At 68.1% G+C, this 225,289-nt stretch carries 209 protein-coding genes, 16 tRNA genes, 1 other RNA gene and 2 pseudogenes (2 of these 228 cut by a window edge); 68 read left to right on the forward strand and 160 right to left on the reverse strand.

Annotated elements, in window-relative coordinates; all coding sequences use genetic code 11:
- The 11 genes from HEP73_RS16275 to prpB all read right to left on the reverse strand — a co-directional run.
- On the reverse strand, positions 1–2,626 hold the 5' portion of the coding sequence (locus tag HEP73_RS16275; RefSeq protein WP_185820774.1) for a TonB-dependent receptor. It extends 251 nt beyond the left edge of the window; 2,626 of the gene's 2,877 nt are visible here — the first part of the coding sequence; its start codon is at positions 2,624–2,626; its stop codon lies beyond the left edge, outside the window.
- Positions 2,627–3,162: 536 nt separating this feature from the next.
- Positions 3,163–8,100: an alpha-2-macroglobulin family protein gene (locus tag HEP73_RS16280; protein WP_255423536.1), complete on the reverse strand. Its 4,938-nt coding sequence runs from the start codon at positions 8,098–8,100 to the stop codon at positions 3,163–3,165.
- Between the two features lie 508 nt (positions 8,101–8,608).
- Entirely contained in the window at positions 8,609–9,643 is a 1,035-nt protein-coding gene (locus HEP73_RS16285; RefSeq protein ID WP_185820775.1) for a nucleoside hydrolase, read from the reverse strand.
- A 75-nt stretch (positions 9,644–9,718) separates the two neighbouring features.
- The gene (locus tag HEP73_RS16290; RefSeq protein WP_185820776.1) at positions 9,719–11,938 is read right to left on the reverse strand and encodes a TonB-dependent receptor; all 2,220 of its coding nucleotides are present in this window, start codon (positions 11,936–11,938) and stop codon (positions 9,719–9,721) included.
- Between the two features lie 346 nt (positions 11,939–12,284).
- Positions 12,285–13,478: a 2-methylaconitate cis-trans isomerase PrpF gene (gene prpF / locus HEP73_RS16295; RefSeq protein WP_185820777.1), complete on the reverse strand. Its 1,194-nt coding sequence runs from the start codon at positions 13,476–13,478 to the stop codon at positions 12,285–12,287.
- A 37-nt stretch (positions 13,479–13,515) separates the two neighbouring features.
- The gene (locus tag HEP73_RS16300) at positions 13,516–13,977 is read right to left on the reverse strand and encodes an SRPBCC family protein (protein WP_185820778.1); all 462 of its coding nucleotides are present in this window, start codon (positions 13,975–13,977) and stop codon (positions 13,516–13,518) included.
- 127 nt (positions 13,978–14,104) lie between these two features.
- Positions 14,105–14,359, reverse strand: a complete 255-nt coding sequence (locus HEP73_RS16305; protein ID WP_185820779.1) for a ribbon-helix-helix domain-containing protein — start codon at positions 14,357–14,359, stop codon at positions 14,105–14,107.
- Positions 14,360–14,448: 89 nt separating this feature from the next.
- Complete coding sequence (gene acnD / locus HEP73_RS16310; RefSeq protein WP_185820780.1) at positions 14,449–17,061, reverse strand: Fe/S-dependent 2-methylisocitrate dehydratase AcnD; 2,613 nt, start codon at positions 17,059–17,061, stop codon at positions 14,449–14,451.
- A 279-nt stretch (positions 17,062–17,340) separates the two neighbouring features.
- Complete coding sequence (gene prpC / locus HEP73_RS16315) at positions 17,341–18,507, reverse strand: bifunctional 2-methylcitrate synthase/citrate synthase (protein WP_185813631.1); 1,167 nt, start codon at positions 18,505–18,507, stop codon at positions 17,341–17,343.
- Between the two features lie 42 nt (positions 18,508–18,549).
- Complete coding sequence (locus tag HEP73_RS16320) at positions 18,550–19,152, reverse strand: DUF1003 domain-containing protein (RefSeq protein ID WP_185820781.1); 603 nt, start codon at positions 19,150–19,152, stop codon at positions 18,550–18,552.
- 31 nt (positions 19,153–19,183) lie between these two features.
- Entirely contained in the window at positions 19,184–20,071 is an 888-nt protein-coding gene (gene prpB, locus HEP73_RS16325; RefSeq protein WP_185820782.1) for a methylisocitrate lyase, read from the reverse strand.
- 119 nt (positions 20,072–20,190) lie between these two features.
- On the opposite strand from prpB, the gene HEP73_RS16330 reads away from it, so the two are divergent.
- The 7 genes and pseudogenes from HEP73_RS16330 (at position 20,191) to HEP73_RS16360 (ending at position 28,247) form a co-directional block, all read left to right on the forward strand.
- A complete protein-coding gene (locus tag HEP73_RS16330; RefSeq protein ID WP_185820783.1) occupies positions 20,191–21,426 on the forward strand; it encodes a citrate synthase family protein in 1,236 nt (411 codons plus the stop codon).
- Positions 21,427–21,600: 174 nt separating this feature from the next.
- Positions 21,601–21,827: pseudogene (locus tag HEP73_RS16335) on the forward strand (type II toxin-antitoxin system RelE/ParE family toxin).
- Positions 21,824–22,180, forward strand: a complete 357-nt coding sequence (locus tag HEP73_RS16340) for a helix-turn-helix domain-containing protein (protein WP_185820784.1) — start codon at positions 21,824–21,826, stop codon at positions 22,178–22,180. Before HEP73_RS16335 ends, HEP73_RS16340 begins: the two are co-directional and overlap by 4 nt.
- Before the next feature lie 179 nt (positions 22,181–22,359).
- Positions 22,360–22,968, forward strand: coding sequence for a transcriptional repressor LexA (lexA, locus tag HEP73_RS16345; protein WP_185820785.1), 609 nt, complete (start codon positions 22,360–22,362; stop codon positions 22,966–22,968).
- Positions 22,968–23,603 (forward strand): translesion DNA synthesis-associated protein ImuA, encoded by a 636-nt coding sequence (imuA, locus tag HEP73_RS16350; protein ID WP_185820786.1) that lies wholly within the window; start codon positions 22,968–22,970, stop codon positions 23,601–23,603. The genes lexA and imuA overlap by 1 nt, the downstream gene beginning before the upstream one ends.
- A gap of 10 nt (positions 23,604–23,613) precedes the next feature.
- Positions 23,614–25,056, forward strand: coding sequence for a Y-family DNA polymerase (locus tag HEP73_RS16355; protein ID WP_185820787.1), 1,443 nt, complete (start codon positions 23,614–23,616; stop codon positions 25,054–25,056).
- Positions 25,053–28,247: an error-prone DNA polymerase gene (locus tag HEP73_RS16360; protein ID WP_185820788.1), complete on the forward strand. Its 3,195-nt coding sequence runs from the start codon at positions 25,053–25,055 to the stop codon at positions 28,245–28,247. Before HEP73_RS16355 ends, HEP73_RS16360 begins: the two co-directional genes overlap by 4 nt.
- 41 nt (positions 28,248–28,288) lie before the next feature.
- Here the strand turns inward: HEP73_RS16360 and HEP73_RS16365 are convergent, their stop codons facing one another.
- The 4 genes from HEP73_RS16365 to HEP73_RS16380 all read right to left on the reverse strand — a co-directional run bounded on the left by HEP73_RS16365 (position 28,289) and on the right by HEP73_RS16380 (position 30,656).
- Positions 28,289–28,585 (reverse strand): hypothetical protein, encoded by a 297-nt coding sequence (locus tag HEP73_RS16365; RefSeq protein WP_185820789.1) that lies wholly within the window; start codon positions 28,583–28,585, stop codon positions 28,289–28,291.
- A 776-nt stretch (positions 28,586–29,361) separates the two neighbouring features.
- Positions 29,362–29,973, reverse strand: a complete 612-nt coding sequence (locus HEP73_RS16370) for an SH3 domain-containing protein (RefSeq protein ID WP_255423537.1) — start codon at positions 29,971–29,973, stop codon at positions 29,362–29,364.
- Between the two features lie 9 nt (positions 29,974–29,982).
- Positions 29,983–30,174 carry a hypothetical protein gene (locus HEP73_RS16375; RefSeq protein WP_185820790.1) on the reverse strand — a complete coding sequence of 64 codons (192 nt, stop codon included), beginning with the start codon at positions 30,172–30,174 and terminating at the stop codon, positions 29,983–29,985.
- A 38-nt stretch (positions 30,175–30,212) separates the two neighbouring features.
- Positions 30,213–30,656 (reverse strand): nuclear transport factor 2 family protein, encoded by a 444-nt coding sequence (locus HEP73_RS16380; protein ID WP_185820791.1) that lies wholly within the window; start codon positions 30,654–30,656, stop codon positions 30,213–30,215.
- Positions 30,657–30,779: 123 nt separating this feature from the next.
- On the opposite strand from HEP73_RS16380, the gene HEP73_RS16385 reads away from it, so the two are divergent.
- The gene (locus HEP73_RS16385; protein ID WP_185820792.1) at positions 30,780–31,502 is read left to right on the forward strand and encodes an ArsR/SmtB family transcription factor; all 723 of its coding nucleotides are present in this window, start codon (positions 30,780–30,782) and stop codon (positions 31,500–31,502) included.
- 5 nt (positions 31,503–31,507) lie between these two features.
- Here HEP73_RS16385 and HEP73_RS16390 read toward each other — a convergent pair whose 3' ends face one another.
- Positions 31,508–32,263: a DNA-formamidopyrimidine glycosylase family protein gene (locus tag HEP73_RS16390; RefSeq protein ID WP_185820793.1), complete on the reverse strand. Its 756-nt coding sequence runs from the start codon at positions 32,261–32,263 to the stop codon at positions 31,508–31,510.
- A 153-nt stretch (positions 32,264–32,416) separates the two neighbouring features.
- On the opposite strand from HEP73_RS16390, the gene HEP73_RS16395 reads away from it, so the two are divergent.
- A complete protein-coding gene (locus HEP73_RS16395) occupies positions 32,417–32,668 on the forward strand; it encodes a type II toxin-antitoxin system Phd/YefM family antitoxin (protein WP_003468816.1) in 252 nt (83 codons plus the stop codon).
- Positions 32,665–32,922 (forward strand): Txe/YoeB family addiction module toxin, encoded by a 258-nt coding sequence (locus tag HEP73_RS16400; protein WP_046978179.1) that lies wholly within the window; start codon positions 32,665–32,667, stop codon positions 32,920–32,922. The genes HEP73_RS16395 and HEP73_RS16400 overlap by 4 nt, the downstream gene beginning before the upstream one ends.
- A 133-nt stretch (positions 32,923–33,055) precedes the next feature.
- On the opposite strand, the gene HEP73_RS16405 is transcribed toward HEP73_RS16400, so the two are convergent.
- From HEP73_RS16405 to HEP73_RS16465, 13 genes are all read right to left on the reverse strand, one after another.
- Positions 33,056–33,130: transfer RNA gene (locus HEP73_RS16405), tRNA-Val, on the reverse strand.
- A gap of 76 nt (positions 33,131–33,206) precedes the next feature.
- Positions 33,207–33,560 (reverse strand): PilZ domain-containing protein, encoded by a 354-nt coding sequence (locus HEP73_RS16410; RefSeq protein ID WP_003468813.1) that lies wholly within the window; start codon positions 33,558–33,560, stop codon positions 33,207–33,209.
- A complete protein-coding gene (locus tag HEP73_RS16415) occupies positions 33,557–34,534 on the reverse strand; it encodes a DNA polymerase III subunit delta' (RefSeq protein ID WP_185820794.1) in 978 nt (325 codons plus the stop codon). The genes HEP73_RS16410 and HEP73_RS16415 overlap by 4 nt, the downstream gene beginning before the upstream one ends.
- Positions 34,531–35,199, reverse strand: coding sequence for a dTMP kinase (tmk, locus tag HEP73_RS16420; protein WP_003479795.1), 669 nt, complete (start codon positions 35,197–35,199; stop codon positions 34,531–34,533). The genes HEP73_RS16415 and tmk overlap by 4 nt, the downstream gene beginning before the upstream one ends.
- The gene (gene mltG, locus HEP73_RS16425; protein WP_185820795.1) at positions 35,196–36,254 is read right to left on the reverse strand and encodes an endolytic transglycosylase MltG; all 1,059 of its coding nucleotides are present in this window, start codon (positions 36,252–36,254) and stop codon (positions 35,196–35,198) included. The genes tmk and mltG overlap by 4 nt, the downstream gene beginning before the upstream one ends.
- Before the next feature lie 75 nt (positions 36,255–36,329).
- Positions 36,330–37,679, reverse strand: coding sequence for an aminodeoxychorismate synthase component I (locus tag HEP73_RS16430; RefSeq protein ID WP_185820796.1), 1,350 nt, complete (start codon positions 37,677–37,679; stop codon positions 36,330–36,332).
- A gap of 401 nt (positions 37,680–38,080) precedes the next feature.
- Positions 38,081–39,316, reverse strand: coding sequence for a beta-ketoacyl-ACP synthase II (gene fabF / locus HEP73_RS16435; protein WP_185820797.1), 1,236 nt, complete (start codon positions 39,314–39,316; stop codon positions 38,081–38,083).
- 129 nt (positions 39,317–39,445) lie between these two features.
- Positions 39,446–39,685 carry an acyl carrier protein gene (gene acpP, locus HEP73_RS16440; protein ID WP_003468806.1) on the reverse strand — a complete coding sequence of 80 codons (240 nt, stop codon included), beginning with the start codon at positions 39,683–39,685 and terminating at the stop codon, positions 39,446–39,448.
- A gap of 154 nt (positions 39,686–39,839) precedes the next feature.
- Entirely contained in the window at positions 39,840–40,583 is a 744-nt protein-coding gene (gene fabG, locus HEP73_RS16445) for a 3-oxoacyl-ACP reductase FabG (RefSeq protein WP_185820798.1), read from the reverse strand.
- An 88-nt stretch (positions 40,584–40,671) separates the two neighbouring features.
- Positions 40,672–41,616 (reverse strand): ACP S-malonyltransferase, encoded by a 945-nt coding sequence (gene fabD / locus HEP73_RS16450; protein ID WP_185820799.1) that lies wholly within the window; start codon positions 41,614–41,616, stop codon positions 40,672–40,674.
- Positions 41,617–42,022: 406 nt separating this feature from the next.
- Entirely contained in the window at positions 42,023–43,006 is a 984-nt protein-coding gene (locus HEP73_RS16455; protein ID WP_185820800.1) for a beta-ketoacyl-ACP synthase III, read from the reverse strand.
- A gap of 96 nt (positions 43,007–43,102) precedes the next feature.
- Positions 43,103–43,297: a 50S ribosomal protein L32 gene (gene rpmF / locus HEP73_RS16460; RefSeq protein WP_003468798.1), complete on the reverse strand. Its 195-nt coding sequence runs from the start codon at positions 43,295–43,297 to the stop codon at positions 43,103–43,105.
- A 104-nt stretch (positions 43,298–43,401) separates the two neighbouring features.
- A complete protein-coding gene (locus HEP73_RS16465) occupies positions 43,402–43,911 on the reverse strand; it encodes a YceD family protein (protein ID WP_185816664.1) in 510 nt (169 codons plus the stop codon).
- Between the two features lie 159 nt (positions 43,912–44,070).
- On the opposite strand from HEP73_RS16465, the gene HEP73_RS16470 reads away from it, so the two are divergent.
- A complete protein-coding gene (locus HEP73_RS16470; RefSeq protein WP_185820801.1) occupies positions 44,071–44,643 on the forward strand; it encodes a Maf family nucleotide pyrophosphatase in 573 nt (190 codons plus the stop codon).
- 16 nt (positions 44,644–44,659) lie between these two features.
- On the opposite strand, the gene HEP73_RS16475 is transcribed toward HEP73_RS16470, so the two are convergent.
- Genes HEP73_RS16475 through HEP73_RS16485 form a run of 3 tightly spaced genes read right to left on the reverse strand, consistent with a single transcriptional unit; the run spans position 44,660 to position 49,399 of the window.
- A complete protein-coding gene (locus HEP73_RS16475; protein ID WP_185820802.1) occupies positions 44,660–46,510 on the reverse strand; it encodes a glycosyltransferase 87 family protein in 1,851 nt (616 codons plus the stop codon).
- Positions 46,507–47,502 (reverse strand): glycosyltransferase family 2 protein, encoded by a 996-nt coding sequence (locus tag HEP73_RS16480; RefSeq protein ID WP_185820803.1) that lies wholly within the window; start codon positions 47,500–47,502, stop codon positions 46,507–46,509. The genes HEP73_RS16475 and HEP73_RS16480 overlap by 4 nt, the downstream gene beginning before the upstream one ends.
- A 49-nt stretch (positions 47,503–47,551) precedes the next feature.
- Complete coding sequence (locus HEP73_RS16485; protein WP_185820804.1) at positions 47,552–49,399, reverse strand: ArnT family glycosyltransferase; 1,848 nt, start codon at positions 49,397–49,399, stop codon at positions 47,552–47,554.
- Positions 49,400–49,435: 36 nt separating this feature from the next.
- On the opposite strand from HEP73_RS16485, the gene HEP73_RS16490 reads away from it, so the two are divergent.
- From HEP73_RS16490 to HEP73_RS16505, 4 genes are read left to right on the forward strand one after another with little or no spacing between them, the layout of a single operon-like run.
- Positions 49,436–50,389: an AAA family ATPase gene (locus HEP73_RS16490; protein ID WP_185820805.1), complete on the forward strand. Its 954-nt coding sequence runs from the start codon at positions 49,436–49,438 to the stop codon at positions 50,387–50,389.
- 5 nt (positions 50,390–50,394) lie between these two features.
- Complete coding sequence (locus tag HEP73_RS16495) at positions 50,395–51,351, forward strand: DUF58 domain-containing protein (protein ID WP_185820806.1); 957 nt, start codon at positions 50,395–50,397, stop codon at positions 51,349–51,351.
- The gene (locus tag HEP73_RS16500; protein ID WP_185820807.1) at positions 51,344–53,293 is read left to right on the forward strand and encodes a transglutaminase family protein; all 1,950 of its coding nucleotides are present in this window, start codon (positions 51,344–51,346) and stop codon (positions 53,291–53,293) included. Before HEP73_RS16495 ends, HEP73_RS16500 begins: the two co-directional genes overlap by 8 nt.
- On the forward strand, positions 53,290–53,817 hold the full coding sequence (locus HEP73_RS16505) for a Slp family lipoprotein (protein WP_179570652.1): 528 nt from the start codon (positions 53,290–53,292) through the stop codon (positions 53,815–53,817). The genes HEP73_RS16500 and HEP73_RS16505 overlap by 4 nt, the downstream gene beginning before the upstream one ends.
- A gap of 108 nt (positions 53,818–53,925) precedes the next feature.
- Here HEP73_RS16505 and HEP73_RS16510 read toward each other — a convergent pair whose 3' ends face one another.
- The 4 genes from HEP73_RS16510 to dnaX form a co-directional block, all read right to left on the reverse strand.
- Positions 53,926–54,273 carry a histidine triad nucleotide-binding protein gene (locus HEP73_RS16510; protein ID WP_185813661.1) on the reverse strand — a complete coding sequence of 116 codons (348 nt, stop codon included), beginning with the start codon at positions 54,271–54,273 and terminating at the stop codon, positions 53,926–53,928.
- A gap of 76 nt (positions 54,274–54,349) precedes the next feature.
- On the reverse strand, positions 54,350–54,961 hold the full coding sequence (gene recR / locus HEP73_RS16515) for a recombination mediator RecR (protein ID WP_185813662.1): 612 nt from the start codon (positions 54,959–54,961) through the stop codon (positions 54,350–54,352).
- 97 nt (positions 54,962–55,058) lie between these two features.
- A complete protein-coding gene (locus tag HEP73_RS16520) occupies positions 55,059–55,379 on the reverse strand; it encodes a YbaB/EbfC family nucleoid-associated protein (RefSeq protein WP_185813663.1) in 321 nt (106 codons plus the stop codon).
- Between the two features lie 6 nt (positions 55,380–55,385).
- Positions 55,386–57,254, reverse strand: a complete 1,869-nt coding sequence (dnaX, locus tag HEP73_RS16525) for a DNA polymerase III subunit gamma/tau (protein WP_185820808.1) — start codon at positions 57,252–57,254, stop codon at positions 55,386–55,388.
- A 239-nt stretch (positions 57,255–57,493) separates the two neighbouring features.
- Between dnaX and HEP73_RS16530 the strand changes: the two genes are divergently transcribed.
- Both HEP73_RS16530 and ffs read left to right on the forward strand, forming a co-directional pair.
- A tRNA-Ser gene (locus HEP73_RS16530) sits at positions 57,494–57,586 on the forward strand.
- A gap of 258 nt (positions 57,587–57,844) precedes the next feature.
- Positions 57,845–57,941, forward strand: an RNA gene (gene ffs, locus HEP73_RS16535) — signal recognition particle sRNA small type.
- A 568-nt stretch (positions 57,942–58,509) separates the two neighbouring features.
- Here the strand turns inward: ffs and HEP73_RS16540 are convergent.
- The 7 genes from HEP73_RS16540 to HEP73_RS16570 are packed head-to-tail and all read right to left on the reverse strand — an operon-like array spanning position 58,510 to position 62,655.
- Entirely contained in the window at positions 58,510–58,938 is a 429-nt protein-coding gene (locus HEP73_RS16540; protein WP_185820809.1) for a molybdenum cofactor biosynthesis protein MoaE, read from the reverse strand.
- Between the two features lie 3 nt (positions 58,939–58,941).
- Positions 58,942–59,187, reverse strand: a complete 246-nt coding sequence (locus HEP73_RS16545) for a MoaD/ThiS family protein (protein WP_185820810.1) — start codon at positions 59,185–59,187, stop codon at positions 58,942–58,944.
- Positions 59,184–59,699: a cyclic pyranopterin monophosphate synthase MoaC gene (gene moaC, locus HEP73_RS16550; RefSeq protein ID WP_185820811.1), complete on the reverse strand. Its 516-nt coding sequence runs from the start codon at positions 59,697–59,699 to the stop codon at positions 59,184–59,186. The genes HEP73_RS16545 and moaC overlap by 4 nt, the downstream gene beginning before the upstream one ends.
- Positions 59,700–59,730: 31 nt before the next feature.
- Positions 59,731–60,108: a nuclear transport factor 2 family protein gene (locus tag HEP73_RS16555; protein ID WP_185820812.1), complete on the reverse strand. Its 378-nt coding sequence runs from the start codon at positions 60,106–60,108 to the stop codon at positions 59,731–59,733.
- A 5-nt stretch (positions 60,109–60,113) separates the two neighbouring features.
- Positions 60,114–61,154: a GTP 3',8-cyclase MoaA gene (gene moaA / locus HEP73_RS16560; protein WP_185820813.1), complete on the reverse strand. Its 1,041-nt coding sequence runs from the start codon at positions 61,152–61,154 to the stop codon at positions 60,114–60,116.
- Positions 61,151–61,906: an MBL fold metallo-hydrolase gene (locus HEP73_RS16565; RefSeq protein WP_185820814.1), complete on the reverse strand. Its 756-nt coding sequence runs from the start codon at positions 61,904–61,906 to the stop codon at positions 61,151–61,153. The genes moaA and HEP73_RS16565 overlap by 4 nt, the downstream gene beginning before the upstream one ends.
- A complete protein-coding gene (locus HEP73_RS16570; RefSeq protein WP_185813670.1) occupies positions 61,906–62,655 on the reverse strand; it encodes a 3-deoxy-D-manno-octulosonic acid kinase in 750 nt (249 codons plus the stop codon). Before HEP73_RS16570 ends, HEP73_RS16565 begins: the two co-directional genes overlap by 1 nt.
- Positions 62,656–62,675: 20 nt before the next feature.
- On the opposite strand from HEP73_RS16570, the gene HEP73_RS16575 reads away from it, so the two are divergent.
- Both HEP73_RS16575 and HEP73_RS16580 read left to right on the forward strand, forming a co-directional pair.
- The gene (locus HEP73_RS16575) at positions 62,676–63,725 is read left to right on the forward strand and encodes a glycosyltransferase family 9 protein (protein ID WP_185820815.1); all 1,050 of its coding nucleotides are present in this window, start codon (positions 62,676–62,678) and stop codon (positions 63,723–63,725) included.
- 198 nt (positions 63,726–63,923) lie between these two features.
- Positions 63,924–64,181, forward strand: a complete 258-nt coding sequence (locus tag HEP73_RS16580) for a DUF2798 domain-containing protein (protein WP_185820816.1) — start codon at positions 63,924–63,926, stop codon at positions 64,179–64,181.
- Between the two features lie 63 nt (positions 64,182–64,244).
- On the opposite strand, the gene HEP73_RS16585 is transcribed toward HEP73_RS16580, so the two are convergent.
- Together HEP73_RS16585 and HEP73_RS16590 are read right to left on the reverse strand one after the other, a co-directional pair.
- Positions 64,245–64,649, reverse strand: coding sequence for a DUF6165 family protein (locus HEP73_RS16585; RefSeq protein WP_179570641.1), 405 nt, complete (start codon positions 64,647–64,649; stop codon positions 64,245–64,247).
- A gap of 141 nt (positions 64,650–64,790) precedes the next feature.
- Positions 64,791–64,881 (reverse strand) — tRNA-Ser (locus tag HEP73_RS16590).
- Positions 64,882–65,086: 205 nt separating this feature from the next.
- Here HEP73_RS16590 and HEP73_RS16595 point away from each other — a divergent pair.
- A complete protein-coding gene (locus tag HEP73_RS16595; protein ID WP_145701570.1) occupies positions 65,087–65,791 on the forward strand; it encodes a PP2C family protein-serine/threonine phosphatase in 705 nt (234 codons plus the stop codon).
- Between the two features lie 282 nt (positions 65,792–66,073).
- On the opposite strand, the gene dnaQ is transcribed toward HEP73_RS16595, so the two are convergent.
- From dnaQ to HEP73_RS16610, 3 genes are read right to left on the reverse strand one after another with little or no spacing between them, the layout of a single operon-like run.
- Complete coding sequence (gene dnaQ / locus HEP73_RS16600; protein WP_185820817.1) at positions 66,074–66,811, reverse strand: DNA polymerase III subunit epsilon; 738 nt, start codon at positions 66,809–66,811, stop codon at positions 66,074–66,076.
- Positions 66,812–66,843: 32 nt separating this feature from the next.
- Positions 66,844–67,302, reverse strand: a complete 459-nt coding sequence (gene rnhA / locus HEP73_RS16605) for a ribonuclease HI (protein WP_185820818.1) — start codon at positions 67,300–67,302, stop codon at positions 66,844–66,846.
- A gap of 13 nt (positions 67,303–67,315) precedes the next feature.
- On the reverse strand, positions 67,316–67,975 hold the full coding sequence (locus HEP73_RS16610; protein ID WP_185820819.1) for a class I SAM-dependent methyltransferase: 660 nt from the start codon (positions 67,973–67,975) through the stop codon (positions 67,316–67,318).
- A 12-nt stretch (positions 67,976–67,987) separates the two neighbouring features.
- Here HEP73_RS16610 and gloB point away from each other — a divergent pair, with 12 nt between their 5' ends.
- Both gloB and HEP73_RS16620 read left to right on the forward strand, forming a co-directional pair.
- Complete coding sequence (gene gloB / locus HEP73_RS16615; protein ID WP_185820820.1) at positions 67,988–68,755, forward strand: hydroxyacylglutathione hydrolase; 768 nt, start codon at positions 67,988–67,990, stop codon at positions 68,753–68,755.
- On the forward strand, positions 68,752–69,981 hold the full coding sequence (locus HEP73_RS16620; RefSeq protein ID WP_185820821.1) for a lytic transglycosylase domain-containing protein: 1,230 nt from the start codon (positions 68,752–68,754) through the stop codon (positions 69,979–69,981). The genes gloB and HEP73_RS16620 overlap by 4 nt, the downstream gene beginning before the upstream one ends.
- 780 nt (positions 69,982–70,761) lie before the next feature.
- Here HEP73_RS16620 and HEP73_RS16625 read toward each other — a convergent pair.
- The 11 genes from HEP73_RS16625 to HEP73_RS16675 all read right to left on the reverse strand — a co-directional run bounded on the left by HEP73_RS16625 (position 70,762) and on the right by HEP73_RS16675 (position 81,098).
- Positions 70,762–72,753, reverse strand: coding sequence for a peptidylprolyl isomerase (locus tag HEP73_RS16625; RefSeq protein ID WP_185820822.1), 1,992 nt, complete (start codon positions 72,751–72,753; stop codon positions 70,762–70,764).
- A gap of 179 nt (positions 72,754–72,932) precedes the next feature.
- Positions 72,933–73,009 (reverse strand) — tRNA-Asp (locus HEP73_RS16630).
- Between the two features lie 116 nt (positions 73,010–73,125).
- Positions 73,126–73,202: transfer RNA gene (locus HEP73_RS16635), tRNA-Asp, on the reverse strand.
- 27 nt (positions 73,203–73,229) lie between these two features.
- Positions 73,230–73,304: transfer RNA gene (locus tag HEP73_RS16640), tRNA-Val, on the reverse strand.
- A gap of 11 nt (positions 73,305–73,315) precedes the next feature.
- Entirely contained in the window at positions 73,316–73,588 is a 273-nt protein-coding gene (locus tag HEP73_RS16645) for an HU family DNA-binding protein (RefSeq protein ID WP_009607753.1), read from the reverse strand.
- A 228-nt stretch (positions 73,589–73,816) separates the two neighbouring features.
- A complete protein-coding gene (lon, locus tag HEP73_RS16650) occupies positions 73,817–76,291 on the reverse strand; it encodes an endopeptidase La (RefSeq protein WP_185820823.1) in 2,475 nt (824 codons plus the stop codon).
- Between the two features lie 176 nt (positions 76,292–76,467).
- A complete protein-coding gene (gene clpX, locus HEP73_RS16655; RefSeq protein WP_003468538.1) occupies positions 76,468–77,754 on the reverse strand; it encodes an ATP-dependent Clp protease ATP-binding subunit ClpX in 1,287 nt (428 codons plus the stop codon).
- Between the two features lie 128 nt (positions 77,755–77,882).
- Positions 77,883–78,509, reverse strand: a complete 627-nt coding sequence (gene clpP / locus HEP73_RS16660; protein ID WP_185813680.1) for an ATP-dependent Clp endopeptidase proteolytic subunit ClpP — start codon at positions 78,507–78,509, stop codon at positions 77,883–77,885.
- Between the two features lie 136 nt (positions 78,510–78,645).
- Positions 78,646–79,941: a trigger factor gene (tig, locus tag HEP73_RS16665; protein WP_185820824.1), complete on the reverse strand. Its 1,296-nt coding sequence runs from the start codon at positions 79,939–79,941 to the stop codon at positions 78,646–78,648.
- Positions 79,942–80,142: 201 nt separating this feature from the next.
- Positions 80,143–80,227: transfer RNA gene (locus tag HEP73_RS16670), tRNA-Leu, on the reverse strand.
- Between the two features lie 265 nt (positions 80,228–80,492).
- Positions 80,493–81,098: a winged helix-turn-helix domain-containing protein gene (locus HEP73_RS16675; RefSeq protein WP_185820825.1), complete on the reverse strand. Its 606-nt coding sequence runs from the start codon at positions 81,096–81,098 to the stop codon at positions 80,493–80,495.
- A 47-nt stretch (positions 81,099–81,145) separates the two neighbouring features.
- Here HEP73_RS16675 and HEP73_RS16680 point away from each other — a divergent pair, with 47 nt between their 5' ends.
- A complete protein-coding gene (locus tag HEP73_RS16680) occupies positions 81,146–82,510 on the forward strand; it encodes a S41 family peptidase (RefSeq protein WP_221899353.1) in 1,365 nt (454 codons plus the stop codon).
- A 99-nt stretch (positions 82,511–82,609) separates the two neighbouring features.
- On the opposite strand, the gene HEP73_RS16685 is transcribed toward HEP73_RS16680, so the two are convergent.
- The 4 genes from HEP73_RS16685 to HEP73_RS16700 form a co-directional block, all read right to left on the reverse strand.
- Positions 82,610–82,685, reverse strand: a tRNA-Lys gene (locus HEP73_RS16685).
- A gap of 76 nt (positions 82,686–82,761) precedes the next feature.
- A tRNA-His gene (locus tag HEP73_RS16690) sits at positions 82,762–82,838 on the reverse strand.
- Between the two features lie 36 nt (positions 82,839–82,874).
- Positions 82,875–82,951 (reverse strand) — tRNA-Arg (locus HEP73_RS16695).
- Between the two features lie 45 nt (positions 82,952–82,996).
- Positions 82,997–83,073: transfer RNA gene (locus tag HEP73_RS16700), tRNA-Pro, on the reverse strand.
- A 153-nt stretch (positions 83,074–83,226) separates the two neighbouring features.
- On the opposite strand from HEP73_RS16700, the gene HEP73_RS16705 reads away from it, so the two are divergent.
- The gene (locus HEP73_RS16705) at positions 83,227–84,003 is read left to right on the forward strand and encodes a Bax inhibitor-1/YccA family protein (RefSeq protein WP_185820827.1); all 777 of its coding nucleotides are present in this window, start codon (positions 83,227–83,229) and stop codon (positions 84,001–84,003) included.
- Positions 84,004–84,147: 144 nt separating this feature from the next.
- Here the strand turns inward: HEP73_RS16705 and HEP73_RS16710 are convergent, their stop codons facing one another.
- From HEP73_RS16710 to grxC, 3 genes are all read right to left on the reverse strand, one after another.
- Entirely contained in the window at positions 84,148–85,155 is a 1,008-nt protein-coding gene (locus HEP73_RS16710; RefSeq protein ID WP_003468529.1) for an isocitrate dehydrogenase, read from the reverse strand.
- A gap of 175 nt (positions 85,156–85,330) precedes the next feature.
- Positions 85,331–85,744 carry a carboxymuconolactone decarboxylase family protein gene (locus HEP73_RS16715; RefSeq protein ID WP_185820828.1) on the reverse strand — a complete coding sequence of 138 codons (414 nt, stop codon included), beginning with the start codon at positions 85,742–85,744 and terminating at the stop codon, positions 85,331–85,333.
- Entirely contained in the window at positions 85,741–86,052 is a 312-nt protein-coding gene (grxC, locus tag HEP73_RS16720) for a glutaredoxin 3 (protein WP_179570627.1), read from the reverse strand. Before grxC ends, HEP73_RS16715 begins: the two co-directional genes overlap by 4 nt.
- A 155-nt stretch (positions 86,053–86,207) precedes the next feature.
- On the opposite strand from grxC, the gene HEP73_RS16725 reads away from it, so the two are divergent.
- The 8 genes from HEP73_RS16725 to lpxH all read left to right on the forward strand — a co-directional run bounded on the left by HEP73_RS16725 (position 86,208) and on the right by lpxH (position 96,362).
- Positions 86,208–87,851 carry a M48 family metalloprotease gene (locus HEP73_RS16725; RefSeq protein WP_185813687.1) on the forward strand — a complete coding sequence of 548 codons (1,644 nt, stop codon included), beginning with the start codon at positions 86,208–86,210 and terminating at the stop codon, positions 87,849–87,851.
- An 82-nt stretch (positions 87,852–87,933) separates the two neighbouring features.
- On the forward strand, positions 87,934–88,623 hold the full coding sequence (phoB, locus tag HEP73_RS16730) for a phosphate regulon transcriptional regulator PhoB (protein WP_003468516.1): 690 nt from the start codon (positions 87,934–87,936) through the stop codon (positions 88,621–88,623).
- A 67-nt stretch (positions 88,624–88,690) separates the two neighbouring features.
- On the forward strand, positions 88,691–90,016 hold the full coding sequence (gene phoR / locus HEP73_RS16735; protein WP_185813688.1) for a phosphate regulon sensor histidine kinase PhoR: 1,326 nt from the start codon (positions 88,691–88,693) through the stop codon (positions 90,014–90,016).
- A gap of 11 nt (positions 90,017–90,027) precedes the next feature.
- Complete coding sequence (gene ppk1 / locus HEP73_RS16740) at positions 90,028–92,124, forward strand: polyphosphate kinase 1 (RefSeq protein ID WP_185820829.1); 2,097 nt, start codon at positions 90,028–90,030, stop codon at positions 92,122–92,124.
- Between the two features lie 59 nt (positions 92,125–92,183).
- Complete coding sequence (ppx, locus tag HEP73_RS16745) at positions 92,184–93,707, forward strand: exopolyphosphatase (protein ID WP_185820830.1); 1,524 nt, start codon at positions 92,184–92,186, stop codon at positions 93,705–93,707.
- 153 nt (positions 93,708–93,860) lie between these two features.
- Positions 93,861–94,991, forward strand: coding sequence for a glycosyltransferase family 4 protein (locus HEP73_RS16750; RefSeq protein WP_185820831.1), 1,131 nt, complete (start codon positions 93,861–93,863; stop codon positions 94,989–94,991).
- A complete protein-coding gene (locus HEP73_RS16755; RefSeq protein ID WP_185820832.1) occupies positions 94,975–95,502 on the forward strand; it encodes a phosphatase PAP2 family protein in 528 nt (175 codons plus the stop codon). The genes HEP73_RS16750 and HEP73_RS16755 overlap by 17 nt, the downstream gene beginning before the upstream one ends.
- Before the next feature lie 122 nt (positions 95,503–95,624).
- The gene (lpxH, locus tag HEP73_RS16760; RefSeq protein ID WP_185820833.1) at positions 95,625–96,362 is read left to right on the forward strand and encodes a UDP-2,3-diacylglucosamine diphosphatase; all 738 of its coding nucleotides are present in this window, start codon (positions 95,625–95,627) and stop codon (positions 96,360–96,362) included.
- 40 nt (positions 96,363–96,402) lie between these two features.
- Here lpxH and HEP73_RS16765 read toward each other — a convergent pair whose 3' ends face one another.
- The 9 genes from HEP73_RS16765 to HEP73_RS16805 all read right to left on the reverse strand — a co-directional run bounded on the left by HEP73_RS16765 (position 96,403) and on the right by HEP73_RS16805 (position 107,569).
- Entirely contained in the window at positions 96,403–96,918 is a 516-nt protein-coding gene (locus tag HEP73_RS16765) for a hypothetical protein (protein ID WP_255423538.1), read from the reverse strand.
- Between the two features lie 174 nt (positions 96,919–97,092).
- On the reverse strand, positions 97,093–98,337 hold the full coding sequence (locus HEP73_RS16770; RefSeq protein WP_185820835.1) for a zinc-dependent metalloprotease: 1,245 nt from the start codon (positions 98,335–98,337) through the stop codon (positions 97,093–97,095).
- Positions 98,338–98,644: 307 nt separating this feature from the next.
- Complete coding sequence (locus HEP73_RS16775; RefSeq protein WP_185820836.1) at positions 98,645–99,466, reverse strand: ferritin-like domain-containing protein; 822 nt, start codon at positions 99,464–99,466, stop codon at positions 98,645–98,647.
- Between the two features lie 22 nt (positions 99,467–99,488).
- Positions 99,489–100,955 carry an amidophosphoribosyltransferase gene (gene purF / locus HEP73_RS16780; RefSeq protein WP_179570616.1) on the reverse strand — a complete coding sequence of 489 codons (1,467 nt, stop codon included), beginning with the start codon at positions 100,953–100,955 and terminating at the stop codon, positions 99,489–99,491.
- Positions 100,956–100,983: 28 nt separating this feature from the next.
- Positions 100,984–101,766 (reverse strand): CvpA family protein, encoded by a 783-nt coding sequence (locus HEP73_RS16785; protein ID WP_185820837.1) that lies wholly within the window; start codon positions 101,764–101,766, stop codon positions 100,984–100,986.
- A 94-nt stretch (positions 101,767–101,860) separates the two neighbouring features.
- Positions 101,861–102,895 carry an SPOR domain-containing protein gene (locus HEP73_RS16790; RefSeq protein WP_185820838.1) on the reverse strand — a complete coding sequence of 345 codons (1,035 nt, stop codon included), beginning with the start codon at positions 102,893–102,895 and terminating at the stop codon, positions 101,861–101,863.
- 69 nt (positions 102,896–102,964) lie between these two features.
- Positions 102,965–104,224 (reverse strand): bifunctional tetrahydrofolate synthase/dihydrofolate synthase, encoded by a 1,260-nt coding sequence (gene folC / locus HEP73_RS16795; protein ID WP_185820839.1) that lies wholly within the window; start codon positions 104,222–104,224, stop codon positions 102,965–102,967.
- A gap of 365 nt (positions 104,225–104,589) precedes the next feature.
- Positions 104,590–105,234 (reverse strand): histidine phosphatase family protein, encoded by a 645-nt coding sequence (locus HEP73_RS16800; protein WP_185820840.1) that lies wholly within the window; start codon positions 105,232–105,234, stop codon positions 104,590–104,592.
- A 181-nt stretch (positions 105,235–105,415) separates the two neighbouring features.
- Positions 105,416–107,569, reverse strand: coding sequence for a S46 family peptidase (locus HEP73_RS16805; protein WP_185820841.1), 2,154 nt, complete (start codon positions 107,567–107,569; stop codon positions 105,416–105,418).
- A gap of 162 nt (positions 107,570–107,731) precedes the next feature.
- On the opposite strand from HEP73_RS16805, the gene tdh reads away from it, so the two are divergent.
- A complete protein-coding gene (gene tdh, locus HEP73_RS16810; RefSeq protein ID WP_179570610.1) occupies positions 107,732–108,763 on the forward strand; it encodes an L-threonine 3-dehydrogenase in 1,032 nt (343 codons plus the stop codon).
- A gap of 119 nt (positions 108,764–108,882) precedes the next feature.
- On the opposite strand, the gene HEP73_RS16815 is transcribed toward tdh, so the two are convergent.
- From HEP73_RS16815 to HEP73_RS16835, 5 genes are all read right to left on the reverse strand, one after another.
- A complete protein-coding gene (locus HEP73_RS16815; protein ID WP_185820842.1) occupies positions 108,883–109,590 on the reverse strand; it encodes a TorF family putative porin in 708 nt (235 codons plus the stop codon).
- Between the two features lie 331 nt (positions 109,591–109,921).
- Positions 109,922–110,968: a sulfate/molybdate ABC transporter ATP-binding protein gene (locus HEP73_RS16820; RefSeq protein WP_185820843.1), complete on the reverse strand. Its 1,047-nt coding sequence runs from the start codon at positions 110,966–110,968 to the stop codon at positions 109,922–109,924.
- A 7-nt stretch (positions 110,969–110,975) separates the two neighbouring features.
- A complete protein-coding gene (gene cysW, locus HEP73_RS16825; RefSeq protein WP_255423539.1) occupies positions 110,976–111,938 on the reverse strand; it encodes a sulfate ABC transporter permease subunit CysW in 963 nt (320 codons plus the stop codon).
- A gap of 1 nt (position 111,939) precedes the next feature.
- A complete protein-coding gene (cysT, locus tag HEP73_RS16830; protein ID WP_185820844.1) occupies positions 111,940–112,800 on the reverse strand; it encodes a sulfate ABC transporter permease subunit CysT in 861 nt (286 codons plus the stop codon).
- 4 nt (positions 112,801–112,804) lie between these two features.
- Positions 112,805–113,827 (reverse strand): sulfate ABC transporter substrate-binding protein, encoded by a 1,023-nt coding sequence (locus tag HEP73_RS16835; protein ID WP_255423540.1) that lies wholly within the window; start codon positions 113,825–113,827, stop codon positions 112,805–112,807.
- Positions 113,828–114,025: 198 nt separating this feature from the next.
- Here HEP73_RS16835 and kbl point away from each other — a divergent pair, with 198 nt between their 5' ends.
- Positions 114,026–115,228, forward strand: coding sequence for a glycine C-acetyltransferase (kbl, locus tag HEP73_RS16840; RefSeq protein WP_185820845.1), 1,203 nt, complete (start codon positions 114,026–114,028; stop codon positions 115,226–115,228).
- Between the two features lie 2 nt (positions 115,229–115,230).
- On the forward strand, positions 115,231–115,623 hold the full coding sequence (locus HEP73_RS16845; RefSeq protein WP_185820846.1) for an HNH endonuclease: 393 nt from the start codon (positions 115,231–115,233) through the stop codon (positions 115,621–115,623).
- Here HEP73_RS16845 and HEP73_RS16850 read toward each other — a convergent pair.
- The 5 genes from HEP73_RS16850 to HEP73_RS16870 form a co-directional block, all read right to left on the reverse strand.
- Positions 115,574–116,365 carry a pseudouridine synthase gene (locus HEP73_RS16850; RefSeq protein ID WP_185823465.1) on the reverse strand — a complete coding sequence of 264 codons (792 nt, stop codon included), beginning with the start codon at positions 116,363–116,365 and terminating at the stop codon, positions 115,574–115,576. The two genes, HEP73_RS16845 and HEP73_RS16850, sit on opposite strands and share 50 nt — an antisense overlap.
- 91 nt (positions 116,366–116,456) lie before the next feature.
- Complete coding sequence (locus tag HEP73_RS16855; RefSeq protein WP_185813706.1) at positions 116,457–116,963, reverse strand: hypothetical protein; 507 nt, start codon at positions 116,961–116,963, stop codon at positions 116,457–116,459.
- A 160-nt stretch (positions 116,964–117,123) separates the two neighbouring features.
- On the reverse strand, positions 117,124–118,095 hold the full coding sequence (locus tag HEP73_RS16860; RefSeq protein ID WP_185820548.1) for an IS110 family transposase: 972 nt from the start codon (positions 118,093–118,095) through the stop codon (positions 117,124–117,126).
- Between the two features lie 392 nt (positions 118,096–118,487).
- Positions 118,488–119,582 (reverse strand): OmpA family protein, encoded by a 1,095-nt coding sequence (locus HEP73_RS16865; protein WP_185813707.1) that lies wholly within the window; start codon positions 119,580–119,582, stop codon positions 118,488–118,490.
- 274 nt (positions 119,583–119,856) lie between these two features.
- Positions 119,857–120,768 (reverse strand): LysR family transcriptional regulator, encoded by a 912-nt coding sequence (locus HEP73_RS16870; protein WP_185813708.1) that lies wholly within the window; start codon positions 120,766–120,768, stop codon positions 119,857–119,859.
- 96 nt (positions 120,769–120,864) lie between these two features.
- Between HEP73_RS16870 and HEP73_RS16875 the strand changes: the two genes are divergently transcribed.
- The 5 genes and pseudogenes from HEP73_RS16875 to HEP73_RS16895 all read left to right on the forward strand — a co-directional run bounded on the left by HEP73_RS16875 (position 120,865) and on the right by HEP73_RS16895 (position 128,343).
- Positions 120,865–122,103, forward strand: a complete 1,239-nt coding sequence (locus HEP73_RS16875) for an MFS transporter (RefSeq protein ID WP_185820847.1) — start codon at positions 120,865–120,867, stop codon at positions 122,101–122,103.
- On the forward strand, positions 122,100–123,374 hold the full coding sequence (locus HEP73_RS16880; RefSeq protein ID WP_185820848.1) for an SGNH/GDSL hydrolase family protein: 1,275 nt from the start codon (positions 122,100–122,102) through the stop codon (positions 123,372–123,374). The genes HEP73_RS16875 and HEP73_RS16880 overlap by 4 nt, the downstream gene beginning before the upstream one ends.
- A gap of 40 nt (positions 123,375–123,414) precedes the next feature.
- The gene (locus HEP73_RS16885; protein WP_185813711.1) at positions 123,415–124,449 is read left to right on the forward strand and encodes an aldo/keto reductase; all 1,035 of its coding nucleotides are present in this window, start codon (positions 123,415–123,417) and stop codon (positions 124,447–124,449) included.
- Positions 124,450–124,519: 70 nt separating this feature from the next.
- Positions 124,520–125,544 (forward strand): annotated as a pseudogene (locus HEP73_RS16890) (zinc-binding alcohol dehydrogenase family protein).
- An 801-nt stretch (positions 125,545–126,345) separates the two neighbouring features.
- The gene (locus HEP73_RS16895; protein ID WP_185823466.1) at positions 126,346–128,343 is read left to right on the forward strand and encodes an NADPH-dependent 2,4-dienoyl-CoA reductase; all 1,998 of its coding nucleotides are present in this window, start codon (positions 126,346–126,348) and stop codon (positions 128,341–128,343) included.
- A gap of 6 nt (positions 128,344–128,349) precedes the next feature.
- Here HEP73_RS16895 and HEP73_RS16900 read toward each other — a convergent pair whose 3' ends face one another.
- Positions 128,350–128,754 carry a Rap1a/Tai family immunity protein gene (locus tag HEP73_RS16900; RefSeq protein ID WP_185820849.1) on the reverse strand — a complete coding sequence of 135 codons (405 nt, stop codon included), beginning with the start codon at positions 128,752–128,754 and terminating at the stop codon, positions 128,350–128,352.
- Between the two features lie 101 nt (positions 128,755–128,855).
- On the opposite strand from HEP73_RS16900, the gene HEP73_RS16905 reads away from it, so the two are divergent.
- A complete protein-coding gene (locus HEP73_RS16905; RefSeq protein ID WP_185820850.1) occupies positions 128,856–130,175 on the forward strand; it encodes an MFS transporter in 1,320 nt (439 codons plus the stop codon).
- Here the strand turns inward: HEP73_RS16905 and HEP73_RS16910 are convergent.
- Positions 130,144–131,265: an ROK family transcriptional regulator gene (locus tag HEP73_RS16910; protein WP_185820851.1), complete on the reverse strand. Its 1,122-nt coding sequence runs from the start codon at positions 131,263–131,265 to the stop codon at positions 130,144–130,146. The genes HEP73_RS16905 and HEP73_RS16910 overlap by 32 nt on opposite strands.
- 109 nt (positions 131,266–131,374) lie before the next feature.
- Here HEP73_RS16910 and HEP73_RS16915 point away from each other — a divergent pair, with 109 nt between their 5' ends.
- The 6 genes from HEP73_RS16915 (at position 131,375) to HEP73_RS16940 (ending at position 139,174) form a co-directional block, all read left to right on the forward strand.
- A complete protein-coding gene (locus tag HEP73_RS16915) occupies positions 131,375–133,873 on the forward strand; it encodes a TonB-dependent receptor (protein ID WP_185820852.1) in 2,499 nt (832 codons plus the stop codon).
- 2 nt (positions 133,874–133,875) lie between these two features.
- On the forward strand, positions 133,876–134,790 hold the full coding sequence (locus tag HEP73_RS16920) for a glycerophosphodiester phosphodiesterase family protein (RefSeq protein WP_185820853.1): 915 nt from the start codon (positions 133,876–133,878) through the stop codon (positions 134,788–134,790).
- A gap of 215 nt (positions 134,791–135,005) precedes the next feature.
- The gene (locus HEP73_RS16925) at positions 135,006–136,154 is read left to right on the forward strand and encodes a glycerophosphodiester phosphodiesterase family protein (RefSeq protein ID WP_185820854.1); all 1,149 of its coding nucleotides are present in this window, start codon (positions 135,006–135,008) and stop codon (positions 136,152–136,154) included.
- 240 nt (positions 136,155–136,394) lie between these two features.
- Entirely contained in the window at positions 136,395–137,729 is a 1,335-nt protein-coding gene (locus HEP73_RS16930) for a hypothetical protein (protein WP_255423541.1), read from the forward strand.
- Between the two features lie 297 nt (positions 137,730–138,026).
- On the forward strand, positions 138,027–138,488 hold the full coding sequence (locus tag HEP73_RS16935) for a cell wall hydrolase (RefSeq protein ID WP_145701667.1): 462 nt from the start codon (positions 138,027–138,029) through the stop codon (positions 138,486–138,488).
- Between the two features lie 77 nt (positions 138,489–138,565).
- Positions 138,566–139,174 carry a glutathione binding-like protein gene (locus tag HEP73_RS16940; protein WP_185820856.1) on the forward strand — a complete coding sequence of 203 codons (609 nt, stop codon included), beginning with the start codon at positions 138,566–138,568 and terminating at the stop codon, positions 139,172–139,174.
- Positions 139,175–139,347: 173 nt separating this feature from the next.
- Here the strand turns inward: HEP73_RS16940 and HEP73_RS16945 are convergent, their stop codons facing one another.
- The 7 genes from HEP73_RS16945 to HEP73_RS16975 form a co-directional block, all read right to left on the reverse strand.
- Positions 139,348–139,902: a hypothetical protein gene (locus tag HEP73_RS16945; RefSeq protein WP_185820857.1), complete on the reverse strand. Its 555-nt coding sequence runs from the start codon at positions 139,900–139,902 to the stop codon at positions 139,348–139,350.
- A gap of 67 nt (positions 139,903–139,969) precedes the next feature.
- Complete coding sequence (gene prpE / locus HEP73_RS16950) at positions 139,970–141,847, reverse strand: propionate--CoA ligase (RefSeq protein ID WP_185820858.1); 1,878 nt, start codon at positions 141,845–141,847, stop codon at positions 139,970–139,972.
- 419 nt (positions 141,848–142,266) lie between these two features.
- On the reverse strand, positions 142,267–144,777 hold the full coding sequence (locus HEP73_RS16955; RefSeq protein ID WP_185820859.1) for a S9 family peptidase: 2,511 nt from the start codon (positions 144,775–144,777) through the stop codon (positions 142,267–142,269).
- Positions 144,778–144,862: 85 nt separating this feature from the next.
- A complete protein-coding gene (locus tag HEP73_RS16960) occupies positions 144,863–145,597 on the reverse strand; it encodes a DUF4189 domain-containing protein (protein WP_185820860.1) in 735 nt (244 codons plus the stop codon).
- Between the two features lie 160 nt (positions 145,598–145,757).
- Positions 145,758–146,744: a malate dehydrogenase gene (locus HEP73_RS16965; RefSeq protein WP_009607498.1), complete on the reverse strand. Its 987-nt coding sequence runs from the start codon at positions 146,742–146,744 to the stop codon at positions 145,758–145,760.
- A 34-nt stretch (positions 146,745–146,778) separates the two neighbouring features.
- The gene (locus tag HEP73_RS16970; protein ID WP_255423542.1) at positions 146,779–147,153 is read right to left on the reverse strand and encodes a glutaredoxin family protein; all 375 of its coding nucleotides are present in this window, start codon (positions 147,151–147,153) and stop codon (positions 146,779–146,781) included.
- A 90-nt stretch (positions 147,154–147,243) separates the two neighbouring features.
- On the reverse strand, positions 147,244–147,738 hold the full coding sequence (locus HEP73_RS16975) for a peptidylprolyl isomerase (protein ID WP_185813728.1): 495 nt from the start codon (positions 147,736–147,738) through the stop codon (positions 147,244–147,246).
- A gap of 189 nt (positions 147,739–147,927) precedes the next feature.
- Here HEP73_RS16975 and typA point away from each other — a divergent pair, with 189 nt between their 5' ends.
- From typA to HEP73_RS17000, 5 genes are all read left to right on the forward strand, one after another.
- Entirely contained in the window at positions 147,928–149,757 is a 1,830-nt protein-coding gene (gene typA, locus HEP73_RS16980) for a translational GTPase TypA (protein WP_003470617.1), read from the forward strand.
- A gap of 13 nt (positions 149,758–149,770) precedes the next feature.
- Positions 149,771–150,253 (forward strand): DUF2127 domain-containing protein, encoded by a 483-nt coding sequence (locus HEP73_RS16985; RefSeq protein ID WP_185813729.1) that lies wholly within the window; start codon positions 149,771–149,773, stop codon positions 150,251–150,253.
- 87 nt (positions 150,254–150,340) lie between these two features.
- Complete coding sequence (locus HEP73_RS16990) at positions 150,341–151,957, forward strand: amidase (protein WP_185820862.1); 1,617 nt, start codon at positions 150,341–150,343, stop codon at positions 151,955–151,957.
- A 51-nt stretch (positions 151,958–152,008) separates the two neighbouring features.
- A complete protein-coding gene (locus HEP73_RS16995) occupies positions 152,009–152,389 on the forward strand; it encodes a hypothetical protein (protein WP_185820863.1) in 381 nt (126 codons plus the stop codon).
- The gene (locus tag HEP73_RS17000; protein WP_221899354.1) at positions 152,386–153,135 is read left to right on the forward strand and encodes a type 1 glutamine amidotransferase; all 750 of its coding nucleotides are present in this window, start codon (positions 152,386–152,388) and stop codon (positions 153,133–153,135) included. The genes HEP73_RS16995 and HEP73_RS17000 overlap by 4 nt, the downstream gene beginning before the upstream one ends.
- A gap of 318 nt (positions 153,136–153,453) precedes the next feature.
- Here HEP73_RS17000 and HEP73_RS17005 read toward each other — a convergent pair whose 3' ends face one another.
- Together HEP73_RS17005 and HEP73_RS17010 are read right to left on the reverse strand one after the other, a co-directional pair.
- Complete coding sequence (locus HEP73_RS17005) at positions 153,454–154,623, reverse strand: mechanosensitive ion channel family protein (protein ID WP_185823468.1); 1,170 nt, start codon at positions 154,621–154,623, stop codon at positions 153,454–153,456.
- 510 nt (positions 154,624–155,133) lie between these two features.
- A complete protein-coding gene (locus HEP73_RS17010) occupies positions 155,134–156,531 on the reverse strand; it encodes a class II 3-deoxy-7-phosphoheptulonate synthase (protein ID WP_185820864.1) in 1,398 nt (465 codons plus the stop codon).
- 225 nt (positions 156,532–156,756) lie between these two features.
- Between HEP73_RS17010 and HEP73_RS17015 the strand changes: the two genes are divergently transcribed.
- Positions 156,757–158,892: a TonB-dependent receptor gene (locus tag HEP73_RS17015; protein WP_185820865.1), complete on the forward strand. Its 2,136-nt coding sequence runs from the start codon at positions 156,757–156,759 to the stop codon at positions 158,890–158,892.
- 253 nt (positions 158,893–159,145) lie between these two features.
- Here HEP73_RS17015 and HEP73_RS17020 read toward each other — a convergent pair whose 3' ends face one another.
- From HEP73_RS17020 to HEP73_RS17280, 53 genes are all read right to left on the reverse strand, one after another.
- Positions 159,146–159,658, reverse strand: coding sequence for a disulfide bond formation protein B (locus HEP73_RS17020; protein ID WP_179570577.1), 513 nt, complete (start codon positions 159,656–159,658; stop codon positions 159,146–159,148).
- Between the two features lie 179 nt (positions 159,659–159,837).
- Complete coding sequence (gene rplQ / locus HEP73_RS17025) at positions 159,838–160,224, reverse strand: 50S ribosomal protein L17 (protein ID WP_003470628.1); 387 nt, start codon at positions 160,222–160,224, stop codon at positions 159,838–159,840.
- A gap of 299 nt (positions 160,225–160,523) precedes the next feature.
- A complete protein-coding gene (locus HEP73_RS17030; protein WP_003470629.1) occupies positions 160,524–161,522 on the reverse strand; it encodes a DNA-directed RNA polymerase subunit alpha in 999 nt (332 codons plus the stop codon).
- A gap of 50 nt (positions 161,523–161,572) precedes the next feature.
- Positions 161,573–162,202, reverse strand: coding sequence for a 30S ribosomal protein S4 (gene rpsD / locus HEP73_RS17035; RefSeq protein WP_010340454.1), 630 nt, complete (start codon positions 162,200–162,202; stop codon positions 161,573–161,575).
- A gap of 14 nt (positions 162,203–162,216) precedes the next feature.
- Positions 162,217–162,609 (reverse strand): 30S ribosomal protein S11, encoded by a 393-nt coding sequence (gene rpsK, locus HEP73_RS17040; RefSeq protein ID WP_179570576.1) that lies wholly within the window; start codon positions 162,607–162,609, stop codon positions 162,217–162,219.
- Positions 162,610–162,618: 9 nt separating this feature from the next.
- Entirely contained in the window at positions 162,619–162,975 is a 357-nt protein-coding gene (gene rpsM / locus HEP73_RS17045) for a 30S ribosomal protein S13 (RefSeq protein WP_145701687.1), read from the reverse strand.
- 340 nt (positions 162,976–163,315) lie between these two features.
- Positions 163,316–164,686 (reverse strand): preprotein translocase subunit SecY, encoded by a 1,371-nt coding sequence (gene secY, locus HEP73_RS17050; protein ID WP_185820866.1) that lies wholly within the window; start codon positions 164,684–164,686, stop codon positions 163,316–163,318.
- Between the two features lie 7 nt (positions 164,687–164,693).
- Complete coding sequence (rplO, locus tag HEP73_RS17055) at positions 164,694–165,137, reverse strand: 50S ribosomal protein L15 (RefSeq protein WP_185820867.1); 444 nt, start codon at positions 165,135–165,137, stop codon at positions 164,694–164,696.
- A 6-nt stretch (positions 165,138–165,143) separates the two neighbouring features.
- Positions 165,144–165,335, reverse strand: a complete 192-nt coding sequence (gene rpmD / locus HEP73_RS17060) for a 50S ribosomal protein L30 (RefSeq protein WP_057649282.1) — start codon at positions 165,333–165,335, stop codon at positions 165,144–165,146.
- Positions 165,328–165,873, reverse strand: a complete 546-nt coding sequence (gene rpsE / locus HEP73_RS17065; protein WP_104557639.1) for a 30S ribosomal protein S5 — start codon at positions 165,871–165,873, stop codon at positions 165,328–165,330. Before rpsE ends, rpmD begins: the two co-directional genes overlap by 8 nt.
- A gap of 157 nt (positions 165,874–166,030) precedes the next feature.
- Positions 166,031–166,390 carry a 50S ribosomal protein L18 gene (rplR, locus tag HEP73_RS17070; protein WP_003470642.1) on the reverse strand — a complete coding sequence of 120 codons (360 nt, stop codon included), beginning with the start codon at positions 166,388–166,390 and terminating at the stop codon, positions 166,031–166,033.
- A gap of 88 nt (positions 166,391–166,478) precedes the next feature.
- Positions 166,479–167,006, reverse strand: coding sequence for a 50S ribosomal protein L6 (rplF, locus tag HEP73_RS17075; RefSeq protein ID WP_185820868.1), 528 nt, complete (start codon positions 167,004–167,006; stop codon positions 166,479–166,481).
- Between the two features lie 16 nt (positions 167,007–167,022).
- Entirely contained in the window at positions 167,023–167,421 is a 399-nt protein-coding gene (rpsH, locus tag HEP73_RS17080; protein WP_003470646.1) for a 30S ribosomal protein S8, read from the reverse strand.
- A 259-nt stretch (positions 167,422–167,680) separates the two neighbouring features.
- A complete protein-coding gene (rpsN, locus tag HEP73_RS17085) occupies positions 167,681–167,986 on the reverse strand; it encodes a 30S ribosomal protein S14 (RefSeq protein ID WP_179570573.1) in 306 nt (101 codons plus the stop codon).
- A 110-nt stretch (positions 167,987–168,096) separates the two neighbouring features.
- A complete protein-coding gene (gene rplE / locus HEP73_RS17090) occupies positions 168,097–168,639 on the reverse strand; it encodes a 50S ribosomal protein L5 (protein WP_145701692.1) in 543 nt (180 codons plus the stop codon).
- A gap of 11 nt (positions 168,640–168,650) precedes the next feature.
- The gene (rplX, locus tag HEP73_RS17095) at positions 168,651–168,968 is read right to left on the reverse strand and encodes a 50S ribosomal protein L24 (RefSeq protein ID WP_009607346.1); all 318 of its coding nucleotides are present in this window, start codon (positions 168,966–168,968) and stop codon (positions 168,651–168,653) included.
- A 15-nt stretch (positions 168,969–168,983) separates the two neighbouring features.
- Complete coding sequence (gene rplN, locus HEP73_RS17100; protein ID WP_003486699.1) at positions 168,984–169,352, reverse strand: 50S ribosomal protein L14; 369 nt, start codon at positions 169,350–169,352, stop codon at positions 168,984–168,986.
- A 14-nt stretch (positions 169,353–169,366) separates the two neighbouring features.
- Positions 169,367–169,636 (reverse strand): 30S ribosomal protein S17, encoded by a 270-nt coding sequence (rpsQ, locus tag HEP73_RS17105; protein WP_046979797.1) that lies wholly within the window; start codon positions 169,634–169,636, stop codon positions 169,367–169,369.
- Positions 169,637–169,647: 11 nt separating this feature from the next.
- Positions 169,648–169,833 carry a 50S ribosomal protein L29 gene (gene rpmC / locus HEP73_RS17110; RefSeq protein WP_185813736.1) on the reverse strand — a complete coding sequence of 62 codons (186 nt, stop codon included), beginning with the start codon at positions 169,831–169,833 and terminating at the stop codon, positions 169,648–169,650.
- Entirely contained in the window at positions 169,833–170,246 is a 414-nt protein-coding gene (gene rplP / locus HEP73_RS17115; RefSeq protein WP_012915063.1) for a 50S ribosomal protein L16, read from the reverse strand. Before rplP ends, rpmC begins: the two co-directional genes overlap by 1 nt.
- A 5-nt stretch (positions 170,247–170,251) precedes the next feature.
- A complete protein-coding gene (rpsC, locus tag HEP73_RS17120) occupies positions 170,252–170,986 on the reverse strand; it encodes a 30S ribosomal protein S3 (RefSeq protein ID WP_003470660.1) in 735 nt (244 codons plus the stop codon).
- An 18-nt stretch (positions 170,987–171,004) separates the two neighbouring features.
- On the reverse strand, positions 171,005–171,340 hold the full coding sequence (gene rplV / locus HEP73_RS17125; protein ID WP_003470663.1) for a 50S ribosomal protein L22: 336 nt from the start codon (positions 171,338–171,340) through the stop codon (positions 171,005–171,007).
- 12 nt (positions 171,341–171,352) lie between these two features.
- Positions 171,353–171,622, reverse strand: coding sequence for a 30S ribosomal protein S19 (gene rpsS / locus HEP73_RS17130; RefSeq protein ID WP_003470666.1), 270 nt, complete (start codon positions 171,620–171,622; stop codon positions 171,353–171,355).
- Positions 171,623–171,628: 6 nt separating this feature from the next.
- Entirely contained in the window at positions 171,629–172,456 is an 828-nt protein-coding gene (gene rplB / locus HEP73_RS17135; RefSeq protein WP_046979791.1) for a 50S ribosomal protein L2, read from the reverse strand.
- A gap of 10 nt (positions 172,457–172,466) precedes the next feature.
- A complete protein-coding gene (gene rplW, locus HEP73_RS17140; RefSeq protein ID WP_003470672.1) occupies positions 172,467–172,766 on the reverse strand; it encodes a 50S ribosomal protein L23 in 300 nt (99 codons plus the stop codon).
- The gene (gene rplD, locus HEP73_RS17145; protein ID WP_185813737.1) at positions 172,763–173,368 is read right to left on the reverse strand and encodes a 50S ribosomal protein L4; all 606 of its coding nucleotides are present in this window, start codon (positions 173,366–173,368) and stop codon (positions 172,763–172,765) included. Before rplD ends, rplW begins: the two co-directional genes overlap by 4 nt.
- 12 nt (positions 173,369–173,380) lie before the next feature.
- A complete protein-coding gene (rplC, locus tag HEP73_RS17150; protein ID WP_046979794.1) occupies positions 173,381–174,031 on the reverse strand; it encodes a 50S ribosomal protein L3 in 651 nt (216 codons plus the stop codon).
- Positions 174,032–174,042: 11 nt separating this feature from the next.
- Positions 174,043–174,378: a 30S ribosomal protein S10 gene (gene rpsJ, locus HEP73_RS17155; protein WP_003470680.1), complete on the reverse strand. Its 336-nt coding sequence runs from the start codon at positions 174,376–174,378 to the stop codon at positions 174,043–174,045.
- A 486-nt stretch (positions 174,379–174,864) separates the two neighbouring features.
- On the reverse strand, positions 174,865–176,055 hold the full coding sequence (gene tuf, locus HEP73_RS17160) for an elongation factor Tu (RefSeq protein WP_060747701.1): 1,191 nt from the start codon (positions 176,053–176,055) through the stop codon (positions 174,865–174,867).
- Between the two features lie 90 nt (positions 176,056–176,145).
- On the reverse strand, positions 176,146–178,236 hold the full coding sequence (fusA, locus tag HEP73_RS17165; protein WP_185813738.1) for an elongation factor G: 2,091 nt from the start codon (positions 178,234–178,236) through the stop codon (positions 176,146–176,148).
- Between the two features lie 140 nt (positions 178,237–178,376).
- Positions 178,377–178,844 (reverse strand): 30S ribosomal protein S7, encoded by a 468-nt coding sequence (gene rpsG / locus HEP73_RS17170; protein ID WP_185813739.1) that lies wholly within the window; start codon positions 178,842–178,844, stop codon positions 178,377–178,379.
- A 14-nt stretch (positions 178,845–178,858) separates the two neighbouring features.
- A complete protein-coding gene (rpsL, locus tag HEP73_RS17175) occupies positions 178,859–179,233 on the reverse strand; it encodes a 30S ribosomal protein S12 (protein WP_003469157.1) in 375 nt (124 codons plus the stop codon).
- A 222-nt stretch (positions 179,234–179,455) separates the two neighbouring features.
- A complete protein-coding gene (rpoC, locus tag HEP73_RS17180; protein ID WP_185813740.1) occupies positions 179,456–183,673 on the reverse strand; it encodes a DNA-directed RNA polymerase subunit beta' in 4,218 nt (1,405 codons plus the stop codon).
- A gap of 89 nt (positions 183,674–183,762) precedes the next feature.
- The gene (rpoB, locus tag HEP73_RS17185) at positions 183,763–187,914 is read right to left on the reverse strand and encodes a DNA-directed RNA polymerase subunit beta (protein WP_185813741.1); all 4,152 of its coding nucleotides are present in this window, start codon (positions 187,912–187,914) and stop codon (positions 183,763–183,765) included.
- Between the two features lie 294 nt (positions 187,915–188,208).
- Positions 188,209–188,580: a 50S ribosomal protein L7/L12 gene (rplL, locus tag HEP73_RS17190; RefSeq protein WP_185813742.1), complete on the reverse strand. Its 372-nt coding sequence runs from the start codon at positions 188,578–188,580 to the stop codon at positions 188,209–188,211.
- A gap of 64 nt (positions 188,581–188,644) precedes the next feature.
- A complete protein-coding gene (rplJ, locus tag HEP73_RS17195) occupies positions 188,645–189,184 on the reverse strand; it encodes a 50S ribosomal protein L10 (RefSeq protein WP_185813743.1) in 540 nt (179 codons plus the stop codon).
- A gap of 489 nt (positions 189,185–189,673) precedes the next feature.
- The gene (rplA, locus tag HEP73_RS17200; RefSeq protein WP_185813744.1) at positions 189,674–190,372 is read right to left on the reverse strand and encodes a 50S ribosomal protein L1; all 699 of its coding nucleotides are present in this window, start codon (positions 190,370–190,372) and stop codon (positions 189,674–189,676) included.
- Between the two features lie 3 nt (positions 190,373–190,375).
- On the reverse strand, positions 190,376–190,804 hold the full coding sequence (gene rplK, locus HEP73_RS17205; RefSeq protein ID WP_145699993.1) for a 50S ribosomal protein L11: 429 nt from the start codon (positions 190,802–190,804) through the stop codon (positions 190,376–190,378).
- Positions 190,805–191,004: 200 nt separating this feature from the next.
- Positions 191,005–191,562 (reverse strand): transcription termination/antitermination protein NusG, encoded by a 558-nt coding sequence (gene nusG / locus HEP73_RS17210; RefSeq protein WP_185813745.1) that lies wholly within the window; start codon positions 191,560–191,562, stop codon positions 191,005–191,007.
- A 13-nt stretch (positions 191,563–191,575) separates the two neighbouring features.
- Positions 191,576–191,989 (reverse strand): preprotein translocase subunit SecE, encoded by a 414-nt coding sequence (gene secE, locus HEP73_RS17215; protein WP_185813746.1) that lies wholly within the window; start codon positions 191,987–191,989, stop codon positions 191,576–191,578.
- Positions 191,990–192,039: 50 nt separating this feature from the next.
- Positions 192,040–192,115: transfer RNA gene (locus tag HEP73_RS17220), tRNA-Trp, on the reverse strand.
- A gap of 134 nt (positions 192,116–192,249) precedes the next feature.
- Positions 192,250–193,440, reverse strand: a complete 1,191-nt coding sequence (gene tuf, locus HEP73_RS17225) for an elongation factor Tu (protein WP_060747701.1) — start codon at positions 193,438–193,440, stop codon at positions 192,250–192,252.
- Positions 193,441–193,485: 45 nt separating this feature from the next.
- A tRNA-Thr gene (locus tag HEP73_RS17230) sits at positions 193,486–193,561 on the reverse strand.
- A 30-nt stretch (positions 193,562–193,591) separates the two neighbouring features.
- A tRNA-Gly gene (locus HEP73_RS17235) sits at positions 193,592–193,665 on the reverse strand.
- A 32-nt stretch (positions 193,666–193,697) separates the two neighbouring features.
- Positions 193,698–193,783 (reverse strand) — tRNA-Tyr (locus HEP73_RS17240).
- A gap of 168 nt (positions 193,784–193,951) precedes the next feature.
- A complete protein-coding gene (gene ychF / locus HEP73_RS17245; protein ID WP_185813747.1) occupies positions 193,952–195,043 on the reverse strand; it encodes a redox-regulated ATPase YchF in 1,092 nt (363 codons plus the stop codon).
- Positions 195,044–195,117: 74 nt separating this feature from the next.
- Positions 195,118–195,702 (reverse strand): aminoacyl-tRNA hydrolase, encoded by a 585-nt coding sequence (gene pth, locus HEP73_RS17250; RefSeq protein WP_185820869.1) that lies wholly within the window; start codon positions 195,700–195,702, stop codon positions 195,118–195,120.
- Between the two features lie 54 nt (positions 195,703–195,756).
- Positions 195,757–196,404: a 50S ribosomal protein L25/general stress protein Ctc gene (locus tag HEP73_RS17255; protein ID WP_185820870.1), complete on the reverse strand. Its 648-nt coding sequence runs from the start codon at positions 196,402–196,404 to the stop codon at positions 195,757–195,759.
- 168 nt (positions 196,405–196,572) lie between these two features.
- Positions 196,573–197,532: a ribose-phosphate diphosphokinase gene (locus HEP73_RS17260; RefSeq protein WP_185813750.1), complete on the reverse strand. Its 960-nt coding sequence runs from the start codon at positions 197,530–197,532 to the stop codon at positions 196,573–196,575.
- A 192-nt stretch (positions 197,533–197,724) separates the two neighbouring features.
- Positions 197,725–197,801, reverse strand: a tRNA-Gln gene (locus tag HEP73_RS17265).
- A gap of 14 nt (positions 197,802–197,815) precedes the next feature.
- On the reverse strand, positions 197,816–198,679 hold the full coding sequence (gene ispE / locus HEP73_RS17270) for a 4-(cytidine 5'-diphospho)-2-C-methyl-D-erythritol kinase (protein WP_185820871.1): 864 nt from the start codon (positions 198,677–198,679) through the stop codon (positions 197,816–197,818).
- On the reverse strand, positions 198,676–199,329 hold the full coding sequence (gene lolB, locus HEP73_RS17275) for a lipoprotein insertase outer membrane protein LolB (protein WP_185820872.1): 654 nt from the start codon (positions 199,327–199,329) through the stop codon (positions 198,676–198,678). Before lolB ends, ispE begins: the two co-directional genes overlap by 4 nt.
- Positions 199,326–201,023: a tetratricopeptide repeat protein gene (locus tag HEP73_RS17280; protein ID WP_185820873.1), complete on the reverse strand. Its 1,698-nt coding sequence runs from the start codon at positions 201,021–201,023 to the stop codon at positions 199,326–199,328. The genes lolB and HEP73_RS17280 overlap by 4 nt, the downstream gene beginning before the upstream one ends.
- A gap of 66 nt (positions 201,024–201,089) precedes the next feature.
- On the opposite strand from HEP73_RS17280, the gene hemA reads away from it, so the two are divergent.
- The 7 genes from hemA to ppk2 all read left to right on the forward strand — a co-directional run bounded on the left by hemA (position 201,090) and on the right by ppk2 (position 207,813).
- Complete coding sequence (gene hemA / locus HEP73_RS17285) at positions 201,090–202,373, forward strand: glutamyl-tRNA reductase (protein ID WP_185813754.1); 1,284 nt, start codon at positions 201,090–201,092, stop codon at positions 202,371–202,373.
- Positions 202,351–203,436 carry a peptide chain release factor 1 gene (gene prfA, locus HEP73_RS17290; protein WP_185813755.1) on the forward strand — a complete coding sequence of 362 codons (1,086 nt, stop codon included), beginning with the start codon at positions 202,351–202,353 and terminating at the stop codon, positions 203,434–203,436. Before hemA ends, prfA begins: the two co-directional genes overlap by 23 nt.
- A gap of 49 nt (positions 203,437–203,485) precedes the next feature.
- Positions 203,486–205,195: an O-linked N-acetylglucosamine transferase, SPINDLY family protein gene (locus tag HEP73_RS17295; RefSeq protein ID WP_185820874.1), complete on the forward strand. Its 1,710-nt coding sequence runs from the start codon at positions 203,486–203,488 to the stop codon at positions 205,193–205,195.
- Positions 205,196–205,450: 255 nt separating this feature from the next.
- Positions 205,451–206,077, forward strand: coding sequence for an antibiotic biosynthesis monooxygenase (locus tag HEP73_RS17300; RefSeq protein WP_185820875.1), 627 nt, complete (start codon positions 205,451–205,453; stop codon positions 206,075–206,077).
- A gap of 98 nt (positions 206,078–206,175) precedes the next feature.
- On the forward strand, positions 206,176–206,694 hold the full coding sequence (moaB, locus tag HEP73_RS17305; protein ID WP_185820876.1) for a molybdenum cofactor biosynthesis protein B: 519 nt from the start codon (positions 206,176–206,178) through the stop codon (positions 206,692–206,694).
- A 13-nt stretch (positions 206,695–206,707) separates the two neighbouring features.
- Positions 206,708–207,046, forward strand: a complete 339-nt coding sequence (locus HEP73_RS17310) for a helix-turn-helix domain-containing protein (protein ID WP_009607246.1) — start codon at positions 206,708–206,710, stop codon at positions 207,044–207,046.
- The gene (gene ppk2 / locus HEP73_RS17315) at positions 207,043–207,813 is read left to right on the forward strand and encodes a polyphosphate kinase 2 (protein WP_185813758.1); all 771 of its coding nucleotides are present in this window, start codon (positions 207,043–207,045) and stop codon (positions 207,811–207,813) included. Before HEP73_RS17310 ends, ppk2 begins: the two co-directional genes overlap by 4 nt.
- 236 nt (positions 207,814–208,049) lie before the next feature.
- Here the strand turns inward: ppk2 and HEP73_RS17320 are convergent, their stop codons facing one another.
- The 3 genes from HEP73_RS17320 to HEP73_RS17330 are packed head-to-tail and all read right to left on the reverse strand — an operon-like array spanning position 208,050 to position 210,222.
- Positions 208,050–208,316 (reverse strand): acylphosphatase, encoded by a 267-nt coding sequence (locus HEP73_RS17320; protein WP_185820877.1) that lies wholly within the window; start codon positions 208,314–208,316, stop codon positions 208,050–208,052.
- Positions 208,316–208,951 (reverse strand): TlpA family protein disulfide reductase, encoded by a 636-nt coding sequence (locus tag HEP73_RS17325; RefSeq protein WP_458309625.1) that lies wholly within the window; start codon positions 208,949–208,951, stop codon positions 208,316–208,318. Before HEP73_RS17325 ends, HEP73_RS17320 begins: the two co-directional genes overlap by 1 nt.
- On the reverse strand, positions 208,948–210,222 hold the full coding sequence (locus tag HEP73_RS17330) for a YihY family inner membrane protein (protein WP_185820878.1): 1,275 nt from the start codon (positions 210,220–210,222) through the stop codon (positions 208,948–208,950). Before HEP73_RS17330 ends, HEP73_RS17325 begins: the two co-directional genes overlap by 4 nt.
- Before the next feature lie 80 nt (positions 210,223–210,302).
- On the opposite strand from HEP73_RS17330, the gene wrbA reads away from it, so the two are divergent.
- The 4 genes from wrbA to ybaK all read left to right on the forward strand — a co-directional run bounded on the left by wrbA (position 210,303) and on the right by ybaK (position 212,308).
- Positions 210,303–210,899, forward strand: a complete 597-nt coding sequence (gene wrbA, locus HEP73_RS17335; protein ID WP_003472251.1) for an NAD(P)H:quinone oxidoreductase — start codon at positions 210,303–210,305, stop codon at positions 210,897–210,899.
- A complete protein-coding gene (locus tag HEP73_RS17340; RefSeq protein WP_064539501.1) occupies positions 210,896–211,264 on the forward strand; it encodes a DUF2069 domain-containing protein in 369 nt (122 codons plus the stop codon). Before wrbA ends, HEP73_RS17340 begins: the two co-directional genes overlap by 4 nt.
- A 78-nt stretch (positions 211,265–211,342) precedes the next feature.
- Entirely contained in the window at positions 211,343–211,828 is a 486-nt protein-coding gene (locus tag HEP73_RS17345) for an asparaginase domain-containing protein (RefSeq protein ID WP_185813762.1), read from the forward strand.
- Positions 211,829–211,834: 6 nt separating this feature from the next.
- Positions 211,835–212,308, forward strand: a complete 474-nt coding sequence (gene ybaK, locus HEP73_RS17350) for a Cys-tRNA(Pro) deacylase (protein WP_185820879.1) — start codon at positions 211,835–211,837, stop codon at positions 212,306–212,308.
- Between the two features lie 320 nt (positions 212,309–212,628).
- On the opposite strand, the gene HEP73_RS17355 is transcribed toward ybaK, so the two are convergent.
- The 3 genes from HEP73_RS17355 to sufT all read right to left on the reverse strand — a co-directional run bounded on the left by HEP73_RS17355 (position 212,629) and on the right by sufT (position 216,720).
- Positions 212,629–214,392: a S8 family peptidase gene (locus tag HEP73_RS17355; RefSeq protein WP_185820880.1), complete on the reverse strand. Its 1,764-nt coding sequence runs from the start codon at positions 214,390–214,392 to the stop codon at positions 212,629–212,631.
- Positions 214,393–214,968: 576 nt separating this feature from the next.
- Entirely contained in the window at positions 214,969–216,069 is a 1,101-nt protein-coding gene (locus HEP73_RS17360; RefSeq protein WP_185820881.1) for a branched-chain amino acid aminotransferase, read from the reverse strand.
- 99 nt (positions 216,070–216,168) lie between these two features.
- Positions 216,169–216,720, reverse strand: a complete 552-nt coding sequence (sufT, locus tag HEP73_RS17365) for a putative Fe-S cluster assembly protein SufT (protein ID WP_185820882.1) — start codon at positions 216,718–216,720, stop codon at positions 216,169–216,171.
- Between the two features lie 106 nt (positions 216,721–216,826).
- On the opposite strand from sufT, the gene HEP73_RS17370 reads away from it, so the two are divergent.
- A complete protein-coding gene (locus HEP73_RS17370; RefSeq protein WP_185820883.1) occupies positions 216,827–217,246 on the forward strand; it encodes a hypothetical protein in 420 nt (139 codons plus the stop codon).
- A gap of 91 nt (positions 217,247–217,337) precedes the next feature.
- Here HEP73_RS17370 and HEP73_RS17375 read toward each other — a convergent pair whose 3' ends face one another.
- Complete coding sequence (locus HEP73_RS17375; RefSeq protein ID WP_185813768.1) at positions 217,338–218,792, reverse strand: NAD(P)(+) transhydrogenase (Re/Si-specific) subunit beta; 1,455 nt, start codon at positions 218,790–218,792, stop codon at positions 217,338–217,340.
- Positions 218,789–219,088 carry an NAD(P) transhydrogenase subunit alpha part 2 gene (locus HEP73_RS17380; RefSeq protein ID WP_185813769.1) on the reverse strand — a complete coding sequence of 100 codons (300 nt, stop codon included), beginning with the start codon at positions 219,086–219,088 and terminating at the stop codon, positions 218,789–218,791. The genes HEP73_RS17375 and HEP73_RS17380 overlap by 4 nt, the downstream gene beginning before the upstream one ends.
- Before the next feature lie 169 nt (positions 219,089–219,257).
- Here HEP73_RS17380 and HEP73_RS17385 point away from each other — a divergent pair, with 169 nt between their 5' ends.
- The 3 genes from HEP73_RS17385 to HEP73_RS17395 are packed head-to-tail and all read left to right on the forward strand — an operon-like array spanning position 219,258 to position 220,719.
- Positions 219,258–219,839: an RNA polymerase sigma factor gene (locus HEP73_RS17385; protein ID WP_185820884.1), complete on the forward strand. Its 582-nt coding sequence runs from the start codon at positions 219,258–219,260 to the stop codon at positions 219,837–219,839.
- Positions 219,836–220,234, forward strand: coding sequence for a hypothetical protein (locus tag HEP73_RS17390; protein WP_458309626.1), 399 nt, complete (start codon positions 219,836–219,838; stop codon positions 220,232–220,234). Before HEP73_RS17385 ends, HEP73_RS17390 begins: the two co-directional genes overlap by 4 nt.
- Positions 220,235–220,239: 5 nt before the next feature.
- Complete coding sequence (locus tag HEP73_RS17395) at positions 220,240–220,719, forward strand: DUF3106 domain-containing protein (RefSeq protein WP_185820885.1); 480 nt, start codon at positions 220,240–220,242, stop codon at positions 220,717–220,719.
- 491 nt (positions 220,720–221,210) lie between these two features.
- Here the strand turns inward: HEP73_RS17395 and HEP73_RS17400 are convergent, their stop codons facing one another.
- From HEP73_RS17400 to HEP73_RS17410, 3 genes are all read right to left on the reverse strand, one after another.
- Entirely contained in the window at positions 221,211–222,290 is a 1,080-nt protein-coding gene (locus HEP73_RS17400) for an NAD(P) transhydrogenase subunit alpha (RefSeq protein ID WP_185820886.1), read from the reverse strand.
- Positions 222,291–222,526: 236 nt separating this feature from the next.
- Positions 222,527–224,854 carry a DUF1631 domain-containing protein gene (locus HEP73_RS17405; RefSeq protein WP_185820887.1) on the reverse strand — a complete coding sequence of 776 codons (2,328 nt, stop codon included), beginning with the start codon at positions 224,852–224,854 and terminating at the stop codon, positions 222,527–222,529.
- 223 nt (positions 224,855–225,077) lie between these two features.
- A protein-coding gene (locus HEP73_RS17410; RefSeq protein ID WP_185820888.1) for a DUF1631 domain-containing protein crosses the window boundary here: on the reverse strand, positions 225,078–225,289 show its 3' portion. The gene runs 2,029 nt beyond the window's last position; 212 of the gene's 2,241 nt are visible here — the last part of the coding sequence; its start codon lies beyond the right edge, outside the window; its stop codon occupies positions 225,078–225,080.

The following is a 225,289-nucleotide window of genomic DNA, read 5'->3' on the forward strand; positions in this document are numbered from 1 at the left end:
GGTTGTAGGCCGCGCGCAGTTCCAGCCCGCCGATGGTGTAGAACAGCGAGGCATTGGCGGTGTAGCCGGGCTGGCCGACCAGGCGATCGACGCTGCGCTGGCGCTGGCTCACGTTCGGCGCGCTGCCGACGCTGTACGGCACGTCCATGCCGCCGTCGAGCAAGGCCAGATTCGCGCTGCCGCCCAGCCCGGACAACGCTGGCACACCCGGCAGCAAGGTGTTGAGCACCGCGCTCAGTTCCAGGCCGCGGATATGCGCCTTGGACGCATTGGCCGGGGTGCTGATCAGCACATTCGAATAGGTGGTGCCGTTGTAGCTGAACTGGTCGGTGCGCGACAGGGTGAAGATCTCGTCCTGGATGCGCTTGTTGAACACCGCCGCGGCCAGCATGCCGTCGAAGTCGTCGGGCAGGCGCCATTCCAGCGACAGGTCCAGGTTGGTCGACACGCGCGGCTTGATGTCCGGATTGCCCACGGTCACGGTCACGCCCTGGGCGTTGGGATTGCCGGCATCGGTGCTGTTGACGAAGCCGATCGAGGTGCGCGCGGCGTAGGCGTCGTACGGCGGGCGGCCGAGCGTGCGGCTGGCACCCGCGCGCAGGTCGAGATTTTCGCTGAGGTGGTAGGTCATGATCGCCGACGGCAACAGGTTGGCGTAGTGCGAATCGGTCGGCGCATCGACGTAGACGTACTTGCCGCTGGCCGTATCCAGCTGGCGCTGGCGGCCGACGGTGGACTGGTCGGTGTCGTCGTAGTGCAGGCCGGCCTCCACGTTGAACGCCTCGGCGCGGTAGCTGACCAGGCCGTAGGCGCCGAAGATCTTTTCGCTGTGGCTGAAGTTGTCCTGGTTGCTGAAGGCCGACTGGTCGGTGCTGTTGAACGCGCTCAGCGGCGTGGACTGCAGCACGCGCCGCGCCTTGTTCGGATCGATGGTGATCAGGTTCAGGCCGAGATAGCGCAGCGGCGCGTTGGACGGCGCCAGCACGTCGGCGATGTTCAGTGCCGGCGCGCTGCGGTTGGGCTCGTAGTCGTCGCGGTAGATGTCGAACGACGGTTTGTCGGTGGTGTACGACAGGCCGGCGCCGAAGCCCAGGCCGCGGTCCTGCTCGCCTTGGTTGAAGGCGTAGTCCAGGCGCCCGGTGAGGATGCGGTCGCGCGCGCTGCGCTTGTAGTCCGGGCGCCAGTACAACAGGCTGTAGTTGTCGTAGTTGGAGTACGCCTGCGGCGCCACCGGGAAGCGCTGGTTCAGCGCCGAGGTGTCGTAGGTGAAGGCGTAGTCGGCGCTGGGCACGACGGTGACGCCGGGGCCGGTCTGGCCGACCGCAACCGCCGCCGGACGCGACGCGCCGGTGACGTACTTGAACATCTGGATCGGCTCGTCGTAGGTCGCATCCGACCACGAGCCGCGCGCGGACAGCACCTGGCGGTCGTCCGGCCGCCATTCCATGCCGGCCTGGCCGAGCTTGGTGCGGGTGGTGGTGACCTGGTTGGAATAGCCGACCTCGATATCGCCGGCCGGATAGCTGCCGGAGGTCGCGGTCTGGTTGGCGACGCGGTTGCGGTTGCGCGGATCGATGATCAGCTCGTTGCGCTGCATGTCGTCCTTGAAATAGTAGTAGCCCGCGGTGACGTAGGCCTGCAGGTCGGCGCTGGGGTGCGCTTCGAACTTGCCGGTCAGGCCGTAGCGGTCGCGCTTGTCCATCACGTACCAGTACTTGTCCTGCTGCGGCACCGCCCAGCCGTTGCCGAGGTTGCTGCCGCTCTGCAGTACGCCGTTGCCGTCGTAGAACCCGTAATGCACCGTGTCGGTGGTCATGTGGGTTTCGGTGTAGCTGCTCAGCGTCTGGTAGTTGCCCGACAGGGTCAGGCCGTATTGCCGGTCGCTGCCGAAGGTGGTGCTGCCGGTGGCGCCGAGGCGGTAGCCGGGGTCGTCCTGGTCGCGCGGCTTGCCGACGTCGTTGGCGTGGCCCAGCGAGGCTTCGCTGGTGAAGAACGGCTTGCCGCCGTTCTCGAACGCGCTGCGCGTGCGCAGGTTGATCGCACCGCCGGTGGCGTTGGGGTCCAGGTCGGGAGTGAAGGTCTTGACCACCTGCAGCTCGCTGACCATCGACGCCGGCAGGATGTCCAGGCGCACGCCGCGGGTGATCGAGCCGAGCGTGCCGTTCGGCGTGCCCGGCGAGGCCACGGTCAGGCCGTCGATGGTGACGTTGTTGTAGGACGGGCCGAGGCCGCGCAGCACCGGCGTGGCGGCCTCGTCGCGCGGATGCTCGTTGTCGGTCGCCGGCAGCACCGACAGGCCGGGGATGCGGCGCAGCGCTTCGACGATGGTGGTGTCCGGCAGCGCGCGCACGTCGGTGGAACTGACCACGTCGGTGATGTTGGTCGCCGCCCGCTTGCTCTCCATCGCCGCGGCATTGGCCTTGCGCACGCCGGTGACGACCACGCTGTCCAGGGTCTTGGCGGTACCGGCAGCCGGCGGCGATGCGGCGGCGGTATCGGTGCTGTCGGTGTCCGCGGCGGCAGGCGGCAACGGCGTCGCCGCCTGCTGCGCGAGGGCGGCCTGGCAACTGGCGGCAAGCAGGCACACCAGCAACGTGCGCTGGTGGCGGTGGTGCGATCGCGTCATCTCGTATCCCCTGGAAAATGTCGGAATTAATTACTAACTTCAAAGTAGTTAATTTTATCCAGAGGGTGATGACAGGCCCATGTCATGGCGTTGGCAGTTGCAGGAGCGGTCGGGTTCGCGCTGAACAGCCGCACTGCGAGCGGTGGTCGGCGAGCGCATGCCGGAATGGCGGGTGGGAAGCCATCTCGATTGCAGGACGCTGCGCCACTGGGTGTGCTGCGGCATCGCGCCGGCGGCCCCAAAACGACGATAGGGCCACAAGGGCCCTATCGCGTCGTTATCCATTGTGTGTGGCCTGGTCCGCCAGAGCCTCAAGCCACTCAACCAAAGCCGACACCCTCTCCCATCAGGACCATGACCCTTTTCGGGGGAAGGGGGCCCGCGAGCCGGATGAGGCTGCGTGCGCAGCCTCGAGCGCCCAAATCCACGAGACGCTTCGCGCCGCACCCTCACCCCAACCCCTCTCCCGGCGGGAGAGGGGCGTTAGGCGCCTCAGCGTGCAGCGCTTGCAGCGAGTTGCGCTGGATGGCGCATGACTAAGGCTGCACGACGTTGATCGTGCCCGGGGTGCTGCGCCCCACCCCGCGCAGGTCGGGACGGTACATGTCCTCGACCAGCGGCGGCGGCACCGTGTAGGTGCCCGGGGTCACCGCGCGCACCAGATAGAACACCTGCGCCTTGCCGCCCTGCGCCAGGCTCAGCGCGGCCACGTAGCGGTCGTCGCGGAACTCCTCGTGCTTGACGTCGGCGGCCTCGGAACGGTCGCTGATCTCGATGCCGTCCACCACCACGTCGGCCCACTGCTTGGCGTCGCCCAGGTTGAAGTTCTCGATCTCCAGGCCAGCCGGCAGCAGATCGGTCAACAGCGCGTCGGGCATGCCCACGTTGGAGGTGATGGTGACGCGCACGATCAGCGCCTCGCCTTCCTTCAGCGGCCGCGGCGTCCATGGCTTGCCGTCGGTGCTGTACCACTCGCGCTCCACCTTCAGCGTGCTCTCGTCCACCTCCGGCGCCTTGCGCGGGATGCCGGCGATTTCCAGGCTGGCGTACAGCGGCGCCTCGCCTTGCGGCACGAAGCTGACCCCGCGCGCCAGCTCGGCCTCGCCGAACTGGCGGCCGAACGCCTTGGCCGCGCCGATCGCCTCGCTGCTGTCGCCGATCGCCAGCTGCCCGGACACCAGCTTGCTCTGGTTGACCAGCAAGGCCTTGCCCATCCGCGCCAGGGCCACCTGCTCCTGGGTGCTCAGCCACAGCCAGCCGCTGCGGCGGCGCGCATCGATCTCGCGGCCCAGCGCCACCGCACGTGCGTCGTACTCGGGCTTGGCCAGGCCGCGCTCGTGCAGCAGCGCGATCATCAGCGCATCGTCGCGGATCACGCTGCCGTAGTCGCCGAAGTAAGGCGGACGGTCGCCGCTGTCCTTGGCGAAGCCGGCCGCGATCGCCGCGTCGCCGCGCTTCTTGTCGCCCTGCAGCGACAACGCCACGCCCAGGTGCACCAGCGACAGGCCGGTCAGCGCCTTGCCGCGATCGTTGTCGTACAGCGCGCGCAACGTGCCCAGCGGGGCGCGGTTGACCCGTGCCAGCACGTAGCCGGACCAGGCCTGGTTGGCGAACTTCAGGTTCTCGCGGCGGTCCTGGCCGTAGAAGTTGTTGCCGCCGGACAGCAGGTCCTCGCTGAGCCGGTTGAGCGCCTTCTGCAGCACGTTGTCGGGCACCGCGAAACCGGCGTCCTTGGCGTCGAGCAGGAACTCGGCGATGTACGGGGTCAGGCCCGGATTGACGTAGCCGTCGTCGCCCCACATCGAGAAGTGGCCGCTGGAGATCTGCATCGAGGCCAAGCGGCCGAACGCGCCTTCCATGCGCGCGCGGCGGGTGGCCGCGTCCAGGCCCTGGGCGCCGAGCAGCTTGGCGGTGGTGTCGTCGAGCAGCAGCGCGGCGTAGCCCTTGCTGGTGGTCTGCTCGGCGCAACCGTAGGGGTAATTCAGCGCGCCCTGCAGCGCGCTGGCGAACGGGATCGGCGGCAACGCGCTGACCAGCATGCGCGCGTTGACCGAACCGGCCATCAGGCCCTCGGCATCGCCCATGCCCAGCGTCACCGGCGCCAACGGATCGAGCACGCGGGTCTGCGCGCGCAGCACCGACGGCCACGCCGCGCGCACCGGCAGGTCGTAGCGGCGGTCGACGCTGAAGCCGTTGCCGTTCACCCGCACCCGCACCTTGGCCACCGTGTAGCCCTCCTGCGCCACCAGCGGGAAGCTGAGCGTGGCCTTGCCATCCTTGCCGAGCTTGGCGCTGCGCGCGTTCTCGGCGATCGCCAGCGGGCCTTCGCCATCCACCTGCACCTTGAACTCGCCCGCTTGCCCGGTGAAGTTCTGCACGTCCAGGGTGACCGTACTGCGGTCGCCCGGCGCCATCACCCGCGGCATGCTGGCCTCGGCCACGATCGGCGCGCGCACCAGCGTTTCCACGTCGCGATTGCCGTAGCGCTCGTCCGAATACACCAGCGCCGAGACCCGCAGCGTGCCGTTGAAGTCGGGCACCGGCAGCTGCACTCGCGCATTGCCCTTGGCGTCGAGCTTCACCGAGCCGGAGAACAGGTCCACGGTCTGCACCCGCGCGGTCGGGCGCTTGGCCTGCGGCAACGCCGCCAAGGCCATGTCGCCGCCGAAGCGCAGCTTGCCGGTGCCGCCCTCGAAGCTCTCGATCACCCGGCCGTAGATGTCGTACGAATCCACGCCCAGGCGCCGCTGCGCGAAGAACTGCGCGTTGGCGTCGGGCACCGGGAAGCGGGTGATGTTGAGGATGCCCACGTCGACCGCGGAGATGGTCACGTGCGCCTGCTTGCCGGCCAGTTCCGGCACGCTGACCGTCACCGGCAGCGGCTGCTCCGGACGCATCTGCTTGGGTGCGACCAGGCCCACCGCCACGCGCCGGGTCTTGCGCTCCATCGGCACGAAGGCCACGCCGACCGCACGCGCCGGGGTGATCTTGCTCGGCGCCGAACCGCCGCGGAACACCAACGCGGTGACGTAGACGTCGTGGCGCTCCCAGTCCTTGGTCACCGGGATCTCGAAGCTGCTGCCCGGCTTCACGTCGATGTCCTGCACGTACAGCATCTTGTCGCTCTCGACCATCAGCACGCCGGGCCCGGCATGCGGCGGGGTCAGGGTGACCTTGAGCGTGTCGCCGGCCTTGTAGCCGGTCTTGTCCAGCGCTAGCTTGACCTTGTCCGGACGCGCGTCCAGGCCGCGGTTCTCGTCGTTCCAGCTCCAGCCGGCGCGGAACGGATAGCGCGTGGTCAGGCCGGTGGACGGATCGAACACGTCCACGCGGTACTCGCCCCACTCCACCGGGAAATCGAACTTGGCCGCGGCGCTGCCGGCATCGACGGTGATGGACTGCTTGTTCTCGAAGCGGCGGGTGAAGTCGTAGTCCCAGCGGTTGTCGGCGAACGCCCAGTGGTAGTCGCGCAGCTCGCGCACCAGGGTCACCTTCAACCCCTTGGCCGGCTGCGGCTTGCCCTGCGCGTCCACCCGCATCAGCTCGAAGCGGGCGTTGGCGTTGGCGTCGGCGCCGTCCTTGTCGTCGAACAGCGGGCGCACCCCGACCAGCGCCGGCGCCGGCCACAGCACGCGCTTGAGCGTGCGAGTGACGGTGCGGCCGCCGGTCTCGTACACGCTGGCAGAGACCAGCGCGGCGATGGTACTGGTCGGCTTGGCTTCGTCCGGCAGCGCCAGGTCCTCGGCGATCTTGCCGTCGGCGCCGAACTCGGTATCGATCACGTCCTTGGCTTCGCGCGGCAGCTGCAGCGTCGAGTCGCCGAAGAAATAGCCGGGCAGCGACTCGACCGGATGCTGCTCGACCGCCACCGCCAGCTTGGCGGTGAAGCGGTTGCCGTCGGCCGGCGCGCCGTACAGATAGGCGGCGGTGGCCTGCAGCTTGAACGGCTCGCCCGGCTTGAGCGTCTTCTGCGCGCTGTCCAGGTCCAGCTTCATGCGCTCGGGCAGGAACTCCTCGATGCGCAGGGTCATGCCCTGCACCGCTTCCTTGCTGGAAGGGTCGGTGCGGAACTCCACCTGCCAGCGCCCGGTCGGCGCATCGGCGGGAATCAGCTGCTCGAAGCTGAAATAGCCCTGCTCGCCCGGCTGCAGGCGGGTCTCGCGGAAGATCTTGCCGTCGGGCTGCTTCAAGCGCAGGAACACCGGTTGCGCGCCCTTGCCGGTGGTGGCCACCGGCTTGCCGTCGTTGTCGCGCAGCAGCGCCGACACGCGCACCGTCTCGCCGGGGCGGTACAGATCGCGGCCGGACCAGGCGAACACGTCGAACCAGGCGTTCTCGCGCCCGGCCACGGCGAATTCGCTCAGGTCCAGCGCCGGCTGGTTGAACGGCAGCATCGACAGGTCGGTGCCGCTGCGCGCCACCAGCACCTGGCCGGCGTCGAGGGTGTAGTTCAGCAGCGCGTTGCCGTTGGCATCGGTCTCGCCTTTCAGGAACAGCTCGCCCTTGGCATCGAGGATGCGCAGCTCCACCTTCTTCAACGGCTCGCCGCTCTGCAGCGAGGCGGTGTGCACGAACAGCTTGTCCTTGTAGGCGCGCGCGTGCAGGCCGATGTCGCTGACGGTGAAGAACGCGGTGTCGTATTCGTTCTCGAACCGGCCCGGGCGCTTCATCACCGCGAAGTACAGGCCCGGCGCCTGCAGCTCCTTGATGTCCTGGATCGGCAGATAGGTCAGCGCGCGCTCGTTCTTGTCGCCGCCGAGCACGAAGCGGTTGACGTAGACCGACTCGGCCAGCTGCGAAATCGGGGTGTGGTCGCTGTAGTCGCTGTCCATCTCCCAGCTGCCGCGGCGGCCGCCGCGCTGGTACTGGGCGAAGAACGCCGGCAGCGAGCCTTCCTTGACCCGCATGAACTCCACGTCCACTTCCGGCACGTTGAGCGACACCACCGGCAGGCCGCGGCTCTCGCGCGCCGGCAGCACGCTGCCCTGCGAGGCGAAGCCGACCGCCGGCTCCAGTTCGCCGGTGTAGACCTTCTGCTTGAGCGGCTTGCCCAGGCGGTTGCCGTCGGCGGCGAGCAGGTCGGCGGAGATCAGCACGGTGTAGTCCTTGGCCGCCTCCACGTACGGATAGCGCAGGGTCTTGCCGTCGTCGGACAGCGACCAGGCGCTCTCGTCGGTGCCGACCTTCTCTTCGAAGCGCAGCAGCTTGTCGAAGTCCTGGGTGCCGACCAGCGGCCGCGAGAACTCCAGCGCCAGCGACAGCCCGTCGCCCTTCTGGTCGGGATAGGCGCGGACCAGGCCAAAGCCCTTCATCGCTTCCTTCTGGCCCTTGACCGGCTCGCCGCTGGCGTCGGGCAACTGCCCGGATTCGTTGCGCTTGCAGCCGCCCAGCGCCAAGGCCAGGCCCAGCAGCAGGAAGGTGCTCAACAGCCCCGCGCGCAGGAGGCGCCACTGCCGCTTCGAATCCGTGTGCATACGTTCGCTCCGTGAAAGTGGCGCGAGTATAGAACGCGGACGCGGCGACCGGAGGGTAGGAATCGCGATTGCGCACGCGGCGATCGCCGGCGCCCGGCAAGGCGGTCGGGGATGATGGCGGGCGGGCGCCGCCGGACTGTGCAGGCGGCGATTTCTGCGTGCCGGGTTGCAGGCGCATGGCGGCGGCGCCAAGCGCTCGTCCCCACTCCGGCCGACATGGCATCGTCGTCCCAGAACATCGCCGTGGAAGCAGCCGATGGGGCCACAGGTTACCCAGCCCGGATGCAGTCGGGACTGAAGTCCCTCCCACAGTGCACCCGGCCAGTCAGCCGTTTAGCCCTTGTAGGAGCGGCTTCAGCCGCGACAAACGAAGCCGGGAACTGCACCAGCTTCGGACACTGCCTGTCGGGGCTGAAGCCCCTCCTACAGTGCATCCGGTTGGATGGCTGCAAGTTCCTGTAGGAGCGGCTTCAGCCGCGACGAGCGGAGCCGCGGACGCGCCACCGCGTCAGCGCAACAAGCGCTGCATGTACAGCGCGATCAGCCGTGGCCGGTCCAGCGCCAGGCAGACCTGGGCGTTGGCGACGCCGGGCGCCGCATGGCCGCCATCCGCCGAGGCGTCGACGGCCGCGGCGCGGCCCGCTGCGCTCGTGCCGGACGGCACTTCCCGCGTATAGCCCTGATCGTCGACCGCGATGCGCAGCGGCACGGTCGGGCACAGGCTCGGGTCGAGCAGCTGCGCCACCGGCACCACGTCGAACAGGGTCGGGGTGGCGCTGGCCCAGGGCTGGTCGGTATCGCGCCATTGGTAGTAGAGCTGGGTCAGCGCGTCGGTCAGCGGATCGCCATGCGCGAACAGCGCCACCCGCTCCGGTTCCTCCAGGGTCACCTGGGTCGCGTCCAGCGGCAGCAGCACGATCGGCACGCCGGCGGCGAACACGTGCTGCGCGGCGCCGATATCGGAAACGATGTTGTATTCCGGCGCCGGCGCGCTAGGCGGCCGGTAGCGCGACTTGCCGTAGCCCGCACGCACCGAGCCGCCCATCAGCACCACCTGCCTGAGCTGGGCGAAGCCCTGCGGGTCGCGCTGCAACGCGCGCGCCGCGTCGGTCAGCGGACCGAGCACCAGCAAAGTGACCTGGCCGGGGTGGCGCCGCGCCTGCGCCAGGATGAAGTCCGCCGCGTCCGGCGCCTTGCGCGGCAGCGTGCCCTGCGCCGCCCAGCGCGCCTGGCTGAAGGGAATCGTGTTGGTCGTGGCATGGCCGATCGCCAGCGGGATCTCGCTGCGTCCGGCCTGCTGCAACAAGCGCTGCAGCAACTGCGCACGCAGTGCGGTGTCGCCCCAGGCCGACGCGATGCCGAGCACGTCCAGTTCCGGGCTGCGCAGCAGCAGCGCCAGCGCGAACGCGTCGTCGATGTCGTCGCCGATGTCGGTGGATACCACCACCTTCTGCGCCGGCGGCGCGGCCGGAGGCGCCGCCGTGGCGACACCCGATGCCAAGGCCAGCAGTGCCAGCGCCGCCCACCGTTTCAGTCTGCGCATGCGCGCCTCCCATAAAAAGAAACCGCCGGCATCATAGCCGGCGGTCCCTGGTTCATCGCAACGCGGGCGCGCCGATCAGAAATTGGCGCGGAACTGCGCGCCGACGATGCGCGGATCGTTGATGAAGCCGGTGAGGTTGTTGAAGTCGATCGCACCGGTGGCGCGGATCTGGTTGGTGCAGTTGCGGCAGAACACCGACACCTCGTACGCGCCGGCGCCCCAGTTGTAGCCGATCTTGGCGCCGCCTTCGAGCAGCGGCTGGCCGACGAATTCGCGCGAGTCGTACAGGAAGAAGTTGATCTCGCTGCGGTAGGACCAGTCGGTGTAGAAGAAGAACTCGGCGTCGTCGCCGACCGGGATGCCGTAGCGCAGCGTGGCGTTGCCCATCCACTTGGCTGCCTGCGGCAGCACGTTGCCGTCGATGATGGCGTTGCCGGCGGCGTTGAGCGGATCGGTCACGGTGCAGGTGCGGCACACGCCGACCGACAGGGTCGGATCCTCGATGCGGGTCCAGTTGTAGGCGCCGCCCAGGGTGAAGCGCAGGTTCTGGGTGAGCAGCGCCTCGAAGTCGAACTCGGCGCCGCGCGCCTTGGACTTGTCGGCGTTGAGCAGGCGCACGTCGTTGGAGGTGCCGCCGACCGCGGTCAGCTGCTGGTTCTTCACCCGGAAATCGTAGATGTCGAAGCTGATCCGCGCGCGCTTGTCGAACAGGTCGGACTTGATGCCGATCTCGTACGAATCCACGGTCTCCGGCGCGGCCACGGTCAGCGGCGCGGTCGCCGACGGCACGCCGAAGCTGGCGCCGCGGAAACCGCGCGCGGCGCGGGCGTAGACGTTGACGGCGTCGTTGATGGTGTAGGTCGCGCTGAGATCGCCGGTGACCTTGGAGTTGTCGGTGCTGCCGGTGGACGGCTCGAGCAGGGTGACGCGGTCCAGCGCCAGCACGTCGAAGGTCTTCTTGTCGTAGGTGTAGCGGATGCCGGCGCGCAGGTCCAGGCGATCGGTGGCGGCGTAGTTCAGCGAACCGAACGCCGCCCACGAGGTGTTGCGCTGGCGGGTCAGCTGGTAACTGCTGAGGGTGCCGCCGCCGAAGGTGTTGTAGGTGTAGTTCTCGCCTTCCACCGAATCGTGGAAGTAGTACAGGCCGGCCTGCCAGTTCACCGGGCCGGCGTACTGCGATTCGGCACGCAGCTCCTGCGAGTACTGGTCCAGGTTCTTGATGCCGCCGGCGGTTTCCACCGGGAACGCGATCACGCCCGGGCCGGACGGCGGCGCGAACACCGCGCCGTAGCCGCCGTCGATGTCGCCGCGGCTGTAGTACTTGCCGATGCCCTCGTAGCCGGTGATCGAGTGCAGCACGATGTCGCCCAGGTCCCAGGTCAGGTTGGCGCTGCCGCCATAGGTCTGCAGTTCCTGGGTGTTGCCGCCGTCGATGGAGGCCTTGTCCGGGTCGAAGCCGTCGACCAGCTTGTTGCTGCCCGGCTGGAAGATGTTGGCGCGGAACAGCCGCGCGGTGCCGTCGAGATGCCGCGCATGCGCGTTGAACAGCGCGCTGAAGTCCTCGCCCGGCTGGAACAGCAGCTGCACCCGCACCGCCGAGTCGGTGTAGCCCTCGAACGAGCGGTCGTCGACGGTGTTGTCGACCCAGTCGTCGCGGCGCTGGCCCAGCGCCGACACGCGTGCGGCCCACTTGTCGCCCATGGCGATGCTCAGGCCGGTTTCCATGGTCATGGTGCCGTAGGTGCCGTAGGACAGGCTGGCGTAGCCGTCGTTGGCGCCGATGCTGGGCTTGACCGAGTTGAACTTGACCACGCCGGCGGGGGTGTTGCGGCCGAACAGCGTGCCCTGCGGGCCGCGCAGCACTTCCAGGCCTTCCAGGTCGAAGATCGGGAAGCCCTTCAGGAACGCGTTTTCGGCCACCACGTCGTCGTACACCAACGACACCGGCTGCGAGGCGTAGGTGTTGAAGTCGGTGTTGCCGTAGCCGCGGATGTAGAAGCGCGGGAACACGCGGCCGTTGGAAGATTCGACATTGAGGCTGGGCGCCTTGCCGGCCAGCACGCGCACGTCCGAGCCGCTGGTGGCGATCGCGTCCAGGTATTCCGGGCGCAGCACGCTGGCGGAGATCGGCACGTCCTTGGAGTCTTCCGAACGCCGTTCGGCGGTGACCTTGACCGCGTCCAGGCGGGCGACCCCGTCCGTGCTGTCCGCCTGCTGGGCGGCGGCGGAGAACGAGAGGGCGGAAACGACGGCTACGGCAAGTGCGCTGGTGCGCAGCGACCAACTGGCGGACATGGGGACTCCGGAGTGGAATGGGCAAGAGCGAATGCGCGCCGCCGGCAAGCGATGCCGCGCCGCACCATAATTAACACAAAATACACATGTTGTGCATGTCCCGGTCACTTGAACGTGTTAAGGCTGCAAGTGCGCAATGTGCTGCTACATGTGCCTGCATGTGCGCTACCCAGACGGCCGCGGTGTATCAAGTCGCCCTGCTCCCGCACCCTGTAGGAGCGGCTTCAGCCGCGACAGGAACTACGGTTAGAGCATGTCGCGGCTAGAACATGTCGCGGCTGAAGCCGCTCCTACAAAAACAAGACCCGGATTTGCGGCGCCACAGCGATGCAGCCCTGCCGCCGGCTCAACAAATATCGCCCGGCACCCGCACCCAGCCCTCCATCAGCACCCGCGCGCTGCGGCTCATGATCGCCTTGGTGACGCTCCACTGGCCGTCCCCCTGCTGCTGCGCTTCGGCGCCGACCCGCAACGTCCCCGAGGGATGGCCGAAGCGCACCGCCTGGCGCGCGCCGCCGCCGGCCGCGCGATTCACCAGCGTGCCCGGAATCGCCGCGGCGGTGCCGATCGCCACCGCGGCGGTGCCCATCATCGCGTGGTGCAGCTTGCCCATCGACATCGCCCGCACCAGCAGGTCGATGTCGGCGGCGGCGACCGGCTTGCCGCTGGAGGCCACGTAGTCGGCCGGCGGCGCGACAAAGGCCACCTTCGGCGTATGCTGCCGCGTCGCCGCGTCTTCCAGCCTGGCGATCAGGCCCATGCGCAGCGCGCCGTACGCGCGGATGGTCTCGAACCTGGCCAGCGCCTGCGCATCGCCGTTGATCGCGTCCTGTAGTTCGGTGCCGCGATAGCCCAACGCCTGCGCGTCGAGGAAGATGGTCGGGATGCCGGCGTTGATCAGCGTCGCCTCGAAGCTGCCCACGCCCGGCACGTCCAGCGTATCGACCAGGTTGCCGGTGGGAAACATCGCCCCGTCCGCGCCGTCCTCGTCCGCGGCCGGATCGAGGAAATCGAGCTGGATCTCGGCCGCCGGGAAGGTCACCCCGTCCAGTTCGAAATCGCCGCTCTCCTGCACCGCGCCGGCCACGATCGGCACCTGCGCGAGGATGGTCTTGCCGATGTTGGCCTGCCAGATCCGCACCGTGGCCATGCCGTCGTGCGGAATGCGCGCCGCATCGACCAGCCCGGCGGCGATCGCGAACGGCCCCACCGCCGCCGACAGGTTGCCGCAGTTGCCGCTCCAGTCGACGAACGGACGGTCGATCGCCACCTGCCCGAACAGATAGTCCACGTCGTGGTCGGCGCGCGCGCTCGGCGCCACGATCACCGTCTTGCTGGTACTGGACGTGGCCCCGCCCATGCCGTCGATCTGCTTGGCGTAGGGATCGGGACTGCCGATCACCCGCAACAGCAGCGCATCGCGCGCCGCGCCGGGCAGCTGCGCGGCGGACGGCAGATCCTGCAGGCGGAAGAACACGCCCTTGGAGGTACCGCCACGCATGTAGGTGGCGGGAATGCGGAGTTGGGGAACGTGGGGCATGGCTTTATTTCCGATCGACGCGCAAGCGGCGCGTAGCTCAAGGGTTGGCGGGAATTTCGGCCTCGACCAGCTGCGCCAGCAGGGTCAGCGACTCCTGCCAGCCGAGATAGCAGAACTCCACCGGGATCTGTGCGGGGATGCCGTCCTGGGCGATGTCCAGCTCGGTGCCGCAGGCCACCGTGCGCAGCTTGACCGTCACCATCATCTCGCCGGGCAGGCCCGGGTTGTCGAAGGTATCGGTGTGACGGATCAGTTCGCCCGGCACCAGTTCCAGATAGGTGCCGCCGAAGGATTCGCTGGTGCCGGCGCCCAGGTTGGTGAAAGAAATCTTGAAACTGCCGCCCACCCGCGCATCCAGTGCATGCACGGTGGCGACGAAGCCATGCGGCGGCAGCCATTTGGCCAGCGCCGCCGGTTCCAGGAACGCGCGGTAGATGCGCTCGGCCGGCGCGCGCAGGACGCGGTGCAGGCGGACGGTACCGGGATGACCGTTGCTCATGATGGTTTCCTCATTGGTGGACGGCGCGCGCAGGATGGCACGCGCTCATGACACCGACGAATGGGACAGGGCGGTTTCGACACTGCCAAAAAATCCTGCCCGAAGCGCCGCAGCACGCTGCCGGGGCTCATGCAGGCTGGCGGCCGCGAAAGGCCCGATCCCGAGCCCGCTTGCGCATCGTGTCGAAGAAATCCGGTTCCATCGCCGTGGCTGGCCCGGAATCGGCTCCCTCCAGCAGCACGCCACGGAGGTTTTCCGCGTCGCGCTGCCCGCAGATCAACCCGCGCACGGACTCGCTGCTGGAACCGCAGTCGTGTCCGGCCACCTGTTGGTCGACGAACTGTTTGTGTTCCTCCGGCGAAGAGATGTTCTTGGTCGCCATACGCACTCCCGACAGCAAGATTGCCGAATTCTGCATCGCCAGTCCGCGGGCGCAAGCCGCGAGCGTTTCCTTTCGAGCATGCCGCCGAATCAGGCGGCGGATGCCTCAAGGAAATCCTGCGCAAAACGCTGCAGCACGCCGCCGGCCTCGTAGATCGCCAGTTCCTCGGCGGTGTCCAGGCGGCAGGTCACCGGCACTTCCACGCGGGTACCGTCGGCGCGGGCGATGGACAGGGTCAGCGTCGCGCCGGGGGTGCGCGCGCCGAGCACGTCGAACACCTCGCTGCCGTCGATGCCCAGGGTCTTGCGCGTGGTGCCGGGCCGAAATTCCAGCGGCAGCACGCCCATGCCGACCAGGTTGGTGCGGTGGATGCGCTCGAAGCCCTCGGCCACGATCGCCTCGACCCCGGCCAGGCGTACGCCCTTGGCCGCCCAGTCGCGCGAGGAGCCCTGCCCGTAGTCGGCGCCGGCCACGATCAGCAACGGCTGCTTGCGCGCCATGTAGGTCTCGATCGCCTCCCACATGCGCAGCACCTGCCCTTCCGGCTCCAGCCGGGTCAGCGAACCACGCTGGACCTGGCCATCGACCACGGCCATTTCGTTGAGCAGTTGCGGATTGGCGAAGGTGGCGCGCTGCGCGGTGAGGTGATCGCCGCGGTGGGTGGCGTAGGAATTGAAGTCCTCCTCCGGCACGCCCATCCGCGTCAGGTATTCGCCGGCGGCGCTGTCGGCCAGGATCGCGTTGGACGGCGACAGGTGGTCGGTGGTGATGTTGTCGCCAAGCACCGCCAGCGCGCGCATGCCGCGCAGCGTGCGTTCGCCGGCCAGGGCGCCTTCCCAGTACGGCGGGCGGCGGATATAGGTGCTCTGCGGACGCCATGCGTACAGCGGCGCCACGTGCGCGGCGGCCAGTCCGCTGCGCGCGAACATCGGCTCGTAGACCTGGCGGAACTGCTCGGGCTTGACGCTGGCGGCGACGATCGCGTCGATCTCCGCGTCGCTGGGCCACAGGTCCTTCAGCGTCACCGGCAGGCCGTCCTTGTCCACGCCCAGCACGTCCTTCTCGATGTCGAAACGGATGGTGCCGGCGATCGCGTACGCCACCACCAGCGGCGGCGAGGCCAGGAACGCCTGCTTGGCGTAGGGATGGATGCGCCCATCGAAATTGCGGTTGCCCGACAGCACCGCGGTGGCGTACAGGTCGCGGGCGATCACTTCCTGCTGGATCGCCGGATCCAGCGCGCCACTCATGCCGTTGCAGGTGGTGCAGGCGAAACCGACGATGCCGAAGCCCAACTGCTCCAGCTCCGGCAGCAGCCCGGATGCTTCCAGGTACAGCTGCACCGCCTTGGAGCCCGGCGCCAGCGAGGTCTTGACCCACGGCTTGCGCAGCAACCCGCGCGCGTTGGCGTTGCGCGCCAGCAAACCGGCGGCGATGACGTTGCGCGGATTGCTGGTGTTGGTGCAACTGGTGATCGCGGCGATGATCACCGCGCCGTCGGGCATCAGCCCCTGCGCCTGTTCGGCCTTGCCGGATGCCAACTTGGCCTCGTCGGCGATGCCGCGCGCGGCCAGCTCGCTGGTCGCCACGCGCTTGTGCGGATTGGACGGGCCGGCCATGTTGCGGGTCACGCTGGACAGGTCGAACGGCAGCACGCGTTCGTATTGCGCCGCGGCCAGGTCGTCGGCCCACAGTCCGGCGGCCTTGGCATAGGTTTCCACCAGCGCGACCTGGGTGTCGTCGCGGCCGGTCAGGCGCAGGTAGTCGATGGTCTGCCGGTCGATCGCGAACATCGCCGCGGTGGCGCCGAACTCCGGGGTCATGTTGGAGATCGTCGCGCGGTCGCCCAGGGTCAACGCCGCGGCGCCTTCGCCGTGGAACTCCAGGTAGGCGCCGACCACCTTCTGCGCGCGCAGGAATTCGGTCAGCGCCAGCACCAGATCGGTGGCGGTGATGCCCGGCTGCGGCCGTCCGCTCAGCGCCACGCCGACGATATCCGGCAGGCGCATCCACGACGCGCGCCCGAGCATCACGCTCTCCGCTTCCAGCCCACCGACGCCGATCGCCAGCACGCCCAGCGCATCCACGTGCGGGGTGTGGCTGTCGGTGCCCACGCAGGTGTCCGGGAACGCCACGCCATCGCGCACCTGCACCACCGGCGACATCTTCTCCAGATTGATCTGGTGCATGATCCCGTTGCCCGGCGGGATCACGTCGACGTTCTCGAACGCGCGCTTGGTCCAGTCGATGAAGTGGAAGCGGTCGGCGTTGCGGCGGTCTTCCACCGCGCGGTTCTTGGCGAACGCGGCCTTGTCGAAGCCGCCGAATTCCACCGCCAGCGAGTGGTCCACGATCAGCTGCGTCGGCACCACCGGATTGACCTGCGCCGGATCCCCGCCGCGCTCGGCGATCGCATCGCGCAGCCCGGCCAGGTCCACCAGCGCGGTCTGGCCGAGGATGTCGTGACACACCACGCGCGCCGGGAACCACGGAAAATCCAAGTCGCGGCGGCGTTCGATCAGCTGCATCAGCGAGGCGTCCAGCGTCGCCGGATCGCAGCGCCGCACCAGGTTCTCGGCGAACACCCGCGAGGTGTACGGCAGCGCGGCATAGGCACCGGGCCGGAGCGCATCGACCGCGCCGCGCGCGTCGAAGTAATCCAGCGAAGTGCCGGGCAGAGGTTTGCGGTAGTGGCTGTTCATAGCTGGCTACAAAGTTGGGAAAAGCAAAACAAAAACGAAGCCGGGACTTCCTTCTCCCATCGGGAGAAGGTGCCCCGAAGGGGCGGATGAGGGTACGGGCAAAGCCTCGTGCAAATGCGATCCCACATGAGGCGGATGAGGGTACGGGCGCAGCCTCGTGCAAATTCGATCCTACATGGGGCGGATGAGGGCACGAACAAAGCCTAGTCCAACCAAACAACACGAGGCTACGCCCGTACCCTCACCCCCGACCCCTCTCCCGATGGGAGAGGGGAGCAATCAACTGCGCCGATCGATCGGCACGAACTCCTGATCCTCCGGCCCGGTGTAGTTCGCACTGGGGCGGATGATCTTGCCGTCGATGCGCTGCTCGATGATGTGCGCGCTCCAGCCGGCGGTGCGCGCGATCACGAACAGCGGGGTGAACATCGCGGTCGGTACGCCCATCATGTGGTAGCTGACCGCGCTGAACCAATCCAGGTTCGGGAACATCTTCTTGATCTCCCACATCACCGCCTCCAGGCGCTCGGCGATGTCGTACATCTTGCGGCTGCCCTGCGCGTCGGACAGCTCGCGCGCCACGTCCTTGATCACCTGGTTGCGCGGATCGGACACCGTATACACCGGATGGCCGAAGCCGATGATCACTTCCTTGCGCTCGACCCGCGCGCGGATGTCGGCTTCCGCCTCGTCGGGCGTGTCGTAGCGCTTCTGCACCTCGAACGCGACCTCGTTGGCGCCGCCGTGCTTGGGCCCGCGCAGCGCGCCGATGCCGCCGGCGATGGCGCTGTGCATGTCGCTGCCGGTGCCGGCGATGACCCGGCAGGCGAAGGTGGAGGCGTTGAACTCGTGCTCGGCGTACAGGATCAGGCTGGTGTGCATCGCCTGCACCCATTCTTCGTGCGGCTTGAAGCCGTGCAGCAGGTGCAGGAAATGACCGCCGATCGAATCGTCGTCGGTCTCCACCTCGATGCGCTTGCCGTTGTGGCTGTAGTGGTACCAGTACAGCAGCATCGAGCCCAGCGAGGCCATCAGCTTGTCGGCGATGTCGCGCGCACCGGGATGGTTGTGGTCGTCCTTCTCCGGCTGCACGCACCCCAGCACCGACACGCCGGTGCGCATCACGTCCATCGGATGCGCCGACGGCGGCAGCTGTTCTAGCGCTGCCTTGACCGCAGCAGGCACCCCGCGCAGCGAGCGCAGTTTGGCCTTGTAGCCGCGCAGTTCGCTGTTGCTGGGCAGCTTGCCGTGCACCAGCAGGTAGGCGATCTCCTCGAACTGGCTGCTGCGCGCCAGGTCCAGGATGTCGTAGCCGCGGTAGTGCAGATCGTTGCCGCTGCGGCCCACCGTGCACAGCGCGGTGTTGCCGGCGGCGGTACCGGACAGGGCCACCGATTTCTTCGGTTTGAAGGCCGGTGCGGCCTGGCTGGCGTTGGTGTCGTTCATGCGTCGTCTCCCGGGTATCGCGGTCGTGTCATCGAATGCGGATCAGTGCGCGGGCGCGTCAGGCGGCAGGCCGCCGGCGCGCTCGAGCAATTGCTGCAACATGGCGATCTGGCGGTTCTGCAGCTCGACCAGCGTCGCCCAGTCCTGCTCGCGCAGCTGGTTGAGCTTCTCGTGCACCTGCAGGATCTCCAGTTCGGATTTGATATTCACTTCGTAGTCGTTCTGCGCGCGCAGGCGGTCCACCGCGGCCTGGCGGTTCTGGCTCATCATGATCACCGGCGCCTGGATCGCGGCCAGGCACGACAGGCACAGGTTGAGCAGGATGTAGGGATACGGATCGAAGCCTCCGCTCAGCACCAGGCTGTTGAGCACGATCCACGCCAGCAGCACCAGGCCGAAGCCGATGATGAAGCTCCAGCTGCCGCCGATCTCGGCGACCCGGTCGGCGATACGCTCGCCGAGCGTGCGGTCGTGATCGGCCTGCTTGACGATGTCGCGCGCCACATGGCGCTTAGCGATGAAGCGCTCCACCACCTCGCGCTCGGCGTCGGGCAGTTTCTCCAGCTCGGTCTGCAGCAGCTGCCGCGCGGTCTGGCGGCGGTCGATGCGGCCGCGTGGCGGCGTGGTGCCGGCTTGGGTGTTCATGGACATGCTCGGGCAGGGGAACCGGCGTGGATCATGCGCCCTTGCCGGCGAACAATGCGTCCAGGCGCTGCTCGAAGGCGTGGTAGCCGATGCGTTCGTACAGCTCCTCGCGGGTTTGCATCGTGTCCACCACGTTCTGCTGGTGGCCGTCGCGGCGGATCGCCGTGTATACCGCCTCGGCGGCCTTGTTGGCGGCGCGGAACGCCGACAGCGGGAACAGTTGGATCGCCACCCCGGCCGATGCCAGTTCCTCGCGGGTGAACAGCGGGGTCTTGCCGAATTCGGTGATGTTGGCCAGCACCGGCACCTTCACCGCGTCGACGAAACGGCGGTAGGTGTCCAGGTCGTAGGCGGCCTCGGCGAAGATGCCGTCGGCACCGGCTTCCACGCAGGCGATGGCGCGTTCGATCGCCGCGTCCACGCCGTCCACCTGGATCGCGTCGGTGCGCGCGATCAGGAAGAACCCGGCATCGGTCTTGGCATCGGCGGCGGCCTTGACCCGGTCGGCCATCTCGGCCTGGCTCACGATCTCCTTGCCGGGCCGGTGGCCGCAGCGCTTGGCGCCGACCTGGTCTTCGATATGGCAGGCGGCCGCGCCGGCCTTGATCAGCGACTTGATGCTGCGCTCGATGTTGAACGCGCTCGGGCCGAAGCCGGTGTCGATGTCGACCAGCAGCGGCAGCTCGCAGACATCGGTGATGCGGCGCACGTCGATCAGCACGTCGTCCAGGGTGTTGATGCCCAGGTCCGGCAGGCCCAGCGAGCCGGCGGCGACGCCGCCGCCGGACAGGTAGATCGCCCGGTAACCGGCCCGTTGCGCCAGCAGCGCGTGGTTGGCGTTGATCGCGCCGATCACCTGCAGCGGCGATTCGGCGGCCAGCGCGGCGCGGAAACGGGCACCGGGGGAAACGTGCGACATGGCGAACTCCTGAGCGAGGGCGGCGGCCCGCACGGCCGTTCCGCGATGGTGGCCAATCTGGCACCATCGCCCGGGCCGATCAATCTTGATTCAATGAATCAACCTATCAGCGGATTCCCATGTCCCCCGAAGCCGACCGCAACCTGATCTCCGCCGCCGAGGCCTGCGCCCTGCTCGGCATCAGCAGCGCCACGCTCTACGCCTACGTGAGCCGCGGCCTGCTCGGTTCCCGCGCCGGTGCCGACCACCGTAGCCGCGCCTACCTGCGCACCGAAGTGGAGCGGCTGGCGCAGCGCAAGCGGGTCGGCCGCGGGGCCGCGCGCGGCGCCGCGCAGAGCCTGGACCGCGGCCTGCCGGTACTGGAGACGCGCATCTCGCTGATCCGGCCCGACAGCCCCTACTATCGCGGGCGCTCGGCGGTGGCCGCGGTGCGCGAAGGCGCCGGCCTGGAGGACATCGCGCGGCTGCTGTGGGATTGCCTGGACGAAGACCCGTTCGCCGCGGCCCCGGTCGCGCCGTGGCCGCAACGGGTGGCGCCGCTGGCCGGCGACGCCACGCTGCCGCCGCTGGAGCGCGCCATGGCCTGCATTCCGCTGCTGGCCCTGGAGCTGCGCCAACCGCTCAACGCCGCGCCGACGGTGCGCCGCGAAATCGCCGCCATCCTGCTGCGGCAGAACGCCGCGCTGCTGGTCGGCACCCAGCCGGACACCCGGCCGGTGCATCGCCTGATCGCCGACCGCTGGCGCCCGGGCGATGCCGATTTCGCCGAACTGGTGCGCGCCACCCTGGTGCTGTGCGCCGATCACGAACTCAACGTCTCGGCCTTCGCCGCGCGCGTGGTCGCCTCCACCGGCGCACCGCTACACGCCACCGTCAGCGCCGGCCTGGCCGCGCTGTCCGGCCCGCGCCATGGCGGCGCCACCGCCCGCGCCCATGCCCTGCTGCGCGATGCCCAGGACGCCGCCGACCCGGCCGCCTTCGTCGCCGAACGCTGGCAGCGCGGCGACGACCTGCCCGGCTTTCACCATGCGCTCTACCCCGACGGCGACCCGCGCGCGGCCGAAGTGCTGCGCCTGCTGCGCGAGCGCTGCGGCCACCACGCGCAGATGCGGCATGTGGAAACGGTACTCGCCGCGGCGCAGGACTGCAGCGGTCAGGCGCCCAACATCGACGGCATGCTCGCAGCGATCTGCCTCATCCACGACCTGCCCGCCGCCCACGCCCTGGTCCTGTTCGCCGCCGCCCGGCTGTCCGGCTGGCTGGCGCATGCGCTGGAGCAGCAGGCGCTGGGCAAGCTGATCCGCCCACGGGCGCGCTATGCCGGGGTGATGCCCGATGGTTCGGTGCCGGGCTGAACGCGGCCCGGGCGCACCCCAGCAACTTGCAGATGTACATAAATAAGTACACCATGGCGCATGGAGACCACACTGGAAGTGCGCTTCTACCGTTCTGCATCGGGTGCTGAGCCGGTGCGGAGCTGGCTCAGGGAAGAAGTCTCGGCCGAGGCCAGGAGAACCATCGGCGGCGACATGAAGACGGTGCAACTGGGCTGGCCCCTCGGCATGCCATTGGTGCGCAAGATGGGTCATCGCCTCTGGGAAATACGCAGCACGATCCCCGAGGGCATTGCGCGGATTTTTTCACGATCGTGAAATCGGACATGGTGCTGTTGCATGGCATCGTCAAAAAATCGGACAAGACCCCGAAGTCCGATCTGGAAACCGCCAAACGGCGCAGAGACGAGGTGATGCAATGAGTCGAAATGCCCACATCGGATCCAGCTTCGACGACTTCCTCGCCGAGGAAGGCATCCTCGAAGAAGCCGCTTCCATCGCGGCCAAGCGCGTGATCGCGTGGCAAGTCGCCGAAGCCATGAAGGCGGCCAAGCTCACCAAGACCGCATTGGCCCGGCGCATGAACACCAGTCGCTCGCAGCTGGATCGCGTGCTGGACGAAACAGATACCGGCCTGACCCTGGATACGCTGAGCCGTGCCGCCACGGCCCTGGGTTATCAGATACAGATCGGACTGGTCGTCGCCCAGACGAAAAAACCCGGCAAGAAATCGACGGCGGCAAAGCGCAAAGCACTGGCCGATGCACGGGCCTGACAGCGCCGGGAATCCGTAGCGTCCATAGACGGACAACAAGCTTGCCCAGCGCTCGATCGCGATAGCGCCGGATGGCACTGATGCGTCCATGGCAAAGCCAATGCCCGCTATCACCGGTAGGTGGCTAATGCAGTGAGCAGCGTCGCCAAATTGGCTGCGAAGGTGTACAAATGTACACCATGGATACCCTCTCCCCACAGCGCGCCGCCATCCTCGCCTACGTCCACGACTGCGCCGAGCAGGCCGGACGGCCGCCGAGCCTGGCCGAGATCGCCGAACGCTTCGGCTTCGCCTCGCGCAATGCCGCGCGCAAGCACGTGCAGGCGCTGGTCGAGGCCGGGCTGCTCGAGCATGTGCCGCAGCAGGCGCGCAGCCTGCGACCGGCGCAGGCGCAGCCGCGCAGCGGGCTGCTGCGGTTGCCGGTGCTGGGCCGGGTTGCCGCCGGCGCGCCGATCGGCGCCGATATCGGCCTGGACCAACAGTTGCGGCTGGACCGCGCGCTGTTCGCGCTGCGTCCGGACTACCTGCTGCGCGTGCAGGGCGATTCGATGATCGACGACGGCATCCTCGACGGCGATCTGGTCGGGGTGCGCCGGGCCGCCGATGCGCGCAACGGGCAGATCGTGGTGGCGCGGCTGGACGGCGAACTCACCATCAAGCGCTACCGGCACGACGGCGAACGCATCCAGCTGCTGCCGCGCAATCCAGCCTATGCGCCGATCGTGGTGCAGCCAGGGCAGGACTTCGCCATCGAAGGCCATTACTGCGGGCTGATCCGGCAAGGCTGATGGCGGCCGTCGTCGCCCTCGACCGCCTGCTGGCCGAACGCCGGGTCTGGCGCGGCCAGCCGACCGCGCTGCCACCCAGCGCGCAGCCCACCGGCCATGCCGCGCTCGACGCCGCGCTGCCGGCACGCGGCTGGCCGGAGATGGCGCTGACCGAACTGCTGCACGCCGCCGACGGCATCGGCGAACTGCAGCTGCTGTGGCCGACGCTGGCGCGGCTGTCGCAGGGCGGCGGCCGCATCGTCCTGGTCGATCCGCCCTATCTGCCCTATCCCGCTGCCTGGGAACAGGCCGGGGTGGCGCTGCCGCAGCTGCAGATCGTGCGCGCCGGCGCGGACGCGGCCTGGGCCGCCGAACAATGCCTGCGTTCGGGCAGTTGCGCGGCGGTGCTGTGCTGGCCGGCGCAGGCCAACGACAAGACCCTGCGCCGGCTGCAGGTGGCGGCCGAAACCGGGCGCGCGCTGGGCTTCGCCTACCGGCCGCTGAAAGCCGCGGCCAATCCGTCGCCGGCCGCGCTGCGCATCGCCATCGATGCCGCACCGGCGCAGCTGCGCGTACTCAAGTGCCGCGGCGGCATGCCGCCGGCGCGTGCCATCGCACTGGCCGCGCTGGCCACGCCGTCGCCGGCCTCGGCTTGAAGGTGCGCGCATGCGCTGGGCCTGCATCCTGCTGCCGCAACTGGCGCTCGACACGGTACTGCGGCGCTGGCCGACGCCGGACGAACCGCTGGCGCTGCTCGCCGGCCCGCCCCAGCGGCGCACGCTGAAGGCGGTCAACGCCGCCGCGCGCGCGCGCGGCCTGCAGCCCGGGCAATCGCTGGCCACCGCGCAGGCGCTGTGCGACCGCTTCGCCACCGCCTTGCACGATGCCGGGGAAAGCCGCCGCTGCCAGCAGTTTCTGGCGGCGTGGGCGTACCGCTTCAGCTCGCTGGTCAGCACCGACTATCCCGGCGCGTTGCTGCTGGAGATCGAGGCCAGTCTCGGTCTGTTCGGTCCCTGGCCGCGCTTCGAGGCGCGCCTGCGCGAGGAGCTGACCGCATTGGGTTTCCGCCACCGCATCGTGGTCGCGCCGCATCCACTGGCCGCGCGCGTGCTGGCCAATGCGCACGACGGCATCGCCCTGCTCGACAACGCCGCGCTGCACGGCGCGCTGGGCCAATTGCCGATCGCCCGCGCCGGGCTGGAACCGGGCCTGGCCGACGCCTTCGCGCGGATGGGCCTGCGCAAATTGCAGCAACTGTTCGCGTTGCCGCGCAGCGGCTTGGCGCGGCGCTACCCGCCCGCGCTGCTGCAGCACCTGGATGCCTTGCGCGGGCAGGCGCCGCTGCCGCTGCAGTACTACCTGCCGCCGGACCGCTTCGATGCGCGGCTGGAACTGGGCTATGCGGTGGAATCCAGCCAGGCCCTGCTGTTCCCGCTGCGCCGCCTGACTGCCGACCTGGCCGCATTCCTGGCCGGGCGCGACGGCGGCGTGCAGCGCTTCCAGTTGCACCTGGAACACGAAGGCCTGGACGACAGCGTGGTGCCGGTCGGGCTGCTCGCCGCCGAGCGCGATGCGGCGATGCTGTTCGAACTGGCGCGCGGCCGCCTGCAGCACGCCAGCGTGCCGGCGCCGGTGCAGGCCATGCGCCTGCGCGCCGACGAACTGCCGCCGTTCGTGCCCGCCGCGCGCGAACTGTTCGACGATCGCGCGCAGCAGGCGCTGCCCTGGGAACAGCTGCGCGAACGCCTGCGCGCACGCCTCGGCGACGACGCCGTGCACGGCCTGCGCGCGCATGCCGACCATCGCCCCGAACAGGCCTGGCGTGCCGAATCGGGCAAGCCGGCAGCGTCGGGCAAACCGGGCAAAGCGCCTGCGGCTGCCACCGCCACGCTGCCGCGTCCCGGCTGGCTGCTGACCCGGCCGATCCCGCTGCGCGAGCGCGACCCCGAACGCCTGGCCGGCCCGGAACGCATCGAAAGCGGCTGGTGGGACGACGGCGACGTGCGCCGCGACTACTACATCGTGCGCACCCGCCAGGGCCAGCGCGCCTGGGTGTTCGCGCCTGCCGATGCGCCGGACGCGCTGATGCTGCACGGCTGGTTCGCATGAGCCACGGCCCGCCACGTCCGCGGCTGCGCGCCGTGCCGGTGCCGGCACAGGCGCCGGCCACGCCATCTGTCCCGGCGTGCGACGCCACCTCCACGCGCACCGCATTGCCCGACTATGCCGAACTGCACTGCCTGTCGAACTTCAGCTTCCAGCGTGGCGCCTCGCATGCGCGGGAACTGTTCGAACGCGCCGCACGGCACGGCTACCGCGCGCTGGCGATCACCGACGAATGCACCCTGGCTGGCATCGTGCGCGCCTGGCAGGCGGCCCGCGACACCGGCCTGGCGCTGATCGTCGGCAGCGAGATACAGATCGAACACGGCCCCAAGCTGGTGCTGCTGGCCGAGACCCTGCACGGTTACCAGCAGTTGTGCCGCCTGATCACCGTGGCCCGCCGCCGCGCCGACAAGGGCAGCTACCGCGCGCTATGCGAGGATTTCGACGGCGACCTCGACGGCCTGCTGTGCCTGTGGCTGCCGCGCGATCATCGCGAAGACGACGCCGACGGCACCTGGCTGCAGGCGCGCTTTCCCAAGCGCCTGTGGCTGGCGGTGGAACTGCTGCGCGGTCCCGACGACGACGCCCTGCTGCACGCGCGCCTGGAACTGGCCCGGCGCCTGCACCTGCCCGCTGTCGCCAGCGGCGACGTGCACATGCACGCGCGTGGCCGCCGCGCCTTGCAGGACACGCTGACCGCGATCCGCCAGCGCCTGCCGCTGAGCGAGGCCGGCGCGCACCTGTACGCCAATGGCGAGCGCCACCTGCGCCCGCGCGCCACCCTGTCCACGCTGTATCCGCCTGCGCTACTGGCCGAATCGGTGCGCATCGCGCAGCGCTGCAGCTTCGACCTCGGCCAGTTGCGCTACCAGTATCCGCACGAACTGGTGCCGCCCGGGCAGACCCCGACGCAATGGCTGCGCACGCTCACCGAACAAGGCGCCGCCGTGCGCTGGCCGCACGGCGTGCCGGAAAAAGCGCGGCGCCTGATCGAACACGAACTGGGCGTGATCCAGCGCCTGGGCTACGAGTCCTACTTCCTCACCGTCTACGACCTGGTGCGCTTCGCCAGGTCGCGCGACATCCTGTGCCAGGGCCGCGGTTCGGCGGCGAATTCGGCCGTGTGCTATGCGCTGGGCGTCACCGCGATCGATCCCGACCGCATCGGCATGCTGTTCGAGCGCTTCATTTCCGAAGAGCGCAAGGAACGGCCGGACATCGACGTCGATTTCGAGCACGACCGCCGCGAGGAAGTGATCCAGTACATCTTCAACCACTACGGCCGCGAGCGCGCCGCGCTGACCACCGTGGCGATCCAGTACCACGGCCGCAGCGCGGTGCGCGACGTCGCGCGCGCGCTCGGCCTGCCCGGCGACAGCATCGACGCGCTGGCCTCCACGCTGGGCCAGTGGGACGACGAAGTCCCGCCGCACGAACGCCTGCGCGAACGCGGCTTCGATCCGGATACGGCGCTGATGCGCCGGCTGCTGGCGCTGAGCGCCGAGCTGATCGGTTTCCCGCGGCATCTGTCGCAGCACCCGGGCGGCTTCGTGATCTCCGAGCATCCGCTGCATACGCTGGTGCCGGTGGAGAACGCGGCGATGGCCGAGCGCACCGTGATCCAGTGGGACAAGGACGACCTGGAACTGGTCGGACTGATGAAGGTGGACGTGCTCGCGCTGGGCATGCTCAGCGCGCTGCGGCGCACGCTGGATCTGCTGCGTGCGCACCGCGGCCGCGACCTGGACCTTGCCAGCATTCCCGCCGAAGACGAGCAGACCTACCAGATGATCCAGCGCGCCGACACCATCGGCGTGTTCCAGATCGAATCGCGTGCGCAGATGGCGATGCTGCCGCGGCTGAAGCCCGAGAGGTTTTACGACCTGGTGATCCAGGTGGCGATCGTGCGCCCCGGCCCGATCCAGGGCGGGATGGTGCATCCCTACCTGCGTCGCCGCAGCGGCGAGGAAATCCCCGACGAATTGCCCGAGGAACTGCGCGATGTGTTCAAACGCACTCTAGGCGTCCCCTTGTTCCAGGAACAAGTCATGCAACTGGCCGTCAACGCTGCTGGTTACACCCCTGGCGAAGCCGATCAGTTGCGCCGCTCGATGGCCGCCTGGAAGCGTCACGGCGGGCTGGAGCCGCATCGCGAAAAACTGATGAAGGGCATGCTGGAGAGAAACTACAGCGCCGAATTCGCCGCACGCATCTTCGAACAGATCAAAGGCTTCGGCAGCTACGGCTTTCCCGAGAGCCACGCCGCCAGTTTCGCCCTGCTCACCTACGCCAGCTGCTGGCTCAAGCGCCACGAACCGGCGGCCTTCACCTGCGCGTTGATCAACAGCTGGCCGATGGGCTTCTACAACCCCGACCAGTTGCTGCAGGACGCGCGCCGCCACGGCCTGCAGGTGCGCCCGGTGGACGTGCGCTACAGCGACTGGGATTGCGGATTGGAAGCCTACAGTGCCGATCCGACGGTGCAGCCGGCGATCCGCCTGGGCCTGCGCATGGTTCGTGGCCTGGCCGAAGACGCCGCGTTGCGCCTGCAGCAGGCACGCGCGCAGGCGCCGTTCCGCGACCTCGCTGACCTGTGCCATCGCGCCACGCTCGACGACAAGGCGCGCGACAGCCTGGCCGACGCCGGCGCGCTGAAACCGTTGGCCGGGCACCGCCACCGCGCACGCTGGGCGGTGGCCGGCGTCGAAGCGCAGCGTCCACTGTTCGAGCCGCTCGACGCCACGCCGGAACGCCAGGTGGCGCTGCCGCTGCCCAGCCTCGGCGAGGACATCCGCGCCGATTACGCGACCATCGGCACCACCCTCGGCAAACATCCGCTGACCTTGCTGCGCGCGCAACTGCGCGCGCGCCGCTACCGCCACTCCGGCGAACTGCGGGCGCTATCGCATGCCAGCGCGGTCGCCATCGCCGGCCTGGTGACCATGCGCCAGCGCCCACAGACCGCCAGCGGCGTCACCTTCCTCACCCTCGAAGACGAACACGGCCTGGTCAACGTCGTGGTCTGGCGGCGCCTGGCCGACCGCCAGCGCCAGGCGCTGATCGAATCCAGGCTGCTGGCAGTGCGCGGCCGCCTGGAAACCGCCGACGGCGTGCGCCACCTGATCGCCGGCCACCTCGAAGACCTGACCCCGCTGCTGCTCGGCCTGGACATCCGCAGCCGCGATTTCCATTGAGCCGGCAGTCGCAACCACGCATGCCTTGCGCGACGAACGGGTCACGGCAATTGCGACGGCGCCTCCGCCGCCTTGCCGCATGACTGCATCGCCCGTTGCACCGCCTCGGCTTCGCCCAGACCTTCGCGGTAGATGGTGGTAGCCAGTTCGCGCCTGGCCTTGCTCGACCCGATCGAACCGTTGCTGGCGATATCCGACAGCGGCCCGCCCAACTGGCGATATCTGGCCACGAGCTTGGCCGTCGCAGCCAAGCTCGCGCAATCCACCGGCGCCGCCTGCACCGGTGCACCCATTATCAGCAAACACGAAAAGCCAAGCGCTGCGAGTGCTTTATTCATCACTATTCCCAAGCGGAGACGAGGAACCGCTTTCTCCATGCGGCCGCGCAGGATCGAGACGCTGCAACACAGCTGCACGTCACCGCAGCGACCGCACGGCATCGCCGCACACACGCCAACAGCATCGGCAAACAGGCCACAGCGGCATCAGGCCGCACGTAACGTCATCCACCCCATGCGGACAACGCCGCTGCAAGATAGCCACGGCCAATGCCAGCGCCAGCAGTGTGGTGACGAAACCCGGGAGCGCTGGAGCGAAAAGCCGGATCCGCGGAACCAAGCGCGGCAGCCATGTCGCCGCACGTCGCACATCGCGCAAGCACAGAGGATGGTCACCTCAGGGAGCGCACCGGCCACCACTGTCCGGACTGCGGCCGACCGGCTGGCTGGCACGATTCGCTGGCAGAAGCAGCTGGCGCTGCGCGGCAGACTGGAGATCAGCGAAGGGAACGCGCCATCATCCAGTTGGAAAACCCGGCCCCGCCGCTGCAAAACGCGAATGTGCGCAACCGGGTAATAAAGGGAACAGACGCATGCCTGGGCGTCGCCTTCGATCAAGGCGGGCGACGCATCGGACGGACGACCGCGGTCCATTTCTATCGAACATAGCGCGCACATCGGCGCCATGGCCTGCGGCCAAACGCTATGGACGAACTGAATGAACCGGGTCCCTCCATCCATCACGGCTGTGCCGATCCACTGGAGGAAATCAGCAGTGCTGGCGGACCAGGAAATTGCATCGACCGGTCCAACATTGCGACGTGCCGCGCTCGCGATCAGCGTTTGGGAGCGGCCAGGCGCGCGTACTGGTCGTGATCGATCCAACCCGTGAACGAAGCGTCCCTGGCATTGATGAATTCGACTTGGGCCCAGCCATCCTTGAACGCCAGCACGCCCACCACATCGCCCTTGACGACATAGGCACCCTTGGGCGTCTTGGCACCCGGCGCCTTCTGCAGATATGCCTTGTCGGCGGATACCGTCACCAGCCCGATCCATTTTTTGTCAGCGGTCCTGGTCAGGTCCAGGCCTGTAGCGATTTCCGGCATCAGCACATTGAGGCACCCAGGATGCTCACGGCCCCGCTTCACGGTCAGCGTCACGCCATCGGACGAAGCCGCCACCGTGCCGGGGTAAGCGCCGTCCGCCCAAGTGGTGACCGCGACCGGGGCCGCGCCCGCCGCCTTGCCCTGCAGGTAGAACGCACAACCGCGGGTCACGCCCTCGCCCATCTCCTCCGCGTAGAAGCCTTCGACTCCATGCTCGGGCGTTACGGCGAGCATCAGCCCTTCGTACTTGCCCGAATGCAGCGCAGCCGCACCGGCGAGCGCAGGCGCTACGGAGCAAAGCGAGAACAAACCAATAGCCAGGAACCGGGTGATCGCCATCTTTTTCCTTCAGGTGTTATGCAGATGTTTTGAAGCGTTCGTCATCGCCATCATAGCCGTCGCAGGCCGCAGCATGGCTGCACCATCCTTGCCATTGATGAAATCGACCAACGCAACACTAGGCGCCGAGGACGCCTTCGATCGATTGTCGTCAATGGCTGCCCGCTCGCCCTGAACCGAGCAGGCGATGGGCGTTGCCAAACATGGTTTGTGTGCAGGCCACCCGGTACCGACTGCGATTACCTACCCAGCCCCGCCAGCAGCGTCTGCACGCCCTTCCAGCCCCAGTACACGCGATGGCACGCGATCAGACCGCGCGCATCGAGGTCCATGACTTCCACCAGGTCGACCTGATCGCCCTCCGGCGTTTCTCGCGGATATTCCCAGATCACTTGGCGGTGGGACGCATGACAACGGTCGGTGCGGTACCAGCGACCGAGGCCGTTTTCGGGTTGTGCGAAAGACGCCGCGAAGAACGTCCTGATCGCCTCGCGTCCGTGCAGCCTTCCATCTTGCCGCCCTGCGGAAACCACGTACGCCAACGGCGTTTCCAGCATTGCGTCTTGCGCGTACAACGCCATCAGCGCATCCAGATTCCGCTCGACGACGCTGCGATGCCATTGCTCGAAGATGCGGCGGGCATCGCCGTCCGCCTCGTTCGACCGCGCTTGGATTTCGCTCATGCAAGACACTCCGATGTAGTGCGCTGCAGTCTAAGAACATGCGCAGGCCATCGATTCGATGCGTGTCGAAGCGTTGCGGCAAGGGGCGGTCTATGATGGCCGCGCCCGCCAGGAGTGCACACAATGCCGGTCGAACAGCCCAAGCTTGCCGCGACCGCGTTCCTCATCGCCGATCCCGCCCGCGCCGCCATGTTGATGGCGCTGATAGACGGGCGTGCACTGCCCGCCGGGGAACTCGCCTTCGCCGGCGGCGTCACCCCGCAGACGGCCAGTTCGCACCTGTCGAAACTGCTGGACGGCGGCTTGCTGGCGGTCGAGGTCCAGGGCCGCCACCGCTACTACCGGCTGGCCGGTTCGCACGTCGCGTTCGCACTGGAAAACCTGGCGACCCTCGCCGCCCCCGCCGCACCGCGATGCCGGAAAGCCGGGCACAAGCAGCAATCGCTGAGCCTGGCCAGATGCTGTTACGACCATCTGGCCGGGCGACTGGGCGTGGCGGTGGCCGAAGCGCTGGAACGGCGTGCGCTGATCGCCAGGCAAGACGACAAGCGATATGCGGTGTCCGCCGAGGGCGCCGCCTGGTTCACGCGGATGGGCCTGGATGTGTCGCGCATCGCCGCAAGCAGGCGCGGCATTGCGCGGCAGTGCCTGGACTGGACCGAACGTAAGCATCACCTCGCCGGTCCGCTCGGTGTCGAATTGCTTGCGCTGCTTTGCGCCAAACGCTGGCTGCGCCGCAGCGACGGCTCGCGCGCGATCCGCATCACCGACAGCGGCTGGGCCGGCTTACAAACGGAACTGGGGATCCACCGGCTTGCCGGCGACGAACTCGCGCTGGATCCCTAAGGCGCTTACGTGAGTGAAGCATCCAGCGCATAACGGCGCTGGCAATGCTCGCAGAAGAACGCGCGCCGCTGCGCCTTGCCGAGCTGCTTGCGATAGGTCAGCAGATGGCCGTCGCGCGGACAGATGGTCTTGGTATGCACCTGGTAGTGCTTCTTCAGCACGAAGGCCTTCTTCCAGTTGTAGAAATCGAAGCTGTACTCGCGCGCCTGCGTCACCAGCTCGGCCAGCTTGCGCGGCGGCAATGCCCCGATCTCGCTCTCCGGATGTACGCGAATGCGGAACAACACTTCGTTCTTGATGATGTTGCCGACCCCGGCGAACACGTCCTGGTCCAGCAACGCATCGGCGGCCAGCATGCGCGGCCGCAGCCGCAACTTGCGCCGCGCCTGCGCTGCGTCCCAGTCCGGATTCATCACGTCCGCGGTCCAGTCGTAGGCATCGTCCAGCGCGCCCTCGATGAACTTGACCGAACACGCATAGAAATTCAGCTCCTCGCCCTTGGCGAAACCCAGGCTCAGCCGCGGCGGCGCCTCCTTGCGCGCATTGATCCGATAACTGCCGAACAGCAGGAAATGGATGCGCAGGCTGAACCCGTCGAACTCGATCAGGAAGTGCTTGCCCCAACTGCGCAGCGACAGGATCTTGCGGTTGCGCATCCGCTCCAGCTCCTGCTTGCTGTTGCCGGACACCCGCAACACCTTGCGGCCCGCGAACGCGGCCGCCTCTTCTTTCAGGATGACGATCGAAGGACCTTCTGGCATGCCTGCAGTATCTGGAATGGCCGTGAGCCGATCGTGAGCCGAGCGCCCCACCTCTGGACATGACGCTTACTTGGACCATTTGGTGCCGCCTCAGAACTCAAATTGACACGCTCCAATCCACATGTACAATTATTTGTACAACTGGAGCCCAGCATGGACACCATCACCTATAGCGCTGCACGCGCCGCCCTCGCGGACACCATGGAGCGCGTCGTCAACAACCACGAGCCGGTGATCATCACCCGCAGCCGCGAGCAATCCGTGGTCATGCTGTCGCTGGAGGACTACAAGGCGATGGAGGAAACCGCCTACCTGCTGCGCAGCCCGAAGAGCGCGCAACGCCTGCTGGAATCCATCGCCCAGCTCGAGGCCGGTCGCGGCAAGGCACGGGATCTGGCCGAGTGACGCTTCAGTTCTCGGACAATGCCTGGGAGGACTACCTCTACTGGCAGCAGACCGACAAGAAGATGCTCAAGCGCGTCAACGACCTGATCAAAGCCATCCAACGCGATCCCTTCCAGGGCGTCGGCAAGCCCGAACCGCTGCGCCATGCCTTGGCCGGCTATTGGTCGCGGCGCATTAACGACGAACACCGCATCGTGTACAAGGTCGAGGCGGGCATCCTGCTGATCGCGCAGGTGCGCTACCACTACGTATAGTCTCGCCGCTTCAAGCGTGCGGGTTCTCGGCCGCCAATAGCGGTTCGCAAAGCAAATACAGGGCAACAAAAAAGCCGACACATGGCCGGCTTTTTCTGTTTCGCGAATCCCCCCTGGAAACAAGGGATTTTTATGGTGGGCGGTGCAGGGTTCGAACCTGCGACCCTTGCCGTGTGAAGGCAATGCTCTACCGCTGAGCTAACCGCCCGTGTCGCGAGCCGCACATTATAGGGCTGTCGTGGCTGGCGTCAACGGTCCTCGCTGACGCCCTGCCCGCGCGGCCGCTACATGGTCTGGGTCGGCTTGTCGGCGTTGAGGGTGCCGGCCAGCTGGGTCTCGATCTTGTTGCGGATGGTCTCGCCTTCGCTGTTGTCCGGCAGCTGCACGCCGATGCCTGCGGTGCGGTTGCCCTGGGCGCCCATCGGGGTCACCCAGATCACCTTGCCGGCCACCGGCAGGCGCTCGCTGGAATCGGGCAGGGTCAGCAGCAGGAACACTTCGTCGCCCAGGAAATAGCGCTTGGGCGTGGGCACGAAGATGCCGCCGTTCTTCACGAACGGCATGTACGCGTTGTACAGCGCCGCCTTGTCCTTCACCGCCAGCGACAGGATGCCCTGACGTCCGCTCATCGCACTCATCGTTGTCCCCCTCTCCGGACCGGGCGATCGCCATCGCGCCAAGCCAGCAACAGTTCCGCGATGGCCAGGTCGCCACGGACGGTGGTGCGCAGCAGGTCGCGGGTGCGATTGGCTGCGTCGAACCAAGTGGCCAGCTTGTGCAATCGCGCCGGGTCGGTCAAGCCGGCCTGCGAAGCCTGCGCCAGCGCCAGGTCGGCGGCATGGCCCAGGCGCTGCTCGGCGAGGCCGTCGGCGCTCCAGCGCTGCGCCGCCTCGACCGTGCCCAGCTTGCCGGCGGCGACCTGTTCCAGGTCCGCGGCCACCTGCCGGCGCAACTTCAGGCCGTCCTCGCGCAGCCACTGCGCGGCCAGGCCGGGGTGGCCGCGCGCGGCGGCCAGCGCTTCGCGCGCGGTCTTTTCCGGGAACTCCTGGGCCAGCAGCCAGGCGATCGCCTCGTCGGCCGGCGGCAGCTTGAATTCCAGGCGCTGGCAGCGGCTGCGGATGGTCGCCGGCAGCCGCGCCGGCTGCGCGCTGATCAGCCACAGGTAGCGGCCGGGCTGCGGCTCTTCCAGGGTCTTGAGCAGGGCGTTGCAGGCGGCGCGGTTGATCGCGTCGGCCGGGTCCACCACCACCACCTGGGCGATGCCGTACTGCGGGGTCAGCGACAGCTTCTGCGAGATCTCGCGCACCTGTTCGATGACGATCTCGGTGCGCAGTTTGTCGCCGGTGCGGTTGGGAATGAACGAGATCAGCTGCAGGTCGGGATGGGTGCCGGCGGCGATCAGCTGCGCGCTGCGCAGATTCGCGGCCGGCTCGCCCTGGCCGAGCACGTGCGCGGCCAGCTTCAGCGCCACCGCGCGCTTGCCCAGGCCGTCCGGGCCGCAGATCAGCAGGCCGTGGCCGAGCCGGCCGGCGTCGAGCGCGGCCACGGTCTGCTCGTAGGCGCGTTGCTGCCAGGGCGCGAAGGGCAGCGTGTCGGTCGAAGCGGCACTCATGGCGTGCGCTCCTGCTGCACCCAGGCGGCCAGCGCGGCGGCTACGTCCTGCGCGACCGCCTGCGGCGGCTGGCTGGCGTCGATGGTGCGGAAGCGCTGCGGGTCCTGCGCGGCGCGCTGGCGGAAGCCGGCCCGCACGCGCTGGAAGAAATCGTCCTGCTCGCTCTCAATCCGGTCCGGCCACAGGTCGCGGCCGCTGGTGCGGGCACGGCCGATCTGCACGTCCAAGTCCAGCAGCAGGGTCAGGCCCGGCTGCAGGCCGACCGCGCGCCGCTCCAGGTCGGCGATCCAGGCGCGGTCCAGGCCGCGGCCCTCGCCCTGATAGGCGTAGCTGGAATCGGTGAAGCGGTCGCTGACCACGTAGGCGCCGCGTTGCAGCGCCGGGCGGATCACCTCACGCACGTGCTGGGCGCGCGCGGCGAACACCAGCAGCAGTTCGGTCTCGGCAGCCAGCGGCTCGGCCGGCTGCAGCGCCGGCGCGTTGTTGAGCAGCAGCTCGCGGATGCGTTCGGCCAGCGGCGTACCGCCGGGCTCGCGGGTCAGCAGCACCTCGTGGCCCTGTGCCTGCAACCAGTCGCGGATCGCGTTGATCGCGGTGGTCTTACCGGCGCCCTCGCCGCCTTCCAGGCTGACGAAGCGGTGGTGGCGCAACACGGCCTCGCTCATGGCGTCACCGCCGCGCCGCTGCGCGCGCGCAGGCGCTGCAGGTAGCGCGCCACTGCCGCGGTGTGCTCGGCATAGCTGGCGGAAAACACGTGCGCGCCGCTGCCGTCCCCGACCGCGACGAAGTACAGGCTGTCGCCGGGCGCCGGATTGGTCGCCGCGCGCAGCGCGTCGCGGCCGGGCATGGCGATCGGGGTCGGCGGCAGGCCGCTGCGGGTATAGGTGTTGTACGGCGTATCGGTTTCCAGATCACGCTTGCGGATGTTGCCGTCGTAGGCGCTGCCGATGCCGTAGATCACGGTCGGGTCGGTCTGCAGCTTCATGCCCTGCTGCAGGCGGCGCACGAACACGCCGGCGATCTGCGGGCGCTCGGCGGCCAGGCCGGTTTCCTTCTCCACGATCGAGGCCAGGGTCAGCGCCTGCTCCGGCGATTGCAGCGGCAGCTCGGCGGCGCGCGCGTCCCAGGCCTCGGCCAGCGCCTTGTCCATCGCCGCATGGGCGCGCTGCAGCACGTCCAGGTCGCTGTCCTCGCGCTGGTACAGGTAGGTTTCCGGCAGGAAGCGGCCTTCCGGGTGCTGTCCGGGCTGGCCGAGCTTGGCCATCAGTTCGCTGTCGCTGAGTTCGGTGGCGACGTGGCGCAGCGGCGTGGCCGCGTTCAGCGCCGAACGCAGCTGGCGGATGTTCCAGCCCTCGACGATGGTGAAGCGGTAATGGATCACCTGGCCCTTGCGCATGTGCAGCAGCAGTTCGCGCGGGCTCAGCGCCGGCTGCAGCGCGTATTCGCCGACCTTGAGCTTGCCGGCGGCATCGAGCTGGCGCGCCAGCAGCTGCCACTGCAGATTGCTGCCCTGCTCGACGCCGGCCGCGCGCAGCTTGCGCAGCACGCCGTTGAACGAATCGCCGCGCGCCACCTCCACGCTGGGCTGCGCCGCGTGCAGAGGCTGGTCGGAGAAGCCGCGATAGCCCTGCCACCACCACGCGCCGGCCGCGGCGGCCAGCAGCGCAAGCACCAGCAATGTCGCCAGCAGGGTCAGACACCCGCGTTTAGCCCAAGCCACGACCACCTCGAAGCGAATTCAACGGGGTGCAGGATACCGCGCGGCCGGCATCGGCCGGTATCGCGACCGCGCCGCTCACGGTTCCAGCGCGCGCAGCAGGCCGCGCGCCTTGGCCCGGGTTTCGTCGAGTTCGCGCTCGGGCTGCGAATCGACCACGATGCCGGCGCCGGTACGAAAATGCGCCTGCGTGCCGTCCACTTCGGCGGTGCGGATCAGGATGTTCAGGTCCATGTCGCCGTCGCGGTTGAGCCAGCCGAACGCGCCGGTGTAGGCGCCGCGCGGGGTCTGTTCCAGCTCGGCGATGATCTGCATGCAGCGCACTTTGGGGCAGCCGGTGATGGTGCCGCCGGGGAAAGTGGCGCGGATCACCTCGCCCGGGCTGACCCCGGCGCGCAGCCGCCCGCGCACGTTGCTGACGATGTGGTGCACGTGGGCGTAGCTCTCCACCGTCATCAGCTCGTCGACCTCGACGCTGCCCGGTGCGCAGACCCGGCCCAGGTCGTTGCGCTCCAGGTCGATCAGCATCACGTGCTCGGCGCGCTCCTTGGGGTGCCCGACCAGCTCGCGGATGCGCGCGGCCTCGTCGTCGCCGGGCGCGCGCGGGCGGGTGCCGGCGATCGGCCGGGTCTCGACCACGTCGCCGCGCACCGACACCAGCCGTTCCGGCGAGGAACTGACCACGGCACGGCCATGGCTGGCGAACAAACCGGCGAACGGCGCCGGATTGGCGCGGCGCAGCTGCGCGTACAGTGCTGCCGGATCCAGCGCGGCGGCGAAGCGCGCCGACCAGCGCCGCGACAGGTTGACCTGGAACACGTCGCCGGCGCGCAGGTAGTCGAGGATGCGGCGCACGCCGTCGACGAAGCGCTGCGGCGGGTCTTCGTCGATCGCCAGCGGCGCGATCCAGGCCGGCAACGGCGCGGCGGCGGGCAGCGCCTGCAGATCGGCGAGTGCCATGTCCAGCAACCCCGCATGCGCGGTTTCCGCCAGCGCCACGCATTCGCCGCTGGCGTGGTCGCGCAGCAGCGCGGCCGGGCAGCGCAACGCCAGCGCGACCGGCGTCGCCGCCTGCCCCTGCGGCAACTGCAACACCGGTTCGACCTGCGTCGCTAGTTCGTAGTCCAGCAGCAACGCCCAGCCGCCACGGAACGGCCAGCGCGGTTCGTCGCGCGCGCAGCGTTCGGCCTGCCAGTGCGCATCCAGCGCAGCCAGGAAATCGCCCTCGACCACGGCGCCGTGCAGGTCGCGGGTGACGCCATCGCGGTCCAGGCGCAGGCCCTCGCCGTTGGCGATCAGCAGCAGGTCCCAGCGGCCCTGCGCGGTCCCCGACGCTGCCGATTCCAGCAGCAACGGATAGCGCTGCGGCGCCAGGCGGTGCAGCGCCAGCAGATCGGTAGCGGCCGGCAGGGGAACGGTACGCAGCATCGAAGATCCGGTGGAAGATGGAGGTGGTGCGGACGCAGGCGGCGGTGCGCCGCTCACGTGCGAACGATCGGCGTCTCTGCACCTGCGCGCCGGCGGATGCGTCCGGCGCAACGGTGCAGCCGCGGGGATCGCATCAACCGACGCCATCACCGCGGCATCGTGCGGCTCACAGATCATTGATTCCGCCCCGATCGCGGCTGCGACAGCCCCGACGTGGATCGCCGCCGCGCCAGCGCAAACGCAAACACTCAGGCATCAGCAAGGCAAATCCGCTCGCCAAAAACGAGGCGGCCGCGCCACCCGCTACAAGAGCGGTTTACACAAACGAACAAGCTCGAACACGGGGCGAAAACGGAACGCTCTTGCCAATCCCAAATCCCGAATCCCCAATCCCGGCTCAATCACATCCGCTTGAACACCAAGGTCCCATTGGTCCCGCCGAAGCCGAACCCATTGGACATCGCCACGTCGATCTTCTTCTCGCGCGCCACGTTCGGCACGTAGTCCAGATCGCAGCCTTCGCTGGGCTCTTCCAGGTTGATCGTCGGCGGGATGATGCCGGTGTGCAGCGCCATCACCGAGAAGATCGCCTCGGCGCCGCCGGCCGCGCCGAGCAGGTGCCCGGTCATCGACTTGGTCGAGCTGACCATGGTCTTGTAGGCGTGGTCGCCCAGCGCGCGCTTCATCGCCAGGGTCTCGGCCAGGTCGCCCAGCGGCGTGGAGGTGCCGTGCGCGTTGAGGTAGTCGATCTGGTCGGGATTGAGCTTGGCGTCCTTGATCGCCGCCAGCATGCTGCGCGCGGCACCTTCGCCGTCCTCGCTCGGGGCGGTCATGTGGAACGCGTCGGAGCTGGCGCCGAAGCCGACCAGCTCGGCATAGATGCGCGCGCCGCGCGCCTTGGCGTGTTCGTACTCTTCCAGCACCAGCACGCCGGCGCCGTCGCCGAGCACGAAGCCGTCGCGGCCCTTGTCCCACGGCCGCGAGGCGGCGGCGGGATCGTCGTTGCGGGTGGACATGGCCTTCATCGAGCAGAAGCCGCCGACCGAGGTCGGCGAGGAACCGCGCTCGGCGCCGCCGGCCAGCATCACGTCGGCGTCGCCGTGCTGGATCATGCGCAGCGCGGTACCGATCGAATGGTTGGAGGTGGCGCAGGCCGAGACCGCCGAGAAGGTCGGGCCCTTCAGGCCCTTGATCAGGCTCACCTGCCCCGGCAGCATGTTGATGATGGTGCTGGGAACGTAGAACGGCGAGATCTTGCGCGCGCCGCCCTCGTGGAATTTGATGGTCTGCTCTTCGATGCCGAGCAGGCCGCCGATGCCCGAGCCGAGGATCGCGCCGATGCGTTCGGCGTTGCTGTCGTCGATCACCAGGCCCGAATCGTCCAGCGCCATGAATGAGGCGCCGACGCCATAGTGGATGAACGAATCCATCTTCTTGACGTCCTTGGCGGACATGAACTTGGTCGGATCGAAATCCTTGATCTCGCCGGCGATCTTGGTGGTGAACTGCGACGCATCGATCTGCGTGATCGGGCCGATGCCGGAACGCCCGTTGACGATTCCATCCCAACTGCTGGCCAGGTCATTGCCCAACGGCGATACCAGGCCCATGCCGGTTACGACGACGCGACGGCTCATTGCGAAATCTCCTCGCCGCGGTACGCGCGGCGTTGACGCTGTAAAAACACAGGGCCGCAAGCGCGGCCCCATGGGATTGTCACGCGGACCGGACCCACGCAGGCGCCGATCGCGATCGAGAACGGAGCATCAGCTCTTGACGTGCGACTTGACGTAGTCGATGGCCTGCTGCACCGAGGTGATCTTCTCGGCTTCTTCGTCCGGAATTTCGCACTCGAACTCTTCTTCCAGCGCCATCACCAGCTCGACGGTATCGAGCGAGTCGGCACCCAGGTCATCGACGAACGATGCGCTGTTGGTGACTTCTTCTTCCTTGACGCCGAGTTGCTCGACGACGATTTTCTTGACGCGTTCTTCGATGGTGCTCATTGGGATATCGCTCCAGATGGAGTAGTGGTGGTTCAAAAACGCCATCGGGCTGCGATGGCCGCGTTGGATAGTGTAGTGGAAACCGCCCGGCGCTTGCATCGCTGCACAAACGCCCATCGATCAGCCACTTAGGCGCAGTCCTTGCGCCGCAGGCTTACGGCATGTACATCCCGCCGTTCACATGCAGGGTCTCTCCGGTGATGTAGCCGGCCCCGGGGCCGACCAGGAACGCCACCGCGTTGGCGATGTCGGCCGGCTGGCCGAGCTGGCCGAGCGCGATCTGCTCGAGCAACGCGGTGCGTTGCGCCTCGGGCAGGGCCTTGGTCATGTCGGTGTCGATGAAGCCCGGCGCGACCACGTTGACGGTGATGCCGCGCGAGCCGATTTCCTTGGCCATCGACTTGGAGAAGGCGATGATCCCGGCCTTGGCCGCGGCGTAGTTGGCCTGGCCCGCATTGCCGGTCACCCCGACCACCGAGGCGATGTTGACGATGCGGCCCTTGCGCGCCTTCATCATGCCGCGCAGCACCGCCTTGGAGGTGCGGAACACGCTGGTCAGGTTGGTGTCGATGATCGCCTGCCAGTCCTCTTCCTTCATCCGCATCAGCAGGTTGTCGCGGGTGATGCCGGCGTTGTTGACCAGGATCGAGACCGCGCCGAATTCCTTGCCGATCGCCTCGATCAGCGCCTCGACCGCGGCCGGGTCGGTGACGTCCAGCGCGCGGCCGTGACCGCCGTTGGCGGCCATCCGCTCGCCGATCGCCTGCGCGCCGGAGGCGGAGGTGGCGGTGCCGATGACGGTGGCGCCCTGCGCGGCCAGGGTGTCGGCGATGGCCGCGCCGATGCCGCGGCTGGCGCCGGTGACCAGGGCGATCTCGCCCTGCAATGGCTTGCTCATCTGCTGTTCCTTGGGGGACGGACGGCGCGCGAGGCGCCGCGGGAAAGGAGGCCGCCGCGGGCGTACCCGCCCGCGCGCGGCAGCGGGATCAGGCGACCCAGGTCTCGAGCGCGGTGGCGAAGTCGGCCGGGGTGGCCAGCGCGCGCCCGTCCAGCGACTTGTCGATGCGCTTGATCAGCCCGGTCAGCACCTTGCCTGGGCCGCATTCGGCCACGCGGGTGGCGCCGCGCGCGGCCAGCGCCTGCACGCAACCGGTCCAGCGCACCGGCAGGTACAACTGCTCGACCAGCGCCTGGCGGATCGCATCGACGCCGTCGTGCACCTGCGCATCCACGTTCTGCACCACCGGCAGTTGCGGCGCGTGCCAGGCCATGCCGCGCATCGCCTCGGCCAGGCGGTTGGCCGCCTCGCGCATCAGTGGCGTATGCGAGGGCACGCTGACCGCCAGCTTCACCGTCTTGCGCACGCCGCGCTCGGCCAGCAGCGCCAGCGCGCGGTCGACCGCCGCCGCGTCGCCGCCGATCACCACCTGGCCGGGCGAGTTGTAGTTGGCCGGGACCACCACCTGGCTGCCGGCGGCCTGCGCGCAGACCTCCTCGACCAGCGCGTCCTCGGCGCCGATCACCGCGGCCATCGCGCCGACCCCGGCCGGGGCCGCGTCCTGCATCAGCTGACCGCGCAGGCGCACCAGGTGCGCGCCGTCGTGCAGCGACAGCGCGCCGGCCGCGACCAGCGCGCTGTATTCGCCCAGGCTGTGCCCGGCCAGCAGCGCCGGACGCGCGCCGCCCTGGGCCAGCCACAGCCGCCACAGCGCCACGCTCGCCGCCAGCAGCGCCGGCTGGGTGTATTCGGTGCGGTTGAGCATTTCCTCGGGGCCGCCCTGGGTCAGCGCCCACAGGTCGACGCCGGCGCCGTCGGAGGCCTCGACGAAGCTGTCGCGCAGCTTCGGGTGCAGCTCGGACAGTTCGGCCAGCATGCCCAGCGATTGCGAACCCTGGCCGGGGAAAACGAAGGCGAGTGTGGAATCGGTCACGCGGATGCGCCTGCAAAAATCGAGCGGCGATGATACGGGCGAAACCGGCCGTGCGTCTGTACCCGGGCGTATGTGCGCCGGCACGGCGGCGGTCGCAGCGCGGCCGGATACGGACGGCGCGCGACCCGGCGCAGCGCGACGGGGACCGCGCCCGGGACCGGCGACCGCGAAGGCAGACCGCGCCGCGGCGGCGGGACGCGCCAGCGTTGGATCGGCCGAGGTTCGAGCGGGCACGCGCTTTCATGCGGATCCCGACGTTCGATCGGGCCACCCTTGGGTCAAAGGATTGGATCAACGCAATGGAGGCGGCCATCGCCGCCGCTTGCACCGGGGCGAGGCGCATGGCGCGCTCGCACCCGCCGCGGGCCATGGCGCGCCTGGCGCCATGCCGCGGGGATTTCCGGACTCAGTAGCGCAGCAGCGCCGAGCCCCAGGTGAAGCCGCCACCGAAGGCTTCCAGCAGCAGCAGCTGGCCGCGCTGCACGCGGCCGGAACGCACCGCCACGTCCAGCGCCATCGGCACCGAGGCGGACGAGGTGTTGCCGTGGATGTCCACCGTCACCACCACCTGCTCCATCGACAGCTCCAGGCGCTTGGCGGTGGCTTCGATGATGCGCAGGTTGGCCTGGTGCGGGATCAGCCAGTCCAGGTCGCCCTTGTTCAGGCCGTTGGCGTCGAGGGTCTCGTCGACCACCGCGTCCAGCGCCTTGACCGCGTACTTGAACACCTCGCTGCCCTTCATCTGGATGCCGCCGGCGGAGGCGTCGCCGGTGCCGTCGCCGAGCCCGGTGGAGATGCCGACCGGATTCCACAGCAGTTCCTTCTTGCTGCCGTCGGCATGCAGATGGGTGCTGAGGATGCCGGTGTCTTCGTCGGCGCGCAGGACCACCGCACCGGCGCCGTCGCCGAACAGCACGCAGGTGGTGCGCTCGGTCCAGTCGACGATGCGGCTGAGGGTCTCGGTGCCGATCACCAGCACGGTCTTGGCGTCGCCGCAGCGGATGAACTTGTCGGCCACGCTGAGCGCGTAGACGAAGCCCGAGCAGGCGGCGTTGACGTCCAACGCGGCGCAACCGACCGCGCCCAGCCGCGCCTGGATCAGGCAGGCGGTGGACGGGAAGATCAGATCCGGGGTGGTGGTGCCGACGACGATCATGTCGAGCGCGGCGACCTCGATGCCGGCCGCCTCGATCGCCTTCAACGCGGCTTCGTAGCCGAGGTCGCCGGCGGTCTGGCCCGGCGCGGCGATGTGCCGCTCGCGGATGCCGGTACGGCTGCGGATCCATTCGTCGCTGGTATCGACCATGTGCGACAGATCGTCGTTGGTCAACACTTTTTCAGGCAAATAGCTACCGGTGCCCGCGATCCTGGAATAGATCCGCTTGCTCATGCTGATTCCTGTTGCCTGTTACGCAGGCCGCCCGTGCGGGCGCGGCCTGTGAAGATGGGTGACTCCGTCCGCCGCGGCGCGAGGGACGGGCACAAATCAATCTTCTTCGACCTGCGAGGTCTTGGTGACGATCACCTTCTTGCCGCGGTAGTAGCCGTCGGCGGTGATGTGGTGGCGCAGGTGGATCTCGCCGCTGGTCGGGTCGGTCGACAGCTGCTTGGCGCTGAGGGCGTCGTGCGAACGGCGCTGGCCGCGGCGGGACGGGGTGACACGGGATTTCTGCACAGCCATGGGATTGCTCCAAACTCGGTTCGTTTACATCTGTCGTCATTACGTCGCGCAGGACGCGCGCGTCCGGCAACAACCTTCAAGGCAGCGGGCCGGCGAGCCGACCGCTACTGTTTCTTCAGCGCCGCCAACGCCGCGAACGGGTTGGCCTTGCTCACCTCTTCCTCGGTCGCCGGCCAGTCCTGTTCGACCGCCTCGCTTCCGGGCGCCACCGGCACCAGCGGAACCGCCAGCACCAACTCGTCCTCGACCAGATCGGCGGGCCGCAGCATGCCGTCGTCCGGCACCAGCAAGGCCTCGTACTCCGGCGGCAGCGCGGCCTCTTCGGCCTCGCTGCGGATCAGTCCCAGCCGCTGTACGCTGGACACCGGCAGCAGGAAGCGCTGCAGGCTGCGCTGACAGATCAGCGGCAGCTCGGTTTCGAGCGTCAGTTCGACGTAGGACACTTGCAGTACAGCGTCGCGGCCGAATTCCAGCGTGTAGCGGCATTCGCCTTCGGTATCGGCCAGACTGCCTTGCAGACGGGTCATCGCCGAGAGCGGCAGGCGGTCTTCGAAGACCCTGCGCGCTGCGACCATCCGCCAGGCATCCAACAGTTCGGGCACGTTCGCGGACATAAGCCGCAGAATGTTAAGGACTAGGACAGGCTCTGTCAAACCTGTCCCTGCCATCCTGCCACGCTCGTCATTCTGCACGTCCCACGGCCTGCTTGCCCGGCCCGGCCTGCCGCCGCAGACTGCCGGCCCCGGCGCCCGCGCCGCCCTGCCCGACCGCCGATGCCGCGCCTGATCCTGGCCTCCACCTCCGTCTACCGCCGCGAGCTGCTGCAGCGCCTGCGCCTGCCCTTCGACAGCGCCCGCCCGCAGGTCGAGGAGACGCCGCTGCCCGGGGAAGCGCCGCTGGCGCTGGCGCAGCGCCTGGCGCGGGCCAAGGCCGCGGCGGTGGCGGCCGGCGCCGCCGATGCCTGGGTGATCGGCTCCGACCAGGTCGCCGAACTCGATGGCCAGCCGCTGGGCAAGCCCGGCCATGCCGAGGCCGCGCAGGCGCAGCTGGCGGCGATGTCCGGACGCAGCGTGCGCTTCCATACCGCGGTGTGCCTGCTGCGCGGCGAACGGGCGCTGCAGCTGTGCGACCTGACCGAAGTGCGCTTCCGCGTGCTGCAGGCTGAGGAGATCGCCCGCTACGTCGCCGCCGAGCAGCCGCTGGACTGCGCCGGCAGCTTCAAGTGCGAGGGCCTGGGTATCAGCCTGTTCAGCGCGATCCACAGCCAGGACCCGACCGCGCTGGTCGGGCTGCCGCTGATCGGCCTGGCCGGGCTGCTGCGCGAGGCCGGCTACGTGCTGCCCTAGGTCGCGTCCGCCGGCATCAGCGCCGGCCGACCCGGCACCACTGGTACGGAAAGCGCGCCTGCCCGACCCAGGACTCGTGGACCGCGCAGGTGTCCAGCTGCAAGGCCAGGCCGTAGCGGGCCAGTTGCTGGTCGGCCAGATCCAGCGCCGCGCGGTCGCCGGCGGCGATGTCGATGGCCCGTTCCGGCAGGATCGTCCACTGGCAGCGGCCATCGTGCTCGGTCACTGCCGCGCGTACCGGCCTGTGCGCCAGGCGCCGCATCAGCCGGCAGTCCGGCCCGTGGTCCAGGCCCAGGCGCGCAGCCAGCGCATTGAGCCGCTGCAAGCGCGCGACGTTGCGATCCACCGTCGCCGGCAACAGCGCATAGCCCTGGCCGCGTTCGGCCAGCAGCGCCTGCACGCGCTCGGCATAGGCCGGCGATTCGGGAAAATTGGACGCCACCGACGCGTACGCCGCCTGCGCCGGCAGGAACGGGATGCGCCACGACTGCGGCACATCGCCGACCAGCAGCACCAGGCTGCGCGCCGGCTGCGGCATGCTCGGCGCCTGCACCCGGAACGCCGCGCGCGCCCAGCGTTCGTGGCCCCAGTCGCCCCAGCCCTGTATGGCGACCAGTGCGCAGGCGATCAGCGCCCAGCGCGCCGCCGGCGCGGCGATGCGTGCCGGCAGCAAGCGCCGCAGCCCGACCCACAGCAGCAGCGGCGCCAGCAACTCCGGTACCACCAGGTAACGCTGGATGCTGAAGACCGACTGCCAGGCCAGGTACGCGACCACGAAGAACACCAGCAGCGCGCGCCATGCCGGCGCGACCACGTCGCTGGCCACCGCGGGCCGGGGTGGCCGGCGCAGCGCGAAGCGCAGCAGCGTGGCCAGACCGACCAGGTACAGCAATGGCCAGACGATCTGCCGCAAGGCGACCTCGCTGACCCGGTTCGGCGCGAACGAGAAGTGCAGCGGCCAACTCAGCCACTGCAGCCAGCCCTGCGGCAGCCAGCGCGTATCGCTGAGCGCGACCGGCTGCGCCAGCGGCGCCAGGAAATGGCTGTTGAACTGCGGGAACAGCGGGTTGCCGAAGGCCTTCCACACGCCCAGCAACCACGGCCCGGCCAGGACCGCGAAGCCGAGCACGGTGACCACGGTCAGCACCGCGGCGCCGCCGACGCGTTGCCGCATGCGCCCGCCCGCGACCAGCGCGGCCACGCCCAGCGCGAGCGCGAACAGCGCATTGGTCAGCTTGCAGGCCAGCGCCAGGCCCAGCAATGCACCGGCCAGCGCCCACCACGCCACCGCCACGCCCTGCCCGGCCGCCTGTTGCCGGCGCTGCGCGTGCAGCGCGGCCAGCAAGGCGCCCAGCACCGGCAGTGCGCTGCTGTTGTCGGCCATGGTCCCGGCGAATTCGGACAGGAACGCAGCGCTGCACATGCCGGCCAGGGCCAGCCACGGCGCCAACCGCGCCCGATCCAGGCGCGGATCCAGCACCTGCCAGACGATGCCGGCCAGCAGCAGGAACGCCAGCGCGTGCAGCGCGCCCATCGCGAAGCCCGCCAGCGGCGCCGGCAGGCCGGTCATCAGCGCGTAGTGCAGCACGTCCAGCAACGGATTGAAGTAGCTCTGCAACTGCGCCGGCGCCAGGTCCGTGCCGAGGCGGCCGTGCAGCGCGGCATAGCCGTTGTACAGGTGGTAATTGCGCAGATCCCAGTTGGCATCCTGGCCCAGCAGCAGCGACAGCAGGCCGCCGAGCAGCGCCACCGCGATGCCGGCGGCGATCACGTTGCCGCGGCTGTGGAAGGCGAAGCGGCGATCCAGCGCGCGCAGCAGACGCTGGCGGCGGCTCGGACCCGGCACTGCGTCGCTTGCCGCACTCATGCGTGGTCGCCTTCGGCCGTGGCAGACGCCGGCGGCGCACGCGACGGCAGCGCCGGGATCGCCAGATAGGCCAGGCGCTTGGCCTCGACCCGGCCGCGCGTGACCGTGTCCAGGATCAGCCCGCAGGCCAGCAACAGGAAGCCGAGCAGCACCAGCGCCGAGCACAGGATCGCGGTCGGAAAACGCGGCACCAGGCCGGTGTGCGCATAGGTGAGCACCAACGGCACCGCCAGCCCCAGTGCCAGCAGCACGCAGGCGCCGAAGCCCAGCGAGAAGAACAGCAACGGCCGCTCGGCCTTGAACAGGCGCAGGATGGTCAGCAGGATCCGCGTGCCGTCGTGCCAGGTGCGCAGCTTGCTTTGCGAACCCTGCGGCCGCGCGCCGTAGGCCGTGGCCACTTCCGCCACCGGCATGCGCAACTGCAGGGCGTGCACCGCCAGTTCGGTCTCGGTCTCGAAGCCGGCGGCATGCGCGGGAAACGACTTCACGTAGCGCCGCGAGAACACCCGGTAGCCGGACAGCATGTCGTCGAAACTGCGCCCGAACAGGAAGCTCACGCAGCGGGTCAGCAGCACGTTGCCGACACGGTGCCCGGCGCGATAGGCCGCGGCCTCGTCGCTGCGCCGCGCGCCGACCACCATGTCCAGGCCATCGCGCAGCAGGCGCTCGATCAGCGCCGGCGCCATCGCCGCGTCGTAGGTCGCATCGCCATCGACCAGCACGTACACGTCGGCATCGACATCGGCGAACAGGCGCCGCACCACGTTGCCCTTGCCCTGCAACGCGACTTCGCGCACCTGCGCGCCGGCCGCGCGCGCGCGCTCGATGGTGGCGTCGCTGGAATTGTTGTCGAACACGTGGATGCTCGCCGTCGGCAACTGCGCGGCGAACGCGGCGATCACCTGGCCGATCGTGGCCGCTTCGTTATGGCAGGGAACCAGCACCGCGATCCGCGGCAGGGCCGCGGCGTGGGCAGCAGAAAGACTCGGCATGGGCGGTGGGCGGTCCTGCGCGGCGGGCGTGGAAAGGCGCGCCATGCTATCAGCGGCGGCGCAGTTCGATCGGCTGCTCCCACCACTCCTCGACGCTGCCGTCGCGGCCATGCAGGCGCAGGCCGAGCCAATGCGTGCCCGGCGCCAATCCGCTGGCATCGAGTTCGGCGCGGAAGCCGACGTTGGGATGACCCGGATCGGTGGAGATCTTCCAGAACGCGGTGATGTCGTAGGTCTCGCCGTAGCGCGCCTGCGCGGCGACCTTGCCGTCGAGCAGCACCTCGACCCGGGCGATGCCCACGCCATCCTTGAACGCCCAGCCGGACACCTCGAAATGCGGCGCCACCTTGTCGCCCACGCCCGGCGCGTTGAACCAGGCCATCGCCGGCGTCGTGCACGGCCCAGGCAGGCGTTGCGCCGGCAGCGCGAACAGCAGGAAGCGCTGGTTGCCGTGATCGCTGGACACCACCTTCGGCGGCGGCAACGGGCCGACCAGTTCACACACCGCGTGATAGCGCTGCAGCAGCAACCGGTATTTCATGTCGCTGGGCGACAGCACCAGCAGCCGCGGCCCATCGCGCCGGCCGTCGCCGAGCAGGCCCCACTGGCGCAGCTGCGCGCTGCGTCCGTGCTTGTCGTTCAACGCATGCGGCAGCACCTGGATATCGGCATCGCCCAGTTCGAAACCGAGCTCGGCGCCGACCTTGAAGTTGTCGGCCAGCACCTGCGTGCCCGCCGGCATCGCCGCCAGTTCGCGGCGCACCGCCGAGGCCAGCGGCTTCCAGCCGGCGAAGTTGCGCGGGTAGTACTTGTCGCCGGCGGCATGCTCGCGCACCGACGGCACCGACACCGCCAGGTAATAGCCGAACGCGCCGACCAGACCGATCCCGGTCAGCAACCAGGTCGCGCGGCGCAGCCGCTTCGGCCAGCCGTTGAGGATCACCGGCGCGGCGATCAGCAAGGCCAGATAGCCCGGCAACGGCCAATGGAAACTGATGCGCTCGGCATCGGTGAAGAAGCCGAGCAGGAAGATGCCCAGCGTGGACACGCCGCCGAGCAGGCCGAAATAGCGCCACTGCACGCGCGCGCCACCGCTGCCGCCGCCGCGCGTGGCCACCAGCGCCACTTTCCACATCGCCACCGCCAGCAGCGGCGTGACCAGCAGGCCCTGGATCAGCACGAAGGCGATGCCGCCGGGCTGGAAGCTCCATGGATGCCGATCGATCAGCTGGAACTTGACTCCGGCCTCGCCGTTGTCCGCATTCCAGGCCAGCAGCGGCAGCCAGGCGACGATACCCATCGCCAGCGCCACCCACACCTGCGGATCGCGCAGCATGCGTCGGCCCTGAGGGATCAGCAGCAGCGCGATCGCGCCGACCCCGATCACCCCGGCAAAGCGGTAATGGCTCAGCGCGCCGAGGGTCAGGCCAAGCGCCAGTTCCACCGCGCTCATCGCATCGATCTGGCGCAGCAGCCGCGCGCTGGCATCCATGCACAGGATCGTCGCCAGCGCCATCGGCACGTCCGGCAAGGCGAGGATGCCGAGCGTGCCCGACAGCGGCATCAGCAAGGTCAGGCTGCCGGCGCGCCAGCCGGCCACCGCACCGAACCAGCGCGTGGCGATGCGCGCGATCAGCCACGGCATCAACGCCGACAAAAGCAGGAACGGCGCGCGCAGCGCCAGCAGGTGGTCGCCGCCGAGCGCCACGCCCAGCCGCGCCAGCCAGGCGGTCAGCCCGGGCAGATCCGAATAGGCGGCGGCCAGGTGCTGGCCTTCCTGCCAATAGAACGCCTCGTCGACGAACAACGGCAGGCGCGCGGCCACCAGCAGCTTGGCTGCGGTGACCAGCATCCACAGCACCATGAAGGTGGTGCGTGCACGTTGTTCGCCTTGCATTGCCTTTAGACTCCCCTAAACCGTTGCGAGAATGCGATGCCTACTCCGCCCCGCTTGCCGGAAATGCTAACCGATACGCTGCGCGAGGCGCTCGCGCAGGCCCAGCAGCAGGTCAATTCGCTGGTCCTGGGCAAGCCGCAGCAGGTGCGCATGGCGTTTGTCGCGCTGCTGTCCGGAGGACATCTGCTGATCGAGGACCTGCCCGGGCTTGGCAAGACCACGCTGGCGCATGCGCTGGCCGCGAGCCTGGGATTGAGCTTCCAACGCGTGCAGTTCACCTCCGACCTGCTGCCGGCCGACGTGCTCGGCGTGTCGGTGTACGACGCGCAATCGCGCCAGTTCCAGTTCCATCCCGGCCCGGTGTTCGCGCACGTGCTGCTCGCCGACGAGATCAACCGCGCGCCGCCGCGCACGCAGAGCGCGCTGCTGGAAGCGATGGCCGAACAGCAGGTCACCCTGGACGGCACCACGCATCCACTGCCGGCGCCGTTCTTCGTCATCGCCACGCAGAATCCGGTGGACCTGTCGGGCACCTTCCCGCTGCCCGATTCGCAGCTGGACCGTTTCCTGCTGCGGCTGGCGCTGGGCTATCCCAGCGCCGAATCCGAACGCGCGCTGCTCAGCGGCAGCGACCGCCGCGACCTGATCGCACAGGCGCGGCCGCTGCTCAGCGACACCGACATGGCCACGCTGCGGCACAGCGTGGAACAGATCCACGCCAGCGACGCGCTGGTCGGCTACGTGCAGGCGCTGCTCGCGCGCAGCCGCCAGCATCCTGGCGTGCGCGTGGGCCTGTCGCCGCGCGCCGGCATCGCGCTGCTGCGCGCGGCCAAGGCGCACGCGCTGCTGCTTGGCCGCGCGCACGCGCTGCCCGAGGACGTGCAGGCGCTGTTCGTGGCGGTCGCCGAACATCGCCTGGTGTCCGAACAGGAGTCGGCCTCCGGGCAAGCGCTGGCCAAGGCGATCCTGCACAGCGTGGCGGTGGACTGAGGCCGATGCGGGCACGGCTGCGCGAGTGGCGGCAGGCGCTGGCACGGCTGGCGCGGCCGCGCGATCCCGAGTCGTTGCCGGTGCGGCTGGACCGGCGCCGGATCTACATCCTGCCCACGCCGTTCGGCGGCTTCCTGGCGCTGCTGCTCGGCGCGATGCTACTCGGCGCGCTCAACTACAACAACAACCCCGCCTTGCTGCTGGCGATGCTGCTCGGCGCGGCCGCCATCGCCAGCGCGATCGCGGCCCACCTGCAGCTGTCGGGACTGCGCCTGGACGCGCTGTCGGCCGAACCGGTCGCGGCCGGCACGCCGCTGCGGCTGCGCCTGGCGCTGGCCGCCGGCGACGCCCGCCAGCGCCGTGGCCTGCGCGTGGCGCATGCCGACCGGCACACCTACATCGACCTGCACGGCGACGGCGCCACCGAAGCCGATCTGGAACTGCCCACCGAACGCCGCGGCTGGCTCGACCTGCAGCGCATCCGCATTTCCACCACCCAGCCGCTGGGCCTGCTGCGCGCCTGGGCCTGGTTCTGGCCGGACGCGCCGCTGTTGGTCTATCCGCAACCGGAAAGCGACGGGCCGCCGCTGCCGCACGGCGACGGCACCCCGACCCAGACCCGCCTGCACGCGCTCGGCGAAGAGCTGCAGCAGTTGCGCCCGTACCGCGCCGGCGATGCGCCGCGCGCGATCTCCTGGAAGCACTCGGCGCGCCGCGACACGTTGCTGGTGCGCGAATACGAACGCCCGATCGGCGTGGACGTGGTGCTCGACTGGCGCAGCCTGCCGGCGCTGCCCTACGAGCGCCGCATCGCGCGGCTGGCGCGCTGGGTCAACGAGGCCGAGCGCGACGGCCGCCGCTACCGCCTGCTGCTGCCGGGGCAGCCGCCGCTGGGCCCGGGCCGCGGCCCGCAACACCGGCACCTGTGCCTGCGCGCGCTGGCGCTGCTGCCGCATGGCTGAGCCGCGCTCGCCCGCGCTGCGCGACAGCAGCCGCCACTGGGCGCTGGGTGCCGGCCTGCTGGCGCTGCTGCCGCTGCTGCTGCAGCTGCCCGGCGCGCTGGCGCTGCTGTTCGCGGCGACCGCGCTGCTGATCGGCGCCAGTTCGGCATGGCGGCCGCTGCCGGCCGTGCTGCGCCTGCTGCTGGTGGCGGCGATGCTGGCGGCGATCTACTGGCAGGTCGGCATGCGCTTCGGGCGCGATACCGGCTGCGCCATGCTCGCGGCGATGCTGGCGATCAAGCCGTCGGAACTGAAGACGCTGCGCGATGCGCGCAGCCTGCTCGGCTTCGCCCTGTTCGCGCCGTTCGCCGCGTTCCTGCTGGACCAGGGGCCGATCACGATGCTGCTGGGGCTGGCCGCGGTGATCGCCGCGCTGCTGTGCATGCAGCGCCTGGCCGACCAGGAAGGACACAGCGCCGCGCCGCCGCTGCGCGGCCAGCTGCGCGGCGTCGGCCGGCTGCTGGCGCTGGGCCTGCCGCTGGCGCTGGCCGCGTTCTGGCTGTTCCCGCGCCTGGGCTCGCCGCTGTGGGGCGTGCCCGAGCGCGCGCTGGGCCGGCCTGGCCTGTCGGACACGATGAGCCCGGGCCAGTGGCTGGACCTGATGGCCGACGACACCCCGGCGCTGCGCGTGCAGTTCTTCGGCCGCGTGCCGGCACCGGCGCAACGCTACTGGCGTGGGCCGGTGCTGTGGGATTTCGACGGCAGTACCTGGCGTGCGGATCGCGGCAATGCGTATCTGCCGGCGCCGGCGGTGCAGACCGGCGCGGCCGCGTGGGATTACGAGATCGAGGTCGAGCCGACCGATCGCCGCCAGCTGGTGGCGCTGGACCTGCCGCTGCAGGCGCCGGAAGGCACCCGCATCTCCGCCGACTACGTGCTGCACAGCGAGCGCCCGCTCGGCGCGCTGACCCGCTGGCGCCTGCGCTCGGCGCCGCCGCTGCGCTTCGAGGCCGCGCTGGCGCCGGCGCAGCGCCAGCGCGCGCTGGCGCTGCCGCCCGGCTACAACCCGCGCACCCTGGCGCTGGCCAAACAATGGCGGCAGCAGGCCGGCGCCGACGATGCCGCGATCGTGGCGCGCGCGCTGCAGTGGATCCACCGCGACTTCGCCTACACGCTGGAGACGCCGCTGCCCGGCCGCGACGGCGTGGACGAATTCCTGTTCCAGCAGAAGGCCGGGTTCTGCCAGCACTTCAGCTCCGCCTTCGTGGTGCTGATGCGCGGCGCCGGCATCCCCGCACGCGTGGTCACCGGCTATGCCGGCGGCACCCGCAATCCGTTCGGCGGCTATTGGGTGGTGCGGCGCATGGACGCCCACGCCTGGACCGAGGTGTGGCTGCCGCAGCGCGGCTGGGTGCGCGTGGACCCGACCGCCGCGGTCGCCCCGGAACGCATCTACGACACCTTGGAAGACCGCCTCGGCGGCGACGCCGGTGCCCAGGGCGGCGGCGCCGACTGGCAACTGCGCGATGTCGGCGACTGGCTGCGCCGCGGCTGGAACGACCTGGTGCTGTCCTTCGACGCCAACCGCCAACAGCAGCTGTTGAGCAACCTGGGCATCGCCAAGCTGGAGCCGGCGCAACTGGTCGCCTTGTTCGCCGGCTTCGCCGCCCTGCTGCTGGGCTGGATGGCCTGGCTGCTGGCGCGCGGCGAACGCGAGCGCGACCCGCTGCTGCGCGCCTGGCGCCGGCTGGGCCGGCGCTACGCCCGGCTCGGCCTGGGCCGCGAAGCGCACGAACCGGCGCTGCTGTGGGCATCGCGTGTACACCAGGTGATGGAGGCAAACGCGTTGCTTTCGCTCAGCCAACGTTTCGCCGATTCGCGCTACGCTGGCGCGGATTCGGACAGGGCTTCATTGTTGCGCGACCTGCGCAGGCACCGTCCGCATACCGGAGCATTTCGATGAAGATCCGATTGCTGTTCCCCGTCCTGGCCGTTCTCGCCCTGGGTGCCTGCGCGACCGCGCCCAAGCCGCTGCAAGGCCAATTCGCCACCGTCACCCCGCGCGACTCGGTCGCCGGCCAGCAGGTCGGTACCTCGGTGCGTTGGGGCGGCAAGATCATCCAGACCAAGCCCGGCCAGGGCCAGACCTGCTTCCAGATGCTGTCGCGGCCGTTGAGCGCCAGCGGCCGTCCGGACAGCGACTCGGCCGACGCCAGCGACGGCCGCTTCATCGCCTGCCGCTCCGGCTTCTACGACCCGGCGGTGTTCGAACCCGGCCGCGAGGTGACCTTCATCGGCCACGTCGCCGGCTACGAAAGCACCCGCATCGGCGAGTACGACTACCGCCTGCCGAAGATCGATGCCGACGTGGTCTACCTGTGGCCGGTGGTGCGCCAGGTCGACGTGGTCCCCGCCTACCCGTACGGCCCCTGGGGCCCGTGGGATCCGTGGGGCCCGCGCTGGGGCTGGGGCCGCGGCTGGTGGTAAGCCGCCCGGCGCCACGCGCTGTGTCATGATGGAGAAGAAAACGCCGCTGAAAAGCGGCGTTTTCTGTTTGGCCGGCAGGGCTGCGGCAAATCGCGCCGCGGCGGCCGCTCAGGGCGTGCCGAAGCGGCCCAGCGGCGCACCTGCCAGCAGGTGCAGGTGCAGATGGAACACGGTCTGCCCGGCATGCTCGCGGCAATTCATCACCACCCGGTAGCCGTCCTCGGCCAAGCCCTGCTCGCGCGCGTAGGCGGCCGCGGCCAGCACCAGCTTGCCGACCAGCGTAGCCTGCTCCGGCGCCAGGTCGTCGAGGGTGGGAATCTCCACCTGCTTGGGAATGAACAGCACGTGCACCGGCGCCTGCGGCGCGATGTCCTTGAAGCCGAGCACGTCGTCGTTCTCGTACACGATGCTCGCGGGAATTTCGCGGCGGATGATCTTGCCGAAGATGGTGTCCATGGGCCAGCTCGCACAGCGGAAAGGGGCAGTCGTTATAGCCGAATTCGGCGACACGCAGCCATCGCCAGAGGTGCCGCTACTCGCCTGCTCCGCCGCGCGGGACCTCGTTGCGGCTGCCGAACGCATGCGACAGCGTGCCGCGATCCACGTACTCCAGCTCCCCGCCCAGCGGCAGGCCCTGCGCCAGCCGGCTAGGACGCACGCCATGCCGACGCGCCAGCTGCGCCAGATAATGCGCGGTGGCCTCGCCCTCGACGGTGGAATTGGTGGCGATGATAAGCTCGGTGATCTCGCCCTGCGCCAGCCGCGTGCCGAGCCGGTCCAGGCCGAGTTCGCGCGGGCCGACGCCGTCCAGCGGCGACAGCCGCCCCTGCAGGATGAAATACAGCCCGCGGTAGCCGGTGGCGTGCTCGATCGCCAGGCGGTCGGCAGGCGACTCCACCGCGCACAGCTGCTGGCGATCGCGGCCGGCGCTGGCGCAGATCGCGCACAGCTCGGTCTCGCTGAAATCGCGGCACTGCGTGCAGTGGCCGACCTTTTCCACCGCCTCGGCCAGCACGTTGGCTAGGCGCAGCCCGCCGTCGCGCTCGCGCTCGAGCACGTGATAGGCCATGCGCTGCGCCGACTTCTGGCCCACACCCGGCAGGATCCGGAAGGCCTCGATCAGTTGTTCGAGCAGGGAAGACATGAATTCGGGATTCGAACGTCGGACTCCGGGATCGGGAAGCAGCGGCTTCGCGCTTGCCTTCGCGAATCCCCACTCCCCACTCCCGAATCCCGGCCTCTCAGAACGGCAACTTCATGCCCGGCGGAATCGGCATGCCGGCCGTGGCCGCGCCCATCCGCGACTTGGACTCGGCGTCGATCTTGTTGCACGCATCGTTGAAAGCGGCGGCGATCAGATCCTCGGCCATCTCCTGGTCGGAGAGGATGCTCGGATCGATCCGCACCTTGCGGCACTCCTTGGCGCCGGTCAGGGTCACGCTGACCATGCCGCCGCCGGCGCTGCCGGTGACTTCCAGTTGGGCCAGTTCTTCCTGGGCGCGCTGCAGGTTTTCCTGCATCTTCTGCGCCTGCTGCATCAATTGGGCGATGTTCCCACGCATGCTTGATTACTCTTGGTAGGGGCGGATGGAATCGGGCACGACCCGCGCGCCTTGCTGCTGGATCAGCGCTTGCACCGCCGGGTCTTGCAGGAACGCGGTCTCGGCCGCGCTCTGACGCTCGCCGCGTTGCCGGTGCGAGCGCTCGTGCAGGGTTTCGGCATCGACCGCGATGCCGCTTTCGATCACGATCTTCGGCCGGCTGCCCAGCGCGTCGGCCAGCGCCGCGGCCAGTTCGCCGAGCGAGCGCTCGGACTGCAGGTATTCGAAGCCCGGCGACAGCGACAGCCGCAGCACGCCGTCGGCGTGGCTGACGAAGGCCGAGTTGGCGGCGAGCTGCCGCGACGGCCCGGTCAGGCCGCAATCGGCGACCAGTTCCAGCCAGTCCTCGGCCGCGTGCAGCACGCGCGGCGCGGCGTATTCGGGGGGCGTGCGCTCAGCGATGGCCAGCGGCGGCACCATCGCCATTTCCGGCTCGGCCGCGGCGGTGGGGGCCGGCGCGACCGGCGCCATGGTCGCCGCCGGCGGCGTTGCCGGTGCAGGTGCCGCGGTTTCCCACGGCGGGTCGAGCACGGCGGGCGCCGCGACCGGTGCGGGCGCCGGTGTCGGCTTGTCTGCGACCGCAGCCGCTGCCGGCGCTGGCGCCATCATCGGTGCGGCGGGCGCGGGCATCGCGGCGACGGACGGCGCGGCGACGCTGGCCGCAGCGGCAGCAGGTGCCGCAGCCACGGGCGTCGCAGGCGCACGGCCTTCCGTCGTCGTACCTGACCCGGATGCGGCCGGCAGCGGTGCCGCACCCGCCGGGCGGAACGCCAGCATGCGCAGCACCGCCATCTCGAACCCGGCACGCGGACTCGGCGCCAGGTACAGGTCGCGGCGGCCGTTCAAGGCCATCTGGTACCACAGCTGCACGATTTCCGGACGCAGGCGCTCGGCGAATGGCGCCGGGTCCAGCCCGTCCAGGCCGGCCACCGCCGCGCCCGGCACCAGCTGCCGCACCTGGATCCGGTGCAGCGCCTCGGCCAGCGCCTCCAGCACCCCGCCCCAGTCCGGCGAGAACTCGGCCAGCGTGGCGACCACCTGCAGCAGCCGCTGCCCGTCGCCATCGGCCAGCGCCTCGAGCATCGCCCCGACCTGGGTGCGGTCGACCGTGCCCAGCATCGCCCGCACCACGTCGTCGCGCAGCGCGCCGCCGGCATAGGCGATGGCCTGGTCGAGCAGCGACAGGCCGTCGCGCAGGCTGCCGTCGGCAGCCTTGGCCAGCTGCACGATCGCCGAGGCATCGACCTCGATCTGCTCGGCGGCCAGGATCCTGGTCATCTGCCCCTGGATCTGCTCCTCGTCCAGGCGCTTGAGGTTGAACTGCAGGCAGCGCGACAGCACCGTCACCGGCAGCTTCTGCGGGTCGGTGGTCGCCAGCAGGAACTTGACGTGCTCCGGCGGCTCTTCCAGCGTCTTCAGCAGCGCGTTGAACGCCGCCTTGGACAGCATGTGCACTTCGTCGATCAGGTACACCTTGTACTTGCCGCGCGAGGGCATGTACTGCGCGTTCTCGATCACCTCGCGCACGTCGTCCACGCCGGTATTGGACGCGGCGTCGATCTCCAGCAGGTCGATGTAGCGGCCGGCGTCGATGTCCAGGCACGCCGGACACTGCCCGCACGGATCGGCGCTGGTGCCCTGCTCGCAGTTCAGCGACTTGGCGAAGATCCGCGCGATGGTGGTCTTGCCGACGCCGCGGGTGCCGGTGAACAGGAACGCGTGGTGCACGCGCCCGCTGTCCAGCGCATTGGTGAGCGCGCGGACCACGTGTTCCTGCCCCACCAACTCGGCAAAACGCTTGGGGCGCCACTTGCGGGCGAGAACGAGATAGGACATCAGGCAACCGTCTTCATCTGAACCGCCATTGTGCCACGCCGCGCCGCGTCGATCGTTCAGCGGCAGTGGCGGCCGGACCGGCGCCACGGGCCTGGACGGCGGCGGGCCGGCGCTTTTTTTTGCTATCGGCGCCGGACCCGGCGGCAAGTCCCGGCCCGCGCAGAGCGTTCTCCTTGTTAACGGCGCCCGCGACGGCTAGAATCCCGCCCCTGCCGTCGGCTAGTCGCGCCGGCAGGCACGGAGAGGTGTCCGAGTGGTTGAAGGAGCACGCCTGGAAAGTGTGTAAGCGTCTAAACCGCGCTTCGGGGGTTCGAATCCCCCTCTCTCCGCCAGATTGAAAGTGTTGAGATGGCCCAGTCGCGTGAGTTTCGCCGGCGCCTGGGAGGGGGTGAGAACCCCCGGGTTCGACAGGTGGCATCGCCACCTGCACGGCGAAGCCGCCCGTAGGGCGAGGCATCGAAAGATGCCGAGTGAATCCCCCTCTCTCCGCCAGATTCGAATTGCGCTTCCCTCGCAGGGTTTCTTCGCCGCCGGCGAAAGAACTCAAAGGGAAGACCGCGCCACGGCGCGGTTTCGTCTCTATGGTGGCCCCGTCGGCCCCTCGCGACGCTAGGTCGAAAACTCCGCCAGGGCCGGAAGGCAGCAACGGTATCGATCGACGCGGGCGCCGAGGTCAGCCGGCGGGGTCGCCACCCTTTTCCTGAAAACACATCCGCCAGGCAAATGCGGTCACTTCGACCGGATGGGTGCTGGGAAGCTGCGGCTGTGTCCCGCGCAGTGCCGCAAGCGTCGATCCTGGCCAGTCGTTGGCACCGGCCGTGGCGACGGCGCAACCATCCCCGCAACGGCAGCATTCCCACGGCGCGTATCGATCGACGCGGGCGCCGAGGTCAGCCGGCGGGGTCGCCACCCTTTTCCTGAAAACACATCCGCCAGGTAAATGCGGTCACTTCGACCGGATGCTGCTGGCAAGCTGCGGCTGTGTCCCGCGCCATGCCGCAAGCGTCGATCCTGGCCAGTCGTTAGCACCGGCCGTGGCGACGGCGCAACCATCCCCGCAACGGCAACATTCCCACGGCGCGTATCGATCGACGCGGGCGCCGAGGTCAGCCGGCGGGGTCGCCACCCTAATCTCTTGAAGAACGCTACAGCGGCCGATCCGGGTGCCCATCGCACGAGCGTGCCTTGCTGTCCTCACGTCATCGTCGACGCGACATCGGCGTCCCTGCCGATGGTCTGGCATCCCGGGCCGGCCCTACGCCTCCGGATGCAACCAGCCGGCGCCGCCTTCGTGATAGCGCTCGTGCTTCCAGATCGGCACCCGCGCCTTGACCTCGTCGATGACGTAGCGGCACGCGTCGAACGCCGCGCCGCGGTGCGCCGCGACCACGCCGACCCACACCGCCAGGTCGCCGATCGCCAGGTCGCCGATGCGGTGCACGCAGCGCAGGTCGAGGATGCCGAAGCGGGCCAGGGCTTCGTCGGCGATGCGCCGGCCTTCGGCCTCTGCCAGCGCCGCATAGGCCTCGTAGCGCAGGCCATCGACCGCGCGGCCGTCGTTGTGGTCGCGTACCCAGCCTTCGAAACTGGCGTAGGCGCCGGCCTGCGCATGCGCCAGCGGCGCGCGCAGCGCGGCGATGTCCAGGGCGCTGTCGGCAAGATGGAAGCGGTGCGTGTCGGACATCGTTCAGCCTCCCGAGACCGGCGGAATGAACACCACTTCGCTGCCCTCGCGCAGCGCGTCGTCCCAGCCCACGAAGGCGCCGTCCACGGCCACGCGCAGGCGCTGCGACGGCCAGCGCAGGCCGTGCCGCGCGTCGAGTTCGGCGTACAGCGCGCGCAGGTCGGCGGCTGCGGTCTGCACCTGTTCGCGCTCGATCCCCGCCGCCTCGCGCAGGCTGGCGAAATACAGCACGGTCACGGTCACGCTCATGCCGCGCTCCCGACGTCGCGCTTGCCGCCGCGCTTGCCGAGCAGCCGTACCGGGCCGATCGTCATCGCGTGGGACAGTGCCTTGCACATGTCGTAGACGGTCAGCGCGGCGATGCTGGCGCCGGTCAGCGCCTCCATCTCCACGCCAGTGCGGTGCACGGTGCGCACCGTACACTCGATGCGCAGCACCTGCGGCGAGGCCCAGTCGATCGCGAAGCGGCAGCCGTCGATCGGCAGCGGATGGCAGAACGGGATCAGTTCGTGGGTGCGCTTGACCGCCATGGTGCCGGCGATCACCGCCGTGTCGACGATGCCGCCCTTGGCGCTGCGCAGCGCGTCGGCACGCAATTGCGCGGCCACCGCGGCGGGAAAGCGCACCCGCGACTCGGCCACGGCGACGCGCGCGGTGACGGCCTTGGCCGAGACGTCCACCATCGTCGGCAGCCCCTGCGGGTCCAGATGGGTCAGCGTCTTGCTCGCCGCGACGGCGTATTTGGCCTTTTCTTCGCTCATAGGCTGCGCTGCCGCTCCCACGGCACCCTGCTCAGGCGGCGCCGGGAATCGGCGTGCCCTGGTGGAACAGCATGCGCCATTCGCCATCGCGGCAGCGCCACAGCGAACTGCGCAGCGCATGCCGCACCGGCGCGCCGGCGCCATCGTGGCGCTCGCTGCGATAGCGCAGCTGCGCCAGATCCGGCGCCGGCAACCATGCCTGCAAATCGAACGCGCGATAGCGGACCGCGCCGGCCTCTGCCGGCAGTTCCTGCAGCAGCGCCTGCCTGTCGATGCAGCGCCCGGACGCACCGAATTCGACGAACGCCTCGTCGAGCAGCGCCGACAACCGCGCCATCGAGGCGCGCGTCGCCGGCTCCAGCAATTCCAGCTCAAGCGCGAACAACCGGTGCTTCAGCGACTCGTCCATTGCGCTCATCCGCCGATCAGGAACATCTCGACGTGCTTGCCGCGCGCCGCGCGCGCATCGCCGCGCAGTTCGCTGTAGCGATCGCCGCGTTGGCCCCACAGCGCCTGCACGCGCGCGGCCAGCGCGTCCTCGCCGCCGGCCAGGGCCGGCTTGAGGTCGGTGCCGGCGGCGGCGAACAGGCAGGTGTAGAGCTGGCCGTCGGCCGACACCCGCGCGCGATGGCAATCGCCGCAGAACGGCGCACTGACCGAACTGACGAAGCCGATCTCGCCACCGCCATCGACGAAGGCATGGCGTGCGGCGACTTCGCCGGCGTAGTGCGGATCCAGCGCGCGCAGCGGCCAGCGCTCGGCGATGCGCGCGTGCAATTCGGCCGAAGGCACCACTCGCTCGCGGCGCCAGGCGTTGCAGGTGCCCACATCCATGTATTCGATGAAACGCAGTACGTGGCCGCTGCCGCGGAAATGCGCCAGCAACGGCAGCACCTGGTCGTCGTTGATGCCGCGCTGGACCACGCAATTGATCTTCACCGGCCCCAGCCCGGCCGCCACCGCCGCGTCGATGCCGGCCAGCACCTGCGCCACTTCGCCGCGGTCGCCGGACATGCGCCGGAAGGTCGCCGCGTCGATCGCGTCCAGGCTCACCGTGACCCGGCGCAGCCCCGCATCGCGCAGGGCCTGCGCGTGCCGCGCCAGCAGCGAACCGTTGGTGGTCATGGCCAGGTCGTCGAGGCCGGGAATACGCGCCAGGCGCCGCACCAGTTCGGGCAGGTCGCGGCGCAGCAACGGCTCGCCGCCGGTCAGGCGCAGCTTGCTGACGCCGTTGCGCACGAAGCCGCGCACCAGCGTCTCGATCTGTTCGAACGACAATCGCGAGGCCGCATCGAAGCCGTAGTCGTCGGGCACCTTGTCGGCCGGCATGCAGTAGCCGCAGCGGAAATTGCAGGCCTCGATCACCGACAGGCGCAGGTCGCGCAATGGCCGCCCCAACCGATCCAGCGGCGCGATGGGCGCGAGCGGCAGCGGCGGGCGCAACACGGCGCTCATGGCGCCGGCACCTGCGGCGCGCGCGGCGTTTCCAGCGCCACGCACTCGCCCGGCCGCGCGACGCGGTGGCCGCGCGCGCGCAGGGCTTCGGCATCCTCGGCGCTGGCGTAGTGGTACAGCATCATGCGTTGCAGCAACTCGGCGGGATATTCCCGTTCCAGGTCATCGACCCCAGTATGCGACGGGTTGCCGTGAAGACCGCAGTCATGCGCGACCAGTTCGCCGTCGCCGGCATAACGGCTCAGCATTTCCGGGATCGGCCGGGTATCGCCGCTCCAGACCAGCGCGCCCTGCAGGCGCAGCCCGAAGGCGGTGTCCGGCCAGTGGTGGCGGACCGGAAACACCTCCAGCCGCACCCCGTCGTGCCAGAACGCATCGCCCACCGCGATCAGCTGGAACGCGTCCCAGAAATTGGCGCCGCCCTCGGCCAGCACGTTCGGGTAGTCGCCGATCCGGCGATGCAGCAGCGGCACCAGCGGCGCCGGCACGTACACCCGCACCTTGCCGCGCCGCGCCGAGAAATAGGCGTCCACGAACAGCCGTTCGAAGCCGGCCACATGGTCCAGATGCACATGGGTCACGAACAGCGCCTGCGGCATCGCCGCGTAGTGCGCCTGGTAGGCGCTCAGACCCTCGCCGCCGCAATCGATGCTCAGCCATGGCGCAGCGTCGCGCTCGATGGTAGCCATCGGCGAGCCCAGCTCCACCGCCGACGCATTGCCCACGCCCTGGAAGCGCAGCGCCCAGGCCATCAGTAGCCCCGGTTCCAGGCCAGATCGTAGGCGCGGCGCAGGCGCGCGTAGTCCTTGTTGACCTCGTCCACGCTGCGCTCGCCGCGCAGCTTCAGCAGCGAGCGGTGCAGGCGCTTGAGGTTGCGCTCGCGCCAGCGTGTGGCCGGGATGCGCAGCACGCCGCGGTCGAAATCGATCATCCAGCCGCGGCCGTTGCCGTCGAACAGGATGTTGTGCGCGTTGAGATCGGCGTGATCCAGCCCGGCGCGGTGGAAGCGCGCGACCAGCCGCCCGGTCTCCTCCCACGGCGCGCCGCGGCCGGCGACATGCGCGCGATCGGCCAGCGAACGCACCCCTTCCAGTCGTTCCATCAGGATCGCGGCGCGGTAGCGCAGCCCCTGGCGCAGATAGCAGGCGGCCAGCGGCTGCGGCACCGGCAGCTTGCGTGCGATCAACGCGCGCATCAGCCGGAACTCGGCGAAGCTGCGGGTGCGGTCGGCGCCGGACCACAGGTAGCGATCGCGGCTGAGCTTGGCGACCAGGCCGCCGCGCCGGTACTGGCGCAGCACGCTGGCGCCGAACGGGGCATCGACGAACCAGGCGCCGCCGCGGCCGCCCTCGTCCACCGGGCGCGCGCGCTCGGCCCAGTGCGCGGCCGAGAACAGCGCCGGCTCGGCTTGCCGCAGCCGTTGGCGGTCGAACAGAATGGCGCCATAGCCGCGGCCCTCGCGGTACGGCGTCAGCGCTTCGGTGGCGTCGAATGCAACCATTCAGCGAGTCTAACAACACCATGGCAGCAACGCTCCCTTCGCTGTGCCTGTTGCGCCTGTCGGCGCTGGGGGACGTGACCCATGTGGTGCCGCTGGTGCGCACCCTGCAGCGCGCCTGGCCCGCCGCGCCGCCGCTGCACTGGATCATCGACAAGGGCGGGCACAGGCTGCTAGACGGCCTGCCCGGGGTGATCTTCCACGACTACGACAAGCGCAGCGGCCTGGCCGGCATGCGCGCGCTGCGCCGCGAACTGCCGGCCCAGGGCTTCGACGCGCTGCTGCAGATGCAGGTGGCGTTGCGCGCCAACGTGCTGTCCGCGTTCGTGCGCGCGCGCCGCCGCATCGGCTACGACCGCAGCCGCTCCAAGGACCTGCACGGCCTGTTCGTCAACGAACGCATTCCCGACCGCCCCGGCATCCACGTGCTCGACGCGATCGGCAGCTTCTGCGAACCGCTGGGCCTGCGCCAGACCGAGGTGCGCTGGGACCTGCCGATTCCCGACGACGCGCACGCCTGGGCACAGGCGCAATGGCCCGAGGACGGCCGCCCGGCGCTGCTGATCTCGCCCTGTTCCAGCCACGTGCGCCGCAACTGGTACGCCGACCGCTACGCCGCGGTCGCCGACCACGCCGCCGCGCAGGGCTGGCGGGTGGTGCTGTGCGGCGGGCGCAGCGAACTGGAGCGCAGCACGGCCGACGCCATCGTCGCGGCGATGCGCGCGCCGGCGCTGGACCTGGTCGGCCGCGACACGCTCAAGCAACTGCCGGCGCTGCTGCAGCGCGCCGCGCTGGTGATGACCCCGGACTCGGGCCCGATGCACATCGCCAACGCCGTGGGCAGCAAGGTGCTGGGCCTGCACGCGGCCAGCAACCCGCGCCGCAGCGGCCCGTATTCGGACATCCGCTACTGCGTGGACAAGTACGATGCGGCGGCGCGCAAGTTCCTCGGCAAGCCGGCCGAGCAGCTGAAATGGGGCAGCAAGATCGAATTCGACGCGGTGATGGCGCTGATCGGCGTGGACGACGCGATCGCCGCGTTCGAGCGCTACCGCACCGACCAGGGCATGTAAGCCGGCTTGTGCGCGGGCCGAGCGCGGCCTTACCATGCGCCTGCGCGTTCGCCACCACTTCGGTCTGCGGACGCCGCCGTAAGCGTTTACGTCAAGCAACGCGCCAACCGCGCCGGATTCGTCCGGGGCCGTTTCCCGTCAGCGCCTCGGCGCCCACGGGTGGCGCCTTTGCTTCGACCGGCTTACGGAGTTTCCAGCATGTCCCGTTCCCCTCGGTTTTTCCCGCGCAAGCTGCATTCCCGTCATGCCGGCTGGGTGATGCCGCTGTTGTTGTCGATCCTGATGACCTGCGTGGTCTCGATGATCAGTACGCTGCGCACGGTCGGTCTGGCGCCGGGCGTTTACACGCTATGGCTGGGCGCCTGGGCGTTGTCGTGGCTGATCGCCTTTCCGACCCTGCTGCTGGCATTGCCGCTGGTGCGCCGGCTGACCGGAATCCTGGTCGCCCGCGCCTGATCCACCCGTCCCTGGCCTACAGGGGCCGCACCGGGAGGCGGCAACGCCTCCCGGCTGTTTCGCTCAGGACGCCGCGCCGCGGTAGTCCTGGTAGGACTTCTCTTCGACGTAGCTGGAACCCAGCGCCAGGTTGATCTCCTTCTTGATCCGCGCGCGCTCGTCGTTCTCGTAGTACACGCTGCGCGCGAGCTTGATGAATTCCTCGTCGAAGGCCTGCGCCTTCTCCTTGATCCGGATCTCGTCCTCGATCACCCACAGGCGCTCGTTGACCGCCTTCAGCTCCAGGCGCAGGCGGGCGACGTCGCCGCTGGCGGCCGGATGCGCCATCCAGGTCTTTTCCAGCGCCGACAGCTCCGCGCGCACGTTGGCCAGCTTGGCCGCATCGCCGATGCGCTCGGACTTGATCTGCAGGATGGCGATCTTGTCGAGCAGTTCGCCGAAGGACACGGGGACGAGGATTTCGGACATGGGCACACCCAGGCGAGAGTTGAGAGGAAGTGTAACCAGCAGGCCTTAAAGCCATGTCGGCGCGGCGTGGCCGCGGCCGTCAAAAAACAGAAGGCCCCTGACGGGGCCTTCTGCGCACGGGCGATACTGCTGCCGCGAAACTGGCGGGAAGGGGGGGATTCGAACCCCCGAGGCGCTATAAACGCCTGCCTGATTTCGAGTCAGGTACATTCAACCGCTCTGCCACCTTCCCGGGTGGTCCCCGGCGGACCGGGGGCGTGCATCATACGGTTCCCGCCGCGCGCGGACAAGCGCCGCGTCGCAAGGCAGCCCGGCCCCCACCCCGCACCGCCATGAACCCCGCCTGCCCCGCGGCGCGGCCAGCGATTGCCTGATGTCCGCTTGGCCGCGATGATGCCGTTTGAATGACAGGAAGCCGGGCCGGCCGTGGGCGCGCAATGATCGAATTCGGACACCTCACCCACGTCGGCCTGCGCCGCGAACTCAACGAGGACACCTATTACGGCGACAACGAGCTCGGCCTGTGGCTGGTCGCCGACGGCATGGGCGGGCATGCCTGCGGCGAGGTGGCCAGCGCCCTGGCGCGCGAGGCCATCGTCCGCGAGGTGCGCGGCGGCACGCCGCTGGCGCAGGCAATCCGCATCGCCGACGAAGAGATCATCCGCGCCTCGCGCCGGCGCAACGACACCTTGCCGATGGGCACCACCGTGGTCGCCGCGCGCGTGCAGGGCAACCGCTTCGAGGTGGCCTGGGTCGGCGACAGCCGCGCCTACCTGTGGCGCGACGGCAAGCTGGCCCAGCTCAGCCAGGACCACAGCTATGTGCAGGAACTGATCGCGCAGGGCGCACTGACCGCCGAGCAGGCACGCGCGCATCCGCACCGCAACGTGGTCACCCAGGCGCTGGGCGTCACCGATCCGCTGCACCTCAACGTGGCCACGATGACTGGCGAACTGCGCCCGGGCATGCAACTGCTGCTGTGCAGCGACGGGCTGACCGAAGAAGTGGACGACCCCGGCATCGCCGCCACGCTCGGCCACGACGACTGCAGCGCGCAGGAATGCGTGGATACGCTGGTGGCGGCCGCGCTGGACGGCGGCGGCTCGGACAACATAACCGCGATCCTGGTGCGCTGCCACTGAGCGCAGGCAGGCGCGCGACCGGTGCCGACTATGGCGCCGACCGCGAACGCGGCGTTAGCTGGTTGGCAACATCGATGCCGCAGCGTGTGCCGTCACAAGAGACCGCGCTAACGCTGCGCTAGCACGCACGCCCATACCCGGCCATGCCACCGCTGCTCCGGCGCGTGCCTGGATGGCCGCGCCGCCGCCCGTGCCATTGCCGCGCAGACCGGCTCCGGCACCAGCATGGCGAATCCCCGCCGACGCACGCCGACAAATGCCAGCGCCCAGCGCCGCGGCGGCTCAGCCAGCCACGGCTTCGACCAGCACAGGCTCGTCGGCGTCCCACAGCGCGCGCCCGGCCTTCTTGCGCAGCTTTTCCAGCCGCGCCTGGTGCGCCTCCAGCTCCGAGGCGGTCGGCAGCACCCGCGGCCGCGGCAGCAGCGTCGCCATATCGAACGCCGCGCGTTGACCGTCGGCGTGGTTGCCGCGCTGGTCGGCCAGGGCGAAGCCGATCTCCTCCTGCCCCGAGGTCAGCGCAATGTAGACGTCGCTGAGGATCTGCGCATCGAGCAGCGCGCCGTGCAGCTGCCGGTGCGAGTTGTCCACGCCCAGGCGCTTGCACAGCGCGTCCAGCGAATTGCGCTGGCCCGGGAAGCGCTCGCGCGCCAGCAACAGCGTGTCGATGACCGTGGCACGGTCGAGGATGCGCCCGTAGGACGTGCCCAGCCGCGACAGTTCGTTGTCGAGGAAGCCCAGATCGAACGAGGCGTTGTGGATGATCAGTTCGGCGCCGTCGATGAACGCCAGGAACTCGTCCACCACCTCGTGGAATTCCGGCTTGTCGGCGAGGAATTCCAGGGTCAGGCCGGTGACTTCCTGCGCGCCGGGTTCGAAGTCGCAGTCCGGGCGCAGATAGCGATGGAAGTTGCGCCCGCTGGGGCGGCGTTCGAGCAGTTCCACCGCGCCGATTTCGACGACGCGGTTGCCCTTCTTCCATTCCAGGCCGGTGGTTTCGGTATCGAGGATGATCTGACGCATGTGGCTCGCTGCAGGATGAGGCGTGGAAAGGATCAGGACGCGACCGCGGTGCCGCCGGCGCGCACCCGCAGCGCCTGGTTGCGCGCCAGCACGTCGACCCGCTCGTTGTCCGGATCGCCGCTGTGGCCCTTGACCCAGCGCCAATCGATGCTGTGCCGCTGCGCGGCGGCATGCAGCCGCTCCCACAGGTCGCGGTTCTTGACCGGATCGCCGCCGGCGGTCTTCCACTGCCGCCGCACCCAGCCCGGCATCCATTCGGTGATGCCCTGGCGCACGTACTGCGAATCGGTATGCAGCACGATCTGGCACGGCTCGCTGAGCGTTTCCAGCGCCATGATCGCGGCCATCAGTTCCATGCGGTTGTTGGTGGTGTGCGCCTCGGCGCCGGCGACTTCGCGCTCCAGGCCCTTGTAGCGCAACAGCGCGGCCCAGCCGCCGGGGCCGGGATTGCCGAGGCAGGCGCCGTCGGTGTGGATATCAACAGTCTTCATGGTCGTCCAGGAATCAAATGGAGGCGGCCGAACCGCGCCAGCGTACCGGCGCGCGCAGCGGAATGGGGCCGATGCCGGCGGCGGTGCGCTTTTCCGCCTGCAGCAGGCACACCGCGCGCAGCGGCGCGCCGGAGGTTGCCGAGCCGACGCCGCCGCGGGTCGGCCAGACCGGCCCGAGATAGCGCAGCGGCTCGGTGCACGGCAACCCGGCCTGCCCCAGCAGCCCGCGCCAGCTGCCCGGCGGCCGTGCCACCAGGCCCTGCCGGCGCCAGCGTAGCCGGTACGGGCTGACCGCGTTGAGCGCGAACAGCCAGACCCGGCCGCCCGGCAGCAGCACCCGCTCGCATTCTTCCAGCAGCGCCGCGGCATCGGCGCCAAGCACGTGCTGCAGCACGATCGCGTTGACGCTCTCCGAGGGCAGCGGCAACGGCAGCGTGCACACCAGGTCGCCGGAGTAGCCGCGCGTGGTGCGGTGCAGGCGCACGCCACGCCCCGGCAGCTCGCGCGCCAGCGGCGCGAACGGCACCGGCGCCAGCCACAACCAAGGCTGCGCGGGACGTGCGAGCAAGGCGTCAAGGATCAACGGCTGCTCGGCCTGGAGCAGCTGTTGCGCCACAACCGTATCAAACCAGGATGAGACGGCGGCTTGACGGGGGAACGGGGTGGCAGGCATGGTGCCAATTCTATGCGACTGATCGCCCTGCCCGCATTCCAGGATAATTACATCTGGGCGATCGCCGCCGCGGATGGCCGCGCCGTGCTGGTCGACCCCGGTCAGGCCGAGCCGGTGTTCGAAGCCGCCGCGCAAGGACTGCAACCGGCCGCGGTGCTGCTGACCCACCATCACGACGACCACATCGGCGGCGTGGCGGCCCTGCGCGAGCGCTGGCCGGACCTGCCTGTGTATGCCCCGGCGGACGAGCCGCGGGTCCCGTTCGCCAGCCAGCGCGTCGGCGACGGCGATGCGGTCCAGGTGCTGGGATGGGAGTTCCAGACCCTTTTCGTGCCGGGGCATACCCGTTCGCACGTGGCCTATGTCGGCGAAGGCCACCTGTTCAGCGGGGATACGCTGTTCAGCCTAGGCTGTGGGCGCATGTTCGAAGGTACGCCCTCCCAGATGTTGGGTTCGCTGCAACGGCTGGCTGCCCTCCCGGGCGCCACGCTGCTGTGTTGCGGACACGAATACACCCTGGCCAATGCGGCATTCGCCGTCACGGTCGATCCCACCAACGCTGCCTTGCGGCAGCGCCATCAGGAAGTCCAGGCCATGCGTCATGCTGCCCGTCCCACTGTTCCCGTCAGCCTCGCCAGCGAAGTGGCGACCAATCCGTTCCTGCGCACCGCCTCGGCGGCGATTCAGCAGGCGGTCGGCGCCCGGCTCGGCCGCGGCGCCCGCGACGAAGTGGAAGTATTCGCCGAATTAAGGCGCTGGAAAGACGATTTTCGCGCATGAGGTCGCTGCTTTTGACGGCGGCGCTGACCCTGGCGATCGCCTCGGCAACCTCCTCCGCGAGCGCGGCGGCACCCATCGGTGCGGCGCTGGAGCAGACCGTCGCCGGACTGAACGTGTTGCCGATGGACGCCGCGGCGCTGCCGCCGGCGACCACGCGTAATGGCCACACCATCCTCGCCAGCTTCCGCGACGGGCTGGCCGACGCGCAATGCGACGGCGGCGCCACCGACGCGCGCTGGAAGCAGCAGTTCGCGCGCGCGCCGGCGCGGCTGGCCAACGAGGACGAGGACGTGCTGCCGCTGTTCGGCTACGTGGTGGACGAACTGCGCGCCGCCGACCTACCGACCGAATTCGCGCTGATCCCGTTCGTGGAGAGCGGCTACCGCCCCGCCGCGCGCAATAGCAGTGGTCCCGCCGGACTGTGGCAGTTCATCGCCGACACCGCGCGCAACCACGACGTGCCGGTCGAAGGCGGCTACGACGGCCGCCTGTCCGCGGTGGATTCCACCCGCGCCGCGGTGCGTTACCTGAAGACTTTGCACGGCATGTTCGGCGGCGACTGGCGCCTGGCGATCATGGCCTACAACGCCGGCGAGTACCGCGTGCTGCAGTCGATGCGCCGTGCCGGCATGAACGCGCAGAACGCGCAGCCGGCCAAGTTGCCGGGGCTGTCGCCGATCACCTATGCCTACGTCGAGAAGCTGCACGCGCTGGCGTGCGTGCTGGAACAGGCGCAGACCCGCGACGAATGGATGGCCTCGCTGGACCGCGAAGTACCGATCCTGCAGGCGCGCACCCTGCCCGCCGGCATGGCGCTGGACGAATGGGCGCGGCAGCAGGCGTTGCAGGGCAACCAGGTCGCACGGCTGAATCCGGCGCTGGGCAGCGTGCGCAACAAAAAGCGCGCGCTGCCGGTACTGGCGCCGGTCGGCAACGGCGGCAGCGCCGCCACGGCCGCTGCCGATGCCATGGCGTTGGCGGCACAACCGCAGCAGGCCGAAGAAGCGCCGGCGACGCGTGTCGTCGCCAGCATCGCCGAGCCCACGCCGCCACGCATGCGCCAGCGCACGCCCGCGGCGCGGCGCACCCACACCGTCCGCGACGGCGACACCGCCTGGACCATCGCCAAGCGCTACGGCATCACCGTGCAGACGCTGCTGGCGAAGAACGGCCTGTCAGCGCGCAGCGTGCTGCGTCCTGGGATGGTGCTGAGCTACGAGGAATAAGCGAGTTCCGCTGCGGCGGGACCGCGAGAGCGGCAACCGGCAACGCTGCCGACGTCGGCCAACGCAATATGCCCCTTGGCAAACGGCCGAGAGAAACGAGAGCATCAAGCGTTCCCGCATTGGCCAGCGCCGCAGCCCAAGGCGGGCGTCCGCGACTTCGACACCCTCCGGCAGCGCGACGCCGAACGCGGCCGCCAGCGCCGCGCCGTCGCGCGCGGTGTAGGTCACGTCCACGGTCGGCGACTGCTTGTCGGCGTACTCGTGGGCCGCCCGCTGACGCCGCCTCCACCGCGTGGCGAATAGTCGAAAAACGACTGGACCGCAAACGCTGCACATTGACCCGAAGCGAACACCCGGCCCCCTTGTCGAACATATCGTTGCGGCAATGCACACCGCGTCGCCAACGGTCATCGCCACCGGCGCTGACGCTGCCGAGTGCAGACGCAACCGCCCTGCGCGTGCGTCCACACGTGCGTACTGACGCTCCCTTCTCCCCTCGGGAGAAGGTGCCCCGAAGGGGCGGATGAGGGTACGGCGCACCGGCGCATGCGCGAGCACATGCACACTTCCTTGCCGCCCTTACGGCCCTGCCGCAGCGACCACGTCACGACGCACGCTCGCGTGGCACATCACCGCACATCCGAATGTCCCAAGTGATCCCGTGCTCCGTGCTCCGAGTGCCGGAGCGCCGAATGTCTCAAGAGCCGGAGTGCAGACCCACAAACGAACAAGCCCGGCAGGACCGGGCTTGTTCGCATCACGCATCGGCGCAAACAGCGATTACAGATTCGCTTCCTGCACGCTGACCTTGTAGCGCTTGCGCATCGCGTCGATGTAGGCCTTCGACGCGGCAGCGCCTTCGATCTGGCCCAACTGCTGCTTCAGCGTCGCCTGCTGTTCCGCCGGCACCTTGCTCAGGTCGCCCGGGTTCACCTTGTTGAGCACGAACAGCGCGTAGCGCTTGGCACCGCCCGGCACGCCATTCGCCGACAGCTCGACCTTGCCCACCGACGGCTTGCCCGCGACCGGCAGCGGCGCGCTGAAGATCGCGCGGTTGGCTTCCGGGCTCGGCATCGGCACGGTGCGCGGCAGCCCCGGCATCGGGTTGATCTGCAGCTTCTCCGGACCCGCCAGCGCCTGCAGCGTCTCGCCCTTGCGCAGCTTCTCCAGCAGCGCGTCGGCCTTCGCCGCGGCCGCCTTGGCCGTGCGATCGGCATGCACCGCGGCCACCACCTGCTCGCGCACCTTGGCCAGCGGCTGGGTCTGCTCGGGCAGGTGCTGGGTGACGCGGATCAGCACGCTGTGGTTCGGGCCCAGGGTGATCGGATCGCTGACCGTGCCGTCCTGCACCAGCGTGTCGGAGAACGCCGCACGCAGCACCGCAGGCTGCGCGGCGATGCCGCTGCCGTCGGCGCGCGAGAACGGCCCCAGGGTCTGCACCGGCAAGCCCACTTCCTTTGCCGCCGGCGCCAGCGCGGTCGGGTTCTTCAGCACCAGGTCGACCAGCTTGCCGCTCAGATCGCTGTAGACCTTCTCGTTGTCGGCCTGCAGCTGCTCGCCGGCCAACTGGTCGCGCACCTGCTCGAAGCTCTTGCCCTGGCCGCCTTTGATCTCGCGCAGCTGGATCACGTGGTAGCCGAACTCGCTCTTCACCGGGCCGACGATGTCGCCGGCCTTCATCGCGAACAAGGCGTCCTCGAACGGCTTGATCATCACCCCCCGCTCGACCCAACCCAGGTCGCCACCGGCGTTCTTGGAACCCGGGTCCTCGGAATTGGCGCGGGCCAGCGCGGCGAAATCGGCGCCGGGCTGCTTGGCCTCGGCCGCGAGCTTGGCGGCCTTGGCCTCGGCGGCCTTCTGCGCCGCCGGATCCTTGCCGGCACTGATCAGGATGTGCGAGGTCAGGCGCTGGTCGGGCTCGACGAAGCGGGCCTTCTCGTCCTCGTAGCGCTTGCGCAGCGCCGCCTCATCGGCCGGCTTGGCCGGCGGCAGCTTGCTCGCGTCCAGTTCGACGTATTCGATCGACACCCGCTCCGGCTGCTTGAAGTCGGCCTGGTGCGCGTCGTACCACTGCTGCACCTGCGCGTCGCTGACCGGGGTAGTGTCGGCCGGCTGTTCCGGCAACAGCGCCAGGTCGACGTCGCGGGTTTCGCCGAGCATCTTCAGCAGACGCTCGGATTCCTGCTTGGTCGCGAACGCCGATTCCATCAGCGCGGACGGAATCAACGACTGCTGCAAACCATCGCGCACCAACTGGTCGAACATCGCCGGCGTCCGCGGCGGGGTGGCCGAGGCCAGCGCCAGGCGATAGCGTTCCGGATCGAACTTGCCGTCTTTCTGGAACGCCGGAATGGTGGCGATGTAGTCGCGGACCGCGGCATCGCCGACCACCACGTGCGCCTGCTCGGCGGCCAGTTTCACCACCTGCTCGTCGATCAACTGATCGAGCACCTTGCGCTTGTTGTCGGCGCTCTCGAACTCGCGCGGATCGAAGTTCTCGCCCTGCTGCTCGCGCGCCTGCAGCCGCGCTTCCTCGAAGCGCGCACGGAACTGCTCGGTGCTCACCTCGTGGTGCTGCCACAGGAACGACACCGGCCACCACGACGGCGCCGACGACCACCACGACGGCGGCGCCTGCACCTTGGCGACGTTGTTGGCACCGACGCCACCGAGGTAGCTGCTGTCGATGACGAACAGGAACGGAATCATCAACAGGCCGATGATCGCGGTGGCGATCCAGCCCGAGGTCTTTTCGCGGAGTTTCTGCAGCATTGGTTGGGAACCGAGCCTGTTGGCGAGCCGCGCAGTTTAACCCGCTTCACGCCCTGCGGCGGAATGGCGTGCCGCGGCGCGTGCGCCCGCATGAAATCCGCGGCCCACATGGCGGTCGCCGGCAAGGCATTCCGGAAAAAAAGAAACCCCCGATCGCTCGGGGGTTTCGCGTACAAAACTGGCGGAGTGGACGGGACTCGAACCCGCGACCTCCGGCGTGACAGGCCAGCATTCTAACCGACTGAACTACCACTCCGCTTTTTGAACGGAGGCAGGCACGAGGCCCGCAATCTCTAGGTATCTGCGCAGCGCAAGGCGCGGCGGATGCTTCGAGAAACGAAACCCCCGATTTCTCAGGGGCTTCGGTGCAACTGGCGGAGTGGACGGGACTCGAACCCGCGACCTCCGGCGTGACAGGCCAGCATTCTAACCGACTGAACTACCACTCCGCTTTTAAAACTTGCCGCTCGGTGCTCTGGTGGGTGCTGAGGGTTTCGAACCCCCGACCCTCTCCGTGTAAAGGAGACGCTCTACCGCTGAGCTAAGCACCCTAGCGAGTCGATTAGTTTACGGCATCCTTCAGCGCTTTGCCAGCCTTGAAGGTCGGATTCTTCGACGCGGCGATCTTGATCGAGTCGCCGGTCTTCGGGTTGCGGCCGGTGCGCTCGGCACGGTCGCGCACCTGGAAGGTGCCGAAGCCAACGAGGGTCACGCTGTCGCCCTTCTTGAGCGCCTTGGTGACTTCGGACACGAAGGCGTCGACGGCGCGACCGGCTTCGGCCTTGGAGATATCCGCAGCGGCGGCGATAGCGTCGTTCAGTTCGGCTTTATTCATTTCTTGATGACTCCATGTGCGGCAGAAAACCGCGGAATTGAGGATCGGGTGTCGGCGTGGCCTGCCTCGTCAGCGACGAGGCCCCGATTGATGTTTTCACTACCAAGCACGCGCGTTGGCAGTGCTCGCAAGTCGTGCATTTATACCAGCGGCCTCCCACCCGCGCAAGCCGAAAAGCCAGCAACGGCGCGGGTTTGAGCCACTTGGGCGGGCGCGGTTCAGCGCTCTTCAGTGCTTGACGCGGGCGTTCGAGGATGCTTTCGGCTTGGGCTTGCGCCGCACCGGCTCGCCCTCGGTGGCGGCCGCCACCTTGGGCTTCAACGGCGTCTCCAGCGCCAGGTCGAGCACCTCGTCGATCCACTTGACCGGCACGATCTTCAGGTCGCGAGTGACGTTCTCCGGAATGTCGGCCAGATCCTTACGGTTCTCCTCCGGGATGATCACCGTGTGGATGCCGCCGCGCAGCGCCGCCAGCAGCTTCTCCTTGAGCCCGCCGATCGCCGACACGCGGCCGCGCAAGGTAATCTCGCCGGTCATCGCCACATCGGCCTTGACCGGCACCTTGGTCAGCATCGACACCAGCGAGGTCACCATCGCGATGCCTGCGCTGGGGCCGTCCTTCGGCGTGGCGCCATCGGGCACGTGCAGATGCACGTCGTGCTTCTGCAGAAAGTCGACCTCGATGCCGAGCCGCTCGGCGCGCGAACGCACCACCGACAGCGCCGCCGAGGCCGATTCCTTCATCACGTCGCCGAGCTGGCCGGTCAGGATCACCGCGCCCTTGCCCGGGACCAGGGTCGATTCGATCTGCAGCAGATCGCCGCCGACTTCGGTCCAGGCCAGGCCGGTGACCAGGCCGACTTCGTTCTGCTCCTCGGCGCGGCCGAAATCGAAGCGGCGCACGCCCAGGTACTTGTCCAGGTTCTTGGAACCGACGCTGACCCGCGCCTTGTCCTTGCGGACCGCCGCGCCCTTCTTCGCCGGCGCCTTCTTGGCCACTGCCGGCTGCGGACCGGCCAGCGCGATTTCCTTGACCACCTTGCGGCAGATCTTGGCAACTTCGCGCTCCAGGTTACGCACGCCGGATTCGCGCGTGTAGTAGCGCACGATGTCGCGGATCGCGTCGGCGGCGATCTCCAGCTCGTCGCCCTTCAGGCCGTTGGCCTTCAGTTGCTTGGGCACCAGGTAGCGCATGGCGATGGCCAGCTTCTCGTCCTCGGTGTAGCCGGGGATGCGGATCACCTCCATCCGGTCGAGCAGCGGGCCGGGGATGTTCAGCGAGTTGGAGGTCGCCACGAACATCACTTCGGACAGGTCCAGGTCCACTTCCAGGTAGTGGTCGTTGAAGGCGTTGTTCTGCTCGGGATCGAGCACTTCCAGCAGCGCCGAGGACGGATCGCCGCGGAAATCCATCGACATCTTGTCGATCTCGTCGAGCACGAACAGCGGGTTCTTGCTGCTGACCTTGTTGAGGTTCTGCACGATGCGGCCCGGCATCGAGCCGACGTAGGTACGCCGATGCCCACGGATCTCCGCCTCGTCGCGCACGCCGCCGAGCGACATGCGCACGAACTTGCGGTTGGTCGCCTTGGCGATGGACTGGCCGAGCGAGGTCTTGCCGACGCCGGGCGGGCCGACCAGGCACAGGATCGGGCCCTTCATCTGCTTCACCCGCGACTGCACCGCCAGATATTCGAGGATGCGGTCCTTGACCTTCTCCAGACCGTAGTGATCGGCGTCCAGCGTTTCCTGCGCGACCTTCAGGTCCTTGCGCACCTTGCTGCGCTTCTTCCACGGCACGCCCAGCAGCCAGTCGAGATAGTTGCGCACGACCGCGGCCTCGGCCGACATCGGCGACATCTGCTTGAGCTTGTTGAGCTCGGCCTTGGCCTTGGTTTCCACCGGCTTGGGCATGCCCGCCTCGGCGATCTTGCGCGCCAGTTCTTCCAGTTCGCCGGGCGCGTCGTCCAGATCGCCCAGTTCCTTCTGGATCGCCTTCATCTGCTCGTTGAGGTAGTACTCGCGCTGGCTCTTCTCCATCTGCGACTTGACCCGGCCACGGATGCGCTTCTCCAGCTGCTGCACGTCGATCTCGCCATCGACCAGGCCGACCAGCATCTCCAGCCGCTCGCCCACTTCCAGGGTTTCCAGCAGGCGCTGCTTGTCGGCCAGGCGCACGCCGATGTGCGCGGCGATGGTGTCGGCCAGGCGGCCCGGCTCGTCGATGCCCGACAGCGTCTGCAGCAGCTCCGGCGGCAGCTTGCGGTTGGTCTTGACGTACTGCTCGAACAGCGACATCAGCGAACGCGCGATCGCCTCGACCTCGCGCTCCTCGCGCGATTCGGCGGCGTCGATCTCGACGCCCTCGCCCTGCAATGCGCCGTCGCGTTCGGCCACCTTGTCGACGCTGACCCGCGACAGCCCCTCGACCAGCACCTTGATGGTGCCGTCGGGCAGTTTCAGCAATTGCAGCACCTGCGCCAGGGTGCCGACGTTGTACAGGTCGGCCGCCACCGGATCGTCGGTCTCGGCGGATTTCTGCGCGACCAGCAGGATGCGCTTGTCGGCCTCCATCGCGTGCTCGAGCGCGCGCATCGATTTGTCGCGGCCGACGAACAGCGGGATGACCATGTGCGGGAAGACCACGACGTCGCGCAACGGCAGGACCGGCAGGTCGAGGACTTCGGATTTGGACTGGGCCATGAGGGTTCCGATGTGGGGTGCGGGAATGCGGAAAAGGCGGGCATAAAAATGCCGATGGCCCCGTTATGGGGCCATCGGCTGGACGATGCAAGGGCAGCGAAAAAGCCCCTTTTCTTTCAAGCGTTTAGCCAGTCGCGAAGGCCGCAGCAGGACAGCGCCGCGGCTTCACCCGGCACTCACTCGGCCGAGGCCACCTTCGGCGCCGGCGGTGGGGTCTGATAAATCAGGTACGGCTCGGACTTGTGCTCGATCACCGACTCGTCCACCACCACCTTGCTGACGTTTTCCTGCGACGGCAGCTCGTACATCGTGTCCAGCAGCACCGACTCGACGATGGTGCGCAGGCCACGCGCGCCGGTCTTGCGCTTGAGCGCCTTCTTGGCGATGGCCAGCAGCGCGTCGGGCCGGAATTCCAGCTCCACGCCTTCCATCTCGAACAGCTTCTTGAACTGCTTGGTGATCGCGTTCTTCGGCTCGGTCAGGATCCGGATCAGCGCCGGCTCGTCCAGTTCCTCGAGCGTGGCGACCACCGGCAGGCGGCCGACGAACTCGGGAATCAGGCCGAACTTGATCAGGTCTTCCGGCTCCACTTCCGCCAGGATCTTGCCGACTTCGCGCTTGCGCTCGGAACTCTTCACCTTGGCGCCGAAGCCGATGCCGCCGACGTCGTTGGAGCGCTGCTGGATCACCTTGTCCAGGCCGGCGAACGCGCCGCCGCAGATGAACAGGATGTTCTTGGTGTCCACCTGCAGGAATTCCTGCTGCGGATGCTTGCGCCCGCCCTGCGGCGGCACCGACGCCACGGTGCCTTCGATCAGCTTCAGCAGCGCCTGCTGCACGCCTTCGCCGGACACGTCGCGGGTGATCGACGGGTTCTCGCTCTTGCGCGAGATCTTGTCGATTTCGTCGATGTAGACGATGCCCTGCTGCGCCTTGTCGACGTCGTAGTCGCACTTCTGCAGCAGCTTCTGGATGATGTTTTCCACGTCCTCGCCGACATAGCCGGCTTCGGTCAGCGTGGTCGCATCGGCGATCGTGAACGGCACGTTGAGCAGGCGCGCCAGCGTTTCGGCCAGAAGCGTCTTGCCCGAACCGGTCGGACCGACCAGCAGGATGTTGGACTTGGCCAGCTCGACTTCGTCGTTCTTCTGCCGGCTCTCGATGCGCTTGTAGTGGTTGTACACGGCCACGGCGAGCGTGCGCTTGGCGCGCAGCTGCCCGATCACGTACTGGTCCAGCACCTCGAGGATTTCCTTGGGCTTGGGCAGGCTGCTGCGTGCGGACTGCGCCTTCTCCTCGAGCTCCTCGCGGATGATGTCGTTGCACAGCTCGACGCATTCGTCGCAGATGAACACGCTCGGCCCGGCGATCAGCTTACGGACCTCGTGTTGACTCTTGCCGCAGAACGAGCAGTACAGAATCTTGTTGCTGTCGCCGGAACGGCCTTGCCGGTCTTCGCTCATTGCTTCGCTTACCCAGTTACCCCACCCGATGAACGGGGGTTCGATTTCGAGAATAACACAGGGCCGGGAGGACGCTAGCCCGGCCCCGGCCCTGCGGAATACGCTGCGTTTTGCAGTACATGCAAGCCTTATGCCGGCTGGATCGACTCTTCCGGACGGCGCTCCAGCACCTGGTCGACCAGCCCGTAAGCCTGCGCGTCGGCGGCGCTCTTGAAGTTGTCGCGCTCGGTATCGCGGGCGATGGTTTCCAGCGACTGGCCGGTGTGCTTGGCCAGGATTTCGTTCAGCCGCGAACGCAGCGTCAGGATCTCGCGCGCGTGGATGTCGATGTCGGTGGCCTGGCCCTGGAAGCCGCCCAGCGGCTGGTGGATCATCACCCGCGAATTCGGCAGCGCGTAACGCTTGCCGGCCGCGCCCGAGGCCAGCAGCAGCGCGCCCATCGAGGCGGCCTGGCCGATGCAGATGGTGCTCACGTCCGGCTTGATGTACTGCATGGTGTCGTAGATCGCCATGCCGGCGGTGACCACGCCGCCCGGCGAGTTGATGTAGATGTTGATGTCTTTTTCCGGGTTGTCCGCTTCCAGGAACAGCATCTGCGCCACGATCACGTTGGCCATGTGGTCGTCGATCGGGCCGACCAGGAAGATCAGCCGCTCCTTCAGCAGGCGCGAATAGATGTCGTAGGCACGCTCGCCGCGGCTGGTCTGCTCGACCACCATCGGAACCAGATTCAAGGCCTTGGTCACATTGTCCACGCGGGAACTCCTGCTCTGTGTCGTCCCTGCACGGGGATGTGCAGGGCTTCGCATCTTGTCGCGCCCCCACGGCTGCGAGGGCTTGGATTGCGTCTCCAACCCGCATGCAACATGCGGGCCGCCGCGAAGCGTCGCCTTACTGGCGGATCGCTTCCTGGAACGTCATCGCCTGCTCGGTGTGCTTGGCGCGCTCGGCGATCCAATCGATCACCTGCTCTTCCATCACACGGCTCTGCAGTCCACCCATCAATTGGGGATCGTTGCGGTACATCTCAATGACCTGTTCCGGCTCTTCGTAGGTCGAGGCGATCAGGCGCAGGGTTTCCGAGACCCGCTTGGGGTCCAGGCGCAGCTCGTTGCGGCGGGCGACCTCGCCGACCAGCAGGCCGACCAGCACGCGCTTGCGCGCCGCGTCGACGAAACCCTGGTGCGCGTCGTCCGGCACCTGGCCCGGATCGCGGCCGGAGCGGCGCATCTGCTCCACCTGCTGCGCCAGCATCGAACGCGCTTCGTTCTCGACCAGCCGCGGCGGCATTTCCACCGACGCATAGGCGGCGATCAGCTGCTCGCCGACCTCGCGACGCAGCCGGTTCATCAGCGCGCCCTTGAGCTCGCGCTCCAGATTGATGCGGATGTCCTTGCGGAACTGCTCGGCATCGCCGCTCTTCACGCCGAAGCTCTTGATGAACTCCTTGTCCACCTCCGGCAGCACCGGCGCGGCGACTTCGACCGCCTTCACGTGCACCTGGACCTGCTTGCCGGCGAACTGCGGCACGCGCCAATCGGCCGGGAAATCGACCGTCAGGGTCTTTTCCTCGTCCTTGGACAGGCCGACCAGGCCCTGCTCGATCGCCGGGAACATGACGCCCGAGCCGATCACGCTGCTGCCCTTCTCCACGCCCTCGGCGGGCAGGCGCTCGTCGCCGGCCTGCGACCAGGTTTCCAGGGTCACCAGGTCGCCGTCCTGCGCCGGACGCCGGGCGGGCTCCCAGGTGCGGCGCTGCAGGCGCAGGTTCTCGATCATCTGCTCGATGTCGGCGTCGGTGACCTCGGCGGTGTGGCGGATCACTTCCAGCTTGGCCACCTCAATGTCGCCGAAGTCGGGCACCACTTCGAAGGTGGCCACGAACTGCAGTTCGTTGTCGCCGGCGCGGTCGATGCGCGGATTGCCGGCCAGGCGCAGCTCGTGCTCGCGCACCGCCGAATCGAAGGTCTCGCGCAGCAGGCCGTCCAGCGCCTCGGCGCGGATCTGCGGCCCGAAGCGCTGCTCGATCACCTTCGGCGGGATCTTGCCGGGACGGAAGCCCTTGATCCGCGCGGTGCGCGCGACTTCGCGCAGGCGGCCGCCGATATGGGTCTCCAGGCGCTCCTCCGGCAGGGTGAAGGTCAGACGCCGTTCCAAGGTACCGGTGGTTTCGATCGAAGCTTGCATGTGGACTCCTGCCACCGGGAGCCCACGGCTCTCGGCACGATGTAGAAAGACGGGTTGACGCGGGCACGGGACGGCCGCCGCAGCCGGATAGTTTCGCCTATTCCCGCGGTGCCTGCCAGCGCACCCGGTCGGCCGGCGCTGGCGCGGCGGGGGTGCGGACGGGGGCACGGGGTGCGGCGGGCCGCGCAAGCGGCACCGGGATGGTGCGAAAGAGGGGACTCGAACCCCTACGCCTTGCGGCACTGGTACCTAAAACCAGGGCGTCTACCAATTCCGCCACTTTCGCGCTGCGGCGCCTGAGCGCGCGCCTGTGCATTGTTGCAGGCCTGCCGGCAAAGAAAAAGGCGCCCGACGCAATGGATGGCGCCCGGCCCGGCCGTCGACCGGGGAGGCCAGGCGCGCGCCCGATGATCGGGATGCAGTGCCGCAGGGCTTTGCAATCAACGCGTTAGGCAGCCTCGCTGCGAAGATCGAGCGTCGGAATGGCGGTGCGGAGCACACATGCCGTTTCCGCGATCCCGCCGATGGCAAGGTGCCAGGTAGCCTTGCCCTCAGCCCTTGGGCACCCGGCGCCGCCCGCGCACCGCGGCCGGCGCCAGCACGAAGGCCAGCGACATCGGCCGATCGCGCGACGGATCGCGCGGGCGGCTCAGCAGCTCGCACAGCCGCTCCAGCAGCGCATTGGCCTCGGCCAGTTCGGCCTCGTTGAGCCAGCCCTTGTTGCGCGCCGCCCACAGCTGCCGGCCAGGGCCGTCGACCTCGACACGGGGCTGCTTCAGGGCCGCCTGGAAGTCGCGCTCGGCGACCTGCGCCAGGCCCTTGGCATAGGCGGCCAGGGCCGCGACCGCCTCTGCGTTGGCCAGGTCGTAGGACAGGCGCAGCGGGACGCCGGCGCTGCCCGCGAGCCGGAACACCCGCTCTCCCGCCGCGCCCTCGCCTTCGCGCACGAGTTCGCTCTCGGCGAGCAGTTGCAGATGGTAGTAGAGCCCGTCCGCCGGCCGGCCCAACTGTTCCGACAGCTCCGCGACGCTGGCCTCTCCACCCAGCGACGCCAGCGTATCGACCAGTTCCTGCCGTACCGGCGAGGCCAGGAGACGGATATGCGCCGGATCGCGGATCGCGGCGGTGTCGAGCGGGTGTTGGGCTTTTTTCGTCATTTTGAAATTATATGGTATTTTTTCAACACTCTTCCAGAGACACCCTGATGCGAAGCCCGCAACTGCTCCGAGCATTCCTGCTCCTCCTCGCCGCCACGCCAATCCTGGGCGTAGCGCCCGGCCAGGCGGCCGAACGCTACAGTCCCCAGCAACTGCGCGCCGACATCGACGCCCTGCAAGCGGGAATCGCCGCGACCCATCCGCATCCGTCGCATTCGGTCGATCCGGCACAGCTCCAGCTTGCCATCGACGCCTTGCGGCAACGGGCCTCGACCGGGCTGGACCGCGATGCGGCCTGGCGGGACTTCTCCACGCTCAATCCGCTGCTTGCGGACGGCCACTTCTTCGTCGGCTACGCCGACTGGCGCGCAGAGACGGAACAGCATCTGCGCGAAGGAGGCGCCCTGTTTCCCTTCGAGATCACGGTCGATGCGCAAGCGCGGGTGCGAATCCTCTCCGAGCTTGGCGGCGCTGCGACGGCACTTTCCGGCAGATCGGTCGAGACCATCAATGGCGTTCCCGCAGGCGACGTCGCGCGCGCACTGCTCGCGCATGTGCACGGCGACAGCGCGCGTTTCCGCGCCGACCTGCTGTCGCGGCGCTGGTGGTTCTTCTACTGGAAAGTGTACGGCGCGCCCGCGTCGTTCGAACTGACGCTCGCCGGGCCTGCGCAGGCGCGGCTGCGCAGGCCCGCAAGTCGCGCACACCCTTCGATCCTGGTCGGCGAGGACGATTTCGACAGGCAATTCGCCTTCGAACTGCGCCCGGGCGCCGCCGCGGTCATGACCATTCGGACCTTTTCGTGGCCCGAGCAGGCGGCATTCGAGGAGTTCACCCGCCGCGCGTTCCAGCAGATGCAGGCAAGCGGCACGCGCACGCTGATCATCGACGTGCGGCAGAACGGCGGCGGCAACGATGCGATGTGGCTGCAAGGGCTGCTGCCCTACATCGCCGACCGACCCTATCGATGGGCGTCGCGCTACACCAAGAAAGTGCTCCGCGACGACCCTGCGAAACACGAACGGCAGGGCCAGGTGCTGAGCGGAACCGTGGACACCTGGAGCGCTCCGCGCACCGACGATCCGCTGTACTTCGGCGGCAAGGTCTACGTGCTGATCGGCCGCGGCACCTATTCCTCGGCGGTGCTGTTCGCCGACACGATGCAGGACTTCGGCTTCGGAACGCTGCTGGGCGAAGGCGCCAGCGTCAGGAGCACGCAGACCGGCGGCGTGCAGAAGATCGCGCTGCCGCAGACGGGACTGGTGCTGTGGGCGCCGCGGCTGCTGCTGGTGCGGCCTTCGGACGCAGCGACGCCACTGTGGCTGACGCCGGACATCGGCATCGACGACGATCCGTTGCATCCCGACGCGATGGTGGACGCGGCGCTGGCGATCGCGGCGGCGAAACGCTGACCGCGTCGCGCGGAAGCGACGCCATGGCCGGCATGCACTTGCGCACGTTCGACGCACAAAAAAACAGCCACTTGGCTTGCGCTAAGTGGCTGCTTGATTTGGTGGGCCGTCAAGGATTCGAACCTTGGACCTATTGATTAAGAGTCAACTGCTCTACCAACTGAGCTAACGGCCCTGAAACTGAGTCGCGCATCTTATGCGCTTTTTTGCTTCGTTGCAACACCCCGCGAAGCAGCGGGTCACACGATCAATGGGGTGGCTGAGGGGACTCGAACCCCCGACATCTGGAATCACAATCCAGTACTCTAACCAGCTGAGCTACAGCCACCATTGAACTCTTGCAACACCCTATCCGGCGCCGGTGTGGCGCGCCCGACAGGAATCGAACCTGTAACCGCCGGCTTAGAAGGCCGGTGCTCTATCCGGTTGAGCTACGGGCGCCCGGGCCGGATTGTCGCATTCCTCTCCGCCGTTTGGACATCGGATTGGTCGGGGTAGAGGGATTCGAACCCCCGACATCCTGCTCCCAAAGCAGGCGCGCTACCAGACTGCGCTATACCCCGGCGGAACACCCTCGCGGCCGAGGCCGGAAAGGTCGGCTATTGTGGGAACCTCGCGGCCCGGTGTCAACGGCACATCGCATTCGCACCGCCTGCGCTATCCTCGCCACTTGCGGCCGATACGGGCCAATCGTCTTTTTTACAGGGAGAAACAGCATGATCCGCAGCGGCAACCCCGCCTTGAAGGAATCCACCTTCCTCGACCTCGGCAGCGGCGCGGTCGTTTCGCGCGACGGCGAGGCGATGACGCTGAACGGCACCATCCACAAGACCGGCGCCTTGCTGCTGCTGACCGTGCTGACCGCGGTGTTCGCCTGGAGCCAGTCGATCTCGGTCGATGGCGCCGGCAACGAAGTGATCGCCCCGGGCATCATCGGTTACGTGCTGGGCGGCGCCATCGGCGGCTTCATCCTGGCCATGATCACCACCTTCAAGAAGACCTGGGCGCCGATCACCGCGCCGCTGTACGCGCTGGTGGAAGGCTTCTTCCTCGGCTCGATCTCGGCGATGTACGAAGTCCGCTTCAACGGCATCGTGCTGCAGGCGGTGCTGCTGACCTTCGGCACCCTGTTCGCGCTGCTGTTCGCCTACCGCAGCGGGCTGATCAAGGCCACCGAGAACTTCAAGCTGGGCGTGGTGGCGGCCACCGGCGGCATCGCGCTGGTGTACCTGGCGACCATCGTGCTCGGGCTGTTCAATATCCAGATCCCCTACATCCACGCTTCCGGCACGGTCGGCATCCTGTTCAGCCTGTTCGTGGTGGTGGTGGCGGCGCTGAACCTGGTGCTGGATTTCGACTTCATCGAAACCGGCGTGGAACAGGGCGCACCCAAGTACATGGAGTGGTACGGCGCGTTCGGGCTGATGGTCACCCTGGTGTGGCTGTACATCGAGTTCCTGCGGTTGCTGTCGAAGTTGCAGTCGCGCAATTAAGCCGGGAGTCGGGAATCGGGATTGGGGATTCGCAAGAGCGGCTCCCCTGTGATCGATGAGCGGAAGTGGCTTCAGACAAACTTCCGAGCAAAAGAAAAAGGCGCCGCGAGGCGCCCTTTTCTTTTTTGCGATCTTCCGGCGCGCTCAGAGGCGGCTGGCGATGGCCTTGGCGAAGCCCATGGTGTTGCCGCTGCCGCCCAGGTCCGGGGTCAGCCCGTCCTTGGCTTCAAGCGTGGCGACGATGGCGCTGCGCAGGCGCTCGGCGTTCTGCGGCTGGCCGACGTGGTCCAGCAGCTGCGCCGCGCCCAGCAGCAGCGCGCACGGATTGGCCTTGCCCTGCCCGGCGATGTCCGGGGCCGAGCCGTGCACGGCCTCGAAGATCGCCGCGTCGACGCCGATGTTGGCGCCCGGTGCCAGACCCAGGCCGCCGACCAGGCCGGCGCACAGGTCCGACAGGATGTCGCCGAACAGGTTGGTGGTGACGATGATGTCGAACTGCTCCGGACGCATCACCAGCTGCATGCAGGCGTTGTCCACGATCATTTCCTGGAACTCGATCTCCGGGTAGTTCGCGGCCACTTCGCGCGCCACCTTCAGGAACAGGCCGGAGGTGGACTTGATGATGTTGGCCTTGTGCACCGCGGTAACCTTCTTGCGGCCGGTCGCCCGCGCCAGGTCGAAGGCGTAGCGGACGATGCGCTCGGAGCCCTTGCGGGTCACCTTGGCCATCGACACCGCGGTCTCGCCGTCGGCCGACACTTCCTGGCCTTCGCTCAGGTAAGCGCCTTCGGTGTTCTCGCGCACGGTGATCAGGTCCACGCCGGCGCCGAAGCGCGACTTGGTGTTCGGGAACGACTTAGCCGGACGCACGTTAGCGTACAGGTCGAACTGGCGGCGCATGGCCACGTTGATCGAGCTGAAGCCTTCGCCGACCGGCGTGGTCAGCGGGCTCTTCAGCGCGATCTTGTTCTTGCGGATCGAGTCCAGGGTGGCGGCCGGCAGCAGATCGCCGTGCTTCTCCAGGGCGACCAGGCCGGCGTCGGCGTATTCGTAGGTGAGGCCGGCGTTCAGCGCGTCGAGCACGAACAGCGTGGCGTCCATGATCTCGGGGCCGATGCCATCGCCACGAATGACCGTGATTGTCTGCGTCATAGGATTGGGGTTTCCGTACAGAGGGGGAACGCGCCGACCGGAAGCCCGGGCTGCAGGCGCAAGGAGGTTTCACCAGTAATTATGCCCGAAGCCGGTGAAGCCCCCCAAAACCAGGCAGGCGCAAAACGCAGCGCGCCGCCCGCAGGCGGCGCGTGCCAGGTCGATCCGGCGCTACTCAGCCGTGCGCGTGTTCCGCCGGCGCAGCGGCGGCGCCTTCCTCGAGCTTGTCGAGGAAATCCACCGCCCGGCGCAGGTGCGGAATCACGATCGAGCCGCCGACCACCAGCCCCACCGAGAAGGTCTCGAAGAACTCGTCGCGCTGCACGCCGGCCTCCTTGCACTGGGCCACGTGGTAGCTGATGCAGTCGTCGCAGCGCAGCACCAGCGAGGCGACCAGGCCGAGCAGTTCCTTGGTCTTCACGTCCAGCGCGCCGGCCTGGTAGGTCTGGGTGTCGAGCGCGAAGAAGCGCCGCACCACCTGGTTCGGCTCGGCCAGGATGCGCTGGTTCATGCGCTGGCGGAATTCGGTGAACTCGCGCAGCCGGTCCTGGCCGTCGCCACCCTCGCCGCCCGCCTGCGCAGCGCTCATGCCTGCGCCTCGGGCGCCTGGCCGTCGAGCAGCGGCTGCAGCTTGCCGGCGCGGTGCAGCGCCATCATGTCGTCGTAGCCGCCGACATGGGTGTCGCCGACGAAGATCTGCGGCACGCTGGTACGGCGCGCCAGGGCCACCATCTTCTCGCGCTCGGCCGGGTCCAGGTCGATGCGCACCTCGGTCCAGCTGCGGCCCTTGCTTTTCAGGAAGTTCTTGGCCGCCACGCAATACGGGCAGATCGCGGTGGAATACAGGGTGATCGGCGGGCCGCCGGCCTGGCCGTCATCGGTAGCTTGGGTGTCCACGGGAAACTCCGGGCGAGAAATGGGGTCCAAGCCACTATGGTAGCGGCCAGGTGGATTTTCGAGTCCGCTGCCGCAACACTGCAGATCACACAGGTTCAACCACCCTGGATTCACCCGCCGCCGCCGCGGCACCCCGCCCTGCCCTGGAGCCTCACTTGCGCCCGCTGCCGCTTGCCTTCGCGATCACCCTGGCTACCGCCGCCGCCATCGCGCCGGCGCAGGAGAACAAGCTGCCGGACATCGGCTCCTCGGCCGGCGAGCTGCTGACCCCGGCGCGCCAGGCCGAGTACGGCAAGATGATGCTGGCCGAGCTGCGCAACTACGACTACGTGCTCGAAGATCCGCTGATCGACGACTGGCTGCAGACCATGGGCACCCGGCTCGGCGCCAACAGCGACCAGCCGCAGCAGAAGTACACGTTCTTCATGCTGCGCGACCGCCAGATCAATGCCTTCGCCACGCTGGGCGGCTATGTCGCGGTCAACGCCGGACTGGTGCTGACCGCCGAGCGCGAGGACGAGGTCGCCGCGGTGCTGTCGCACGAGATCGCGCACATCACCCAGCAGCACGTGCTGCGCGGGGTGGAGCGGGCGCAGCGCGACCAGGTGCCGATCCTGCTCGGCATGCTCGCCGCGGTGGTCGCCGCGCAGCAGGCCGGCGGCCGCTCCAGCGGCGACGCCACCCAGGCGGCGATCGCCAGCGGCCTGGGGCTGATGCAGCAGCGCCAGATCGACTACACCCGCTCCAACGAATCGGAGGCCGACCGCCTGGGCATCCGCACCCTGGCCCGCAGCGGCTACGACGTGGACGCGATGGCCGGCTTCTTCGAGCGCATGTCGCTGGCGATGCGCGGCAATCAGGGCGGCTACAGCACTCCCGACTACCTGATGACCCACCCCGTCACCACCACCCGCATCAGCGAGGCGCGGCAGCGCGCCGAACAGATGAAGAAGAACACGGTGACCGTGACCACCAGCGTGCCCGGCGGCACCTTGCGCGAGCGGGTCGATCCCAACGACGTGTCGCTGAGCCAGCCGCTGGGCGCGCCCAGCAATCCGCTGCTGCCCGGGCGCCTGCAATTGCCGTTCGAGACCTATTCGCGCGGCGCCAGCGGCCAGTTCGAGTGGGCCCGCGAGCGCCTGCGCGTGCTCAGCGCCAACACCCCCGCCGATGCGGTCCGCGAGTACGAAGGCCTGCGCCAGGGCAGCAAGCAGGGCCTCAGCGACGCCCAGCGCTACGGCCTGGCGCTGGCCCGGCTGCGCGGCGGCGGCAGCCCGCAGGACGGCATGCAGACCCTGGAAGACCTGCTCAAGGCACATCCGGACAGCTGGTGGCTGAGCCTGGCGGTGGCCGAGGCCGAGTCGCGCAACGGCCACAGCCAGCAGGCCAACCCGCGCTTCGATGCCCTGCTCAAGCGCCTGCCGAGCAACCGCGCGGTGGCGCTCACCTATGCCACGGCGCTGAACGAGCAAGGCGGCCGTGCCGCCGGGCAGCGCGCGCAGGCGGTGCTGCGCCCGCTGCTGAGCGCGGCCGCCGACGATCCGGTGTTCCAGCGCACCTTCGCCCGCGCCTGCGAGCTGGCCGGCGACGGCAACCGCGCCGGCGAAGCCTATGCCGAGGCCGCCTACCTGAACGGACGCCCCGAGCAGGCGCTGATCCAGTTGAACAATCTGAAGAAGCGCGACGACCTCGATTACGTGGCGCGCGCGCGCATCGATGCGCGGATTGCCGCGATCACGCCCACGGTGCTGGAGCTGCGCCGCCAGGGCGTACAGGATCCGGATGTGAAACAGCGCTGAAACGCACTGTGGCGGCGGTCATCGAATAGTAATAAAACCGTAGTCTACTGGCGACCTCTCCTCCCAGCCCCACGGTGCCGTCGTGCAGAAACGCATCCTGATCGTCGACGACGAACCCGCCATCCGCGACATGGTGGCGTTCGCCCTGCGCAAGGGCGACTTCGAACCGGTCCACGCCGGCGACGCGCGGGAAGCGCAGACCTCCATCGCCGACCGCGTTCCCGACCTGATCCTGCTGGACTGGATGCTGCCCGGCACCAGCGGCCTGGAACTGGCCCGGCGCTGGCGCAAGGATGCGATGACCCGCGAGGTGCCGATCATCATGCTCACCGCGCGCGGCGAGGAAAACGACCGCGTCGGCGGCCTGGAAGCCGGCGTCGACGACTACGTGGTCAAGCCGTTCTCCGCGCGCGAACTGCTGGCGCGGATCCGCGCGGTGATGCGGCGTACCCGCGACGACGACGAAGACGGCAGCGTCTCGGTCGGCAGCCTGCGCATCGATGGCGCCGCGCACCGCGTGTTCGCAGGCGACGCGCCGGTGCCGATCGGCCCCACCGAATACCGCCTGCTGCACTTCTTCATGACCCATCCCGAGCGCGTCTACAGCCGCGCGCAACTTCTCGACCACGTGTGGGGCGGCAGCGTCTACGTCGAGGAGCGCACCATCGACGTGCACATCCGCCGGCTGCGCAAGACCCTGGAGCCGTTCGCGGTGGAGAACATGGTGCAGACGGTGCGCGGCTCCGGCTACCGCTTCTCCTCGTCCATCTGACTGTCGCCGTCGCCTGCTATAACCGGCGGACGACAAATACGATCCATCGCGACAGAGCGCGCTCCCGATGCCCCGCCACATGCGTTACGCCTGGCTCAAGACCCTCGGCACCCTCGCCGCACTGCTGTTGCTGGCGGTGTTGGCCGGCTGGGTCGGCGGCCACGTGTGGATGGCACTGACCCTGACTTCGCTGGCGGTGATGGGCTGGCACTACTGGCGCCTGCGCCGCGTGCTGGGCCGGCTGACCGCGCGCCAGCGCTGGGAACCGCCGGCCGGCACCGGGGTGTGGAACGAGCTGGACCGGCTGCTGTACCGCAGCCAGGCGGAAATGCGCACGCGCAAGCGGCGCCTGCTGGACATGCTGCGCGCCTACCGCGCCGCCGCCGCGGCGTTGCCCGACGCGGTGGTGGTGGTGGACCGCAACAGCCAGCGCATCCAGTGGTTCAACGAAGCCGCCGGCACCCTGCTCGGCCTGCGCCATCCCGGCGACCTCAACGTGCCGGTGGTGGAACGCCTGCAGCCGATGCCGCTGGCGCACTGGCTGGCCGGCGGCCGCAACGCCGAGCCGATGCTGGACACGCCCTCGCCGCTGGACGACCGGCTGCGCCTGAACCTGCGCCTGATCCCCTATTCCGACGACTATTGGCTGCTGGTCGCGCGCGACGTCAGCAAGCTGCTGCAGCTGGAGCAGGTGCGCCGCGATTTCGTCGCCAACGTCTCGCACGAACTGCGCACGCCGCTGACCGTGGTGCACGGCTACCTGGACATGCTCGATCCGGAAGATTTCCCCGATTCCGGGCCGATGATCGCCGAGATGCGCAAGCAGTCGCAGCGCATGACCCAACTGGTCGAAGACCTGCTGACCCTGTCGCGGCTGGAATCGCAGGAACACGCCAACGAAGAGAGCATCGCGATGGCGCCGATGCTGGCCACGCTGCGCCGCGAGGCCGAAGCGCATAGCCAGGGCCGGCACCGCATCGAGGTGCACGACGAGGCCGATCTGGACCTGGTCGGATCCAACAAGGAATTGCACAGCGCGTTCTCCAACCTGGTCACCAACGCGGTGCGCTACACCCCTGCCGGCGGCGCGGTCAGCATCACCTTCGCCCGCGAAGGCGACGGCGCGGTGCTGTCGGTACGCGACAGCGGCTACGGCATCCCGTCGCACCACCTGCCGCGCATCACCGAGCGCTTCTACCGCGTGTCCAGCAGCCGTTCGCGCGAAAGCGGCGGCACCGGGCTGGGGCTGTCGATCGTCAAGCATGTGCTGGGCCTGCACCAGGCGCGGCTGGACATCGAAAGCGAAGTCGGCAAGGGCAGCACGTTTTCCTGTCACTTCGGCGCCGGACGCGTGCATCCGCGGCACGACCGTGCCACCCTGACCTCCGCCTAACGAGTAACGCCATGCCACGCGCCGCCGCTTTGCCGCCCACGCCACCACCGGAGGTTCCCAGCGACCCGCTGCGCGACCCGTCGCTGTATCTCAACCGCGAACTGTCGCAACTGGATTTCAATTTCCGCGTGCTGGCGCAGGCGCAGGATCCGAGCGTGCCGCTGCTGGAGCGGCTGCGCTTCCTGTGCATCTCCTGCACCAACCTCGACGAGTTCTTCGAGATCCGCGCCGCCACCGTGCGCCACGCGCTGGAATTCGGCTTGCCGCCGGCGCCGGACGGGCTCAGCTCGAGCGCGGTGCTCAACACCATCCACGACCGCGCCGCGCAGCTGGTCGACCATCAGTACCGCTGCTGGAACGAAGTGCTGCGGCCGGCATTGAAGGACGCCGGCATCGGCGTGCTCGGCCGCAACAGCTGGAACGCGCGGCAGAAGCGCTGGCTGCGCGCCTACTTCCGCAACGAGATCATGCCGGTGCTGTCGCCGCTGGGTCTGGACCCGGCGCATCCGTTCCCGAAGATCCTCAACAAGTCGCTGAACATCGTGGTGGTGCTGAAGGGCACCGACGCGTTCGGCCGCGTCGGCCACCTGGCGATCGTGCGCGCGCCGCGCTCGCTGCCGCGCATCATCCAGCTGCCGGAAAGCCTGTCCGAGGGCGGGCAGAGTTTCGTGTTCCTGTCCTCGGTGCTGTCCACCTTCGTCGACGAACTGTTCCCGGGCATGGAGGTGATGGGCTCCTACCAGTTCCGCGTGACCCGCAATTCCGAGCTGGTGGTGGACGAGGAGGAAGTGGAGAACCTGGCACTGGCGCTGCGCGACGAACTGGTCAACCGCGGCTACCGGCCGGCGGTGCGCCTGGAGATCGCCGAGGACTGCCCGAAGCCGATCGTGCGCACCCTGCTGCAGAACTTCGAATTGCCGGAAAACGCGGTGTACCGCATCAACGGCCCGGTCAATCTGAGCCGGGTCAATCAGGTCTACGACCTGGTGCAGCGCCCGGAGCTGAAATATTCGCCGATGAATCCGCGCACGCTGCGCGACAGCGACGGCATCTTCGCCATCGTCGCCGCCGACGACGTGCTGCTGCACCACCCGTTCGACGCGTTCACCGCGGTGCTGGACCTGATCAAGCAGGCCGCGGTCGACCCGCAGGTGCTGGCGATCAAGCAGACCCTGTACCGCACCGGCAAGGACTCGGGCATCGTCGATGCGCTGGTGCTGGCCGCGCGCAACGGCAAGGACGTGACCGTGGTGGTCGAGCTGCGCGCGCGCTTCGACGAGGAAGCCAACCTGGGCCTGGCCGATCGCCTGCAGGAAGCCGGCGTGCAGGTGGTGTACGGCGTGGTCGGCTACAAGACCCACGCCAAGATGCTGCTGATCGTGCGCCGCGAGGGCCGCAAGCTGCGCCGTTACGTGCACCTGGGCACCGGCAACTACCACAGCGGCACCGCGCGCGCCTACACCGACCTGAGCCTGATCACCGCCGACGCGGACATCTGCAACGACGTGCATCTGCTGTTCCAGCAGCTGTCCGGGCTGGCGCCGAAGATCCGCCTCAAGCGCCTGCTGCAATCGCCGTTCACCCTGCACCCGGGCGTGCTGCACCGGATCGAGCGCGAGACCAAGCTGGCCCTGGCCGGGCGCCCGGGCCGCATCATCGCCAAGATGAACGCGCTCAACGAGCCGCAGGTGATCCGCGCGCTGTACGCGGCCTCGCAGGCCGGGGTCAAGATCGACCTGATCGTGCGCGGCGCGTGCACGCTGCGCCCCGGCGTGCCGGGCGTGTCGGACAACATCCGGGTGCGTTCGATCGTCGGCCGCTTCCTCGAGCACAGCCGCATCTACTGGTTCGGCAACGACGGCGCGCCGGAACTGTTCTGCGCCAGCGCCGACTGGCTGGAGCGCAACCTGCTGCGGCGCGTGGAGACCTGCTTCCCGATCCTGGATCCGGATCTGGTCAAGCGCATCCATCGCGAGGTGTTGCAGAACTATCTGGCCGACAATCTCAATGCGTGGGAACTGGACGCCAGCGGCGCCTACCGCAAGCTGGCGCCGGGCCAGGACCAGCCGCCGCATTCGGCGCAGCTGACCCTACTCGACGGACTCTGAGCCACGCCACCTGCGCGCCGATGGACGGCACCTGCCGTGCATCGGCTACCATTCCGCCCATGCCTTCCATCTCCCCGTACACGCCGTTGCGCGATGGCGACCTGCTGGCCGCCATCGACCTGGGTTCCAACAGTTTCCACATGGTCGTGGCGCGGTATCAGCTCGGGCAGCTGCGGGTGGTGGACCGCCTGCGCGAGACCGTGCGCATGGCCGACGGCCTGGACAACAAGGGCGGGCTGTCGGCCGAAGCGCGGCAGCGCGCGCTGGAATGCCTGGCGCGCTTCGGCCAGCGCATTCGCGACGTGCCGTCGCTGCACGTGCGTGCGCTGGCCACCAACACCGTGCGCCAGCTGCGCTCGCCGCAGGCGTTCCTGATTCCCGGCGAAACCGCGCTCGGCCATCCGATCGAAGTGGTCAGCGGCCGCGAGGAAGCGCGCCTGATCTACCTGGGCGTGGCGCATGCGCAGCCGCCCAAGCCGGACCAGCGCCGGCTGGTGATCGACATCGGCGGCGGCTCCACCGAATTCATCATCGGCCGCGGTTTCCAGACCCTGGAACGCGAAAGCCTGCAGGCCGGCTGCATCGCCAGCACGCGGCGCTTTTTCCCAGGCGGCAAGCTGTCGAAGAAGAAATGGAAAGACGCGCTGACCGAGATCGGCGCCGAGTTCCAGCAGTTCGCCGGGCTGTACCGCACGCTGGGCTGGGACGAGGCGCTGGGTTCGTCGGGCACGCACAAGGCGATCGGCGAGATCTGCGCGGCGATGAAGCTGACCAAGGGCGCGATCACCGCCGAGGCGCTGCCGCAGCTGCGCGAACGCCTGCTGCTGGCCAAGCGCATCGAGGACATCGACCTGCCCGGCCTGTCCGCCGACCGCCGGCCGATCATCGCTGGCGGCGTGCTGGTGCTGGAGGCCGCGTTCCAGGCGCTGGGCCTGCAGCGCCTGATGGTGAGCAAGGCGGCCATGCGCGAGGGCATCCTGTACGACATGCTCGGCCGCGGCGGCGAGAACGATCCGCGCGAAACCGCGATCGCTGCGCTCACCCAGCGCTACGGCATCGACGAGGCGCAGGCTGCGCGTGTGGAAGCCACCGCGATGGCGCTGTTCGCGCAGGTCGCCAGCGATTGGGCGCTGGATGCCGACGACGAGCGCATGCTCGGCTGGGCCGCGCGCCTGCACGAGCTCGGCCAGGCCATCGCGCACAGCCAGTACCACGTGCACGGCGCCTACGTGCTCGAGCACTCCGACATCGCCGGCTTCTCGCGGCAGGAGCAGCAGGTGCTGGCGACGCTGGTGCGCACCCATCGCCGCAACGTGCCCAAGACCGCGTTCGACGCCCTGCCCGACCGCCTGCTGCTCAGCGCCAAGCGCAAGGCCGCGCTGCTGCGGTTGGCGGTGCTGCTGCACCGCGCGCACGAATCCGAGCCGATCCCGTCGCTGGACCTGAAGGCCAGCGGCGACGACCTGCACCTGATCCTGTCGCAGCCGTGGATCGAATCGCGGCCGCTGCAGCGCGCCGACCTGATCGGCGAGGTCGAGGGCATGGCGGGGTTGGGGATCAATTTCCGGCCGTTTGTGGCTTGAAGGCCGGGATTGGGGATTCGGGATTGGGGAGTCGTAGCGCCCTCTAACTGGCGCGCGGCTAAACGTCCTGGGCCGGCGTCATGATTCCTACATGCGGCGGACATGTTCGCTTCACCGCCTCGCGCGATGCTTTGGCAAACCGGAGCCTGAAGCATGCGCTACGCGATCGTCACCGAGACGTACCCCCCTGAGGTCAACGGCGTCGCGCTGACCGTGCAGGGGTTGGAACTGGGATTGCGTGCGCTCGGCCATCAGGTCGACGTGGTGCGGCCGCGCCAGGTGGGCGACCACGACGGCGATGCGCTGCTGGTGCGCGGCGCGGCGCTGCCGCGCTACCCCGGCCTGAAGTTCGGCCTGCCCGCGCCGCGTCGCCTGGCCCGGCTATGGCAGGCGACGCCACCGGACGCGGTCTACATCGCCACCGAAGGCCCGCTGGGCTGGTCGGCGCTGCGCACCGCGCGGCGCCTGGGCATCCCGATCGCCACCGGCCTGCATACCCGCTTCGACGAATACCTGCCGCAGTACGGCGCCGCCTGGCTGCAGTCGACCGCGCTGCGCTGGATGCGGCGCTTCCACAACCAGGCCGACGCGACCCTGGTGCCGACCCGCGAGCTGCTCGACTTCCTTGCCGGGCAAGGCTTCGAGCGCGCACGCCTGCTCGCGCGCGCGGTGGACAACCGCCAGTTCGAACCGCAGCGCCGCGATGCGCAGCTGCGCCGCGAGTGGGGCTTGGACGACGATGGCTGCGCGGCCCTGTACGTCGGCCGCATCGCCTCGGAAAAGAACCTGCCGCTGGCGGTGCGCGCGTTCCGCCAACTGCAGCGGGTGCGTCCGGAAGCGCGCTTCGTCTGGGTCGGCGACGGCCCGATGCGCGAGCGCCTGGCGCAGGAAAACCCCGACTTCATCTTCTGCGGCGTGCAGCGCGGCGACGCGCTGGCGCGGCACTTCGCCAGCGGCGACCTGTTCCTGTTTCCCAGCCGCAGCGAGACCTTCGGCAACGTGACCCTGGAAGCGATGGCCAGCGGCGTGGCCACGGTCGCCTTCGATTACGGCGCGGCGCGCGAATACCTGCGCGACGGCGTCAACGGTGCGGCGGTGGCCGACGACGACGGCTTCGTTGCCGCGGCGGTACGCCTGGCCGGCGACGACACCCTGCGCCGGCAACTGGGCGAGGCCGCCTGCGCGGCGATGCAGCAGCTGCGCCCGGAACAGGTCGTGGCCGATTTCGAGGCCCTTCTCGGCGAACTGGCGTACAGCAGGAGGTCCCATGTCGACGCGGCTTGAGATTCTGCGCGGGCACGAAACCCGCTGGTGCCGGCAAGCCAACCATTGGTGCCGGCGGCGCTCGGTGCGGCGCTTCTTCGCGCTGATCAGCCGCCTCGGCGACGGCGTGTTCTGGTATGCGCTGATGACCTTGCTGGTGGTCTGCGACGGCATGGGCGGCGTGTTCGCTTCCGCGCACATGGCGGCCACCGGCGTGGTCGCGCTGAGCCTGTACAAGGGCCTCAAGCGCTGGACCCGGCGCCCGCGCCCGTACGCGGCCGACCTGCGCATCCGCGCCTGGGTGGCGCCGCTGGACGAGTTCAGCTTCCCGTCCGGGCACACCTTGCATGCGGTGTCGTTCGGCATCGTCGCCCTGGCCTACTACCCGTGGCTGGCGCCGCTGCTGATCCCCTTCATCGCCTGCGTGGCGCTGTCGCGGGTGGTGCTGGGCCTGCACTATCCCAGCGACGTGCTCGCCGCCACCGGCATCGGCGCACTGCTGGCCGGGGTATCCCTGTGGGTGGTCTTGTAGCGGGGATTGGGCATTCGGGATTGGGGATTCGTAGAAGCGGGAGCGGACGCCGTACGCTGGACCTTGCCAATCCCGAATCCCCAATCCCCAATCCCCAATCCCGGCTCCATTACAATGCAGAAATGACCACGCTGTTCATTTCCGACCTGCACCTGGATCCGGCCCGGCCGGCGATCACCGCGCTGTTTCTGGACTTCCTGCGCGGCGAAGCGCGCGGTGCCGAGGCGCTGTACATCCTCGGCGACCTGTTCGAGGCCTGGATCGGCGACGACACGCCGTCGGAGACGGCCGACGCGGTGGCGCTCGAACTGCGCGCGCTGAGCGATGCCGGCGTACCGGTGTTCTTCATGCACGGCAATCGCGATTTCCTGCTCGGTGCCGACTACGCGCGCCGCGCCGGCATGCGCCTGCTGCCGGATCCGTGCGTGATCGATCTGTACGCCGAGCCGACGCTGCTGCTGCACGGCGACCTGCTGTGCACCGACGACACCGCCTACCAGGCGTTCCGCGCGCAGACCCGCGACCCGGCGTTCCAGCAGCAGTTCCTGGCGCAGCCGCTGGCCGCGCGCATCGCCTATGCGCAGCAGGCGCGCGCCGCCAGCCAAGCACGGCAAGCGGAAATGAAGCAAGGCGACCGTGTCCAGTTCGAGACCGTCACCGACGTGGCGCCGGACGAGGTCGCGGCCAGCTTCGCGCGCTACGGCGTGGCGCGGATGATCCATGGCCATACCCACCGCCCCGCCATGCACACGCTGGACGCCAACGGCCGCAGCTGCACCCGCATCGTGCTCGGCGACTGGTACGAACAGGGTTCGGTGCTGCGCGTGGATGCGCAGGGTTGCCAGTTGCAGCAGCTGTAATCGGCAGCGGTCAGAAACGCACGCACAGAACCCGCGAGCGTTACAGCATGCCGCCGGCGTTGTCGCGCGCACGCTGCGCATAGCCGACGAAATCGCCCTCGGCCACGTCGTACCACAGGATCGCGCCGGAGCGTTCGACCCGGTAGCGATCCCTGACCGGTGCGGTCTGCGGATCGCCCGGACAGCCTTCGCCGTGCTTCTCGCGCACCGCGACATCGATCGCGACGGATGATGCGCTGGCGGCGGGTTCGGCGGTCACCGACGGCGATGCAGCGGCGTCAGCGGCCACGGGCTCGGCGTCGGTCTCGGCAAAGTATTGCAGGCACTGCGCATCGGCATAGACATGGTCGGCCGCCAGACGCGTCTCCAGCATGTCCACCGCGCGGGTTTCGTCGAACGCTGCCGCGGGCGCTTGGCCCGTGGCCGGTGCGGTCGCGGGGGCCGACGCGGTCGCCGGCGCCTGCGGCGGTGCGGCCGGCGGATCCGCCGGGCCGCAGCCCATGCTCAACATCGCCAGTGCCAAGGCCGCCGGCAGGCCAATGCTCTTCAACACCATTGCCGATTCCATGAGTAATGAGCGGTGCGCGCCCGGCGCTGCCGGACACGTCGTCGCTCAGCATAGCCGAAGCCGGACGCCTCGGCGTCCGGCCGGCCTGCAGGATCGGCAAGCGGAGCGCCCCGACACAGGCCTGGCGCGGCCTGCATCGGAGCGCCCCTTGAACGCGCTGTCTCAGCGGAACGCGGCGACCGCCGCCTTGGTATTGACCAGCACGCGCTGGTTGTCCGCGGTGCTGGCATTGCCCATCGGCACGCCGCCGTAGGAAATGTTCGGGTTGGACCAGTAGTTCAGGCGCGGGCAGCTGACGGTGCAGTTGTAGGCCATGATCGTGCGCCAGCTGTTGCCGTAGCGGTAGCCGTGGCCGTAGGCGTACGGCGAGGTGCTCGAATCGGTGGCGATATCGTGTCGCGCGCTCTGCAGATGGCCGATCTCGTGGGCGAAGCTGTAGTAGCCGGTGGCGCAATCCCAGTACACCGCGGCGAACGCGGTGGCCGCTGTCGAGCCGATGCCCGAGGCCAGCCCGCAATAGCTGCTGTTGTCGATGATCAGCACGCCGACGTCGGCGGCCACGCTGTTGCGCGTGGTGTGGATGCTGTCCATGTAGCCGTCGCTGGTGCCGCGGAAGCGGCTCAGGTCGGTGGTGAAGTCGCCGGACTCGGTGTAGCTGGTGGTCTGGTAGCCGGCCAGTTGCATGGTGATGCCGACGTTGCTGTTGGTGTAGCCCTGGTTGGACTCGGCCACCGCCAGTTGCACCAGCGACTGCATGTTGCCGCCGTAGCTGGTCACCGCCTGGTTAGTGGCCACCACCAGCACGCGGATGGTCGCCGGCGAGCCGGACGAGGCGGCGGCGGTGGTGGCGCGGTCGTCGACCACGGACTGCGGCATCTGGATGGTCGGCAGCAGCGCGTACTCGGCCGGATGCTCGGCGGGCATGCGGCTTTCGTCGACCTCGACCAGCACGTGGCCGCCGCCGGTGATCGGGCGCAGGTGGAACAGCGTGCCGTTGCTGCGGATGCTGCCGGTGACGGTGTCGCCGCTGCGCACCAGGATCGCCGAGTTCAGCGGATCCAGTCCGGAGCGCGCGCGCGCCTTGGCCGCGGCGGCGTTGCCAAGGTTGCCGTACCAGATGCTGTTGCCGCCTTCCAACCGTTCGGTTTTGGTCTGCGTGGCGGTGACGCGCTGGCCCAGCAGGTCCAGTTCCAGCTGCGCCTGCGTGGCGTCCACCGCGGCGGCGTCCACGCGCACGCTCTGCACCGCGCCGGTGGCGGGATTGGCCAGCACCCGGCTCAACGCGGGCTCGCCGGGGATGGCCTTGGAAATGTACTGACTGCTCTGGAACAGGGGTTTTCCGGCCGCGGAGGCGGAACCGGCGACACACAGGGCAAGCATCGCGGTAAGGCAGCACATCGACTTCATGTCGTACTCCCAGGGGTGGTGAGAAGAGACGGAGCGTCGTCCCTCGCGCAGCAGGCATCGGGCATAGCGCACGGGGGATTCCGATTAGCCGCTCAGCCAATGTTCAGCGCAAGCAACAAAGTCGATCGCGTTCCCACTCAGAGATCGCCATTCCAGTAGCACCGTGATCGGCATCCACGCACTGCCCTTTACAGCGCGCGACCGCTCTCATGGGGTGTCGACGCAAGCCAGCGGCGATCGTTGGGAAACCGTCCGCGCCGGTCCGCCGGGTAACGCAGGCCGCCTCGCCACGCGGCAGCGCGCCGCCTCAGCCGGCCTGGCGCTGCAAGGCGAGCAGTTCGTCCTCGTCGAAACCGGCCAGCAGGCGCGCCGGCAGGTTGAACGGGCCGTGCAGGTAACCGCCGGCGTATTCGCGCAGCAGCTCGGCGAAGCGGGCGCGCGGCTCGATGCCGGCACGCGCGCAATACCAGCGGTACCAGCGCGAGCCGGCGGCGACGTGCGCCACTTCCTCGCGCAGGATCAGTTCCAGGATCTCGACCGTGGCGGCGTCGCCGAGCGCGCGCAGCTTCACGATCATGCCCGGGGTCACGTCCAGTCCGCGCGCCTCCAGCACGCGCGGCACCAAGGCCATGCGCGCCAGGCCGTCGTGCGCGGTCTTCTCGCACATCTCCCACAGCCCGTTGTGCGCGGCGAAATCGCCATAGTCGTGGCCCAGCGCACGCAGCCGCTCGCGCAGCAGCGCGAAATGGCGCGATTCGTCGGCGGCCACCGCCACCCAGTCGGCGTAGAACGCGTCGGGCAACCCGCGAAAGCGGTATACCGCATCCCAGGCCAGGTCGATCGCGTTGAGTTCGATGTGCGCGATCGCATGGATGAAGGCGGCGCGGCCTTCGGCGCTGCCCAGGCCGCGCCGCGGCAGCTCGCGCGGATGCACCAGCAGCGGCCGCGGCGGGCGCCCCGGCATGCGGATCGGCTCGGGCTCGCCGGCGTCCGCCGGCACGCGCAACGCGCCGGCGGCGAACGCGGCGGCATAGCGCTGGGTCAGGGCGACCTTGTCCTCGGGCGCGCTGGCGGCCAGGCACAGCCGCGCCGCGTGCAGCAGATCCCCGCCGGCTTGCGCGTCCTGCATCCGTGCGCCACGCCAGGCCGCGTCAGGCGCGGCGCTTCTTCTTCGCTTCGTCCGAACGCAGCTGCATGATGCGCTCGAAGTAGCCCGGCTCGATGCCGGTGGTGTATTCGCCGTTGAAGCACGAGGAATCGAAGGTCTTCAGTTCCGGGTTGCCCTCGCGCACCGCGGTCTCCAGGTCTTCCAGATCCTGATAGATCAGCCAGTCGCAGCCGAGGAATTCCTGGATTTCCTGCTCGCTGCGGCCATGCGCGATCAGCTCGTCGGCGGCCGGCATGTCGATGCCGTAGATGTTCGGGTAGCGCACCGGCGGCGCGGCGCTGGCCAGGTACACCTTGCGCGCGCCGGCCTCGCGCGCCATCTGCACGATCTGCCGGCTGGTGGTGCCGCGCACGATCGAATCGTCGACCAGCAGCACCACGCGGTTGCGGAATTCCAGGTGGATCGGATTGAGCTTGCGGCGCACCGACTTCACCCGCTCGACCTGCCCCGGCATGATGAAGGTGCGGCCGACGTAGCGGTTCTTGACGAAGCCCTCGCGGTACTTCACCCCGAGCACGTTGGACATCTCCAGCGCGGCGTCGCGCGAGGTGTCCGGGATCGGGATGATGGTGTCGATGTCGTGGTCCGGGCGCAGGCGCAGGATCTTCTCGCCCAGCTTCATGCCCATGCGCATGCGCGCCTTGTGCACCGAGACGTTGTCGATCATCGAGTCCGGGCGCGCGAAGTACACGTACTCGAAGATGCACGGGGTGTGGTCGGTCGGCGAGGCGCAGACTTCGGAGAACAGCTCGCCACGGCCGGTGATCACCAGCGCTTCGCCGGGGCGCACGTCGCGCAGGCGGGTGAAGCCGAGGATGTCCAGCGCCGAGGACTCGGAAGCGACGATGTATTCGTCGCCTTCCACGCCCTCGCGCTTGCCCAGCACCAGCGGACGGATGCCGTGCGGGTCGCGGAACGCCACCAGGCCCAGGCCCAGCACCACGCTGACCACCGCATAGCCGCCCTTGCAGCGGCGGTGCACGCCGGCCACCGCGCGGATCGCCGCTTCCGGGGTCAGCATGCGCTGCGCGTCCAGCTCGTAGGCGAACACGTTCAGCAGCACTTCGCTGTCCGAATCGGTGTTGATGTTGCGCCGGTCGGCCTCGAACACCTGCTGGCGCAGCGCCTCGGTGTTGATCAGGTTGCCGTTGTGCGCCAGCGCGATGCCGTAGGGCGAATTGACGTAGAACGGCTGCGCCTCGTCCATGCCTTCCGAGCCGGCGGTGGGATAGCGGCAATGGGCGATGCCGACCCGGCCTTCCAGCACCGCCATGCGCTTCTCGTCGAAGACGTCGCGGACCAGGCCGTTTGCCTTCTGCACGCGCAGACGGGTGCCGTCGGCGGTGGCGATGCCTGCGGCATCCTGCCCGCGGTGCTGCAGCACGGCCAGGCCGTCATACAGTTGCGCTGCGACATTCTGATTGCCGACGATTCCGACGATGCCACACATTTGAACGCTCTCCGCGGCGACTGCGCCGCTATTGGGAAGGTGGCCGTGCCTGGCCGTTGGATTCGACCCGTGCCGGGTCGTTTGCTGCCGGACGCGCCTGCGCCGGATCGATGTTCGCAGGCAGGACCTGGTTCGGATCGCCGCCGGGCTGCGCGGATTGGGCCCCCGGACGCCCCAGGGCCTTGGACATCACCTCCTGCAGGCCACTGGCCGACAGGGCGTTGCCCAGGGCGGCATTATCGCCTGCCAAGGGCAACTTGCCCAAATCCATCTGAGGCATGTTCATCTGCTGCAGGTTCATCTGTTGCAGGTTCATCTGCGACATGTTGAGTTGCGGCATCTGCGGCATGCGCCAGTCCGGCAGCTGCGCGCGCATCCAGTGCACGCCGGGGCTGAGCACCGGCAGCACCACCGACTGGCGCCAGGCCGGCTCGCGGGTCAGCGGGGTGAAGCTCATCAGCAGCACCAGTACCGCGGCGAAGAACCCGCCGCGCAGCGTGCCCAGGCCGAAGCCCAGCGCGCGGTCGGTGCCGGACAGCGCGGTGGCGCGGACCGCGCTGCGGATCACCATGCCGGTGATGCCCACCACCGCCATCGTCACCACGAAGGTCAGCGCGTAGCCGCCCAGATAGTAGGTCATGCTCGGATGCGCGCCGTCGGCCAGCCAGCGCCCGGCATCGCCGCCGAACTGGAAGGTGGCCCAGCCGGCCAGCAGCCACGACAGCGTGCCGACCACGATACCGACGAAGCCGCGCAGCGCGCCCAGCAGCGCCGAGACCAGGATCACCGCCAGCAGCACCATATCGATCATGCGCGCCTCCCGCGGCCGCACCGCGCCATGGCGGCAGAGCGCCGCGATTCCCTTCCCTGGTACATGCTTGCGACTCCGTGGGCCAACGCCCGGTTCAAGGGTGTGGACGTACCATACCGCTGATGCCGACCTTGGATGCTACCTGCGCGCGCAGCTGTTCGGCATCGGCGCGATTGGCGACCGGGCCGACCCGCACCCGGTTCAAGGCGCCCTTGTCGGTACGCACCTGTTCGACGAAGGCGCTGAACCCGGCGGCGCGGACCTTGTCGCGCAACGCGTTGGCATCCTCGGCCTTGCCGAACGCGCCCAGCTGCACGGCGAAGCCGGTGCCCGACGCGGCCGGTACGCTCGGGGCAGGCTTGGCCGCCGCGACCGGAGCCGGCGTCGCCGCCGGCTTGGCCGGCTCGGGCTTGGGCTGTTCAGGCTTGGGCGCCGCGGCGACCGGCGGCTTGGCCGCGGCCACCGGCTTGGCCGGCTCCGGCGGCAGGGTTTCGGTTTTGGCCGGCGCCGCGCTCGCGGCCGGCGTCGCGGCGGCCGCCACCGAGGACGCGCTCGGCGCGTCCAGGGTCACCACCTGCGCGTTGACGTCGTTGCGTACCTTCACCGCCTGCAGCCGCACCGACTCGGCCTGGGCGCGGTCGGCATACGGGCCGATGCGAACGCGCCAGGCCTGGCGCCCGCCGATCGTGGCCGCCTCGCGGAAGCCCGGCAGCTGCGCCTGCTTGAGCCGCGCGATCACCGCATCGGCGTCGGCCTGGGTGGAATAGGCGCCGAAATTGACCGCGTAGTTGCCGGCGGCCACGGTCGGCGGCAACGCCTGCGCGGCGCCGCTGGCCGCGGCCGGCGTGGCCAGGTCGGCGGCGTCGGGGTTGTCCTGCACCGGCGCCGGCGTCGCGGCCGGCGCGCTGGCCATGCCCACGGCACCGCCGCTGGGCGCGTCGCCCGGCGTCACCAGCGGCAATTCGCGGGTCTGGAACTGGCCGTCGGCCGGAGCGTCCGGGGCCTTCAGCGGAACATTGGCGACGCCGCTGTCGGGCGCAGGGCCCTTGACCAGCATCGGCAGGAAGATCACGGCGAGCGCCACCAGGACAAGGGCGCCAATCAGTCGCTGTTTCAGGACGGTATCCACGGAAAGCTTGAGGGGGCGGCATGGCGGAGTGCCGCAGCGATTATAAGGTCGGGCCGGCTGCCGGCGGGGTCAGCCGGCTGAATGCAGCCAGTGCAAGGCGTCGGCCGCGGTGTGGAACGAGCCGAATGCCAGCACCCGATCGCCCGGCCGCGCCTGCGCCAGGGCCTGCTGCAGCGCCTGCGCCACGCTGTCGGCGAGGCTGGCCTCGGCCGCGTCGGTACCGGCCAGGCGCGCCTGCAACTGCGCGCCGCTCTGGCCGCGCGCGCCGGACAGCCCGGCCAGATGCCAGGCAGCGACCTGCCCGGCCAGCGCCTGCACCACACCGACCGCGTCCTTGTCGGCCAGGGCGGCGAACACCGCGCGGGTGGCGCCGGTGCAGGGCTGCGCCTGCAGCGCCGCGGCCAGTTCGCGCGCAGCCTGCGGGTTATGGCCGACATCGACCAGCACCTCCACCCCGTCGCGCACGAACGGCTGCAGGCGTCCGCGCAACTGCGCGGCAGCGATGCCCTCGGCATAGGCGGTGCGCGGCAAGGCCTTGCGCAGCGCGCGCAAGGCGGCGATGGCGGTGGCGGCATTGGCGCGCTGCACCGGCGCGCGCAGCTGCGGCGACGGCAATTCCAGCTCGGTACCGACGTCACGCCAGCGCCATTGCGCGGCATCGATCGGCTCATGGAAGAAATCGCTGCCGGCGCGGATCGCGTTGGCGCCGATCGCATAGGCGCGGCGCAGCACGCTCGACGGCGGATCGACCTCGCCCAGCACCAGCGGTTTCCACGGCCGCGCGATGCCCGCCTTCTCCGCGCCGATCGCCTCGCGGTCCGCGCCCAGCCAGTCGGTGTGGTCGATGTCGACGGTGGTGATCACCGCCACGTCGGCATCGACCAGGTTCACCGCATCCAGGCGCCCGCCCAGGCCCACTTCCAGCACCGCCAGGTCCAGCTCTGCCTGCTGGAACAGCCACAGCGCGGCCAGCGTGCCGTATTCGAAATAGGTCAGCGGGGTGTCGCCGCGCGCGGACTCCACCGCCTCAAAGCCGGCCACCAGTTGCGCGTCGCTGACCTCGTCGCCGCCGATGCGGACGCGCTCGTTGTAGCGCAGCAGGTGCGGCGAGGTGTAGCTGCCTACGGTCCAGCCGCCGGCACGCGCGATCGCCTCGACGAAGGCCACGGTCGAACCCTTGCCGTTGGTGCCGCCGATGGTGATGACTTTCTTCGCCGGCCGCGCCAGGCGCATGCGCTCGGCCACTGCGCGCACGCGCTCCAGGCCCATCGCGATGTCCTGCGGGTGCTGCTGCTCGATGTAGGCGAGCCATTCGGGGAGGGTTTTCATAAGTTCGACTGGACTCGACTGATGCGCCGACAGCGCTTGAATCGCCGGGGCTGTGCTTTGCATTTGCTTTGGCTGTTCCGGGCCCCGTGAGGCACGGCAAGCCGATCGGACGAAAACCCCGAAGGGGCGGCGCGCACGACGCGCGCCGTTTTTCGACGGCACATGGATGTGCCGCCGAAAAATGTCCGGTCGGCTTGCGCACCCGGAGCGCGCAGCGCGGAGGGCGTGCCGCCCGGGTGTGCTTTCTTTTGGTTACTTTTCTTTGCACAAGCAAAGAAAAGTGACTCGCGCCAAGCGCGAAAGCATTTGCTCATGTTTTTTGCGTCGCGCCAGCGAGCCATGATGCGAAAACTTGGAACAGAGCCCTACAGCGCCCTGTGCTTGGCCTCGCCAAAAAACGGCGTGTGGTGCGCGCAGTCGTTCAGCCGCACCACTTCCAGATGCTCCACGTCCGGGCCTTCCAGCAGGTTCAGCGTGGTCGGCGCCTGGCGGAAGCTCCACAGCTTGGCGATCGGCAGGCCCAGCACCCGGCACAGGATCACCCGGTTAACCGCATCGTGCGCCACTACCAGCAAGGTGTCGTCCCCACCCAGACCCTCGGCGGCGCGAGTCAGGCCGCGCCAGGAACGGTCCAGCACCTGGCGCAGCGACTCGCCACCCGGCATCAGCACCGTGTCCGGCTCCTCGCGCCAGGCGCGCAGCCGCGCCGGATCCTTGTCGTTGATCTCGCTGGCGAGCAGCCCTTCCCATTCGCCGTGTGCGATCTCCTGCAAGTCAGGATCGGTCAGCAGCATCGCCTCGCGCTCCGCGCCAAGCGCGTAGCGGGCGGTGCTCTGCGCGCGCGACAGCGGCGAGGCCACCGCGCGGGTCAGCGGCACCTCGCGCAGGCGCGCGCCGAGCGCTTGTGCCTGCGCCTCGCCGACCGGCGACAACGCGATGTCGATCTGGCCCTGGTAGCGGCCTTCGGCGTTCCACGGGGTTTCGCCATGACGAGCGAGCAGGATGCGCATGCGGTGGAATTCCGTTGGGAGAGAGGTTGCCGTCTCGCGAACGAAAACGGAGCGGCATGATACCTGCTCCGTCGCCGGAAACCCCCGAACCGCATCCCGCTCCGCCGCCGCAACCGTCGCCGTTTAGCGGCGGGCAGGCCGCGCGGTGGCGGCGGTCGCGCGCTGCCGCCGCGCCATCCGGTTACTGCTTCAGATTCAACTCCTTCAGCAGCCGCGGCGCCGGCGCCACCTCCTGCATGATCCAGTGCAGGTAGCGCGAGTCGACCGCGATCATCCGGGTCATCGCCGGGTCGAACACCCAGTTGGAACTCACCGACTCCCAGTTGCCGTCGAACGCCAGCCCGACCAGCTTGCCCTGCGCATCGAGCACCGGCGAGCCGGAGTTGCCGCCGGTGATGTCCAGGTCGGACAGGAAATCGACCGGCACCGAACCCAGCCGCTTGTCCTCCAGACCGCCGTAACGCTTGGCCTTGGCCGCGTCGAGCAGGGCCTTGGGCGAATCGAACGGATCGGCGCCGGTGTCCTTGGCCAGCACGCCTTCCAGCGTGGTGAACGGGGTGTAGGCCACGCCGTCCTTCGGCGCATAGCCCTTGACGTTGCCGAAGGTGATGCGCAACGAGGAATTGGCGTCCGGATAGACCGACTCGCCCTGGCTCTTCTTGTAGTCGGCCAAGGCCTGCAGGTAGCGCGGACGCGCCAGCAGTTCCTCGCCTTCGCGGCGCTTTTCCTCGCGCTCGATCTGCAGCAACGTCGGCATCAGCGCCACCGCATAGCGCAGCGCCGGGTCGTCGCTGGATTCGAACGCGGCGCGGTCGGCGCGCAGCCACTTCAGGCGTTCCTCGGTGCTGCCCAGCTTGGTGCCGGCCAGCCGCGCGGCGGCGGCCTGCGCATCGGCGCCGGCCAGCCACTGGTCCAGCGCCGGCAGCCGCTGCGCCTTCGGCAGCTTCAGGTACTGGTCGAACCAGTAGCGCTGCAGTTGCCCGTCCATCGACGCGACGTAGCGGCGTTCCATCTGCTTCTGCGCGCCCTCGATCTCCGGCAGGTCGCGTTCCTGGTAGCCGGGCTCGCGCTCGGCGTCGGGCTTGGCCCGCTCGATCGACACGCGGTACAGCGACAGCGCGCTGCCGAGCACGCCGGTGCGGCGCAGCTGGCGCAGGATCAGGTCGCGGTCGCGGGTGGCCTTGGCCTGCTCGTCCAGCGCCAGCAGCTGCGCATGCGCCTGCAGCGCGGCACGGCCGTCGCGGCCCTGGCGCTTGAGCCAGGCCAGCACCGCGCGTTCCTCGGTCTGCTTCTGCGTGGCCGCGTCGATGCGCTTGAAGCCTTCCAGCTGCCCTTCGTAGTTCTTGGCGACGTTGTTCCAGCTGGCCATCGTCGCCGCGTACTTCACCTGGATGTCCGGGTCCTGCTTGCCGGCCTGCTCCACCAGCGCGATCAGGTCGCGGTACTGACGCGCGGCGGTGGGATAGGCCCAGCTGGCGGTGGCGTCGAATTCCGAGGCCAGCGCATAGCGGTTGGTGCGGCCCGGATAACCGGCCACCATCACGAAGTCGCCGGCGCCCAGCGGCTGGTCGGCGAACTTCAGGAAATGTTTGGGCTGGTACGGCACGTTGTCCTTGGCGTAGGCCGCCGGCTTGCCGTCCTTGCCGACATAGGCGCGGTAGAACGAGAAATCGCCGGTGTGGCGCGGCCACATCCAGTTGTCGACGTCGCCGCCGAACTTGCCGATATCCGACGGCGGCGCGTACGCCAGGCGCACGTCGCGGATTTCCAGGGTGCGGAACAGCCGGTAGGTATTGCCGCCGGCGAAGCTGTACAGCTCGCAGCGGTAGCCGGCCTCGGCTTCGCAAGCCGCGACCTGCGCCTTGTCGAACGCCTCCAGCGCATGGGTGCGCTTGAGCGCATCGCTGCCGGCGGCGGCCATCGCGGTCTTGGCCTGCTCGGTCACATCGCTGATGCGGTCGAGCACGTAGATGCGCGCGTTCGGCCCGGCGCTGAGCTCGGCGCCGTTGCTGGCCGCGCTGAAGCCGTCGCGGATCAGGTTCTTCTGCGGCGTGGAATTGAGCTGGATCGCGCCGTAGGCGCAATGGTGATTGGTTACCACCAGGCCCTGCGGCGACACGAAGCTGGCGGTGCAGCCACCCAGCGACACCACCGCGCCCATCGGATCGCCGGTCAGGTCGGCCAGTTGCTGCGGCGACAGCTTCAACCCGGCCTGCTGCAGCTGTCCGGCGATATCCGGCAATTGCTGCGGGACCCACATGCCTTCGCCGGCATGGGCGGCCGGGGCACAGGCCAGGGCGACGACGAGGGCGACAGCCAGCAGATTCGAGCGCATCGAATGGATTCCTTCGCGACTAACGTTAGACAGACGTTAGATTGTAACGAATGCAACCGATGCGGCGACCATGACCAACGGCACCCCGCACGCGCCGCAACATGGCCGCGCCCGCGGGCGGCTTATACTTCGCGCCCTCTCAACCCCGAGTCTTGCACCGCCATGGCGCAAACAATGAAGGCGCTGGTCAAGCGCGACGCAGCCAAGGGCATCTGGCTGGAACAGGTGCCGGTGCCGGTGCCCGGCCCCAACGAGGTGCTGATCAAGCTGGAGAAGACCGCGATCTGCGGCACCGACCTGCACATCTACCTGTGGGACGAGTGGAGCCAGCGCACGATCAAGCCCGGCCTGACCATCGGCCACGAGTTCGTCGGCCGCATCGCCGAGCTCGGCTCGGCGGTCAGCGGCTACCAGGTCGGCCAGCGCGTCTCGGCCGAAGGCCACATCGTCTGCGGGCACTGCCGCAACTGCCGCGGCGGGCGTCCGCACCTGTGCCCGAACACGGTCGGCATCGGCGTCAACGTCAACGGCGCCTTCGCCGAATACATGGTGATGCCGGCCTCCAACCTGTGGCCGATCCCGGACCAGATCCCGTCCGAGCTGGCCGCGTTCTTTGACCCGTACGGCAACGCCGCGCACTGCGCGCTGGAGTTCGACGTGATCGGCGAGGACGTGCTGATCACCGGCGCCGGCCCGATCGGCATCATCGCCGCCGGCATCTGCAAGCACATCGGCGCGCGCAACGTGGTGGTCACCGACGTCAACGACTTCCGCCTCAAGCTGGCCGCCGACATGGGCGCCACGCGCGTGGTCAACGTCGCCAACACCTCGCTGAAGGAGGTGATGGCCGACCTGCACATGGAAGGCTTCGATGTGGGCCTGGAGATGAGCGGCAACCCGCGCGCGTTCAACGACATGCTCGACTGCATGTACCACGGCGGCAAGATCGCCATGCTCGGCATCATGCCGCGCGGCGCCGGCTGCGACTGGGACAAGATCATCTTCAAGGGCCTGACCGTGCAGGGCATCTACGGCCGCAAGATGTACGAGACCTGGTACAAGATGACCCAGCTGGTGCTGTCCGGCTTCCCGCTCGGCAAGGTGCTGACCCACCAGCTGACCATCGACGAATTCCAGAAGGGCTTCGACCTGATGGAAGAAGGCAAGGCCGGCAAGGTGGTGTTGAGTTGGTGAGGTCCGGCGCGGCGACGATGCCGCGCTGCACCGCCAGGACCTGTGTCATCGGCCTGGCGATCGCACAAAAAAGAAGGGCGCCGCAAGGCGCCCTTCTTCGTTCACGACGGTGCCGCGGATCAGAACGCGATCGTGCCCGAGACCGCGAAGCGGTGGTCGGCCAGCTTCTCGGTGAAGTTCTGGTTGCCCTTGTCGTCGGTGTCGTAGTAGCCCACGCTCAACGCCAGCGGACCGACCATCTTGCCGACGCTGACGCTGTAGTCGGTGTAGTCCTGGTACTGCGTCAGCGCGCTGGCATAGGTGGTGCGGCCGACGTGCGCGCCGATGCTGAAGTCGTTCGGCAGGCTCCAGTTCCCGTCCAGCGCGTAGTAGAAGCTGTCCTCGTCCAGGTTGTAGACGTCGTCGGTATACGCCACGGTCAAGGTGTAGGTCTTGAGGAACTTGGTCTTGGTGATCAGTTCGTTGTAGTTCAACTTGCCGGCGCCCGGATAGCCGTAGCGGTTGACCATCACGTCGAAGTTCCAGTCCGGGGAGAAATCGACGTTGTAACCGATGAAGCCGTCCACTTCCCAATCCGGGTCGCCGGCGCCGAAATCGACGTTGGAACCCCAGGTGCCGACGTACAGGCCGAACGGCGAGGTGTAGGTGAGGCCGGCCTGGAACGCGGGGCCTTCGTTGGTCTGCGAAACGCCGCGGAACACGTAGTCGCTGACCACGCCATAGGAGCCGGTAATCGGCGAGGCAGCGGCCTCGTCCTGGGCCAACGCACTCAGCGGGGAGGCGGCCAGCGCCACGGCCAGGGCGACACCAAGCTTGATCTTGTTCACCGGTAATTCTCCTACGAGTTGACGAGGGGGTGGTTCCAGCGCGCGCTGCAATGCTGGCTTCACACTTTTTTAACCGGTTTTTTCTTGCAGTGCAACACTTTCAAGACAAACCAAGTCATCGCAGGCCTTGCGGCTGTGCGCTTCGGGTCAATGTTTGTCTACGCCATGCGTGCGCGGCCAAGCAGGCGTCCAGGTCCTGGCAGGCTTTTATTTACTTGCCCACAGGAACCCTTGTAGGAGCGACTTCAGTCGCGACGGGCGTTACCGACAAAGCCCGTGGCGGGCGAAGTCTCGCCTACGCCAAGCCGAGGCGCGCCCGATCCGAATGCCGCTAGCCGCGCTGCTGCGCGAACAAGCCGAAGCGTCTCGCACTCAGCTGCAGCACCTGGCCGGGCGCATAGCGCGTCGCGCCCTCCCCCGCCGGCAGTTCCACTTCCACTTCGTCCTGGCCATGCGCCAGCTGCGCGCGCAGGCGCAGGCGCGAGCCGCTGCGCTGCGAGGACAGCACCGTCGCCGCCCAGCCGCTGTCGCTGGGCGCCAGATCTTCCGGGCGCACGTACAGATCGACCGGGCCGCTGGACAGCGGCGTGTCCGGCGCCGGCAGCGCCAGGCCGGCGACCTGCAACTGGCCGTCGTGCAGTTGCGCCGGCAGCCGGTTGACCGCGCCGACGAAGCCGTACACGAACGGCGACACCGGGCGGTCGTAGACATCGGCCGGGCTGCCGAGCTGTTCGATGCGCCCGCGGTTGAGGATCGCCACACGGTCGGCCAGTTCCAGCGCCTCTTCCTGGTCGTGGGTGACGAACACCGTGGTCAGCCCGGTGCGGTCGTGCAGCTCGCGCAGCCAACGCCGCAGGTCCCGCCGCACCTGCGCGTCGAGCGCGCCGAACGGTTCGTCCAGCAGCAGCACGCGCGGCTCGATCGCCAGCGCGCGCGCCAGGGCCACGCGCTGGCGCTGGCCGCCGGACAGCTGGGTCGGATAGCGCGACTCCAGTCCGTCCAGTTGCACCAGCGCGAGCAGTTCGCTCACTCGCGCACGGATCGCCGTTTCGGTCAGGCGCTCGGCGCCGCGGCGTACGCGCAGGCCGAAGGCGATGTTGTCGCGCACGGTCATGTGCCGGAACAGCGCGTAGTGCTGGAACACGAAGCCGACCCGGCGCGACTGCACCGGCAGCCCGGTCGCGTCCTCGCCGTCGATCAGCACGCGCCCGGCATCGGCATGTTCCAGCCCGGCGATCACCCGCAACAACGTGGTCTTGCCCGAGCCGGACGGCCCCAGCAGCGCCAGCAGTTCGCCCTGGCGGATGTCCAGGCTGACGTCGTCGAGCGCGACGAATTCGTCGAAACGCTTGCCCAGGTGCTGTACGCGGATGGTCATCGCAACCTCAGTGTCGGTGATTGGCGGCCAGCGATTCGCCGTGGCGCCATTCCAGATAGGACTTCAGCGCCAGGGTCAGCAGCGCGGTCAGCGCCAGCAGGCTGGCGCAGGCGAACGCGGCGCTGTAGGCGTACTCGTTGTAGAGGATCTCCACATGCAGCGGCAGCGTGTTGGTGCGCCCGCGGATGTGCCCGGACACTACCGATACCGCGCCGAACTCGCCCATCGCCCGCGCACTGCACAGCAGTACGCCGTACAGCAGGCCCCAGCGGATGTTGGGCATGGTCACCCGCCAGAACATCTGCCAACCGTTGGCACCCAGGCTCAACGCCGCCAGTTCCTCGTCGCTGCCCTGCTGCTCCATCAGCGGCATCAGCTCGCGGGCGATGAACGGGAAGGTGACGAAGGTCGTCGCCAGCACGATGCCGGGCAGTGCGAACACGATCCGCGGCAGTTGCAGCAGCACCTCGCCGAACACCGGCAAGTGCAGCCGCCAGCCTTCGTCGATCAGCGGCCAGGCCCAGCCGCTGCGACCGAAGATCAGGATGAAGACCAGGCCGGCGACCACCGGCGACACCGAGAACGGCAGGTCGATCAGGCTGACCAGCAGGCGCTTGCCGGGAAAGCGATGCTTGCTCACCGCCCACGCCGCGGCCACGCCGAACACCAGGTTCAACGGCACCACGATCGCGGTCACCAGCAGGGTCAGGCGGATCGCCGCGAGCGCATCAGGATCGGAGATCGCCCGCCAGAACACGCCGATCCCACCGCGCAGCGCCTCGACGAACACCAGCAGCAGCGGCAGCAACAGGAACGACAGCAGGAAGCCTAGCGCACCGAGGATCAGCAACACCTGCACCCACCACGGCTCGGTGGTGACCGCGGCGGCGCGGCGGCGGACGGCAGGCGGCGATGCGCTCAACGCAGTCTCCGAAAACGGGAGGGTCAGGCCGGACACGGTATCGCTCATCTCAATGCGCCGCCAGGCCGCGCCGCGCGAAGCGCGCCTGCACGCCGTTGACCACCAGCAGCATCAGCAACGACAGCAGCAGCATCGCCGCGGCGATCGCGGTCGCGCCGGCGTAGTCGAATTCTTCCAGGCGGATGGTGATCAGCAGCGGCGCGATCTCGGTCGCGTTGGGCAGGTTGCCGGCGATGAAGATCACCGAGCCGTACTCGCCGATGCCGCGCGCGAAGGCCAGCGCGAATCCGGTCAGCACCGCCGGCCACAGCGCCGGCAGCACCACCCGGCGGATGGTCTGCCAGCGGCCGGCGCCGAGCGTGGCGGCGGCCTCTTCCACGTCGCGCTCGGCCTCGGCCAGCACCGGCTGCACGATCCGCACCACGAACGGCAGCCCGACGAACACCAGCGCCACCACGATGCCGAGCTGGGTGTAGGCGATCTTCAGCCCCAGCGGCTCCAGCCAGCGGCCGACCCAGCCGTTGCCGCCGTACAGCGCGGTCAGCGCGATGCCGGCCACCGCGGTCGGCAGCGCGAACGGCAGGTCGATCATCGCATCGAACAGGCGCTTGCCGGGGAAGCGGTAACGCACGAACACCCAGGCCACCCAGGTGCCCATCACCGCGTTGAACGCGGCGGCGACGAAGGCGGTGCCGAAGCTGACCCGCAGCGCCGACAGCACCCGCGGTTCGCTCCACACCTGCCACACGCCATGCCAGCCCAGGCCGCTGGTCTTGAGCACCACGCCCAGCAGCGGGATCAGCACCACCAGCCCCAGCCAGGTCAGGGTAATGCCCAGGCTCAGGCCGAGCCCGGGGATGACCCGGCGCCGCGACGGAGCGCGCGGGGTGGCGACGGCATTCACTCCCATCGCGTCACTTGCTCGCCTGGATCTGGTCGAACAGGCCGCCGTCGTTGAAGTGCTCGGCCTGGGCCTTGGCCCAGGACCCGAACTGCTGGTCGATGGTCACCAGTTGCACCTTCGGCAGACGCGCGATGTCGGCGCGGTCGGCGTACTCGGGATGACGCGGACGGTAGTAATGCTTGGCCGCGATCTTCTGCCCTTCTGGCGAATACAGATATTTCAGGTATTCCTCGGCGACGTCGCGGGTGCCGTGCTTGTCCACGTTCTTGTCGACCACCGCCACCGACGGCTCGGCCAGGATCGACAGCTTCGGCACCACGATCTCGAACTTGTCCTTGCCCAGTTCCTCCTGCGCCAGGAACGCCTCGTTCTCCCAGGCCAGCAGCACGTCGCCGATGCCGCGCTGGACGAAGGTGGTGGTGGCGCCGCGCGCGCCGGTGTCCAGCACCGGCACGTTGCGGAACAGCGCGCGCATGTAGCCGAGGATGCGCTCGCGGTCGCCCTTGAAGATATGGTCGGCGTAGGCCCAGGCGGCCAGGTAGTTCCAGCGCGCGCCGCCGGAGGTCTTCGGGTTCGGGGTGATCACCGACACGCCGGTGCGCAGCAGGTCCGGCCAGTCCTTGATCTTCTTCGGGTTGCCCTTGCGCACCAGGAACACGATGGTGGAGGTGTACGGCGCGCTGTTGTCGGGCAGGCGCTTGGCCCAGCCCGGATCGATCAGCTTGCCCTTGTCGACGATCGCGTCCACGTCGTAGGCCAGCGCCAGCGTCACCACGTCGGCCTCGACCCCGTCGATGACCGAGCGCGCCTGCTTGCCGGAACCGCCGTGCGAGGTCTCCACGGTGACCTTGTCGCCGCTGTGGGTCTGCTCCCAGTGCTTGGCGAAGGCGGTGTTGTAGTCGCGGTACAGCTCGCGCGTGGGATCGTAGGACACGTTGAGCAGCTGCACGTCGCGCGCGGCGGCGGTGCCGGCGAACGCGCACAGCGCGAGCGCGAGCAGCGGGCTGAATCGGCGCGGCAGGAAGCTGGGCATGGGCGGAACTCCGGAAGAGGGTCAGGGGGCACGGGCGGTCCGGCCATGCGACCACGGCCAGTGCGCCATGCTGCGCAGCCGCATTGATCCGGTGAAATGACTTCGCCGCCGATGCTTATGCCATTTTTGCATGACGCCGGCCGACCTTCGCACACGCCGCGTTAAAATCTCCGCTTCTCCCGCCTGCGCGTGCCCGTCATGACCGATTCCCGCCTCACCCAGCACTACGCCGACGAACTGGACGCGATCCGCGCGCAGGGCCTGTTCAAGTCCGAACGCATCATCGTCGGCCCGCAGGCGGCCGAGATCGTACTGGCCGACGGCCGCCGCGTGCTGAACTTCTGCGCCAACAACTACCTGGGCCTGGCCGACCACCCGGCGCTGATCGCCGCGGCCAAGGATGCGCTGGACACCCACGGCTTCGGCATGGCCTCGGTGCGCTTCATCTGCGGCACCCAGGATCTGCACAAGCAACTGGAAGCGCGCATCGCCGAGTTCTTCGGCACCGAGGACACCATCCTCTACGCCGCCTGCTTCGACGCCAACGGCGGCCTGTTCGAGCCGCTGCTCGGCGAAGCCGATGCGATCATCTCCGATGCGCTCAACCATGCCTCGATCATCGATGGCGTGCGCCTGTGCAAGGCCAAGCGCTTCCGCTACGCCAACTGCGACATGGCCGACCTGGAAGCGCAGCTGCAGGCCGCGGACGCGGCCGGCTGCAAGACCAAGCTGATCACCAGCGACGGCGTGTTCTCGATGGACGGCTTCATCGCCCCGCTCGACGAGATCACCGCGCTGGCGAAGAAGTACGGCGCGCTGGTGCATATCGACGAGTGCCACGCCACCGGCTTCCTCGGCGCGACGGGCCGCGGCTCGGCCGAGGTCAAGGGCGTGATGGACCGGATCGACATCTTCACCGGCACCCTGGGCAAGGCCATGGGCGGCGCGCTCGGCGGCTTCACCACCGGCAGGCGCGAGGTGATCGAACTGCTGCGCCAGCGCTCGCGTCCCTACCTGTTTTCCAACTCGCTGCCGCCGCACGTGGTCGCTGCCGGGATCAAGGCGTTCGCGATGCTGGACGCGGCCGCCGACCTGCGTGCGCAACTGGTCGAGAACACCCGCCACTTCCGCGAGCGCATGGCCGCGGCCGGCTTCGACATCAAGCCCGGCACCCACCCGATCTGCCCGGTGATGCTGTACGACGCGCCGCTGGCGCAGCGCTTCGCCGAACGGCTGCTGGAGGAAGGCATCTACGCGATCGGCTTCTTCTTCCCGGTGGTGCCCAAGGGCCAGGCGCGGATCCGCACCCAGATCAGCGCCGCCCATACCCGCGAACAGCTGGACCGGGCGATCGACGCCTTCGTCCGCATCGGCCGCGAGTTGAACGTCATCCCCGCCTGAGCATGCGCACGGTGCTGCGCCAACGGCTGTTGCTGGCGGCGCGGACCGACGCAATCGCGCAAGCGCTGGAGGACGGCTGGGAGACGCGCTGCCTGCATTGCCGCCGGCGCCTGCGCCTGCGCGGCGACGGCGAACCGCTCGGCCACAGCACCCTGGAACACGTGGTGCCGCAGGCCTGGTTCGGCCGCCGCGCGGCAGCGCCGCTGTGTGGCCTGGTCGGCGACGACGCGAACGATGCGCGCAATCTTGCCCTGGCCTGTGCCGGCTGCAATCACACTAAAGGTCGCCATCACGATGCGCGCGGCCCGCAGGATGCGCGTGCCTACGAAGTGGTCGCGGCCCTGCTCAGCGCGCGGCTGGCGCGCTGGCAGCCGCCGCCGGCGCCAGCGCACTGACCTCGGCGGCACTGAGTTCGCGCCAGGCGCCCTTGCCCAGTTCGCCCAGCGCCAGCCCGCCGATCGCCACCCGCACCAGGCGCAGCACGCCCAGATCGAGTTCGGCCAGCAGGCGCCGGATCTGCCGGTTGCGGCCCTCGTCCAGCACCACTTCCAGCCAGGCGTGCTTGTCGCCTTGCCGCAACAGCCGCACCTGCTTGGCGCGCAGCGGCTCGCCGTCGGCGACGACGCCGGCGCACATGCGCGCCAGCAGGGCCGCATCGGGCAGCGCATCGACCTGCACGTGATAGGTCTTGTCCGGGCCGCTGGCCGGATCGGCGACCCGCGCCGCCCACTGCGGGTCGTTGCAGAACAGCAGCAAGCCCTCGCTGGCCTTGTCCAGGCGCCCGACCGGCGCCAGCCACGGCAAGCCGGCGCCGTCGAAACAGCGGTAGACGGTGTCGCGGCCGCGCTCGTCCTGCGCGGTGGTGACCAGGCCGCGCGGCTTGTTGAGCATCAGGTACAGGCGCTGCGTGGCGGCCAGCGGCACGCCATCCAGCGCCAGCCGGTGGCGGCCGCGCAGGATCGGGAATTCAGGATCGGTGACGGTGCGGCCGTCGACCGCGACGCGGCCGGCGGCGATCCAGCGCGCGGCTTCGGTGCGCGAGCACAGGCCGAGTTTGGACAGCGTGCGCGCCAGGCCGTGGCGGGCCTCGCCGGCCGCAACCGCGCGCAGAGAGCGCGGGGCGCTGGCCGCCGGCACCGAGGTGCGCGGCGCGGGGCGACGGGAACGCGAAGGAGGCTTCACCGCGCGCGCTTCGTACGCAGGCGCGGTCGGCGACCGCGCGCAGCGCTTACTGCTTGTCGACCGGTGCGGCCGCGGCGGGCGCCGGTGCGGCGGCGGGCACGGCGGCCGGTGCCGGACGCGCCTTGACCACACGCACGCCGCGCGCCTTCATCCAGGCGTCGAACTCTTCGGCGGTCATGCGCTTGCCGTTCTGGCTCATGTCGAAGCGCCACGGGGTGTTGTCGAACGCGGTGGTCGGCTTGTAGGCGGCCGGATCGTTAGGCTTCACCGCACCGCCGGCCGGCATCGCGTTGGCCAGGCTCTGGCAGCCTTCGGCGCGCAGCCGCAGCAGCACCCGGTCCAGCGACTGGTCGCTGCTGTAGGACTGCGCCAGCACGCCGCTGGGCATACCCAGCTGCAGGTTGCGCGTGTACAGCTCCGAGGCGATCGGCGCACCGACCGTGGCCGGCAGCGGCAACGGCTTGGGCAACACGTCGCCGGAGCAATCCGGTGCGGCATGGGCGGCAGGAATCAAGGCAAGACCAAGCAGGCCGGCCGTAACGATACGCAGCATCGGTTTTTTTCCATTCAGGCGAGACGACGCCGCGAGTGTAGGCAGGGCCAGGCGCAGTTTCAACCGATACCGGCACTGCATGCGCTAAATAATTGGGAAGGCTGAAAAAGTTCAGCTTGGCGAAGGGCTTTTTGCTCCCCTGTAGATACCGTCTTCCCTGCTAACAGGCAAGAGCCTTTTCAGGATCGAAGTGCGTCCGTGATTTGAGGACGCCGTAGGCGATATGCAGCAGCTTGCGCATGGCGGCGCAGATGATCTGCTTGTTGGCTTTGCCGCGCTCGCGCAGGCGTTGCTTGAGCGCCCGGACAATCGGATTGTGGGTCATGGCGACCAGCGCGGGCATGTAGAGTCCGGCACGCAGGCGAGGTGAGCCGGTGCGGGAGATGCAGACCTGGCCCTGGCGCTTGCCCGACTCCTGCAGTCGCGGGTTCAGGCCCGCAAACGCCGTCACCGCCGCGGCATCGGCGAAGCGGGCCACATCGCCCAGCTCGGCCAGCATCAATGCCGCGCTGGTGTCGGCAATGCCGTCGATGCTCACCAGCAGTTCGCGCTGTCCGCGCAAGGTCGGATCCTGGTCGATATGGTCCTCGATCGCCCGTTCGATCTCGGCAATGCGGACCTGCAGATCGGCAATATGCGTGTGCAAGGAGTCCTGCACGGCGGACCCGGCCACGTCCAGACGGTTGCGCTCCATCTGCAGCATCTGCTGCAGATCGCCGCGACGGCGTACCAGCGCCTTGAGCTGCTTGAGTGCCGGCGGATCGGGCTGCCAGGGCCGTAGCTGCTCTTGGTGGCGTGCGCCGTAGCTGGCGATCAGCTTGGCATCGCTGCGGTCGGTCTTGACCCGGGTCAGCTGGCTGCGCGCATACAGCGCCGTTTGCGCTGGGTTGAGGACACAGACGCGGTAGCCCAGCGCATACACGAACTCCGCCAGGGCCTCATGGTAAACGCCGGTGGCCTCCATCACGATCCAGCTATCGGCCTGCGCATGGGTCTGTAGCCATGTCTGCAGTGCCTGAAAGCCCTTCTGCTCGTTGGGGAGCTTGGCCTTGGTGCGGTGCTTGCCGTTGGCCAGTTCGATGGCCAGGTCGAAACTGCATTTGGCGACGTCGATACCGACGACTAGGGGCATGAAGAATCCTCCATCGTAGGGTGAAGACGATCATCGCTGCGCCCGGTCCTGCCTTGTGGATGCGAGTTCACGCCAAGGGCGGACTCTGGATACCGTTCGGACACCGATGGGCCAGCATGTGGAGGGCGCGAGCCGATCTACAGCACAAGCTCGAAGCTTCAGGAGCGACTGGACTTCCCGCACCTCCTCCGATGATCAGTCGGAAGACATAACGCCATAGGAGCGCTATGTCCAGATACAAGGAGCGGCTTCAGCCGCGACAGACACTCTTCGGTAAGGCAAGTGTCGCGGCTGAAGCCGCTCCTACAACGGATGCGCGCGATGTTTTTCCGGGCGCACAAAAACAAAGCCCGGCGCGAGGCCGGGCTTTGCTTGAAGCATGAAGCGTCCGATTAGTTCTGGACGTTCAGCTCGGTACGACGGTTCTTCGCACGGCCTTCCGGGTTGTCCGAACCATCCGGGTTGGTGTTCGGCGCAATCGGGCGGCTCTCGCCGTAACCGATCGGACCGACCAGACGCGAAGCGTCCACGCCGTTCTTGGTCAGGTAGTCATACACGGTGGTCGCACGACGCTCGGACAGCTTCTGGTTGTAAGCGTCGGTACCCTTCGAGTCGGTGTGACCGGCGACCTCGACCTTCAGGTCGGGGTAACGCTTCAGGATCTCGGTGGCTTCGCTCAGAATCGCGATCGCGTCCGGACGCAGGGTCGACTTGTTGAAGTCGAAGTTGACGCCCTTCAGGTCGATCGACACAGGCACCGGGCAACCGTCCGGACCGATGGTCTGGCCAGGCTGCGAAGCCGGGCACTTGTCGTCGCAGTTGTTGACGCCGTCACCGTCGTCGTCCATGTCCGCGCAGCTCGGGGCAGCGGTCGGAGCAGGAGCGGCAACCGGAGCCGACGGCGGCGGGCCGAGCGGGATCACTACGCCGACCGAAGCCAGCACGTCGCCGAACCAGTTCTCGGACGGAGCGGCAACGCTCTGGTCGTCGAAGTCAGCGCGGTAGGCCACTTCGGCACGCACGGCAACGCGCTTGTCGAAGGTGGTCTGCAGACCGACGCCGGCCTTGGCGGCAAAGTTGCCGTCCTTGCGCTGGCCCGGGGACACGGCGCCGCCGGTGTCGAACTCTTCTTCCGAACGCTGGTAGCCCAGACCGAACAGCAGGTACGGGTTCCAGCCACGGCCTTCCTGGATGAAGTGGCGACGCAGGTCGAACGAGATGCCGTACTGGCTCCAGTTCAGGTCCTGGTTGGCGTCGAAGTTCGGGTTCTGATAGTTCAGTTCACCGTCGATCGACCAGTTCGGGCTGACGAACTTGCCCAGACCCAGGGTGACGAACGGGGCGTCGTTGGTCAGACGGTCGTTGTCCTGGAAGTTGAAACCGGCCGAACCGGTCAGGTACCAGCGGTCGTCGAATTCCTGTGCGGACGCTGCCTGGGCGACGGCCAGACCGCCCAGCAACGCGGCGGTGAGAATTTTCTTGTTCATTAATACAGCTCCTTGTTTCGGGGATATAGAAACCGATAGGGCATGGTTCAGTACAGATGTCTCGTCACATCCAGACGGCCGTTCCGCACGCCATCGCCGCGCACATTATGCTCGGCATGGTGAAGACCGCGTTAACAGGCACGTAACATGTGAAACCCACGACCAGACCCTCGGCGGTCGTGGATACACCGTATACAGCTTCATGAAATGATGCAATGCGGCGCTTCGGGCCTGTCGGCGCGTGTAGACAGCGTGCCGGTTTTGTACGGCCGTCTCACTCCAGGCGCTCCCAAGGCGGCGGATCCGCCAGCTGAACCTGCATGAACTCGACGAAGGCGCGCACCCGCGGCGGCACCAGCCGGCGCTGCGGCATCACCGCGTAGATGCCGGTCTCGGCGATCGTGTACTGCGGCAGCACCTGGCGCAGGCGCCCGTGGCGCAGGTCCTCGGCCACATGCCAAACCGAATGCAGGGAAATGCCCTGGCCATTCAGCACCGCATCGCGCAGTACTTCGCCGAAGTTGGATTCCAGCGGCCCGCCGACCTTGACCGCGACCTCGCCCTCGGCGCCGTGCAGGTGCCAGGTGTCCTGGCGGCCTTCGGCGCCGGTCAGCAGCAGGCAGGCGTGCGCGGCCAGGTCCGCCGGGGTGGCCGGTTCGCCGTGGCGGCGCAGGTAGTCGGGAGCGGCGCACAGCACCCGGCGATTGCCGGCCAGGCGTCGCGCCACCAGGCTGGAATCGCGCAACGCGCCGATCCGGATCGCCAGGTCGAAGCCCTCGCTGACCAGGTCCACCACGTTGTCGCTCAGGTGCACGCTCAGCCGCATCTGCGGATACAGGGCCATGAACTGCGGCAGCAGCGGCGACACGTACTGGCGCCCGAACGAGGCCGACATGGTCACCCGCAAGGTGCCGGCGGCGCTGCGGCCGGCTTCGCGCAGGCCGCCGGCCAGCGACTCCAGGTCCTCGACCAGCGCGCGGCCCTGCTCAGCCAGCTGCAGGCCTTCGGGCGTGGGATGCAGGCGCCGCGTGGTCCGATGCAGCAGGCGCACGCCGAGGTCGCGCTCGAGCCGCTTCAGCCGCTGGCTGGCGACCGCCACCGACAGATCCAGGCTGCGCGCGGCAGCGCTGATCGAGCCCAGGTCGAGCACGCGCAGGAACAACGCGATGTCGCCGATCCGGTCCATTTTATGGATTCCGTTGAAAGTCACTCAATATCTTGCCAGTTTGTGCTGATAAAGCGCGGATCTAGGCTGTGCTCCGTCCCGTCTTCCGGAGCCCTCATGGCCTCGCTTCCCGCACCTCCGCCAGGCGCCGCGCCGCCGCGGCTACCGCTCGCCCTGTTCGCGCTGACCGCCGGCGCATTCGGCATCGGCACAACCGAGTTCGTGATCATGGGCCTGCTGCTGCAGGTCGCTGCCGACCTGCAGGTCAGCGTCCCCGCCGCCGGGCTGCTGATTTCCGGCTATGCGCTGGGCGTGTTCGTCGGCGCGCCGCTGCTGACCGTGGCCAGCCGGCGCTGGCCGCGCAAGCGCGTGCTGGTGGCGCTGATGCTGGTGTTCACCGCCGGCAACCTGGCCTGCGCGCTGGCGCCGGACTACGCCACGCTGATGGCGGCGCGGGTGGTCACCTCGCTGGCGCACGGCACCTTCTTCGGCGTCGGCGCGGTAGTCGCCACCGGCCTGGTGGCGCCGCAGCGCAAGGCCTCGGCGATCGCCACCATGTTCACCGGACTCACCGTCGCCACCCTGCTGGGGGTGCCGGCCGGCGCCTGGCTGGGCCTGCAGTACGGCTGGCGCGCGACGTTCTGGGCGGTGGCCGCGATCGGCCTGCTGGCCACCGTGGTGATCGCCGCGCTGGTCCCGGCCGGCGACGACGCCGCTCCCACCCTGCCGCTGCGCGCCGAACTGCGCGCGGTCGGTCGTGCGCCGGTGCTGCTGGGGCTGGCGACGACCGTGCTCGGCTATGCCGGCGTGTTCACCGTCTACACCTACATCCAGCCGCTCCTGACCCGGGTCACCGGCCTGGCCGACGGCGCGGTGTCGCCGCTGCTGCTGGTGTTCGGGGTGGGCATGATCGTCGGCAACGTGTTCGGCGGACGCCTGGCCGATCGCCATCCGCGACAGGCCTTGCCGCTGACCCTGGGCCTGTTGGCGCTGGTGCTGGCGGCGCTGGCCTTCGCGCTGCGCTCGGCGCCGGCGATGACGCTGGGGGTGGGCCTACTCGGGGTGGCCGCGTTCGCCACGGTGGCGCCGCTGCAACTGTGGGTACTGGGCAAGGCCGGCGACGCCGGACGGCATCTGGCCTCGAGCCTGAACATCGGCGCGTTCAACCTGGGCAATGCGCTGGGCGCCTGGCTCGGCGGACTGGTGATCGGCCACGGCGGCAGCCTGGCGCAATTGCCCTGGGTGGCGGCGCTGGTCACCGCGGCCGGCCTGGCGGTGGCGCTGCTGGCGCTGCGGCTGTCGCCCGCATCCGAACCTGCACCGGCGGCGGCCTGCGCCGCGGGCGGTGCGGCATGAGCCGGCACCTGCGGCAAGCCGCGCTGGCCACGGCCTTGTTGGGCGCGTTCGCGTTGCCGGTCAGCGCCGCCGAACGCGACTGGATCGCGACCTGGCAGGCGAGTCCGCAGCCGCTGTGGGCCGCCGACTTTCCATTCCCGACCCAGACCCCGTTCAACCTGTGGCGGCAGACCGTGCGCCAGGTGGCGCGGATCAGCCTGGGCGGCGAGACGGTGCGGCTGGAACTGTCCAACGCCTACGGCCGCGAGCCGCTGCAGATCGGCGCCGCGCATCTGGCGCTGGCCGGCGACGGCGCGGCGATCGTGCCCGGCTCGGATCGCGAGCTGCGCTTCGGCGGACAGCGCGCGGTGACCATCCCGCCTGGCGCGCCGGTGCTCAGCGATCCGGTCGCGTTGAGCGTGCCGGACCTGGCCCGGCTCAGCGTCAGCCTGTACCTGCCGCAGCCGACCGCGCCGTCCACCTTCCATTGGGAAGGCCTGCAGAGCGCCTGGCTGGCCGCAGGCGAGCGCACCGCGGACGCAGCGCTGGACGATGCCACGGCACTGCCGGTGCGGCTGTTCGTCAGCGGCATCCAGGTGCGCCGCGCCGATGCCGCCGGCGCGGTGGTGGCGCTCGGCGATTCGATCACCGACGGCGCCGCGTCCACCCCGGGCGGCGACCGGCGCTGGCCGGACCAGTTGGCCACACGGCTGGCGGCGCAGCGGGTGGCGGTGCTCAACGCGGGCATCTCCGGCGGCCGCGTGCTGCGCGACCGCATGGGCAGCAATGCGCTGGCGCGGCTGGATCGCGACGTGCTGGCGCAGCCCGGGGTACGCACGCTGGTGCTGCTGATCGGCATCAACGACATCAGTTGGTACGCCACGCCGTTCGCGCCGGACGATGCGCCGGTCTCCGCGCAGGAGCTGATCGCCGGCTACCGGCAACTGCTGCAACGTGCGCAGGCGCGCGGTCTGCGCGTGATCGGCGCCACGCTGACCCCGTTCGAGGGCGCGTTGCCGGACACGCCGATCCGCGGCTACTACAGCGTAGACAAGGAGCGTGTGCGCCAGCAAGTCAACGCGTGGATACGCGATGGCAACGGTTTCGATGCGATCATCGATTTCGACGCACTGCTCCGCGACCCCGCGCACCCCACCCGCATGCTGCCCGCGTTCGATTCCGGCGATCACCTGCACCCCGGCGATGCCGGCTACACCGCCATGGCCGAGGCCGCTGCACGCGTGCTCGGCGACGCGGCCGACACGCACCGCGCCGCCGCCTCGCCACGCTGATCGCACCTCCCTTCCGTTCCCCCGCAAAGGAATCTCCACCATGGAATACCGTCATCTCGGCGCCTCCGGCTTCAAGGTCCCCGTGCTCAGCTTCGGCACCGGCACCTTCGCCGGCTCGAACGAGTTCTTCGCCGCCTGGGGCAATTCGGACGTGGACCAGGCGCGGCGCCTGATCGACATCTGCCTGGAGGCCGGGGTCAACCTGTTCGACAGCGCCGACATCTACTCCGGCGGCGCCGCCGAATCGGTGCTGGGCGCGGCGATCAAGGGCCGCCGCGACCAGGTGCTGATCTCGACCAAGGCCACCTTCCGCTTCGACCCCGACGCTCCGAACAGCGCCGGCTCCTCGCGCTTCCACCTGCTGCGCGCGGTCGATGCCGCGCTCAAGCGTTTGGACACCGACTACATCGACCTGTTCCAGTTGCACGGCTTCGACGCGAAGACGCCGGTGGAAGAAACCCTGTCCACGCTCGACGACCTGGTCCGGGCCGGCAAGATCCGCTATCTGGGCGTGTCCAATTTCTCCGGCTGGCACCTGATGAAGTCGCTGGCGGTGGCGGACCGCTACGGCTGGTCGCGCTACGTCGCCAATCAGACCTACTACTCGCTGATCGGCCGCGACTACGAGGAAGAGCTGATGCCGCTGGGGCTGGACCAGGGCGTCGGCGCGGTGGTGTGGAGTCCGTTGGGCTGGGGCCGGCTGACCGGCAAGATCCGCCGCGGCCAGCCGCTGCCGGACAGCAGCCGCCTGCACAACAGCAAGGTCACCGAGGCCGGCCCGCCGGTGGAGGACGAGCGCCTGTACAGGGTGATCGATGCGCTCGACGCGATCGCCGCCGAGACCGGCAAGAGCGTGCCGCAGATCGCGCTGAACTGGCTGCTGCAGCGGCCCACGGTGAGCAGCGTCATCATCGGCGCGCGCAACGAGGAACAGTTGCGGCAGAACCTGGGCGCGGTCGGCTGGAATCTCGACGCCGCGCAGGTGCAACGGCTGGACGCGGCCAGCGCGGTGGTGCCGCCGTATCCGTACTGGCATCAGCGCGGCTTCGCCGAGCGCAATCCGCGGCCGGTGTGAGCCGAACACGCCGCGCGCCGCAGCAACCGCCACGCACTCCGACCATCGATTCCGCACTCCTGGAGACACCATGAAAGCCGTCGCACTGACCCGCTACCTGCCGATCGACGATCCGCAGTCGCTGCTCGATACAGACCTGCCCACCCCGCCCGCCCCCACCGGCTTCGACCTGCTGGTGCGGGTGGAAGCCGTTCGGTCAATCCGGTCGACACCAAGGTGCGCGCGCCCAAGCCGCAGGTGGAAGCGCAGCCCAAGGTACTGGGCTACGACGCGGCCGGCGTGGTCGAGGCGGTCGGCGCCGACGTCGAGGGCTTCGAACCCGGCGACGAGGTTTATTACGCCGGCGACATCACCCGTTCCGGCAGCAATGCGCAGTACCAGTTGGTCGACGCGCGCATCGTCGCGCGCAAGCCGGCGACGCTGGATTTCGCGCAGGCCGCGGCGCTGCCGCTGACCACGTTGACCGCCTGGGAACTGCTGTTCCAGCGCATGCCGTTCGACTTCGACGACGAGCGCAACCGCGGCCGCCGGCTGTTGGTGATCGGCGGCGCCGGCGGCGTCGGCTCGATCGCGATCCAGCTGGCGCGGCACGCCGGCTTCGAGGTCATCGCCACCGCCTCGCGCCAGCAGACCCGCGACTGGTGCCTGCAACTGGGCGCGCAGCACGTGATCGACCATCGCCAACCGTTGGCGCCGCAGCTGCAGGCGCTGGGCATCGAACAAGTGGATGCGGCGCTGAACCTGGCCGACACCGATCGCTACTGGGACGCACTCGGCGAACTGATCGCGCCGCAGGGTCACGTCGGCCTGATCGTGGAACCGGCCGGCGCGCTGCGCATCGGCGATCCGTACAAGGCCAAGTGCATCGGCATCCACTGGGAAATGATGTTCGCGCGGGCGCGCTTCAAGACTGCCGACATGATCGAGCAGCACCGCATCCTGGCGCGCACCGCCAGCCTGATCGACGCCGGCGCATTGCGCACCACCCTGACCGAGACCCTGGCACCGATCGACGCGGCCAACCTGCGCGAAGCGCACCGACGCCTGGAATCGAGCAGCACCATCGGCAAGCTGGCGCTGGCGGGCTGGGGCTGAGCGGCAGGCGCAGTTCGATCGGGACACGGGCGCAATCGAACTGCTTTATGCGCGCGGCGGTCATTGGCCGCCATGCGTCCCATGGGCGAGAGAGTCGCCGCTGCCTTTGCTGTTGCTGTTGCTGTTGCTTTTGATCTACCAGGTCCCCTCAGCGCGGCAGACCCGGCGGGCGAATACCCGAAGGGCGGCGCGCAGGATGCGCGACGTTTTTCGTTGGCACATGGATGTGCCATCGAAAAATGCCCGTTGGGGCTGCGGACCTGGAGCGCGCAGCGCGGAAGGCGCGCTGCGGGGTGTGCTTTCTTTTGGTTACTTTTCTTTGCACAAGCAAAGAAAAGTGACCCGCGCTAGCGGAAGCTGTTGCTATTGCTTCAAAGCTCAAAAATCCCAGCACCAGAACCAAGACAACGGCAAAGGCAAAAGCAAAGGTTTGCCTTGCGGCGAGTCATTTCAGTCGCGACTCGGCGTCTGTCAGCGACCGACTTCGGACCCTGTCGGGACTGAAGTCCCTCCCACAATGCACCCAGCGGCATTCGCTACACCGTTCCTTGTGGGAGCGGCTTCAGCATTACCGCTAAAAGCCTGTCGCGACTGAAGTTGCTCCTACAAGGGTTACAGATACCGCAGGACAAGAGCCCCGTCCTCCGGGCCGTGCTCCTTCTACCGCAGGCAACCAGAGCGCACGCCCCTCTTGCCGTAGCCCAGGTTTCACGTCACCCTGCGCGCTTCCGTACGCCAGCGTATCCAAGCCATGTCGCCCGCCTCCGGCCAGCCCGCCCCGTCCTCCCCGCCTACCCGCACCTGTTCGCCCCGCTCGACCTGGGGTTCACCCAACTGCGCAACCGGGTGCTGATGGGCTCGATGCACACCGGCCTGGAGGATCGCGCGCGCGACTTCCCCAAGCTGGCCGCGTATTTCGCCGAGCGCGCCGCCGGCGGCGCCGGACTGATCGTCACCGGCGGCTTCGCCCCGAACGTGGTCGGCTGGCTGAAACCGTTCGGCGGCAAGCTGTCGTGGCCGTGGGAAGTGCGCCCGCACCGGCAGGTGACCGCCGCGGTGCATGCGCACGGCGCCAAGATCTGCCTGCAGTTGCTGCATGCCGGGCGCTACGCCTACCACCCGCTGTCGGTGGCGCCATCCAAGCTGAAGGCCCCGATCAACCCGTTCACGCCGCGCGCCCTGTCCGCACGCGGGGTCGAGCGCCAGATCGGCGCCTATGCGCGCGCCGCGCGGCTGGCGCGCGAGGCCGGCTACGACGGCGTGGAAGTGATGGGCTCGGAAGGCTATCTGATCAACGAGTTCGTGGCCCCGCGCAGCAACCGCCGCGACGATGCCTGGGGCGGCGACGCGAGCAGGCGCATGCGCTTCGCGGTGGAGATCGTGCGCCGGATCCGCGAGGCCTGCGGACCGGACTTCATCATCATCTACCGGCTGTCGCTGGTGGACCTGGTCGAGGACGGCAGCGACTGGCAGGAGATCGTGGCGCAGGCGCAGGCGATCGAAGCCGCCGGCGCGACGCTGATCAACTCCGGCATCGGCTGGCACGAGGCGCGCGTGCCGACCATCGCCACCTCGGTGCCGCGCGCCGCGTTCGCCGGCGTCACCGCCAAGCTCAAGCCGTATGTGCGGGTGCCGCTGATCGCCACCAACCGCATCAACATGCCCGACGTGGCCGAGCGCATCCTCGCCGGCGGCGGCGCCGACATGGTGTCGCTGGCGCGGCCGCTGCTGGCCGATCCGCAATGGCCGAACAAGGCGCGGCGCGGCCAGGCGCAGGCGATCAACACCTGCATCGCCTGCAACCAGGCGTGCCTGGACCACGTGTTCGAGAACAAGACCGCCAGCTGCCTGGTCAATCCGCGCGCCGCGGCCGAGACCGAACTGAACTACCTGCCCACGGCGGCGCCCAAGCGCGTCGCCGTGGTCGGCGCCGGCCCGGCCGGACTGGCCTGCGCCACGGTCGCGGCCGAACGCGGCCATCGCGTCACCCTGTTCGACAGCGCCGCGGAGATCGGGGGCCAGTTCAACGTGGCCAAGCGCATTCCCGGCAAGGAAGAATTCCACGAGACGCTGCGCTATTTCCGCCACCAGCTCGAGGCCACCGGCGTGGACGTGCGCCTGCACACCACCGCCGATGCGGCGCTGCTGGCCGATTTCGACGAAGTGGTGCTGGCCACCGGCATCGTGCCGCGCGCGGTGGATTTCCCCGGCGCCGATCACCCCAACGTGGTCAGTTATCTCGATGTGCTGCAGGGCCGGGTGCAGGCGGCGGACACGGTCGCGATCATCGGCGCCGGCGGCATAGGTTTCGACGTCGGCGAGTTCCTGGTGCATGCCGGCGTCTCGACCGCGCTGGACCCGGCGCGTTGGATGGCCGAATGGGGCGTGGATCCGCAGTTCGAGGCGCGCGGCGCGTTGCGCAAGCCGCAGCCGGAAGCGCCGGCACGCAAGGTGTGGTTGCTGCAGCGCAGTGCCGGCCGTCCCGGCGCGCGCCTGGGCAAGACCACCGGCTGGATCCACCGCGCCACGCTCAAGGCCAAGGGCGTGACCATGCTCGGCGGTGTCGAGTACCTGGGCATGGACGATACCGGCCTGCGCATCCGCGTGGACGGCGCCGAGCAGTTGCTGCCGGTCGGCACCGTGGTGGTCTGCGCCGGCCAGGAGCCGCGCCGCGACCTGCACGCTGCGCTGCAGGCGGCCGGCCGCAAGCCGCACCTGATCGGCGGCGCCGACATCGCCGCGGAACTGGATGCCAAGCGCGCCATCGCCCAGGGCAGCCGCCTGGCGGCGCAGTTGTAGGCGCGCCTATCTGGGGCAGGGAAAGGACGCGCGCAGCGCCTGGATCACCGCGATCGAGGCGCGCTGCTGCAATTGGGCCGACGGCAACGCGCTGAGCGCGGTGTACACGCGATCGGCCAGTTCGTGCCGCAGCACGCCGCCGGCGGCGCACCACTGCACGCCTTCGGCGCCATCGGCGACGCCGGCGATGTAGAACGTCGCCGCTTCGCTGGCCTGGTGGCGACGGCGTTCGGCCAGTTGCGGTTCTAGCCCGGCAACGGCATCCGCATCGCCCTTGAGCAGTTGCAGCAAGTGCGCACCGGATAGCTGATAGACATCGGCGTTCGATGTCCGCGCAGGCGCCGCCAGCACAGGCGTCGCCCCGCAAGCCGCCAGGCACAGCGCGAACAGCAACGAAATGCGCAAGGACATGGATCTCCTAGGATGGCTCGGACCACTCCCCCGATCCTAGCAGGCACCGATCCGCACGCCTGGACTTGGTGCTGTCGCATCGCGACGCTATAACGCCGGGGATGCAACGGACCTCGCCCGCTCCGCTACAGACGCAGCCATCGCTGCCGCGCACCGCGCTGGCGGCGTATGCCTGCGCGCATTTCGGCAAGAGCCTGCTGTGGTACGCCAGCGAACTGCTGCTGATCTATTCGTTGACCGAACACACCGGACTGGGCGCGGCCGCCGCCGGGCTGGTGCTGGCGCTGGGCCTGCTGGTCAGCGCAGCGATCGGTCTCGGCGCCGGCTGGAGCCTGCGCCGGCGCTTGCGCGAGGTGACCAGCAGCGGGCACCTGCAATGGCTCGGCCTGAGCGCAGCGGCGCTGGCGCTGCTGCTGGTGTTCGCCGCGCCGCTGCTGCCGGCGCCGCTGCGGCTGGGCTACGTGCTGGTGCTCAGCCTGCTGTTCCGCACCGCCTACGCCGTCTGCGACGTGGCGCAGAACACCTTGCTGAGCCTGGTGCGTTGGCCATGGCGCGGTCACGACGGTGCCAGCGCGTTGCGTCTGGCCGGCAGCGGCATCGCGGCGCTGCTGATCAGCGCGATGGTTGGCGCGATGCTGGCGCGGGGCGCCGGCGGCGCGGCCTTCGCACTGCAGGCCAGCGCCCTGTTGGCCGCAGTGGCTGTGGTGTGCGCATGGCAGCTGCGACGCGTACTAACGCGCGGTGGCGCGCCGCTTCCGCGCGCCACCCCCGGCGCGCCGACGTGCCCCGAGCCGGCGCCGTGCTGGCGCGCGATTCCCTGGCAGCCGCTGCTGCTGATCGCCGCGATCTCGCTGACCCTGCCCGCCTTCACCAAACTGGCGCCGTACGTGGCCGCCTACGGCCTGCTGTCGCCAGGCTGGGGCAGCGCGGTGCTGATCGCCTATGCGCTGGGGTCGGTGCTGGTGCAACCGCTGGCGGCGCGGTTGGGCCGGCGGCATTCGCCGCAACAACGGCTGGCCTGGCTCGGCGCGGCACTGCTGCTGAGCGCACCGCTGTTCGCGCTGGCGCTGCCGGCACGGCCGCAGCTGAGCCTGCTGGCGGCAGCGTGGATCGGCGCGATCGGCGGCAGCAGCGGCCAGCTCGTCTGGGCCTGGCACGCGCAGCTGACCGCCGAACGCGGGGTCGCCCAGCACGCGCTGTGCTTTGCCGCGCTGGTCGCCAGCGCGCAAGTGGCGCTGGCCGCCGGCATCGCCGTGATCGGGCTGTTGCTGGGCGCGGTGGATTACCGCGAGAGCCATTGCCAGCTGCTGCGCTGGGCGATGGCCGCCGGTCCACTGGCCTGCGGCGCGCTGTGCCTGCTGTTGGCGCTGCTGGCCGGGCGCCGCCCGCTCAGACGAAGAAAGCTCGCTGCAATGGCATGAGCGCCGCGCCCAGGGTCACCGCATCGCCGGCGGTACCGGCGATGCGCAGTTCCGGCAGCGGCGGCGCCAGACCATGCCGGTTGGGTGCGCGCGGGATGCGGATGCGTTCGATCAGGCGTTCGCCGATCGGCGCCGGCAGGCGTCCGCCGATGACGATCGCCTGCGGATCCAGGGTGTAGGCCAGGTACGCGCACAGCTGCGAGAACGGCGCTTCGGCCAGCTCCAGCCAGGCGTCCACGCCCGGGCTGTGCGGGCCGATGTCGGCCAGCATCTGCTCGACGCCGGCGTAGTCCTGCCCGGCCGCGCGCACCAGGGCCAGCAAGGCGTCCAGGTTCGGATAGGCCATGCCGGCGACGGTCCAGATGCCGCCGAACTCGCCGGCGTTGCCGCGATAGCCGCGGAACAGCCGGCCGTCGGCGATGATGCCGCCGCCGAAGCCGTTGGTCAGGTGCAGGTAGGCGAAGTCGCGGCAGTCGCGGCCGACCCCGTACAGGCTCTCGGCCACCGCCGCCGCCGCGCCGTCGTTCTCCACCGTGACCGGGCAGCCCAACGCCTCTTCCAGGATCGGCCCCAGCTCGACCTGGGTCCAGTCCTCCAGCGCCGGCGGCCCGGCCATCTGCTGGCCGTGCCCGGTGAAGAAGGCGGAGATCGCCATGCCCGCGCCGACCACCCGCGCCGGATCCACGCCGGTTTCGGCCAGCAGTTCCTCGCGGAACCGCAGCAACTGCGCCAGCACCGGGGCGCGCCGCATGTCGGCCAGGCCGACGCGGCGCTGGCCGCGCACCGCGCCGGCGAAATCGACCAGCGCCATCGCCACCACGTCGCCCATCAGGCCAATGCCGAACGCGTAGGCATAGTCCGGCGCCAGGCGCACATCGACGCTGGGGTTGCCGCGCCCGCCGGCGGCGCGCGCGCTGAGCTGCACCATCCTGTCCTGCACGAAGCCCTGCAGCAGGCGCGCGACCGTGGGCTGCGACAGGCCCAGCTCGCGACTCAGCGCCGCCTGGGTCTGCACCCCGGCCTTGAACACACGGTCGAGCAACTGGCGGCCGCCGGCGCTGACGCGCGGCGGGAAATCGGCATGGAGCATGGGACGGCGCGGACCAGAAGTGGATGTGCCGCAACGCTAGCATGTGGACACATAAGTTTCATACATGGTAAATAGTATTACCCCCACATACTTTAATTGGGGGAGTTCCATGCGTACCAACCGTCCACACCAGAGCCTGCTCGCGCTGGCGCTGTCTTCCGTTCTTGCCGCCAGCGCAGCCAAGGCCCAGGAGCCGCCACAGGCCCCCGCCGCTGACGCCACCACCACCCTGGACCAGATCGTCGTCACCGGCACCCCGCAGGGCCAGTCGCAGAAGGACGCGCCGTTCGCGATCAGCGTGGTGTCGAAGCAACGCCTGGATCGCGCGGCGCCGAGCAGCAGCGTCGACATGCTGCGCGCCGTGCCAGGCTTCTCGGCCGAGCCCTCCGGCGGCCAGGGCGGCGGCCAGAACCTGTACGTGCGCGGCCTGCCCGCCGGCGGCTGGTACTACGTGCAGTACCAGGAAGACGGCATGACCCTGTTCGACGAGCCGCAGGAAAGCTTCTTCAACGTCGATACGCTGTTTTCGCTGGACATGATGACCGAGCGCCTGGAAGTGGTGCGCGGCGGCACCTCGCCGCTGTTCGCGACCAATGCGCCGGGCGGCACGGTCAACGCCATCACCCGCCACGGCACCGCCACGCCCGAGGGCGCGGTGCGCATGAGCGTCGGCAGCGACGGCCTGCGCCGCGAGGACGCCTACAGTTCCGGCCCGCTGAGCGAGAACGTGCTGTACAGCATCGGCGGCTACCACCGCAGCGACGACGGCCTGCGCGAGACCGGCTACACCGCCGACAAGGGCGGCCAGGTGCGCGGCAACCTGACCTTCCTCATGGGCGATGCGATCCTCGACGTGGACGCCAAGTACCTCGACGACCGCACCGCGTTCTACAACCCGATCCCGCTGGACGATCCGCGCAACCCGTCGCAGTCGCTGTCGGCGCTGCTCGACCCGCTGGACGGCACCCTGCTGTCCAATGACCTGCGCCGGACCACGGTGCCGACCTTCGACGGCAACCGCCGCATTTCCCGCAACCTGGATCTGGCCGACGGCATCCACAACAAGGTCAAGCAACTCGGCACCCACCTGGAGTGGAACCTGGACGACGGCCTGACCCTGAACAACCGCATGCGTTTCGTCGATGCCGAGGTGGACTACACCGCGCTGTTCTCCGGCGCCGCGCCAGCCGACGCCGCCGCCTACCTGTCCACCCAGCTCGGCCGCGCGCGTACCGGCTTCGGCAACCGCGTGGCCCGCGTCGGCTACGTCAGCAGCGGCGACGGCGCCGTCTACGATCCGGCCGGCGCAGACGGCCTGGTGCTGGAAAGCGGCCTGTGGAACGCACGCACCCACCTGCGCACGCTGTCCGACGATCTGCGCCTGAGCAAGGCATTCGGCGAATCGGCGCTCGGCCAGCACACGCTCACCGCCGGCGTGAACGTGCAGCACTTCGAATACACCCAGGACCGCCTGCAGAACACCGTGCTGACCACGCTGCAGAACAATGCGCAGCGCCTGGACGTGCTGGCCTACGACGCGGCCGGCAACGTGGTCGGTTCGGTCACCCAGAACGGCTTCGTGCGCTACGGCAACGGCGTCACCCGCGGCTTCGCCAACGGCACCTACCTGTCGCCGTACCTGTGGGATTCGGTGCGCTTCGGCCGCTTCGGCGTGGACGCCGGCGTGCGCTACACCCGTTACAGCGCCGACGGCGGCGTGTACGCCAACACCACACGCAACCTCGGCGATCCCACCACCCTGGCCGACGACAGTGCCGGCGGCCTCAGCGGCGCGTTCAGCGCGCGCGAGGACCGCCGCCATGCCACGCAATGGACGCTCGGTGCCGAGTTCGCGCTGACCCCGCAGTTGCAGACCTTCGCCCGCTACACCAAGTCGCAGCGCCTGCCGCGGCTACAGAACGTGTACCAGACGCAGAACGCGGCGGTCACCGACATCGATCAGGCCGAGGCCGGCCTGCGCGGCGCCTTCGGCGACACCTTCTCGTTCTCCACCGTCGGGTTCTGGAGCCGCTTCAACGATCTGTCGATCAGCGCGATCGTGCTCGACGACGCCGGTGCGGTGCAGACCCTGGCCCTGGTCGGCCAGACCCAGACCTTCGGCCTGGAGTCGGAGTTCACCTGGCGTCCATCGGCGCACTTCGGCATGACCGGCTCGGTCACGCTGCAGGATCCGCAGACCCGCAGCCTGAGCAACGCCACCACCGGCACCAGCTACGGCGACCTGGACGGCAAGCAGATCTCGCGCATCCCCAAGTTCATGGCCTCGCTCAGCCCGACCCTGTACTTCGACATCGCCGGGCGTCCGCTCGAACTGTCGGCTACCGCCTACCGCATGGGCCAGCGCTACGTCGACTACACCAACGCCACCGCGCTGCCGGCCTACACCACCTACGACCTGGGCCTGTTCGCCCGCCTCAGCGACAACCTGGAACTGCAGCTGCATGCGGCCAACGTCGACAACAGCGCCGGTCTGACCGAAGGCAACGCACGGGTGGACACGCTGTCCGGGCAAGGCACCGCCGAAGCGATCTATGCGCGCCCGATCTTCGGCCGCAACTACAACGCGTCGCTGACCTGGCGGTGGTGAGCATGTGCTACCGCAAACTGCTGATGGGCGCGGCGATCTGGCTGCCGCTGATGACCGCGACGGCAACGGACTTGCCGGAGCGCCTGCGCGATCCGCATGGCGATGCGCTGGTGGTGTCGCACCGCGCATGCTGGAAGTTCGCCTCGGAGAACACCCTCGACGGTATCGCCGCGTGCATCGCACACGGCGTGGACATGGTCGAGGTCGACGTGCGCACCACCCGCGACGGCGCGCTGGTGCTGATGCACGACGAGCGCGTGGATCGCACCACCGATGGCCATGGCACGGTGGCCGAGCTGGACGCAGCGCAGATCGCCGCGTTGCGCGTGCGCAGCCGCGGCGGCGGCCGCAGAAGCACCCTGACCGAGCGCCACCCGCCGACGCTGGCACAGGCGCTGGCCGCGGCGCGCGGCCGGGTACTGGTGAACCTGGACGTCAAGGCCGCCGCGCTGGACCAGGTCATGGACGTGGTCGAGGCGGCCGGTGCGCAGCGCGACGTGCTGTTGAACGTCCCGCTGGACGTACCGCAGGCCGCGCTGCAACGCGCGCACGCGGCCGGCATCGCGTTGCAGGTGCTGTACCTGCAACGCGACACCGCGCTGTCGCCGCAACAGGCGCTGCGCCAAGCCGCCGCGCTGCGTCCGGCGGTGGTGCAGTTGATGTTCGACGATCCGGCGGTGCTGGACATCGCCCAACGCGAACTGGCGCCACGCACACGCCTGTTCGTCAACACGATGACCAACGACATCGCCAGCGGCCGGCCGATGCGGCTGTCGGCGAACTACACCGACCAGCGCGCGCTGCGCGATCCGGCCAGCGTCTGGGGCGCGCTGCGCGCGCATGGGGTGAGCATGATCCAGACCGACGAGCCATTGGCATTGCAACGCTACTTGCGCGAATCGGACATGCACCGGTAGCCGTCGTCGATCTCAATCCTCGCGGCGCAGCGACAGTCGCAACGCGTCGCGAGGAACCAAGCCCCAGACGGTCGGCATGCAGCCGGATCGCGCCAATGGACGGCGCAGCCGTCGTTCCGAGCGATTCGCCGCGACGGTCGAGCCCACACGGTTGGTCGCCGTCGGCGTCGTTGCGCCTGTTCCACATACATCCATCCAATCCCAACGGGAAACACATGAAATCGTCCAAGAAACGCTTCAAGACCTTATCGCTCGTATTGGCCTGCGCCTCGCTGACCGTGTTGTCCGGCCTCGCCTCGGCGGCCGAGAACTGGAATCCAGCCCACATCCTCAACACCATGAAAAGCCCCTACCAGGGTAGCCGCGCCAGCGTCGCGGTGATCGCGCATCGCGGCCTGGTCGGCAACGGCTGCCCGGAAAATTCCACCTGCTCCATCCTCAACACCTACAACAACAACATCGAAGCGATCGAACTGGACGTCAAGCAGTCCTCCGACGGGCAGCCGTGGTTGTTCCACGACCAGAACGCCGGCCGCGTGATCGCGCATTCGCCTGCCTTCAACATCTTCCAGCCGGGCAACGGCTGGAATCCGGACATCCGCACCATGACCAGCCACGAGTTGGTCAATTCGTTCCTGCGCGACAAGGACTTCGCCAAGACCAACTACCGCCCGCTGCCGCTGGCCAACGCGTTGGATGCCGTGCACCACTACGCCAATCACATGGTCGTGGTGCTGGACCTGAAGACCCTGGACGCGGTGTCGCGTGCAGCAGACCTGGCCCTCTACTTGGGCATGCAGAACCAAGTGGTACTGAAGTTCAGCGCCTCGCTGCTGCCGCGCACGCCTAGCGACATCACCCGTTACACCAAGGGCGTGGCGTTCGCACCGACCGTCTACGCTGGCGACATGGACAGGCTCGCCGACGGCGGCTATACCGGCCGATGCGGAACGACCAGCACCAACACGCCGTTCTGCCGCGTCAATGCGTGGATCGACCAGGCCCGCGGCGAGAAAGGCTTCGCCTGGCTGGAAATCGGCAACAAGCAACCGCGCCGCAGCGACCCGACTGCCGAACTGCTGGCCGGCGAGCAGGCCAATCACCGCGCGCTCGGTGCGTTCTCGCCGGTGCCCGAGTACCGCCTCAGCAGCCACGACGGCCAGCACTTCGTGCGCAGCAACGGGACCTGCTGCGCGGCGTTGAGCGACTACCTGACGCGCACCAAGTACTTCGGCAACGAAGTCGCCGACGACCGCTCCGACTTCGGCTTGCAGGCGTTGTCCGGCTTCACCAGCATCATCAGCGACGACCCGCTCAGCATCACCCGTTCGCACATTTTCCGTAACACCTCGCGCTACGAGTGATCGCGGCATGATCCGGCCGGGGAGTTCGCTCCCCGGCTTCCCGCTGCACTCTCCACCCAGGAAGCATCCGCTATGCGTCCCGTTCACCGTCCACGTCTCCGTCACCTGTTTGTCCTGCTGCTCGTCGCCGGCGTGAGCTGGCTCCTGTTGCAACGCGCAGCGACCGCGGAAGGCGCCCGCGCCGCCACGGCGCCAGCCGCCGCGCCGGCATCCGCGCAGCGCGCCGCCTCTGCGACCGACATGTCATCCGCATCACCGTCTTCCACCGACAACGTGCCCGGCCCGTCGGCGCGCGAGGTCCTTGCCGCGGCGCAGGCGCTACCGGCCGATTTCCAGGCCGACGCGCTGCTGCGCATCGCCGACGCCAACGACCTGCCGTCGACGGCCGGCGGCGATCGCCGCGACGCCGCGATGCGCCTGGCGCAACAGGCCTCGGTCCTGGCAGAACGCGCGATGCGGCGCATGCCCGGCCTGGCCAGCGTCGGCTATGCCAGCGAAGAGCACAACAACGAGTTGCGCGACACCCACACCGCCGGCCTGGACCGGCTGTCGCTGCAAACGCGCGCTGCGCGCATCCTCGCGACGTCTCCCGCACAGGCGGCCGCGCTGTTCGCGGCGCTGCCGACGCCGCAGGCCGCCGGCTGCGATGCCGAGCTGATCGACGATCCCAGCCCCACCTACGCGCTGGCGACCGCACTGCAGCCGGCCCAGGCCGCGCCGCAGGCGGCGGCGCTTGCCGAGCGCGTGGACAAGGCGCAACGGGAAACCGACGTGGCGCCGGCGCTGAAGATGGTGCTCGCCAGTACGACGCTGCAGCGCAACGGTCAGGCCCAGGTCGCCGACAGCCTGGTGCGCATGTTCGCGCGCATCCGCGGCAACGATCCGGGCTTCACCGCCACCGAACTGAGCGTCGCCGCGGACATGCCGCTGCTGCTGCAATGGCTGCAGGACGCGGCGCTGCGCGAGCGGCTGCATGCGGCGTATCGCACTTATGTCGCGGCGCATCTGCAGCAGGCGCGTTGCCCGGCGAGCCTGCTCGGCAACCACTGGCTGCTCGAACAGCGTTTCGTCGCCGAACTGCCGGACGAACGCATCCCGCCGGCACCGCCGGTGGCGCAGGAATCGATCGACGACGAGGCGATCTCGTTGATCCGCGAGGCTGGCTACAACATGCGCACGCAACTGCTGCTGCCCGATGCTTCTGCGACCGATCCGGCGCTGGAAAAAGCCTCCGCCGAATTCCTCGACCAGCTCGACCATGGCGTTCTGCAGCAAACCGCGGCAGGCGACGGCAGCGGCCGCGTGCAGCGTGCGCGGTTGCGCGAACTGCTGCGCTATCTGGAATATGCGCCGAGCGGTACGTCGCGCGATCGCGGCGTCGCGTTGATGGCGTCGTTGCTGTCCGGCCCCTACTACGCGCAGGACCACGACACCTGGTTCGGCGATCTGCACGTGGTCGCCGCGCAGATGCAGCGCTGGCCCGACCGCGCGCAACGGCTCGCGCAATTGGCCGGACATCGCGATCCGGTGGTGAAGGTCTACGCGATGCTGATGCAGCGCGGTCAGTTTCCCTGAGTCTCGTTGCAGCAGATCCACCACGCTTCGATACCTCCGCGCGCGGCGCCACGCGCCGCGCGCGCCACACGGATCGTGAACCCTGTCAACAATCGGGGTTCAGTTGCGATTGGGGAAGCGGCGCCTATTGTGCGCGCCACTTCCGATCCACCCATCTTGGTGGATCCGCCGGCCTCCAGATTGCGCCGGCACCCGGGCGACCCGTGACAGGCCGCCTCCCCATGACGCCAAGCCGCATCGCCTTGCCGCGCCACCCGGCGCAGCCCCGATGACGGCCCATACGGAGCAAGGAGTTATATGAAACTGGCCTGGATCCTCTGGCTGTCGCAACTGCTGCCGCAACCCGCCGCCGATTCGTTGTGTTTGAGCACCACCGTCTATCTGGAAGCGCGCGACCAGACGCTGCGCGGCCAGCAGGCCGTCGCCGAAGTGGCGCTGCGGCGCCTGGACAGCGGCCTGTGGGGCAACTCGATGTGCCAGGTGGTCACCGCGCGCAAACAGTTCGCGCCAGGCCTGGTGAAACCCGGCACCGAACTGAAGAACGACGACGCCTGGGCCGATGCGGTCAACGTCGCCTTCGCCGCCGAGCGCAACTGGGCGCTGCCGCAGGGCCAGCGCAAGGAGATCGTGCCCGGCGCCAGCCACTTCGCCGCGCATGCGATCGCCAGCCCGAGCTGGCGCAACGCCTACCAGGTGGCGACGATCGGCGACCACACGTTCTACCGCGTGCAGAAGCTGCGGCCGCGCAACGCGTCCTGACCGACTGTACGGCGCTATCGCCAAGCGCACACAGGGCCGGGTACGCTTCCCGGCCCTTTGTTCGTGCGGAGTCTGCAATGAAACTGTATGCCAAGCCCGGTGCCTGTTCGCTGGCCGACCACATCGCGCTCCGCTGGGCGCAACTGCCGTTCGAACTGGAAGTGCTCGACGCCGCGTCGATGAAGGCACCGGCCTATCTGGCGATCAATCCCGCCGGCGCGGTGCCCGCGCTGCAGGTGGACGCTTGGGTGCTGACCCAGAACTCGGCGATCCTCAACTACATCGCCGATATCGCGCCCGCGGCACAACTGGCCGGCGATGGCAGCGCGCACAGCCGCGCCGAAGTGCAGCGCTGGCTCGCCTTCCTCAACGCCGACCTGCATCCCGCCTTCCATCCGTTGTTCGGCAGCACCCGCTACCTTGAGGACGCGGCGGTGATCGCGCGCACCCAGGAACATGCGCGCGAACGCTTGCGTACGCTGTACGCGCGCGTGGACGCGCAGCTGGCGACGCAGCCGTGGCTCGCCGGCGCGCAGCGTTCGATCGCCGATGCGTATCTGTTCGTCACCCTGCGCTGGGCGCAGGCGCTGAAGATCGAACTCGGTGCGAACCTGCAGGACTTCTTCGCGCGCATGGCGGCCGATCCGCAGGTGCAGGCGGCACTGCAGGCCGAAGGGCTGAATTGAAGCGGCGCAGTTAGCGCGGTTTTATCGATCGCTTTGCGCGCAACGAACGTGTAGGAGCGGCTTCAGCCGCGACAGGATTTATCCGATGGAACCTGTCGCGGCTGAAGCCGCTCCTACAACGGCGAGCATCGCTTCTGCGCCATCGCATGTGGACATCGGCGCTCGATCTTCGACTACTGCGGATCGCCGCCAAGCGTATCCTGCAGCCAACGCGCAGCCAGCGCTGGCGACTTGGCCTTGCCCAGTGCGGCGGTGAACTCCGGCAGCAGCGCTTCGAGCGCGGCGGCATCGCTGCAGCGCTCGATCCGCAACTGCATGAAATAGCCCTTCAGCCCCAGATGCTTGCGTACCGCTTCGCTCATCGCGTCGTAGAGATGCGAATAGCGCTGCGCCGCTTCGTGCGACACCGGCGTATCGCCTGGAATGGCCGACGAATGGATGGCGTCGGCCAGCGTCGTCGCCGATGCGGCCGGCGGCGATATCGATGGCGATATTGCAGGCGCAGGCGCGGCCGGCGCATCGCCGCCGCGGGCGATCAGGCCCATCTGCTGCAGCTGCGCCAAGGCATCTTCCGGCGCATGCAGGCCGGCGACGATCTGCTGCAGCGCGCTGTCGTCCTTGTGTCCATCCACCACCAGCAGGATCGAGCGCAGTTGCGCCGGCAACCGACGCGCGCGGTCCGCGATCTCCTGCCGTCCGGCGTCGGTCTTGGCATAGCGCTCGCTCATTCACCGCCTCCCCTGTGGTTGCGCGTCGGCTGCAGCCGGCGCGCCTGTTGCGCGATGTAGCGGCGCTTCAGCGCGCCAGCACCCGACGAATCTCGTCGAGCGCGCCCGGATCGTCCAGCGTCGACAGATCGCCGGGATCGCGCTGCTCGGCCAGCGCCTGCAGCGAACGCCGCAGCAGCTTGCCCGAGCGCGTCTTCGGCAATGCCTGCACCAGATGCACCTGCGCCGGCCGCGCCACCGCGCCGAGCCGCTCCACCACGCATTGCCGCAGCTGTTCGGCGATGGATGCGACGGCATCGGGCGATGTCTGTTGTTTCAGCGTGGCGAAGACCACCGGCACCTGACCCTTCAGTTCGTCGTGCATGCCGATCACCGCCACTTCGGCCACCTGCGGGTGACCGGCGATGGCTTCTTCGATCTCGCGCGTGCCCAGGCGATGGCCGGCGACATTGATCACGTCGTCGGTGCGGCCGAGGATGAAGGTATAGCCGTCGTCGTCGCGGATCGCCCAGTCCAGCGAGCTGTACAGCAGTTCATCGAAATGGCTGAAATAGCTGCGCAGGAAACGCGCGTCGTCGTTCCACACCGTGGTCATGCAGCCCGGCGGCAGCGGCGGCTCGATCACCAGCACGCCCTTGCGCCCGGCCGGTACCTCGATGCCCTGCGGATCGACGATCTTCATCTTGTAACCGAGATTGGGAAAGCCCGGCGAACCCGGTTTGACCGGCTGCATTTCCAATCCCGGCAGCAAGGTCAGCGCCGGCCAGCCGGTCTCGGTCTGCCAGTAGTTGTCGATGATCGGCTTGCCCAGCGCCTCGCCAATCCACAGCGCGGTCGGCTCGTCAAGCGGCTCGCCGGCCAGGAACAGGTACTGCAACGCGCTCAGGTCGTGGTCGCGGATGTGGCTGACCGGATGCTTCTTCAATACGCGGATCGCGGTCGGCGAGGAGAACATGGTGCGCACCCGGTATTTCTCGCACAGCGCCCACCACACGCCCGGATCCGGATTGACCGGCAATCCTTCGTACAGCAGCGAGGTGCAACCGGCGATCAGCGGACCGTACACGTTGTACGAATGGCCGACCGCCCAGCCGACATCGGAGGTGGAGAACATCGCCTGCCCCGGCGCGCAATCGAACACCGTGCGCATCGACAGCGCCAACGCCACCGCGTAGCCGCCGACGTCGCGCTGCACGCCCTTGGGCTTGCCGGTGGTGCCTGAGGTATACAGCAGGTAGCTGGGCTCGTTGGATTCCAGCCAGGTCACCGGCACCTGCGTATCGCCGACCTGCGCGCGCAGAGTGGCGTAGTCCACGTCGCGCCCGTCGCTGCGCGGCTGCGCCGGATCCAGCCCGCGCGAGACGATCAACACCTTCGGCGGCGGCGCGCTGGCTTCCGCGCAGGCGGCATCGACCAGCGGCTTGTATGGAATGATCTTGCCGCCGCGGCTGCCGGCATCGGCGGCGATCAGCAGCTTCGGCGCCGCATCGTCGATGCGCAGCGCCAGGTTGTGCGCGGCGAAACCGCCGAATACCACCGAATGCACCGCGCCGATGCGCGCGCAGGCCAGCATCGCGAACACCGCCTCGGCCATGTTCGGCATGTAGATGACCACGCGGTCGCCGCGCTGCACGTCCAGGCGCAGCAGTACCGCGGCGAAGGCGACGACCTCGACGTGCAGTTGCGCATAGGTGAACTCGCGGGTCTGCCCGGTCTCGCTGGACACCGCCACCAGCGCCAGCTGCGTGGCGCGCTCGGGCAGGTGCCGGTCGACCGCGTTGTAGCACAGGTTGGTCAGGCCGCCGCCGAACCAGCGCCGGAACGGCGGATCGTCGTATTCCAGGATCGTCTGCGGCGGGCGCTGCCAGTGGATCGCCTTGGCCTGCTCCGCCCAGAACTCCTGCGGCTGCTCGATCGAGCGCCGGTACAGCGTCGCGTAGTCCATGCGGCCCCTCCCAAGGCGATGCACCCACGCCGAGCATAGTCCCTGCGCGGCGTGGCGTCGTCCGACCTTGGTCGAACGGCGCCGGTGGCCGAATACCTGAATCGAGCCGAGCTGCGAAGCGGCGTCGGCCCGGACCAATCGTCAGGCGTGCCCATCGACCGAGCGCACCAATGTCAGGTTCGCGCAGTCTTCCGACTCAAGCACCCGACCAGCGCTTGGAGTGTCGATCATGACGCCTTGGCCGAACTCCGACCGAAACCATTCCCTCGAGGCCGCGTCTTCCTGCGGGGGAAAGTCGCCGGTGCTGACCACAAAGAGCACTGTGGATGGGCTTTCGTCGTCGAACCACTTGACCAGGTCGCCACGGCGGACGGGAATGTCTGTGCCGGGGTAGCGAGGCACAGTCATGGCACGGCCGACTACCGCTTCTGCGCTGCCGCTTTCGCCTCCGCCGCCGCACGCGGCGGCGCATGCTTCACGTAGCGGTCGAACCACTCCAGCATCTCGGCCACCACGTCCTCGTTGGACTCGCGCGCGCTATACCAGTGCGGCTCGAACGGCAGCAGCACCAGCCGCGCGGTGCCGCCGTTGCCGCGGATCGCCTGGAACAGCCGCGGCGCCTGGGTGGTTTCGGTGCCGGGATTGGCGTCGTCCATGCCATGCACGATCAGCAGCGGTTCGTTGATCTTGTCGGCATGGAAGAACGCCGAGGCCTGCGCGTACACCTCCGGCGCCGCCCAGAACGAACGCCGTTCGTTCTGGAAGCCGAACGGGGTCAGGGTCTTGTTGTAGCTGCCGCTGGTGGCCACGCCGGCGCGGAACAGGTCGGTATGCGCCAGCAGGTTGGCTGCCATCAGTGCGCCGTGGCTGTGGCCGGTGACGCCGATCCGCTGGCGATCGACCACGCCCAGTTCCACCGCCTTGTCTACCGCCGCGGTGGCGTTGTCCACCAGCTGCTGCAGATAGGTGTCGTAGGCGGTCTTGGGATCGCCGACGATCGGGAACGCGGTGTCGTCGATGATCGCGTAGCCGGCCAGCAACAGCAGCTGGTAGGAGCTCAGGCGGGTGAAATCGCGCTCGTTGGCGCCGCTGACCTGGCCGGCCTTGGACGGGTCGGCGTAGTCCAGCGGATAGGCGTACAGGATCGCCGGCACCCGCGTGCCTTCCTTGTAGCCCGGCGGCGTGTACAGGGTGAACGACAGTTCCACGCCGTCCTTGCGCTTGTAGGTCACCAGCCGCTTCTTGATCTGCCGTACCAGCGGCGTGGGATCGGGGAAGCGGGTGACCGGCGCGACGCTCGATGCGTAGACCGCGTCGCCCGCCGCCGCACCGGGCTGCGCCTGGCCCAGCGCGCGCAGGTACACGTTCGGCGGATCGGTCGGCGACTGGCGCCAGGTCAGCAGCCGGGTGGTGTCGTCGCCGGCGAACCCGGCGAACACCTCGTCGACGCTGGCATCGCTGCGGAACAGGCGCTCGGTCTTGCCGCTGGCCAGGTCGTAGCGGTCCAGGAACGCGCGGTCGCCGGCCGGCGTGGCGCCCTGCCCGCTCAGGAACAGCGCGCCGCGGTCCTCGTGCAGCACCGCTTCGCCGTTGGCCAGCACGCGCAGTTCCGGGGTGCCGGGATCGGCGTACAGGTCGTCGGTGGACAGATCGAACAGCACGCGCCCGGGCGTGCCGGCGCGGTCGGCGTCGAGCAGCGTGGTGCGCCGCCAATGGCGGTTCTCGTCGTATTCGTCCAGCAGCGCCTGCCCGCCCTGGGCGAACCAGGACAGGCCGGCGTAGCGCTGGGTCACCCGCGCCAGCTCGCGCGGCTTGGCGGTGAACGGCGCCGCCAGGGTCAGCAGTTTGTCGCGCGCGGGCACGGTGGCCTTCCAGTCGCCGCCGTCCAGCGCCTCGGCCCAGACCAGCGTGGCCGGCTGGTTGGCCCGCCAGGAATACGCACGCGGACCGGTCGGCACGCCCTGCACCGGCACCCGGTCGGCGACCGGCAGATCGGCCAGCACGCGCTCGCCGCCATTGGACAGATCCAGCACCGCCACATCGTGGGCGAAACGCGCATAGGTGGTGACGTAGGAATACGGCCGCTTGAGCCGCTCCACGCGCACATGGCGGCCGTCGGGCGCGCCATCGACCGCGGTATAGACCGCCGGCGCGCCGACCTTGCTCTGCTTGCCGCTGGCCGCATCGACGGTGAGCAACTGCGAGGTGGCGTAATACGCGAACAACGCCTCGTCCTCGGGACTGGACAGCGTATCGCGCGCCTCGTAGGTGCTGCTCTCGCCCTTGCCCTGGATGGTTTCCTTGACCTCCGGACCCGGCGGCACCGCGGCCTTGCGCGGCGCCGCGCCCAGGTCCTGCGGCACGGTCTTCAGCAGCAGCGTGTCGCTGCCGCCCAGCCACTGGATCTCGCCGCCCAGCACCGGGTTGAGCTGCACACCGTCGATGCGGCGCACGTTGCCGGTGGCGACGTCGCCCAGCCACAGCTCGACGCGGTCGGCGGCGGTGTTGTTGAAGGCGAAACGGCGCCCGTCCGGCGACCACACGGGCAGCGCCGGACAGGCACCGGCCGGCAGGGTCACCGCGGTCTGCTTGCCGCTGGCCACATCGACCAGGCTGAAGCCTTCCAGGCAGGCACGGATGCCGTAGCCGTTGGACATGTCGTGGCGGCTGTGGCTGCGTGGCTCCACGCGCACGCCGGCCAGCTTCAGGTACGGCTCGGCGACGCGCGCGATCGGCGGATACTGGGTGCGCTGCACCAGCAGCAGGGTCTTGCCGGTGGGATCCAGGCGCGGCGACGGATTCAACGGCGCGCGCATGACTCCCAACAGCGGCTCGGGCGGCTGCCGGTAACCGCTGTCGGCGGCCGCAGCGGCGAACGGCAACAGGCTGGCGACGGCCAGCACCCCGATCCAGCGATACGGCACGAGCATAAGGTTGTTCCCCTGGCGAATGGCCGAGGCAACGTAGCACACCGCCGCGCCGCAGGGCCGCCGCGAGCAGCGCCGGCGCGGCGCCCTAGTGCGCGGCCTTGCCGGTCTCGGCCACGATCTCGCACTTGGCCTTGCCGCCCTGCTCGGCGGCGCAATACTTTTTCGCGGCCCGACGCGCCTGTCCGGCGCTGTTGCCTTCGGAGGCATACAGCTCGCCGTCTGCGCCGAGGGCCATCGCCGCATGGGCAAGCTGGTGCACGTAGGCAAAGCAATCCGGCTCGCCACCGCACAGCTGCAGCACGGCCTGCCGGGCATCGCGGCGGCGCGCGCCGCCGGCCGCAGCGTAGGCCTTCTGCTGCTTGCCGTTGTAGCCGAGCGCGCTGAAGGGCCAGTACACCGCGCGGCCGCCGCTGCCGGCCGAGACCACGACGTCGCAGCGCGCACCGGGCCTGGCCAGCACGCATTGCCGCACCGCCTCATCCGCCGTGGCGGCGTAGCCGATGGCGTCGTCGTCGGAAGCGGCCAGGTAGAAGTAATCGTCGTAGAAACTCACCACCAGGCAGGACGGTCCGCAGTCGCGTTGCGCAGCCGCCTTGGCTTGGTCGGCGTCGCTGTAGTTCCACACCGACCCCATCGCCCGGCTCGCCGGATCCAACGCGACCGCGCCGGCCAACCACTCGCACTGGCTTTGCAGCACGGGCTGATTGTTGGCGTACATGCCGACCACCACGTCCTGGCAGGACTGCCAGGCCTTGGCCGATCCCGACCATCCCAATGCCGCAGCCATCAGCAGCAGCAAGCCCCACATCCGTTGGTTCATTCGTGCCTTCCATGCCCGTTTCGAGTCGCGCATTCTAAACGCTGCCGATTGCGCATTGGGAACAATCGCGCATGCGCCCACGCCGCGAGGCGGCGCACCGGCCGACCAAAAAAAACGCCGGGCAAGCCCGGCGTTTTCGGTACCGCGATCGCAGGCGCGATCAGCCCAGCAGGTGCGCCACGCCGCTGCGCTCTTCTTCCAGCTCGGCCAGGGTCTTGTCGATGTACTTCTGGCTGAAGTCGTCGATCGGCAGATCCTTGACCAGGGTGTACTCGCCGTTCTCGGTGGTCACCGCGAAGCCGAACATCACGCCTTCCGGGATGCCGTAGGAGCCGTCGGACGGCACGCCCATCGTCACCCACTTGCCGTTGCTGCCCAGCACCCAGTCGCGCACGTGGTCGATGGCGGCGTTGGCGGCCGAAGCGGCCGAGGACGAGCCGCGCGCCTCGATGATCGCCGCGCCGCGCTTGCCCACGGTCGGGATGAAGGTGCCGGCGTTCCACTCCTGGTCGTTGATCGCCTCGGCGATGGACGCGCCCTCGACGGTGGCGAAGCGGTAGTCCGGGTACATGGTCGGGCTGTGGTTGCCCCACACCACCAGCTTCTCGATGCCGCCGACCGGCTTGCCGAGCTTGCCGGCCAGCTGGCTCAGCGCGCGGTTGTGGTCCAGGCGCAGCATGGCGGTGAAGTTCTTCGGATTCAGGTCCGGCGCCGACTTCATCGCGATGTAGGCGTTGGTGTTGGCCGGGTTGCCGACCACCAGCACCTTGACGTTGCGGCTGGCGACCTTGTTCAGCGCCGCGCCCTGCGCGGTGAAGATCTTGGCGTTCTCCAGCAGCAGGTCCTTGCGCTCCATGCCCGGGCCGCGCGGACGCGCACCGACCAGCAGGGCGACGTCGGCGTCCTTGAACGCCACTTCGGCGTCGTCGGTGCCGACCATGCCGGCCAGCAGCGGGAACGCGCAGTCTTCCAGCTCCATCATCACGCCCTTCAGCGCGGCCTGGGCCTTCTCCATCGGCAGCTCGAGCAGCTGCAGGATCACCGGCTGGTCCTTGCCCAGCATTTCGCCGGAGGCGATACGGAACAGCAGGGCATAGCCGATCTGGCCGGCAGCGCCGGTCACAGCAACACGTACGGGTGTCTTCATGGGGGGTTCCTCTGCTAAAAAAGGGATAAGGGAATCAGTAGACGCGGTAGCCGAGCGGCAGCAGGTGCGCGTCCAGGGCGGCAGTGTCGTAGCCGTCGATGACGTGCTGGCCGATCACCGTGATCGGCACGCCTTCGTGGCCCAGGGCGGCGGCGGCCAGGCGGTCCTCCTCCTGCTCCACGTCGAGCACGCGGTAGCGGACCTGGGCACGTTCGAAATCGGCCTGTTGCCGGCGGCAGTAGCCGCACCAGTCGGCGGCCAGCATGACGATGCCGTCCGCGCCGGTGAGCCGCCGCGGATCGCCGGCCGCCAGCGCTGCCGGCGCCGGAGTTGCCCCCGAACTGCGCCACCACGCGTGCACGCCGCCACCGATTGCGAGCAGCACCATGCACAGCAAAAGGGGACGCATCGTCATCGGGGGTCGGGCGCGGCAAGCAACCGGGAAATGTTAGCACGCAGGCCATCTGCGACCGGCCGCCAGGGCCGGTCGCGGCGGCACTCAGGCGTCGAGCAGGCGGTTCCACTCGGCGACGCGGTCGGCCTTGGCCGCCAGCACCGCATCGGTGTCGCCTTCGATGGTGATCTTGTTGATCGCATCGCCCTGGGCGACGCTGTCGACCACGTCCAGACCCTGGGTCACCTTGCCGAACACGGTGTGCTTGCCGTCCAGCCACGGGGTGGCGGTGTGGGTGATGAAGAACTGGCTGCCGTTGGTGCTGGGACCGGCATTGGCCATCGACAGCACGCCGCGCTCGTGGCGCACGCCGTTGTCGGTCTCGTCCTCGAAGCGGTAGCCCGGGCCGCCGCGGCCGGAGCCTTCCGGGCAGCCGCCCTGGATCATGAAATCGGCGATCACGCGGTGGAAGCTCAGCCCGTCGTAGAAGCCGCGCTTGGCCAGGTTCACGAAGTTGGCCACGGTCAGCGGCGCCTTGTCGGGGTACAGCTCGATCGTGATCGGGCCGCGGGCGGTGTCGAAATGGGCGATCAGGGACATGGGATTCCTTGGAAACGGGGGCGTCATTTGGGGCGCATAGGATACACGGCGGCCTGTTTGGCCCGCTTCCGGCACCGCCGGCAGCGCCATCGCCGCCGCCTGAATCCTGAACCGGCAGGCGCGTCCGGATACAGGTATAATAGCGGGCTTACTCTCCTTCCTTTCTGGCGCCGGTTGGCCCCCTTTCGCATGTCCATCGAAAATCTTCGCAATATCGCCATCGTCGCCCACGTCGATCATGGCAAGACCACTCTCGTCGACTGCCTGCTGAAGCAGTCCGGCACCCTCTCCGAGCGCACGGTGCTGGCCGAGCGCGTGATGGACAGCAACGATCAGGAAAAGGAACGTGGCATCACGATCCTGGCCAAGAACACGGCCATCACCTGGCAGGGCAACCGCATCAACATCGTCGACACCCCCGGACACGCCGACTTCGGCGGCGAAGTGGAACGTGTGCTGTCGATGGTGGACTCGGTGCTGATCCTGGTCGACGCGATGGACGGGCCGATGCCGCAGACCCGCTTCGTGACCCAGAAGGCCTTCGCGATGGGCTTCAAGCCGATCGTGGTGGTCAACAAGATCGACCGTCCGGGCGCGCGTCCTGACTGGGTGATCGACCAGGTGTTCGACCTGTTCGACAAGCTCGGCGCGACCAACGAGCAGCTCGACTTCCCGATCGTCTACGCTTCGGCGCTGCACGGCTACGCGAGCCTGGACGACAGCGCCCGCGAAGGCGACATGACCCCGCTGTACGAAGCGATCATGAAGCACGTGGCGCCGCCGCAGGTGGACCCGGACGGTCCGTTCCAGATGCGCATCAGCCAGCTGGACTACAACAACTTCGTCGGCCTGATCGGCATCGGCCGCATCCAGCGCGGCAAGGTCAAGAAGAACATGCCGGTCAGCATCGTCGACCGCGAAGGCAAGAAGCGCCAGGGCAAGATCCTGCAGGTGCTGGGCTTCATGGGCCTGGAGCGGGTGGAAGTGGAAGAGGCCGAGGCCGGCGACATCGTCGCCATCTCCGGCGTCGCCGACATGAGCATCTCCGACACCATCTGCGCCCTGGACACCCCGGAAGCGCTGCCGGCGCTGACCGTGGACGAACCGACCATCTCGATGACCTTCCAGGTCAACAACTCGCCGTTCGCCGGCAGCAAGGAACACAGCGGCGGCAAGTTCATCACCAGCCGCCAGATCCGCGAGCGCCTGGAGCGCGAGACGCTGCACAACGTCGCGCTGAAGGTCGAGGAAGGCTCGGACCCGGACAAGTTCCTGGTCTCCGGCCGCGGCGAGCTGCACCTGTCGGTGCTGATCGAGAACATGCGCCGCGAAGGCTTCGAGCTGGCGGTGTCGCGCCCGGAAGTCATCGTCAAGGAAATCGACGGCAAGCTGATGGAGCCGGTCGAGCAGCTGGTGGTGGACATCGAAGAGCAGCACCAGGGCGGCGTGATGGAGAAGCTGGGCGTGCGCAAGGGCCAGCTGAAGAACATGGAGCCGGACGGCAAGGGCCGCGTGCGCCTGGACTACATGATCCCGGCGCGTGGCCTGATCGGCTTCCAGAACGAGTTCCGCACCCTGACCCAGGGTTCGGGCCTGCTGTTCCACGTGTTCGACCATTACGGCCCGAAGGAACAGGGCGCCATCGCCAAGCGCCAGAACGGCGTGATGATCGCCAACGCCGCCGGCGCCACCCCCGCCTACTCGCTGGGGCCGCTGGAAGAGCGTGGCCGCCTGTTCGCCGCCGAAGGCGACAACGTGTACGAAGGCCAGCTGATCGGTATCCACTCCAAGGACAACGATCTGACCGTCAACGCGATCAAGACCAAGCCGCTGACCAACATGCGCGCCTCGGGCAAGGACGATGCGATCAAGCTGACCCCGGCGATCAAGTACACGCTGGAGCAGGCGCTGGACTTCATCGAGGACGACGAGCTGGTCGAAGTCACCCCGAAGGAAATCCGCCTGCGCAAGAAGTTCCTGACCGAAAGCGATCGCAAGCGCGCCGGTCGCGGCGGCTGATCGCCGAGTTCCCGTGGCCAGCAAGAAGGCGTACAACCCGGATCCGCATGCGCATCCGGGCCTGCACCTGATCGCACTGCTGGAGGCCGGCAAAGGCCTGCTGGCGGTGCTCGCGGCCACGGGTCTGGAACTGATGGGTCCGCTGCCGCTGCGCGCGGCGGTGGGCCGGCTGATCGTCCGCTTCAGCCTGGACCCCGAGCACGGCGCTCTGCCGTCGCTGCTCACCATGATCAATCCCGGCGCGGTACATCTTGCCGCCGCCGGCATGCTCGCCTACGGCGTGCTGCACATCGTCGAAGCCTGGGGCCTGTGGCGCGCCAAGGCCTGGGCGTCGATGCTGGGCTGCATCTCCGCCGCCATCTATCTGCCGTTCGACATCTACGCGATCGTGCGCCATCCCGGCTGGGCCGCGTGGGCGGTCCTGGCGATCAACCTCGCCGTGGTCGGCATCCTGGCCCGCGACCTGGTCCGGCGCCGGCGGCGTCCCGCGCACTGAGCGCAGGCGGGCATCAGCCCGCACCGGTTTGCCAATCCCCATAACGCTGCGTAGCCTCCTGGAGAACGACTCCCGGGGAATGCGCCGATGCGTCTGCTGCCCGTCCTGTTGCTGTGCGGCGCCCTCGCCGGCTGCCGGCACGCCGCCCTGCCCGACACCGCCGTCGCCACGCCGCCGCCCGCGTCGGCCGCGTTCGCCCATGCCGAAGCCGACATCGCCACGCTGCAGGCGCAGATGGCGCGCGGCACGCTCGACAGCGCCGGCCTGACCGCGGCCTACCTGCAGCGGATCGATGCGCTGGACCGGCAAGGACCGGCGCTGCACGCGCTCATCGAGCTCAATCCGCACGCCCTGGACGAAGCCCGGCAACTGGACGCCGAACGCCGCGCCGGGCACCTGCGCGGCCCGCTGCACGGCATCCCGCTGGTGTTGAAGGACAACATCGATGCGCGGCCGATGGCCAACTCGGCCGGCTCGCTGGCCCTGGCCGACTTCCACCCGCCGCACGACGCCTTTCTGGTGCAGCGCCTGCGCCAGGCGGGCGCGGTGATCCTGGGCAAGAGCAACCTCAGCGAGTGGGCCAACTTCCGTTCCAGCAAATCCAGCTCGGGCTGGAGCGCGCGCGGCGGGCAGACCCGCAACCCGTACGTGCTCGATCGCAACCCCTGCGGCTCCAGCGCCGGCACCGGCGTGGCGGTGTCGGCCAATCTGGCCACGGCCGGCATCGGCACCGAGACCGACGGCAGCATCGTCTGCCCGGCCGCGGTGAACGGCCTGGTCGGACTGAAACCGACCGTGGGCCTGGTCAGCCGCGACGGCATCATCCCGATCTCCGCCAGCCAGGACACCGCCGGGCCGATGACCCGCAGCGTCGCCGATGCGGCGACGCTGCTGAGCGTGCTGGCCGCGCCCGACGCTGCCGACCCGGCCACCGCCGCGGCACCGCGCCCCTCCGGCTACGACTACGCCGCGCACCTGCGCCGCGACGCGCTGCGCGGCGCGCGTATCGGCCTGCTGCCCTCGCCGCTGACCCAGACCCCGGACATCGCCGCGGCGCAGGCGCGCGCGGTCGCCGCGTTACGCGCCGCCGGCGCCACCGTGGTCGATGCGCGGATCCCCACCGCCGGGCAATGGGACGACGCCGAACTGAGCGTGTTGCTGACCGAGTTCAAGGCCGGGCTGGAACGCTACCTCGACACGCGCCAGGCGCCGCTGCGCACCCTGGCACAACTGATCGCGTTCAACCGCGCGCATGCCGAGCGCGAGTTGGCGCACTTCGACCAAGCCCTGTTCGAACAGGCGCAGGCCACCCGCGGCGTGGACGACCCGGCCTACCTGGAAGCGCGCGCGAAAGCCAGGCGCCTGGCCGGTGCGGACGGCATCGATGCGGCGCTGCGCGCGCAGCGGCTGGATGCGCTGATCGCGCCGACCACCGGCCGCGCCTGGAAGACCGACCCGGTCGGCGGCGACGACTTCCCCGGCGCCAGCTACGGTGCGGCCGCGGTGGCCGGCTATCCGAGCCTGACGGTGCCGATGGGCAGCAGCGACGGCCTGCCGCTGGGCTTGGTGTTCATCGGCGGCGCCTGGAGCGAACCGCGCCTGATCGAACTGGGCTACGCCTACGAACAGCGCAGCCGCGCACGCACGCCGCCGACGTTCTTGCCGACGCTGCCGGTCAAGGCGCAAACCACGAACGAGCCTTGAAGCGGTATCGCCGGAACGACACGAGGCGACGACACCGCCAAGGCTGCCAAGATGCGTGCTTTCTCGGCTGTTGCGGCATCCGACGCCCGTGGCCGTAAGTCCAATGCGTTTTTCAGCAGTCGGCGTGGCGTAGCGGGTCACCTGCTGGGTGACAGCAGCTCGAACCACGTAGCGGCAAAGAGCCTGCGAGACAGCAATGCAGACGCCAAGAATATTCAACGCAAGCAAAAGCGGCGCCGCTTCGCGACGGATGTCATCTCGAAAATCAGCCCGCATTTGGATGGGCGGATCAAAATCCGCAACACTCGGCTCGAGCGCGATCCAAAAGTTATCATTACGCATCGCAAGAAGAATTTTTCGCACTTCCTAGCCATTCGAGCAATGAAGCTCGCACTGGATTTTCACCCCGAAAAGCAATCACTTTCACAATGAAATCAAAAACCAAGGCCAGAACATTGAAAGTTCATTTTGTGATGCATGAGTCCTTCGAAGCACCCGGTGCGTTTGCGGACTGGGTAGACGCTCGGGGCTATCAATCCAGCTACTCCCGTGTATACCAATATGACGCCCTGCCGGCCGATACAGAGTCGTTCGATCTTCTGGTAGTGCTGGGCGGCCCACAGGATCCCGGCACTTCACTTGAGCAATGTCCTCACTTCAATGCCCTGGCCGAGCGCGAACTCATCAGCAAAGCCATCGCCGACGGGCGCGCCGTCGTGGGCGTTTGCCTTGGATCGCAGCTGATCGGCGAAGCGCTGCATGCGCCCTTTGCGCACAGCCCAGAAAAGGAAATTGGCAAATTTCCGATCCAGCTGACCGAGGAAGGCTTGGCCAATCCGAAGTTTTCGCACTTCGGCAAAGCGCTCGATGTCGGCCATTGGCACAACGACATGCCAGGCCTCACCGAAAACGCCAAGATCATCGCGTACAGCGAAGGCTGCCCGCGCCAGATCGTTGAGTACAGCCGGCTGGTATATGGCTTTCAGTGCCACATGGAACTCACGAAGGATGTCGTGGAATTGCTGATCCAGGCCTCGCAAACGGAACTTGCGGCATCGACTGAGCGGCGGTTTGTCCAGCAACCGGGCGCTTTGCGGCAGAACAACTACGATGAAATGAACAGGCAGCTATTCGTGTTTTTGGACAAGCTAGTTGCAGATTACCTAGCCACCAAGTGAGTCGAGACAAGGACACGCCGCTGGCCGGAGATGGTGGCGTCCCATTTCCCCGATCAGGCCGGCGCGGATCTCTTAGGTCGGCAGTAGTTACAAAAAGCGTGAGCGTTATGAGTGGATTTCAGCGCAGGCCCGGACTGGAAACGCTGCGGCGGCGCGGGCTTGCAAAGGAATCGAAAAGAAACGATTCGGGCGACACGGAGACGGCCCGCCCATTGAGTTTCTTGACGATCAGAAGCTCCTGTTTCGGAGGCCACACGCGCGCCGGACGTTCCCGATCTCGGCTCGAATCGGTATTCGCGCCATCCGCACCGAGCCGGACTACGCCGCATCCGGCCGCGGCGCGCCCGGATCCTGCGCCACCGTCGCCGCCGGCGCGCCATCCTCGGCGCCGGGCGAGCGCATCGCCGCCGAGTCGCTGGTCGTCGATGGCGGCCGCGGGGCCGCGCGCGCGGTGTCCGAGGAAATCTCCGCGCGCATCCTAGGCAAGGCATATGGATGTTCGCGGGTCAGGAAATCGATCATCCGTTCGCGCACGATGCAGCGCAGGTCGAACGCATCGCCGGAGTTGCGCGCGCTGACCAGCAGGCGCACCTGAATCGTGCTCTCGCTAGTCTCGGTCACCTGGGTCACGCAGACGCGGCCATCCCACAGCGGCTCGCTCTTGCAGATCCGCTCCAGCTCGGCGCGCAGCTGCGGCATCGGTGTGCGGTAGTCCAGCCACAGGAACGCGGTACCGAGCAGGTCGGCGCTGCTGCGCGTCCAGTTCTGGAACGGGTTCTCGATGAACCAGGTCAACGGCACCACCATGCGCCGCTCGTCCCAGATCCGCACCACCACGTAGGAACTGCCGATCTCCTCGATACGGCCCCACTCGCCTTCGACGATGACCACGTCGTCGAGCCGGATCGGCTGGGTCAAGGCGATCTGCAGGCCTGCGATCAGGTTGCCGAACACCGGCTTGGCGGCGATACCGGCGACCAGGCCGATGATGCCGGCCGAGGCCAGCAGCGTGGTGCCGATCTGCCGCACCGCCGGGAAGGTCAGCAGCACCACCGACGTGCCGAGCAGGATGATCGTGCCCATCGCCACGCGGGCCAGCACCCGGGTCTGGGTCTGGATGCGCCGCGCGGTCAGATTGTCGGCCACTTCGATCGGATAGCTGCGCAGGATCGCCTTTTCCAGCGCGGCGGCGCCGCGCACCAGCAGCCAGGTCACGCAGCCGATCATGCCGATATGCAGCAGGTGCTGCAGATCGGTCAGCGCGCGCTCGTCCAGCGGCGTGGATTCCAGCGCGAAGCTGAGCATCAGCATCGGCAGCAGGAATGCCATCGGCACGCTGAGCACGCGCACGATGCGCGCACGCCGGTAGTCGCGCCCGCGCATGCGCTGCGCGATGCGCAGCAACAGCCACCAGGCGAGGAAGCCGAGCACTACCGCGGCGCCGATCGGCAACGTGTAATCGCGCCACGGGATCCAGTCGAGATCCAGGTTCAAGATGCGCTCCTTGAAGGGGGGGAGGAGTCGCGACAGTGTGACAAAGCAAGCATAAGCATCGTGTCGAGCGCTGCGACCGGTACGAACCGCGTCGTCATCGTGAGGCGCGCGCATCGCGCGCATCCGCGACAGGCTCATCGCGAGCGAGTGGAGCCCCATTCCTGGCGCAATCCATGACCGATATGCGCGGCCGCATCGTGCGGGGTTCCTGCCCGGTGACAAGCAACTCGCCAACGGCCTGCAGCGGTCGCCGCAATTGGTGCGTCTTCAGTTACGAAGCTGGATGCAGCAGACACTGCGCCTGCCAGGGCCCGATGCGCCGACATCGCCGACCAACACCACCAGTCCCGCAGCGCAGGCCGCGATACGTGCGCACGGCAGCTGCATGCGCGGCGCCGGATATCGACGACTCACGGGCATCAACGAGACCCATCGCCCCACCATCGGCGCCTGGCGCACACGGCGCACCAGCAAGCGCGCTGCGGCGACCGTGGGAGCGCGCCGTCAGTCCGCGCTCAGCGGCACGCTGCGCCCGTTCTGCTTGCGCACGATCGCCAGCGCGATCTCCAGCGATTGCTCGTAGTTCAGGCGCGGATCCACGCTGGAGCGATAGGCCCGCTCCAGGTCGCGCTCGGTCAGCTCGCGCGCGCCGCCGGTGCATTCGGTGACGTCTTCGCCGGTCAGCTCCAGGTGCACGCCACCCAGTCGCGTGCCGGCCGCGGCGTGGATGTCGAACGACTGCTCCACCTCGCCCAGCACGTTGTCGTAGCGCCGCGTCTTGTAGCCGTTGCTGGTGCTCTCGGTATTGCCGTGCATCGCATCGCACACCCACAGCACGCGGCGGCCGTCGCGCTTCACCGCATCCAGCAGCGGCGGCAGTTTCTGCGCGATCTGCGCCGCACCCATGCGGTGGATGAAGGTCAGCCGGCCCGGTTCGTCCTCGGGATTGAGCACGTCGATCAGGCGCAGCAACTGGTCCGGCTGCGCCGACGGCCCGACCTTGATCGCGATCGGGTTGCGGATGCCGCGGAAATATTCCACGTGCGCGCCGTCCAGCGCCGCGGTACGCATGCCGATCCACGGATAATGCGTGCTGAGGTTGAACCAGCCCCACTGCCTCGGCACCTCGCGGGTCAGCGCTTCCTCGTACGGCAGCAGCAGCGCTTCGTGGGAGGTGTAGAAATCGACCCGGTTGAGGTTGTACAGCTGCGCGCCGGACAGCGTCTCCATGAAGCGCACCGCATCGCCGATCGAGGACACCATCTTCTGGTAGTCCTCGGCCAGCGGCGAATAGCCGACCCAGCTCAGGTTCCAGTACTCGGGATGGTGCAGGTCGGCGAAGCCGCCATCGATCAGCGCGCGCACGAAGTTCATCGTCATCGCCGAACGCGAGTGCGCGGTGATCATCCGCCGCGGATCGGGCACGCGCGCCTGCGCGGTGAACTCCGGGCCGTTGACTACGTCGCCGCGGTAGCTCGGCAGGGTCACGCCGTCGCGTGTCTCGGTATCGGCCGAGCGCGGCTTGGCGTACTGGCCGGCGTAGCGGCCCACCCTCACCACCGGCAGGCGCAAGCCGTGCACCAGCACCAGGCTCATCTGCAGCAGCACCTTTAGCCGGTTGGAGATCGTGCCGGACTCGCAATCGCTGAAGTTCTCCGCGCAATCGCCGCCCTGCAGCAGGAACCGCTTGCCTTCCTGCGCCTCGGCCAGTTGCTTCTTCAGCGCGAAGATCTCCCACGAGGTGACCAGCGGCGGCAGGTGGCGCAATTCGCCCAGCGTCGCCTCCAGCGCCTGCGCGTCCGGATACACCGGCATCTGCAGCGCGGGTTTGCCGCGCCAGCTTGCGGGCGCCCAGGACGGTGAAGCGGATTCGGGCGCGGCGGCGGGGACGGACAGGTTCATGAAAGGACTCCTTGGCAACCTGCGATGTTCGCAGAGCCTGGCCGCGACGCAAAGCGCCGCGTGACGCGCTCGCGCAGCCGTGGCCGCAACCGGTGCCGGGACATGAACGCCAGGCAAAGCGCGCAAGCCGGCCATGACTTCCGACCTACGCCAACGCTGTCACGAAAGTAGAATGTTATTACATAACAGGTTCTTTCCCCTCCCATTCCAGGTCTCGCCCTCGCCATGACGCCCCGCCCCCTCTCCACCGCCATCGCCCTTGTCCTGCTGGCCGCACCCGGCTTCGCGCTAGCCGCCGATGCGACCAGCGCCGACACCGGCCCCGAGCGCACCACCGACCTGGATGCGGTCACCGTCACCGCCAAGCTGGAGGCGGCGCGCAACGCGCTGTCGCCGGACATCGGCAGTAGCCAGTACTCGATCACGGCCGAGGACATCGAGCGCTTGCCGCTGGGCGCCTCCACCCCGCTCAACCAGGTACTGCTGCAGGCGCCGGGCGTGGTCCAGGATTCCTACGGCGGCATCCACGTGCGTGGCGACCACGCCAACCTGCAGTACCGCATCAATGGCGTACTGATCCCCGAGTCCATCTCCGGCTTCGGCCAGAGCCTGGATCCGCGCACGATCAAGAGCATCAAGCTGCTCGACGGCGCGCTGCCGGCGCAGTTCGGCGATCGCACCGCGGCAGTGGTGGACATCACCACCAAGAGCGGCGTGGAACTGGGCAACGGCGGCAGCGTCGGCATCACCGGCGGCTCTTACGGCACGCTCAACCCGAACGCCTCCTGGTGGGGCAGCAGCGGCCGCTGGAGCTGGTTCGTCACCGGCGATTACGAGCAGAACAAGCTCGGCCTGGAGAATCCGGTCAACAGCCGCGACCCCGAGCACGACAAGACGCATCAGGGCAAAGGCTTCGCCGACCTCAGCTATCTGATCGACGAGAACACCCGGCTCAGCCTGCTGGTCGGCTACGCCAACAACCGCTTCCAGATCCCGAACAATCCCGGGCAGACCCCTGCCTACGATTACCTGGGCAGCACCGACTTCGATTCGTCCAAGCTCGACGAGAACCAGCGCGAGAACACCCGCTTCGGTACCCTGGTGCTGCAGGGTTCGCTCGGCGCCACCAGCTATCAGCTATCGGCCGGTCAGCGCTACAGCAGCGTCGCGTTCTCGCCCGATGTCGCCGGCGACCTGATCTTCAACGGCGTCGCCTCGCAGGTGGACCGCAGCAACCGCGCCAACACCGTGCAGGCCGACTTCTCCACCCCGCTCGGCGACGCGCACACGCTGCGCTACGGCGTGTACGGCAACTTCGAACACGCCGTCGCCAGCAACAATTCCTATGTGTTCCCGGCCGATGCCGACGGCAACCAGACCAGCAACGCGCCGGTCTTCATTCCCGACGCCAGCCGCTTCCACGCCAGCACCTACGCGGTTTACCTGCAGGACGAATGGAAGATCGGCAACGACTGGACCGTGAACTACGGCGTGCGCGGCGACCGCTACAAGGCGTTCGGTACCACCGAAGGCCAGCTCAGCCCGCGCCTGGGCGTGGTCTGGCAGGCCAGCGCCGACACCACCGTGCATGCCGGCTATGCGCGCTACTTCACCCCGCCGGCCAGCGAACTGATCTCCACCAGCGATATCGCCCTGTACGACGGCACCACCAACCAGCAGTCCACCGCCGGCGGCGCGACCACGCCGCTGAGCGAGCGCAGCGACTACTACGACATGGGCATCTCGCAGGTGGTCAACGAGCACCTGACCCTGGGCCTGGACACCTACTACCGCAAGGCCGACCGCCTGCAGGACGAAGGCCAGTTCGGCGCCGCCTACGTGTATTCCACCTTCAACTACCGCTACGGCCGCATCCGCGGCGCCGAGTTCAGCGCCGACTACAGCAATGGCCCGGTCACCGCCTACTTCAACGTCGCCTACAGCAAGGCGATGGGCAAGCGGGTCATGACCAGCCTGTACAACTTCGATCCGGACGCGCTGGCCTACGCCTACGACAACTGGATCCACCTGGACCACGACCAGAAGTTCACCTCGTCCGGCGGCATCAGCTACGCGATCGACGACGCCAGCCGGATCGGCGCCAACTACCTGTTCGGCAGCGGCCTGCGCACCGATACCGCCACCGTGCCCAACGGCGGCGAGCTGCCCTCGTACTTCCAGCTGAACCTCAGCGCCGGCCACGACTTCGCGCTCAGCGCGCATCCGCTGCACGCGCAAGTGGCGGTGCTCAACGTGCTCGATCGCGCCTACCAGCTGCGCGACGGCGGCGGCATCGGCGTGTTCGCCCCGCAATGGGCGCCGCGCCGCGGCGTCTACCTGAGCCTGCAGCAGGACTTCTGAGGCGGATGCGCAACCAGGCCGCGCCCGCGACGGGCCGGCCTGGATGCGTGGATGGGCGCGGCGCAGCGATAGTTCGCAGCGGGCGCGCCGCAGCTGCCCGCGGATTCACGCCATCCGTTTACCGCCTACAGCACCGTGTAGGAGCGGCTTCAGCCGCGACAGGGCCTTACCGATAGCGCCTGTCGCGACTGAAGCCGCTCCTACAAGTGCGCCCACTCTCCGCCGACGGCAAGGCGCGCCGCACGCGGAAATCTCAGTGCAGCGAACGCCGCCGGGCCTTGAACCCGGCATACAGCGCGAACAGCGCCAGCGCCACGAAACAGATCAGGCACCACATCGGCATCGACAGGCCGAGGAAGCGCCAGTCGATATTGCCGCAGTCGCCGGTCCCGGTCAGCACCCGGCGCAGCACTTCGAACGGCCCCATCGTCTCGCGCAGGAAGCTCAGCGGCGGCCCGCAGGAGGCCATCGGATCGGGAAACAGCTGCACCGACACGTGCTTGGTGGAGATGCCGGCGCCGATGGCCGCGGCCAGGAACGCCAGCACGCCATAGACTTTGCGCCCGCCACTGCGGGCCGGCCCGTGCAGGGCGCCGAGCAGGAACAGCAGGCCCAGCGCGGCGAACGCGATGCGCTGGAAGATGCACAGCGGACAGGGCTCGATGCCGAGCTGCACCTGCACGTAGATCGCATAGCCCAGCAGCCCGGCACAGATCAGGAAGCCGAACAGGAACTGCGCGCGGAAACTCCAGCGTAACGGGTTCATCGGGTCGGGCTCACATGAACGGTGCGCGCATTATCCGCCATCGCCCGCCTCGCCACCATGTGCCGTGCGTCCTTGGGTGCAGCGAACGCGGCGAATCATGCGCGGCGCAAACCGATGCCCTCCAGACGCAAAAAAGCCCGGACATGCCGGGCTTCTTGCTGACGCGGTGCGGGCCGGATTTACTCGGCCACTTCCTCGGCGATCGCGGTCGGGCGATCGACCAGCTCGACGTACGCCATCGGCGCGTTGTCGCCGGCGCGGAAGCCGCACTTCAGGATGCGCAGGTAGCCGCCCGGACGCGACTGGTAACGCGGGCCCAGCTCGACGAACAGCTTGCCCACCGCTTCCTTGTCGCGCAGGCGCGAGAAGGCCAGACGGCGATTGGCGACGCCATCGACCTTGGCGATGGTGATCAGCGGCTCGGCGACGCGACGCAGTTCCTTGGCCTTCGGCAGGGTGGTCTTGATCAGCTCGTGCTTGAACAGCGAGGCCGCCATGTTGGAGAACATCGCCTGGCGATGGGCGCTGGTGCGGTTGAACTTGCGGCCGGATTTCTGGTGACGCATGGTCTTGGTTCCTATGGATATGGAAAGTTGAAACTGCTGGAGATCGCTGTCGCCGTCCTGGCGTTGAACAATGGACTGCGGATGGTCCGAGCCGGCCGTCCCTGACCGGACAACGCCGCGGGCTTGAAGACCCGTCGGCGTAGTTGTGCAACTGATGCGGCGCGAGGCGCCGCGAAGGCGTCCCTGCTTCCCTCCCTGGCGGTCTTACCTGGACTCCGTGGAGTCCTGCCCGGCCATCCATGACCGGACCTGCAGCGTCCGTGGCCGATGCCGGTGCGGCATCGGCCAGGTGCGGCTGCTTAGCCGAGCATGCCGTGCTGGGCGACGCCGGCCGGCGGCCAGTTCTCCAGCTTCATGCCGAGCGACAGGCCGCGCTGGGCCAGCACTTCCTTGATCTCGGTCAGCGACTTCTTGCCGAGGTTCGGGGTCTTGAGCAGTTCCACTTCGGTCTTCTGGATCAGATCGCCGATGTAGTAGATGCTCTCGGCCTTCAGGCAGTTGGCCGAACGCACGGTCAGTTCCAGATCGTCGATCGGACGCAGCAGCACCGGATCCACGCCGTTGCTGGCCGGCTTGGCCGCGCCACGGTCGCGATGGGTGAAGTCGCCGAACACCGACAGCTGATCGCTGAGGATGTCGGCGGCGGTGCGCACGGCTTCCTCGGCATCGATCGTGCCGTTGGTCTCGATGTCCAGGACCAGCTTGTCCAGGTCGGTGCGCTGCTCGACGCGCGCGGATTCGACCGCGTAGGCGACGCGACGAACCGGCGAGAACGACGCATCCAGGATCAGGCGACCGATGGTGCGGGTCTCCTCGTCCGGACGGCGACGCGCGGCGGCCGGCTGGTAGCCGAAGCCACGCTCGATCTTCAGACGCATGTTGATCGCCATGTCCTTGGTCAGGTGGCAGATCACGTGGTCGTTGTTGAGGATCTCGACGTTGTGGTCGGTCTTGATGTCGGCGGCAGTGACCGTGCCCGGACCCTGCTTGGACAGCGACAGCGTGGCGCTGTCGCCGGTGTGTATGCGGATGGCCACGTCCTTGAGGTTGAGCAGGACATCCAGCACGTCCTCCTGCAGCCCTTCGACCGTGGTGTACTCGTGCAGCACGCCGTCGATCTCGACTTCGGTGATCGCGAAGCCGGGGATCGAGGACAGCAGCACGCGACGCAGGGCATTGCCCAGCGTGTGCCCATACCCGCGCTCCAAGGGCTCGATTACGACCTTGGCGCGGTTGTCGGTAAGGCGTTCGATCTGCGGCCCACGGGGGCGCAGAACCTGGTTGGCGGTAACCGTCATGTTGCGGGTTCTCCTGACGAGCCTCCGTTGCCGGAGGCTCTCCAATGTGATTACTTCGAATACAACTCGACGATCAGCGCTTCGTTGATGTCAGCAGGCAGGTCCGCACGATCCGGCACGGCCTTGAAGATGCCGCTGAACTTCTTCGAATCGACCTCGACCCAGGACGGGTTCAGGTCGTGCGTTTCGGCAACGGTCAGCGCTTCCTGCACGCGAAGCTGCTTCTGCGCCTTTTCCGACAGGGCGATCGCATCGCCGGCCTTGACCTGGTACGAGGCCAGGTTCACCGACTTGCCGTTGACCAGCACGCCGCGGTGCGACACCAGCTGGCGCGCGGCCGGGCGGGTGACGGCAAAGCCCATGCGGTAGACGACGTTGTCCAGGCGGGTTTCCAGCAGCTGCAGCAGGTTCTCGCCGGTGTTGCCCTTCTTGGTCGAGGCCTTCTTGTAGTAGTTGCGGAACTGACGCTCCAGCAGACCGTAGATACGCTTGACCTTCTGCTTTTCGCGCAGCTGGGTGGCGTAGTCGGACAGCTTGCCCTTGCGGGCGGTCGCGCCGTGCTGGCCGGGCTTTTGCTCCAGCTTGCACTTGGAGTCCAGCGCACGCGCCGGGCTCTTGAGGGAAAGATCGGCGCCTTCACGGCGCGCGAGCTTACAGGTAGGACCGATATAACGAGCCATTTCTTATCGCTCCTTTAGACGCGACGCTTTTTCGGCGGACGGCACCCGTTGTGCGGGATGGGCGTCACGTCGATGATGTTGGTGATCTTGTATCCGACGTTGTTCAACGAACGGACGGCGGACTCGCGACCCGGACCCGGGCCCTTGATGCGCACTTCCAGCGACTTCACGCCGTAGTCGAGCGCAGCGCGCCCGGCCTTTTCGGCGGCAACCTGCGCCGCGAACGGCGTGGACTTGCGCGAACCGCGGAAACCAGCGCCACCGGAGGTCGCCCAGGACAATGCATTGCCCTGACGGTCGGTGATGGTCACGATGGTGTTGTTGAACGAAGCGTGGACGTGGGCGACGCCGTCGGTGACGACGCGCTTGATCTTCTTCTTGGTTTTTGATGCTGCGGGCTTAGCCATGTCTGTCCCTTACTTCCTGATCGCCTTGCGCGGGCCCTTGCGGGTGCGGGCGTTGGTGCGGGTGCGCTGACCACGCAGCGGCAGGCCACGACGATGACGCAGGCCGCGGTAGCAGCCCAGGTCCATCAGACGCTTGATGGCGATGCCCACTTCGCGACGCAGGTCGCCTTCGACGATGTACTTGCCGACTTCGAGGCGCAGGCGCTCGATTTCCGGTTCGGACAGGTCACGGATCTTGGTGGTCGAGGTCACGCCTGCGGCTTCGCAGACCTTCTTCGAACGGGTACGGCCGATGCCGAAAATGCTTTGCAACCCGACCCAGACGTGCTTCTGGGCTGGCAGGTTGACGCCTGCAATACGCGCCATGACGCGGTTCTCCAACTGAGTGATGGCCCGACGGCGCACTGTGGCGCCATCCGGCAGGATGGATCAAAAAGTGAACTTGTAAGTCTAGCAAGGTCTCGGGTTACATGGAAGCCCGTGGAACCTTTCGGTTCCGCAAGCCCGGCATGGGGAGTGTGCCCATGCTCCGGCGCCGGACGTCGTTGGCCAGGGTGAGGATCCACCTCGGCCGCCCGCGCTACTCCAGCGCAGGACCACCACGTCGCACCCACGCACGAGACCGCTGCATGGGCCGCCCTTCAAGTGGGAAGACTGCGCCCGGGAACCGGGGGCGCCTTCACCGAAGGAAGTCAAATTATAGCAATCAACCGCGGGCGAAACCGCCGCCGCGCGAGCCACCCTTGAGGTTGGCCTTTTTCAACAGGCTTTCGTACTGGTGCGACATCAGATGCGCCTGGATCTGCGCAATGAAGTCCATCACCACCACGACCGCGATCAGCAGCGAGGTGCCGCCGAAATGGAACGAGGTGCCAAGCTGTGTGCGCATGATTTCCGGCAACAGACACACGATCACCAGATACAGCGAGCCGGCAGCGGTCAACCGGGTCAGCACGCCGTCGACGTAGTCGGCGGTGGCCTTGCCCGGACGGATACCCGGGATCAGCGCGCCGGACTTCTTCAGGTTGTCCGCGGTTTCCTGCGAGTTGAACACCAGCGCGGTATAGAAGAACGCGAAGCCGATGATCAGCGCAGCGAACACGATCATGTGCACCGGCTCGCCCGGGCCAAGCGCATTGGCGATGCGCTGCAGCCAGCTGCCGAAGGTGCTGTTGGAGGCGGCCTGGCCCGACCACATCGACAGCGTCGCCGGGAAGGCGAGGATGCTCGAGGCGAAGATCGGCGGAATCACGCCGGCCATGTTCAGCTTCAGCGGCAGGAACGAAGTCTGGTTCATGTACGCGTTACGGCCGCCTTGGCGCCGCGCGTAGTTCACCGTGATCCGCCGTTGCCCGCGCTCGACGAACACCACGAACAGGGTGAAGGCGAGGATGGTCAGCACGATCAGCAACAGCGAGATGAAGCTCATGTTGCCGTCGCGGTAGGCTTCCACGGTCTGGATCGACGCGGCCGGCAGCCCGGCGACGATGCCGGCGAAGATGATCAGCGACACGCCGTTGCCGATACCGCGCTCGGTGACCTGCTCGCCGACCCACATCAGGAAGATGGTGCCGGCGGTCAGTGCGATCACCGCGGTGAGCACGAAGCCCATGCCCGGCGCGTACACCACCGGTGCGCCGCCCGGTGCGGTCTGGTTCTGCAGCGCCAGCGCGATACTACCGCCCTGCACCACCGCCAGAAGCACCGCGCCGATGCGCGAATACTGGGTGATCTTGCGTCGGCCGGATTCGCCTTCCTTCTGCATCGCCTTCAGCGACGGGAAGATGTGCGTGGCCAACTGGATCACGATCGATGCCGAGATGTACGGCATCACGTTCAGCGCGAAAATGCTGAAACGGTGCAGGGCGCCGCCCGAGAACATGTTGAACATGTCCACGATGCCGCCGCCCTGCGCCTGCATCAGCGCAAGCATGGCTTCGGGATTGACGCCCGGCACCGGCACGTAGCAGCCGATGCGGTAGACGACCAATGCGCCGAGAACGAACAACAGGCGCTGGCGAAGTTCCGTGAACTTGCCAAGCCCGCCGCCGAGGTTACCCATGCCAGCCTGCGCCATCTGCGTGTTACTCCTGCACGCTGCCGCCGGCAGCTTCGATTGCCGCCTTGGCACCGGCGGTCGCGGCGATGCCCTTGAGCACGAACTTCTTGCTCAGCTCGCCCTTGAGGACGACCTTGGCCTTCTTCGCGGCGCTCGGGACCAGCTTCGCAGCGCGCAGCGCGGCGAAATCGATCTCGCCTTCCGGCAGGTTGTCGAGCTGGTAGGACAGCACTTCGGCAGTGTCCTTGGCCATCTTGGAACGGAAGCCGATCTTCGGCAGACGGCGCTGCATGGGGGTCTGGCCGCCTTCGAAACCGGCCTTGATCTTGCCGCCGCCCTTACGCGCGAACGAACCCTTGTGGCCGCGGCCGCAGGTCTTGCCCAGGCCCGAACCGATGCCGCGACCGACGCGGGTGCGCTCGGTACGCGCGCCGGGGGCCGGCTTCAGATCATTGAGTTGCATAGTCATGGTCGCTTATTCCTCAACCTGGACGAGGTAGTGAACCTTGTTGATCAGGCCGCGTACCTGCGGGCTGTCCTTCAGTTCACGCACATCGTTGAGCTTGTTCAGGCCCAGCGCACGCACCGACAGGCGGTGACGCGACTGGGTACCACGAAGGCCGCGCACCAGGCGCACCTTCACCGTCTTGTTGGACTCATTAGCCATGGTTGAGTTCCTCCACCTTCTTGCCGCGCTTGGCCGCGATGCGCGACGGCGACTGCATGTCTTCCAGGCCGCGCAGCGTGGCGCGCACCAAGTTGATCGGGTTACGCGAACCGACGGCCTTGGCCAGCACGTTCTTGACGCCGACCGCTTCCAGCACGGCGCGCATCGCGCCGCCGGCGATGACGCCGGTACCTTCCGAGGCGGGCATCATGAACACGCGCGCCGCACCGTGGCCGGACTTCACCGGGTGCCACAGGGTGCCGTTGTTCAGATCGATGTTGAGCATGCCCTTGCGCGCATATTCCATCGACTTCTGGATCGCGACCGGCACTTCGCGCGCCTTGCCGTAACCGAAACCGATCTTGCCGTTGCCGTCGCCGACCACGGTCAGCGCGGTGAAGGTGAACTGGCGACCACCCTTGACCGTCTTGCTGACGCGGTTGACCGCGACCAGCTTTTCGATCATGCCATCGTCGACTTTCTCTTCGCGGTTGCGGTCGCGATCACGACCCCGCGGTGCACGCTGTTCTTCAGCCATTGTGTATTCCTTGGTAGTTGAAAGATTTACGGCTTGCATGCCGCTTGTAGTTGTTGACTGGAACCGTGTTCCCCGGACGCGCGCAAAAGGCGCGCCAAGGTCCGATGCAGCCCGCATCGGCAGGTCGGGCGCGGCGTGGACGCCGCTCCCGCAAGGATCAGAACTGCAGGCCGCCTTCGCGCGCGGCGTCGGCCAGCGCCTTGATGCGGCCGTGGTAGCGGTAGCCCGAGCGGTCGAAAGCGACCTTCTCGATGCCCGCGGCCTTGGCGCGCTCGGCGATCAGCTTGCCGACCTTGACGGCCGCCTCGCTGTTCTTGCCGCTCTTCAGGCCGTCCTTGACGTCGGCCTGCAGGGTGTTCGCCGCAGCGATCACCTTGGAGCCGTCGGCAGTGAAGACCTGCGCGTACAGGTGCTGGCCGGTGCGCAGCACCGACAGGCGCGCGACGCCGAGTTCGCGGATGTGCGCACGGGTCGACTTGGCGCGACGCAGGCGGGCGATGTTCTTGTTGATGGTCATGTCTGTGTCCTACGGAAGCTGAAGGAAGCGGGGCTTTTCGTTTGGGAGCCCGGCGATGGACGGCCGGACTCCCAGCGGATGGGCCTACTTAGGCCTTCTTGGCTTCCTTGCGAATGATGGCTTCACCGGCGTACTTCACACCCTTGCCCTTGTAGGGCTCCGGCGGACGGAAACCGCGGATCTTGGCGGCGACTTCGCCGACGCGCTGCTTGTCGGCGCCCTGCACCACGATCTCGGTCTGAGTCGGGGCGGTCAGGGTGATGCCTTCCGGCGCCTTGAACACGACCGGGTGCGAGAAACCGAGCGCCAGGCTCAGATCCTTGCCCTGCATCGTGGCGCGGTAACCGACGCCGACCAGCTCGAGCTTGCGCTCGAAGCCTTCGGACACGCCGTGCACCATGTTCGCCAGGATCGCGCGGACGGTACCGGTGATGGCGATCTGCGACGGGTCGTTCGCCGACAGCGTGGCGACACCGTTTTCCTGGTTGATTTCGACGCCAACCGGCTTGATCAGCGACAGGGTACCCTTCGGGCCCTTGACGCTCACTAGCTCGGGCTGGACATTCAGTTCGACGCCCTTCGGGAGGGAAATCGGCTTCTTGGCTACGCGGGACATTTACTTACTCCTTCCCTTAGGCCACGAAGCACAGGACTTCGCCACCGACGCCGGCCTGACGGGCCTGCGCATCGGTCATGATGCCCTTGGACGTGGAAATGATGGCAACGCCCAGGCCGCCGAGAACCTTCGGCAGTTCGGCCTTACCGCGGTACTGACGCAGACCCGAACGGGACACGCGCTTGAGCGTATCGATGACCGGACGGCCCTCGAAATACTTCAGCACGATTTCCAGCTCGGACTTGTTGTTCTCGATCGGGTTGACGCGCAGGTCGCCGATATAGCCTTCGGCCTTCAGCACTTCTGCGATCGCTACCTTGATCTTGGAGGACGGCATTTTCACCGTCGGCTTGCCAACCGCGGCCGCATTCTTGATGCGGACCAGCAGGTCGGCGATGGGATCAGTCATGCTCATGGTGTCTACCTTTGAGTGCACCGATATCCGCTTTCGCGAAAATCTTGTGATGTGAAGCTGTGGAATGAAGCGGTGATATGCAGCGTGAAGCGTCCTGGAGAAGGCCAGGGCCTACCGCGACTCGCCCTGCTAGGCGCAGGCAAGGAGCGGGATTATACGACAAAAAGTCCGACTTGCGTCGGACTCGTTGACGGAACAGCAAGCGGGCGGGCGACCGCCCTGCCCCGGGCTCCGCGAACGGAGCCGGGACCGCCGGTTGTTACCAGCTGGCCTTGCGCAGGCCCGGCACGTCGCCGTTCATCGTCGCCTTGCGCAGCATGTTGCGGCCGAGGCCGAACTTGCGGTACACGGCGCGCGGACGACCGGACAGCTCGCAACGGGTGCGCTGGCGGCTCGGCGACGAATCGCGCGGCAGCTTCTGCAGCTTGACCACCGCGTCGGCCTTCTCGTCGTAGGACGAGCTGTCGGCAGCGATGATCTTCTTCAGCGCGTCGCGCTTGTCGGCGAACTTCTTCGCCAGCTTCTTCCGCTTGATGTCGCGGTTGACCATGGAGGTCTTTGCCATCTGTAAATCCTCGGGATTCGAGATTGGGGATTGGAGAGTCGCAGGAACCGGGACGTGGTGGGCAGCGCCCTTCCAATCCCGGATCCCGAACCCCGAATCCCGGCTGTCAATCAGTTACGGAACGGGAACTTGAACGCCTCGAGCAACGCCTTCGCTTCGGCGTCGGTCTTGGCGGTGGTGGTGATGGCGATATCCATGCCGCGGATCGCATCGACGGCGTCGAAGTCGATTTCCGGGAAGATGATCTGTTCCTTCACACCCATGTTGAAGTTGCCGCGACCGTCGAAGGAGCGACCGGACACACCACGAAAGTCGCGCACGCGCGGCAGCGAGATGTTGATCAGGCGATCCAGGAACTCGTACATCTTGGCGCGACGCAGCGTGGTCTTGCAGCCGATCGGCCAGCCATCGCGGATCTTGAACGACGCCACCGAGATACGCGACTTGGTGACCACCGGCTTCTGGCCGGAGACCTTGGCCATGTCGGCCACGGCGTTTTCAAGGATCTTCTTGTTCGTCGCCGCCTCGCCCACGCCCATGTTCAGGGTGACCTTGACCAGCTTCGGCACTTGCATCGGATTGGTGTAACCGAACTTCTTCATCAGAGCCGGTACCACTTCTTCCTTGTAGATCTTTTCGAGACGGGAATTCATTGTGTCATTCCTCAGGCGTCGAGCGCCTCACCGCTGGAGCGGAACACACGCAGTTTGCGTCCATCCTCCAGCACCTTGAAGCCAACGCGCTCGCCCTTGCCCGTTGCCGGGTTGACGATCGCCACGTTGGAAATATGGATCGACGCTTCACGCTCGACCACGCCGCCGGCAACGCCTGCCTGCGGGTTCGGCTTGGTGTGGCGCTTGACGATGTTCGCGTTGGAGACGATCACCCGATCGCCGTCGACGCGGACGATTTCGCCCTGCTTGCCCTTGTCCTTGCCGGTAGTGACGACAACCTGGTCGCCCTTCTTGATACGGTTAGCCATGTGTATGTCCTCCGCTCACAGCACTTCAGGAGCGAGCGAGACGATCTTCATGAACTTCTCGGAACGCAGCTCGCGGGTAACAGGCCCGAAGATGCGCGTGCCGATCGGCTCCTGCTTGTTGTTGAGCAATACCGCAGCGTTGCCGTCGAAGCGGATCAGCGAACCGTCGGGACGACGCACACCCTTGCGGGTACGCACCACGACGGCGTCGTAGACTTCGCCCTTCTTGACCTTGCCGCGCGGGATCGCGTCCTTGACGGTGACCTTGATGATGTCGCCAATGTGCGCGTAGCGGCGCTTGGAGCCGCCGAGCACCTTGATGCACATCACTTCCTTGGCACCGGAGTTATCGGCGACATCGAGGTAGCTCTGCATCTGGATCATGATTCAGATCTCCCTTATTCGGCCGAACGGGTGACGATTTCAACCACCCGCCAGTTCTTGGTCTTGGACAGCGGCGCAATCTCGGTCACGCGCACGACATCGCCTTCGTTGCAGGCGTTGTCGGCGTCGTGGGCGTGGAGCTTGGTCGAGCGCTTGATGTACTTGCCGTACAGCGCATGCTTGACCTGACGCTCCACCAGCACGGTGACGGTCTTGTCCATCTTGTTGCTGACGACGCGGCCTTCGACCGTGCGCAGCGTCTTGCTTTCGTTAGTGTCGCTCATGGCGGCCATCCTTACTTCGTGCTGCCGATCAGGTACTTCACGCGAGCAATCTCGCGGCGCACCCGGCGGGTTTCGTGGGTCTTCGGCAGCTGCCCGGTGACCTGCTGCATGCGCAGGGCGAACTGCTCCTTGCGCAGATCGGTCAGGTGCACCTTCAGATCGTCAGCCGACTTCTCGCGGAGTTGTTTGATGTCCATCAGCGTACCGTCCGGGTCACGAAGGTGGTGGTCACCGAAAGCTTGGCGGCGGCCAGGCGGAACGCCTCGCGCGCGATATCTTCGCCGACACCTTCGATTTCATAGATCATGCGACCGGGCTGGATCTGGGCGACCCAGTACTCGACGTTACCCTTACCGGAGCCCATTCGCACTTCGATCGGCTTCTTGGTGATCGGCTTGTCCGGGAACACGCGGATCCACATCTTGCCGCCGCGCTTGACGTAGCGGCTGATCGAGCGGCGCGCCGCTTCGATCTGGCGCGCGGTCAGCTGACCGTGCGCGGTGGCCTTCAGTCCGTACTCGCCGAAGCTGACGGCGTTGCCGCTCCACGCCAGGCCGTCGTTACGGCCCTTGTGCATCTTGCGGTATTTGGTTCGCTTGGGTTGCAACATTGCCGTTACCTCGCTTCACGAGCCGGACGCGACGGACGGTCACCACGGTCGCCGCGATCGTTACGATCGTTGCGCGGGGAATCGTCCTGCTTTTCCTGGCCAACCTGGGAGAAATCGAAGATCTCGCCCTTGTAGATCCACACCTTGATGCCGATGATGCCGTAGGTCGTCTTGGCTTCAGCGAAGCCATAGTCGATGTCGGCACGCAGCGTATGCAGCGGCACGCGGCCCTCGCGGTACCACTCGGAACGGGCGATTTCCGCTCCGTTCAAGCGACCAGCGACGTTGACCTTGATGCCCAAGGCACCCAGGCGCATCGCGTTGCCAACCGAGCGCTTCATCGCGCGGCGGAACATGATGCGACGCTCCAGCTGCTGCGCGATCGACTCGGCGACCAGCTGCGCATCCAGCTCCGGCTTGCGCACTTCGGTGACGTTGATGTGGGCGGGGACGCCCATCATCTCGCTCACTTCCTTGCGCAGCTTCTCGATGTCCTCACCGCGCTTGCCGATCACCACGCCCGGACGGGCGGTGTGGATCGTCACGCGCGCGGTCTTGGCCGGACGCTCGATCAGGATCTTGCTGATGCCCGCCTGCGCCAATTTCTTGCGCAGCATTTCGCGAACCTTGAGGTCGGCTGCCAGGTAACCGGCGAACTCGCCCTTGTTGGCGTACCACTTGGAATTCCAGTCCTTGGAGACACCCAAGCGGATTCCAATCGGATGAACTTTATGACCCATCGTCTTTTCCTTTCCGCTTTACTTGGCGGCGCCCACAACCACAGTGATGTGGCTGGTGCGCTTGAGGATGCGGGTACCGCGGCCTTTCGCCCGCGCCATGAAACGCTTCAGGGTCGGACCTTCATCAACCATGATGGTCTTGACCTTCAGCTCGTCGACATCCGCGCCCTGGTTGTTCTCGGCATTGGCGATCGCCGACTCCACCACCTTCTTGATCAGGTGGGCAGCCTTCTTATCCGAGAACTTCAGCAGGTTGACCGCCCGCTCGGCGGAAAGACCGCGCACCTGGTCGGCGACCAGGCGGGCCTTCTGCGGGGAGATGCGCGCAGTGCGCAGGATTGCTTTCGCTTCCATCGTCATCTCTCCTTACCGGCTCGACTTCTTGTCGCCACCGTGACCCTTGAAGGTCCGGGTGACGGCAAATTCGCCGAGCTTGTGGCCGACCATGTTCTCGTTGACGAGCACCGGAACGTGGTTCTTGCCGTTGTGCACGGCGATGGTGAAACCCACCATCTCCGGCAGGATCATCGAGCGACGCGACCAGGTCTTGATCGGACGCTTGCTGCCGGCCGCGGCCTCCACCTTCTTGACGAGGTGGTGATCGACGAACGGGCCTTTCTTGAGTGAACGTGCCATGGTCGATTAGCCCCTACGATCGCGGACGATGAATTGTTCGGTGCGCTTGTTATGGCGCGTCTTGTAACCCTTGGTCGGCACACCCCAGGGGGTGACCGGATGCGGATTACCCTGACCGGCCTTCGCCTCACCACCACCGTGCGGGTGATCGACGGGGTTCATGGCCGCACCGCGAACGGTCGGACGCACGCCGCGCCAGCGCTTGGCGCCTGCCTTGCCCAGCTTCTCGAGGTTGTGCTCGTCGTTGCCGACTTCGCCGATGGTGGCGCGGCACTCGACCGGCACCTTGCGCATTTCGCCGGATCGAAGACGCAGGGTGGCGTAGATGCCTTCACGCGCGACCAGTTGCACCGCGGCGCCGGCAGCACGCGCGATCTGCGCGCCCTTACCCGGCTTCAGTTCGATGCCGTGCACCGTCGTACCGACCGGGATGTTGCGCAGCGGCAGGGTGTTGCCGGTCTTGATCGGCGCATCCGAACCCGCGATCACCTGGTCGCCGGCCTTCAGGCCCTTCGGCGCGATGATGTAGCGGCGCTCGCCGTCGGCGTAGCACAGCAGGGCGATATGGGCGGTGCGGTTCGGATCGTATTCGATCCGCTCCACGCGCGCCGGAATGCCTTCCTTGTTGCGCTTGAAGTCGATCAGGCGGTAATGCTGCTTGTGGCCACCGCCGACGTGACGGGTGGTGATGCGGCCATGGTGGTTACGACCACCGGACTTGCTCTGCGGCTCCAGCAGCGCTGCATGCGGCGCGCCCTTGTGCAGATCGGGCGTGACCACGCGCACGGCCGAACGACGGCCGGGAGAAGTGGGTTTGAATTTCATCAATGGCATGGGATGGACCTCAGGCCTTGGCCGTTACGTCGATGGACTGGCCTTCGGCCAGACGCACGTACGCCTTGCGCCAATCGCCGCGACGACCGCTGCGCGAACGGAAGGACTTGTTCTTGCCCTTGACGTTCAACACGTTGACCGACTCGACCTTGACGTCGAACAGCTGCTCGACCGCGGCCTTGACATCGGCCTTGGTGGCTTCGCTCGAGATCTCGAAGACGTACTGATTGGAGAGTTCCTGCAGGCGCGCGGTCTTTTCGGAGACACGCGGGGCACGCAGCACGCTGAAGATTTTTTCGTTGCTGCTCATGCCAGCCACTCCTCGACCTTCTTGACCGCATCGGCGGTGATCACGACCGTATCGGCCCCGACCAGCGACACCGGATCCAGGCCCTGCACGTCACGCACTTCCACGTAGGGAAGGTTGCGCGCCGACAGGTACAGATGCTCGGACGCCTCTTCGGTCACGATCAGCGGGCGCTTGCCCACTTCCAGACCCTTCAGCTTCTCGATCAGATCCTTGGTCTTGCTGGCCTCGACGTCGAACGCCTCGACGACCATCAGGCGACCCTGGCGGTTGAGCTCCGAAAGGATCGCGCAGATCGCAGCGCGATACATCTTGCGGTTCACCTTCTGCTCGAAGCTGCGCGGCTTGGCCGCGAAGGTCACGCCGCCGCCGACGAAGATCGGAGCGGTCAGCGCGCCGTGGCGTGCGCCACCGCCCTTCTGCTTCTTCGACTTCTTGGTGGTGCCGTTGACTTCCGAACGCGTCTTCTGCGCCTTGGTGCCGGCGCGGCCGGCGTTGCGATAAGCGACGACGACCTGGTGGACCAGATCCTCGCTGAAATCGCGACCGAACACGGCGTCGGAGACCGAGACCTTGTTGTTGCTACCCGTGATAACGAGTTCCATCGTCATCTCTCCTTATGCCTTGCTAGCCGGACGCACGATCACGTCGCCACCGGCAGCGCCAGGCACAGCGCCGCGAATGGCGATGAGGCCACGCTCGACGTCGACCTTGACCACTTCCAGATTCTGCGTGCTCTGCTGCACCGCGCCCATGTGGCCGGACATCTTCTTGCCCGGGAAAACGCGACCCGGGGTCTGGCGCTGACCCAGCGAACCCGGCGCGCGATGCGACAGCGAGTTACCGTGGGTGGCATCGCCCATGCGGAAGTTGTACCGCTTGATGGTGCCCTGGAAACCCTTACCCTTGGTGACGCCCTGGACGTCGACCTTCTGGCCGACCTCGAAGATGTCCGCCTTGATCTCGCCGCCGATGGCGTAATCGCCCAGCTGCGCGTCTTCAACGCGGAACTCCCACAGGCCGCGACCGGCTTCGACCTTCGCCTTGGCGTAGTGGCCGGAGGCAGGCTTGTTGACCAGCGCGGCGCGACGGGCGCCCACGGTGATCTGCACGGCGCTGTAGCCGTCGCTTTCGACGGTCTTGAGCTGGGTGATGCGGTTCGGGGTCGCTTCGATCAGGGTCACCGGGATGGAGCGGCCGTCTTCGGTGAAGACGCGGCTCATGCCGGCCTTGCGGCCCACGAAGCCCAACGAATATTTCTTCGTCATGGTCGTAGTCCTCAGGTCAACTTGATCTGGACATCGACGCCCGCCGCGAGCTCGAGCTTCATCAGCGCGTCCACGGTCTTGTCGTTAGGGCCGATGATGTCGAGCACGCGCTTGTGCGTGCGGGTCTCGTACTGGTCGCGCGCGTCCTTGTCGACGTGCGGAGAAACGAGAATGGTGTAGCGTTCGATCTTGGTCGGCAGCGGGATCGGGCCGCGCACTTGCGCGCCGGTCCGCTTAGCCGTCTCAACGATCTCGCTGGCCGAACGGTCGATCAGACGATGATCGAACGCCTTCAGCCGAATCCGGATCTTCTGATCCGCTTTCTGACCGGTCTTTTGCTCCGCCATGGCGGTGGGTTCCTTCGTTAAAAGAGCGACGGGCAAGGCCTCTGGGATACCTGCCCCGATTATTTCCTGACGTCGTATACCGCCGAGCATCCAGCTGGCGAGGGCCATTCCTCCGCCCAAAAACTGAGGCAGACCAGTTACCCGGCCTGCCCAGACGGAAAAGTATAATGCGCAGATAAAACAAAATCAACAGCGCAAGGCCGTTGAATGCTTCATGCAGCGCGACCTTCCCGGTCTGGCGAACACGAGGGGCGTCCTGCCTCTCTTTTCGCGGTGTATCCGGCACCCTACCCAGGAATGCCGAGCCGCGCATTATAGCGGCTGTTTCACTTGCCCGCAACATGTCACGGCAAGAATTTTGTACCGCCCTGCCTACCGCAAAACGACGAAGGGCCGGCTTGCGCCGACCCTTCGTTGAACCGCCAGCCGAAGCCGCGGTCGCCACCGGCCGGACGGCCCCGGAAGGGCCGCCGACACATGCGGGCATTACTTGATGATCTTGGCCACCACGCCGGCGCCGACGGTACGGCCGCCTTCGCGGATCGCGAAACGCAGGCCTTCGTCCATCGCCACCGGGTTGATCAGCGTGACCACCATCTTCACGTTGTCGCCCGGCATCACCATCTCGACGCCTTCCGGCAGCTCGCAAGCGCCGGTGATGTCGGTGGTGCGGAAGTAGAACTGCGGACGGTAGCCCTTGAAGAACGGAGTGTGACGGCCGCCCTCGTCCTTCGACAGCACGTAGACTTCGGCTTCGAACTCGGTGTGCGGCTTGATCGAACCCGGCTTGCACAGCACCTGGCCGCGCTCCACGTCGTCACGCTTGGTGCCGCGCAGCAGCAGACCGGCGTTGTCGCCCGCCTGACCCTGGTCCAGCAGCTTGCGGAACATTTCCACGCCGGTGACCGTGGTCTTCTGCGTGGCACGGATGCCGACGATTTCGATTTCGTCGCCCACCTTGATGATGCCGCGCTCGATACGACCGGTCACCACGGTGCCGCGGCCCGAGATCGAGAACACGTCTTCCACCGGCATCAGGAACGGCTTGTCCACGTCGCGCTGCGGCTCCGGGATGAACGTATCCAGCGCTTCCACCAACTTCAGGATCGACGGCACGCCGATCTCGCTCTGGTCGCCTTCCAGCGCCAGACGCGCCGAACCGTGGATGATCGGGGTGTCGTCGCCCGGGAAGTCGTACTTGCTCAGCAGCTCGCGCACTTCCATCTCGACCAGCTCAAGCAGCTCGGCGTCGTCGACCATGTCGGCCTTGTTCAGGAACACCACGATGTGCGGCACGCCGACCTGGCGCGACAGCAGGATGTGCTCGCGGGTCTGCGGCATCGGGCCGTCAGCGGCCGAGCACACCAGGATCGCGCCGTCCATCTGCGCCGCACCGGTGATCATGTTCTTGACGTAGTCCGCGTGACCCGGGCAATCGACGTGCGCGTAGTGACGGTTCGGGGATTCGTACTCCACGTGCGCGGTCGAGATCGTGATGCCGCGCGCCTTCTCTTCCGGCGCCGCGTCGATCGCGTCGTATGCCTTGAACTCGCCGCCGAAGCGCTCTGCGCCGATCTTGGTCAGCGCCGCGGTCAGCGTGGTCTTGCCGTGGTCGACGTGACCGATGGTGCCGACGTTGACGTGCGGCTTGGTGCGCTCGAACTTACCCTTTGCCATGATGTATTTACCTTGTAATTCGTAATTGGGGACAAGGGAGCGGGATGCGGGAGTGGCTATGCCCGCATCCCGTATCCCGTCTCGCTAAAGTCAGCTTTTCTTGATGACCGATTCGGCGATGTTGGCCGGCGCTTCGGCGTAATGGTCGAATTCCATCGAGAACGTGGCGCGACCCTGCGACATCGAGCGCAGCGTGGTGGCGTAGCCGAACATTTCGCCCAGCGGCACCATCGCGTTGATCACCTTGCCGGACGGACTGTCGTCCTGGCCCTGCAGGATGCCGCGACGACGGCTGACGTCGCCCATCACGTCGCCCAGATAGTCTTCCGGGGTCACCACTTCGACCTTCATGATCGGCTCCAGCAGGACCGGGCTGGCCTTGTTGAAGCCTTCCTTGAAGCCCATCGAGCCGGCGATCTTGAACGCCATTTCCGAGGAGTCGACGTCATGGTACGAGCCGTCGATCAGACGCACCTTGATGTCCACGATCGGGTAGCCGGCCATCACGCCGTTGGCCACCGCTTCCTGGATGCCCTTGTCGACCGCCGGGATGTATTCCTTGGGCACCACGCCGCCGACGATCGCGTTCTCGAAGGTGTAGCCCAGGCCACGCTCCTGCGGCTCGATCTCGAGCACGACATGACCGTACTGGCCCTTACCGCCGGACTGGCGCACGAACTTGCCTTCCTGCTTGACCGCCTTGCGGATGGTCTCGCGGTAGGCCACCTGCGGCTTGCCGACGTTGGCTTCGACGTTGAACTCGCGCTTCATGCGGTCGACCATGATTTCCAGGTGCAACTCGCCCATGCCGCGGATGATGGTCTGGCCGGATTCTTCGTCGGTATTGACGCGGAACGAGGGATCTTCCTGGGCCAGACGGCTCAGCGCGATACCCATCTTTTCCTGGTCCGACTTGGTCTTCGGCTCCACCGCCATCGAGATCACCGGCTCCGGGAACACCATGCGCTCCAGGATGATGATGTGGTCCTGCGCGCACAGCGTGTCGCCGGTGGTGACGTCCTTCAGGCCCACCGCCGCGGCGATGTCGCCCGCGCGCACTTCCTTGATCTCTTCGCGATTGTTGGAGTGCATCTGCAGGATGCGGCCCACGCGCTCCTTCTTCGACTTGACCGGGTTGTACACCTGGTCGCCGGAGTTCAGCGTGCCGGAGTAGACGCGGAAGAAGGTCAGCGAACCCACGAACGGGTCGGTCATGATCTTGAACGCCAGCGCCGAGAACGGCGCGGTGTCGGTGGCCGGACGGCTGTCTTCCTTGTCGTCCTCGTCGATGCCCTTGACCGGCGGACGGTCGCTGGGCGACGGCAGCAGCTGGATCACGCCGTCGAGCATCGCCTGCACGCCCTTGTTCTTGAACGCGGTGCCGCAGTACACCGGCACCACTTCCACCTTCAGGGTGCGCTCGCGCAGGCCGCTGACGATTTCCTCTTCGGACAGCTCGCCCTCGTTGAGGTACTTGTCCATCAGCTCTTCGTTGGCTTCGGCCGCGGCCTCGACCATGAACGCGCGCGCCTCGACGGCCTTGTCGGCCAGGTTGGCGGGGATCTCGCGGTACTCGAACACGGTGCCCTGCGAGGCGGTATCCCAATGGACCGCCTTCATCTTGAGCAGATCGACCACGCCCTCGAAGCCGTCTTCGGCGCCGATCGGCACCTGCATCGGCACCGGGTAGGCACCCAGGCGCGACTTCAGCTGCTCGACCACCTTGTCGAAGTTGGCGCCGGTACGGTCCATCTTGTTGACGAAGGCGAGACGCGGCACCGAGTACTTGTTGGCCTGGCGCCACACGGTCTCGGACTGCGGCTGCACGCCGCCGACCGCGCACAGCACGAACACCGCGCCGTCGAGCACGCGCAGCGAACGCTCGACTTCGATGGTGAAGTCGACGTGCCCTGGGGTGTCGATGATGTTGAAGCGGTGCTGCGGCAGCGACTTGTCCATGCCGCTCCAGAACGCGGTGGTCGCGGCGGAGGTGATGGTGATGCCACGCTCCTGCTCCTGCTCCATCCAGTCCATCGTCGCGGCACCGTCATGCACCTCGCCGATCTTGTGGCTGACGCCGGTGTAGAACAGGATGCGTTCGGAGGTGGTGGTCTTGCCGGCATCGATGTGAGCCATGATGCCGAAGTTGCGGTAACGCTCGATGGGAGTGTTGCGGGCCACAGGGAGCCTCTCAGAATTCTTGGATTGCGGATGGCCGAACGCCGCCTTGCGGCGGCCTTCGGATTTGTGCAGCGCTCAGCGGCGCCGCTAGCAGCACATATAGATTGTGCTGACGGGCCCTGTTTCCAAGGCCCGGAAGGTCACCAGCGGTAATGCGCGAACGCCTTGTTCGCTTCCGCCATGCGGTGGGTTTCTTCACGCTTCTTGATGGCGCCACCACGGTTTTCCGAGGCGTCGACCAGCTCGGCCGCGAGCTTGCGCGGCATCGAGTTCTCGCCGCGCTTGCGCGCCGAGTCGATCAGCCAGCGCATGGCCAGCGCCATGCGACGGGAGGTACGCACCTCGACCGGCACCTGGTACGTGGCACCGCCGACGCGACGCGACTTGACTTCGACCGCCGGAGCGACGTTGTCCAGTGCCTTCTGCACCAGCTCGACCGCGTTCGGGTTTTTCTCGCCGATGACGTCCATTGCGCCATAGACGATCTTTTCGGCGACCGACTTCTTGCCGCTCAGCATCACCATGTTGATGAAACGGGCGATGGTTTCGCTGCCGTGCTTGGGATCCGGCAGGACGGTGCGCTGCGGAGTAGAACCTTTACGAGACATTTGTGTGCTTTCCCTTAGCTCTTCGGACGCTTGGCGCCGTACTTGGAACGACCCTGGCGACGCTTGGCGACGCCGGCGGCATCGAGCGAACCGCGCACGGTGTGGTAGCGCACGCCCGGCAGATCCTTGACGCGACCGCCGCGGATCAGGACCACGGAGTGCTCCTGCAGGTTGTGGCCTTCGCCACCGATGTAGCTGATGACCTCTTCCTGGTTCGTCAGGCGCACCTTGGCGACCTTACGCAGGGCCGAGTTCGGCTTCTTCGGGGTGGTGGTGTACACGCGCGTGCAGACGCCACGGCGCTGCGGGCACTTGTCAAGCGCCGGGGAGGCGCTCTTGTAGGTGGTCGCCTGCCGCGGCTTGCGGACCAGCTGGTTGATCGTCGCCATCAGTGGATTCTTCTGATTGAGGCCGTGGGGCCTGGATGCGTGAAAACGAAGGCAGGCCGAAGGACGGCCTGCCGAGACAGGAAAGTATAGCGGGCAAGTAAAAGCTCCGTCAACTCAACGGAAACTTAACTTGCTGGTCCCTCCCGGACCGGAACACGGGGCGCGTCCGCTGCGCCCCTTTTCGCTTGGTACGACCGGCCCCGCGCACGGGGCCGATCAGGCTCACTCTTCGCTGCTGGCAGCCGCCGGTGCGGGCGTTTCTACCGCCGCCTCGGCGTTGCCGCCGGACAGGGTCTGCATCTCCGACTCGGTCAGGCCGGACGCGCCACGGCGACGCTGGGCGTGGTAGGCCAGGCCGGTGCCGGCCGGGATCAGGCGGCCGACGATCACGTTTTCCTTCAGGCCGCGCAGCGTGTCGCTGGTGCCGCGGACCGCCGCCTCGGTGAGGACGCGGGTGGTCTCCTGGAACGACGCTGCCGAGATGAACGACTCGGTGGCCAGCGAGGCCTTGGTGATGCCCAGCAGCACCGGGTCGTACTTGGCCGGCAGTTCGTTGCGGGGCACCAGGCGGGCATTTTCCTCGATGACGCGCTGGCGCTCGGCCTGCTCGCCGTTGAGGAACTTGCTGTTGCCCTGGTCGGTGATCTCGACCTTGCGCAGCATCTGCCGGGTGATGACCTCGATGTGCTTGTCGTTGATCTTCACGCCCTGCAGGCGATACACGTCCTGGATTTCCTTGACCAGGTAGGCGGCCAGCGGCTCCACGCCGAGCAGGCGCAGGATGTCCTGCGGGCTCGGCTCGCCGTCGACCACGGTCTCGCCCTTGGCCACGTGCTCGCCTTCGAACACGATGATCTGGCGATACTTCGGGATCAGCTCTTCGTGTTCCGAACCATCGGTGTCCTTGATGATCAGGCGCTGCTTGCCCTTGGTGTCCTTGCCGAAGCTGATGATGCCCGAGCGCTCGGCCAGGATCGCCGGATCCTTCGGCTTGCGCGCTTCGAACAGATCGGCCACGCGCGGCAGACCACCGGTGATGTCGCGGGTCTTGGATGCTTCCTGCGGGATCTTGGCGACCACGTCGCCCACGCCCACCGCCGCACCGTCCTGCAGGTTGACGATCGAGCGCGGCGGCAGCAGGTACTGCGCCGGCAGATCGGTGCCCGGGATGGTCAGGTCGTTGCCCTTGCCGTCGACGATGCGCACGATCGGGCGCAGGTCCTTGGCCTGGGCGCCGCGACGCTTCGGATCGGTGATCTCGCGCGAGGCCAGGCCGGTCAGATCGTCGGTCTTCTCGATGACGGTGACGCCGTCGATGAAGTCGATGAAGCGGATGAAACCGGCCACTTCCGACACGATCGGGTGGTTATGCGGATCCCAGTTGGCGACCGACTGGCCGGCCTTGACTGCGTCGCCGTCCTTCGCGGTGATCGTGGCGCCGTAGGCCAGCTTGTAGCGCTCGCGCTCGCGGCCGTGGCCGTCGAGCACGGACAGTTCGCCCGAACGCGACACCGCCACCAGCGAACCGTTGGCGTGCTCGACCGACTTGAGGTTGTTGAACTTGATCGAACCGGTGGTCTTGACCGTGATGTTGTCCACCGCCGCCGCACGCGATGCCGCGCCGCCGATGTGGAAGGTACGCATGGTCAGCTGGGTACCCGGCTCGCCGATCGACTGCGCGGCGATGACGCCGACCGCTTCGCCGATGTTGACCAGGTGACCGCGCGCCAGGTCGCGGCCGTAGCAGCGGGCGCACACGCCGAACGAGGATTCGCAGGTGATCGTGGAGCGCACCTTCAGCGTCTGCACGCCGGCCTCTTCCAGCTTGGCCACCCACTGCTCGTCGAGCAGCGTGTTGCGGGTGACGATCGGATCCTCGTCGTTGCCCGGCAGGAACACGTCCTCGGCCACCACGCGGCCGAGCACGCGATCCTTCAACGGCTCGACCACGTCGCCGCCTTCCACGATCGGGGTCATGGTCAGGCCGTCGCTGGTGCCGCAATCCGGTTCGGTGATGACCACGTCCTGCGCCACGTCGACCAGACGCCGGGTCAGGTAACCCGAGTTGGCGGTCTTCAGCGCGGTATCGGCCAGACCCTTACGCGCGCCGTGGGTGGAGTTGAAGTACTCCTGCACGTTCAGGCCTTCGCGGAAGTTGGCCTTGATCGGGGTCTCGATGATCGAGCCGTCCGGACGCGCCATCAGGCCGCGCATACCGGCCAGCTGACGGATCTGCGCCTGGCTACCACGCGCACCGGAGTCGGCCATGATGTACAGGGAGTTCATCGACTTCTGGTCGATGATCTCGCCCTTGGCATTGGTGACCTTCTCGGTACCGATGGTGTCCATCATCGCCTTGGCGATGCGCTCGTTGGTGCGCGACCAGATGTCCACGACCTTGTTGTAGCGCTCGCCGGCGGTGACCAGACCGGACTGGTACTGCTCCTGGATTTCCAGCACTTCCTGCTCGGCTTCGCCGAGGATGCCCTTCTTCTCCGACGGGATCAGCATGTCGTCGATGCCGATCGACACGCCGGCGCGGGTCGCGTAGGCGAAGCCGGTGTACATCAGCTTGTCGGCGAACACGACGCTGTCCTTCAGACCCAGCTGGCGGTAGCTGGAGTTGATCAGGCGGCTGATGTTCTTCTTGGTCAGCTCGGTGTTGGCCAGCGCGAACGGCAGGCCGTCCGGCAGGATTTCGGCCAGCAGCGCGCGCCCGATCGTGGTGTCCACGATCGAGGTCTTCTTGCTGCGGCTGCCGTCCTCGTCGATCACCGTCTCGGTGATGCGGACCTTGACCTTGGCGTGCAGTTCGACCACGCGGTTGTCGTAGGCGCGCTTCACTTCGGCGATGTTGGCGAACACCATGCCCTCGCCCTTCTTGTTCTCCAGGGCGCGGCTCATGTAGTACAGGCCCAGCACCACGTCCTGCGACGGCACGATGATCGGCTCGCCGTTGGCCGGCGACAGGATGTTGTTGGTGGACATCATCAGCGCGCGCGCTTCCAGCTGCGCTTCCAGCGACAGCGGCACGTGCACGGCCATCTGGTCACCGTCGAAGTCGGCGTTGAACGCGGTACACACCAGCGGATGCAGCTGGATCGCCTTGCCTTCGATCAGCACCGGCTCGAACGCCTGGATGCCCAGACGGTGCAGGGTCGGCGCACGGTTCAGCAGCACCGGGTGCTCGCGGATGACCTCTTCCAGGATGTCCCAGACTTCGGCTTCTTCGCGCTCGACCAGCTTCTTGGCGGCCTTGATGGTGGTGGCCAGGCCGCGACGCTGCAGCTTGGCGAACACGAACGGCTTGAACAGTTCCAGCGCCATCTTCTTCGGCAGGCCGCACTCGTGCAGACGCAGGGTCGGGCCGACCACGATGACCGAACGGCCGGAGTAGTCCACGCGCTTGCCGAGCAGGTTCTGGCGGAACCGGCCCTGCTTGCCCTTGATCATGTCGGCTAGCGACTTCAAAGGCCTCTTGTTCGTGCCGGTGATGGCACGGCCGCGGCGGCCGTTGTCCAGCAGCGCATCCACCGATTCCTGCAGCATGCGCTTTTCGTTGCGCACGATGATGTCCGGCGCATTGAGCTCAAGCAGGCGACGCAGGCGGTTGTTGCGGTTGATGACGCGGCGGTACAGGTCGTTCAGATCGGAGGTCGCGAAGCGGCCGCCGTCCAGCGGCACCAGCGGACGCAGATCCGGCGGCAGCACCGGCAGCACGGTCATCACCATCCACTCCGGACGGTTGCCCGACTCGAGGAAGGCTTCGACCAGCTTGATGCGCTTGGTCAGACGCTTGAGCTTGGTTTCCGACCCGGTGCCGGCGATCTCTTCGCGCAGGCGGGTCATTTCCGACTGCAGGTCGATCGTGCGCAGCAGCTCGTACACCGCCTCGGCGCCCATCGCGGCGTCGAAGTCGTCGCCGTGCTCCTGGCGCGCGGTCAGGAACTGCTCTTCGGTCAGCAGCTGGCGGCGCTCCAGGGCGGTCAGGCCCGGCTCGGTCACCACATAGGCTTCGAAGTACAGCACGCGCTCGATGTCGCGCAGGGTCATGTCCAGCATCAGGCCGATGCGCGACGGCAGCGACTTCAGGAACCAGATGTGCGCGACCGGCGAGGCCAGGTCGATGTGGCCCATGCGCTCGCGGCGCACCTTGGCCAGGGTCACTTCGGTGCCGCACTTCTCGCAGACCACGCCACGGTGCTTCATGCGCTTGTACTTGCCGCACAGGCACTCGTAGTCCTTGATCGGACCGAAGATCGCGGCGCAGAACAGGCCGTCGCGCTCGGGCTTGAAGGTACGGTAGTTGATCGTTTCCGGCTTCTTCACTTCGCCGAAGGACCACGAACGGATCAGGTCCGGCGAGGCCAACGCGATCTTGATCGCGTCGAAGTCCAGCGTCTGGCGCTGCTGGTTGAAGAGGTTGAGCAGGTCTTTCATGGTGTTTCTCCGAAAGGAGGAATACGTGTCGATGGGCTGTCAGAGCGCTGCGGCGGCGCGGGTGCCCTGCGGCACCCGCGCCTGCGCGATCAGTCTTCCAGTTCCATGTTGATGGCCAGCGAGCGGATTTCCTTCACCAGGACGTTGAAGGATTCCGGCATGCCCGCGACCATCTCGTGCTCGCCGTCGACGATGTTCTTGTACATCTGGTTGCGGCCCTGCACGTCGTCGGACTTCACCGTCAGCATTTCCTGCAGGGTGTAGGCCGCGCCGTAGGCTTCCAGCGCCCAGACTTCCATTTCGCCGAAGCGCTGGCCGCCGAACTGCGCCTTGCCGCCCAGCGGCTGCTGGGTGACGAGCGAGTACGGACCGGTGGAGCGCGCGTGCATCTTGTCGTCGACCAGGTGGTTCAGCTTCAGCATGTGCATGTAGCCGACCGTGGTGTGGCGATCGAACGCCTCGCCGGTGCGGCCGTCGTACAGCTGGGTCTGGCCGCTGATCGGCAGGTCGGCGAGCTCGAGCATGTGCTTTATCTCGGCTTCCGTCGCACCGTCGAACACCGGGGTGGCCATCGGCACGCCGTCGGTCAGGTTGCCGGCCAGGCGCAGCAGCTCCGCATCGCTGAACTGATCCAGGTCCACACGGTCCTCGCCCAGCTTCTGGTCGTGGTTGTAGATCTGGGTCAGGAACTTGCGCAGGTCGGCGACCTTGGTCTGTGCCTCGAGCATGTTCTGGATCTTGCGACCCAGGCCCTTGGCGGCCCAGCCCAGATGCACTTCCAGCACCTGGCCGATGTTCATGCGCGACGGCACGCCGAGCGGGTTCAGCACGATGTCAACGGTCTCGCCATTGGCCATGTACGGCATGTCCTCGATCGGCTGGATCATCGACACGACACCCTTGTTGCCGTGGCGACCGGCCATCTTGTCGCCGGGCTGGATGCGGCGCTTCACTGCCAGGAACACCTTGACCATCTTCAGCACGCCTGGGGCGAGGTCGTCGCCAGCGGTGATCTTGCCGCGCTTGTCGGCGAAGCGACGCTCGAATTCCTTCTCGTGCGCCTGGATCTGCTTCTGCGCGCGCTCGATCGCGTCCGACGGCTCCTCGTCCTTCATCCGCAGCGCGAACCAGTCGGACTTCTTCAGCCCGTCCAGGTACGCGTCGGTGACGGTGTCGCCCTTCTTCAGGTTCGGACCGCCGTTGGCGACCTTGCCGATCAGCTGGGTGCGCAGACGCGCATAGATCGCGCTTTCCAGGATGCGGAACTGGTCGTCGAAGTCCTTCTTGACCCGCTTGATCTCGTTTTCCTCGATCTGGCGGGCGCGCTTGTCCTTCTCGATGCCGTCGCGGGTGAACACCTGCACGTCGATGACGGTGCCGTCCATGCCCGGCGGCACGCGCAGCGAGCTGTCCTTCACGTCCGAGGCCTTCTCGCCGAAGATCGCGCGCAGCAGCTTCTCTTCCGGGGTCAGCTGGCTCTCGCCCTTCGGCGTGACCTTGCCGACCATGATGTCGCCGGCGCGCACTTCGGCGCCGATGTACACCACGCCCGACTCGTCCAGACGGTTCAGCGCCTGCTCGGACACGTTCGGGATGTCGGCGGAGATTTCCTCCGGCCCCAGCTTGGTGTCGCGCGCCACGCAGGTCAGCTCTTCGATGTGGATCGTGGTGTAGCGATCCTCTTCCACCACGCGCTCGGAGAGCAGGATGGAGTCTTCGAAGTTGTAGCCGTTCCACGGCATGAACGCGATCAGCATGTTCTGGCCCAGAGCCAGCTCGCCGATGTCGGTCGAGGGACCGTCGGCCAGCACGTCGCCGCGCGCGATCACGTCGCCCACATTGACCAGCGGACGCTGGTTGATGCAGGTGTTCTGGTTGGAACGCGTGTACTTGATCAGGTTGTAGATGTCGACGCCGGCATCGGTGCCGCCGCCGATCTCTTCCTCGTTGACCTTGACCACGATGCGGCCGGCGTCGATCTGCTCGATCACGCCGCCACGGCGCGCGTTCACGGTCACGCCCGAGTCGCGCGCCACGGCGCGCTCGATGCCGGTACCGACCAGCGGCTTCTGCGCACGCAGCGTCGGCACGGCCTGGCGCTGCATGTTCGCACCCATCAGCGCGCGGTTGGCGTCATCGTGCTCCAGGAACGGCACCAGCGCCGCCGCGATGGACACGGTCTGCATCGGCGACACGTCCATGAAGTGCACTTCGGCCGGCGGCTTCAGCAGCGACTCGCCCTGGTAGCGGCACGGCACGAACTGCTCGGTCAGGCGGCTCTTGGAATCGTGCAGCGCGTTGGCCTGCGCGATCACGTACTCGTTCTCTTCGATCGCCGACAGGTATTCGACGTCGTCGGTGATCTGGCCGTCCACGACCTTCCGGTACGGCGTCTCCAGGAAGCCGTACTGGTTGGTGCGGGCATACACCGCCAGCGAGTTGATCAGGCCGATGTTCGGGCCTTCCGGCGTCTCGATGGTGCAGACGCGGCCGTAGTGGGTCGGATGCACGTCGCGCACTTCGAAGCCGGCGCGTTCGCGGGTCAGACCGCCCGGGCCCAGCGCGGAGACGCGGCGCTTGTGCGTCACTTCCGACAGCGGGTTGTTCTGATCCATGAACTGCGACAGCTGCGAGGAGCCGAAGAACTCCTTGATCGCGGCGGCCACCGGCTTGGCGTTGATCAGTTCCTGCGGGGTCAGGCCTTCGGACTCGGCCATCGACAGGCGCTCCTTGACCGCGCGCTCGACGCGGACCAGGCCCACGCGGAACACGTTCTCGGCCATTTCGCCGACCGAACGCACGCGACGGTTGCCCAGGTGATCGATGTCGTCGACCACGCCGCGACCGTTGCGGATCTCGGTCAGGACCTTGATCACTTCCAGGATGTCGGAGCTGTCGGCATGCTCGGCGACCAGGCGCTTGGACTCTTCGTCGTTGCGCTCGCCGAAGTACTTCTTGTCGTACAGCACCGACTCGCCGGTGACTTCCTTGCGGCCGACACGGCGGTTGAACTTCATGCGGCCGACCGTGGACAGGTCGTAGCGCTCGAAGGTGAAGAACAGGTTGTGGAACAGGTTCTGCGCGGCATCCTTGGTCGGCGGCTCGCCGGGACGCATCATGCGGTAGATCTCGACCAGCGCTTCCAGCTGGGTCTTGGTCGGATCGATGCGCAGGGTGTTGGACAGGTACGGACCACGATCCAGATCGTTGACCCACAGCGTGCCCACGGCGTCGACGCCGGCCTTGCGGAACGCGGTCAGCTGATCTTCGCTGATCTCGTCGTTGGCGCTGGCCAGCAGTTCGCCGGTCGAGGCATCGACCACGTCGTGCGACAGGATGCGGCCGACCAGGTACTCGTCGGGCACTGCCAGCGCGGCGACGCCGGCGGCTTCCAATTGCTTGACGTGGCGCGCGGTGATGCGCTTGCCGGCCTCGACGATGACCTTGTCGCCATCGGCCAGGTCGAAGTTCAGCGTCTCGCCGCGCAGGCGCTCGGGCACCAGCTCCAGCTGCACGCCTTCCTTGGGATCGATGTGGAAGGTGTTGATCTCGAAGAACTCGGCCAGCATCTCTTCGTTCGAATAGCCGAGCGCGCGCAGCAGGATCGACACCGGCAGCTTGCGGCGGCGGTCGATACGGGTGAACAGCGCGTCCTTTGGGTCGAACTCGAAGTCCAGCCAGGAACCGCGGTACGGGATGATGCGGGCGCTGTACAGCAGCTTGCCCGAGCTGTGGGTCTTGCCGCGGTCGTGGTCGAAGAACACACCCGGCGAACGGTGCAGCTGCGAGACGATGACGCGCTCGGTACCGTTGACGATGAAGGTGCCGTTGTCGGTCATCAGCGGGATTTCGCCGAGATAGACCTCCTGCTCCTTCACGTACTTGATGGCCTTGGTCGAGGACTCGCGGTCGTAGATCACCAGGCGCACGGTCACGCGCAGCGGGGCGCCGTAGCTCATGCCGCGCTGGCGGCATTCACGCTCGTCGAACACCGGGTCGCCCAGCTTGTAGCCGACGTACTCCAGGGCCGCGTTGCCGCTGTAGCTGGAGATCGGGAACACCGATTTCAGGGCCGCGTGCAGGCCGTGGTCCGAACGCTTGTTCGGGTCGGTGTTTTCCTGCAGGAATTCGCGGTAGGAATCCACCTGGATCGCCAGCAGGAACGGCACTTCGAGGATCGAGCGCTGCTTGCCGAAATCCTTGCGGATACGCTTCTTTTCGGTGAACGAATAAGACGTCATGAGGTATCACCTTGGCTGTGCGGGCCGCGCGTCCGCGGCCCTGAGTGAACATAAATTGTCAGTTGGAAGTCGCTGGTATTGCCGGCACCAGCACGCCTTCTCTTGCTACTTCCAACTACCAACTCGGTAAGGCCGAAATTGGGGATGACGAGATTCGAGATGGGCCAAACGGGCGCCATCGAATCCCTAATGCCGAATCTCTAATCCCGGCTTTGCAACAACGGCCAAAGGCCGGGGACTTGCGTCCCCAGCCTTCGATGCATCACCTGACACGCTGGCGATGCAAGATGCCGATTACTTGATTTCGACGGTCGCGCCGGCGGCCTCGAGATCCTTCTTGAACTTCTCGGAATCTTCCTTCGACACGGCTTCCTTGACGGTCTGCGGAGCACCTTCGACGAGGTCCTTCGCTTCCTTCAGGCCCAGGCCGGTGATGGCGCGGACGGCCTTAATGACTTCGACCTTCTTCTCGCCGATAGCCTTCAGGATGACGTTGAACTCGGTCTGCTCTTCGACCGGGGCAGCAGCAGCGGCCGGGCCGGCAGCGGCGACCGGGGCGGCGGCGGAGACGCCAAACTTCTCTTCGATGGCCTTGACCAGCTCCATCACTTCCATGAGGGTCTTTTCGGCGATTGCGTCGACGATCTGTTCGTTAGACAGGGACATTGTGATTACCTTTGGAATTTTTTTCTGGATGAGGTTCTAGTGAACCGTTTCAGGTGTCGCGAACTTAAGCCGTTTCGGCCGGGGCTTCTTCCGCTGCGGCGGGGGCTTCTTCGCCACCACCGAGCTTGTCGCCCACTGCCTTGACCGCGCGTGCAAACATGCTCGCCGGCTCGGCGAGGACGCGTGCCAGCATGGCCAGCGCCTGCTCGCGGGTCGGCAGCGATGCCAACACCTCGAGGTGAGCGGCCGGATACAGCTGGCCACCCATCGACACGACCTTGGCTTGCAGCTTGTCGTTACCCTTGGCGAATTCCTTGATCAGACGACCGGCAGCGCCGGGTTCTTCCGTCGAGAACGCATACAGCAGCGGACCGACCAGCGCGTCCTGAACGCACTCGTATTCGGTACCGGCAACGGCACGCGCGGCCAGGGTGTTCTTGACAACACGCAAGTACACACCGGTTTCGCGCGCCTTCTTGCGCATCGCGGTCAGCTGGGCGACCGTGATGCCGGCGTACTCGGCAGCAACCAAGGAGTGAGCCTTCGCGGCAACGTCTGCCAGTTCGGCGACGACTTCTTGCTTCTGGGACAGATTGAGAGCCATTGCACTCCTCCGTTAAAGCAGAGAGTCGGGATTGGTGATTCGGGACTCGTCAGGAGCGATACCGCCGCCCTTGCCAATCCCCGATCGCGAATCGCGAATCCTCGCTTCAAACATACTCCGCTCACGGCTCCTGCCGCTTGCGGTCCTGGGCGGCCTCCATCCTGGATGCCGGGGACGCCGAATGGCATCCCAGTTGGTGGCCGTTCCAGACCTGGAGTGAGCGCGCTCGGGAAACCCCGAACTGGCTTGAACCAGAAAAACTCCAGAAAGGCGGCACCATCTACGCCGGCGCGTCCCCGAGGGGACTGGATTAAGCGATCCCGCTGTACCGACGGCGACTCCTTGCCATATCGAGCTTCCGTGCCCGTCGTCGGTATGCGCCGACCGCGCCTGCGGTCTTTGACGGCTTCGCTCCGGGTTGCCCCTCGGCGACGCCTTCAAAAGGGTGGAACCGGCGGCGCGCCTCGCGGAGCGCCGCCGTGTCGCGAATTACTTCAGGGACAGCGAAGCCTGATCGACGGTGACGCCCGGACCCATGGTCGAGCTCACCGAGATCTTCTGCAGGTAGGTACCCTTGGACGTGGCCGGCTTGGCCTTGACCAGGTCCATCAGCAGCGCCTGCAGATTGTTCTTCAGCGCTTCGTCTTCGAAGCTGGCCTTGCCGATGGTGCAGTGGATGATGCCGGCCTTGTCGGTGCGGTAGCGCACCTGACCCGACTTGGCGTTCTTCACCGCTTCGGCCGGATTGGCCGACACGGTGCCGACCTTCGGGTTCGGCATCAGGCCGCGCGGGCCCAGCAGCGTGCCCAACTTGCCGACGACGCGCATCGCGTCCGGGGTGGCGATGACCACGTCGTAGTTCAGGTCGCCGGCCTGCATCTTCTCGGCCAGGTCGTCCATGCCGACGGCTTCGGCGCCAGCGGCCAGGGCTTCGTCAGCCTTGGCACCGGCCGGGGCGAACACCGCCACGCGCACACTCTTGCCGGTACCGGCCGGCAGCACGGTGGAACCGCGCACCTGCTGGTCGGACTTCTTGGCATCCACGCCCAGGCGCACGGCCACGTCGACGGCTTCGACGAACTTGGCCTTGCTGGTGGACTTGAGGATCTTCAGCGCTTCGTCGATCGAATACGCCTTGCCCGGCTGCACGGCAGCACGGATTGCTTTCTGTCGCTTGGTCTGTGCCATCGCTTAACCCTCCACCGTCAGGCCCATGCTGCGGGCGGAACCCGCAATCGTACGTACCGCCGCTTCCAGCTCGGCTGCAGTCAGGTCGGCTTCCTTCGCCTTGGCGATCTCTTCGAGCTGCTTGCGGGTGACCTTGCCCACCTTTTCGGTGTTCGGGCGCTTGGAACCGGAGGTGACGCCTGCGGCCTTCTTCAACAGCACGCTCGCAGGGGTGCTCTTGGTGATGAAGGTGAAGGTACGGTCCGAATAGGCCGTGATGATGACCGGAGTGGGCAGGCCCGGCTCCAGCTTCTGCGTGGCGGCATTGAACGCCTTGCAGAATTCCATGATGTTCAGGCCGCGCTGACCCAGCGCAGGACCGACCGGCGGCGAGGGATTGGCCTGACCGGCCTTCACCTGCAGCTTGATGTAACCGACTACTTTCTTTGCCATTTCAGTGGTCTCCGGGTGCTAGCGCCCAACTTGCAGGCTCCCCATCGCGACGGGAAAATCACGTGTCCCGCCATCACGTTTGAAGTGCGCAGAAAGCCGCCTTGCGGCGGCTTCCGGTCCTGCCAGGCGGCGAGCCTGGACAGCGAGCCGCGCAGTATAGCAGAGATTTTGGCGTCCGGCGCAGCTGCGCCGGCGCGGGCTCAGGCCTTCTCGACCTGGCCGAATTCCAGCTCCACCGGGGTGGAGCGGCCGAAGATCAGCACCGCGACGCGCAGGCGGCTCTTCTCGTAGTTGACTTCCTCGACCACGCCATTGAAGTCGTTGAACGGGCCATCGGTGACGCGGACCATCTGGCCCGGCTCGAACAGCACCTTCGGACGCGGCTTCTCCACGCCATCCTGAACGCGCTGCAGGATCGCATCGGCCTCTTCGTCGCGGATCGGAAGCGGGCGATCGGCGGTGCCGCCGATGAACCCCATGACCTTCGAGGTTTCCTTGACCAAGTGCCAGCTTTCGTTGTCGATGCGCGGGATGCCGGCTTCTTCGTGGGTCTCGATCTGCACCAGCACGTAGCCCGGGAAGAACTTGCGCTCGGAACGGCGTTTCTGGCCGGAGCGCATTTCGATCACTTCCTCGGTCGGCACCAGCACGTCGCCGAAGCGCTCCTGCATCTCGTCACGCACAATGCGGTCGCGCAGCGCTTGGGCCACGGACTTCTCGAAGCCTGAATAGGCGTGAACGACATACCAACGCTTCACTGCTGCACTCTCCTCAACGACTCACGAACCACTGCATCAGCTTCTGGATCAGGAAATCGAACCCGCCCAGCAGCAGACTCAGAATGATCACCACCACGATCACGACCCAGGTGGTGCGGATCGCTTCCTGACGGGTCGGCCAGACCACCTTGCGCAGTTCGAACCGGGACTCGGACACGAACTCACGGGACTCGCGCCCCTTGGCGGTCAGCAGAAACACCGCGGCGGCCGCGACCAGGCCGACGATGACCGCCAGGCCACGCAGCGGCCCGGACCAGCTACCCAGCTGCGTCGCACGACTCGGCTCGCCGAACCAGAACCAGACAAACAGGCCCGCAACCACCAGCAAGGCAGCGATGACGTACTTGACGATATCGCCACCGGTAGAAGCGGCGTTGCCTTTGGAATGCTCGATCTTGCTGTTCATCCGACTCTTGCGGCTATGCGACCAAGGTCACTGGATAGGGTGCGGCAAATTGGCACGCCAGGAGGGACTCGAACCCCCAACCTGCGGTTTTGGAGACCGCTGCTCTGCCAATTGAGCTACTGGCGTGTAGTAAGAACGATTGCACTTCCCTTAGACGGCGAAGGCGGACCGAAGGTTCCGGCCCGCCCTTCGCTGAACCCGACGGCCGAAGCCGCCTGCACATCGTCAAACTGCGGCGACCGAAGTCGCCGCAGCGGGCATTACTTGATGATCTTGGCTACCACGCCGGCGCCGACGGTGCGGCCGCCTTCGCGGATCGCGAAACGCAGGCCTTCGTCCATCGCCACCGGGTTGATCAGCGTGACCACCATCTTCACGTTGTCGCCCGGCATCACCATCTCCACACCTTCCGGCAGCTCGCAAGCGCCGGTGATGTCGGTGGTGCGGAAGTAGAACTGCGGACGGTAGCCCTTGAAGAACGGAGTGTGACGGCCGCCTTCGTCCTTCGACAGCACGTACACTTCGGCTTCGAACTCGGTGTGCGGCTTGATCGAACCCGGCTTGCACAGCACCTGGCCGCGCTCCACGTCGTCACGCTTGGTGCCGCGCAGCAGCAGACCGGCATTGTCGCCCGCCTGACCCTGGTCCAGCAGCTTGCGGAACATTTCCACGCCGGTGACCGTGGTCTTCTGCGTGGCACGGATGCCGACGATTTCGATTTCGTCGCCCACCTTGATGATGCCGCGCTCGATACGGCCGGTCACCACGGTGCCGCGGCCCGAGATCGAGAACACGTCTTCCACCGGCATCAGGAACGGCTTGTCCACGTCGCGCTGCGGCTCCGGGATAAACGTATCCAGCGCTTCCACCAGCTTCAGGATCGACGGTACGCCGATCTCGCTCTGGTCGCCTTCCAGCGCCAGACGCGCCGAACCGTGGATGATCGGGGTGTCGTCGCCCGGGAAGTCGTACTTGCTCAGCAGCTCGCGCACTTCCATCTCGACCAGCTCGAGCAGCTCGGCGTCGTCGACCATGTCGGCCTTGTTCAGGAACACCACGATGTGCGGCACGCCGACCTGGCGCGACAGCAGGATGTGCTCGCGGGTCTGCGGCATCGGGCCGTCAGCGGCCGAGCACACCAGGATCGCGCCGTCCATCTGCGCCGCACCGGTGATCATGTTCTTGACGTAGTCCGCGTGACCCGGGCAATCGACGTGCGCGTAGTGACGGTTCGGGGATTCGTACTCCACGTGCGCGGTCGAGATCGTGATGCCGCGCGCCTTCTCTTCCGGCGCCGCGTCGATCGCGTCGTATGCCTTGAACTCGCCGCCGAAGCGCTCTGCGCCGATCTTGGTCAGCGCCGCGGTCAGCGTGGTCTTGCCGTGGTCGACGTGACCGATGGTGCCGACGTTGACGTGCGGCTTGGTGCGCTCGAACTTACCCTTGGCCATGGCTGCTTCTTCTCGGTGATCGTAGAAAGATTTGAAGACTGAAGATGGTGCTCACGAAAGGAATCGAACCTTCGACCTCCTCCTTACCAAGGAGGTGCTCTACCGACTGAGCTACGTGAGCGTAGTTCTATTGTGACACAAGCGCGTTCAATGGAGCGGGAGACGGGAATCGAACCCGCACCATCAGCTTGGAAGGCTGAGGTTCTACCGTTGAACTACTCCCGCTACGGGATGCCGCACTGCCACAACAAAAAAACTGGTGGAGGGAGGTGGATTCGAACCACCGAAGGCGTAAGCCAGCAGATTTACAGTCTGCCCCCGTTGGCCGCTTGGGTATCCCTCCAGCTACCCGTCCCGACCAGGCCGCAAGGCCGAAATCAGTCCGGGGTGAAACAGCCCGCTATTCTTCCCTGACATCCCTGCCTTGTCAACAGTATTTTGACGCGATGTCGCAGGAAACGCGCACCGCGCGCGCCACCCCCGCGCCACGGCGCGAACGCGCGCATGCGGGTCAGACGTTGAAGCGGAAATGCAGCACGTCGCCTTCCTGCACGCGGTATTCCTTGCCCTCCAGGCGCAGCCGCCCGGCCTCGCGCGCGCCGGCCTCGCCTTTGTACTTGATGAAGTCGTCGTAGGCGATGGTTTCGGCGCGGATGAAGCCCTTCTCGAAATCGGTGTGGATCACCGCGGCGGCCTGCGGCGCGGTCGATCCGGCCTTCACCGTCCATGCGCGCACTTCCTTGACGCCTGCGGTGAAATAGGTCTGCAGCCCGAGCAGCGAATACGCCGCGCGGATCACCCGGTTCAAGCCCGGCTCGGCCAGGCCCAGGTCGGCCAGGAAGGTGTCGCGATCGGCGTCGTCCAGCTGCGACAGCTCTTCTTCGATCGCCGCCGACACCGGCACCACTTCGGCGCCCTCGGTGGCGGCGCGCGCGCGCACCGCATCCAGGTGCGGATTGTTCTCGAAACCGTCCTCGAGCACGTTGGCGATGTACATCACCGGCTTGAGCGTGAGCAGGAACAGATCGCGCACCAGCGCCTTCTCTTCCTCGTCCAGGCCCGCAGTGCGCCCGGCCTTGCCGTCGGCCAGCGCGGCCTGCAGCTTGGCCAGCACCGGCTTGCGCGCGGCCGCGTCCTTGTCGCCGCCCTTGGCGCTGCGCTCGGCGCGGTTCAGCGCCTTCTCGACGCTGTCCAGGTCGGCCAGGGCCAGCTCGGTGTCGATGGTCTCGATGTCCGAGATCGGATCGACCTTGTTGTTGACGTGGATGACGTCGGCGTTCTCGAAGCAGCGCACCACGTGGGTGATCGCATCGACCTCGCGGATGTGCGCCAGGAACTTGTTGCCCAGGCCCTCGCCGCTGGCCGCGCCGGCGACCAGGCCGGCGATGTCGACGAACTCGACCGCGGTCGGCACGACCTTCTGCGGATTGATGATCTTGGACAGCTCGCCCAGCCGCGGATCCGGCACCGGCACCACGCCGACGTTGGGCTCGATGGTGCAGAACGGGAAGTTGGCCGCAGCGATGCCCGCCTTGGTCAGCGCATTGAACAGAGTCGACTTGCCGACGTTCGGCAGGCCGACGATGCCGCATTTGATGCCCATGGTTCACTTCCGGGATTTGGGATTCGGGATTGGAGATTCGCCATGCCGCACGGCCGCGAATCCCCAATCCCCAATCACGAATCCCTGCTCGTATGCAAGCGCTTCATCGCCTCGTTGAAATCGCCCTGCACCGCCAGCGGCAGTACGGCGATGGCGTCGTCGATGGCGCGGTCGATCAGGATCTGGTCGTCCTTGCTCGCACGCCCCAGCACCCAGGGTACGACCTTGTCCTTGTGCCCGGGATGGCCGATGCCGATGCGCAGCCGATGGAAACCGGCATGCCCGAGCAGGCGGATGGTGTCGCGCAAGCCGTTCTGCCCGCCATGGCCGCCGTCGAACTTGAGCCGCACCGTACCCGGCGCCAGATCCAGTTCGTCATGCGCCAGCAGCGCCTGCGCCGGTTCGATCTTCCAGTAGCGCAATGCGGCGGTCACCGACTTGCCGCTGAGATTCATGAAGGTGGCCGGTTTCAACAGCCATACCGCCTGCCCGGCCACATCGACCTTGGCGGTTTCGCCGAACAGCTTGGCGTCCACGCTCCAGCGCGCGCCGGCCCGCTCGGCCAGATGTTCGACAAAACGAAACCCGGCGTTGTGCCGGGTGTTCGCGTGTTCGGCTCCGGGATTGCCCAGACCGACGATCAGACGCAGACCAGTCATGCCGCAGCATCGCCGCGGCGTCCGGACCAGACGGCCCGGACGCCGCGCAGGCGATTACTTGCCGTCCTTCTTCGCCGGCTCGGCCGCGGCCGGGGCCTCGGTCGCTTCCGGCTCGGCCTCGACACGGCCGTGCTTGGCGATGACCACCGCCACGTCGTGCTCCTTGCCCAGCTTCAGCTCCGGCAGCTCGACGCCGGCCGGCAGCTTCAGGTCGGACAGGTGGATCACGTCGCCGACGGACAGCGCGGACAGGTCGACTTCGACGAACTCCGGCAGGTCCTTCGGCAGGCACACGACCTGGATCTCGTTCAGCTCGTGGGTGACGACCACTTCGGCCGACTTGCCGGCCGGCGAGGTGTCCTCGTTGAGGAAGTGCAGCGGCACCGAGGCATGCAGCACCTCGTTGTCGTTCACGCGCTGGAAGTCGATGTGCAGGATCAGCTGCTTGAACGGATGACGCTGCATATCGCGCAGCAGCACCTTCTGGATGTCGCCGTTCAGGCTCAGGCTCAGGATCGACGAATAGAACCAGTCGTTCTGGCTGGCGAGCCAGACTTCGTTGTGGTTGAGCTCGATGTTGACCGGCTTCAGTTCGCCACCGTAGACGATGGCGGGGATCAGGCCGTCGCGACGGAGGCGGCGGCTCGCACCCTTACCCTCGACCTCGCGGCGCTGAACCTTGATTTCATGTGTGGTTGCCATTTGCGTTTACTACCTTGGTTGAATGAACCGCCTCGCGGCGGTTTTGAGGACTCTTCCGCGACCAGAAGAGTCTGTGTGGAGCCGGGATTGGGGATTCGGGATTGGGGATTCGCAGAGCCAGCGCCGTTGCGAATCCCCAATCCCGAATCTCCAATCCCCACCCTTAGATCAATCGACGTACAACGAACTCACCGACTCGCCGAAGGCGATGCGGCGAATGGTTTCGGCCAGCAGCTCGGCGACGCTGAGCTGGCGGATCTTGTTGCAGCCGCGCGCGGCGTCCGACAACGGAATCGTGTCGGTGACGACCAGTTCGTCGAGCTGCGAATTGCTGATGTTGCTGACCGCCGGGCCGGACAGCACCGGATGGGTGCAGTACGCGGCCACTTTCAGCGCGCCCTGCGCCTTCAGCGCGGCTGCGGCGGCGCACAGGGTGCCGGCGGTATCGACGATGTCGTCGACCAGCACGCAGGTCTTGCCTTCGACGTCGCCGATGATGTTCATCACCGTGGACACGTTGGCGCGCGGGCGGCGCTTGTCGATGATCGCCAGGTCGGCGTCATCCAGGCGCTTGGCCACGGCGCGGGCGCGGACCACGCCGCCCACGTCCGGCGACACCACGATCAGGTTGTCGGTGCCGTAAGCGCGCCAGATGTCGGCCAGCAGCAGCGGCGAGGCGTAGACGTTGTCGACCGGGATGTCGAAGAAGCCCTGGATCTGGTCGGCGTGCAGGTCCACGGTCAGCACGCGGTCGGCATTGACCGCGGTGAACATCTTCGCCGCGACCTTGGCGGTGATCGGCACGCGCGAGGAACGCATGCGCCGGTCCTGCCGCGAATAGCCGAAGTACGGCACCACCGCGGTGACGCTGGCGGCGCTGGCGCGCTTGAGCGCGTCGATCAGCACCAGCAGCTCCATCAGGTTCTCCGCGCTGGGCGCGCAGGTCGGCTGGATCACGAACACTTCCTGCCGGCGCACGTTCTCCTCGATCTCCACCTGCACTTCACCATCGGAGAAGCGCGACACCATCGCCTTGCCCGGACGCACGCCCAGCTCCTTGCAGATGCTCTTGGCAAGCGGCTTGTTGGCATTGCCGGAGAACACCAGCAGGTTACGTTGATCTTGCATGAGGAGTGTCTCGGGCGGCGGCGGCGAAAGAACTGCGAAACGAAGAAACAGCATGGAACCGGAAGAACCCAGGCGAAGCGACGCTCCTACCTGTTGAACCCCCGCACATGGATGTGCGGGCTCTTGCGAGGGATTCGCCCCGTTGAATCCCCGCACACGGATGTGCGGGCTTCTGCGAGGGACTCGCATAAATGGCAGGGGCGGTAGGATTCGAACCTACGAATGCCAGGATCAAAACCTGGTGCCTTGGGCCTCTTGGCGACGCCCCTGCATGAAACTGTTGCTATGCCTCCAGCGCATCGAGCAGCGGCGAACGGGTCACGCCACCAGCCACCCAGGCGCGCAATCCGTCCGGCAAGGCCGCCAGCGCGCGCACGGCGGCAGCGCGATCGGCGAACTCGACGAAACACCCGCTCCCCGACCCGGTAAGGCGCGGCGTGCCGATCTGCGCTAGCGCCTGGAACACGGCCTGGATGGCCGGTTCGCGGCGGAGCAGCACCGGCTCGAACGCATTGCCGAGCAGGAAACCTGAAACGAAGTCGGCCATTTTCGCGGGCTCGGCATCCCGCGTCAAATCCGGGGCCTGGAACAGCGCCGCGGTGGGCACGTGAACCCCCGGATCGGCCAGCACATACCAGGCCGGCGGCAGGGGCAATGGCGTCAACCGCTCGCCCACGCCCTCGGCCCAGGCGTCGCGGCCGCGCACGAATACCGGCACGTCCGCACCCAGCTCTAGGCCCAGGCCGGCCAGCGCATCCTCGTCGAGTCCGGCGCCCCACAGCGCGTTCAGCGCGACCAGCGCGGTCGCCGCGTCGGACGAGCCACCGCCAAACCCACCACCGGCAGGAATGCGCTTTTCGACGCGGATGTCGACACCTTGGGCGATCTTGGCGTGTTTTTGCAGCAGCCGCGCGGCCCGCACCAGCAGGTCGTCGGCCTCGGCGACGCCCGGCACGGAGTCGCCGAGCCGCGCCACCACGCCGTCGGCGCGCACGCGCAGATGCACGGTGTCGCCCCAATCGAGCAGACGGAAGACGGTCTGCAGCGCGTGATAGCCATCGGCGCGGCGGCCGGTGATCTGCAGAAACAGGTTCAGCTTCGCCGGGGCCGGCCATGCCGACCAGCCGTTCTCTCCCACTGCGCTCATGGCGCGGCGAAGTCCCACTGGTCCAGCAGCAGGCGCACCTTGGCGTCGCCGTTGCGCGCCTCGATGCGCCGCGGCAGGGCCGGACGGCCGTCGCTGGGCGGGTACCACTCCTGGAACTGGATCTCCCAGCCCATCTGCCGCAGCGCCTGCGGGCGTCCCTCGGCGTCGTAGCTCACCTGCTCCGGCGCGCCTGCGTCCACCGCAACCTGCCCGCGCACCCAATCCGGCAGCAGATTGACCGGAATCTCCCAACCCGTGGCCTCGAGCAGCAGCTGCTGCGCGTCCTCGCCGGCGCGCGGACCGCCCTCCAGCCCTTCCAGACGGCCGCCGCCGCGCTGGCTGTCGCCGGTCAGGCGCCAGCTCTGCCGGGTCACTGGCGCGCTGAGCTCGATCCGGTACTGGCGCTGCTGCTGCGCCCAGTCGATGCGGCCGCTGCCACCGTTGCGGCCCTTGGTAATCGCCACCCGGCCCTGAAACGACCATTGCGGATGCGCCTGCAGCCATGCGCCGCGGGCCGCTTCGGCCTGGCGCGCGGCCTCGCCGAGCGGCGCGCTTGCGGCCGGCGGCGCCTGCCGCGGCGCCAGCGAAGTACAGCCAGCCAGCGCCAGCAGCGCCGCCAGCGCCCATGCCGCGCGCAACGCCGCCCTCACGGCGCGACCTTTTCCATCGCCCGCTGCAGCGCGCGATTCTTCGGATCGAGCTTGCGTGCCTCGTCGAAGTATTTGCTTGCCTCGTCGTGCTTGCCCTGCTCCCACAGCACCTGGCCGATGTGCGCGGCGATCTCCGGATCCTTGAACAGAGTCCAGGCGCGGCGCAGTTGCACCAGCGCTTCCTGGGTCTTGCCCAGCCGGTACAGCACCCAGCCATAGCTGTCGATGATCGCGGCGTTGTCTGGATCGGCGGTACGCGCGCGATCGATCAACTGCAGCGCCTCGCGGTAGCGATGGGTGCGGTCGGCCAGGGTGTAGCCGAGCGCATTGAGCGCGGCCACGTTCTCCGGCTCGGTGACCAGGATCTTGCGCAGGTCGGCTTCAGCACGGTCGATGCGGTCGCGCCGCTCCCAGGCCAGGCCGCGCGCATACAGCAACGCATTGTCGTCCGGATAGGCGGCCAGGCCGCGCTCGAACACCTGCAGTTCGCCGTCGTCGTCGCCGCTGCGCTGGCGCAGTTCCGCCTCCAGCACGTAGGCGTCGCGGCGCGCGGCGTCGTCGGCCTCGGCATCGTCCTGCAGCGCGCGCGCCTCGCTGAAGGCGGCGTCCTTCTGCCCGAGTTCGTACAGCGCGCCGGCGGTGCGCAACCGCGCTTCGTTACGCAGCGGGCCGCCCGGCACGCCGCGGTACCAGGTCACCGCTTCCTGATAGCGCTTCAGGAACTCGGCGATCTTGCCGAGCAGCAGGCGCCGCTCCGGGTCCGGCTGCGCCGCGCCTTTGCGCAACTCCTCGTACAGCGCGCTCAGCGCCGCGTTGTCCTGCAGCTTGGCCAGCATCGAGGCGCGCAGGCCGTAGTTCTGGGTGTTCTGCGGACCGAGCGCCAGCACCCGCGCCGCCGCGGCGGTGTCGCCGATCGCGTCATAGGCGTAGGCCAGCGCGCCGCGCAATTCCGGGTCGGCCGGCGCCTTGGGCTCCACGCCCTGCAGCAGCGCCCGCGCCTGCTCGGTCTTGCCGGCCTGTTGCAGCTGGGTGGCGTGCAGCAGGGCCACCCGCGGCTCTTCCGGGAAGCGCTTGACCAGCTGATCGACGATGCGCTCGGCCAGCTTCGGCTGCTCCAGGCGCAGCGCCAGGCGCCCGAACTCCTGCCAGGCCTCGAGCTGATCGGGGATGGCATTGGCGTCGAGCAGTTGGTCCAGCACCTTCGCCGCCACTTCCGGATCGCGGTTGCCGCTGACCAGCGCCACCAGCGCATAGCGCCAGCCGCGCGCGTCCTTGTCGCGCAGCAGCGCCACCAGCAGGCCGCGCGCCTGGCGCAGATTGCCGTTGCGCAGCGCCAGCGAGGCCTCGGCACTGCGCATCGGCAGCGACTCCGGCGCGCGCTGGCGCCACAGCGCCAGGGCCTGCGCCGCGGCCGCGTTGTCGTTGGCCAGCATGGCGATGCGGGTGGCGCGCTCGGCCAGGCCGGCATCGCCGGGCGCCTCGTTCGCCGCCTCCAGGTACCAGTGCGAGGCATCGGCCAACTGCCCGGCCTGCAGCGCGAACTCGCCGGCCAGCACCGGCGTCAGCGAGGACGCAGCGGCGCTCGGCGGCAGCTTGGCGGTGGCCGTCGGCGCGGCGGTGGCGGCACCGGTGGCCGGCAGCGCGGCGAGCGCCGACAGCAATAGAACGATACGGATGCGAATCAATGCGGGCATCGGGGGCAACCGGGCCGTAAAATGGGGCCCTGAATGGCCAGCAGCTTATCGCAAGCAACTGAACAGATGACGTTGTGGGTGCTCGGATTGAACCACCAGACCGCGCCGGTCGACCTGCGCGAACGGGTGGCGTTCGCCGGCGATGCGCTGCCGCGCGCGCTGCAATCGCTGCGCGCATTGCCCAATGTCGCCGAGGCCGCCCTGCTGTCCACCTGCAACCGCACCGAGCTGTACGCGATCGCCGACGACGCGCAGAGCCTGGCCGACTGGCTGGATTCGCACGCGGCGGGCCTGCACGGCTACCTGTACCAGCACCAGGACGCCGATGCGGTCCGGCACCTGTTCCGCGTCGCCACCGGGCTGGACTCGATGGTGCTGGGCGAGCCGCAGATCCTCGGCCAGGTGAAGGACGCCTGGGCGCTGGCGCGCGAGCACGGAGCGATGGGCAACCGCCTAGACCGGCTGTTCCAGCAGACCTTCTCGGTGGCCAAGCGCGCGCGCACCGACACCCGGGTCGGCGCCAATCCGGTCTCGGTGGCCTCCACCGCGGTGCGCCTGGCGCAGAACTCCTTCGCCCGGCTCAGCGAATCGACGGTGCTGCTGGTCGGCGCCGGCGAGACCATCGAACTGGCCGCCAAGCACCTCAGCGAAGGCCGCGTGCGGCGCCTGCTGATCGCCAACCGCACCCTCGCCCACGCCCAGGAGCTGGCCAGCCGGCATGGCGGCGTGGCGCTGCCGCTGAGCGAGCTGGAACGGCATCTGCAGGAAGCCGACGTGGTGTTTTCGGCCACCGCCGCGCGCGAGCCGGTGGTGACCCGCGCGCAGGTCGAGCAGGCGCTGCGTGCGCGCAAGCACAAGCCGATGCTGCTGTTCGACCTTGCGGTGCCACGCGACATCGAGGCCGGCGTGGCCGAGCTGGCCGATGCCTATCTGTACACCGTGGACGACCTGGAACGCGCGGTCGAGGACAATCGCCGCGGCCGCCGCGAAGCGGCCGAAGCAGCCGAGGCGATCATCGACCTGCAGGTGCTGCGCTACATCGAGACACTGCAGGCCAGCACCCGCCAGGCGCCGCTCAAGCGCCTGCGCGCGCACGGCGACAGCACCCGCGACGACGTGCTGGCCAAGGCGCGGCAGCAGCTGGCCAACGGCAAGCCGGCCGACGAGGTGCTGGAATTCCTCGCCAACACCCTGACCAACCGCCTGCTGCATCCGCCCACCGCGGCGCTGCGCGAGGCGGCGCTGAGCGGCGATGCCGAGCTGGCCCGCGCCGCCGAGCGCCTGTTCCCGGAAAAGCCGGGCTATTTCCATCCCATTCTGAAGACCGATGACACCGACCCTGCGCCGTAAGCTGGAGGCGCTGGCCGAGCGTCGCGAAGAACTCGAACGCCTGCTGTCCGATCCCGAGGTGGTGAACGACAACGCGCGCTTCCGCGACTACTCGCGCGAATTCGCGCAGCTGGAGCCGGTCGCCGCCGCGCTGGCCGACGAGGCCGCGGCCAAGGCCGACCTGGCCGCGGCCGAGGCGATGCGCGGCGATCCGGAACTGCGCGAACTGGCCGAGGAGGAAATCGCCGCCGCGCACGCGCGCCTGCTCGCGCTGGACGAACAGCTGGCGCTGCTGCTGGTGCCGCGCGATCCGCGCGACGACGGCAACCTGTTCCTGGAAGTGCGCGCCGGCACCGGCGGCGACGAGGCGGCGATCTTCGCCGGCGATCTGTTCCGCATGTACGCGCGCTACGCCGAACGCCAAGGCTGGAAGGTGGAAGTGGAATCGGACAGCCCCGGCGAGCACGGCGGCTACAAGGAGATCGTGGCGCGCATCGTCGGCCGCGGCGCCTACTCCAAGCTCAAGTTCGAATCCGGCACGCATCGCGTGCAGCGGGTGCCGGCGACCGAGTCGCAAGGCCGCATCCACACCTCGGCGGCGACGGTGGCGATCATCCCCGAAGCCGACGACGTGGAAGAGATCGCGATCAACCCGGCCGACCTGAAGGTGGACACGTTCCGTTCGTCCGGCGCCGGCGGCCAGCACGTCAACAAGACCGAATCGGCGATCCGCATCACCCACGTGCCCAGCGGGGTGGTGGTCGAATGTCAGACCGAGCGCAGCCAACACGCCAACCGCGACAAGGCGATGAAGCGGCTGAAGGCGCAGTTGCTCGACGCCGAGCGCAGCAAGCAGGCCGCGGCCGAGGCGCAGGACCGCAAGCTGCAGGTCGGCAGCGGCGACCGCAGCCAGCGCATCCGCACCTACAGCTTCCCGCAGGGCCGCATCACCGACCACCGGGTCGAAGGCCTGACCCTGTACGACCTGCCGAACGTGATCGAAGGCGACCTCGACGCGCTGATCGAGCGGCTGAGCCACGAGCACCAGGTCGACGAACTGGCGCGGCTGAGCGACAGCCCGTGAGCCTGCGCATGCGCCGCGCCGCCGCGCACGCGCCGGCCACCGTGCGCGCGTGAGCGGCAGCGCGCTGCACGAACTGCGCCAGTTGCAGGACGCGGTGCGCCGCGACCCGCAGGATTTCATCGCCTGGGTGATGCTGGCCGACGCCGAACTCGGTGCCGGGGCGATCGCCGCCGGCGAACAGGCCGCGGTGCGCGCGTTGCAGCTGCGCCCGGCGCATCCGGAAGCCCTGGCGCGGCTGGGCCGCGTGCGCTGGACCCAGGGCCGCCATGCCGAGGCCGCCGCCGCGTTGCGCCAGGCGCTGCAGCACGCGCCGCAGCATCCGGGCATCGCCCTGTGGCTGGGCCATGCGCTGGAGGACAACGGCGAGGCCGAAGCCGCCGCGCAGGCCTATGCGCACGCGCATGCGCTGCTGCCGCAGGAGCCGTCGATCGCCGCGCACCTGCTGAACTGGCGACGCAAACTGTGCGATTGGCGCGCGCTGGACGCGCTGTCGCAACAAGTGCGCGACGCGGTGCGCCAGAGCCATCCGGCGATCGAACCGTTCGCCTTCCTCAACGAGGACGCCACTGCCGCCGAACAGCTGCACTGCGCGCGTAACCGTGCGCTTGCGTTGGCGCAGACCCTTGCGCCCTTGCCGGCGACGACGCTGCGCCGCGCCGGCCCCTTGCAGGTCGGTTTCCTGTCCAACGGCTTCGGCGCGCATCCCACCGGGCTGCTGACCGTGGCCTTGTTCGAACGGCTGCGCGCGCACGCCGACCTGCAGGTGCAGCTGTTTGCATTGAACCGCGACGACGGCAGCGCGATCCGCACGCGCCTGCAGGCCGCGGCGCACGCCTGGCACGACGTCGCCGGCCAGCCGCACCGGGCGATCGCGCAAGGCATTCGCGATGCCGGCATCGACATCCTGTTCGACCTGCGCGGCTGGGGCGGCGGCGGTGCGCCGGAAGTGCTGGCGCTGCGCCCGGCACCGCTGCAGATCAACTGGCTGGCCTACCCGGGCACGTCCGGCGCGCCGTGGATCGACTACGTCATCGGCGATGCGTTCGCGCTGCCGGATGCGCTGGCCGCGCACTACAGCGAGCGCGTGCTGCGCCTGCCGCGCGCGTTCCAGCCGTCGGACGACAGCCGCCACATCGGCATGCCGCCATCGCGCCGCGACTGCGGGCTGCCCGAGCACGGTACGGTGTTCTGCTGCTTCAACAACAGCTACAAGCTGACCCCGCGCAGCATGGCGCGGATGCTGGCGGTGCTGCGCCAGGTCCCGGACAGCGTGCTGTGGCTGTTGTCCGGACCAGGCCAGGCCGATGCGCGGCTGCGCGAGGCCGCGCGGCGCGCCGAAGTGGATCCGGCGCGGCTGCGCTTCATGCCCAAGCTCGCGCACGCGGACTACCTGGCCCGCTACCGGCATGCCGACCTGTTCCTGGACACGCATCCGTACAACGCGCACACCACCGCCTCCGACGCGCTGTGGGCCGGTTGCCCGCTGCTGACCTGCCCCGGCACGACCTTCGCCGCACGCGTGGCCGGCAGTCTCAACCATCACCTGGGCATGGATGAGATGAACGTCGCCGACGACGCCGCCTTCATTGCCAAGGCCGTGCAGCTGGGCCGCGATCCGGCGGCGCTGCGCGCACTGCGCGACACGCTGCAGCAGCGCCGCGCCAGCGCCGGTCTGTTCGACATGCAAGGCTTCGCTGCGGACTTCGCCGACGTGTTGCGCGATACCGCGCGCCGGCATGGCTGGGGCGGTCCGCAGTAGCTCGTAAATCGCCCGGCCGCGGCGGCACCTGCACCTGGCGCAGCGGAACGGATGCGTTCGCATCCAGACCAAACCTGCCGACAGATTGCCTGCGTCGGCGGCCGCAATTCTTCAGCGCAGCGCGAGCGGCAGCCAACCGCGACCTGATGACGGCACATCGTTGCACCTGTTGAAGCGCCCGTCATGCAGAAACACCCTTGACCTGAAGCATGGTTGAGGTTCGACACTGCGCGCCTTCCGTTCGCGCACGTCCCGATGCCATCACGCCTGTCGCCCGACCTCACCTCCCCGCATGCACGCAGCGTGCTGGTCGCCCACGCCTCGGCACCGGTCTGCGCGACGCTGCTCGCACGCTTGCACGCCAACCCCGGCGGCGGGCTGCATGCCCTGGCCTGGCTGGAAGCGCTGAGCGCCGCGCCTGACCTGCTGTACGCGCAATGCTGCGGCGACGACACCACGTCGCTCGACCGCAGCTGGCGACCGCGCGCACCCGCGCCGCGACTGACGCTGCGCCGTTATCGGCGCATCCGCAGCGGAGTATCCGATCCGCAGCGCGCGCCCGGCTGCGTCGTGGTGACCAGGCTGGCGACCCGCGATGCCGCGCAGGCGCAGCTCCACGCCAACGCCGCGTTCGCCGCACTGCAAGACGGCGCGCACGCGCTGCGCGGGCTGATCGCCTCGCACCTGCACCTGTCCGACGATGGCCGCAGCCTGCTCGACTATGCCGAATGGAGCAGCGCCGACGCACAGCGTCGCGCCTTGCAGCGCGAACCCGAGCGCCTGCCCCTGGCGTCCCATCCCGCGGCCAGCGTGACCCGTTACCGGCCGCGCGCGCTGAGCCTGCACGGCGCCCCGACGCAGCCCGCGCGCGTGCGCGCCTGAACCAGCATCGCCCTGGTTCTGCGATGGCGCCTGTACGGACGCTGCCGATGCGTGCCGGCAGGCTATACGCCGACCGGGCGAGCCGCTAGGCTTCGGGCATGAGCGCCAAAGCCGATTTCATCGCGTTGAACCTGTGCGTATTGACCGTCTCGGACACGCGCAGCCTGGCCGAAGACAATTCCGGCGATTACCTGGTATCGGTGCTCGGCGAGGCCGGCCACCGCCTGTACGCGCGCGAGCTGCTGCCCGACGACCGTTACCGGATGCGCGCGGTGGTCTCGGCGTGGATCGCCGACCCGCAGGTCGACGGCATCCTGGTCACCGGTGGCACCGGCTTCACCGGCCGCGACTCCACCCCCGAGGCGCTGCTGCCGCTACTGGACAAGCAGATGCCCGGCTTCGGCGAACTGTTCCGCGCGATCAGCTTCGAGGAGATCGGCACTTCCTCGCTGCAGTCGCGCGCCTTCGCCGGCCTGGCCAACGCCACCTTCGTGTTCTGCCTGCCCGGCTCGACCTCGGCCTGCCGCACCGCCTGGGAAAGGATCGTCGCGGCGCAGCTCGACGCGCGCACCCGGCCGTGCAACCTGGCCACGCTGCGCCCACGCCTGAAGGAATGACCTGGAACCGCGCATGTCACTGGACACCACCCTGCGCCTACTGGCCAAAGCCAGCGGCATGACCGCGGCGGACATCGCCGCCGCCATCCCGCGCGCCGGCGCCGCCACGGTCAAGGCCTGGCTGGCCGGCGAGAAGATGCCCGGCCGCGACCAGCTCAATGCGCTGGCGCGCGCGTTCGGCGTTCCCGCCGGCGCGCTGCTCGGCGAACTGGCCAGCCAACTCGACCCGGCCCGCACCCGCGGCGAACACGATCTATTGCAGGCCTATCGCACGCTCGACAGCCGCCAGCAGGGCGCGCTGCTGGAAGTGGCGCGCAGCATGGCCGGCACCCGCACGAGACGCAGCAAATGAGCAAACTCAAACGCAAGCAGTACCAGGCATTGATGCAACCGCTGCAACTGGAACTGGCGGCGCTGGCGCAGGCGCTGCAGCACAGCGGCGAACGCGTGCTGGTGCTGTTCGAAGGCCGCGACACCGCCGGCAAGGGCGGCGCGATTCAGGCCATCGCCGAACATCTGAACCCGCGCCAGTGCCGGGTGGTGGCGCTGCCCAAACCGACCGACCGCGAAAGCACGCAGTGGTATTTCCAGCGTCACGTCGCGCACCTGCCGGCCGCCGGCGAGATCGTGCTGATGGACCGCAGTTGGTACAACCGCGCCGGCGTGGAGCGGGTCATGGGCTATTGCAGCGACGCGCAATACCAGGCCTTCCTGCGCCAGGCGCCGCTGTTCGAGCAGTTGCTGGTCGACGACGGCATCCGCCTGTTCAAATACTGGTTGTGCGTGGACCAGGACCAGCAGGAGAAGCGCTTCGCCGAACGCTTGCACGATCCGCTGAAGGGCTGGAAGCTGTCGCCGGTGGACCTGCAGTCGCGCGCCCAGTACGCCGAATACACCCGCGCCCGCGAGGCGATGCTGGACGCCACCCACCGCGAACAGGCGCCGTGGACCCTGGTCGATTTCAACGACCAGAAACGTGGCCGCCTGACCCTGATCCGGCATCTGCTCGACCAGTTGCCCGACACCCCGCTGCAGGAACCGGAACTGGAACTGCCGCCGCTGAAGCACAAACCGCGCAAGGAAAAGTTCGGCGTGTTGCAGCCGATCGCGTCGGTTTGAGGCCGGGATTGGGGATTGGGGATTCGATGGTGCACCCGAGACCGACGGTGCACTGGTTCCCTGTAGGAGCGGCTTCAGCCGCGACCGGACGCCTCCGCAAAGACACGGCCGGATTGAAACGCCTCCTGCAGCGGCACGCGGTTATGCAGGAGGGACTTCAGTCCCGACGCGCTACCGGTAAGACCTCATCGGGACTGAAGTCCCTCCCACAGCGAGCTGCCATGATTTCCGCGACGTCACCCGATCGCGAAGCCCGCCGCCACCGGCTCCGGCCAAGACTCGCGCAACACCTGCTCGACCCGCGCCGCAGGCGGCCCCTGCCGCAGCCATTCGGCCAGCGCCTCCAGCGCCGTGGCCTCGCCTGCTGCGATGACTTCCACGCTTCCGTCGGCCTGGTTCCGCGCGTATCCATCCAGCCCCAACGCCAAGGCGCGTTCGCGGGTGGAGGCGCGGAAATACACGCCCTGCACCCGCCCGGCGACCAGGAAGCGGGCCGCCGCCATCAACCGGCGGCCTTCGCCTGGCCGGCAACCTTGCCGCCGGCCGCGGCGATCGCCGCCTCGATGTCGTGCGCATTGACCGGCCCCAGGAACTGCTTGGCGACCTTGCCGTCCGGGGCGATCAGATAGGTCATCGGCAACCCGCGCGGGGTCGCGAAATCGGCCGGCGGCGCGTAGGTGTCGAGGATCGCCACCGGGTAGGCCACTGGATGTTCCTTCAGGAATGCCTGCATTTCCGCCGGCTCGATGTCCTCGTAGGCCAGGCCCACCACTTCGATGTTGTCGCGCATCACGTGCAACGCCGACAGCTCCGGCATTTCCTTCAGGCACGGCGCGCACCAGGTGGCCCAGAAGTTCACCACCACCCACTGCCCGCGATGCGCGGCCAGGTCGTAGTCGCTGCCGTCCACCGCCTTCACCTTCAACGTCGGCTGCGGCCGCGTTTCCTGCACCACGTTCGCTCCTTCGCCAGCGGCGGGCGCGGTCGGCGCAGCGGGCGCGGCAGGCGCCGCCGGGGCGGCAGGAGCCGTGGGCGCAGGCGCGCCGGGTGCGGCGCCATCGGCGGGCGAAGGATGCCGATCGCAGCCCGCCAGCAGCGCGGCAGCGGCGAACAACGGGAACAGGATGCGCGGGGTCATGCGAGGTCTCCGATATCGGTGTAAAGATCGCCGACGCGACGTTTCAGCACGTCGCGCAGCGGCATGCGCAATTCGTCCAGCGCGCGCCACGCCGCCTGCCCCAGCGCGTCGTCGCGGCACGGCAGGTAGGCTTCGGCGATCGGGATGCGCAGCTGGCAGTTTTCGTAGAGTTCGGTCAGCGGCACGTCGGCCAGATCGCGCGCCAGCAGCCATTCGCCATGCCCGGCGCGGCTGAGCAGGCGGCTGCGCTCCAGCTCGCACAGCAGCTCCTGCACCAGCGAATCGGTCAGCATCGGCTCCAGCTGCAGGATCTGATCTTCCTGCAGGCCGTGGCCGTCCTTGCGCGCCTGCGCGAAGCGCCCGAGCAGGCGCAGCAGGCCGTAGATCTCGTAGCCGGCCGGCAGCCGCATCGACGCCGGCTGGTAGCGGAAGGCGGCGATCGAGGACGCCAGCGAGGCCCCGAGCAGGATCCCGATCCAGCTCAGATAGGTCCACAGCAGGAAGATCGGCACGAACGCGACCGTGCCGTAGATGCGCTGGTAGGACTGGAAGCTGCCCAGGTACAGGCTCAGCCCCCACTTCACCAGTTCCAGCAGGGCCACCGCCAGCAGCGCGCCGGGCACCGCGTGGCGCAGCTTGACCGTGTGATGCGGCACCACGCGGTACACCAGGGTGATGCAGACGAATTCGATCAGCACCGGCGCCAGGCCCAGCGCCATCTGCGCCAGCAGCCGGCCTTCGCTGGTGCGGAACAGCGGCAGCGCGAAGAACCGCGCCGACGCCGCCAGCGACGCCGCGGCCAGCAGCGCGCCCAGGGTCAGCACCGTCCAGTACACCAGGAAGCGGGTCAGCCGCGGCCGCGCCGAGACCACCCGCCAGATCCGGTTGAAGGTCTGCTCGACGCTGTTCAAGGTGATCAGCAGCGACACCATCAGCGCGATCGTGCCGGCGCTGGTCAGCTGCCCGGCGCTGGCCGAGAACTGGCGCAGATAGGCCTCCACCGAGCGCGCCGCGGCCGGCACGAAGTTGGAGAAGATGTAGTCGCTGAGCTGGTCGCTCCACTTGTCGAACACCGGGAACGCCGAGAGCACGCCGAACACCACCATCGCCAGCGGCACCAGCGCGAAGATCGTGGTGTAGGCCAGCGAGGCGGCGGCCTGGAACAGGCGGTCGTCGAGGAAGCGCCGCCACAGGAACCCGGCGAAGCTGCGCATCCGCGCGCGGTCGCGCACCCGCTCCGTCCAGAGATTGACCGTGTCCAAAGGCTGCATCGGGCAAGGGTACCCGATGCGCACGGATGCCGGCATCGCCGATACTGGCGGCCGTTCTGGTGCAAGCAAGCGAGGGCCGCATGGCCGAGATCCTGGTCCTGTACTACAGCCGTGGCGGTTCGGTGGCGCGCCTGGCGCGGCAGATCGCGCGCGGCGTCGGCGAAGTGCCCGGCATGGCCGCGCGCCTGCGCACGGTGCCGCCGGTGGCCGCGGTCACCCAGGCCAGCGCGCCGCCGGTGCCCGACAGCGGCGCGCCGTACGTGGACGCCAGCGATCTGCGCGACTGCGTCGGCCTGGCCCTGGGCAGCCCGACCCGCTTCGGCAACATGGCTGCGCCGGTCAAGCACTTCATCGACGGCCTCGGTGCCGAATGGGCCAGCGCCACCCTGGCCGGCAAGCCGGCGGCGGTGTTCACCTCCACCGCCTCGCTGCACGGCGGCCAGGAAGCCACGCTGCTGTCGATGCACCTGCCGCTGCTGCACCACGGCTGCGTGATCGTCGGCATTCCCTATACCGAACCGCTGCTCAGCAGCACGCGCAGCGGCGGCACCCCGTACGGCGCCAGCCACGTCGCCGGCGCCGACGACGACCCGCAGCCCAGCGAGGAAGAAGCGCAGCTGGCGCGCGCGCTGGGCCGGCGCCTGGCCGGCATCGCGCAACGCCTGGCGGCGCCGTGAGCACCGCCCGCCTGCGTTACGCGCTGGCCGCCACGCTGCTGGTACTGGCGCTGTTGTACGCGGCCTGGTTCCACGACGACCGCCACCGCCTCGCCGCGCTGCTGGTGTTCGCACTGCCGCCGCTGCTGCTGGCGATCGGCGTGCTGCGCGGCTCGGCGGTGGCGCGCTTCTGGGCCGGCGTGTTCGGGCTGTTCTGGTTCAGCCACGGGGTGATGGCCGCCTGGAGCCACCCGCCGCAGCGCGCCTACGCCTGGGCCGAACTGCTGCTGGCGCTGCTGGCGATCGGCCTGTCCAGCGCGCCCGGCATTCGCGCGCGTTTCGCGCGCAAGCGCGGCGCCAAAGCGTCCGGCGGCGGCACGCCCTGAGCGGCCGCCGCCGGCCTGCCGGTATCATGGCGCCCTGCGCGACCGCGGCCGCGCCCCGTCATGCTCTAGGAACCGGCAATGGAAGAACTCCTGATCGTCACCACCGGCGGCACGATCGACAAGATCTATTTCGACGACAAGTCCGACTACCAGATCGGCGATCCGCAGATCGGCCAGATCCTCAAGGAACTGGGCGTGACCTTCCGCTTCAGTGTGATCCCGATCATCCGCAAGGACTCGCTGCACATCACCGACGAGGACCGCGAGCTGATCCGCGCCACCGTCGCTGCGCAGTCCGCGCGCCACGTGCTGCTCACCCACGGCACCGACTCGATGGTGCAGACCGGCAAGGTGCTGCAGACGATCCCGGACAAGACCATCGTGATGACCGGCGCACTGAACCCGGCGCGGTTCCGCGGCTCCGATGCGGAATTCAACATCGGCTGCGCGGTCGGCGCGGTGCAGTCGCTGCCGGCCGGGGTCTACATCGCCATGAACGGGCAGATCTGGGACCCGCAGAAGGTGCGCAAGAACGTGGCCGCGAACCGCTTCGAGCCGGTCTGAACCGCGATGTCCAAGGCCACCCGCGCAACCCGGGCATTGGACGCGGCCGGCGTCGCCTATCGCCTGCATCCCTACGACTACGAAGCCGAAGCCGGCGCCAAGGGCCTGCAGGCGGCGCAGGCGCTCGGCCTGCCGCCGGAGCGGGTGCTGAAGAGCCTGATGGCCTGGATCGACAGCAACGCCGTGTGCGTGGTGGTGCCGTCCGATCGCCGCGTGCAGCTGAAGAAGCTCGCTGCGGCCGGCGCCGGCAAAGCGGCGCGGATGATGGAGGTGGCCGAGGCCGAGCGCCGCAGCGGCTACAAGGTCGGCGGCATCAGTCCGCTGGGCCAACAGCGGCCAGCGCCGGTGCTGATCGAGCAATCGGCGCTGGCCCCGGGCAGCGTGTGGTTCAACGCCGGGCAGCGTGGACTGCTGGTCGAAATCGCCGCTGAGCAGGTGCTGGACGTGCTGCAGGCGCGTGCCTGCGATCTGTGCGAGTGACGCGTCAGCCGCGGCGACGGCGTGGGCGGCATGGTACGCGCGAAGAATGCAGCCAGCGGCTGCGTCGACCGCATTCGCAGCGGCATGGCGGCAGGTAGCGAACGCAAGCGAAAAGGGCCGCCATGCCTGTGCCCCACTTCGACCACCGGCAACTGCGCAACCGGCGCGCGGATCGGAACCCACGACAACAAAAAAGCCCCGCGCCGAGGCGCGGGGCTGTCGTGTCCGCAACGTCCAGGGCGTCCTGCCCTGCCGCTGCGTGCGGTTGCCGATGCCTGTGCGGCGCGGCCATACAGGCGCGCGCCGCACAGCGGGCGGGATCAGTAGTTCGCGGTCAGGGTGACGCCAGAGAACGTGCTGTACGCCTTGAGCCGCACGTAGTACGTGCCGGCGCTGGGCGCGTTGAAGGTGCAGGTCTCGTTGTTGCCGTTGAGATACGGGCGGCATCCATAGGTGCTGTCGGTCGGCGCGCTGCCCAGCCGCACGTACAGGTCCGCGTCGCCACTGCCGCCGGAGATGGTGACGGTCAGCGAACTGACCCCGGACGGCACGGTCACGGTGTAGTTCAGCTCCGAGCCGCTGCTGGCGCCGAGCCCGGTGACCGGCACGCCGTCCTGCAGCGTATTGCCGGTAGGAGGCGTGGTGGTACCGCCGCCCAGCGCAGCGGTCACCGCGGCGTTGGCGTCGAGCAGGCCGGCGCCGCAGCCCTGCGAGCAGGAGAAACTGGCCGCGGTGCTCTTGATGGTGCTCTCCACCTGCGCTGGGGTCAGCGGGGTCGAGGCGACCGACTGCATCAGCGCGACCACGCCGGCCACGTGCGGCGCCGCCATCGAGGTGCCGTTGTAGGACGCGTAACTGGCGCTGCCCGGCGTGGTGGTGCCGGAGTTGAGCGTGGACTGGATGCTCGAGCCCGGCGCGGAGATGTCGATGCCGGTGCCATAGTTCGAGTAGCTGGCCTTGGCCCGCGAGGAGGTGGTCGCGGCTACCGCGATCACGTTGGCGCAGTTGGCCGGCACCGAGGTGGAGACGTTGGCCGAGCTGTTGCCGGCCGCCACCACCACCGTGGTGCCGCGACCGACCGCGCCGTTGATCGCGTTCTGGTAGGTGGTCGAGCAGGTACCGCTGCCGCCCAGCGACATGTTGATCACTTCGGCCGGGGTGGTGTTGGCCGGCACGCCGCTGACGGTGCCGCCGGACGCCCAGGTGATCGCGTCGGCGATGTCGGAGGTGTAGCCGCCGCACTTGCCGAGCACGCGCACCGGCAGGATCTTGGCATTGAAGGCGGTACCGGCCACACCGGTGCTGTTGTTGGTCAACGCGGCGATGGTGCCGGCCACGTGGGTGCCATGCCAGCTGGAATTGGACGCCGGCGAACCGGAGTAGCACTCGTTGGCCGCCGACCAGTCGCCTTCGTCGGCCGGGTTGCTGTCGCGGCCGTTACCGTCGCGCGCGCCGGTCGCATCGCTGATGAAATCGTAGCCGGGCAGGATGTTGGCGTTGAGGTCCGGATGGCTGGTGATGCCGGTATCGATCACCGCCACGACCACGCCGGTGCCGGTTGCCTGGTCCCAGGCCGGACGGACGTTGATGCCGGCGGTGGTGGTGCCGAAGGCCCATTGGTTGGACAAGCTTGGATCGTTCGGAGTCAGCGCGATGGTCATGCGCTGGTCGACTTCGACGTATTCCACGTTCGGATCGGCGGCCAGCTGGCGCATCAGCGTCTCGGCTTCGGTGCGGTCCAAAGGCCGGTCGGCCTTGATCACTTCCGGGCCTACCGCCAGGCGGCGCAGGCTGGTCAGCCCCAGCGCGCGACCGTTCTTGGCCGGCATCGCCGCGGCCACCGATTGCAGCGTCGCGCGCAGCGACGCCGAGGTGGCGGCGGCGGACGTACTGGCGATGCTGATGGGGGCGGCATCGCGAGTCTTGACGATGAAGCGCTGCACGGTCGGCTCGGCGGACAGCCCGGAGAGGTTGACGTCGCCGGCGAATGCCGGTGTCGCCAGCAACAGCGAAGTCAATGCGGACGCTCCCAGCACGATCAGCCAAGGACGCTGGCGCGAACCACGTTGCGAAATTTCGGACATTCGGAACTTCCTTTTCGTTGATTGCCACCTGACGGCGATTTTTCGCGCTGCGGATGCCCTAAACAGGCACTGAATCCGAATGCGGCGCGACTCCCAGGCCGGCCCCCTGTTGCCAGCCGTTCATCCGACGCTATCCCAATACAGGCGCGTATGGACGAAATTCTTATCGTCCAAAACCCATAAGCGTGACGATAGTCAACATAAAGGCAAGCTTCGCTTCGGCTTTTTGCGACGCGACGGCAACGCCGATGGCTCGAGAAGACAGTCCTGGGACATTTTTGCGCGGCGCGGCGTGATCACGCGCAAATGCGGACAGCCTCCCGTACGCAGAAGCAGGCCCGCAGGACAGCGGCAGGGCCAGCGAATGCCTGCGAAGCGGTAGCGCCGGGTCGGGGCTCGCATCGGGGAAGCCGCGGTGTGCGTGACCGCATGAGCCGGGCAATGCGCCGGGCCGGGTCTGACAGGCCGCCCATGGCGTCTCCGGGAACGGACGACGCCCCAGAAGAAAAGCTGGGGCAGCCTGCGCCACGCCCAGCTCGGCGCCCGCCAGTGCCGGCGGGCGAAGAACGCCTGGGCTCAGCCCAGGCGCAGCAGCCAGCCGTGGCGGTCGGCCACGCGGCCGTACTGGATGTCGGTCAGTTCCTGGCGCAGCGACAAGGTCACTGGTCCGGCCGGTGCGGTCAGGTCGCCGACCGCGAAATCCTTGCCCTTCAGCTGCCCGATCGGGGTCACCACCGCGGCGGTACCGCAGGCGAAGATCTCGGCGATCTCGCCGGAGGCCACGCCGTCGCGCCACTCGTCGATAGTCACCTGGCGCTCGACCACCTGCATGCCGCGATCGCGCGCCAACTGCAGGATGCTGTCGCGGGTGATGCCCTCGAGGATGCTGCCGGACAGCGCCGGGGTGACCAGGCTACCGTCGCGCATCACCAGGAAGACGTTCATGCCGCCCAGCTCTTCCAGGTACTTGCCCTCGACCGGGTCCAGGAACAGCACCTGCGAGCAGCCCTGTGCCTGCGCCTGCTGCTGCGGCAGCAGCGAGGCGGCGTAGTTGCCGCCGCACTTGGCCGCGCCGGTGCCGCCCTTGGCCGCGCGCGCGTAGTCGGTGGACAGCCAGATCGCCACCGGCGCCACGCCCTTGGCGAAGTAGGCGCCGGCCGGGCTGGCGATGACGTAGTAGCCGGCCTTCTGCGCCGCGCGCACGCCCAGGAAGGCCTCGTTGGCGATCATGAAGGGGCGGAAATACAGGCTGGTCTCCGGCGCCGACGGCACCCACGCCGCATCGACCGCGATCAGCTGGCGCAGCGACTCGACGAACAGCTCCACCGGCAGCTCCGGCAGCGCCAGGCGCTGCGCCGAGCGCTGCAGGCGCCTGCCGTTGGCGTCCGGGCGGAAGGTCCAGATCGAACCGTCGGCGTGGCGGTAGGCCTTGATGCCCTCGAAGATCTCCTGGCCGTAGTGCAGCACCGAGGCGGCCGGATCCAGCGCCAGCGGGCCGTAGGCGCGGACCTGGGCGTCATGCCAGCCCTGCTCGCGGTCCCATTCGATGGCGACCATGTGGTCGGTGAAGTAGTTGCCGAAGCCCGGCGCGGCGAGGATCTGCGCGCGCGCATCGGCGCTGCGCGCGGTGGTGGACGGGATCAGGCGGAACTGCGAAGACGGCTCGGTAGCGGACACCGGGGTTTCCTGTGGTAGTCGAGGGACGGCCGTGCCGCTGCGTCATCCGAGCGCAGCGGCGGCGCCTTGTCCCGGCCCCAGGTCGCGCAGTCGCGCGGGTCAGAGCATGCCGGTTTCGAGGCGGGCGGCCTCGGACATCATATGCCGGCCCCACGGCGGATCGAACACCAGTTCGACATCGGCCTCGGCGATGGTCGGGATCAGCTCCAGCTTGCTGCGCACGTCGTCGACCAGGATGTCGCCCATGCCGCAGCCCGGTGCGGTCAGCGTCATCTTCACTTCGACCATGCGCTGGCCGTCCTCGCGCGGCTGCACGTCGACTTCGTAGACCAGGCCCAGGTCGACGATGTTGAACGGGATCTCCGGATCGAAGCAGGTGCGCAGCTGTTGCCAGATCAGCGCCTCGACCTGCTCGTCGCTGGCGCCTTCCGGCAGGTCCAGGCCCGGCGGCGGCTCCTTGCCGATCGCGTCGCCGTCCTTGCCGGCGATGCGGAACAGGTTGCCTTCGACGAACACGGTGTAGCTGCCGCCCAGCGCCTGGGTGATGTAGCCGTAGCTGCCGGCCGGCAGGGTGACCGCGTCGCCTTGCGGCACCATCACCGCCGCGCAATCGCGTTCGAATTGGACAGGTTCGCTGCTGCGTGAGTACATGGGGGCGATATGGGGGCTGGCCCCGCCGGTGCAAGTCGTCCAGTTTATCCGAGTGCGCGGGGAACGCGGCGAAGGGTATCCTGTGCGGATTCTCCGGGAACATCGCATGCCGCCCTCTTCCACGCCGGCCAGGACTTCGCACTGGCTATGGCCCTTGCTGCTCTTCCTGGGCTGTTTCACCGCCCTGATCGCCTGGATGCTGGTCGCGCTGAGCCTGGGCCATCAATCCGGCTGGATGGCGGTGCTGGTGGCGCTGGAGGTTTCCTGGATGCTGCGCCTGGGCACGCTGCCGCGCGGCAAGCTGCGCATCGCCGTGGCGGTGCTGGCCACCGCGCTGGTGATCGTCGCCGCCAACTGGGGCATCGCCGCTGCGCACGTGGGCGCCGGGCTGGGCCTGGATACCTGGGATTCGTCGCTGAAACTGGGCGCGCGCTACGCGTGGACGCTGACCGTGCTGGCCAACCGCCCCGGCGACGTGCTGTGGCTGGGCATTGGCCTGATCGTGGCTTATTTCAGCGCGCGTTGAGGGTAATGGTCGCGGCTGAAGCCGCTCCTACAGGGAGCCGGCAAGCCCTGTAGGAGCGGCTTCAGCCGCGACACGATCCGCCGGCGCCGGTTCAATGCCCGCTGTCGAGCGCCTTCAATTCGCTGACCAGCGCGCCGGCCGCCTCGGCGCCGTCGCCGTACAGCATGCGCGTGTTGTCGGCGTAGAACAGCGCGTTCTCGATCCCGGCAAAGCCGGTGCCCTTGCCGCGCTTGATCACCACCACGTTCTTGGAATTGACCACGTCCAGGATCGGCATGCCGTAGATCGGGCTGGCCGGATCGGTCTTGGCCACCGGGTTGACCACATCGTTGGCGCCGATCACCAGCGACACGTCGGTGCTGGGGAACTCGGGATTGATGTCGTCCATGTCGGCGATCAGGTCGTAGGGCACGCCGGCTTCGGCCAGCAGCACGTTCATGTGCCCGGGCATGCGCCCGGCTACCGGGTGGATCGCGAACTTGACCTTGACCCCGCGCTCGATCAGCCGCTGCGCCAGCTCCCAGATCTTGTGCTGCGCCTGCGCCACCGCCATGCCGTAGCCGGGCACGATCACCACACGCTCGGCATAGGCCATCATCGCCGCCACGTCGCCGGCCTCGATGGGTTTTTGCGCGCCACTGATCTCCTGCGCCTGGCCACCGCCGCCGAAGTTGGAGAACAGCACGCCGCTGATCGGCCGGTTCATCGCCTTGGCCATCAGCCGGGTCAACAGGATGCCGGCCGCGCCGACCATCATGCCGGCGATGATCAGCGCCTCGTTGCCGAGCACGTAGCCCTCGAACGCCACCGCCAGGCCGGTGAAGGCGTTGTACAGCGAGATCACCACCGGCATGTCGGCGCCGCCGATCGGCAGCGTCATCAGCACGCCAAGCGCCAGCGCCACCGCGAAGAAGGCGACGATCGCCACCGGGCTGAGGCCGATCGCGGCCCAGGCGCCCAGGCCCAGCATCGCCACGAACACCAGCAGGTTGAACGCCTGTTGGCCCGGGAAGGTCACACGCTTGTCCAGTCGCCCGTCGAGCTTGGCCCAGGCGATGACCGAACCGGACAGCGAGATCGCGCCGATCGCCGAGCCGACGATGGCCAGCGCCAGCGTGGTCGCATCGGGCTGGCGCGCGGCCAGCGCGGCGATCGCGCTTTCGCTCCAGTGCGAAGTGTCGCGGTGCGCCAGGAACGAGAAGCGCAGCAGTTCCACCGCGCCGATCGCCGCGGCCGAACCGCCGCCCATGCCGTTGTACAGCGCGACCATCTGCGGCATGTCGGTGATGGCGACCTTCTTGGCCGAGATCCAGGCCGCACCTGTGCCGATCGCGATCGCCAGCAGGATCAGCGGCAGGTTGTGCAGGCCGGGCAGCAGGAACGTCGCCGCGGTCGCCAGCAGCATGCCGAACCCGGCCCAATGGATGCCGCTGCGCGCAGTCTTGGGCGAGGCCATGCGCTGCAGGCCGAGCAGGAACAGGGTGGCGGCCACCAGGTAGCTGGCCTTCACCAGCCAGGACAGCGCCTCGGCAGTGGTCAGGGTCACGGCTTGGACTCCGGCTTCTTGCTGGACTTGAACATCTCCAGCATGCGCTCGGTAACCACGTAGCCGCCGGCGGCGTTGCCGGCACCGAGCAGCACCGCGAGGAAGCCCACTGCCTTCTCCAGCGTGGTGTCGGCATGGCCGAGCACCACCATCGCGCCGATCAGCACGATGCCGTGGATGAAGTTGGAACCGGACATCAGCGGGGTGTGCAGGATCACCGGCACCCGCGAGATGATCACATGCCCGGCGATGGCCGCCAGCATGAAGATGTACAAGGCCACGAAACCGTCGCTCATTCCGCTTCTCCCGGGCGCCGCGCCCGACCGCCGCAATCATAACCGGGTGCTGAATCGGTGGGCGATGACTGTATGCGGCGGCAAGCGGCGGCGAACCGGGCCGGCGCCAGGTCAACCGCGGCGGCGGCAATGCGTTCTCCACGGTATCCCCGCGCCAGGAAGCTAAGCTGTGCTGGTGAGCACGCCCGCCCTCGACCCCCCGACGACCGACCTCGACCGCGACGACCCCGTACGTCCGCTGCCGGCGTCGCTGGACGCGTTCCTGGCCGAGATCGGCCCGCGCGCGTTCCGCTTCGCCGAGGCCGGCCTGCGCCAGCGCGAGGATGCGCTGGATGCGGTGCAGGATGCGATGATCAAGCTGCTCGCCTACCGCGAGCGGCCGGCGCAGGAATGGACCCCGCTGTTCTGGAGCATCCTGCGCCGGCGCATCATCGACCTGCAGCGCCGCCGCGGCTTCCGCCTGCGTTTCTGGGCGCCGGCCAGCGAGCACGGCGAGGACAGCCAGCCAGACTGGGCCGACGACGGCCCGACGCCGGCGCAGCGCCACGAGCAGCGGCAGACGCATGCGCGGCTGGTCACGGCGTTGCGCGCGCTGCCGGCGCGGCAGCGCGAGGCCTTCACCCTGCGCGTGCTCGAGGAGCTGGACGTGGCCACCACCGCACGCGCGATGGGCTGCTCCGAAGGCTCGGTCAAGACCCATCTGTCGCGCGCCCGCGAGGCGTTGCAGAAACTTCTGGAGGACGTCCGGTGAAACCCGACCCCACACATTCGGCCGCGTTCGACGCGCAGATGCGCCGCGCGCACCAGGCCTCGCTGCAGGCGTTGCCGGCACCGACCCTGGAGCGACTGCGCGCCGCGCGCCACGCCGCCAGCCGCCCCCACGCCTCACCGGCGCGGCGCTGGGGCTGGCTGCTGGCGGCGGCGCCGGCCCTGCTCGGCGCCACCTTCGGCCTGCATCTGCTGCTGCGCCCGACGCTGCCGGTTGCGGTCCAGGCGGCGAGCGGCGCCGGCGTTCCCGCCACGGCCGCGGTGTCGGCGAGCGGCGCCGCGCAAGGCGACAGCGACGACGCCGTGGCCGGCCTGCTCGACGAAAACCCCGACCTGTACCTGTGGCTGGGTTCCGATACTTCGCTGGCGATGGAATGAACACGATGAAGCGCCTGATCCGCATGTCCCTGGCGCTGGCCCTGCTGGCCGGTGCCACCCCGTTGGCGACGTTCGCCGCGCCGCCACCACCGCCGCCGTCGGATGCCGACGCCGATGCGGGTCCGCCGCTGCCGGACTGGGAGCACCTGAGCGCGCAGCAGCGCGAACTGCTGATCGCGCCGATGCGCCAGCGCTGGAACGACTCTCCGCAACAGCGGCGCAGGATGTTCGAGCACGCGCAGCGCTGGCAGAGCATGACCCCGGAGCAGCGCGAACGCGCGCGCAAGGGCGCACGCCGCTACGAAGACATGAGTCCGCAGCAGCGCGAAGAGGCGCGGGTGCTGTTCGAACGCATGCGCGCGCTGCCGCCGGAGCAACGCAAGGCGCTGCGCGATCGCTGGGAAGCGATGACCCCGCAGCAGCGCGACGCCTGGATCAAGGCCAATGCCAGCCCGGAGACCAGAACGGCACCGGGTTCCAGGTGACTGTCCTGTCAGCGTGTCGAGGCGACGGCGCTTTTTTAATCGCTGTCTAAGGGGTGCCGCCGCGACTGAGGGCGGATCCGAGAGATCGATCGCGACACGGGCCGCCGATCGAATCCGTCGCGACAGAAAAGCAGGCTGCATCGCGCCATCGTCGGAGTCGGGATGCGCGAGCATGTGGGCTCAGGGGCTTGGCCCCGGGGAGATTTTGCAGTGGCGGGAGCGATTGCCGGTGGCTCCTGAGCCATCGTTCGCGACAGGCGCTATCGGTAATGCCCGTCGCGACTGAAGTCGCTCCTACAGTTGGCTCCCGCAGGTCGCCTGCCGCCTGCGACTTGCGGCTCACCGTTGCCGCATTAGGTCATTAGGGCCTGCACGATGCGGCGAATGTCGGGAGAAAACGCTTGGAGCCACCGGCAACGTTCGCATCGGCGCGCCGCGGTGCCGACCGCCGTGCCAGGCGCGGCACGCGGCCGACAGCGCCGATCAACCGATCAACCGGTCCAGCGCGTCTTGGTCAGCAACTCGTCGTCCCAGTCGTAGGCGATCGCGCCGTCCTTCAGGAACAGCGCGACGAAGTTATAGACGTTGCGCGCATACATCTCGCTGGCGTGCACCGCGCCCATGCTGGCCAGGTCGAGCGGGCCGGCGACGACCACGCCGGCGTGCTCGATGGTTTCGCCGGGGCGGGTCAGTTCGCAGTTGCCGCCGGTCTCGGCGGCCAGGTCCACCACCACGCTGCCCGGCTTCATGCCCTCGACCATCGCCGCGCTGAGGATCTTCGGCGCCGGCCGCCCGGGCACCGCGGCGGTGCAGACCACCACGTCGATGCCTTTCAGGTGCTCGGCCAGGCGCCGCTGCTGCTCGGCGCGCTCCTCCTCGGTCAGCTGCCGCGCATAGCCGCCCTCGCCCGCCGCGCTGACGCCCAGGTCGAGGAACTTGCCGCCCAGCGATTCGATCTGCTCGCGCGTCTCCGGGCGCACGTCGAAGCCTTCGACCTGCGCGCCCAGGCGCTTGGCGGTGGCGATGGCCTGCAGGCCGGCGACGCCGGCGCCGACGATCAGCACCTTGGACGGGCGGATGGTGCCGGCGGCGGTGGTCAGCATCGGGAAGAAGCGCGGCGCCAGCTGCGCGGCGATCAAGGTGGCCTTGTAGCCGGCCATGCCGGCCTGCGAGCTGAGCACGTCCATCGCCTGGGCGCGGGTGGTGCGCGGCAACCGCTCCAGCGGGAAGGCGACCAGCTGCCGCGCCTGCATCGCCTCGGCACGCGCCGGATCGGCCTGCGGCTGCAGGATGCCGACCACGCCGGCGGCGGGCTTGAGCTGGTTCAGTGCGACGACCGGCAGCGGCTGCACGCACAGCACCAGATCGGCCTGCGCCGGGGTCGCGGCATCGGCGAGCTGCGCGCCGGCCGCAAGATAGGCCGCGTCGACGAAGCCGGCGGACACCCCGGCACCGGGTTCGACATGCACCTGCGCGCCGAGCGCGACCAGCTTCTTCACCGTCTCCGGCGTCGCCGCCACGCGGCGTTCGCCGTGCGCCGACTCCTTCACCACCAGCACCTGCACTGCCATGCGATTCCCCATGCGTTGCCCGCCCTAGTCGGCGCCGATGCTACAGGGTCCGCGCGGCGATGGCAGCGCCGGGCGAACGGTTCGTCGACGGCTTTTTGTAGGAGCGGCGTCAGTGGCGACAGCATTCCCCAGAAAGCCCGGTCGCGGCTGAAGCCGCTCCTACAAAGGCATGCGCAGCGCGCGCGGAGCCTGGGAAGGCGGCGAGGCAGGATCCATCCGCCTCGCGCCAACGGCCCTCAGTGCAGCGTCGCGTTCTGCGGGTCGAGCCGGTCGATGACGCCCTGCATCGCGCTGTCGAAGGCGCCGTCGTTGATGTGGCTGCGCAGCCGGCCCAGCCGCACCATCACCGCCAGTTCTTCCGGCGAGGCCACGCAGAAGCGCACGCCGCGGCGGTTGACGAACAGCAGCCGCGCCGAGATCGGGCTGACCCACGACAGCTTGCCGGTCTGCACCTTGCCGTCGCGGTCGATGAAATCCAACCAGGTGCCGATCGGCATCGCGCGGAAGCGGTCGGCGTCGGCGTTGTCGTAATCCTCGACCGTCTCCGCGGCGGTGACCTCCACCGGCTGCGCCTCCTGCACCGGCGGTTGCGGCAGCGTCACCTGCGGCAGTTCCGGCAGCGGGCGCTCCAGTTCCGGACGCAGCTCGGCGACCGCCTGCAGCGTGTCGTGCAGCACGTTGATCGCCGACGCGGCGGCCTCGGCATGCAGGCCCACGCTGGCGAAGACCTTGGTCAACGGTCCCTGCCAGGCCTGCAGCCAGGGCTTGCCGACAATGTGCCGCTGCGCCTCGGCCGCTTCCTCGAGCAGGCCGTCGGCCAGCGCCAGCGCATCGCGCACGCCGGCGCCATCCTCGCCCTCGCGCAGCACCGCCATGGTCAGGTGGTGCTGCCACGGCTGGCGCAGGAAGTCGTCCAGCGCGCGCGGCAGCTGCCGGCCCTGCAAGCGCACCTGCAGTTCGGCCTCGGCGCGCTGCCGGGCCAGTTCCAGCTTTTCCTGGCCGCGCTGGGTTTCGGCGGCGCGGCGTTCGGCAATCTCGATGCGGCGCCGGTGCTGGGCCAGGAAATCGCGGAATTCCTCTTCCAGCGTCAGGAAGATCGCCAGGTTCTCGTTGAACTCGGCGACCAGCCGCTCGATGATTTCCTCGACCTTGCCCATCAGCACGCGCTCGGCCGGACTCTCGCCGGTATTGCCCTCGCAGGCCTCGGCCAGCGAGTTGAGCAGGCGCCGCGCCGGATGGGTCTTCTGCACGAACATGCGCCGGTCCAGCAGCGCGACCTTGACGAACGGCACCACCAGGCGCCCGATCAGCTCGCGCGAGCGCCCTTCCAGGTCGCGCTCGTCGAGCATCACGTCGAACAGCATGCCAACCAGATCGATCGCATCTTCGTCGACCGGATCCAGGCGCGCATGCGCCGGGTCCACGCCGAACTGGGTGGCGTTGGACAGCACTTCGCTTTTCAGCCGCTGCGCCAGCGATTCGCCGTCGTCGCCGATCGCCGCGCGCAGCGTGGCGCTGGGCGTGGCCTGCAGCAGCGACAGCACCGAGATCATCTCGCGCTGGCTCAACGAGCGCTGCTGGCCGACCGCGGCGCTGGCCGCGGAGGTGGCGTTCTCGCGCACGCTGCGGGTCTGCTGCAACAGTTCGTGCAGCGCCTCCAGCAACACGCCCTGGCTGCCGCCGGGCAGGTTGGCGCCGGCCTCGGCGTAGCCGTCGGTGGCCTGCAGGCGGCCGCGGCTCTCGGCCCAGCGGTCGACGAAACGGCTGGCCCAGGCCGGCGCGTACTGCTCGTCGTACTCGCCTGCCTCGCCGGCAGCGCCGCCGTCCTCGCCGAACCCGGGGTTGTCGCCGCGGGCCTGGCGCTCTTCCGGCGGCGGCGCGCGCCGCGGCGGCAGTGGCGGGCGCGGCCGCGAGATTTCCGGCATCACCCCGGCGCGCGCCAGGCTGTCGTCCAGTTCCTGGTAGAGCTTGCCGATGCCGCCGGTGAGGTCGCGCTCGCACAGCTTGATCAGCACCAGCCGCACTTCCGGCGCGAAATCGCTGGTGGAGAACGCGGCATGCACCGCGACGCCGATGTGTTCGGGGCCAACCGGATTGGTGTCGGCGTCCAGTTCCAGGCCGCCGGCGATCCAGCCCAGGCGGCGGTCGATGCGGCTGAGCACCGGTTTCCACTCGCGCAGCAGCACGCTGGCCAGGTTGCGCACCGCCAGCCGCGATTCCAGTTCGTGTTCGGACACCAGGCTCAGGCCCTGGCCGTAGCCGGCCAGCGCCACTTCGGCCGACAGCGGCGTGCCGGCTTCCAGCGCCTGCCAGGCCTGGTCCAGCTGCGCACGGAAGCGCACGCCGATTTCGTCGCGGCGGCGGCGCAGCTCGCGCATGCCGTCCAGGAACAGCAGCTGCGAGGCGCCGGCGCTCTCGGCACGGTCGAACAGGACGTCGTCGAAATGCGCCAGCGCGGCGGCGAACGCTTGCCCCAGCACCGGCAGCATGCCGTCGCGCGCCTGCATCAGCAGATGCGGGTCGCGCGCGGGATGTGCGTGCGGCGAGCTGGGGCTGAAACTCATGCGCGAAGGCTCCGCGCCGGGAGCGGCGCTAGGAAAAGAGTAAAAGGAAGTCGAACGGACACGGCCCCTGTTTCCGCCTCTGCATGGTAGGCAAGGTACCTGAACAGCAACCGTGACGCGCTACACATTTTACGCTCCGGAACGTGACCTCGTCCGTCATCCTAGGCGGTCTTTGCGTAACGCCACCTGCAAGACCGTGCCAAACGTCCGGGGCGTGGCGCGTTCAGGCCGCGACCGCGACCCGCTCCAACCGGTCCACCGCCCCCTGCATCGCGCTATAAAAGGCATCGTCGTCGCGATGCAGGCGCAGGCGATCCAGCTGCACCATCATCGCCAGCGCCTCCGGCGAGGCGACGCACAGGCGGCCGCCGCGGCGGTTGACGAACATCAGCCGCGACGAGATCGGGCTGACCCAGGACAACTTGCCCGGCTGCA

This window comes from Xanthomonas sp. GW, from assembly GCF_014236815.1.
In the GTDB taxonomy this organism is placed as follows: domain Bacteria; phylum Pseudomonadota; class Gammaproteobacteria; order Xanthomonadales; family Xanthomonadaceae; genus Xanthomonas_A.

What these genes read in the sequence shown, in the direction of transcription:
- typA (WP_003470617.1), top strand. Translation starts at nt 147,928, where the DNA reads ATGTCCATCGAAAATCTTCGCAATATCGCCATCGTCGCCCACGTCGAT.
- HEP73_RS16340 (WP_185820784.1), top strand. Translation starts at nt 21,824, where the DNA reads ATGAGTCGAAATGCCCACATCGGATCCAGCTTCGACGACTTCCTCGCC.
- rpsG (WP_185813739.1), bottom strand. Translation starts at nt 178,844, where the DNA reads ATGTCTCGTAAAGGTTCTACTCCGCAGCGCACCGTCCTGCCGGATCCC.
- HEP73_RS16975 (WP_185813728.1), bottom strand. Translation starts at nt 147,738, where the DNA reads ATGTCCCTGATCGCCCATTTCGACACCGCCCGCGGCCCGATCACGATC.
- sufT (WP_185820882.1), bottom strand. Translation starts at nt 216,720, where the DNA reads ATGTACTCACGCAGCAGCGAACCTGTCCAATTCGAACGCGATTGCGCG.
- HEP73_RS16945 (WP_185820857.1), bottom strand. Translation starts at nt 139,902, where the DNA reads ATGAGCGAGCGCTATGCCAAGACCGACGCCGGACGGCAGGAGATCGCG.
- imuA (WP_185820786.1), top strand. Translation starts at nt 22,968, where the DNA reads ATGGCGGCCGTCGTCGCCCTCGACCGCCTGCTGGCCGAACGCCGGGTC.
- prpF (WP_185820777.1), bottom strand. Translation starts at nt 13,478, where the DNA reads ATGCCCCACGTTCCCCAACTCCGCATTCCCGCCACCTACATGCGTGGC.
- HEP73_RS16880 (WP_185820848.1), top strand. Translation starts at nt 122,100, where the DNA reads ATGAGCCGGCACCTGCGGCAAGCCGCGCTGGCCACGGCCTTGTTGGGC.
- recR (WP_185813662.1), bottom strand. Translation starts at nt 54,961, where the DNA reads ATGTCTTCCCTGCTCGAACAACTGATCGAGGCCTTCCGGATCCTGCCG.
- HEP73_RS16370 (WP_255423537.1), bottom strand. Translation starts at nt 29,973, where the DNA reads ATGGCGATCACCCGGTTCCTGGCTATTGGTTTGTTCTCGCTTTGCTCC.
- rplB (WP_046979791.1), bottom strand. Translation starts at nt 172,456, where the DNA reads ATGCCATTGATGAAATTCAAACCCACTTCTCCCGGCCGTCGTTCGGCC.
- HEP73_RS16545 (WP_185820810.1), bottom strand. Translation starts at nt 59,187, where the DNA reads ATGAGCGTGACCGTGACCGTGCTGTATTTCGCCAGCCTGCGCGAGGCG.
- HEP73_RS16920 (WP_185820853.1), top strand. Translation starts at nt 133,876, where the DNA reads ATGTGCTACCGCAAACTGCTGATGGGCGCGGCGATCTGGCTGCCGCTG.
- HEP73_RS16785 (WP_185820837.1), bottom strand. Translation starts at nt 101,766, where the DNA reads ATGATCGATATGGTGCTGCTGGCGGTGATCCTGGTCTCGGCGCTGCTG.
- acnD (WP_185820780.1), bottom strand. Translation starts at nt 17,061, where the DNA reads ATGAACAGCCACTACCGCAAACCTCTGCCCGGCACTTCGCTGGATTAC.
- HEP73_RS16430 (WP_185820796.1), bottom strand. Translation starts at nt 37,679, where the DNA reads ATGCTGCGTACCGTTCCCCTGCCGGCCGCTACCGATCTGCTGGCGCTG.
- moaB (WP_185820876.1), top strand. Translation starts at nt 206,176, where the DNA reads ATGAGCGCCAAAGCCGATTTCATCGCGTTGAACCTGTGCGTATTGACC.
- HEP73_RS16915 (WP_185820852.1), top strand. Translation starts at nt 131,375, where the DNA reads ATGCGTACCAACCGTCCACACCAGAGCCTGCTCGCGCTGGCGCTGTCT.
- HEP73_RS16620 (WP_185820821.1), top strand. Translation starts at nt 68,752, where the DNA reads ATGAGGTCGCTGCTTTTGACGGCGGCGCTGACCCTGGCGATCGCCTCG.
- ychF (WP_185813747.1), bottom strand. Translation starts at nt 195,043, where the DNA reads ATGGGCATCAAATGCGGCATCGTCGGCCTGCCGAACGTCGGCAAGTCG.
- HEP73_RS17030 (WP_003470629.1), bottom strand. Translation starts at nt 161,522, where the DNA reads ATGACGGTTACCGCCAACCAGGTTCTGCGCCCCCGTGGGCCGCAGATC.
- secY (WP_185820866.1), bottom strand. Translation starts at nt 164,686, where the DNA reads ATGGCGCAGGCTGGCATGGGTAACCTCGGCGGCGGGCTTGGCAAGTTC.
- HEP73_RS17400 (WP_185820886.1), bottom strand. Translation starts at nt 222,290, where the DNA reads ATGGCAGTGCAGGTGCTGGTGGTGAAGGAGTCGGCGCACGGCGAACGC.
- HEP73_RS16900 (WP_185820849.1), bottom strand. Translation starts at nt 128,754, where the DNA reads ATGTCCTTGCGCATTTCGTTGCTGTTCGCGCTGTGCCTGGCGGCTTGC.
- HEP73_RS16935 (WP_145701667.1), top strand. Translation starts at nt 138,027, where the DNA reads ATGAAACTGGCCTGGATCCTCTGGCTGTCGCAACTGCTGCCGCAACCC.
- HEP73_RS16770 (WP_185820835.1), bottom strand. Translation starts at nt 98,337, where the DNA reads ATGAAGTCGATGTGCTGCCTTACCGCGATGCTTGCCCTGTGTGTCGCC.
- HEP73_RS16905 (WP_185820850.1), top strand. Translation starts at nt 128,856, where the DNA reads ATGCAACGGACCTCGCCCGCTCCGCTACAGACGCAGCCATCGCTGCCG.
- rpsS (WP_003470666.1), bottom strand. Translation starts at nt 171,622, where the DNA reads ATGGCACGTTCACTCAAGAAAGGCCCGTTCGTCGATCACCACCTCGTC.
- lpxH (WP_185820833.1), top strand. Translation starts at nt 95,625, where the DNA reads ATGACCACGCTGTTCATTTCCGACCTGCACCTGGATCCGGCCCGGCCG.
- dnaQ (WP_185820817.1), bottom strand. Translation starts at nt 66,811, where the DNA reads ATGCGTCAGATCATCCTCGATACCGAAACCACCGGCCTGGAATGGAAG.
- rpsJ (WP_003470680.1), bottom strand. Translation starts at nt 174,378, where the DNA reads ATGGCGGAGCAAAAGACCGGTCAGAAAGCGGATCAGAAGATCCGGATT.
- HEP73_RS16480 (WP_185820803.1), bottom strand. Translation starts at nt 47,502, where the DNA reads ATGCCGAGTCTTTCTGCTGCCCACGCCGCGGCCCTGCCGCGGATCGCG.
- HEP73_RS16865 (WP_185813707.1), bottom strand. Translation starts at nt 119,582, where the DNA reads ATGAACAAGAAAATTCTCACCGCCGCGTTGCTGGGCGGTCTGGCCGTC.
- HEP73_RS16565 (WP_185820814.1), bottom strand. Translation starts at nt 61,906, where the DNA reads ATGGCCTGGGCGCTGCGCTTCCAGGGCGTGGGCAATGCGTCGGCGGTG.
- HEP73_RS16505 (WP_179570652.1), top strand. Translation starts at nt 53,290, where the DNA reads ATGAAGATCCGATTGCTGTTCCCCGTCCTGGCCGTTCTCGCCCTGGGT.
- HEP73_RS16625 (WP_185820822.1), bottom strand. Translation starts at nt 72,753, where the DNA reads ATGCTGCAGAAACTCCGCGAAAAGACCTCGGGCTGGATCGCCACCGCG.
- HEP73_RS17015 (WP_185820865.1), top strand. Translation starts at nt 156,757, where the DNA reads ATGACGCCCCGCCCCCTCTCCACCGCCATCGCCCTTGTCCTGCTGGCC.
- HEP73_RS16540 (WP_185820809.1), bottom strand. Translation starts at nt 58,938, where the DNA reads ATGTCCGACACGCACCGCTTCCATCTTGCCGACAGCGCCCTGGACATC.
- rpmD (WP_057649282.1), bottom strand. Translation starts at nt 165,335, where the DNA reads ATGGCTAATGAGTCCAACAAGACGGTGAAGGTGCGCCTGGTGCGCGGC.
- pth (WP_185820869.1), bottom strand. Translation starts at nt 195,702, where the DNA reads ATGACTGGTCTGCGTCTGATCGTCGGTCTGGGCAATCCCGGAGCCGAA.
- ppk1 (WP_185820829.1), top strand. Translation starts at nt 90,028, where the DNA reads ATGCCACGCGCCGCCGCTTTGCCGCCCACGCCACCACCGGAGGTTCCC.
- HEP73_RS16475 (WP_185820802.1), bottom strand. Translation starts at nt 46,510, where the DNA reads ATGAGTGCGGCAAGCGACGCAGTGCCGGGTCCGAGCCGCCGCCAGCGT.
- cysW (WP_255423539.1), bottom strand. Translation starts at nt 111,938, where the DNA reads ATGAGCGATACCGTGTCCGGCCTGACCCTCCCGTTTTCGGAGACTGCG.
- rpoC (WP_185813740.1), bottom strand. Translation starts at nt 183,673, where the DNA reads ATGAAAGACCTGCTCAACCTCTTCAACCAGCAGCGCCAGACGCTGGAC.
- rpmF (WP_003468798.1), bottom strand. Translation starts at nt 43,297, where the DNA reads ATGGCTGTGCAGAAATCCCGTGTCACCCCGTCCCGCCGCGGCCAGCGC.
- HEP73_RS16360 (WP_185820788.1), top strand. Translation starts at nt 25,053, where the DNA reads ATGAGCCACGGCCCGCCACGTCCGCGGCTGCGCGCCGTGCCGGTGCCG.
- hemA (WP_185813754.1), top strand. Translation starts at nt 201,090, where the DNA reads ATGACGTTGTGGGTGCTCGGATTGAACCACCAGACCGCGCCGGTCGAC.
- HEP73_RS16705 (WP_185820827.1), top strand. Translation starts at nt 83,227, where the DNA reads ATGATCCGCAGCGGCAACCCCGCCTTGAAGGAATCCACCTTCCTCGAC.
- HEP73_RS17260 (WP_185813750.1), bottom strand. Translation starts at nt 197,532, where the DNA reads ATGCAAGATCAACGTAACCTGCTGGTGTTCTCCGGCAATGCCAACAAG.
- HEP73_RS16925 (WP_185820854.1), top strand. Translation starts at nt 135,006, where the DNA reads ATGAAATCGTCCAAGAAACGCTTCAAGACCTTATCGCTCGTATTGGCC.
- HEP73_RS16415 (WP_185820794.1), bottom strand. Translation starts at nt 34,534, where the DNA reads ATGAGTGCCGCTTCGACCGACACGCTGCCCTTCGCGCCCTGGCAGCAA.
- HEP73_RS16645 (WP_009607753.1), bottom strand. Translation starts at nt 73,588, where the DNA reads ATGAATAAAGCCGAACTGAACGACGCTATCGCCGCCGCTGCGGATATC.
- rplK (WP_145699993.1), bottom strand. Translation starts at nt 190,804, where the DNA reads ATGGCAAAGAAAGTAGTCGGTTACATCAAGCTGCAGGTGAAGGCCGGT.
- rpsE (WP_104557639.1), bottom strand. Translation starts at nt 165,873, where the DNA reads ATGGCTGAAGAACAGCGTGCACCGCGGGGTCGTGATCGCGACCGCAAC.
- ybaK (WP_185820879.1), top strand. Translation starts at nt 211,835, where the DNA reads ATGTCCAAGGCCACCCGCGCAACCCGGGCATTGGACGCGGCCGGCGTC.
- HEP73_RS17355 (WP_185820880.1), bottom strand. Translation starts at nt 214,392, where the DNA reads ATGTCCGAAATTTCGCAACGTGGTTCGCGCCAGCGTCCTTGGCTGATC.
- HEP73_RS17370 (WP_185820883.1), top strand. Translation starts at nt 216,827, where the DNA reads ATGCCGCCCTCTTCCACGCCGGCCAGGACTTCGCACTGGCTATGGCCC.
- HEP73_RS17380 (WP_185813769.1), bottom strand. Translation starts at nt 219,088, where the DNA reads ATGAGCGACGGTTTCGTGGCCTTGTACATCTTCATGCTGGCGGCCATC.
- gloB (WP_185820820.1), top strand. Translation starts at nt 67,988, where the DNA reads ATGCGACTGATCGCCCTGCCCGCATTCCAGGATAATTACATCTGGGCG.
- HEP73_RS16765 (WP_255423538.1), bottom strand. Translation starts at nt 96,918, where the DNA reads ATGGTGTTGAAGAGCATTGGCCTGCCGGCGGCCTTGGCACTGGCGATG.
- rplL (WP_185813742.1), bottom strand. Translation starts at nt 188,580, where the DNA reads ATGTCCCTGTCTAACGAACAGATCGTCGACGCAATCGCCGAAAAGACC.
- HEP73_RS16990 (WP_185820862.1), top strand. Translation starts at nt 150,341, where the DNA reads ATGCGTCTGCTGCCCGTCCTGTTGCTGTGCGGCGCCCTCGCCGGCTGC.
- HEP73_RS16835 (WP_255423540.1), bottom strand. Translation starts at nt 113,827, where the DNA reads ATGCCCAGCTTCCTGCCGCGCCGATTCAGCCCGCTGCTCGCGCTCGCG.
- HEP73_RS16300 (WP_185820778.1), bottom strand. Translation starts at nt 13,977, where the DNA reads ATGAGCAACGGTCATCCCGGTACCGTCCGCCTGCACCGCGTCCTGCGC.
- HEP73_RS16820 (WP_185820843.1), bottom strand. Translation starts at nt 110,968, where the DNA reads ATGACCATCCGCGTACAGCACCTGGGCAAGCGTTTCGACGAATTCGTC.
- HEP73_RS16870 (WP_185813708.1), bottom strand. Translation starts at nt 120,768, where the DNA reads ATGGACCGGATCGGCGACATCGCGTTGTTCCTGCGCGTGCTCGACCTG.
- tig (WP_185820824.1), bottom strand. Translation starts at nt 79,941, where the DNA reads ATGCAAGCTTCGATCGAAACCACCGGTACCTTGGAACGGCGTCTGACC.
- HEP73_RS16455 (WP_185820800.1), bottom strand. Translation starts at nt 43,006, where the DNA reads ATGAGCAAGCGGATCTATTCCAGGATCGCGGGCACCGGTAGCTATTTG.
- rplQ (WP_003470628.1), bottom strand. Translation starts at nt 160,224, where the DNA reads ATGCGTCACCAGAAATCCGGCCGCAAGTTCAACCGCACCAGCGCCCAT.
- HEP73_RS16595 (WP_145701570.1), top strand. Translation starts at nt 65,087, where the DNA reads ATGATCGAATTCGGACACCTCACCCACGTCGGCCTGCGCCGCGAACTC.
- purF (WP_179570616.1), bottom strand. Translation starts at nt 100,955, where the DNA reads ATGTGTGGCATCGTCGGAATCGTCGGCAATCAGAATGTCGCAGCGCAA.
- HEP73_RS16555 (WP_185820812.1), bottom strand. Translation starts at nt 60,108, where the DNA reads ATGGACGAGTCGCTGAAGCACCGGTTGTTCGCGCTTGAGCTGGAATTG.
- prfA (WP_185813755.1), top strand. Translation starts at nt 202,351, where the DNA reads ATGACACCGACCCTGCGCCGTAAGCTGGAGGCGCTGGCCGAGCGTCGC.
- HEP73_RS16485 (WP_185820804.1), bottom strand. Translation starts at nt 49,399, where the DNA reads ATGCAAGGCGAACAACGTGCACGCACCACCTTCATGGTGCTGTGGATG.
- rplC (WP_046979794.1), bottom strand. Translation starts at nt 174,031, where the DNA reads ATGACGAAGAAATATTCGTTGGGCTTCGTGGGCCGCAAGGCCGGCATG.
- HEP73_RS16875 (WP_185820847.1), top strand. Translation starts at nt 120,865, where the DNA reads ATGGCCTCGCTTCCCGCACCTCCGCCAGGCGCCGCGCCGCCGCGGCTA.
- moaA (WP_185820813.1), bottom strand. Translation starts at nt 61,154, where the DNA reads ATGAGCGCCGTGTTGCGCCCGCCGCTGCCGCTCGCGCCCATCGCGCCG.
- rplJ (WP_185813743.1), bottom strand. Translation starts at nt 189,184, where the DNA reads ATGGCTCTCAATCTGTCCCAGAAGCAAGAAGTCGTCGCCGAACTGGCA.
- clpX (WP_003468538.1), bottom strand. Translation starts at nt 77,754, where the DNA reads ATGAGCGAAGACCGGCAAGGCCGTTCCGGCGACAGCAACAAGATTCTG.
- HEP73_RS17345 (WP_185813762.1), top strand. Translation starts at nt 211,343, where the DNA reads ATGGAAGAACTCCTGATCGTCACCACCGGCGGCACGATCGACAAGATC.
- HEP73_RS16410 (WP_003468813.1), bottom strand. Translation starts at nt 33,560, where the DNA reads ATGAGTGCGATGAGCGGACGTCAGGGCATCCTGTCGCTGGCGGTGAAG.
- HEP73_RS16490 (WP_185820805.1), top strand. Translation starts at nt 49,436, where the DNA reads ATGCCTACTCCGCCCCGCTTGCCGGAAATGCTAACCGATACGCTGCGC.
- HEP73_RS16470 (WP_185820801.1), top strand. Translation starts at nt 44,071, where the DNA reads ATGCCGCGCCTGATCCTGGCCTCCACCTCCGTCTACCGCCGCGAGCTG.
- fabG (WP_185820798.1), bottom strand. Translation starts at nt 40,583, where the DNA reads ATGAGCAAGCCATTGCAGGGCGAGATCGCCCTGGTCACCGGCGCCAGC.
- HEP73_RS16610 (WP_185820819.1), bottom strand. Translation starts at nt 67,975, where the DNA reads ATGCCTGCCACCCCGTTCCCCCGTCAAGCCGCCGTCTCATCCTGGTTT.
- rplA (WP_185813744.1), bottom strand. Translation starts at nt 190,372, where the DNA reads ATGGCACAGACCAAGCGACAGAAAGCAATCCGTGCTGCCGTGCAGCCG.
- lexA (WP_185820785.1), top strand. Translation starts at nt 22,360, where the DNA reads ATGGATACCCTCTCCCCACAGCGCGCCGCCATCCTCGCCTACGTCCAC.
- rplF (WP_185820868.1), bottom strand. Translation starts at nt 167,006, where the DNA reads ATGTCCCGCGTAGCCAAGAAGCCGATTTCCCTCCCGAAGGGCGTCGAA.
- ispE (WP_185820871.1), bottom strand. Translation starts at nt 198,679, where the DNA reads ATGAGCGCAGTGGGAGAGAACGGCTGGTCGGCATGGCCGGCCCCGGCG.
- HEP73_RS16465 (WP_185816664.1), bottom strand. Translation starts at nt 43,911, where the DNA reads ATGTCCGCGAACGTGCCCGAACTGTTGGATGCCTGGCGGATGGTCGCA.
- HEP73_RS17010 (WP_185820864.1), bottom strand. Translation starts at nt 156,531, where the DNA reads ATGAACCTGTCCGTCCCCGCCGCCGCGCCCGAATCCGCTTCACCGTCC.
- HEP73_RS16860 (WP_185820548.1), bottom strand. Translation starts at nt 118,095, where the DNA reads ATGCCCCTAGTCGTCGGTATCGACGTCGCCAAATGCAGTTTCGACCTG.
- cysT (WP_185820844.1), bottom strand. Translation starts at nt 112,800, where the DNA reads ATGGGAGTGAATGCCGTCGCCACCCCGCGCGCTCCGTCGCGGCGCCGG.
- HEP73_RS16855 (WP_185813706.1), bottom strand. Translation starts at nt 116,963, where the DNA reads ATGCTGCGTATCGTTACGGCCGGCCTGCTTGGTCTTGCCTTGATTCCT.
- kbl (WP_185820845.1), top strand. Translation starts at nt 114,026, where the DNA reads ATGACCGATTCCCGCCTCACCCAGCACTACGCCGACGAACTGGACGCG.
- HEP73_RS16500 (WP_185820807.1), top strand. Translation starts at nt 51,344, where the DNA reads ATGGCTGAGCCGCGCTCGCCCGCGCTGCGCGACAGCAGCCGCCACTGG.
- HEP73_RS16675 (WP_185820825.1), bottom strand. Translation starts at nt 81,098, where the DNA reads ATGACGAAAAAAGCCCAACACCCGCTCGACACCGCCGCGATCCGCGAT.
- rplR (WP_003470642.1), bottom strand. Translation starts at nt 166,390, where the DNA reads ATGACCATCAACAAGAACATCGCCCGCCTGCGTCGCGCCAAGTCGACC.
- ppk2 (WP_185813758.1), top strand. Translation starts at nt 207,043, where the DNA reads ATGAGCAAACTCAAACGCAAGCAGTACCAGGCATTGATGCAACCGCTG.
- rplN (WP_003486699.1), bottom strand. Translation starts at nt 169,352, where the DNA reads ATGATCCAGATGCAGAGCTACCTCGATGTCGCCGATAACTCCGGTGCC.
- HEP73_RS16680 (WP_221899353.1), top strand. Translation starts at nt 81,146, where the DNA reads ATGCGAAGCCCGCAACTGCTCCGAGCATTCCTGCTCCTCCTCGCCGCC.
- HEP73_RS17395 (WP_185820885.1), top strand. Translation starts at nt 220,240, where the DNA reads ATGAAGCGCCTGATCCGCATGTCCCTGGCGCTGGCCCTGCTGGCCGGT.
- HEP73_RS17320 (WP_185820877.1), bottom strand. Translation starts at nt 208,316, where the DNA reads ATGGCGGCGGCCCGCTTCCTGGTCGCCGGGCGGGTGCAGGGCGTGTAT.
- HEP73_RS16885 (WP_185813711.1), top strand. Translation starts at nt 123,415, where the DNA reads ATGGAATACCGTCATCTCGGCGCCTCCGGCTTCAAGGTCCCCGTGCTC.
- HEP73_RS16910 (WP_185820851.1), bottom strand. Translation starts at nt 131,265, where the DNA reads ATGCTCCATGCCGATTTCCCGCCGCGCGTCAGCGCCGGCGGCCGCCAG.
- rplW (WP_003470672.1), bottom strand. Translation starts at nt 172,766, where the DNA reads ATGAGCAGCAACGAAAAAATCTTCAGCGTGCTGCGTGCCCCGCGTGTC.
- HEP73_RS16755 (WP_185820832.1), top strand. Translation starts at nt 94,975, where the DNA reads ATGTCGACGCGGCTTGAGATTCTGCGCGGGCACGAAACCCGCTGGTGC.
- HEP73_RS16495 (WP_185820806.1), top strand. Translation starts at nt 50,395, where the DNA reads ATGCGGGCACGGCTGCGCGAGTGGCGGCAGGCGCTGGCACGGCTGGCG.
- HEP73_RS17000 (WP_221899354.1), top strand. Translation starts at nt 152,386, where the DNA reads ATGAAATCAAAAACCAAGGCCAGAACATTGAAAGTTCATTTTGTGATG.
- folC (WP_185820839.1), bottom strand. Translation starts at nt 104,224, where the DNA reads ATGAAAACCCTCCCCGAATGGCTCGCCTACATCGAGCAGCAGCACCCG.
- HEP73_RS16715 (WP_185820828.1), bottom strand. Translation starts at nt 85,744, where the DNA reads ATGAGCGCTGCGCAGGCGGGCGGCGAGGGTGGCGACGGCCAGGACCGG.
- wrbA (WP_003472251.1), top strand. Translation starts at nt 210,303, where the DNA reads ATGGCCGAGATCCTGGTCCTGTACTACAGCCGTGGCGGTTCGGTGGCG.
- prpC (WP_185813631.1), bottom strand. Translation starts at nt 18,507, where the DNA reads ATGAACGACACCAACGCCAGCCAGGCCGCACCGGCCTTCAAACCGAAG.
- HEP73_RS17330 (WP_185820878.1), bottom strand. Translation starts at nt 210,222, where the DNA reads ATGCAGCCTTTGGACACGGTCAATCTCTGGACGGAGCGGGTGCGCGAC.
- rpoB (WP_185813741.1), bottom strand. Translation starts at nt 187,914, where the DNA reads ATGACGTCTTATTCGTTCACCGAAAAGAAGCGTATCCGCAAGGATTTC.
- HEP73_RS16960 (WP_185820860.1), bottom strand. Translation starts at nt 145,597, where the DNA reads ATGAACCAACGGATGTGGGGCTTGCTGCTGCTGATGGCTGCGGCATTG.
- HEP73_RS16305 (WP_185820779.1), bottom strand. Translation starts at nt 14,359, where the DNA reads ATGGCGACCAAGAACATCTCTTCGCCGGAGGAACACAAACAGTTCGTC.
- HEP73_RS17280 (WP_185820873.1), bottom strand. Translation starts at nt 201,023, where the DNA reads ATGCCCGCATTGATTCGCATCCGTATCGTTCTATTGCTGTCGGCGCTC.
- tmk (WP_003479795.1), bottom strand. Translation starts at nt 35,199, where the DNA reads ATGAGCGAGGCCGTGTTGCGCCACCACCGCTTCGTCAGCCTGGAAGGC.
- HEP73_RS17255 (WP_185820870.1), bottom strand. Translation starts at nt 196,404, where the DNA reads ATGGCAACCACACATGAAATCAAGGTTCAGCGCCGCGAGGTCGAGGGT.
- HEP73_RS16940 (WP_185820856.1), top strand. Translation starts at nt 138,566, where the DNA reads ATGAAACTGTATGCCAAGCCCGGTGCCTGTTCGCTGGCCGACCACATC.
- HEP73_RS16355 (WP_185820787.1), top strand. Translation starts at nt 23,614, where the DNA reads ATGCGCTGGGCCTGCATCCTGCTGCCGCAACTGGCGCTCGACACGGTA.
- HEP73_RS16320 (WP_185820781.1), bottom strand. Translation starts at nt 19,152, where the DNA reads ATGAACACCCAAGCCGGCACCACGCCGCCACGCGGCCGCATCGACCGC.
- HEP73_RS16395 (WP_003468816.1), top strand. Translation starts at nt 32,417, where the DNA reads ATGGACACCATCACCTATAGCGCTGCACGCGCCGCCCTCGCGGACACC.
- HEP73_RS16930 (WP_255423541.1), top strand. Translation starts at nt 136,395, where the DNA reads ATGTCATCCGCATCACCGTCTTCCACCGACAACGTGCCCGGCCCGTCG.
- HEP73_RS16995 (WP_185820863.1), top strand. Translation starts at nt 152,009, where the DNA reads ATGCGTGCTTTCTCGGCTGTTGCGGCATCCGACGCCCGTGGCCGTAAG.
- rpsK (WP_179570576.1), bottom strand. Translation starts at nt 162,609, where the DNA reads ATGGCTAAGCCCGCAGCATCAAAAACCAAGAAGAAGATCAAGCGCGTC.
- tuf (WP_060747701.1), bottom strand. Translation starts at nt 176,055, where the DNA reads ATGGCAAAGGGTAAGTTCGAGCGCACCAAGCCGCACGTCAACGTCGGC.
- HEP73_RS16570 (WP_185813670.1), bottom strand. Translation starts at nt 62,655, where the DNA reads ATGGTTGCATTCGACGCCACCGAAGCGCTGACGCCGTACCGCGAGGGC.
- HEP73_RS16280 (WP_255423536.1), bottom strand. Translation starts at nt 8,100, where the DNA reads ATGCACACGGATTCGAAGCGGCAGTGGCGCCTCCTGCGCGCGGGGCTG.
- HEP73_RS16520 (WP_185813663.1), bottom strand. Translation starts at nt 55,379, where the DNA reads ATGCGTGGGAACATCGCCCAATTGATGCAGCAGGCGCAGAAGATGCAG.
- rpsC (WP_003470660.1), bottom strand. Translation starts at nt 170,986, where the DNA reads ATGGGTCATAAAGTTCATCCGATTGGAATCCGCTTGGGTGTCTCCAAG.
- HEP73_RS17405 (WP_185820887.1), bottom strand. Translation starts at nt 224,854, where the DNA reads ATGAGTTTCAGCCCCAGCTCGCCGCACGCACATCCCGCGCGCGACCCG.
- ppx (WP_185820830.1), top strand. Translation starts at nt 92,184, where the DNA reads ATGCCTTCCATCTCCCCGTACACGCCGTTGCGCGATGGCGACCTGCTG.
- tuf (WP_060747701.1), bottom strand. Translation starts at nt 193,440, where the DNA reads ATGGCCAAGGGTAAGTTCGAGCGCACCAAGCCGCACGTCAACGTCGGC.
- HEP73_RS17300 (WP_185820875.1), top strand. Translation starts at nt 205,451, where the DNA reads ATGCCATCACGCCTGTCGCCCGACCTCACCTCCCCGCATGCACGCAGC.
- HEP73_RS16775 (WP_185820836.1), bottom strand. Translation starts at nt 99,466, where the DNA reads ATGCAGGACGCGCAAGCCGGCGGGGATCTGCTGCACGCGGCGCGGCTG.
- acpP (WP_003468806.1), bottom strand. Translation starts at nt 39,685, where the DNA reads ATGAGCACCATCGAAGAACGCGTCAAGAAAATCGTCGTCGAGCAACTC.
- HEP73_RS16970 (WP_255423542.1), bottom strand. Translation starts at nt 147,153, where the DNA reads ATGCGTCCCCTTTTGCTGTGCATGGTGCTGCTCGCAATCGGTGGCGGC.
- secE (WP_185813746.1), bottom strand. Translation starts at nt 191,989, where the DNA reads ATGAACAGCAAGATCGAGCATTCCAAAGGCAACGCCGCTTCTACCGGT.
- HEP73_RS16710 (WP_003468529.1), bottom strand. Translation starts at nt 85,155, where the DNA reads ATGACGCAGACAATCACGGTCATTCGTGGCGATGGCATCGGCCCCGAG.
- HEP73_RS17325 (WP_458309625.1), bottom strand. Translation starts at nt 208,951, where the DNA reads ATGACCCCGCGCATCCTGTTCCCGTTGTTCGCCGCTGCCGCGCTGCTG.
- rpsH (WP_003470646.1), bottom strand. Translation starts at nt 167,421, where the DNA reads ATGAGCATGACTGATCCCATCGCCGACCTGCTGGTCCGCATCAAGAAT.
- HEP73_RS16585 (WP_179570641.1), bottom strand. Translation starts at nt 64,649, where the DNA reads ATGTCCGAAATCCTCGTCCCCGTGTCCTTCGGCGAACTGCTCGACAAG.
- rpsM (WP_145701687.1), bottom strand. Translation starts at nt 162,975, where the DNA reads ATGGCGCGTATTGCAGGCGTCAACCTGCCAGCCCAGAAGCACGTCTGG.
- rpsD (WP_010340454.1), bottom strand. Translation starts at nt 162,202, where the DNA reads ATGGCTCGTTATATCGGTCCTACCTGTAAGCTCGCGCGCCGTGAAGGC.
- HEP73_RS16385 (WP_185820792.1), top strand. Translation starts at nt 30,780, where the DNA reads ATGCCGGTCGAACAGCCCAAGCTTGCCGCGACCGCGTTCCTCATCGCC.
- rplX (WP_009607346.1), bottom strand. Translation starts at nt 168,968, where the DNA reads ATGGCTAACCGTATCAAGAAGGGCGACCAGGTTGTCGTCACTACCGGC.
- HEP73_RS16390 (WP_185820793.1), bottom strand. Translation starts at nt 32,263, where the DNA reads ATGCCAGAAGGTCCTTCGATCGTCATCCTGAAAGAAGAGGCGGCCGCG.
- HEP73_RS16290 (WP_185820776.1), bottom strand. Translation starts at nt 11,938, where the DNA reads ATGTCCGCCAGTTGGTCGCTGCGCACCAGCGCACTTGCCGTAGCCGTC.
- HEP73_RS16575 (WP_185820815.1), top strand. Translation starts at nt 62,676, where the DNA reads ATGGCAGCAACGCTCCCTTCGCTGTGCCTGTTGCGCCTGTCGGCGCTG.
- fabF (WP_185820797.1), bottom strand. Translation starts at nt 39,316, where the DNA reads ATGAGCCGTCGCGTCGTCGTAACCGGCATGGGCCTGGTATCGCCGTTG.
- HEP73_RS17020 (WP_179570577.1), bottom strand. Translation starts at nt 159,658, where the DNA reads ATGAACCCGTTACGCTGGAGTTTCCGCGCGCAGTTCCTGTTCGGCTTC.
- rplP (WP_012915063.1), bottom strand. Translation starts at nt 170,246, where the DNA reads ATGTTGCAACCCAAGCGAACCAAATACCGCAAGATGCACAAGGGCCGT.
- moaC (WP_185820811.1), bottom strand. Translation starts at nt 59,699, where the DNA reads ATGAGCGAAGAAAAGGCCAAATACGCCGTCGCGGCGAGCAAGACGCTG.
- HEP73_RS16800 (WP_185820840.1), bottom strand. Translation starts at nt 105,234, where the DNA reads ATGCGCATCCTGCTCGCTCGTCATGGCGAAACCCCGTGGAACGCCGAA.
- HEP73_RS16365 (WP_185820789.1), bottom strand. Translation starts at nt 28,585, where the DNA reads ATGAATAAAGCACTCGCAGCGCTTGGCTTTTCGTGTTTGCTGATAATG.
- prpB (WP_185820782.1), bottom strand. Translation starts at nt 20,071, where the DNA reads ATGTCGCACGTTTCCCCCGGTGCCCGTTTCCGCGCCGCGCTGGCCGCC.
- HEP73_RS16580 (WP_185820816.1), top strand. Translation starts at nt 63,924, where the DNA reads ATGTCCCGTTCCCCTCGGTTTTTCCCGCGCAAGCTGCATTCCCGTCAT.
- HEP73_RS16285 (WP_185820775.1), bottom strand. Translation starts at nt 9,643, where the DNA reads ATGCGCAGACTGAAACGGTGGGCGGCGCTGGCACTGCTGGCCTTGGCA.
- rplE (WP_145701692.1), bottom strand. Translation starts at nt 168,639, where the DNA reads ATGAATTCCCGTCTCGAAAAGATCTACAAGGAAGAAGTGGTACCGGCT.
- phoR (WP_185813688.1), top strand. Translation starts at nt 88,691, where the DNA reads ATGCCCCGCCACATGCGTTACGCCTGGCTCAAGACCCTCGGCACCCTC.
- tdh (WP_179570610.1), top strand. Translation starts at nt 107,732, where the DNA reads ATGGCGCAAACAATGAAGGCGCTGGTCAAGCGCGACGCAGCCAAGGGC.
- HEP73_RS16965 (WP_009607498.1), bottom strand. Translation starts at nt 146,744, where the DNA reads ATGAAGACACCCGTACGTGTTGCTGTGACCGGCGCTGCCGGCCAGATC.
- HEP73_RS17310 (WP_009607246.1), top strand. Translation starts at nt 206,708, where the DNA reads ATGTCACTGGACACCACCCTGCGCCTACTGGCCAAAGCCAGCGGCATG.
- HEP73_RS16330 (WP_185820783.1), top strand. Translation starts at nt 20,191, where the DNA reads ATGTCCCCCGAAGCCGACCGCAACCTGATCTCCGCCGCCGAGGCCTGC.
- rpsL (WP_003469157.1), bottom strand. Translation starts at nt 179,233, where the DNA reads ATGGCGACGATCAACCAGCTGGTCCGCAAGCCGCGGCAGGCGACCACC.
- dnaX (WP_185820808.1), bottom strand. Translation starts at nt 57,254, where the DNA reads ATGTCCTATCTCGTTCTCGCCCGCAAGTGGCGCCCCAAGCGTTTTGCC.
- rpsN (WP_179570573.1), bottom strand. Translation starts at nt 167,986, where the DNA reads ATGGCAAAGACCTCCATGGTCAACCGCGACATCAAGCGGAAGAAGCTG.
- HEP73_RS16380 (WP_185820791.1), bottom strand. Translation starts at nt 30,656, where the DNA reads ATGAGCGAAATCCAAGCGCGGTCGAACGAGGCGGACGGCGATGCCCGC.
- HEP73_RS16510 (WP_185813661.1), bottom strand. Translation starts at nt 54,273, where the DNA reads ATGGACACCATCTTCGGCAAGATCATCCGCCGCGAAATTCCCGCGAGC.
- rplD (WP_185813737.1), bottom strand. Translation starts at nt 173,368, where the DNA reads ATGGAACTCGTTATCACGGGTAGCAACAACAAGGTCTCGGTCTCCGAC.
- rplO (WP_185820867.1), bottom strand. Translation starts at nt 165,137, where the DNA reads ATGACTATGCAACTCAATGATCTGAAGCCGGCCCCCGGCGCGCGTACC.
- rplV (WP_003470663.1), bottom strand. Translation starts at nt 171,340, where the DNA reads ATGGAAGCGAAAGCAATCCTGCGCACTGCGCGCATCTCCCCGCAGAAG.
- prpE (WP_185820858.1), bottom strand. Translation starts at nt 141,847, where the DNA reads ATGGACTACGCGACGCTGTACCGGCGCTCGATCGAGCAGCCGCAGGAG.
- HEP73_RS16805 (WP_185820841.1), bottom strand. Translation starts at nt 107,569, where the DNA reads ATGCGCTCGAATCTGCTGGCTGTCGCCCTCGTCGTCGCCCTGGCCTGT.
- lon (WP_185820823.1), bottom strand. Translation starts at nt 76,291, where the DNA reads ATGGCCCAGTCCAAATCCGAAGTCCTCGACCTGCCGGTCCTGCCGTTG.
- HEP73_RS16845 (WP_185820846.1), top strand. Translation starts at nt 115,231, where the DNA reads ATGCGCACGGTGCTGCGCCAACGGCTGTTGCTGGCGGCGCGGACCGAC.
- HEP73_RS16955 (WP_185820859.1), bottom strand. Translation starts at nt 144,777, where the DNA reads ATGCTCGTGCCGTATCGCTGGATCGGGGTGCTGGCCGTCGCCAGCCTG.
- rpsQ (WP_046979797.1), bottom strand. Translation starts at nt 169,636, where the DNA reads ATGAGCGACACTAACGAAAGCAAGACGCTGCGCACGGTCGAAGGCCGC.
- rpmC (WP_185813736.1), bottom strand. Translation starts at nt 169,833, where the DNA reads ATGGACATCAAACAACTCCGCGAGAAGTCGGCTGACGATCTGAAGGTG.
- HEP73_RS16750 (WP_185820831.1), top strand. Translation starts at nt 93,861, where the DNA reads ATGCGCTACGCGATCGTCACCGAGACGTACCCCCCTGAGGTCAACGGC.
- rnhA (WP_185820818.1), bottom strand. Translation starts at nt 67,302, where the DNA reads ATGAAGACTGTTGATATCCACACCGACGGCGCCTGCCTCGGCAATCCC.